Here is a 179,373-nt window from a genome sequence, read left to right as displayed (position 1 = left end):
AAAGCACAGGCGCCTGCGGCGGGTGTGCCCCGCGCCCCAGCGCGGCGACGAGAGCGCCGCAGGCGCGTATCGCGCGGCGCGTACGTGTTCTGGCTCGCGGCGCTTGTTCGAACGGAGAGTTTGGCGTGCGCGCCAAACTCGTAGAGAGTTGCGCCGCGGGGGCGCGGGGTCGCCCGGCGCAGGGAATCCGGTAGGGCTGCGCGAAGCGCAGCACGACGGACGCCGTAGCGCGCGCCGCGGCCCGCCCACACGCAGCTTTGCCGCGAGGTGGTGGAGAGCTGGATTTCGCGAGCAACCGCGAAGGGGGAGGACGCCACTGGATTCCCGCTTTCGCGGGAATGACGGAAGAGCCGCGGGAATGACGGAAGGAGGAGGCGGGGGAATGACGGAAGGAGGCGCGGGAATGACGGAAGGAAGAGGCGCGGGAATGACGGAAGAGGCGCGGGAATGACCACTTCGCATCGAACCAATCAGAACACCGTCCCGTCGCTCGCCACCGAAAGCGGCGGCAGGCCGTTGCGGTTGCGCTGCGCCAACTCGCGCCCCGCGGCCCAGGTGCCGCCTTCGAGCACGCACGCCAGCGGAAAACGCGCCTCGTCCACGTTCAACTCCTTGCGGACCATCGGCGCCAGCTCGTCCAGCAGCGCGACGGTGAGCGCGCGCCACTCCACCACGATCTCATCGGCCGGATGCCAGATGCGGTCCTTCACGCCCTCGTCCTTCAATCTCAGAACACCCGAGTCGAGCAGCAGCCCGCCATTGCGGTATTCCGGCAGCGCGGTGAGCGCATCGAGCCCATGCAGCTTCACGCCGCTCCAAGCGAAGGGTTCCAGAAGCGAATACGCGAGCCACTGCGACAGCTTGTGAAACGGCACCCACCCGTCGCTCAGACCATCTCCACGCACACCCGCATGGCGCCAGCAGTCGCCGAGCGGGATGCCGCCGATCGCGTTGCCCGAAGGCCAGATCGGCGAGAGGCTGATGAGGAGGTGCGACAGGATGTCGTGCGCCGCGACGTCGGCCGTGGGCGGCACGTCCGGCCCGACCGTCCCCACGATCAGGTCGAAAATGCCCGAAGGGCGCGCCCGCGCCGGGTCGGAATCGAGCAGCTCGAAGATTTCCGGCTGCTCGGCCATCACTTCGCCGAGGCGTCGCATCAGCACCGCGCGGTTGTCCAGCCCCACGAGCGGATTGGCGTCGCTCACCTGCAAAGCCTCGGCCAGGTCCGCGCTCACGAGTGCCCTGAGCCCCGTGGAATCGACACGGAACGGATGGTTCGTGTCGCTCGAGAAAAGTCCGGACGTGAAGGCATGAAAGCTCGCGACGGCCAGCCCCTCCGAACGCTCGAACGTCTTGCCCGTCGCGGGCTCGACGTATTTCCAGTCGGGCCCCGCGCCCGCGTCGAGCAGCACGCTCACCACCGCGAGGTCGATCATCGAGCGCGCGCGCTCGGCATGCGGCAGGTGCGCGATCAGTCTGTCGAGCTGCGCCTTGCGGTCCACGCCGCCCGCTTCGAAATGGCGCCAGCGGCTGTGGAACGGCACGTGATGGCCGTAGCGCTTGCGCGTCGTCCGCACGACTTCGCGCACGGCCGACTCCATGAAGCCTTCGTCCACCGAGAACCAGCGCGACTCGCCGTGGCGCGCGTGCGTGAGAATCTGGCGGCTTCGCTCGCGCACCGCCGCGGTGGAGCGCAGCTCGGCCGCGGCCCGCTCGGCCGCTTCCTGGTCGGCCACCCAGTTGGCACCCATCGTCGTCATGTCGCGAGTCCTCGTCCTTTCGTGCGGCGCAGCTCCTCGTCGTCGGGCACGTCGCCTTTCGTGAAATAGCCCGCCGCGAGTTTCGCTTCGATCTCCACGCGCGCATCGGCGGGGATCAGCTCCGGCGGAATGTCCACGCGCTCGCCGACTTCGATGCCCGAGCCCGTGATCGCGTCGTACTTCATGTTGCTCATCGACACGAGGCGGTGGATTTTCTTCACGCCCAGCCAGTGCAGCACGTCGGGCATGAGTTCCTGGAAGCGCATGTCCTGCACGCCCGCGACGCATTCGGTGCGGGCGAAATACCGGTCGGCCGTGTCGCCGCCCACCTGGCGCTTGCGCGCGTTGTAGACGAGGAACTTGGTGACTTCCCCGAGCGCGCGGCCTTCCTTGCGCGAATAGGCGACCAGGCCCACGCCGCCGCGCTGCGCGCCGGCGATGCATTCCTCGATGGCGTGCGTGAGATACGGCCGGCAGGTGCAGATGTCCGAACCGAACACGTCCGAGCCGTTGCACTCGTCGTGCACGCGGGCGGTGAGCTCGACCTCCGGGTTCGCGAGATCGCGCGGGTTGCCGAACACATAGACGGTCTGGCCGCCGATGGGCGGCAGGAACACCTCGAGATCGCTGCGCGTGACGAGTTCGGGGTACATGCCGCCCGTTTCCTCGAAGAGCACGCGCCTGAGGTCGGCCTCGGCGCACTTGAAGCGCTTCGCGACGCCGGGAAGCCACCACACCGGCTCGATCGCGGCCTTGGTGACGACCGCCGCGCCGCCGGCAGTCAGGATGCGGGCGTCGGGCTTCAGCCGGCCGGTCCGCACGGCGTCGATCACTTCGGGCAGCACCACGTGCGCCTGCGTCACCGCGATGGTGGGCCGGATGTCGTAGCCCGCCGCGATCTCGGCCGCGAACACTTCCGACACCATCGCGCCCCAGGGGTCGAGGCTCACGATCTTCGACGCGTCGCTCCATTGCGGATAGGGGCCGATGACGTCGGTGGGCGAGGTGTCGGTGAGGTCGGCCTTGTGTTCCCGCGAGAGCGCGCCGGCGGCCACCGCGAGCGCGCGGTACACGCTGTAGGAGCCGCTATGCGTGCCGATCACGTTGCGATGGCTGGGCCTGGCGGTCGTGCCCACCACGGGGCCCCGCTCGGCAGGCGTCGCGGCGCCCCACTGGAGCGGGAGGGCGCCGAAGCCTCCGGCGTGGGAGGTGAGGCGGATATGGCGCGGAGGCGTTGCGGACATGGGGCCAATCTACACCACGCCGCACCGCCGAGGGCGCGCGGATCGGCTGCCCGCGCTTGAGCTGGATCAGCCCGAGACGAACTCGCAGAACCGCGCCAGGTCCACGTTCCCGCCGCTGATGATGACCCCGACGCGCGCGCCCTTCAGGTCGAGCTGCGAATGCAGCAGCCCGGCGAACGACAGGCATCCCGTGGGTTCCACGACGATCTTCATCCGTTCGGCATAGAAGCGCATCGCCTCCACGAGCTGCGCGTCCGTCGCGGTGAGGATGTCCGTGACCAGGCGGCGGATGATGTCGAACGTGAGCACGCCGATCTGCTGCGTCTGCGCGCCGTCGGCGATGGTGCGCGGCACCTCGATCTTCACCCGTTCCCCCGTGTGCAGCGACTGCCGGGCATCGTCGCCGGCCGCGGGCTCGACACCGTAGACCTTGCACTGCGGCGCGAGTGCCTGGGCTGCCAGCGCCGAACCGCTCACGAGGCCGCCCCCGCCCGTCGGAACGAAGAGGTAGTCGAGCGGGCCGGTTTCCTCGAACAGTTCCTTGGCGGCCGTGCCCTGCCCGGCGATCACGTCCGGGTGGTCGAAGGGCGGGATGAGCGTCATGCCCCGCTCCTGCGCGAGGCGTTTTGCCAACACTTCGCGATCTTCCTTGTAACGGTCGTAGACGATGACTTCGGCGCCGTAGCCGCGCGTCGCGGCCATCTTCGCAGCCGGCGCATCGTGCGGCATGACGATGGCGGCCGGAACTTCCTGCAGCCGTGCCGCCAGTGCGATCGCCTGGGCGTGGTTGCCCGAGGAGAACGCGAGGACGCCGCGCCTTTTCTGCTCGGGCGTGAAGCGCGCGAGCGCGTTGAAGCCGCCGCGGAACTTGAACGCGCCCATGCGCTGGAAGTTCTCGCACTTGAAGAAGAGCTGCGCGCCGGCCAGGGCGTCGGCCGTGCGGGACGTGAGCACCGGGGTGCGGTGGGCGTGGCCGGCCAGGCGCGCCGCCGCGGCGGCGACATCCTCGAACGTGGGAACCGCAAGTGCCATGACACGAAAAGTAGAATGACAGTCCAACGAATATATCAATGCGGCGGCAAGCCTAGAGGAATCCAGCAAGTGGCCGGACACAGCAAGTGGGCAAACATCCAGCACCGCAAGGGGCGGCAGGACGAGAAGCGGGGCAAGATCTGGACGCGGGTCATCCGCGAAATCATGGTCGCGGCCCGCCAGGGCGGAGGTGACCTCAACGCCAATCCGCGCCTGAGGCTCGCGGTGGACAAGGCGAAGGCCGCGAACATGCCGGCCGACACCATCAAGCGCAACATCGACAAGGCGACCGGCAACCTCGAAGGCGTGACCTACGAGGAAATCCGCTACGAGGGCTACGGCATCGGCGGCGCGGCGATCATCGTGGACACCATGACCGACAACAAGGTGCGCACGGTGGCCGAGGTGCGGCACGTCTTCAGCAAGTACGGCGGCAACATGGGCACCGAAGGCTCGGTGGCCTTCCAGTTCAGGCATTGCGGCCAGTTGCTGCTCGCGCCGGGCGCGAGCGAAGACAAGGTGATGGAAGTCGCGCTCGACGCGGGCGCGCAGGACGTGATCGCGCACGAGGACGGCTCGATCGAAGTGATCACGGGGCCGGCCGAATTCGAGGCGGTGAAGAACGCGCTCGAAGCCGCCTCGCTGAAGCCCGAGATCGCCGAGGTGACGATGCGCCCGGAAAGTACGATCGAGCTCGCCGGCGAGGACGCGCAGCGGATGCAGAAGCTGCTGGACGCGCTCGAGGACCTCGACGACGTGCAAGAGGTCTTCCACAACGCGGAGATCGCGGAGTGAAAGTCCTCGTGATCGGCGGCGGCGGCCGCGAGCACGCGCTGGCCTGGAAGCTCGCGCAGTCCGACAAGATCCAGATGGTGTACGTGGCGCCGGGCAACGGCGGCACGGCGCTCGATCCGCGCCTCGCCAACGTGCCGATCACCGATCTCGTGGCGCTGCGCGAATGGGCCCTGGCCGAGAAGATCGCGCTCACCGTGGTGGGCCCCGAGGCGCCGCTCGCCGCGGGCGTGGTGGACGACTTCCGCGCGCACGGCCTGCGCATCTTCGGCCCCACGCGCGCGGCGGCGCAACTGGAAAGCTCGAAGGCGTTCGCCAAGGCCTTCATGAAGCGCCACGACATCCCCACCGCGGAATACGAGACCTTCACCGAACCCGCCGAAGCCCACGAATACGTCGAACGCAAGGGCGCGCCGATCGTCGTCAAGGCCGACGGACTCGCGGCGGGCAAGGGCGTCGTGGTGGCGCTCACCCCGGCCGAAGCGCACGAAGCCATCGACTTCATGCTGCACGGCAACCGCCTGGGCGTGGCGCACAACGAAGGCGGCGCGCGCGTCGTGATCGAGGAATTCCTGCAAGGCGAGGAAGCGAGCTTCATGGTGCTGGTCGACGGCCGTACCGTGATGCCGCTTGCGACCTCGCAGGACCACAAGCGCCTCTTCGACGACGACCAGGGCCCGAACACGGGCGGGATGGGCGCCTATTCGCCCGCGCCCGTCGTCACCCCGGAAGTGCACGCCCGCGCGATGCGCGAGATCATCCTGCCCACCGTGAAGGGCATGGAAAAGGACGGCATCCCCTACACGGGCTTTCTCTATGCGGGCCTCATGATCGACAAGGACGGCCAGCCGAAGGCGCTCGAGTTCAACTGCCGCCTGGGCGACCCGGAGACGCAGCCCATCATGATGCGGCTGAAAAGCGACCTCTTCGACGTGCTCACGCACGCGACCGCGGGCACGCTGGACCAGGTCGATCTGCAATGGGACCGGCGTCACGCGCTCGGCGTCGTGATGGCCGCGGCGGGCTACCCGATGGACCCGCGCAAGGGCGACGCGATCACCGGCTTGCCGAAGGAAGCCGAGGACGCCGTGGTGTTCCACGCGGGCACGAGCGGCGACCGCGATGTGACGCGCACCTCCGGCGGACGCGTCCTGTGCGTGACGGCGCTGGCCGATACCGTGAAGGCGGCGCAGCATCGCGCCTACGACGTGCTGCGCGGCATCCACTTCGAAGGCGCTCAGTTCCGGCGCGACATCGGCCATCGGGCGATCCGGGGATAAGCGATGCCTGCCACCCAGGTCGACCTCGTGCGCGAATACCTCATCGATCTGCAAAAGCGGATCACCACCGAGATCGCGAAAGCCGACGGCGGCTCTTTCGTGCCCGACCGATGGAAGCGCGGCAAGGGCGAGCTGCTGCAAGGCGACGGCATCACGATGATCCTGGAAGACGGCGCGATCATGGAACGCGCCGGCTGCGGCTTTTCGCACGTGGTGGGCGGCAAGCTGCCGCCCTCGGCGACGCAGAACCGGCCCAACCTCGTGGGCGCGGCGTTCGAGGCGCTGGGCGTCTCGCTGGTGTTCCATCCGCGCAATCCGTACGCGCCGACGGTGCACATGAACGTGCGGATGATGACCGCCATTCCCGAGAAGGGCGCGCCCGAATTCTGGTTCGGCGGCGGCATGGACCTCACGCCGTATTACGGCTTCGAGGAAGACGCCGTGCACTTCCATTCGGTGTGCAAAGCCTCGCTCGATCCGTTCGGCGCCGAGCTGTACCCGCGCTTCAAGACCTGGTGCGACGAGTATTTCTGCCTGAAGCACCGCAACGAACAGCGCGGCATCGGCGGCATCTTCTTCGACGATTTTTCCGAGCTGGGCTTCGACGGCAGCTTCGCGATGCTGAGCTCGGTGGGCGACGCCTTCCTCGACGCTTACCTGCCCATCCTCAACATCCGCAAGGACACGCCTTACGGCGAGCGCGAGCGCAGCTTCCAGCTCTACCGGCGCGGGCGCTACGTCGAGTTCAACCTCGTGTGGGACCGCGGCACGCACTTCGGCCTGCAGTCGGGCGGGCGCGTCGAGTCGATCCTCCTGTCGATGCCGCCGCTGGCGAGCTGGGCCTACGAACGCAAGCCCAAGTCGGGCACGCCGGAGGACGACCTCTACCAGAAGTTCCTCGTGCGCAAGGACTGGATTTGAGCGCCACGCGGCTGGGAATGTTCGGCGGCGCCTTCGATCCGCCGCATCGCGCGCACGTGGTGCTCGTCGGCGCGGCGGTGGCGCAGCTCGCGCTGGACGAACTGCGCGTGTTCCCGACCGGCGACGCCTGGCACAAGGCACGCGCGCTCACGCCCGCGGCCGATCGGCTCGCGATGGCGCGCCTCGCATTCGAGGGTCTGCCTGCCGTCACAGTGGACGACCGTGAACTGCGGCGAAGCGGACCGACGTACACGATCGACACCCTGCGCGAATTGCGCGCCGAACGTGCCGATGCCGAACTCTTCCTCGTGATGGGGGAGGACCAGGCCTCGGCTTTCACGACATGGCGCGACTGGCGCGCGATCGCGGCGATGGCGACGCTTGCCGTCGCGCGTCGTCCGGGCGCGGCGGCGCAGGTGCTGCCGCCCGAAGTCCGCACGGCCGCCCTCGAGTTCGAACCCATGCGCGACAGCGCGACCGACATCCGTGCCCGCCTCACGCGGGGGCAGGATGTGTCCCAACTGGTCCCGGCCGCGGTGGCCGGGTATATTGACCGACATTGCCTCTACCGAACGACCTGATGACCCAGACCGCCACCGTCAAGAAGGATACCCAGCGCCTGCAGCGCGCCATCGTCGATGGCCTGGAGGACGTGAAGGGACAGGACATCCAGGTCTTCAACACGGAACATCTCTCGCCGCTTTTCGAGCGGGTCATCGTGGCTTCCGGCACGTCGAACCGCCAGACGAAAGCGCTCGCGTCGAGCGTCGTCGAATCCGTGCGCGATGCGGGCTTTCCCAAGCCGAGGATCGAGGGCCAGGAAAACGGCGAGTGGATCATCGTGGACTGCGGGGCCGCGGTGGCGCACATCATGCAGCCCGCGATCCGCCAGTACTACCACCTGGAGGAGATCTGGGGCGAGAAGCCCGTGCGGCTGAAACTCGGCGCGCCGAAGCCCGCGATGCCGGCGCCGAAGCCCGCCGCGAAGAAGGCGGCGCCCGTGTCGCTCAAGCGCAGCAGCGCGGTGAAGACGGCGGCAAAGCAGGCGCAGCGCGAAGCGGCGAAGGCGAAGCAGGCGGCACCCGCGAAGACGGGGGCGAAGGCGGGAGCGAAGACGGGAGCGAAGAGCGCGGCGGTGAAGGCGGGCGCGAAGACGGGCGCGAAGGCGGGAGCGAAGAGCGCGCCCAGGCGCGGGGCACCCGCGAGAAAGACGGCCGCGCCCTCGGGCAATCGGCCTGCGTCCGGCGCACGTGGAGCAGCGCCCGCCGCGAGGAAGGCCGCGCCGAAGCGCAAATGAAGCTCGTCGTGGTCGCCGTGGGCCAGCGGGTTCCCGACTGGGCCGAGGCGGCCTGGGACGACTACGCGAAGCGCTTTCCACCGGAGCTCCGGCTCGAACTGAAGGCGGTGAAGACCGAGCCGCGCGTCTCGAAGACGGTGGCTGCATTGCTCGCTGCCGAACGAGGCCGCATCGAGGCGGCGGTGCCCAAGGGCGCGCGCGTGGTGGCGCTCGACGAACGCGGCACCGCGCTCACGACCGTGGCGCTCGCGGCGCGGCTGAAGGACTGGCAGCTCGCGTCGGACGACGTGGCCTTCGTGATCGGCGGGCCCGACGGGCTCGATCCGGCGTTCAAGCGGGCCGCGCACGAGCGCATCCGCCTGTCGGACCTCACGTTGCCGCATGCGATGGTGCGGGTGCTGCTCGCCGAGCAGTTGTATCGGGCGTGGTCCATCCATGCGAACCATCCCTATCACCGGGAGTGAGCGTGGCGGCCGGATCGACATTCATCTACCTCGCTTCGCAATCGCCTCGCCGCCGGCAACTCCTCGAGCAGTTGCGCGTGCGCTTCGAACTTCTTCTGCCCGACGACACCGAAGACGCCGAGTCGCTGGAAGAAGTCCTCGCCGGGGAATCACCGGCCGCCTACGTCAGGCGCGTCACGCTGCTGAAGCTCGACGCCGCCATGCAACGCCTGAAACATCGCGGCCTTCCGCCCGCTCCCATCCTCTGCTGCGACACCACTGTCGCTCGCGGCCGCGCGATCTACGGCAAGCCCGCCGACGAGGCCGATGCCTTTCGGATGCTGCGCGAACTCGCGGGCACGACGCACCGCGTGCTCACGGCCGTCGCGATCCAGCATGGCAGGCACCGGCGCGAAGCCTTGAGCGATTCGCGCGTCACGTTCGCGCCGATGACGCCCGTGCAGATTCGCCGCTACGTCGCCACCGGCGAGCCGATGGGCAAGGCCGGCGCGTACGCGATCCAGGGCGCGGCCGCGGCTCATATTTCGCACATCAGCGGCTCGCATTCGGGCATCATGGGATTGCCGATGTACGAGACCGCGCAATTGCTGCGCGCGGCCGGCTTCACGGTGTGAACGAAGAACAAGACCTCCCATGCAGCAGGACATCCTCATCAACTGGTCGCCGCAGGAGACGCGGGTGGCCATCGTCGAAGCGCAGGCCGTGCAGGAACTGCACGTGGAACGCAACCTCGAACGCGGCCTCGTGGGCAACGTCTACCTCGGCAAGGTGGCACGCGTGCTGCCCGGCATGCAGTCGGCCTTCATCGACATGGGCCTGGAGCGCGCGGCGTTCCTGCACGTGGCGGACGTCTGGCAGCGGCACGGCGAGGAGCCCGCGGGGCGCAACGCGCAGTCGCAGGTGCCCATCGAGCGGCAGGTCTTCGAAGGCCAGGCGCTGATGGTGCAGGTGATCAAGGACCCGATCGGCACGAAAGGGGCGCGGCTTTCCACGCAGATCAGCATCGCGGGCCGGCTCCTCGTCTTCCTGCCGCAGGACGACCACATCGGCGTGTCGCAGAAGATCCCCTCGGACCAGCGCGACGCGCTGCGTTCGCGCCTCACGGCGCTCGTGGGCGAGGCGGGCGGCGGCTTCATCCTGCGCACCAACGGCGAGGATGCGAGCGACGCCGAACTCGCGGACGACATCGCGTACCTGCGCAAGACCTGGGCGCGCATCCGCGAAGGCGCGCAGCGCCTGCCGCCGCCCGCGCTGCTGCACCAGGACCTGAGCCTCCTGCAGCGCGTGCTGCGCGACCTCGTGACGGAGGAGACGCAGTCGATCCGCATCGATTCGCGCGAGCAGTACGCGCTGCTTTCCGCTTTCGGGCAGGAGTACATGCCGAAGGCCGCGGCGCGGCTCGCGCTCTACAAGGGCGAGCGGCCGATCTTCGATCTGTATTCGGTGGACGAGGAGATCGCGAAGGCGCTCGGGCGCCGCGTGGACCTGAAGTCGGGCGGCTACCTGATCGTGGACCAGACCGAAGCGCTCACGACGGTGGACGTGAACACGGGCGGCTTCGTCGGCGCACGCAATTTCGACGACACGATCTTCAGGACCAACCTGGAAGCGGCGCAGGCGATCGCGCGGCAACTGCGCCTGCGCAACCTGGGCGGCATCATCATCGTGGACTTCATCGACATGCAGCGCGACGATCATCGCGACGCGGTGCTCGGCGAATTCAGAAAGCAGCTCGCGCGCGACCGCGTGAAGACGATGGCGGGGGGATTTTCGCAGCTCGGCCTGGTGGAGATGACGCGCAAGCGCACGCGCGAATCGCTCGCGCACATGCTGTGCGAGCCGTGCGAAGCGTGCCAGGGCAAGGGCACGGTGCGCACCGCGCGCACGGTGGCCTACGACATCCTGCGGGAGATTCTGCGGGAGGCGCGGCAGTTCAATCCGCGGGAATACCGCATCGTCGCCGCGCCGAAGGTGGTGGAGCTGTTCCTGGATGAGGAAAGCCAACACCTTGCCGGGCTCTCGGACTTCATCGGCAAGCCGATTTCGCTGCAGGCGGAGACGGCGATGGGGCAGGAGCAGTTCGATATCGTGCTGCTGTAGCGGGCGCTAGCGGTGCACTAGCGGTGCACTAGCGGTGCACTAGCGGTGCCCCCGGCAGTGGCGACGAGCCTGCCGGGCAAGCCTGGCCGCGACGCGGGCCTCATGCCTGCGTCCGCCATGAGTTTCTCGACCGTGTCGCGAATGATGCCTTGCCCGCGGTGCCCCACAACGAATTCGCAGTTCGCTGCGAAGCGGCTGTGCCGCCGGTGATGTTCGAACAGTACCCGTGCCAGCGTCGCGGGCACGCCCTCGTCGTGCTCGTGGAACTCGCCGTGGAAGATCGACCCTGTGTGGAAATTGAATGTGTGCACCACGCCATCGCCTCGCCTTTCTGCCAGGAAGCCCAGTGCGGACTTGAACACGCCCGCCACAACTCCGTCGTGCATCCACTTCAGAGCGCCCTCGATGTCGTTGCGATTCATGCAGCCGGCGATCGCGGCATACCAGATCCGGTCGGCGGGCACCCCTGACTTCACGGCACGGTCGATGTGGAGCCTGGCCTGCACCGCCCGGCCCTTGCGGCTGCCGGCAAGGGCGCACACCACGGCGTGCCACGCCCTTTGGTCGGGTCCGGGAGGCGACGGAATCGTCTTGAACCACTCAACCGCCTTGTCCGTCTGGTCGGCGTCGCCCCAGACGGTGATGATGTCGGCATAGTTGACCGCATCCGGGGCGACGCCGAATTCGCCCATGCGACGAAACCACGCATCGGCCAGATCGGGCTGGCCGGCTGCGGACCACGAGCGGAAAGCGCAGCTGAACGTACGGGCGTCGGGCTGGCATTTCTCTCGAAGCATGTGTTCGAACCACCGGCCGCCCTTCGCAGGATCGGGGCTGCTCGCCCAGGCGTCGATGAGGGCGTTGTAGATCGACGTGTCCACCGGGATGCGATCCCGCACCATGCGCAGGTGCACATCGTCCGCCAGGTCGGGGCGTCCTGCGTTGCCAAGTGCGTGGATGGCGGTTCCGGCCAGACGCGCGGACAGGCCGATCGTGGTTTGCGCGGCGACAAGACAAGCCATGATCTCGTCGGCATCGCCGATCCGGCGGATGGCCTTGTCGACCAATATCGCGACGTCGGCGGCCGGACATTGACCCTTGCGGTACCTCGCGCACACCAGGTCCACGGCGCGCTCCGGTTGGCCGCTCTCGATCCAGGCCGATGCCGCCGACGTGACTTGCCTCGGTTCGGGCGGCAGCGGCGGGCGCTGGCCATCCATCAAGTTCAGCATGGCTTCGGCTTCAGCCGGCTCGTGCATCTCGCGGAATTTCATGATGAAGGCCGACGCCACGTCGTAGCTCAGCGGGGCACCCGTCTGGACGTAGTTGTCGAGGCAGGCTTTCACGACACTCAGAGGTAGCTCCGCTTTGAGACACGAAACGGTGACGGCCCGCAACGCATCGAGGTCCGAATCCCTGCGGAAACGATTGCAGGCGGGCTTGTTGTCTCGCGCCGGAACCGCGAACGGCGCGGGCACGGAATGGGTGCCGGGCGCGGCGGAGAGATGCTGGACTTTCGAGTTGCGCCGGGCCGCCGAAGGCGGGCCGCCGCCTTCGGCGGGATCGAGCGGACGCTTGGGAGGGGCAGGCAGCCTGCCGGCAGTTCGTGAAGTGCCCATGGTGTCGTGCTCCGGTTCAGGCGAACGCCGCCCAGACGGGTGTTTTGACGGCCGTGTCGGCCGCGGGCGCGGCTTGCGCCGCGAAATGATCGAGGTGCCACTGGCGTGCCACTTCCGCCAGCGCAGCGAGGTCGTCGTTGAACGCCTCGATGCCGCCTCGCCCGACGTCGCGGCGTGCATAAAGCGCGAGGCGCTGTGTCGCAGCGTCGATGCAGCACGTCGCGCCGTGCTCTCGGCCCAGGGCGACATTGCGCGAGAGCGCCCGGCGCAGCAGCGCGGCTTCGTCATCACCGCGGGGCAACTCACCGAGGTCGCACCAGACGAACAGGCAGGCATCGCTGTCGACGGGGTCGTAGCCGATGGTGAAGGCCGCGCCATCGACCTGAACCTCGAAGGCGATGGCCGTGTCGGGATCGAAAGTGAACGAAGGGGCTTCGCGCCCCGCCGCCAGGTAGTACGCGCGGACGAACTCCTCGAACCGGCGGCGGGATTCCCCCGAGAGCATGATTTCCATGCAGCCTGTGTAACCGAGGGGCGGCTCACGTTCCAGGCGACTGCGCTCCCCATACGGACGTCGGTGCGCGCGGCCCCGATGCCGGACCTTCGAGCGGCAGGATGAACTTCGCGAACTTCTCGGCTTCCGTCTGCAATGCCGCAGGAAAGGTCGAATCCAGCGGCACTGCCCGTGTCCGTCCGTGCCCGAACAGGTCGCGGCCTTCGGCCATGCACTTGCGGATGAATTCCACGCTCGCGATCTCCGGCGTGTTGAATTCCTGATGCGAGAACGCCGCGAGTTTCTCGACGATCTGCTCGGGCGTCATCAGGTAGGAGAAGTGCCAGCCTGCATCGGCGATCGACTGCGTCCGCAGCTTGTCCCACGCGCGGCGCACCGACCGCAGCGGCCCGTCCGTGCGGTAGTCGCGCAGGCGCCGCATCGAGCCGTACCAATCCCTGAAGTGCCGCACGGTCGTGACGCGCGCGCGACGCCACAGGTTGGGGCGGCCCTCGGCATCGACGGACTCGTTGTTGAACGCATAGAAGAAGAAGCGCTGCTCCAGAATCGCGCTGAGATACCGGCGCGGCTCGTAGGCCAGGAGATGGCGCGGGTGGGCAATCTCGTCCACATCCGACAGCAGGAGCCAGTCGTTGTCGTGGATGCCTCCCGCGATCTCGGGAGGTGGTGAATCGAGAAAACGCGCGAGGGCATTGCGCTGCCGGTTCTCGTTTTCCCACGCGGACGCGGGCTGCGCGTCCAGGTCTCGCACGGGGAGGTAGATCACCGGCGGCGCATCCGGTGGCAGGCGCGCGGGATCGAACTGCAGGGCCTTGGGTTTGCCGGTGAACGTGCGATCGGCTTCGGCGATCACCATGCGATCGACCACGCCCGCGAGCACGCGCGAGCGCAGCCACAGGAGATCGTGCTCGCCGTTGAACGTGAAGCAGTCGAAGATGCGCGGGCCGCCGCTTCTCATGCGCGGCCTTCGAGAATCGCGAGGGCTTGCGCGAGCACCGTCTCGGGCTGGATCTGCAGCAGGCAGTCGCTGCGGCTTGCATGATGGTCCTCGCAGCCCGCCCGGCTGCACGGCACGCAAGGCAGCGACGCCTGGATCAGGGTCACATTGCCGGTGGCCTGCAAGCCCGCGCTGCGCGCGAAGCGGATCGGCGCCGCTTCAGTCGCGGGCCACGGTCCCCAGCGTTGCGGATTGGTCGGCCCGAACACCGCGAGGGTCGGCGTGCCCACGGCCGCGGCCAGGTGCGATACCGACGTGTCGGGCCCGATGTAGAGCGCGGCCCGCCCGAGCAGGCCCGCGAGCTGATTGAAGTCGAGTTGTCCCGACGCATCGAGCAGCGCGGGCGCTTGCGCCACATCCCGCACTTGCGCGATGCCGGCCTGATCGCGCGCACCCGCCGTGCCGGTCAGCACCACCTGCCATCCGCGTTCGACGAGCCCCGCGGCGACCGCGCGAAACTTGAGCGGGTCCCACTGCTTGTAGGTCCACATCGAAGGCACGTGCAGCACGACGATGCGGCCTTCGCGCAGTTGCGATTCGAGCTCGTGCGGCCTTGGCGCGGGCGCGGGCGGGACGACGCGGGCGGCGAGATCGCCGGTCCAGGGTTCGAGCAACCGGAGCTTCTCGCGCACGACGTGCACTTCGGACTCGTCGCCGCCACTCGCGACGGCGTGCGCGAGGAGCGCCCGCTTCCACCAGGTGCTGCCATGTCCTTCGCGCACGATCCCGCTGCGCTTGCGCGCCGCGACCCATGCGATCAGATGCGCGCGGTCGCTCGTTTCCGCGATCAGCGCGAGGTCGTAGCGGCGCCAGAGCCTGCGGGCCCATGCGAATGCGCCGCGCAAGCCCCAGCGCGCGGGCGTGGCGATGACTTCGTTCACGTCGGGGTTGCGCGCGAGCATGCCGAGCGTGCCTTCGAATCCGAGCACGTCGATGCGCGCCGCCGGCCACAGTTCGCGCGCGCGGCGCAGAAGCGGCGTGGTGAGCAGCACGTCGCCGATCTGCCGCGTCACCACGATCACGACCGAGCCGGGAGCGCCTCCCGTCACTTGACCAGCGCCTCGCCGTCGTGCAGCGCCCTGAGGCTCGCGTAGAGGCCGCCCAGGCGCGTGAGCTCGCCGTGCGAGCCAAGCTCGGCCACGCGGCCGTCCTTCAGCACGGCGATGCGGTCCGCATGCTCGATGGTCGAGAGCCGGTGCGCGATGATGAGCGTCGTGCGCCCGGCCATGAGGCGGCGCAGCGCCTGCTGCACGGCACGCTCGGATTCCTGGTCGAGCGCCGAGGTCGCCTCGTCGAGGATCAGGATCGGGGCGTCCTTGTAGAGGGCCCGCGCGATCGCGAGGCGCTGGCGCTGGCCGCCCGAGAGCGCGGCCGCGTTGTGCCCGAGGTGCGTGTCGATGCCTCGCGGCAACTGCTCGACGAGGTCGGAGAGGTTGGCCGCCGCGAGCACATCCCGCACGCGCGCGCGATCGAAGGTGTCGCCGAGCGCGACGTTCGCGGCGAGCGACTGGTTGAACATCACGACGTTCTGGCTCACCATCGCGAACTGCCGCCGGAGCGCCGCCAGATCCCATTCGCGAATGTCGCGGCCGTCGAGCAGGACGCTGCCCGAAGTCGGCTCGACGAAACGCGGCAGCAGATTGGCGAGCGTCGTCTTGCCCGAGCCGGAAGGCCCGACCAGCGCCAGCGTTTCGCCGGAATGCATCTCGATCGTCACACGGTCGAGCGCGGGCACCGAAGCACCGGGGTACGTCACCGTCGCGTTGCGGAATTCGACTCGGCCTTCCGCGCGGGCTGTCGCCCACGTCCCGCCGGTTTCCTGCGGGCACGATTCGGCGAGGTCGAACGAACGTTCCAGCACCGTGATCGACTTCGTGATCGGGCCCGTGGATTCCGACAGGCGCTTGATCGGCGCGATCAGCATCATCATGGCCGTGACGAACGACGCGAAGCCGCCCACGGTGAGCCCGTCGGCGCTTTGCGTGAGCGCCACGCAGATGACGATGGAAAGCGCGGCCGCGGCGATCATGTGGCTGAGCGGCGTGATGGCGGCGCCCGCGACCGTCCACTTCATCGCGAGCTGCCGCAGCATGTTGTTCAGGCGTTCGAAGCGTTCCCCCTGCGCGCCCTGCGCGCCATGCAGCCGCACCTCGCGCGCGGCGAGCACGTTTTCCTCGACGGTGTAGGCGAGCTCGATGGTCGCGCTCTGGCTGCTGCGCGTGAGCCGCTGCAGCCGCGCCGACACCACGCGCATGAGCCAGCCCACGAGCGGCGCCATCAGCGCGACGACGAGCGTGAGCGCCCAGTTGAGATAGAGGAGGTAGCCCACGAGCGCAACGAGCGCGAGCCCGTCCTTCGCGAGGCCGCTCACCGAGTTGGTGAGCATGGCCACCGCGTTCTGCACCTCGTGCACGATCGTGTTGGCGAGCGAACTCGCGGATTCGCGCGTGAAGAGATCCATGCGGGCGGCGAGCAGCCGCGCGAAGAGCGCCTCGCGCAGCGCATACATGCCCGAATTCGCGATCTTCGCGAGCGCGAGGTCGGCGACGAACCCGGCCGCACCGCGCACGCCGAAGATGAGAAGGAGCGCGGCGGGCACGAGCCACGGGCTGAAGCCGCGCCCGGTGAAGCCCTTGTCCAGCAGCGGCTTGAGCAGCGCGGGCACGAGCGGCTCGGTCGCGGCGACGACGACGGTGGAGGCGAAGACGACGGCCCACATCCAGCGCACGTGATGGATGTAGACCTCGAACCTCCGCAGCGCCGCGACGAGCCCGCGGCGAGGCGTCGTCTCGACGCCTGGCGAAGCGGCACCGGGCGTGCGCCGAGGTGCTTTCGGCTCGGGAGCGGGGAGCGGATTCGGCAGGGCACCCGCCGCGAAGAGCGCGACCAGCACGGCGAAGAGCGAGGCGGAATACGAGAGATTCAGCACTTCTTGCGTAAGGCCGCTCGTGGCATAGCCGATCACGACGATGAGGCCGAGATAGCCGTTGCGCGCGCGCGTCGCGTTGCCGCTTGCCACCGCCTTCGCGAAGAGCGCGGCCGGCGCGAGCAGCAGGAGGATGCGCGAGGCCAGGCCGACCACGCCCATGCGCATCATGCTCTGCAGGTATTCGTTGTGCCCGCCCGCGGTCGTCCAGTAGTAGCCGAAGAGGTCCGTGTACATCGCGCGGATCTCGGGGATGGCGAGCACGTCGGGCTCCGTGCCGTAGCCCCAGCCGAACCACGGCTTCTGCAGGAAAAGCAGCAGGTTGGTCCGAAAGAGCGAGAGCCGGATGCCCACCGACGTGTCCGCGTTGCCGTGGTGGATGTACAGGACGATTTCCTGGATCGCCTCGTCGACGCGCGAATGGATCGTCGGGATCGCGGCGTAGGCGAGCGCGAGCAGCGCGAAGCAGCCGGCGAGCGTGAGAGCGAAGCGCCCGGGCCGACCGCTCGCGGCGCGATACGCGTACAGCACCGCGATCGCCGGCAGGATCAGCCAGCCGCTGCGCGACTCCGTGCGCACCGCGATGGCGAGCGCGAGCACCGCGCCGCCCGCGAGCAGCAGGCGGTGCCATCTCGAGCCGGCATCGCGGATGAGGAAGACGCAGATGCAGCCGAAAATGACCGCATGCTCCGACAGCGAGATGGGGTCCATGAAGACGGTCGCGGCCCGGCCGTCCCAGTAGAAACGCTCGGCATCGGGCGCGAAAAGCCAGAGCGCGCATGCGGCGAGCGCGAAGGGAAAGACCCATCGGGACGGCCGGCTGAAGTCGATGCGCTCGCGCATGAGGGCGAGCAGGCAGGCACCCGCAAGGAGAAGCCGCACCGGCGCCTCGAAGCGGCGTCCCACGAGTTCGGCGTGCGCGATCTCCACGATCGCCACGCCCGCGATCGGAGCGGCGAGGCCCGCGAACATCCAGCGAACGGGGGCCTGCCGGAGCAGGCGCGCGACCTCGCCGCGAACGGACGGCCGCAGCACGAGGCAGAGGCACGCGATCTCGAACAGCACGAGCGCCGCGCTCAGCCAGCGCGGCAGGATGAAGTAGCCGCCCAGCGCGATCGCCGGCAGCGCCGCGAGCAGGAAGGATGTGGGGTCTTCGGTCCCGAACGGGAGCCTGCGAGTCTGCATCTGCAGTCCGAGGAAAGAGGACGACGAAGGACGAAGCACGGTCGAGAACGGTTCGCTCGAGCGTTTCCGAGCCTCGCATGATAGCAAAGCACGCCGGCGCGCCCCGCTAGAATCCGCGACCATCACACATGGACCCCGCCGAGTACGCGATCACCTTTGCCTGCTACGGACAGCTCGAATACACGCGGCTGTGCGTGCAGAGCATGGTGCGCCACGGCACGCCGCTCGAGCGGCTGGTGGTGGTGGACAACGGCTCGAAGGACGCAACGCGCGCCTACCTCGATACGCTGCCGCTCGGCGGGCGCATCTACAACTCGGACAACCTGGGCTGCGGCGTCGCGTGGAACCAGGGCGCGCTCGCGCTGCAGGCCGAGTGGACGATCGTGATGAACAACGACGTGCTCGTGAGCGCGGGCTGGATCGAAGGACTGATCGGCGCGGCGCGCGAGCACGGCGTGCGCGTGATCTCGCCTTCGCTCGTGGAAGGGCCGCTCGACTACGACTTCGATGCATTCGCCGCCCGCGCGAGCCACGACATGCGCGACGCGCTGCGGCTGGGCTGGTGCCACGCGGTGTGCCTGGCCGTGCACAAGTCGGTGTGGCTCGAAATCGGCTACTTCCAGCCGGTGCCCGCGCTGCTCGGCTACGAGGACACGATGTTCTTCCACGAGATGGACAAGGCGGGCATCCGCGGCGCCACCACCGGTGCTTCGTGGCTGCATCACTTCGGCTCGATGACGCAGTCCGCCATGAAGCAGGAGCGTGGCCTCGCCCAGAAAGACGGCCTGGGCCACCGCTACAACTACCGCCTGCTCGGCAAGTCATGGCTGCGGCGCAAGTGGGACAAGCTGCAAAGGACGCGCGAGCTCGACGCCTGGCGCGACGCCGAACTCGCGCGCTACGGCATGACGATGCGCGGGCAGGCGCAGCCCGGCGGCGCGATCACCTGGACATGAACGCCCAGGCGTGCGCGATCATGGTCTGCAGCTGCGGGTAGCGCGGCGTCCAGCCGAGCTCGTCGCGGGCGCGCGAAGCATCGGCGACCAGCGCGGGCGGGTCGCCTTCGCGCGCGGGCTCGTCGGCGACTTCGATGGCCCGCCCCGTCACGCGGCGGGCGGCGTCGATCACTTCCGTCACCGAATGGCCGCGCCCCGTGCCGAGGTTGTAGACGGCGCTCGCCCCGCCCGAGCGCAGCCGCTCGAGCGCGAGCAGATGCGCCGCGCACAGGTCTTGCACGTGGATGAAATCGCGCACGCACGAGCCGTCCGGCGTGCCGTGCGAAAGGCCGAAGCGCGCCACGTGCGGCACGCGGCCGGCGGCGGCTTGCAGCACGCGCGGGATCAGGTGCGTTTCGGGTTCGTGCCGCTCGCCGAGCATACCGAGCGGATGCGCGCCGGCCGCGTTGAAGTAGCGCAGCGATATCGAACGCAGGCCGTGCGCGCGGCCGAAGTCGTCGAGAAGATGCTCGACCGCGAGCTTCGAATGCCCGTACGGATTGATCGGCCGGCAGGGATGATCCTCGGGGATCGGCACCCGTTCGGGCTCGCCGTACACGGCGGCCGTGGAGGAAAACACGAGCTGGCGCACGCCCGCGGCGCGCATCGCCTCCAGCAGGACGAGGGTGCAGAACACGTTGTTGCGCCAATAGGCCGCCGGCTCGCGCAGCGACTGCGCGACGAGACTCGAGCCCGCGAAGTGCATCACGCAGTCGGGCCGGTGGCGCTCGAGCACCGAAGCGATGAATCGCGCGTCGCCGATGTCGCCCCGCTCGAGCGGGGCGGCCGCGACGGCATCGGCGTGGCCGCTCGAGAGGTTGTCGACGACCACCACGCGCCGCCCGTGTTCGGCGAGCATCGCCACCATGTGCGACCCGATGTAGCCGGCCCCGCCGCAAACGAGGACGGGTGGATCGGCATAATCGCGGGTCATGTCGGGATTATCCAGCGTATCCGGACGACCGCCCGGGCACGCGCCCGTGAGCGTGATCGTCATCACGCACAACGAAGAGGCCAATCTGCCGCATTGCCTCGCGTCCGTGCCGTTCGCGCGCGAGCTGATCGTGGTGGACAGCGGCAGCACGGACCGCACGCTCGAAATCGCGCGGCACTTCGGCGCGCACGTCGAGCACGCGCGCGACTGGCGCGGCTACGGCCTGCAGAAGACCCGCGCGCTCGCCCTCGCGCGGGAGAACTGGGTGCTCTCGCTCGACGCGGACGAGCGCGTCACGCCCGAGCTGCAGGCCGAAATCCTGCGCGTGGTCACGGCTTCGCGGCCCGCGGCCGACGCGTGGGACATGCCGCGCCGCTCGAGCTTTTGCGGACAGTTCATGAACCATTCGGGCTGGTCGCCCGACCGCGTGCTGCGCCTTTTCCGGCGCGGCACGGCGCGGTTTTCGGACGATGTGCTGCACGAGCGCGTCATCCCGGACGGATGGGTGAGGCACTTCGAGCACCCGCTCCTGCACTACTCCTACCCCGACCTCGAGACGGTGCTCGAGAAGATGAACCGCTACTCCACGGCCGGCGCCGTGCGTCTCGCGAGCGAAGGCCGCAGCGCCTCGCTCGCATCGGCTATGCTTCATGCCGCATGGACATTCGTGCGAATGTATATAGTGCGGCGCGGCTTCCTCGACGGCAAGCTCGGGTTCGTGCTCGCCCTCTCGAGCGCGGAAGGGACGTTCTATCGCTACCTGAAGCTGTGGCTGGACTTGCGCGGCATACGCGCGATGCCCGCCGTAACATCCGGACGCACTCCGGCTTCGAACTCGACCGAGGAATGTGGGACTAAGCAGCGATGAACGATAGCCCCCGCGCCAAGGAGCAACCTTCGCAACCGGGCCGCCGCGCGGCGGTCGCATCGCTGGCATCGCTCGCGGCGCTGGCCGCGTTGCCGGCGCTCGCGCAGTTTCGCGTCGAAGTGACGGGCGTGGGCCTCACGCAGCTGCCCATCGCGCTCGTGCCGCTGCGAGGCGAGGCGCAGTCGCCTCAGAAGATCGCCTCCATCGTGCAGGCCGACCTCGAGCGAAGCGGGCAGTTCCGCACGATCGACGGCTCCGCGGCCGCGCTGGACGAAACGAGCCGCCCCGACGTGAGCCCCTGGCGGCAAAAGGGCGCCGATTCGCTCGCCGTGGGCAGCATCACGCGGCTGGCGGACGGCCGCTACGACGTGCGCTTTCGGCTCTGGGACGTCGTGCGCGGGCAGGACCTGGGCGGCCAGAGCTATGCGGTCGCGCAGGACGACCTGCGCCTCGCGGCGCACCGCATCGCCGACTTCATCTACGAGAAGCTCACCGGCGACAAGGGCATCTTCTCCACGCGCATCGCCTACGTCACCAAGACCGGCAACCGCTACAACCTCTGGGTCGCCGACGCCGACGGCGAGAACGCGCAGTCCGCGCTGGCGTCGCCCGAGCCCATCATCTCGCCCGCGTGGTCGGCCAACGGGCAGCAGCTTGCCTACGTCTCGTTCGAATCGCGCAAGCCCGTCGTGTACGTGCACAGCGTCGCTTCGGGGCAGCGCCGCCTCATCGCGAACTTCCGGGGCTCCAACAGCGCGCCCGCGTGGTCGCCCGACGGGCGCACGCTGGCCGTTACGCTCACGCGCGACGGCGGCTCGCAGCTCTACACGATCGATGCGAACGGGGGCGAGCCGAGGCGCCTCACGCAGTCGGGCGGCATCGACACCGAGCCCATCTATTCGTCCGACGGCCGCTCGATCTATTTCGTGAGCGACCGCGGCGGGGCGCCGCAGATTTATCGCATGCCCGCTTCGGGCGGCGAGCCCGAGCGCGTGACCTTTACGGGGAGTTACAACATTTCCCCGGCGTTGAGCGCCGACGGCAGGTGGCTCGCCTACATTTCGCGAATCAACGGCGCCTTCAAGCTTCAGGTGATGGAGCTCGCGAGCGGCAATGTGCAATCGGTGACCGACACGACCGCGGACGAGAGCCCGAGCTTCGCCCCGAATGGCCGGCTGATTGTCTATTCGACGCGCGTGGGCGGCCGCGAAGCGCTCATGACGACCACCCTCGACGGCAAGATCAAGGCGCACCTCGCCGGCAAGGGCGGGGACATCCGCGAGCCCGACTGGGGCCCGTTCCAGCGATGACCCGGTTCGCACGGGGATTCGGATTCCATGCAATGCACTCAGGAGGTCATGCAATGAGAGATCGTGCTTTTGCGGCGGTGCTGCTCGCGGCACTGCTGGCCGGCTGTTCGAGCGTGCCGCTCGACGACGTGCCGGTCGAGGACAAGAAGCCTGTCGCCACCACGGGCGCGCCCGTCGCGCCGCCCGCGCAAAGCCAGGTGACGCCGGTACAGGCCGACATCACCTCGGCGAGCCAGCAGGGGCCGCAGAACGTGGCGCGCATCGTGTACTTCGATTTCGACAGCTACTCGATCAAGCCGGAATACCAGTCGCTGATCGACGCGCATGCGCGATTCCTGAAGCAGGACCCGAGGCGCCACGTCGTGATCGAAGGTCACACCGACGAGCGCGGAGGCAGCGAATACAACCTCGCGCTCGGCCAGCGCCGCTCGGAGGCGGTGCGCAAGTCGCTGAATCTTCTGGGCGTGGCCGACTCGCAGATGGAGGCGGTGAGCTTCGGCAAGGAGAAGCCGGCCGTCGAGGGGAGCAATGAAGAAGCGTGGGCGAAGAACCGGCGCGCCGAGATCGCATACCGGCGATGAAGAGCATTGCGCGTTCCATGCTGGCCGCCGCGTTCGCGGTGTCCGCCCTCGTGTCGCTGCCCGCGCGCGCCGCCCTGTTCGAGGACGACGAAGCGCGTCGCGCCATTCTCGACCTGCGCGGCAAGGTGGAGGCGAACCGGCAGGCGAACGCGGACGAGATCCAGCGCCTGTCCGACGAGAACGCGCAGCTTCGGCGCAGCATCCTCGAGCTGCAAAACCAGATCGACATGACGCGCACGGACATGGCACGGCTGCGCGGCGAGAACGAGACGCTCATGCGCGGCATTTCCGACATGCAGCGCGCGCAGAAGGATATTTCGGCGAGCGTCGATGAGCGGCTGCGCAAGTTCGAGCCCGTGAAGGTGACGGTCGACGGCCGCGAATTCACGGCCGATCCGGCGGAGCAGCGCGACTTCGAAGCGGCGCTCGCCACCTTCCGCAAGGGCGACTTCCCTGGCGCGCAAGCGGCTTTCGCGGACTTCATCAAGCGCTATCCGCAGTCGGGCTACAGGCCCGCGGCGCTCTTCTGGCTGGGGAACGCGCAGTACGCGAATCGCGACTACAAGGGTGCGATCGCGAACTTCCGAGCGCTGCTCGCGCAGGCGCCGGACCATGCGCGCGCGCCGGAGGCGGTGCTATCGATCGCCAACTGCCAGATCGAGTTGAAGGACAATGCGGGGGCGCGTCGCACGCTCGACGAGCTTGTGAAGGCCTACCCGCAGTCGGAAGCCGCGCAAGCGGCGAAGGAGCGGCTCGCGCGCTTGCGCTGAGCCGATGACACACCTCGACGAATCCGCGGTCGACCTGCAGCGCCGCTTCGGTGGCCTGGAGCGCCTGTACGGCATGGATGGCGCAGCCGCGATCCGTGCGGCGCATGTGGCGGTGGTGGGCATCGGCGGTGTCGGCTCGTGGGCCGCGGAGGCGCTTGCACGAAGCGGCATCGGCGCGCTCACGTTGATCGATCTGGATCACATCGCCGAATCCAACATCAACAGGCAGGTGCATGCGCTCGATGGCACGCTGGGCCAGGCGAAGGTGTTCGCGATGAAGAGCCGCATCGCGCAGATTCATCCGGTGTGCCGCGTGGAGACGGTCGAGGATTTCGTCGAACCGGACAACTGGCCGGCGTTGGTTCCGGATGGCGTGGATGTCGTGATCGATGCCTGTGACGAGGTGCGGGCGAAGGTCGCGATGGCGGCTTGGGCCTTGAATGGCAAGTATCTTTTCATCGCCTGCGGGGCGGCGGGCGGCAAGCGGTTTGCGCACAAGGTGGATGTGGACGACCTTGCGAACACGACGCACGACCCGTTGCTCGCGCAGGTGCGCTACCGGTTGCGCAAGATTCATTCGGCGCCGAGGGAAGGCAAGCGGATCGGCGTGCCGTGTGTCTTCAGCCGCGAGCCCGTGGCGCCGCCGGACCCTTCGTGCAACCTCGAAGGCGATGGGACGCTGAACTGCCATGGGTATGGGAGCGTGGTGAGCGTGACCGCGACGTTCGGGCAGTGTGCGGCGGGGTGGGTGCTGGACCGGATCGCGAGCGGGCGAGGGCGGCGGCCGCCCCGAGGCACAAAGCTATAATTCAAGGCTTTGCCGCGTGCAACGCGCGGTGGAGAAGGCGGGACGTTAGCTCAGTTGGTAGAGCAGCGGACTTTTAATCCGTTGGTCGCAGGTTCGAATCCTGCACGTCCTACCACACAGGCCGATGTCCCCACGGGGCATCTCAGATCCCCAGGTAGCGCTGCTGAAGGGCAGGATCGCTCCGAAGTCTTTCGGTGTCACCGGTCCACGCGACGCGGCCCTTTTCCAGCACCACGAGGCGGTCCGCCACGCTGGCGAGTTCCTGCAGGTTCTTGTCCACGACCACGATCGCCATGCCGCTGCGCTTGAGCGCGCGGAGAGCGGACCAGATCTCCTGGCGCACCAGCGGGGCAAGGCCCTCGGTCGCCTCGTCCAGCAGAACGAGCCGGGGGCAGGTCATCAGCGCGCGTGCAATCGCGAGCATCTGCTGTTCGCCTCCGGACAACTGGGTGCCCAGGTGGCCCTCACGCTCCTGCAGGCGCGGGAAGAGTTCGTGGATTCGCTGCACCGTCCAGCGCGGCGTCGACGTCGCCCGGCGCGATTCCGCCATCAGAAGGTGTTCCCGCACAGTGAGGTTTCGAAACACCTGCCGGCCTTCCGGCACGATCGCCACGCCCGCGCGCGCAATACGAAAAGCAGGCTGGCGCTGCATCGGCACGTTCGCGATCCGCACGGTGCCACGGCTCGGTCGCGTCAGACCCATGATGGAGCGCAGCGTGGTGGTCTTGCCCATGCCGTTGCGACCCATCAGACCGACGACCTCGCCCTCGCCGCCGCTGAAGCCCACGCCGAAGAGCACCTGGCTGCGGCCGTAGAATGTTTCAAGGTCCTCGACCTGCAGCAGCGGCTCCATGGTCATCCCAGGTACGCGCGGCGCACTTCCGGGTGCGCGCGAATCTCGGCCGGCGTTCCGGTGACGATGCGCTCGCCGTACACCAGCACGGTAATCCGGTCGGCCAGGGTGAAGACCGCATCCATGTCATGCTCCACCAAAAGCATGGGGACGCTGCCCTTCAATGCGAGCAGCATCCGGGTCAAGCGCGCCGAGTCCTCGATGCCCATTCCGGCCATGGGTTCGTCGAGCAGCAGGACCTGCGGTGTGCCGGCCAAGGCGATCGCGATCTCGAGCTGCCGGTGCTGCCCGTGGCTCAGGTCCGAGGCCGGCCGGGCCGCCTCGGCGGCGAGCCCCACGCGTTCCAGCAGCGCGTGGGCCGCGCCGGTAAGGCCCTCGTCGGCCAGCGCGTTCTTCCAGAAGCGGAACGAATGGCCTTCCTTGGCCTGCACCGCGAACATGGCGTTTTCGAGGACGCTGAGCTCGTGGAACACCGAGGTGATCTGGAACGAGCGGGCCAGGCCCAATTGGGCCCGGCGATGTGGCGGCAGCCGCGTGATGTCCTTGCCGCGGAAGAGGATCCGGCCCTCGTCACTGCTGATCTCGCCGGTGAGCTGCCCGAGCAAGGTCGTCTTGCCGGCGCCGTTGGGGCCCACCAGCGCATGCACTTCCGCCGGCAGCACGTCCAGGTCCACCTTGCTGGTCACCACCAGCCCGCCATAGCGCTTGACCAGCCCGCGCGCGCTCAGGACTGCGGTGGCCGGGTTGCCGAGCCGCGTGCCATCGGCGGGCGAGCCGGCATCGGGAGCCCGTCGCCGGCCCGCTGCGGCACTGACCATGGCGCGATGCATCGCGATGTCCTGCATCACACCGCACCCCGCACCCGGCGCAACAGGCGGCCGAGATCCCCCAGGCCGTTGCGCGCATACATGACGATCACCACCAGCACCAGTCCCATCAAGGCCTGCCAATGGTTGGTGAGGTGGGCCAGGCCTTCCTCGAGCAGCAGGAAGGCCGCCGCTCCCACCAGCGGCCCGACCACGCTCGACATGCCGCCGAGAAGCACCATCAGCAGCAGCTCCGCGGAGCGGCTCCAGTGCATGTACGCCGGGCTGACGAATTGCGAGAGGTTGGCAAGGAGCGCGCCGGAGATCGAAGAGAGCGTGCCCGCCAGCACGAAGGCGGCGAGCCGGTAGCGGTAAGCGTGCACGCCGATGGACCGGGCGCGCGCCTCGTTGCTCTTGATGCCGCGCAAGGCGATGCCAAAGCGCGACTGCACGACGCGCCGCACGATCCAGGCGGTCAGCACGAGCCATGCGAGCACGAACAGATAGAGGGCCTCCGGCGTGTTCAGCGGCACGAGGGCGCCGAAATCGCTGCGGCCCCTGAACGAAAAGCCGTCGTCGCCGCCGTACTGCTTCAGCCCGGAGCCGACGAAGAACAGCAGTTGCGCGGAGGCCAGCGTCAACATGATGAAGGACAGCCCCCCGGTGCGCAGGCAGATGGCACCGATCACGACAGAGGCTGCTGCGCCCACGGCGATGGCGGCCGCGAAATGCAGATAGCCGTTGGAAATGCCGTGCAACATCAGCAGGCCGACGGTATAAGCGCCGATGCCCATGAATGCCGCATGGCCCAGGCTGGTCATGCCGCCGAAACCCAGCACGAGGTTCAGGCTGAGGGCTGCCATGCCGAAGATCATCACCCGCGTCGCGAAGCTGACATAGAAGCCGGCATCGAGGGCATGCGCCACGGGCGGCAACGCCAGCAGGATGATGGCAACCCACGGAAGGGGATCGCGCAGCCTTTGCATCAACGAGTCTTCGCGGCGAACAGCCCTTCGGGCTTGACCAGCAGGATGACCATCATCAGGAGGTAGATCAGCATGGAGCCGGTGGCAGGCCCGAGCGCATCCGCGACCGGGCGCGACAGGAATGCGGCGAAGAACTGGGGCAGGAAGCTGCGGCCGAGGGAGTCGACCACGCCCACGATCAAGGCCGCGATGAAGGATCCGCGGATGGAGCCGATGCCCCCGATCACGATGACCACCAGCGCGAGGATGAGGATCGAATCGCCCATCCCCGACTCGACGGAGAACAGCGGTCCGGTCATTGCGCCCGCGAAGGCCGCGAGCATCCCGCCCACGGCCACGACGCCGCGGAACAACCATCGGATATCGACGCCCACCGCCTCCACCATCTCGGGTTTGTCGGCACCCGCACGGATGAACATGCCGACGCGGGTGTACCGGATGACGACGTAGAGGCCCACGGCCACCACGACGCCGGCTGCGATGATCACCAGTCGGTACACCGGATACAGCATTCCGACGCCCAGCGTGATGCTTCCCGCGAGGAAGGGCGGCACCGTGACATACAGCCCAGCGGTACCCCACAGGATGCGGACCGCCTCGTTGAAGAACATGATGAGCCCGAAGGTCACCAGCACCTGGTCCAGGTGGTGCCGCTGGTAGAACTTGCGCAGCACGATGTACTCGACGAGCGCCGCGGTGACGAAGACGGCCGGCAGCGCCAGCAGGGCTCCCAGCACGAAGGAGCCGGACCAGTTGGTCAGCGCCACCGCGAAATAGGCGCCGATCATGTACAGCGACGCGTGGGCCAGGTTCATGAAGTTCATGATTCCGAGCACCAACGTCAGCCCCGCGGTGAACAGGAACAGGGTCACGCCGAACTGCAGCCCGTTCAGCAACTGGATAAGGACGAGGGCCGGCGTGATGACCACGTCTGCGTTCCCGCCTTATTTCATGGCGCAGTCGCCGACGTACGCGTCGACGTCGTCCTTCACGATCAGGCCGCGATTTGCCTCGATCAGCTTGCCGTCCGCCATGCGGATGACTTCGGTGGCGTAGAAGTTCTGCACCGGGAAGTGGTTCTTGCCGTAATGGAACGGCCCGCGGATCGAGTCGAACCTGAGCGCCTGTATTGCCGCGACGAGCGCGTCCTTGTCCTCGACCTTCCCCTTCACGGCCGCGATGGCCGCATCCATGATCCTGGCGGATTCATAGGCCTGCGCGGAGATGTTGGACGGCACGTAGCCGTACTCCTTGCGGAAGGCTTCGACGAAACGCTTGCTGGCCGGGTTGTCCATGTCCGGCGTCCAGAAGCCGGCCGAGCGTGAGCCGAGAGCGGCGTCACCGATGGTTTCCAGGTAAGGTCCGTAGACGGTGAAGGTGGAGTACAGCGGGATGGTGGCTTTCAGCCCCGACGCCGCGTACTGCTTCACGAAGTTGATTGCGGGAGAGCCGGCGATGAAGGCGAACACGGCGTCCGGCTTGCTGGCGGCGATCTGCGCGATCTCCGCGGAGAAGTCCGGCTGCGTGAGCGGCGGAAAGATTTCCTGCACGACCTGTCCCTTGAAGGTCCGCTTGAAGCCGGCGACGCTGTCCTGGCCCGCCTGGTAATTCGAGGCCATGATGAACACCTTCTTGGCGCCTGTCTTGGCTACATAGGCGCCGACCGCGCTGGCTGCCTGATCGGTCTGCCACGCGGACGAGAAGAAGTAGGGACTGCATTGCTTGCCCGCCAACTGCGAGGGGCCGGCGTTGGCGCTGATCACGATGGTCTTGGCCTCGGTGAGCGGGTTGATCATGGGCAGCAGCACATTCGAAAAGAGGAACCCCGTGGCGAAATCCGCCTGCTCCTGCTTCACGATGCGATCGGCGATCTGGCGCGCAACGTCCGGCTTGAACTGGTCGTCGTAGAGCTTCACTTCGGCCGGAAGGCCGCCGAGTTTCCCGCCGAGTTCCTTGATGGCGAGCATGTACCCATCCTGCTGGTGCTTGCCCAAGAGTGCCTGCGGCCCGGACAAGGTCGACACAAAGGCGACCTTCACCTTGTCGGCGGCGTGTGCGGTGGCTGCAAGCACGACGCTCGCCGTGACGAATGCTAGCGTGGCGGCAAGTTGGCGATTCATGGGTTTGTCTCTCTCTGGTGAATGAGGCTGGTTTGCGGATGCTCAGGTGGCAGCTTCAGCGAGTGCCGTGTGCTTGACCATCGGGGGTACCCCGACGGTCGTGGAATGTTCGAGGTGCAGCACTTCGCCGGGATGCACGCGAGGGAAGATGTGGTGCGCTGCCGCCGCGATCTCCGCGAAGCCGGTCAGGATCAGTTTCAGCTTGCCCGGGTAGGAGCTGATGTCGCCCGCCGCGTAAACGCCGGGCCGGTTGGTCTCGCTGGTGCCCGGATGGGTCCGGATCTGCTGGTGCTCCAACGCCAGGTTCCAGCCGGCGATAGGGCCGAGCTCGGTGGCAATGCCGAACAGCGCCAGCAGCACGTCGGCTTTCAACAGGCGCTCTTCGCCGGCTTCGGTGCGCACCGTGATGCCGTGCAGGTTGTGGCCGTCTCCCTCCAGCGCGTGCAGCTGGTAAGGCGCAACCAGTTCGAGTCGCCCCTCGCGTTCGGCCGTGTGCAGCGCCTCCACCGAGGCCGGTGCCGCGCGGAACTTCAAGCGCCTGTGCACCAGCATCACGTGCTCGGCGATGCCCGCGAGTGCCAGGGCCCAGTCGACAGCCGAGTCGCCGCCGCCGGCCACCACGACGCGCCGCCCGCGCAGTTCCTCCAAGCGGTTGACGCGGTACAGCACGTGTCGGCCTTCGTACCTGTCGATTCCCGCCAAGGGTGGTTTGTTCGGACCCAGGGTCCCGCCGCCGCCGGCGACGATCACCGCTTTCGCGACGAGGCACGCGCCGTCCGAAAGGACGACCGCGAAGGTGCCGTCGTCCAGGCTGCGCAACTCGGTGACTGTCCGACCCAGGTGGTACACCGGGCCGAAGGGCGCCGCCTGCTGTGTGAGCCGTTCGATCAGTTCACCCGCATCGACGCGCGGGAAGCCGGGGATGTCGTAGATCGGCTTTTCGGGATACAGCGCGGTGCACTGTCCCCCGATGGCGTCGAGCGTGTCCACCACGTGGCATTTCATCTTCAGCATGCCGCACTCGAACACGCCGAAGAGCCCGACCGGACCTGCACCGACGATGACGACGTCTGTGGCGTGGACGTTCGGCATCGGGCGATCAGGCCTTCGCAGACTCGGCTGCGGCCTCTTCGGTGCGCACCTTGGCCGCGACGTACTCCCGCAGCTTGTTCTTCATGACCTTGCCGCCCGCGGACTTGGGCAACTCGGTCAGCAATTCCAGCCGCTCGGGCATCTGCCAGGTGGGCATCTGCTGCGTGCGCAGGAATTCGAGCAGCGACGGCAACGAGATGGCGGTGCCCGAGCGCGGCACCACGAAAGCGCATGCGCGTTCACCGAGCACCTTGTCGGGATAAGCAGCGACGGCCACTTCGAGCACGCGCGGATCGCGGCCCACCATTTCCTCGATCAGGCGCGGGCTGATGTTGCGGCCGCCACGGATGATCATGTCCTTCACGCGCCCGACGATGCGCAACCGGCCGCTTTCGTCGAAGCTGCCGAGGTCACCCGTGCGATAGAAACGGTCCGAAGTGAATGCCATCGCCGTCGCCTCGGGGTCGTTCAGGTATCCATAGGACTTGTCGGCGCATCGCCACTGGATTTCGCCCGTGACATCGGGTCCGGCGGGGAGGGGTTCGCCGACCTCGTTCATGAGGCGGATCTCGCATTCATCCTGCGGCCGACCCACGGTCGTGAGCCTCTGCTCCTGCGTATCCTCTTCGATGGAGGTGCAGCTCGCGACGCCTCCGTCCGTCGCGCCGTAGATCACGAAGATCTTGCAGCCCATCTTCTCCTCCACTTCACGACCGACGTCGGGGGAGAGCGGGGCGCCCGCATTGGTGAAGCAGCGGAATGCGGCGAAGTCGCCGGGCGAGCGGGCGGAAATCGCCGGCAGCATCTGCGTGAGTTGCGCGGGGACGCCGGTGGCGTACGTGCACCGGTTCCTGATGATCAGATCGACCGCCAGTTCGGGGTCTCCCCAGCGCTCCAGGATGACCGTGGTCGCTCCGTTCAAGAGGGGGCTCAGGATCGGATAGACGTAACCGATGGCCCCCGTCCCCGCCGGCGCCAAAGCAGCGGCGACGTCGTCGGGCCGGATCTGGATTCGTTTCCAGAACGGTTGCAGCAGGGCCATCAGGCCGTTGCTCGAAAACACGCTGACCTTCGGCATGGAAGTCGTGCCGGAGGAGAGCATCAGGTCGCCAGGTGCATCCGGATCGACCGGCCCCAGCGCCCGGACGGCTTCTTCGCTGCCACGCTCGAGCAGGGCGTCGAAGGAGTCCGCATGCGGGCTGGGTTCGCCGAGCGCCCATACCTGCTGGAGTTGGGGCAGCTTCGGCCTGAGCGTTGCGTAGAGGGCAGGGTAGTCCACGTCCTTCAGCCGCGAGGGCATGATCGCAGCCACGGCCTTGCCGAGCGAAAGCAAGTGCGGCAGTTCTGCGTCCAGCCACGATTCGTGGATCGGCATCGCCAGCGCGCCGATGCGATTGAGCGCCAGGTGGGCGATGGGAATCTCCGCGGAATTCGGCATCTGAACGGCGACGACATCCCCTTGCCGGATACCGGCGTCGAGCAGGCCGCGCGACAATGCGCGCACACGCTCCAGCAGCTGCGAATAGGTCAGCACCCTGTCGGCTTCGATGACCGCATTCTTGTCGCCGTACCGCAGCGCAATGCGCTCGAAGCGCTCATAGACGGTTTCGTCGGGCCAGGCGCCGGAGCGCCGATACCGGTCAGCCTCCTGCGCCGTGGTCAACGGAAGGTCGCGAGATGCGCGCATGGTTTGTCTCCTGAGTTGCGCTGGCTTCTGCGGCGCCTGGCGCTCACTGAAAGCGGCGATTGGCGTTGTCGTCGGGCACCTTGATGCCGATCTTTTCCAGAAGCGGGCGGGTGTCCTTGATGTACTGCTCGCGAAGTTCCGCGTTGCCCTTCTTCTGGATGCCCCACTTCAGGTACACCTCGCTCGACTTCGAGCCGGATCTGCCGAACATGTCAAGCGCCGCGGGCCACCACTTGTGGATCAGCTCATTGGCTTCGGCCAGCCCTTCCGGAGTCTTGCAGTGCTTGACCAGGTTCTTGTAGCCGAGGTTGCAATGGAACAGCTCCTCGCTGTGCAATTGCGGCGCCACGGCGCGCATCGGCTCGTAGGGAACATCGCCCCAGTTCTCGCCGACATAGGTTCCGACGCGGTCTGTGAGCGCCTGGAAGTAGCACAGGTCGCACCACGTGTCGATGGGCAGGTTGAAGGCGTACTGGTACTTGTCCACCGGAACGTCCACCTGGTTCACGCCGAAGTCCTTCAGGATGCGCCACGTGATCACGCCGTGGCCGACCTCCTGCATCATGAGCAGCGCGAGCTGGTCCTTGGTTTCTTCGTCGGGACACAGGGTCATGCACCGGTCCCAGAGGTAGCTGAGCAGCTTGGTGAAGTGCGGGTTGGTCGAGTTCTCGATGTGCTTTGTCAGCACCTTCACGATTGCATTGCTCAATTCCTCGGGCATGTCCGGATCGCCCCTTTTGTAGATGCGGCCCATTTGGCGTTCGACGGTGGCTTCCATGATTTCTCTCCATTGATTGACGGGTGGCGGCGCATGCGCCGGGCTTATGTCTCGGTCCAGTCGGCGGGGCGCTTCTCGAGGAAAGCCCGCACTCCTTCGCGGTGGTCTTCGGTCTTCTTCAATACGCTTTGACCAAGACGCTCGAGACGGCGACCGGTTTCCAGATCGACTTCCGCACAGGTGTTCAGCACGAGCTTGGCCATCCCGAGCGCGAGGGGCGCCTTGGCTGCCAGCACCTGGGCCATGACCAGAGCTTCCTCGAGTGCGCCGCCTGCCTCGACCAGGCGCGTGACCAGGCCGAGTTCGTTGGCGCGCTGCGCATTCATCACGCCCTCGAGCATCAGGATTTGCTTCGCGCGAGCCAGCCCGACGAGCCGTACCAGCCGCGAACAGCCGCCGGATCCAGGGATCAGTCCGACATTGGTTTCGGGCAAGCCGAAGCGGGCCTTCGCGCCAGCCACGCGGAAGTCACAGCTGAGGCAAAGTTCCATGCCGCCGCCGGCCGCCACGCCCTCGACGGCGGCGATCACCGGCAGCTCCAGCGCCTCGAGTGAGTCGAAGACATCGTGGAACTGGCGTGCGATGCTGCGGAAGCGCTTCGTGGAAATGTCGGCGAGGTTGTCCATCCCGCGAACGTCCTCGCCCGCGGAAAACGACTTCTCGTTGCCGCAGATGATCGCGACGCGGGTGTCGGAATTGGCCAGGTCCTGCACGGCCTGGGCCATTTCGGCCCGCATCGGCCCGTGCCAGGAATTCATCGTGTCCGGCCGGTGCAGCATCAGCACGCGCACGTGAGGCGCGGGCTCCATCACCTTGACGAACTCGCCCGTTGCCGAGGACAGCATTTCGTCGCGAGTCATGGTCATGGCTGCCTCCCCTCGGCGGTGGCGTAGCTGCCGGCCAGCGCCTCGCCGTCGCCTGCCCGCAGCGAGAGCTTGCCGTCTGCGGTCGCCTGCAGTTGCAGCGCCGCTCCGGGCAGCACGGGAGCCTTCAGGCGCACCGCGAGCGAACTGATGCCCGCGGCACCGTAGGCGGCCACCAGGGCGTCGAGCGTCACGAGGTAGGTGAGGGGGCCTTGGGCGATGACGCCGGGCAGGCCGGCCGCTCGCGCGAACTGATCGTCGTAATGGATCGGGTTGAAGTCGAGTACGGCGCCCGCGAAGCGAACGAGATGCTCGCTGGTGAGCGCGGGCAGCGAGATGTTCAATTCCTTCATGCCGCAGCCCCCTTGGCCTTGGCCGCGCGTTCAATGAACGTGGTGCGCTGGATCTGGATCGGCTGCCCGTCCGGCGTACTGAAGCTCGTTTCGAAAACGCCGATTTCCATGCCGTTCTTTTCCTGGTAGTCGACCATCTTCATTTCGGCCTGCACACTTTCGCCCGCTTCGAAGGGCCGGATCCAGCGCGTCTCGTGCCCGCCGAGCAGGGCCCGTTCCAGGTCGAGGCCGATCGCGTCCACGAAGTTGCGGTAGCCGACCACGGTGGGTCCGAAGAACAGGCCCAGGCGCGCTGTGTCGCGAGCGCTGGGGGTGTTGCCGAGGGCGCTCGCAAGTTCGTCCAGCTTGACTTGGTGCGCCACCAGGGAAGCCCTCAGGAGGGTGGCGCCGACGCGATCGCTTTTCATACTGCCCCTTTTAGATACTGACCGTACGGTATGCTAAGCCTTGATGTCGATCAATATATCGGGGTTATCCCCAGTATTGCGGACGCCCTGCCATCGCTTTCGGGATGTACAATACTGACCAGTTAGTATGTTAGTGACGCGACCCTGCATGCCCAAAGTGACATTTGTTCAGATGGACGGCGCCGAGCACGCCGTCAAGGTCGCTGCGGGCACCACCGTCCTGGAGGCAGCCAAGGCCAATGACTTGCCCATGGTCGGGACGTGTGGGGGTTCGATGGTTTGCGCCACTTGCCACGTGAAGATCTGCGCTGCGGATCGCGCGAGGCTTCCCCCTCCAACCGAAGACGAGGAAGACACCCTGGACCTCGCGTTCGGCGTCACCGCCGATTCACGGCTGGGCTGCCAGATCGAGCTGACGGATGCGCTCGAAGGCATTCGAATTCAGCTCACGTCCACCATGTAGCCATGAAGCGCCCCTTCCCCGAGGACGCACAATCCGGCGCCATGACCGACAGCACACCCAGGATTCAGGAGCGGCCGCCGACCAAGCGGGGGCAAAGGGAAGCGAGCATCGACCGTATCCTCGAATCGGCGCTCGACCTGATGGTCGTACGGGGGTGCAACGCCACCACCGTGGACGACATCGCCAAGCGTGCCGGCCTGACAAAGGGCGCGATCTACTTCCACTTCGAGAACAAGACCGCCGTGGTGCTGGCTCTGCTGGACATCGTGGAGAAGCTTCTCATCGGCGGCCTCACGGACCGCCTGGCCGGCGCCGGCCCCACCAACAAGGACAAGCTCGTCGCAACGCTCCACAACCAGGGGATCCTGGCCGGCAGCAAGACGAAGTACCTCATGATGTTCACGCTGACGCTGCTGGAGTTCAGCGGCACCGGCACCGAGATCGAGACGCGCGTGCGCGCGATCTACGAGTCGTTCGTGCGATCCGTGGAAAAGATCGTCCGCGCCGGCTGCACCGCAGGGGAATTCCGCAGCGACCTCGACGCGCGTGAGCTCGCCGCGGTGGTCCTCGCGCTGCAACATGGAACTCTCGTGGAGTGGTATTGCCGCTCCGATACCCTGAACGGGCAAGGCCTGGTGCGCTCCGCGCGAGTCGTCCTGCTCGACGGCCTGATGCACGGCCTGGCCCCTCCACCCAAAGACTCGTGACCGAATCCAGCGTGAGCAGCCGAATGGCTGAACGGGTCCGACCGGGCGGCGCAAGCCGACCGCGGCGGATGTGCCTGTGCGCGATCGGTGCTTGGTGAACTGACTGGCATGGTGGAATTCTTCTTCGATTGCGGCAGCCCGTGGACGTGGCTCGGCTTCCACAACATGCAAAAACTCGCGGCCGAACTGGACGTGCGGGTGAACTACCGGCCCGTGCTGCTGGGCGCCATCTTCAACGCTGTGAACCCTGCCGTCCTCGAATTCCGTGAACACGGGTCGCTTCCCAAGAAGCGGTACATCGAAAAGGACCTCCAGGATTGGGCGAGGCAGGCAGGACTCACGGTCCACTTCCCGAACAGGGTGTTCCCGCTGAACAGCGTGAGGCTGATGCGCGCCTGCGTGGTGATGCAGGAGCAGGGCCGCATGATCGAATTCGCCAATGCCGCATTCCGCACCTATTGGGCAGACCAGGTCGACCTGGGAACGCTCGAGGGCCTGAGAGAGCTTTGCGCGCGCGTAGGCATCGATGCCGCCCCGCTGCTGGCCGCGATCGAGAGGCCCGAAGTGAAGTCCAGACTGCGCGCCAACACCGACGAGCTCATGGAGCGGGGCGGTTTCGGCACCCCCACCATCTTCGTCGGCGGCGACGACATGTATTTCGGCAACGACCGGCTGGGATTGGTGCGCGAGGCACTTCTGCAGCGCCGGGCCAGCCCCCTCACCCAGGAGCCTTGATGTTCGAGTTTTCCCCACGTGCCAAGGAGCTGCAGCTGCGCGTCGGCGAGTTCATGGAGGAGCATGTCTACCCCAATGAGCGTCGCTACTATGAAGAAGCGGAAAGACTGGGCCCGTGGGCGGTCTATCCGGTCGTGGAGGAACTCAAGCCGAAGGCTCGTGCGGCCGGGCTGTGGAACCTGTTTCTTCCGCAGTCCGAACAGGGCGCCGGCCTCACCAACTTCGAGTACGCGCCGCTGTGCGAGATCATGGGCCGGTCCCACCTGGCGCCCGAGGTGTTCAACTGCTCCGCGCCCGACACGGGCAACATGGAAGTGCTGGCCCGCTACGGCAGCAAGGCGCACCAGGAGCGTTGGCTGAAGCCTCTGCTGGCAGGCGAGATTCGCTCGTGTTTCGCGATGACGGAGCCGCAAGTTGCTTCGAGCGACGCCACCAACATCGCGTCGCTGATCGTGCGCGACGGCGACGAATACGTGATCAATGGCCACAAGTGGTACACGACCAACGCGACCGATCCGCGTTGCAAGATCTGCATCTTCATGGGGAAGACGGACCCCGACAACCCGGACCGCCACCGCCAGCAATCGATGATCCTGGTGCCGATGGACGCGCCGGGCGTGCGGGTGATCCGCCCGATCGCGGTGTTCGGTTTCTATGGCGTGCCGGACCGCGCCTCCGAGGTGGTCTTCGAGAACGTGCGGGTCCCCGCGTCGAACATGTTGCTGGGCGAGGGTCGCGGCTTCGAGATCGCGCAGGGCAGGCTGGGGCCGGGTCGCATCCACCATTGCATGCGCCTTGTCGGCCTGGCCGAGCGGGCTTTGCAGACGATGTGCGAGCGCGGCCTGTCGCGCGTCGCCTTCGGCGCACCCATCATCAAGCATGGCGTCTGGTCCGAGCGCATCGCCGAGTCCCGCATCCTCATCGACCAGGCCCGCCTGCTGACGCTGCAGGCGGCCTGCATGATGGACACGGTGGGCAACAAGGAAGCAAAGACCCAGATAGCGATGATCAAGGTCGCCGCGCCCGCCATGGCCTGCAAGGTGATCGATTGGGCGATCCAGGCATACGGCGGGGGCGGGACGAACAATGACGTGGGGCTCGCGAGCGCTTATGCCACCGCGCGCCTGCTGCGGCTCGCGGACGGGCCCGACGAAGTCCATCGCAACCAGATCGCGCGGCTGGAGTTGGGCAAGTACGAGAAGCGAACATCGCGCGTTGCGCATTCCAGCCATGAACACACCTGAATTCACTCCCTACGGGTGGCCCGAGCCCTCGCCGCTGTACCTGCAGCCCACGTTCTTCCTCGATCACGACAGCGCTTCGGTCGCCGCATTCGCGGTGCGGGCCATCGGGGACGCCTCCGACGCGCGCGAGCGCGCGATTCGTCTGTTTTACGCGGTGCGTGACCAGGTTCGCTACGACCCGTACGGGATCCGCCTGGATCGGGCGTCGTTCCGCGCAAGCACGGTGCTGCAAGACATGCGCAGCTACTGCATCCCGAAGGCGGTACTGCTGGCCTCGGCTGCCCGCCACGTGGGCATCCCGGCGGCGATCGCGCTTTCGGACGTGGTCAATCATTTCAATTCACCGCGCATGCGGCAGGCCATGGGTGGACGCGAAGTGTTCCTGCACCATGGCTGGGCCGCTCTCTTCATCGAAGGGCGATGGGTGAAGGCCGCGCCCGCATTCAACGCGGAACTCTGTGCGCGCATGAAGGTGCCTCCCACCGAGTTCGACGGCCGCAATGATGCGGTTCTGCAGCAGTTCAACCAGGAGGGCTCGCGGCACATGAGCTACCTGCGAGACCACGGGGTCTGGTCCGACCTGCCGCATGCGCGCATCACGGAAGACTTCCTCGGCTACTACCCCCCGACGATGTGGCAGGCACACCCGCAGGGGGCTTCGTTCGAGGCCGAGGCCACCGCGAGCTGAGGTGACACGGCGCACGCGCCTCGGCATTCGCCTAGGGTTTCCGCGAATGCCGGGGGATTGCGGTCCAGACAAAATCGATAAAAATTAGACACTATCGTCAATTTTATCGATTTTCGGAGTCCACTTGGCCCAGCCTTCCCGCCGCCATCTCATCAAGTCCGCCGTCCTTGCGGCCGCTGCAGTTTGTGTTCCGCCGCTCGGGCGGGCGCAGGAAAACATCACCCGGCTCGTCGTGACATTCCCCCCGGGCGGCATCGGCGACATCGTGACGCGGCTCATGGCGCAGCAGCTCGCGAAATCGATGGGGCAACCCTTCGTGGTCGAAAACCGCGCAGGGGCCAGCGGGCGGGTCGGTACCCAGTTCGTTCATCGGGCAGCGCCGGACGGTACGACCTTGCTGCTCGGCAACACCGTGACCATGGTGACGGGCCCGCTGGTGTGGAAGACCACCGGCTATGACCCGATCAACGATTTCATCCCGATCTCCCAGGCACTCGAGTTCGAGCTTGCCTATGCCGCCGCACCGAACGTCCCCGTCAAAGACCTGCGCGAATACGCCGCATGGGCCGCGCGCGATCCGAGGAACGCGGTGTTCGGATCGCCCTCGATCGGCGGCCTGGGTCACTTCCTTGGCCTGCAGGTGGGCCGTGAGATCAAGGTCGAACTGACGCACGTCGGCTACAAGGGCTCGGCCCCGCTCACGAACGACCTCATGGCGGGCCAGATTCCCGCCGGGATCGACACGCTCGACGCGCAGGTTCGTGCCCGCAATGCGAAGCTCCTCGCGACAACGGGGCGCAAGCGTTCCGCATTCCTTCCCAACGTCCCGACGTTCACGGAACTCGGCTATCCCGAGGTGCAGGGCACAGGCTGGTTCGGCTTTTTCGCGCCGGCCAGGACCCCCAAGCCGCTGATCGATCGCCTGAGCCGTGAGTTCGCGGCTGCCGCACGCACACCGGAGGTGACGCAGCGGCTCCGCGCAATTTCCTACGAGCCGATCGGCAGCACCAGCGAAGAGTTCGCGCAGACCCTGCGTGCGGACCGCGAGAAGTTCTCGCCCCTGATCAAGGCATCCGGCTTGGTGCTGGACGAGTAGGCAATGACGGATCGTGCGCCCTCGTCGATGCTCGAGGTTTGCGCAGATGGGCGGGCGCGGCTGGACCGGCGCGCCTATACCAGCGCTTCTTTGTACGACCGCGAGATGCAAGGCATCTGGCATCGCACGTGGGTTTATCTTGCGCACGAGAGCGAGGTGCCGACACCGCACGCGTACGTCACCCGCCGCATCGGGCGGCAGCCGGTCATCGTGATCCGCGATGATCGCGGTGAAATCCGCGCATTCATGAACGCGTGCACGCACCGAGGCGCGATGCTGCTTTCCGCGCCCAAGGGACAGGCCCGCACCATCGTGTGCCCTTATCACGCGTGGACGTTCGGCAGCGGCGGCGACCTTGTGGGCGTCACGGGGGAAGCCGCGGGCGCGTACCCACCGTCGTTCGACAAGTCCACCCTGGGCCTCGAGCCGGTCGCGAAGATCGACAGCTACCGGGGTTTCATTTTCGGCACGCTCGATCCCGGCGCCATCTCGCTGGCCGACCATCTCGGCGATGCGTCCACGTGCATCGATTTGCTGGTGGACCAGTCGCTGCGAGGCTGGGAGGTTCTCAAGGGCGTCTCGACCTATAGCTACGACGGAAACTGGAAACTGCAGGCCGAAAATGCCGTGGACGGGTACCACGCCCCGGTGGTGCACGCGAATTTCTCCGCGACCATCGAAAACCGCAAGCGTTGCGACACGGCGGGCAGCCGGCCGGGCTCGATGAAGATGCGGCATGACCCGCGCGACATGCATGGCGGCTTCTTCGACCTCGGCCGCGGGCACCTGATGATTTGGCGCGACTGGGACAATCCGCAGGACCGTTTCAACTACGGCCAGATGCCGGAGTTCGAGCAGCGCATGGGGAGCGTTCGCGCCAGATGGGCCGTCGGCCGGCTGCGCAACCTGCTGATCTTCCCCAATTTGATGATCATGGACCAGATGAGCACGCAGCTGCGTGTGATCCAGCCGATCGCCGTCGACCGGACCGAGGTCACCGGCTACGCATTCGCGCCGGCGGGCGAGCCCGCGGACCAGCGCCGCAAGCGTTTGCGCTTCTACGAGGACTTCTTCAATCCGAGCGGCATGGCGACGCCGGACGATCTGGAGATCTTCAACCGGTCGCAGCAAGCCTTCGCGGCCGAACATCCCCGGTTCAGCGACATGAGCCGGGGCGCCGCACATCAGGTGGAAGGCCCCGACCGTTTTGCGCAGGAGCTCGGCATCCGGCCGAAGATGTCCGGCGGATGGATACAGGACGAGGGCCTGTTCGTCGGCATGTACCGCGCGTGGGCGCAGTACCTGTCCGAGGGCGGAATCGATGGCTAGCTCGCCCGACACCCGCGGGCAGGTGGAAGCGCTGTTGCTGCGCGAAGCCGAGTGCCTGGACGAGCGACTGTGGGATGAATGGCTGGCGCTGTTTTCGCCCTCGGTCGAATACTGGGTTCCGGCGTGGGACGGGGAAGTGCCGACTTCAGATCCGGGCAATGAACTCTCCCTCATCTACTACGACTCGCGCAGCGGCCTGGAAGATCGCGTGTTCCGCATTCGGTCGAAGCGCTCGGTTGCCTCGCATCCGTTGCCGCGCACCTGCCACTTCGTCACGAACATCCGCTGCCTGGTGGACGCAGACGGCTGTGCCGCGAAGGCGAATTGGCGCGTGTGCAGCTGGCGCAACGGGAAACAGGTCGAGTTCTGGGGCCGGTATGAATACGCGCTGGAGCGGGGCGGCGAATACGGCTGGCTCATCCGGCGCAAGAAAATCCTCTTGATGAACGACGTCGTGCCGGGCGTTCTGGACATCTACCTCATCTGAGCGGGCCATGACACCTGCCGGGCCCATCCTCGCGACCGTGATCGGCGACCCCTGCGGCATCGGCCCGGAGGTCCTGGTGAAGGCCCTGGCCGAATCGCCGCCGCGTGCGCGCGTGCTGGCGATCGGTTCGGCGCAAGCCGTGAAGGCCGCCGCATCGTCGATGCGAGGCGGCGGCCCGCGAGTCCGGGCAATCGCGCGCGCGCGCGATGCGAGCTACGCGCCCGGCATTCTCGAAGTGCTCGACCCCGGAACACTCGATGCGAAGCACATACGGCCGGGGGTGGTGTCGGCCGACTGCGGGCGCGCCGTTGTCGAATGGCGCGCGTTGGCCGCGGAAATCGTCCACCGCGGAGAGGCCGATGCGATCGTCCAGGCGCCGATTCATTCCGGCGCGATCCAGGCCGCACTGGGAACCGGTCCCATCCCGTCGCTCGCGGGAGGCGCGCCGACCCACCTGATGCTCGTTGCGGGCCGGCTTCGCATCGTGCACCTGACGGACCACATCACGTTGCGCGAGATGCTCGACCATGTGCGGGCCGTCGAACTGCTGGCGCTGCTGCGCCTTGTGCACGACAAACTGGCTCAGTGGGGGCTCCGCTCACCGGTCATCGCGGTGGCGGGTTTGAATCCCCATTGCCAGGGGCCCGAAGAGCGCGACGAGATCGCGCCCGCGATTCGCTCGGCGGTGGAGAGCGGCATCGACGCGCGCGGGCCCATCGCACCCGACGCCGTGTTTCGCCTCGCGGCGCGGGGCGACTACGACTGCGTGGTCGCGCACTATCACGACCAGGGCCACATCGCGGTCAAGACCGCGAACTTCGGGGAGGGTTGCGCGATCGTGCTGGGCGAGCCGCACCTGCGCGTCTCGGTGGCGCATGGCACGGGTTTCGACATCGCGGGCCGCGGCGTCGCGAGTGCGCAGGGGATGACCGTGGCATTGCACACGGCGACGTCCCTCGCGGCCGGCCGCGGATTTTCCGGGCCCGGGTAACGCCCGGCCCAGGCCGGAATGACCTATCCGCCTTCCTTTTCGGAGCTTTCGGCGCGGGGCTTGTGAAACACCACCGGCTTGCCGCCGAACTGGCGTTTGCACATCCAGGCTGCCAACGCGGAATCAAGATAGTCGGCATGGCCTGGAAACCAGCGCGCAAGTTCGGCGACGAACGAGGGCGCATGCCGGACGTCGCCGGATCGCGCGAGCTCGAGAACTTCGGCCGAGCTTTTCAGCACGGCTGCATGTTCGTCGATGTGACAGTCGCGAGGCGGAAAGTCGGTCTCGGACATCCACCGGTCCTCCGCCGCGAAATGTTCGCGCAGGTGCGAATCGATCCGGGCCAGGAGCTGCGGCCAATCGTGCACCGCGACGCCGTTCGCCGAACTCAGCAGGTGTTCGAACTCCGCATGGAGCGCATCCATCGGTTGGAAGCCGAGTGGGGTGCAAGCCGCGGAAGCGGACGGAGCCTCGGCCGCATGTTTTCTGTCGCTCATGGAAATGCTGGAGTGTTCGTACCACGGTTCGTTTTCAGTTTACCCCGCCGCCGCGCAAGTTGTTCGAGTACGCGCGCTCTTCCTCGGGGACGAGGCGAGCCGGCATGTTCCCTTCGAGAGCGCGGCGCACGTTCCGCGCGGCTTCCTTCAATGCGGCGGCCCATGCGCCTGGAACCGACGCCGAGTTGTGCGGAGAGCCGATGACGTTCGGCAGCGTGAGCAACGGAGTCGTCGTCGCGAATCGGCCGTGGCGGCCGGGCTCGATCCACCACGCATCGATACATGCCCAGAACCGGGGCGAGGCCTTGAGCCGCTCGTAGAGCGCGGCCTCGTCGACGATGTCGGCTCGCGCGACGTTCACGAGGATCGCGGCGTCCTTCATCAGGTCGAGTTCCCGCTTGCCGATCAAGCCGCGCGTGCGCTCGGTCAGCGGGCTGCACAGCACCAACACGTCGGAGGCCCGCAGCAGTTCATCGAGCGCTTGCGGCGTCGCGATCCAGTCGACAGGCACGTCGGCATGTCCGCGCCGGTTGATGGCGTGGACCTTCATGCCGAAGGCGCGGGCAAGTGGCGCGATGGCCTGGCCGATCCCGCCGAAGCCGAATATGCCGCAAACGCTGCCGGCGAGGAGGCGATTGGCCTCGAACATGTTGAACTCGCCCTTCGTGAGGCATGCATGCTCGGTGAGCAGGCGCTTGGATGCGGCCAGCGCCAGGGCCATCGCATGCTCCGCCATCGGCTGCGCGTATGCACCCCTGTTGCTCGCGATCGGCACGTTCGGCGGCAGGCAGGCGAGCGGCATGAAGTCCACGCCCGAGGTCACGAACTGCACGAGTTTCACTTGCGAAATCATGGCAAGTTCGGCCTCGCCGAGTTCCTTGCCGATATTGCGGGAGATCAGCGCCGCGGCGGACCGCAGCATCCGTTCGCGCGATTGCAGGTCCATGGTCTCCGGCAGCGGGACCAGTTCGGCCTGGTCGCCGAGTTCCTCCTCGATGAGCTTGCGCTGCGCGTCGTCCAGGGCCAGCGTGGCGACAACGACGTGCTTACTCAAGCTTGACCCCTGCCGCTTTGATGAGGTGGTCCAGCGTGTTCACTTCCTCGGCGATATAGCCCCGGAACTGCTCGGAGCTCATGGGTTGCGCGGGTTCGGCGCCCGCGCTGAAAAGCATCTCATGCACATCCGGGCGCGCGAAGATGGCGTTGACCTCCCGGTTCAAGGCAGCCACGATCGGCGCGGGCGTCTTCGCCGGCGCGAAGACGCCGATCCAGCCTGCGATGGGCATCATTCCGGGGACGATGTCCGCCGCGGCGGGAATCTCCGGCGAACGGGTCGGAGGGCGCCGGTTGAACGTGGCGAGGATTCGCACCTTGCCTGCGGCCTTCAGCGGTGCGAAGGACGTCAAGTCCGACACGCCGGCGTTGACCTCGCCCGATGCCACGGCCAGGGCCGCAGGCGATGCGCCCTTGTAGGGGACGGACGTGAGTCTGATGCCCGCGGCGTACTGCAGGATTTCGGCGAACAGGAAATGAGCGGATGCGGAGCCCGAGCTGCTGTAGTTCAGCATGCCGGGGCGCGCCCTGGCGTAGTCGACGAATTCCTGCAAGGTGTTCACCGGCAATGAGGGATTGACCGCCAGCACCGACTGAATCTCGGCCAACATGGCGACGGGAGCCAGGTCGACAAGTGCATCGTAGGGTTGCTTCTTGAAGAAACGCCCCGTCGTGATCGCGCCGTTCGGCGTGACAAGGAGGGTGTAGCCGTCGGGAGCACGGCGCGCTGCCGTCGAGACGCCGACTTCGCCCGCGGCCCCGGCGATGTTCTCCACCACGACGGGTTGACCCAGGCTCGAAGTGAGCCGCGTGCCCAGCGTTCTTGCGAGCAGGTCGGAACTGCCGCCCGGGGGGTAGGGGACGATGATGTGAATGGGCTTGGCGGGATATGCCTGGGCCAGCGCGCTGTTGAAGCCGAGGGCCGCCGCGCCCACGAGCGCGGCCATGACCGCGAAACGAAGCTGTGCTCTTGTCACCGGTTTCTTTCCCGCCATCGTCAAAGCGCGAAGGCACGTGGCAATCTAGGTCCGCGCGGGGCGATGCGTCAACGTTGATCGGTGGCTCAACCCGTGCGGCCGCACACTCGCCGTGCCCGCGGCGCTCCACGGGAGATTGAGTCTTCAATCAAGATTGATGCGCATCGGTGCACTGACCAGAATCTGCGCATGGAGCAGAGCGACCTTGAAGCGCCCGCGCAAAGCTTTTGCACGCAGCGCGAGCGGCAATCCCGCATCGAGCTGGCCGGCGCGTACCGGCTTGCTTCGCACTACGGGTGGGAGCCGCTCATCTACAACCATATCGCGCTTCGGGTCCCGGGGGAGCCTTGCTTCCTCGTGAAGCCGCATGCGTTGCGCTTCAGCGAGATCACGGCCTCCAGCCTCCTGAAGCTGCGGCTCGACGGCAAGCCCATGACTTTCGGAGAGAACGTCAATACTGCCGCGTTCGTCATCCACACCGCGATCCTGAATGAACGGCCCGATGTGAACTGCACGCTGCACGTTCACACCGTGCCGGGCATGGCGATGTCGGCGCACGCGCGGGGGTTGTTGCCGCTTACGCAGTCGGCGATGCGCTTCTACGAGCGAATCTCATACCACCCGTTCGAGGGGTTCGCCACGGAAGTGGAGGAACGCCAGGCGCTGGCGCGCGATCTCGGGCCGCGCAACAAGGCAATGATCCTGCGCAACCACGGCTTGCTCACCTGCGGCGCCACCGCGTACGAGGCCGTCGCCACCATGCGCGCGCTCGTGCAATGCTGCGAAACGCAGCTGATGCTGGAAGCGTCAGGTGCCGAGATGGTTTTGCCCGAGCCCGCCGTTTGCGCCCGCAGCGCGGCGCAGTTCGAGCAAATTCTCCTTCAGACCGCAGGGCACGAAAGGGCCGCCTACCTGCGGCTCCTGGACGAGATCGCGCCAGGTTACGCCAATTGAAGTCATCGACCATGAATGCATTCAGCCTTGAGGACTACGTGGACGACCGGGCCGCAGATGGCCGTTTCTCGGTCCACCGCAGCATCTTCACCGACCCCGACGTCTTCGATCTGGAGATGAAGCACATTTTCGGGCGCACCTGGATATTCCTCGGGCTTGCCAGCCAGGTGCCCCACCCTCACGACTACCTGTCGGCATGGATCGGCCGGCAGCCCGTGCTCGTCATGCGCGACGGCGCCGGGAAACTGGGCGCCTTCTACAACACCTGCCGTCATCGCGGCGCGCTGGTCTGCCACACGGAAAAGGGCAACGCTCGCGTCCATGTGTGCCACTACCACGGGTGGGCCTACGACTCATCCGGGCGCAACGTCGACGTGAAAGAGAAGAAACATGGGGCGTACACGCCGGCATTCGACGAGGACAGCCACGACCTGGCTCCTCTGGCCGCATTCGCGAACTATCGCGGCTTCCTCTTCGGAAGCGCCTTCGCCGACGTACCCTCGATCGAGGAGCATCTTGGCGGCGCGCGCAAGTTTCTCGACCTCGTCGTGGACCAGAGCCCGCAAGGCGTCGAACTGGTCCCCGGAAATTCGGTCTACACCTTTCGCGCGAACTGGAAGCTGCAGATCGAGAATTGTTCGGATGTCTACCACCTGACCACCACGCATCGAAGCTTCCTTGCCATCAACGAACGCCGGCGTTCGGGCGAATCGGCATATGCGCTGCGGACGGTCGATTCGAGTTCCTGGCGCTCGCCCACGCTCGTGCGAGGAAGTTTCACCTTTCCGCGCGGCCACGCTGTCGTGTGGGGGGAAAACCCGGCCCCCGAGATACGCCCGCTCTATGCGCAGGTCGACGCCCTGCGCGCGCGGGTGGGCGAGGCGACGACGCGGTGGATGCTGGGCAGCAACAACCTCACGGTCTATCCCAACATGCAACTGGCCAACAACGCGGCGATGCTCATGAGGGTGATCCGCCCGCTCGCGGTCGATCGAACCGAAATGCGCCTGTATTGCGTGGCTCCGGTCGGCGAGCCCGAACACGCCCGCGAATACCGAATCCGGCAATTCGAGGACTTCTACAACGCGACCGGGATGGCGACGCCCGACGACAACGTCTCCTATGAAGATTGCCAGGACGGCTACGCCGCGGCCGCGGTCGATTGGCAGCAAGGTTATGCGCGCGGCCTGGCATGCGTCGAGAAAGGCGCGGATCGATACGCGCGCGAACTCTCCATCCAGCCGGACACCAGCATGTCCGGGCATTTCAGCACCGGCGACGAAACCGTTTTCCATTCCAGCTACCGGGAGTGGCTGCGCCTGATGCGCGAAGGGCTCGCGCGCGGCGAACCGGACGAATCGCGGGGAGCGCGGGGAGCGCGGCCATGACGTGGACCGCCGAATCCTGCGCGGCGTTCCTCTACCAGGAAGCGGCGATGCTGGATGCGCAGCGTTGGGACGACTGGCTGGCGCTCTACACGGCCGACTGCGAGTTCTGGCTGCCCGCATGGAAGTCCGAGCACGAACTCACCGCCAATCCCCGCGCCGAACTGTCGCTCATCTACTATCGCACGCGCGCGGGCCTGGAGGATCGCGTGAGCCGCGTCAAATCGGGCAAGTCGGTGGCGTCGATTCCGTTGCCCCGCACACAGCACTCGATCGCCAACGTCCGCATCGAACCTGCCGCCGATGGATCGGTTCAGGTGTACTCGAACTGGGTTGTGAACGAGTTCCTCACGAAATCACGCGAAGTGCGCATGCAATTCGGGCGGTACGAGCATCGGCTGACCGAGAATGCCGGCGAGAAGCGCATCTCCCGCAAGAAGATCGTCATGCTGAACGACTACATGCCCGCCGCCCTGGACTTCTACGACATCTGAGGCGCTAGGGCATGTAGGCGCCGTTGTTCACCCAAAGCACTTGCCCGGCCACCGAAGCGGCATCCGCGGACGCGAGGTAGAGGATGACCCTTGCGACATCGTCGGTCGAGGCGATGCGCCCCTGCGGCGTGCTGTTGAGCTTGTCCTCCCACGCTTTGCCCTCGCCGGTCATCGCGCGCAGGCGGGGCGTATCGGTGCTTCCCGGCGCGACGCAGTTCACGCGCACGCCCTTTCCCGCCACGGCCATCGCGAGCGAACGGGTGAACGCGATCACTCCGGCCTTCGCGGCGGTGTAGGCGATGCGGTCCGGGCGAGGGACGTTCGCATAGGTGGATGCCGTGGTGACGATCGCGCCTTCGCCTTGCTCGACCATGATGCCCGCTGCCGCTGTCGCCACGACATAGGCCGTGTCGAGATTGAACGTGATCTGGCTGCGCCATCCGTCCAGGTCCAGCGCCAGGGGGTCGGCCAAACGCGCCCCGCCGACCGTCGTCACGACGGCAGCGAGCATTCCGCTTTCCTTTCGGACCTCGGCCAGCAGATGCTTCACCTGGCGGGGATCGGATGCGTCGCAGCGCCTCGACTGCGCCCGCCCCGCGGCAACGATGTCGATGCCGGCCTGGCCTTCGTGGATGTCTGCGATCACCACGCTCGAGTAAATGTCCGCGCCGAGCCTCGCGACGGCCAGGCCGATCCCGCTGGCCCCGCCGAATATCACGATGGCGCCTCGACGCAGGTCCCGGTGTTCCATGCGAGGCAGTCTATGGAGCGCGGGGAAGCCGGTCAATGTTGATGGTGGATCAAGATTGATGGCGGTCGAGGGCGCCAGTAGATTCGAGGACCGATATGAACAGAGACGAACAACACGAGCAGCTTGTACGCACGGGCCCCGGCACCCCGATGGGAGAGCTGTTTCGCAGGTACTGGCTGCCGGCCCTGCTCGCGAAGGAGCTCGACGGCCCGGGCGGCGACCCGGTGAGGGTCCAGCTGCTTTCGGAGAGGTTGATCGCGTTTCGGGACAGCGAAGGGCGGCTGGGCGCCGTCGACGAGTTCTGCGCCCATCGCGGTGTGTCCCTCTGGTTCGGCCGCAACGAGGAGGGCGGCTTGCGCTGCCCGTACCATGGGTGGAAGTACGACGTGAACGGGCACTGCCTCGAAGTGCCGTCCGAGGCGCCGGGAAGCACGCTGCACCAGCGAATGGGACTCAAGTCGTACCCGCTCGTCGAAAGAGGCGGCGTGATCTGGATCTACATGGGGCCCGCGGACTCGCGCCCGGCGTTGCCCGAGTTCGAGTTCGCCATGGTGCCGGACCCTCACCGTTACGTCGGCAAGCGCCTGCAGGAGACCAATTTTCTCCAGGCGATGGAAGGCGGCATCGATCCGCATCACGTCGGGTTTCTGCACAGCAGCGAACTCAGGCACGATCCTTTGATCGGCTCCAGCAATACCGCGAAATACATCCGTGCCGATCTCGAGGTGAAGACGGAAGTCCAACGCACCGAGGGCGGCCTCGTCATCGCGTACGCAAGGCCGGCCGAAGACGGAAACGCCTATTGGCGCCTGATGCAATGGGTCATGCCTTGTTTCACGCTGATCCCGCCGTTTGCCGAGCATGCCGTGCACGGGCACTTCTGGGTCCCGATCGACGACGAGCATTGCTGGGTGTGGACGTACGACTACCACCCCGGCCGGCCCTTGACGCCCTCCGAGCGCGAAGGTGCGGCCGAGGGCAAAGGCATGCATGCGAAGCTGGTTCCGGGCACCTTCAGGCCTGTCGCGAACCGGCAGAACGACTACCTCATGAACCGTGACGCGCAGCGCTCGCGGCGGTCGTACAGCGGCATCGAAGGCGTCGCCATGCAGGACGCGTCGCTGCAGGAAAGCATGGGCCCCATCCAGGACCGCAGACGGGAGCACCTGGTTTCGAGCGACAAAGCCATCGTCGCTGCGAGGCGGCGCTTGCTCGATGCCGCGACCGCGCTGCAAGGGGGCGCCGAGCCGCCGGGGCTGCGGCCTCGGGCGCAGCGCGTGCGTTCCGCGACGGCCCTGCTGCCACTGGACTGCGCACCCGTCGAGGCGGTGCGCGAATCGCTCATCGCTCGCGAGGGCGTGCCCTTCCTATCCACTTGATCCCACGATGATTTCAAGAAGATCCTTCTCGGCGGCCGCGGCGGCTGTCGCGGGCATGAGCGTCTGGCATGCATTCGCACAGTCCTATCCATCGAGAGCACTGCGCTTCGTCGTGCCATTCGCTCCCGGGGGCAGCGCGGATCTCATGGCCAGGACGGTGGGCACGATGCTCGGCGAAGCCTGGGGCCAGGCCGTCGCCGTCGAGAACGTGCCGGGTGCGGGAGGCGAACTCGGAGTGTCCAGCGTCCTGCGCCGTCCCGCCGATGGATACACGGTACTCGTCACACCGAACGGCCCCATCACAACCGGCGGGCTCTTTCGCAAGCAGCCGTACGATGTCGCGGCCGATCTCATCCCGATCTCGCAGCTCGGCATCATCCCCTCGGTGTTCGCGATCCATGCTTCGATCCCCGCGAGTACGCTGACCGAATTCGTCGCGTGGGCGAAGGCGAGAGGAGTCAAGGTGAGTTGCGGGAACCCCGGCAGCGGCTCGGGCAATCACCTCGCTGCGGAGTTGCTCGCGCACGCCACGGGCGTGCCCATGACCCACGTGCCCTACCGCGGCTCGGCGGCGGCGGCGCTCGCGCTCATGAGCGGCGAGCTCGAAAGCGCATCGGGAGATCTCAGCTCCTACCTTCCACACGCAAGGTCGGGAAAGATCAGGATTCTCGCGACCTACGAACCCCGTCGCGCCACGGGCGCGCCGGAAATCCCGACAGTCGTCGAAGCCGGCTACCCGTCGTTCGGTTATTTCACGGGCTGGATCGGGATGTACGTCGCGTCGGGCACGCCTGCGGAAATCGTGGAGCGGCTTTCAGGGGAAGTCGCGCGCCTTCTTCAGCGCGCGGAGCTGCGGCGCGTGGTCGCGAACGCCGGGATAGAACCCGGGCAGCCGATGAACTCCCAGCAACTCGCTCATTACATTCGCGACGAAATCACCTTCCTGACCCGTCAGACCCGCGAAGCGGGCATCAAGCTCGGATAGCACGGCGACGCAAGCTGCGGGTCCGCCACGAGCGAAGCGTTGTTGATCCTGCGATGCAGATTGCCAGGCTTTCCCGTCCTGCATAGCATCGATTTCGTCCATAGGAGATGGTGATGGGTGCATCGAAATCGGCAGCGGAGCGCGCGGCGCGCATCGAACTCGCGGGCGCCTATCGGCTGGCGGCCCACTATGGCTGGGAGTATCTGATCTACAACCACATCGCCTTGCGCGTGCCGGGCGAGTCATCTTTTCTGGTCAAGCCGCACAGCCTGTGCTTCTCCGAGGTGAGAGCGTCGGACCTGATCAAGCTCGGGCTCGACGGCAAGCCCGCCACGTTCGAAGAAGACGTCAACACCGCGGGGTTCGTCATTCACACGGCGATACTCAACGCGCGCCCGGACATCCATTGCACGTTGCACGTGCACACGGCCGTCGGCATCGCGTTCGCCGCCCTGAAGCGGGAGCTGCTGCCGCTCAACCAGAACGCGATGCGTTTCTACAAGCGGCTGTCTTATCACGATTTCGAAGGCTTCGCGACGGAGCTCGACGAAGCGCGAACGCTTGCCTCCGACCTGGGCCCCAGCAACACGGCCATGGTCCTGCGCAATCATGGCTTGCTCACTTGCGGCGAAGGCGCGGCGGAGGCCGTGTCCACGATGCTGGCGCTCCTGCTTTGCTGCGAAGCGCAGCTCCTCGTCCACGGCAGCGGGGCCGAATACGAGCTTCCGCCCCCAGCGATCTGCGAGCACAGCGCCGCGCAGAACACGGCGATCCGCCGCCAAGTGGCCGCCCAGGAGCGCGCCGCTTTCGACCGGCTGCTGGACCGCATCGATCCATCCTACAAGCTCTGAACCTGAAAGCACCCGATGAATGTCGCTCGCAGACTGTTGCTGGCCGTGTGGCTGGCCGTGCCGTGCCTGGCGATCGCACAAGCGGACCGATATCCGGAACAGCTCGTGAAGATCGTGGTCCCGTATCCACCGGGCGGCTATTTCGACCGCATCGCGCGGATCATGGCCGAGCAACTGCAGGCCGGACTGAAACAGCCCTTCATCGTGGAGAACCGCGTCGGCGGCAGCGGAATCGTCGGCTCCTCGTTCGTGGCGAAGGCGAAGCCGGATGGCTATACCCTGCTGATCGGCGGACAGACCCAGAGCGTGACCGCGCTTCTCGTGAACCCGAAGCTGGCCTCGTTCGACAGCATACGGGACTTTTCACCCATCGCCCTGCTGGTCGAGGCGCCGAACCTGCTGGTCGTCAACGCCGAATCGAAGATATGGACCATGAACGACCTGATTGCATACGTGAGGGCGCGGGGAGGGAAGGCGAGCTACGCGAGCAACAGTTTCGGGACCGGCACGCACCTCATGATGGAACTTCTCAAGAGCCGTCTCAACCTGGACATCCAGCACGTCCCCTACAACGGGAGCGCTCCGGCGATGACTGCCCTGGCCGGTGGGCACGTGGACGCGCTGTTCTCGTCGGTGCTCGACATCATGCCGCTCATCAAGGCGGGAAAGGTGCGTGCCATTGCCGCGACCAGCCCGAAGCGTTTGCCCGTCCTGCCGGATGTGCCGACGATGACGGAGGCGATCGGGCCGGGTTTCGAGATGTCCACGTGGATCTCGCTCGTGGCCCCCGCAGGGACGCCGCCCTCCGTCATCGCGAAGCTCAACTCCGAGGTCAATCGCATCCTCGCCGATCCCGCGGTCGTCAAGCACATCTCCCCCGCGGGCGAACTCACCATCCTGGGCGGCAGGCCGGAACGTGTGACGACGACCATCCGCTCCGAACTTGAAACCTGGGGCAAGCTCGTTCGCGACAAGAATATCGTGGTCGAGTGACGGCGAAACTTCACACGAAGCGGAATTCGAACCGACCGAGCGCGCCATAGTCGACATCGAACCGGTCGCCTTGCCTTGCGGCCACGGGCCGGGTGAAGGATCCCGCGAGGACGATCTCTCCGGCGCGAAGGGATTCGCCCCAGGGCGCCAGCTTCCGCGCGAGCCAGGCCACGCCGATCGAAGGATCGCCCTGGACGCCCGCCGCGAGGCCTGTTTCCTCGACGACACCGTTCTGGCGCAAGATCGCACCTGTCCACGCAAGGTCGACGCCGCGGGGGTCGACCCGGTGGCCGCCCATGACCAGGCCGGCATTCGCGGCGTTGTCGCTGATCGTGTCCTGGACCCTTCTCATCTGGCGCGTGTGGCGATCGAACTGTTCGATGCGCGCGTCGATGATTTCGACAGCGGGTGTCACGTACTCCGTGGCCGCAACGACATCCTGTGGCGTCACGCTTTCTCCGGACAGAGGCGCTTTCAGGACGAAAGCCAGTTCCACCTCGACCCGAGGCGCGATGAAGCGCGAAAAGGGGATGTCGCCAGGCGGGAACAGCATGTCGTCCAGCAGCGTTCCGAAGTCGGGCTCATCGATCTGGCTCGCCTGCTGCATGGCTCTGGACGTCAAACCGATCTTGTGCCCGACGGGCTTGCGGCCTTCGGCGATCTTCATCGCGACCCAGGCGCGAGAGATGGCGTAGCCATCGGCGATGCTGATTTCCGGGAACCTGCGAGAGAAGTGCTCGACCTGGACTCGCGTCTTCTCGCTGTGGTGCAGCTCTTCGGCCAGCGCCTGGATGGTCTCGGGATTCAATGGCAATGGGATCTCCTCATGTCGGGTCGGGAAAGCGGGTCGAAGGTGCCCAGCCGATGCACATTGCGGGAGCCGGCTTAGAATCAGGCGCGCGCCGGTTGCGCGGCTTTGGCGACAGGAACGACCGATGGATCTCGGATTGCGTGGAAGGAAAGCTCTGGTGTTCGGCGCCGGAAGCGGGCTGGGTGCGGCCATCGCGAAGGAACTTGCTGCCGAAGGCGCCCACGTCGCGCTTGCGGGCCGGCGTCTCGATGCGCTCCATTCCACCGCCGATGCCATCTCGAAGTCGGGAGGCACATCGTTTGCCATTGCATGGGACTTGGCCGACCTCGCGGTGATCGACGAGAGAGCCGCCGCTGTCGAAGCGGCGCTGGGCAAGATCGATGTGCTGGTGAACAACACGGGCGGGCCTCCGCCGACGCCTGCCGCTGCGCAGCCCGCCGACCTGTGGAAGGCCCAATTCGAGGCGATGGTTCTGTCGGTCATCAAGATCACGGACCGTTTCCTGCCCCACATGCGCGAGCAGCGATGGGGCCGCATCCTCACGAGTACGTCTTCGGGAATCACGGTGCCCATCCCCGCACTCGCGATTTCGAACACGTTGCGCGCCAGCCTGGTGAACTGGTCGAAAACCCTTTCGGCCGAAATCGCACGCGACGGCGTCACATCCAACATCATCGTGCCGGGAAAGATCGCAACCGCGCGCCTGCGGTTCCTCGACGAATTCACCGCCGGCAAGAAGAGTGAGCCCGTCGATGAAGTCACCGCGAGGAACGAAGCGGCGATCCCGATGAAGCGCTACGGCACCCCCGAGGAATACGCCGCCGCCGCGGCTTTCCTGGTGAGCGAGCGAGCGTCGTACATCACCGGCTCCGTGGTTCGCGTCGACGGCGGCGCGATCCCTTCGATCTGACCGGCGCGAGCCGCTGGCGCTCGTTCGGGCTTGCGGATCATGCAGGATACCCATCAAAGGTCCAGCACGAGAACCGGGCTTTTCGATCGCGAGCAGCACGGCAGAAATGCGTCGTTGCGGGCGCGCTCCTCGGGCATGAGGTAGATGTCGCGGTGGTCGGGCTCGCCCTCCAGCACGCGCGTGAGGCACGTTCCGCAGACTCCTTGCTCGCACGACGTATCCACATGGATTCCCGCAGCCGCGAGGCACTCGACAACAGTCTTTCCGGCGTCCACGCGGATCACCTGGCCGGTGCTCGCGATCTTCACGTCGAACGGTGAATCGCCGTCGATCGCAACGGGCGCCGCGCCGGCGAAGAATTCGTAGTGCAGCCGGTCCTCGGGCCAGCCGGATTTCCTCGCCGCCTCGAGTACGGCATCCATGAGCCCCTTGGGCCCGCAGACATAGAGTTGCGTGCCGGCAGGTTGATCCGAGAGGACGCGGGCAAGGTCGAACCACTGGCTGGGCGCGCCGTCGTCGAAGTGGAATCGCACACGATCCGCGAACGCAGACTCGCCGATGCGCCTGCGAAACGCGGTACGCTCCTCGCTGCGCGTGCAGTAGTGCATCTCGAAGTCCGCGCCCAGGACCGAGAGGCGCTCCGCCATGCAAAGTATCGGCGTGACACCGATGCCACCTGCGATGAGCAGGGACCGGTTCTCCGTTCCCGCGAGCGCGAAGTGGTTCTTGGGGGTGCTGATCTTCAGCGTGTCGCCGACCTGCAGGGCATGCATCGCGGCGGAGCCGCCGCGCCCCGCCTGCTCCCTCAGCACGCCCAGCATGTATCGGTGGCGGTCCGACGGGTCGTTGCAAAGCGAATACTGGCGAGTCATGTCGCCCGCGAGGAAGACATCGACGTGGGAACCCGCTGAAAACGAAGGCAGCGGGGCGCCGTCGCAGGCGACGAGTTCCAGCACGCAGATGTCGGGCGTTTCCTGCATCCGGCGCGCGACCTTGACCTGGTGCGTGTCCATGAGTTTGACGAAAAGGTTCGAAATCAGACTTCGGTGTCAATATTCTGGCGCCCGAGGCGCGCTATTTCGCGTCGGGCCGGCCCATTTCGAAGAGCGACTCCACCGCGGTGTAGTTGTAGCCGCCGAGCCTCGCGAGCGGCCGCGCGCGGGCAGAGTCGAAGCGGCCGGCGTCCGTGAGGTACTCGTCCGCCACGTGCACCGCGACCACGCGCCCGATCACGAGGCCGCAGTGACGTTCGCGAGGCGACTCCGGCATGAGGTCGACGATCCGGATCACGACGCACTCCAGCGCCGCCGGCGAGGCCGCGACCCTCGGCGTTCGGATCTTCGTGTTCGCCGCCTTCTGCAGGCCCGCCAGTTCAAACTCGTCCGTGCCGGTGGCAACGGTCGCGGAAGTGGTGTTCATTGCGTGCCGCAGATCGAAGCTCGCAAGGTTCGCGCAGAACTCGCCCGTGGCGCGTACGTTGGCCAACGTGTCTTTCTCTTTGCGATCCGCGGGAGCATTGCACGCAAAGACCACCATGGGCGGCGTGGCGGAGATCGCATTGAAGTACGAAAACGGCGCGAGGTTCACGTTGCCCGCTGCGTCGCAGGTCGAGATCCACCCGATGGGGCGGGGCGCGACGATGGCGTTGAAGATGGAGCTCGGCCACTCCTTGCTGGTGTCGAAGAGCATCGGCGGCCCGCTACGCGGCCAGCTTGTCGCGATTGGTGGAAAAGCCCGGGCGGGATCCGAGCAATTGCGGTGCGTGCTTCAGGTCTTCCTGCCAGAGAAGGGATTCCATGTAGATGTGCAAGGGCTGGTCCTGGACGGTGAGCTCGTAGACCTGCTCCTCGTACGACGCGTGGTTATGCACGGCCCAGCCCGGCGCGGACAGCATGAGGTCGCCCGGGCCCCACTCGTAACGGTTCCCTGCGACCATGCTGAACCCGCGGCCCTTGAAGTAGTAGTTGATTGCCGCGGACACATGCCTGTGCGGGCGGTCCACGATGCCGCCGGGGCGGATCGTCATGGTCGCGAAGAAGCTCGGCGTGATCCCGTTGAACCGGGTCGTGAGCGGGTTGTACATCATGTAGAGACGCCGCCCGACATACGACTTTCCGAGAGCGACAAGCTTGTCGAGCTCCGCTTTCACCTGTTCCCAGGGAAAGTGCAGAGCCTTCGATTCCGCGGCGACCGGATTGATGAGCGTTTCGTACGGCATGAGCATGCCGCCCTCATCGCCGATGGCAAACGTGCCGAACGGGCTCTTGCGCGTGGGGTCATCGGTCCGTGCGTGGTCCGGCACCGGCCCCGCTTCCTGCGAGACGGGCTCCTCATCGGCCAAGTACACCTGCAGGTTCTGAAGCAGGGGCGCGTTCGAGTAGGTCAGCTTGACGACCGGTTTGCGCGAGGTGTTGTGATGCGTGTATGCCGAATACGACGGGTGGTTCCACACGTCGTACTGGCGGTGTCGGATGACCTTTCCGCCGATGCGGGTCTCGCCTTCGCCGGCGATGCAGAAATTCACCTCGGTGGCGTTGTGGCGGAATTGCTGCGTGCTTTCGCCCGGCAGCAGCACGCTCAGCCGGACCTGGATGCCGGGTGCGAGCCCGGGCGCCCGCGCGGGCGCCATGGGATGGGTGATGAGTGACTGGCGCCACCCATTGCCGGGCTTGGGGATCGAGCAGAGCCGCTCGATTTCCGCGTCGATCTGCGCTCGGGTGATGACCACCGGCGCCCAGTAGGAATTGGCATCTTCGGCCGGCTTGCCGGAGATGTCGGTGAAAAGTGCGCCCGTGGCGGCAAACTCTTTTTTCAACGCGCTCATTCGCTTTCCTTCCTCAAGCTTGGAAACCGTCCTCGAAGACGGAAGGGACGGGGGGCGCCAGCTGGAACGTGTTCACGACCAGGGCGTGGGTGACATAGCGGCCGACCAGGAAGACCAGCGTCACCGCTTCCGCCGCGGTGAAATGCTCCTGCAAGGCGGAGAAAGCGGCCTCGACGTTCTTGCCCCGGCTTTCGAGGGCAGCGAGCGCGAAGCGCTGCGCCGCCCGCTGGCCGGGGGTCAGCCCCAGCGCGTCGTCGGGCAACAGCCGCTCGACCTCGCGCAGCCAGTCGCTGCCCAGACCGGTTCGCACGCAGAGACGCTCGTGCTGGTTTCGCTCGTAGGCGTTGTCCATCCAGCCGGCGACAGTGAGCACGACCGTCTCGCCGATATCGAAGGCCAAGCCCTCTTTCAGCGCATCCGTTAGATGGAGGAAGTGCTGCAGGACCTGCGGCGCATTCGCGCCCACCTGGAACATTTCGCCGAGATAGCCGAGGCGCCGCACGCGCGGCTCCAGGTAGTCGGCAAGATCCTGCGGCATCTGCGCCCTCTCGATGCGGGGAATCCAGGCGTGTTGCATCGGTGTGTCCCCGGTCAGTACAGCGACGCGAGAGGCGTTCCCGCGCGAAGGTGCCCGCACAGGCGGGACCAGCGCCGGCCACATTCGACGGATGCCGCCGTCTGTGCGTCCGTCATGGGCCCGTAGGGCGGGCGTACGGGGCCCGGATTGCAATAGCCGGCCGCTTCGATCCGCGTCTTTTCCAGCTGGATATTGCACAGCGCGAACACTTCGGGGTTGAACACGATGGGCTCGATGGGCTGGTTGGCCCACGCGATCGCCGCGTCCAGCTCTTTCGCCCGCGCCGAATCGCCGCTCGCCAGCGCCCTCATCAGCGCCACGACCGGTTGGGGCCCCATGCTCGCGGCGGTGGCCCAGCAGGCAATCGTCGTCTCGGGACTCTCGGCGACGAACTTCGGGATGGTCATCTCGTTCGGGATGATGTTCACGCGTCCTTGCGTGATCTGGACGAGCTTGCGAAGGTCGCGCGGCATCGCGTATTTCGCCGAGGTGACCGTGGGCGCCGAACGCACGACGGCCTCCCAGAATTCATCGGGAAAAGTGAACCGGAATGCGCGCTGGTTGGCATACACCATGATCGCTACTTCCGGGAAGCCGCCCGATAGCTCCGCGAGATAGCGAACGGCCGCGTCCGCCGTCATGGGCTGCCAATGCGGCATGCCCAGCAGCGTGCCCTCGGCCCCGAGCTTGCGGATGAATGCCATCCGCCGCCACACTTCATGCCCCGATGCGGCCGTGGTACCGATGAATGTCGGTACGCGCCGCCGCGCCGTTTCGACCACGCAGGCGGCGAAGCTTTCATAGTCGTCCTGCGACAGGGTCGGGCATTCGCCGGTCGTGCCCAGGGCGATGAGGCCGTCGCAGCCATCGTCGATCAGGCAGTTCACCAGGCGCTCGGTTTCCTGGAGGTTCACCGTCGCGCGCGCGTCGAGGCGCTCCGCGCCGGGCAGGGCGGGCGTCGGCATGATCGCGTACGCGCCGCGGATATCCTTTGCGCTCAGCATGTCGATTCCTTTGCTTTCAGGCTTTCAGTGACATCGGTTCGTAGTCGCGAATCTCGTAGGTCCGGGCGCCGCCGGCGATGACCGGGTCCTTGTCGAACCAAGCCTTCACTTCCTCTTTCGAATTCGCCTGGCAGATCAGCACTCCCTGGATGCACCCGTCGGAGTAGTCCGGAAATTTCATTCCGTCGACGACCCGGCCGGCGGCGATGAGCGACTTGAGGTATTCGACGTGCTTCGGCCGCAACGCGTTGCTCGACTCGACGCTCAGGATCCGGTAGATGACAGCGAATTTCTTCATTGCAGTTGCTCCTTCACACTTTCACCCGCGTCGCCGTCGTGCGCGCGAAGATTTCCGCGGCATCCAGAAGGCGGCCGCAAACGCCTTGTTCATGCGCGAAGCCCAGAAATGCATCGAGCGTGGCGCGGTTCGCTTCGATGCCGTACGGCCAGAAATCCTCGCCCAGGATGGCTTTGGCCTGGTCGGCATAGGAGGGTATCCAGGGCAGGGGCACGGTCGAGGCCGTGATGTCCGAGATGCGTTCAAGGCTGCGGCGCTTCGCCTCCTCGAATGCGTCGAGCAGGTTCATCGCGACCCACGGATGCGCGTCGAGGACCGCGCGACGAACCGCCACGACGTGCATGATCGGGAAGATGCCGGTGCGTTTCCAGTACGCGAGTTCTTCCTGGCGCGAATCGGCGAACATCCGGCGAAGGCGCGGCTTTGCCTCGAGAAACGCGGCCGGCGGCCGTGCGGAGAAGACTGCATCGACTTCCCCTCGAAGCAGTAAGTCGTTGAGCGACTGGTCGGGAACGCTGCGACATTCCACGCCCTGCGGCAGCCGCAGCCCCACTTTTTCCTTGCGTCCGGCCTGATTCACGCCGGCCTGGACCCAACGGGCTTCGGCAAGAGGCACGCCATAGTCGCGTGAAAGCATGCCGCGTGTGTAGACCGAGGCGGTCTGCGCCCACTCGGGGACGCCGATGCATTTGCCGCGCAATTGCGAAGGTGAAGCCAGTTCGCTGTCTTGCCTGACATAGATCGACGAATGGCGGAACGCGCGCGACGGAAACACCGGGATCGCGACGATGTCGCAGTCGGGGACGGATGCCAGAGCCACATATTTCGCAAAGGACATCTCGGAGATGTCCCACTCGCGATAGGCGGTGAAGCGATGGAAAATCTCTTCGACCGGGCGCCTCTTCGCGACGACGAGCTCCATGCCTTCGGCAGTTGTGTCCCCGCTCAGCAGGTCGCGGGTGTGGTCGTAGTCTCCGACCGCGATGCTCAGGGTCAGCTTCGGCATGCGACTCCTTCAGTCGAGCTTCACGTTCACGTTCTTCGTGTACGTGAATTCGAGAAGCTCCTCGAAGCATTCCTCCCGCCCGATTCCGGACTGCTTGACGCCGCCGAAAGGCGCCCCGAGGAAATGCTGGCTGCTGTTGTTGACCCAGACATACCCGGTGTGGATGCGCGACGCGGCGCGGTGGGCGGTGGCGATGTCGCGCGTCCAGATCGATCCCGTCAAGCCATAGTCGACGCCGTTCACGGCCTCGAACATCTCGTCCTCGTCGGACCAGCGGAAGACGGACATGATCGGCCCGAACACTTCCTCCCGCGCCAGGCGCATGTGGGGCTTCACGTCGGCGAAGATCGTCGGCTCGAAGAAAAAGCCCTTGGCGAGCGCGGGGTCGGCGGGGCGTTTGCCGCCCGCCACCAACCGGGCGCCATCGGCCCGCGCGGACTCGACGAAGCCTTCGACCTTTTCCAGCTGTGCGCGGCTCACGAGCGAGCCCATCGTCGTCGCTGGGTCCGTCGGGATGCCGGGCTTGTGCAGCCTGGGAAGCTCCCTCGCGACGGCGTCGAGCACCTCATCGTGAATGGATTCGTGCAGGAAGACCCGGCTCGTCGAGCCGCAGCTTTGCCCCGACCACGTGAAATTCATGCCGCCCACGACTCCACCCACGAGCCTGTCGATGTCGGCGTCGGGATACGCGATCAGGGCGTTCTTGCCGCCCAATTCGAGCAGGACCGGCTTCAGGCCATCGGCGGCGCTTCGCATCACGGCTTTGCCCGTCGGAACGCCGCCGATGAGCGTCACCTTGCGCACCAGCGGATGCCGGGTCAGCGCCTCGCCGCACTCGCGCCCGCCCGTCAGGAAGTTCACTACGCCGGGCGGAAAAATGTCTTCGATCAGTTCCGCGAGACGAATCGTCGACAGCGGCGCCTGGTCCGGCGCCTTGACGACGACGGTGTTCCCCGCAGCAAGGGGGGCGGCAATGCGTAGCGCGGCGAACATGAGGGGATGGTTGTAGGCAATGATCCGCGCGACAACGCCGAGAGGCTCGCGGACCGTGTAATTCAGGTTGCCGCTTCCCATTGGAATGGTTTCGCCCTTCACCTCGGTGGCGAGGCCCGCGAAATACTCGAGGCCATCGGCCGCGATGCCCGCGTCCTTCGCCAGCGTGCTGACGGGGTTGCCGTTGTTCAGCGCGTCGAGCATCGCCAGTTCATGCGCGTTTTTCCGCAGGACCGCCGCGGCCTTGCGCAGCAGATCGCCCCGCCGCTGCGGGGGCATGGCGCGCCACGAGGTGAATGCGATGTTCGCCGCCGTCACCGCCGCGTCGACGTCGTCGGCTCCTGCCATCGGCGCCTTCATGATGGGCTCGTCGTAGGCCGGATTGATGGTGTCCGCGTATTCGCCCGACCTGGGCGCGTGCCACGCGCCGCCATAGAAGAGCTGCGTGCGGGTGGGGAGGATGCCCCGCGGGATGTCCTTGGTTCTCATGTCGATTCCTTCGCTCGCTCGCGATCGATCAGGTTGCCCAGCACTCGCCTGACCCTGACTGCCGCCGCATCGATCGAAAACAGGACTGGATGCAGGCTCTCGAGGTCCGCGGTTCCCATCACGGACTGGCAAGCTTCGATCATCGCGCCATCCTGTTCGGTCAGCCCGGCTTTCTGCCACCACCTGATGCGCTCGTCGATACTTTCGTCGTCGAGCCGGAAGTTGCGCGTGTGTGCGAAAAAATAGTGCGTGGTGAGCTCCGTCTCCGGCGTCATGAAGTGCGAGCCGGTGCGCAAGATGCCGGGTGTGATGCCGTCGACCGGGATCAGCGAGACGCTGTTGCGCACCAGCCCCGGCGGCAGCCAACGGAAATTGATGGAGTAGTCCACGCGGGTTTGCGGATCGTCGAAATATGCCGCGTATGCGGCCGGAATCGCGCTGCCGGGAATGAGATAGTGGCTGTGGACCGCCTCGCCGTCCTGGAAGACTTCGTGCTTGCTGCGCCGAAAGGCGTCGGTGCCGAGAAGGTCGGAATGGACGTATTGCGTGTGGCTCGCATCCATCAGGTTGTCGGCGATCAGCTCGTAGTGCGCGCGCACGTTGGCAAGCCCGCTCACCGTCTTGCGTTCGGGTGCGTCGAGGTAGCTGAAGTCCGGAATCTGCTCCTCGTCCGCGAGCGCGGCATCGCCCGGCCAGAGCCAGATCACACCGTGGCGTTCGGCCACGCGGTAGCTCGGTACCTTGCAGCCCGCGGGAACGGCGCCATCGCCGTGCGGATTGTGGACGCAGCGGCCCTGGCCGTCGAAACGCAGGCCGTGGTAGCCGCACTCGACCGAGCCATCCGCCAGGCGCCCCCGGTGAAGCGGAGCGAAACGGTGCGGGCAATAGTCGGCGATCATCGCCGGGCCGTCCTTGCCGCGGAACATGACGGTGGGCTCGTCGAAGAAACGGCGCGCCAGGAGCCGGTCGGGCGCGAGTTCCGAGCTCCATGCCGCCGCGTACCAGGTGTTCTTCAGATGTCTCATCGATGGGCTCGTCGTCGGGTTCCCGGCGCGCCGGCGCGCCTGTTCGGTGTCGCGCCGATTCTGGGGCGGGCTCCGTGACTGATCAATCTTGATTGCTCTTTCAACCCAGCGGCGTCATTGAGCGGACGATCAAGATTGATTCACGCGGGCGCGGCGTGGAATACTGCGGGCACGAGAACGAGAGGCATCGATGGGTGACGCCGTGATTACCGGATTGAGGAGCATCGAGCTCGAGGTCGCCGATGTTGCGCGATCGTTCGCCTTCTACGAGTCGGTCTGGGGCCTCGAGCGGCTGGGCGCCTCGCCGCACCTGCGCGCCGGCGGCATGGAGCATCACGCTCTATCGGTGTATGCGGCTGCCCAGCCGGGGTTGCGAAGCATCACCCTGGCCGCGCGGGATGACAAGGCGGTGGATTCGCTTTGCGAGAAGGCGCGCAACCACGGTGTGCCGCTGCTTGCGGCGGGGCATGAGCTCGAGGCCGATGACGGTGGTGGTTATGGCGCTTGTTTCGAAGCGCCGGGCGGCTTGCGGGTGCGGGTATCCGGCGGCGTCGCGCGGCAACAAGCGGGCCTGCGCGCGCCCGACAAGCCGGTGGAATTGACGCACGTGGTTCTCAATTCGCCGGACCTCGCGCAGCTCTCGGACTGGTTTTGCGGCTTCCTTGGCTTCAAGGTCAGCGATGAAACCGCGATCATGCGATTTCTTCGTTGCGGCGCCGACCATCACACGATCGCGATCGCTCGCGGGACTTGCGTCGGCCTGAATCATGCAGCCTTTCTCATGGAGGATTTCGATGGGCTCATGTATGGTTGCGGGCGTCTCACCGAGGCGGGCTACCCCATCGAGTGGGGCGTGGGCCGGCACGGGCCCGGCAACAATGTCTTCGCGTATTTCATCGACCCCGACGGACACGTGGTCGAATACACCACCGACATGGACCAGGTCGACGACACCTACGTCGTGCACGACGCCGCCTATTGGGGGAATTTCCCGCGCCGCCCCTGCCGCTGGGGCCTGGCCCGCAAGCCTTCGGAGCGGATCATGAAGGCAATGGCCGGAACGCCGCGCCGGCAGACGGACTCGGCCTAGCCGTTCAGTGCATCACGAAGCCGCCGTCGACGTTGAGGGTCTGGCCCGTGATGAAATCGCTGGCCGGCGATACGAGAAAGACCACCGTGCCGACGAGATCCGCGGGAAGCTGCGTCCGCTTCAGCGCCTTGCGTTCGTTGAGCGCCTCCATGCGCGCGGCGTATCCCGGGTCCGTGCTCGCGACCTGCGTGTCGCTCGCGGTGAATCCGGGCGTGACGGCATTCACGCAGATGTTGTCGTCGCCTACCTCCCGCGCGAGCGCACGCGTGAATCCGATCACTCCGGCTTTCGACGTGGTGTAGTGAAGGCGGTTCGGAGTGCCGTCGAACACCCGGTTGGATGAAATGTTCACGATCTTGCCGCCGCCGCGGCGCTTCATGTGAGGATAGACGGCGCGGCAGCACAGGAAGAGTCCCCGTGTGTTGACCGCCATCACTCGATCCCAGTCCGCTTCAGTGATGGAATGCCAGGGGCCGCGCGGCAGCGTGCTCATGAGAGCGGCATTGTTGATCAGCGCGTCGACCGTGCCGAAGCGGTCGACGACATGGCGCACCATGCCGTCGACCGAAGCCGCGTCGGCGACGTCGCATCGCGCGCCCGTCGCCTCCCAACCGGCCGCCGTCAATTCGTCCGCGCAGCTGTTCGCGGCCTTGCCGTCGATGTCCGCGCAGGCGACGCGCGCGCCGAGCCTGGCGAGCTCGAGGCAATACGCCTTGCCCAAGCCCGCGCCCGCGCCTGTGACGATGACGACGCGTCCCCGAATGTCGAAGAGTCCGTTTTGCTGTTCCTGCATTGCGATTTTTTCCAAGGCGGACCAATATAGAGTCTCTCCATTCACTTTATCAATGTTGATTGATGGTTCAAGACAGTTATGCCCAGCCGCCGGCCGGTGACAGCCAGGAGCGCTACCTCACGCGCGCCGAAGCCATGTCGCGCCTGGGCATCAAGGCGCAGACGCTCTATGCGTACGTGAGCCGCGGCTGGATTCGCCGCATGCGCAAACCCGGTGGCGGCAAGTCCAGCATGTACTCGCTCGACGACGTCGAAAAGGTCAAGGCGCGTGCCACGGCGAGGAGCAGCCACGGCGTCGCCGCGGCGGGCGCCATGCGCTGGGGCGAGCCCATTTTGCCGACCTCTGTAACGGAAATCACGGCCGAGGGTCCCCATTACCGCGGCCGATCCGCGGTCGCCATGGCCAAAGGTGGCGCGGCTTTCGAGAACGTGGCCGAACTGCTCTGGAGCGGCATGTGGTTCGAAGAACCGATCTGCTGGCAAATCGTGCGCATTCCCACGGGAATCGGCGCGCTGGGCCGGCACCTGCCGCTGCGCGAACGCAAGGACCGGCTGCTTGATCTTTTTGCCATGTCCGCGCTTTTCCTGGGCATGTCGCGAGGCACGGTCGCGCAACAGATGCAGACCGCCGCGCCCTGCGAAGCCGCGCGCGAGCTCATTCAAGTCATGGCGGCCACGATGGGCTATCTCACCCTGGCCGGTCGGCCGGAGCCGATGCGCGCGGGCGAATCGGTCGCGGCCGCTCTCCTGCGAATCCTGGGCGCCTCGCACCGCGGGGAGGACGCGGAGCACGCCCTGAATGCGATCCTCGTGCTTCTGGCCGACCATGAACTGACCGGTTCGACCTTCGCGGCGCGCGTGGCCGCGTCGGCTGGAACGTTCATGCACGGCTGCATCACCGCCGCGCTCACCACGCATTCGGGCCTGTACATCGCGCGCATCCACGACCGAGTGGAAAGCTTCGTGGCATCTTCGCGGGATCCTGACGAAATGCTCGCGCGTCTGAGGGAAGCCCAGCGCAATGGCAATACGCCGGCCGGTTTCAATCACCCGCTCTATCCGGGCGGCGATCCGCGCGCCGAATGCCTGCTGGAGATCGCGGCGAAGCTGGCCCCGAAGTCCCGCAAGGTGCGGCAGCTCATCAAGTTCCTCGATGCGGCGAAGGCGCAGCTGCACGTGCACCCGCGAGTCGAGATGGGCGCCGTCGCGGTTTGCAATGCCCTGCAGTTACCGCCGAAGACACCCAGCGCCTTGTTCGCGATTTCGCGGACGGCGGGCTGGGTTGCACACATCCTCGAGCAAAGGACTGCGGGTTTCCTGGTCCGTCCGCGGGCCAAGTACATGACCCCGGAAGTCTGAGACCGCTATCTCGTCGCCGCGATGGCGACGGCGCGAGCAGCCATCACGCTGATCATGGCCGCACGGTAGTCGGCCGATGCGTGAAGGTCGCTGTTGATGTCATCGGCGCGCAACCGGATGGCCTTGGCCGCTTCCGGCGTGAACGACGTGGCCAGGGCTTCTTCGAGCGGCTTTGCGCGAAACACGCAGGACTTCGCGCCTGTCACCGCGACCCGGACGCCGCCCGGGCCGCGGCTCACGAAGACGCCGACCAGCGCGAATCGCGAAGCGGGCTGCTTGTGCTTGACATACGCGGCCCGATGCAATGCCGGGAACCTGACGTCGACGATCAATTCCCCGGGCTCGAGGGCCGTCTCGAAGAGTCCCTTGAAAAACGAGTCGCCTTCGATGGTGCGCCTGTCGGTGCGCACCTGGGCGCCGAGTCCCAGCACCGCCGCCGGATAGCATGCGGCCGGATCCGCGTTGGCGATCGAGCCACCGATCGTTCCCATGGTCCTGACCATCGGGTCGCCGATGCCGCCCGCAAGATCAGCGAGGGCCGGGATCATGCGGCGAACGTCGGCTGACGCGCCGACCGCGGCATGCGTGGTCATCGCACCGATCGTGACGCTGTCGCGATCTGCCGTGATGCCCTGCAAGTCGGCAATGCCGCCGAGATCGACGAGGCGCTCGCTTTGCGTCAGGCGCAGCTTCATCGACTGCACCAGGCTTTGCCCGCCCGCGAGATACCGTGTGTCGGCAGTCGATTGCGCCGCGGCGGCGGACCGGCTCGCCGGCCGCCGGTATTCGAACTCATACATGACGACATCCTTTGTCCATGTCGATGGTGGCCGGTCGGCGCCAGATGAAAAATCTCGCGGCGAGCACGATGGCCGTCACGACTGTCGGCTCGTGTCCGAGGCATTGCCCTTGAGCAACGGTTCGGCGCGTTTTTCGACGAAGGCTCGCAATCGATCCAGCGTCTCGGGGGAGCGCGCCATGGCGTTGTTCAGCGATTCGACGAACAGTCCGTCGTTGTGCGACAGATCGTTGATGCGGGGCAGGACATTCGTGATCTGCCAGTTGATCATCGGCGCGTTGCCGGCGATCCGTGCAGCAAGTTCCCTGGCGCGAGCCAGCGCCTGGCCTGGCGGGACGATGTATTGCACCAGCCTGAATTGGCGACCTTCCTCGGCGGTGAGCATGCGGCCGGTCAGCATCATGTCCGCCATCGTTTCATAGCCCAGGATCCGCTGGATCCGCACCGTGCCGCCTCCTCCGACGAAGATTCCCCTTTGCGCCTCCGGCAGGCCGAACAATGTCGTTTCCTCGGCGACGCGGATGTGCGCCGCGCAGGCAAGCTCGAGGCCGCCGCCGATGGTCGCGCCGTGCAGCGCCGCCACGTACGGAATGCCGCCCCGCTGGATGAAGTCGAATGCTTCATGCCACGCACTCGGCTTGCGCCTGCGCGGCGGCGGCGCATTCGCAGCAATGCGAGCGGCCAGCTCGGCGAGATCCAGTCCCGAGGAGAAATTGAGGCCGTGCCCGAAGAGGACCGCTGCGTCGGCTTGCGCATCGGCGCGCGTTATGGCCTCACGAAGGTCCTTCAGCACGGCTTCGCTCATGGCGTTTCGCTTGTCGGGGCGATTCAGGCCGATCAGCGCGACCGGCCCCTCCATCTCGTAGGTTACGAACGACATGCGGGCTCCAGACTGATGGCGTGATTGTTGTCCATGAGTGATCAGGTGATCTTGATATCTTCTTCCTTGATGATCGCCGTCCACGAAGCCGCGTCCTCACGCACCATCGCTGCGAATTCCTTGCCCACCTTGTCGACCCGCACCGCGCCGTTGTTGGCGATCCATTCGGAAATGGCCGGCACCTTCAGGGCTTCGGCAATGGCACGCCCGAGCGTCGCCTGGACAGGGGCGGGGACGCCCGCGGGAGCGAAGATGGCTTGCCATGCCAGCATTTCGAACTTGGGATGGCCGAGCTCGGCAAGCGTCGGGACGCTGGGCAGGGTTTGCACCCGCTTCGGACCCGTCACCGCGACGAAAGCAAGCGCCTTGTCCCTGGCGAAAGGCGCCAGCGTCATGGTGTCGAGCAACCCGACGTTGATGGTTCCCGCAATCAGGTCATTGAGAAGCAGCGCGTTTCCCCTGTACGCGACATGCGTCAGCTCCACGCCCGCCTGCCGGCCCAGGAGCACTCCCTGCACGTGGCCGCTGGACCCGACGCCGGGCGAGCCGAAGGCGAAGTCCTTGGGCTGCGCCTTGGCCGCTGCCTTCAGGTCTCGAAGATTGGTGATCCCGGTCTTGGCCGAAACCACGACGACGTTCGCGGCACTGACCACATGGGCGAGGGGAGCGAAGTCGTTCATGAAGTCGTACCGGGTCTTCACGCCCAATGCCGGATGCATGATCGACGTGGTGGACGCCAGCAACAGGGCATTGCCGTCCGGCCGCGCCTGCAGCACGGATTCGGCGGCGACAATCCCGCTGCCGCCGGGTTTGTTGTCGACGATCATGGGAATCTTCAGGCTGGCCGAAGCTTCCTTGGCAACCATGCGCATGACACCATCGGCGCTGCCGCCCGGCGCGAAAGAAACCACGAGCCGGATGGGGCCGGACGGCGCGTCGGCCTGCGCGAACACAGGACCCGCCGCCCCCACTGCCAGGAGGCCGAGCATGTCACGGCGATCGATTGGGGACATGTAGGTTTTCATCGGTTATGTCTCTTTGATGCGCTTGGTGTGGATGCACGCCGCTCGCGCGAGCTGCGAATTGTTCAAAGACCAAGCGACTTCGCCATGATGTTTCGCTGGATTTCGTTCGAACCGCCGTAGATCGACAGGACGCGGTAGTAAAAATACGTCGGTGCGCAGATTCCTTCTTCGCCCGTGAGCAACGGCGAGGCGCTTTCTTCCTCGCCGTTCGGCGGCGCGAACTGGATCCCGAGGGGCCCCAAAGTCTCCAGTTTCAGTTCGGTCAGGCGCTGCTGGATTTCCGATCCCTTGATCTTCAGGAGGTTCGCCTCGACGCCGGTCGCGACGTCCTGGCTGCGCTTCGCCACTCTCAGCGCCGTCATTTCGAACGCGAGCATTTCGCACTCGAGCGCGGCTACCTTGCTGGCGAAGACGGGGTCGCGCAGCAGGGGCTTCCCGTCGACGAGGTGCGTTGTCGCGAGGGCCTTCAACCGCTTGAGTTCACGCTTGGACTGCCCGACGCGCGCGACGGAAGTCCGCTCGTGACCGAGCAGATGCTTCGCGTTCTGCCACCCGCGGTTCATTTCGCCGACCAGGGCATCCTTGGGCACCCGGACGTTGTCGAAGAACACCTCGTTGGTGTGATGATCCTCGTCGATCGTGATGATGGGTCTGATCGTGATTCCCGGAAGGTCGAGCGGGAAGATCAGCATCGAGATGCCCTCCTGCGGCCGCGCTGCTTGCGGATCGGTGCGCACCAGGCACACGACATGCGTTGCCATGTGGGCCAGCGATGTCCAGATCTTCTGCCCGTTGATCACCCACTCTTCGCCCTCGAGGTGCGCGCGGGTCTTCAGGGAGGCGAGGTCCGAGCCCGCGTTCGGTTCCGAAAAGCCCTGGCAGAAGTAGTACTCGACCTTGCGGATCCGGGGAAGGTAGTGATTCTTCTGCTCCGGGGTTCCGATCGCGAACAGCACGGAGGCCACCATGTTCTCGCCGAATGCGGGGGCCGGCGGCGCGCCTTCCTCGGCCATGACGACATCGTAGGCATGCTGCTCGAGCGCGCTCCAGCCGGGGCCGCCGTACTCGACGGGCCAACCCGGTGTTGCGAACCCCGCGTCGATGAGCTTCGCCTGCCACTGCGCCTGTTCCTCGCGCGTGATGCGTTGGTCGGCCAGCGTCTTGCGGCGGATGGAGTCGGGCAGGTTGGCGCGCGCGAATTCGCGCAGCCTTTGCATGAAGTCCTGGACTTCCTTGGGATATTGCAGTTCCACCATCGTCCTTTCAACATTCGGCCCAGGACAGCCGGGCATACCTTTCCAGGTGAAACGAACTGTCGCCGTACATCATCTCGGCCGCCGCCAGGCGGCGGAAGTAGTGGCCAGCCGCATATTCGAGCGTCACGCCGATGCCCCCATGCAGCTGGATGGCGCCGCGTCCGACGATCTGCGCCGATGCGCCCACCTGCACCTTCGCCGCGGACACTGCCTGGCAGCGTGTCGCGGTGTCCGCGTAATCGGCAGCCGTCAATGGGACGATGGAGCGTGCCAGCTGCTCCGCGATATTCATGTCGGCGAAACGGTGTTGCAATGCCTGGAAGGAGCCGATGGGCCTGCCGAATTGTTGGCGGGTGCGCAGGTATTCGCCCGTGAGCGCGTTGAGAGCCGTCATGGCGCCCAGGGAGTCGTAGCAAACGGCGATCGCACCCCGGTCGATCGCCCATTCGAGGTGCTGCAGACCTTCGTGCGGCGCTCCGAGAACATCGGCTGCCGTGACCCGGACCGAATGAAAGCTCACCTCCGCGGAGCGCTTCCCGTCGATCGCGACGCCGTCGTGAACGGCGACCCCCGGCGCAGTTCGCGGCACGACGAACAGCGACAGGCCTTTGCCCGTCCGGGCGCTCACGATCAGGAGGTCGGCGTCAGCGGCGCCCAGCACCGCGCATTTCCGGCCAACGATCACATAGCCGCCGCCCGACGTCTCCGACGCGCTGGTTTCGATGCGCTCGAGGCTGTAGCGCGAGTCGCGCTCCACGTAGGCCAGGGCAAACTTCAGCTGTCCCGCCACGACCCTGGGAAGCAGGTTGTCGCGCTGCCGCGCGGAACCCGCGCGCGAGACGAGTCCCGCCCCCAGCACGACGGTCTCGATGAACGGGTCCACGACCAGTCCCCGCCCAAGCTCCTCCAGGACGACCCCGAGGTCCCGAAGGCTGCCTGCGCTTCCGCCGTGCGCCTCGTCGATCTCCGCGCCCAGCAGTCCCATCTGCGCGAAGTCGCTCCACAAGGGACTCCACTGCGCCTTCGCGATGAAGGCCTTGCGCTGCTCGAAGCCATGGCGCTCGGAAACCAGACGCCGGACGTTGCTGCGCAACATTTCCTGCGTATCCGTCAATTCAAATTCCATCGAATCAATCCGTGGTTGATGAACACCTTGCAGAGATCGTCATGCGCGATCGGGTCCCTGTCGTTGAAGCAGCGCCCACACTTTCGGGGCGGTGAGGGGCATCTGCAGCCGCTCGGCCTCGCCGGCGAAGCCGGCCCGGTTCAGCGCGTCGTTGACCGCGCTCACGACCGCGGGCGTGGCTCCGATGGTTCCCAATTCGCCCACGCCCTTGGCGCCCAGGACGTTCGTCTTGCAGGGGATCGACGTATCGAAAACCGTTTTGTAGTCGCGGAAGATGTCGCAACGAGGCAGCGCGTAATCCATCAGGCTCGCGGTTTGCAACTGCGCGCTGCCGGCGTCGTAGACGACCTGCTCGCAGAGGGCCTGGCCAATGCCTTGGGCGGCGCCGCCTTCGACCTGCCCGCGCGCGATGACCGGATTGACGATGCGCCCGATGTCGTTGACCGATGCGTAGGCGACGACCTCGACCGCGCCGGTTTCGGGTTCGATTTCGACCTCGCAGACGTGGCAGGCATTCGGCCAGCTCGCGCCATCCGCGTTGGCCTTGCCCTGGACGACGAAGGCGCCGCCCGGCTGGCGGGCCGCGAGTTCGAAGAGCCCGATGCTCGATTCCTTTGTCGCCAGACTGAAACGCCCGGCGGCATACAAGACGTCGTCGGACGCCGCTTCGAGGGCCTCGGCCGCCAGCTCCCGAGCTCGTTGCAGCGCAAGCTCGGACACGGCCCTGACCGCTGCTCCGCCCGTGAACAGCGAACGCGAACCGACACTGCCCATCCCGTTGGCGCGGTCGGTATCGCCTTGGACGATCCGGACGCTTTCGATCGGCACGTCGAAAACGTCGACGGCCAGTTGCGCGTAGCTTGTCGCGATGCCTTGGCCCATGGCCTGCGTCGCGGAGACAATCTCGATGGTGCCGTTCGCCTTGATCGACACGGTCGCTTGCTCGCTCAGCGTTCCGCCGCCGGTCCATTCCAGGAAGGTCGCGATGCCGCGGCCTCGCAAACGGCCGTGCGCCGCGGCGGCAACACGCCGGGCCTCGAAGCCGGACCAGTCCGCGAGCTCGAGCCCGGCGTCGAGGATTCTGGGGAACTCGCCGACGTCGTACACCATGCCTGTCGCGGTGGTGTAGGGCATCTGCTCGGGCCGGATCATGTTCCTTCGCCGGATTTCCGCGGGGTCGATCGCCATCCTCCGGGCCGCGGCATCCAGCAGCCTTTCGATGATGAAGATTGCCTCGGGGCGGCCCGCGCCGCGATAAGCGCCCACGGGTGCCGTGTTCGTGAGCACCGCGACCTGTTCAAGGTCGATCAGCGCAATGTCGTAGATGCTCGTGCTGACCCAGGGTCCGAACAGCAGGTGCAGCATTGCCCCGACACCCGCGACGTACGCACCGAGATTGGCGTGCGAGACCGAGCGCAGCGCGAGCACCTTGCCCTGGGCGTCCAGCGCCAGTTCCGCGTGCGAGTGCAGGTCTCGCCCGTGCGGGCCCGCCAGGAATTCATCCAGCCGCAGCGAGCGCCACTTGACCGGCCGCTTCAGTGTCCAGGCGGCATAGGCCACGACGACGCTTTCCGGGTGAAGACCCGCCTTCACGCCGAAGCCGCCGCCGATGTCGCCGACCGTGACGCGAACCTGATCGGCGGTGAGGCCGGGAATCGTCGCGACAAGGCCATCTCGCACCCCCGTGGGTGTCTGCGAGCCGATGAAGATCATCAGCCGGCCGTCCTCCGGGTTCACGTAGGCGACCTGCGCGCGCGGCTCGATTGGACATGCCGCGATGCGCTGGTTCACGAGATCGAGCGAGACCACATGGGCGGCCTTCGAGAATGCCTCGCGCACCGCATCGGTTTGTCCGTAGCGGACGACGGCGCAGACGTTGTCGGGCGCCTGATCGCACAACGGGACCGCGCCGGATCGCATGGCCGACGCCGGGTCGGTGACCGCCGCCAATTCCTCGTAGTCGACCATGATCGCATCCAGCGCCGACACGGCCGCGGCATGGCTGGTCGCGATGACGGCGGCGACTGCCTCGCCCACGTAGCGAACCCGCTCGTGGGCAAGGGCACGCCTGGGGGGGCTCGCGCCCGCGCTACCGTCCGGCCGCTTGAAAGGCACGAGCGAGGGGATCGGCTTCACCCCGGCGGCGGCAAGAGACGCACCGGTCAACACCTCCACGACGCCCGCCGATGCGCGGGCTGCGCTGACGTCCACATTCCCGAGGAGCGCGTGCGCGTACGGCGAGCGCAGGAAGGCGACGTGCAGCTGATCGGGGTGGCTGGCGTCGTCGGTGTAGCGCCCCTGGCCCGTGACCAGCGCGTGGTCTTCGATGCGCCGGACGGGGTGGCCGCTGCCCTGAGGTGGCGGGACGACGGGAAGATCTCGTTTACTCATGCTCGCGAGTCCAAGGGATCATCGACGCGGGCTGCGGGCATCCGGGCCGCTGCCGCCTGCACGGCCTTGACGATGTTCACGTAGCCCGTGCAGCGGCAGATGTTTCCTTCGAGCGCGGCGACGATGGCCCGTTCGTCGGGGTTGGGATTCCTGGCCAGCAGCGCGGCACAGGACATCACCATTCCGGGCGTGCAGAACCCGCACTGCAGCCCGTGGGTCTCGATGAACGCTTCCTGTACCGGGTGAAGCGCCTGGCCGCCCTGCGCCAATCCCTCGATGGTCGTGATGCAGCGCCCCTGCACCTGCAGTGCCAGCACGCTGCAGCTCCTCACCGGCTCACCGTCGGCGAGGACCGTGCATGCGCCGCACTGCGCGGTGTCGCAACCGACGTGCGTGCCCGTCAGACCCTCGTGACCCCGGATGAAGTCGACAAGGAGCGTGGTCGGCGGGATTTCCGCTTCCACCGCGCGGCGGTTGAGTGTCAGTCGGACCTTTTGCATCTGAATGATTCCCACGACTTCGTTCATGAAAAGACGAAGAGGGCGTCCAGCGCGACGACGCCGTCGGCATATGCGACCAAGGGGTTCACGTCGATTTCGGCGATGTCAGGACGTTGAAGCATCAGACGCCCGACCTTTTGCACGGTCCCGGCGACCGCTTGCATATCGACGGGCGGCAGGTGACGAAATCCCTTCAGGAGTCTGGCGCCTTTGAGACGCTCGAGTTCGAAGCGGACTTCGTCGACCGAAGCCTGCGCAGCGATGACGCGCACGTCGTCCATGGCCTCGACCAGGACCCCACCGAGGCCCACGAGCGTGACCGGGCCCCACTGCGGATCGCGATGTGCGCCCACGAGAAGTTCGAGCCCCGGCGCAGCCATTTTTTCGACGAGCATGCCGTCGAGGGCTTCCTGGACGCCGGCATTGGCCAGGTTGCGAACAAGGCTGTCCCAACCCGCGCGCACCCCATCGGCGTCCTTCACATCGAGCAAGACGCCACCGGCGTCGGTCTTGTGAGTGAGGCGAGCCGACTGCGCCTTCATGGCGACCGGATAGCCGATCCTCTCGGCCATCGCGACCGCTTCTCCGGCGTCCCTCGCCAGGCCACCGGGCGGCACCGGAACGCCGATCGTCCGCAGAATCTGCTTGCCTTCCCATTCGGGACGCGGGCCCGCGGCCGGTTGCGGCACGATCGCGGCCGGCTCGAGCGGGAGCCCCGCGTCTTCTTCGGACGCGGCGAACCGGCCACCGATGACCCGCCCCAGCGCTCGCATCGATCGATCGGCGGAACGAGACAGCACGATGCGATGCTCCCGCGCCCGCTCCACGAATCCGGGGGGCAACGGCGCGGTGTCGCCGAACATCGCGAGGCAGACCGGCTTCGAGCTCGCGCAGACGGCATCGATCACATGATTGAGATAGATCATCGCGTTGGTCGGGCCGGCCGCCGGGATCGCGATGACAACGCCCGCGATCGAAGTCTCCGCGAGCAGCACCTGAAGTCCCGTGAACACGAGGTCTCGCTGCACCAGAACCTGCGTGCCCAGATCGAGCGGGTTCGAAGGCGTGATGTAGTCCTCGAGTTTCTCCGAGAGCACACGCAGCGCCCCCGCGGAAAGTTCCGGCACGTCGATGCCGAGGCTGGCGCAGAAGTCCTGGGCGATGCCGCACACGGCACCGGAAAAAGTGAGGATGCCCAGCCCACCCAGCTCGGGCTGGGGATAGCGCGCGAGAACTTCCGTGACATCCACGAGTTCGTCGAGCGAGTCGACGTAGAACACGCCTTCCCGGCTCACCATGGCGCGCATCACCGCGTGATCGCCGGCCATGGCACCCGTGTGCGATTGGGCGGCGGTCTGGGCTTTGGTGCTCCAGCCCGGATGCAGGAGCACGACCGGCTTGCCGCGGGCCTTCGCCGCCCGCGCGGCGTCGATGAACCGCTTCGGGTTGCGAATGTGCTCCGCATAGACGGCAATCACCCGCGTCGACGGATCTTCAGCCAGGTACTGGATGAAATCTCCGAGACCTTGGTCCATTTCGTTGCCGGTCGCGATCGAATAGGACACGCCCACGCCTCTGGCGACCAGCGCCTGGAAAACGTGGCCCTGGATTCCTCCGCTCTGGGCGACGATCGCGACGGCATCTCCCGTGCCGGAGGCAAGCCTCGGCACCTTCACGACCGTCACGAAGCCGATGACCTGGCCGCTGATGAAATTCGTGTAGCCGGTACAGTTCGGCCCGATGACAGGCAACCCCGCCTCGGAGGCGAGCATGCCCACGCGCTCTTGCTCCGCCGCTCCCGCAGGGCCCGTTTCGGCAAAGCCGGAACTGAACACGACGGCGCCGCCAAAGCCGCGAGCAATGCAACCCTCGAGCGCGTCGCCCACCGCAGCGGCCGGCACAAGCACGATGGCCAGGTCGATATCGAACGGCAGGTCCTCGACCTTCGTCTTGATTTCGATGCCGTCGATCTCGCCGCCGCTGCGACCGACCAGGTGAATGGGGCCTTCGAACGCATTCACACGCAGGTTCTCGAGGACCTGTCGACCGAAGGTCCCGGGCCGCGAGGACATTCCGATGATGGCGACCGAGCGAGGATTCAGCATCCGCTCGAGTCTGCGGCGACGTGCCGATGGGCCGGCAGCTTTCGGTTCGATTGACATGTCGTGAGGAGGTGCGAAGCTTGCCTGCGTTCGTGTTCGGCGATGGACGGATGCGTGAATGAGTGGATGGCGACATTAAGCTTTTCGCCTCGTGCCATCAACGTTGATTCTCAAGTTCAACTCACAGGGTATCTACCGAGCATTCCATTCACGAAGGCAACGACCCGCCGCACGGCGCGTGTCACTGAGGCTCGATGCCGAGCGTCTTGACCGCGTTCAGGAAAAGCCGCTCGTCTCGAAACGCCAGGTCGCGCAGCTCCTCGGGCGTCGAACTCGTCAGCACGGCGCCAAGAGGCTCGAGCACCGCATTCGCGCGCGCCGATCTGGAGAAGTTCACGATCTCCTTGTTGAATCTTTCCGTCACGGCCGGCGAGAGTCCGGCAGGTGCGAAGAGGCCATACCAGACACCGAGATCGGACACCGTGTAGCCTTGCTCGGCGAGCGTCGGGACCTGGGGGAATCCGGCCACGCGGACTTGCTCGGTCGTGGCGAGAATCTTCACCTTGTTCGCCGCAACCAGCGGGCTCAAGGTGGACATCGCTTCCAGCATGTAGGTGATGTCGCCTCGAATCAAGGCCTGTATCGACTGGGCCGAGCCCGTGTAGAGGATCGGTTCGGCCTTGATCCCGAGGGAGCGGTTGAGCAATTCGGACATGACGCGAGTGGTTGCGCCGTACGTCGCGTAGTTCAGTTGGCCCACCCTGGACTTCGCGTACCGCGCGAGATCGCCGACGGAATCGATCTTCGCGTCCGCAGCGACGGCGATGAACAGCGGTACGCGCGATACGGTCGAAATGAAGGTCCAGTCCCTGTGCAGATCGAGGCCGGAGTTCTTCGAGAACGCCGAGTACGAAGCCATGGCGGATGTCGACAGCAGCACGGTGAGTCCGTCGGGCTTGCTCTGGGCGGTTGCTCTCGCCCCCACCATGGTGCCGCCGCCGGGCCGGTTGTCCACGATCACGTTCTGCTTCCACGCGGCCGACAGGTGCTCCGCGAGCAGTCGCGCGGTCATGTCCAGCGATCCTCCGGGGGGCACCGGAGCGATGATGCGGATGGTGCCGCTTTCCTGCGCGTGCACTGCTGCGATGGACGCCGCCGCGAACCCGAGGGCAAGGAACGCCGTGCGAAGGATTGCCTTGATGGTCATATGCGACAGGCTCACATCCCGGCCGGGTCGTCCAGCAGGGAAAAGGTTGGGTAGAACTTGCAAGCAAACACTACGTGGTGGCGCCGTCATGATCAAGATTGATTCCGGCAATCAACCGCGACGCGGCGTGCCGGGTAGCGCGTCATTTCGTCGCAAGGCGACCGAGACAGGCGGACCTTTTCTTGATTGACAAAAAAATCAAGATTGAACGAGACCCGTGCCGCGTCCAATACTTCGCCTGAACAAGGAGACAACATGGCTTCTCGTCGCGGAGTTCTCTCGGCCGCGTTACTCGCAGTCGCGCCTTTCGGCGCGCCCGCGCAGCCAACGGCGCAGCCGACAACGTCCTATCCCGGCAAGCTTGTCCGTATCGTCGTGGGCTATTCGCCCGGCGGCGCCAACGACCTGCTCATGCGAATCGTCGCCGAAAAGCTTCAGCTCGCATGGGGCCAGCCCGTCATCGTCGACAACAAGCCGGGGGCGAGCTCCGTGATCTCGCTCGATGCGGTCAGGCAGGCCCCACCCGACGGGCATACGATCACGCTGAACGGGATCGGGCCCATGGTCATCCTTCCTGCTGCCCGGGTGAAGCTGCCCTACGACGCGGCGAAGGATTTCGTCCCGTTCGGCCCGCTGCTGGAAGTTCCGTTCGTCCTGGTCGTCAATCCCGCAGTCCCGGCATCCAATGCGCAGGAGTTCGTCGCGTGGGCACGGGCCAACGAGGGAAAGATCAACTACGCGTGGTCGGCACCGTCGTCCGTCGTCGCGACCGAGCTGCTTCTGCAGCGCATGGGCGTCAAGGCCACGGCGATCCCGTACAAGGGCGGTGCGGAGCTCTCCGCCGCACTGATCGGCGGCGTCGTGCAGTTCGCGATCTTCGACAGCGCGTCGATCGCGCCTCACCTGAAGGCGGGCCGCGTGCGGGGAATCGCCGTGACCTCGTCGCGGCGCGCCGCCTCGCTGCCCGAACTGCCGACGATGGAAGAAGCGGGACTGTCGGGCTTGCACATGTCGCTCTGGCTTTCGATGTTCGCGCCCGCGGGCGTGCCGCCGGAAATCCTCGCCAAGTTGAACACCGAGATCGCGAGAGTCTTCGCCCTGCCGGACGTGAAGGAAAAAATGATCCCTCTCGGAGTGGAGGTCGTGCCCTCGTCGCCCGCCGCGACCCAGGCGCGCATGCGTCGCGAATCGGAAACTTACGCTGCCGTCGTGCGAACGGCGGGACTCAAATTCGACTAACCCCGATCCGGGACAAGGTACTCACATGAAGTTGTCGTCATCATTCGCCGCGGCGCTGGCCGCCTGTATCGCGATCGTTCTGGCGCCCGCCGCGATGGCGCAGGATTACCCGTCCCGCCTGATCCGCATCGTGGTCCCGTTCCCGGCGGGCGACGGCTCCGACCGCATCGCGCGCATCCTCGCGGAGCGCATGCAGGCGAAATGGAATCAGCCGGTGGTGGTCGAGAACCGCACCGGCGCCGGCGGAAACATCGGCGCCGAATTCGTCTCGAAGGCTCCGGCCGACGGGTACACGCTCATGGTGACGCCGCAATTCACGCTCGTCATCAACAAGAGCCTCTATCCCAAGCTCAACTACGATCCCAACGCATTCGCCCCGGTCTCCGTGCTCGTTGGCGGCGACATCGTCCTGGTCACGAATCCCCGCGTGGCCGCCAACAACGTGCAGGAACTCATCGCCCTTGCGAAGGCGAAGGGCGGCACGATGAACTATGCATCGCCGGGCGCCGGTTCGATGGGGCACCTGATTGGCGAATATTTCAAGACACGGGAAGGCGTGAGCATCGCGCACATCCCGTACAAAGGCGGAACGCCCGCGCTCATGGACCTGCTCGCGGGACAGGTCGACATGATGTTCGTCGCGCTCGGGCCGACCGTGACGCACGTGAAGGCCGGCAAGCTCCGCGCGCTGGGGGTGACCGGCGAGAAGCGTTCGCGCAGCCTGCCGGATGTGCCGCTCATGAGCACCATGCTGCCCGATTTCGTCTTTACGTATTGGTTCGGCATGGTGGCCCCCCCCGCAACGCCGCCGGCGATCACCGCCAAGCTCTCGGCGACCATGGCCGAAATCCTGAAGCAGCCGGACGTCCAGCAAAAGGTCAACGACCTGAGCCTGGAGGTGGTGGCGAGCACGCCCGAGCAGATGGAAGCGGCAATGGCCAAGGAGCGCGAGCGCTGGGAGCGCATCATCAAAGCCACGGGTGTCACCGCCGAATAGGAGCGTGCAAGGTGAGCCTGCAAGCCGCGATCAATCCGCTGTGGCTGGTCCACAAGTCGGTCTATTCCCCCGAGGCATTCGTCGCGGAGCGAAAGGACGTGCTGCGCAAAGTGTGGCTGTTCGTCGCGCACGAAAGCGAATTTCCCGAAGCGGGGAGTTTCGTCGCCCGAGAGATCGCAGGCGATCCCGTCCTGATATCCAGGGGCGCGGACGGTCGGATTCGCGCCTTCTACAACACGTGCCGGCACCGGGGCGCCATCGTGGCCTCGCAGGAGCAGGGGACCGCGCGCGCCTTCCTTTGCCCGTACCACAACTGGTCCTACAACCTCGACGGGTCGCTGCGGGCGCTGCCGGGTGCCGAGGCTTACGAGGTCATCGGGTTCAGGAAGGAAGACTTCGGCCTGGCGCCGGTGCGCCTCGAGAATTTCTGCGGCCTGCTGTTCGTCTGCCTCGATCCGGACGCGCCGTCCATCGAAGCTTTTTTCGGCGAAGAGCTGACCGGCCTCATGCGGCGCACTCTCGGCGCCGCGCGATACGAGGTCTATCGCAAGGATGTCTTCGACGTGAAGGCGAACTGGAAGATGCTGTCCGAGAACTGGCGGGACGGCTACCACGTACCCAACGTTCACCCGAAGCTCGCGAAGGGCATGCCGCCGCAGCGGTACAAGCTCACGGACAACGGCCACTGCATCCAGTACATCACCTACGGCCGTGGCTTCGTGGCGGACGACGTATGGGAAGCCACGCAGAAACATGCGCTGCCGGGCCTCGAGCCTTTGACGGGCTTTCACTTCCACCTGTTCCCGGGGCTCGTGATCCAGCCGCTGAACAATCAGCTGCAGATTCTTTCGCAGCGTCCAGTCGATGCGCGAAGCACGATCTGGGAGCGACGCGCGCTGGGCGTGGTCGGTGACACGCCCGAGGTGCGCGAGACGCGGGTGAAGTGCTGGACCGCTTGGTCGTCCAACCAGGTCGCCGAAGACATCGTCGTGCTCGAGCTCCAGCAGCGCGGGATCATGTCCGAAGGCATGCCGTTCAGCATCATGGCGCGAGGCGAGGAGGTCACCGAAGGCATTCGCGGCGACGACAACCGCATGAGGCAATTCTGGAATCGCTGGCGCGCGATGATGGGCGTCGCGCGCAACGAGTGGCGCCCGCACGGCACGTGAACACGGTCGTCGTCGGACTCGGAACGTTCGGCCTCGCGATCTCGCGCCGGCTGGACGGCCGCGGGCAGCCGGTGCTCGGCGTGGACACGGACGCGCAACGCCGCGAGTTCTTCTCGGAAGCGACCGGCAGATCCGCGTTCGCGGACGTCCGCGAGATCGACCCGTCGCAAATCGCGCGGATTCTCGTTGTCGTGCGCACGGAGACCCAGGTGCGCCACGTTCTGCAGACGCTTGCGGCATGGCGGGACGGCCCCGCATGCGCGGCCTATGTCATGGCGACGGTCTCGCCCACATTCGCCCGGGAGATGCCGGCAATGGCGCGAGCGGACGGGGCCGTCATCGAGATGCCGCTTACCGGAGGCGAGCCTGCCGCGCGGGCGGGGACCCTTGTCGCCATGGCCGCCGGGACGTTGCCGCAAGGCGAGAAGGACGTGCTGCATTCCTTTGCCGAGCGCATCGTCGAATTCGCGCGGCCCGGTGAACCGGCCCTCGCGAAGCTGTTGAACAACCTGACCATCGCATACCAGGCGGCCACGCTCGCCGAGATTCTGAAGATGGGATCGGACCGCGGCCTGCCCGCCGCATCGTTGCTGGAAGTGATTGCCAATGGCGCGGCCACGAGTTTCATCAGCCGTGCCCTCCTCACTTACAACGACGGCCTGCTGGCCAAAGACATCGAGCTGCTGCGGACGGCAATCCCCGAATTTCCGCAGGTCCGGATCGCCGATATCCAGGAGCAATTCGCGGCCGCGCGGCGGCTGCTTTCCTGAGCCGGAGCCTGCGTGTCACTGGCGCGCAACGAAGGGTGAGGCGATTTCGCGATGCATTGACTTGTGCGACGGTTTTTCGACTAACATGTCAGAATGACAAATGACGCGGAAAGGCGCTCCGCGTGTGAACGACACAGGGCCTGCGAAGCACGGGCCGAAGGGAAGAGGGCGAACGGCGCCGTTTCGTTCGAAAGGGATCAGTCAAACGGGTGCGGTTATTCGCGCGGTCCGATCGCTCGGGCAAAAGCAAAAGGAGACATCGTGGGGCGTTACCAGAAGATCTTTTCGGCCATGGCCATCACCGCAGCCGGCGGCGCGTTCGCGCAACCGGCGATCACGGGCGACAGCGCTGTCCAGCTCTATGGGCGCCTCGACCTATCGGTGAACTCGGTGAGGGTGCAGCGTGCAGGCACCACAAACACTCTGAGCAGCGACACCTCGATGTGGGGCATGCGCGGCACGGAACAACTGGGCGACGGCATGCTCGCCTACTTCAAGCTCGAATCGGGCATTTCTGCCGACAACGGCAATTTCGCCAGTGCGACGCCGTTCAATCGCGAGTCGTACGTGGGCATCGGCAGCCCCAAGATGGGTTACCTCGAACTGGGCGAGCATTGGGCGCCCGGCATCTGGCTCACGGTGCGGGTGGATCCATTCAACCGCGTGCAGATGGGAGCGAGCGAAACGCTCCTGCAAGGCGCGGGCAATCGTGGATACAACATCACGCAGCCCAATTCGGCGCAGTACATCACCCCCGACATGGCGGGCTTTCGCGGTCGTCTGCTCTACCAATTCGGCGAGGGCGCCCCGACGCGCAACCGCGCCGTGGCACTGGACTACACGAGAGGCCCGCTCTACATCGGCGCCATGTACGACGTGGCGGAGGTGAGCGCCGCGACGGTCGGCCTCACGGGCATTCCGGTGCGAAGCAAGACTTCCGCCGTGGGCGCCTTGTACAGCTTTCCCGTGGTGCGGGTCTCCGCGTACGTGCAGCAGAACCATGTTGACGGACTGAAGTCGGCGCGCGGCTGGCTGGTCGGAGCTTCGGTGCCGGCAGGCACGGGAGAAATCAAGGCCTCCTATGTCCGCACGAACAACCCGGGCTTCGAAGCGTCACAGGTGGCGGTGGGGTACAACTACTTCCTGTCGAAGCGCACGACTCTCTACACTACGATGGCGAAGATCAGCAACGAAAAGGGCGCGAAATTCGCGCTTTGGCCCGCGACGCAGGACATGAGCGCGGCCGCCAAGCCAACCGCCGGCGCGGACACCAGCGGCGTTCAGGTCGGCATTCGCCACACGTTCTGAGCTTCGGCCACGACCCGGGCGGCTCTTGCGGGCCGCCCGCTTCATTTGCAGCGCCCGTGAATACGCCAACAGAACACGTCCTCCACCCTGTCGAAGGTGTCCGGTACTGCGAGCCGGAACTCGCGGCACTCTACATCCGTGAGGGCGCCTGGCGTAACACCACGGTGGGTGAGATGCTTGCGGCCACTGCGAGCCAAGTTCCCGACGCGATGGCTTTCGAGGCCGACGGGCGGGTGCTGACCGTCGCGCAGTTGCGCGATCAAAGCGACAGGCTCGGCGCCGCGCTGCTGAAGATCGGCCTGCGTACCGGCGATCGAGCGATGTTTCAGATGGGGACGGCGATCGAAACCGTGCTCGCGCTGCTGGCGTGTTACCGCGTCGGGGTGATTCCCGTCTGCGCCGTGCCGCAGCATCGGGAAGTGGAGATCGGCCAGCTTTCGCGCCTCGCCGAGCCGGCGGCGTACTTCGTGCAGGCCGACTTCAGCGGCTTCGACCTCGTCGGCTTCGCGCGCCGCATGATGGACCAGCATTCATCGTACAGGCACCTCATCGTCGCGCGCGGGGGCGGTGGCGGCGACGGCTGGAGCATGGGCGACATGCTGGAGGGCATGACGGCGCGCGAAGCGCAGGAGATTCTTCGCGACGTGCGCCTGGGCTGCGGCGACGTTCTCAGCTTCCAGCTCTCCGGAGGCACGACCGGCATCCCCAAGATCATTCCGCGTTTTCATGGCGAGTACCTGGCGCATTCGGCCACGCTCACGAACATCCACGGTATCGACGGGACGAGCCGGATGATCTGGGCGCTGCCGCTGATCCACAACGCCGGCCAGTTGTATTCGATCATGCCCGCGGTCTGGGGCGGCATCGGAACAGTGCTGATGTCGAAGGTCGACATCCCACGAATGCTCGACCTGATCGAGAGCCACCGCGTCACGCATGCACTTTCCATCGGCCCGGTCGCGCCGAAACTGCTTGCCTACGAGGATGTCGCGAAGCACGACCTGTCATCGCTGAAACTCTTCGCGACCATGAGCCGCGCCGACAAGCTCGAACGTCACATCGGCGTGCCCTGCGGAAATCTCTTCGGCATCACCGAGGGCCTGCTGCTGGGCACACCGGGCGATGCGCCGCAGGCCGCGCGGCATGGCACGCAGGGAAAGACAGGCTGCAATTTCACGGAAATTCGCCTGCTGCAACCCGATAGCGAGGTGCCTGCCGCCCCAGGCACGATGGGCGAACTGTGCTTTCGCGGGCCGTCGTCCCTGCGCGGCTATTTCCGCGGCGACCCGGCGGCGTTCACGAGCGAGGGCTTCGTGCGCACGGGCGACATGATGACGGCGCACGTGATCGAGGGTGTCGCCTACTACGCCTTCGAGGGGCGCTCGAGGGACAACGTGAATCGGGGCGGCGAGAAGATCGGTTGCGAGGAAGTCGAAGCGTTCGCCAGCCGCCACGCGGCGATCGCGGATGCGAAGCTCGTGGCCATGCCCGACGAGTTCTACGGCGAGAAAGGCTGCCTCTTCGTCGTGCCGCGCCCGGGTGCGAAAGCGCCATCGGTGAACGAACTGGCGGAGTTTCTCGCAAGCGAGGGACTCGCCAGGTACAAGTGTCCGGAGCGCATCGAAGTCATCGACGAGTTTCCCGTGACCCGCATCGGCAAAATCGACAAGCCGGCCCTCAAGCGCAAGATCGCTGAACTGCTGGCGAAAGAAGCCGCGCACCGAGCGGGCTGACGTCCGATCCCGGGCGCCGTCGACGCGATCCGGCCGCTGCTTCATGAAGACAGCCGGGTCTCCTCGGAAATCCCGCGTGCTTCCCCTGCAGCCGCCTTCTCCACCGGCGAGCCGAGCGAGGGGTGCAGGATCATGTCGGCGGCCTTGCAGGCGATCATCATTGCGGCCGCGTTGGTGTTCGCCCGCGTCACGATCGGCATCACCGAAGCATCGACAACACGAAGCCCTTGCACGCCGCGTACACGCAGATGCGGGTCCACGACGGAATCCGCGTCGCTTCCCATCCGGCAAGTGCCCGCGGCGTGCTGGCCGATCATGCAGACGCGGCGCAGGTAGGCTTGCAGCTCGCGCACATCCGTGCATTGCGGACCGGGCATGTCCTCGGTCGCGCCCATCGCCTGCAGCGCGGGTTGGCGCAGCAGCTGCCTGCCAATGCGGATCGCGGCCACCATCGCGTCGACGTCGCGGGGCTCGGTCAGCAGGTTCAGGCTGATGCGCGGCGGCATGCGGGGATCGCTTCCCGCCAGCGTCACCGAGCCGCGGCTCGCGGGACGCACGAGCTGCAGCATCAGCCCCTGGCCGTACGCCGCGCGTCGCCGAACCAGGGGAAACCACAGCTTCGCGTTCTTGTCGATCGGGAAGCACGAAACCTGGATGTCGGGGGCCGCCAGTTCCGCGCTGCTGCGCGCGAACAAGTGGCCGCCGCAGAAGTTGCTCGCGAAAAGGCCGCGGCCGAGCAGAGCCCACCTTGCGACCGCGGCGGCCGCGCGGTCCCAGCGCAGCTCTTCGACGAGCGACGGCTCCTTCGTGACGTAATGAAGCCAGGTCATCGGATGCTCGGCCAGGTTCGCGCCGACTTCGGCACGGTCCACGAGCGGCGCGAGGCCCGCGGCCCGGATCGCTTCGGGCGGGCCGATGCCGGAGAGAAGCAGCAATTGCGGCGAGCCGTACACGCCGCCGCACAGGATGACTTCGCCGTCGCAGTGGGCTGTTTCCATGCGGTTGCGACGCATGTACTCGACGCCCGTCGCGCGTCCGCGCTCGATGAGGACCCGGCTGGCGTGGGCCCCGGAGACGACCGTGAGATTCGGGCGCCCCCTCACAGGTCGCAGGAACGCGCGGTGCGCCGACATTCTCCTGCCGCGCCGGTCCGCGGTGAGCTCGCTCGGAACGAAGCCGTCGCAGCTGCGCGGGTCCAGCTGCGCCGGCTGGTGGCCGGCCTGGATCGCCGCCGTGCGAAAAGTGTCCTGCAGAAGGCGACCGTGGTCGGGCGCGCTCACGATCGAGGCCTCGAAGCGCTCGAAGTAACGGCGCACATGTTGCCAATCCCAATCCGGCGACGACAGCCGGGCCCATTCGTCGAAGTCGCTGGCGTGCCCTCGCGTGTACACGAGGCCGTTGATCTGGGATGAACCTCCCAGGGTCTTTCCACGCGGGAGCGGGACCTTGCGGCCGTCGAGGCCGGGCTCGGGCTCGCTCGTGAAATTCCAGCTCAGGTCCGGCCGCCCGGCCATCATCTTGAAGATCGACCCCGGCATGTCGCGCAGCACACCTGTGGGCTCGTGGCCTGCTTCGAGCAGGAGGACGGTGCACGAGGGATCTTCCGTGAGGCGGCTGGCAAGAATGCATCCCGCCGAACCCGCGCCGACGACGATGTAGTCGAACCACCGCATCCGGGATGTTCAGGCCGGTGAAAGCGCAGCGCCACTGGCCGCCTGAAGCGCCTGCTCTTCGGCAATACGCCTGTCGAGTTGGCGGCGGAACACGATGCGCGCTTCGTCGGATTTGATGTCCACGGTCTCCCGGTCGGGAAAGTCGGCAACAAGCTTCTGCTGGTTCTCGCAGATCACCTTGTCTTCGATCAGCGTCGGGTACACCTGCCCATAGGCGATTTCCGTCACCTGCGGGTTGTCCTGCGCCCAGCCGTTGGCGACCGAGAAGAAGTAATGGCAGGTCGTGTCGGTTTCAGGCACGACGCAATGGAGCACGCGCATGGCGAACCCACCCTCGCGGCTGCCGCCGTGATAGGCGTCCTGGGCGACGTCCACGCCGCCCGTGTACTGGATGATCGAGCACGGCGTGATGAGTTCGAGTTCCTGCCACCGGTCGATGTGCCCCGGGAAGTTCGCGGCCTTCAGGTACGTGGGGGGCGGCATGCTGTCGAGCAGCCAGCGCTGGAACTTGACGCCGCGCTCGGTGCGGTCCGTCTTCATCAACGCATTGGAGTGCGCCCCGGGCGAGCCGCCGATCGTTCTGGCGTGCACGTAGCCGAGGTGCGTGAGGTCCATGATGTTGTCCAGCAGCATGCGGTAGTCGCACGCAACCGGGATCAGGCCTTCCTTGTGCGGCCATTTCTTCGTGTCGCCGTGCCACGGGTAGTCGACGATGAGCGAGCGGTCCGCCTTGGCGGGGTCGCCCAGCCACAACCAGACAATCGAGTCCTTCTCTTCGACGGCGTAGTGTCGAACGCACGCCTTGGAGGGAATGTGCGACTGGCCCGGAATGCGCACGCATTCGCCTTTGCCGTCGAACACGATGCCGTGATAGCCGCATTCGATGCCTTGGGCGACGACCTTGCCGAGCGAGAGCGCGACGGCACGGTGAGGGCACCTGTCCTCGACCGCGGCCACTTTGCCCGAGGCATCCCTGAAGAGGCACACCGGTTCGTTCGCGATCCTTCGACCCAGTGGCTGGTCGGTCAATTCGCCGGCCCATGCGGCCATGTACCAGTCGTTCTTGATGTACGAACTCATGCGCGCCTCCAGAAATTGACTGAGATGTCGAAGATTAATCTATGATGTCTAATAGACCTCTCCGCAAGAACCGCGTAAACCCTACTCAGAACGGGTACTTCGGGACCGCCGTCCGCACCGTCCGCCATTGCCACTCGGTGAACTGATCGGCGTTGACCGTCGTGCCGTAGTTCCATCCGTTGCCTGAAGCACCCACGCCGCCCACGGGGCCATAGACCTCGTGGACCACGGTCTGGTCATTCACGTGGACCATGCCGGCATGCAGCTGGTCGGCGATGCGGCCGGCGCGCGCGAGATCGGGGGAGACAACCGACGACACGAGCCCGTAGTGCGTTGAATTGGCGAGGGCGACGGCTTCCTCGTCGGTCTCGAACGTGACGATCGGCGCCACGGGGCCGAATATCTCCTCGTCGAACGCAGGCATGCCGGGACGCACGTTCGTGAGGATCGTCGGCGGGTAGTACAGGCCATCGCGGCTGCCGCCGGTGAGGACCCTGGCGCCCGCGGCGACCGACTCCTTGACGACGCGTTCCACATTCACCGCCTGCTTCTCGTTGATGAGTGGGCCGAGGTCCACGTCGGACCGGAAAGGGTCGCCCATGCGCAGCTTGTTCGCGCGCGCGGCAAGCTCGCTGGTATAGGCGTCGGCGATGGACACATGCACGATGTGCCTGCCCGTGGTCGTGCAGATCTGGCCCTGGTGGAAAAACGAACCCCACGCGCCGGCGGCGGCCGCCGCGGTGACGTCGGCGTCGGGCAGCACCACATAGGCGTTGTTGCCGCCGAGCTCCAGCGACACCCGTTTCCCGTGCTCGCCGGCGAGCGCCCCCACGCGCCTGCCCGCGCGCGTGGAACCCGTGAACGAAACCATGTCGACGCGCGGTTCGCAGACCAGCGCTTCTCCGGTTTCGACGCCACCCGGCAGGATATGCAGAAGGCCCTCCGGCAGGCCTGCGGCTTGCGCGAGCGCGGCAAGGACGACGCCGCCGCTCACGGGCGTCTGCGGATCGGGTTTCAGGAGCACCGCATTGCCCATCGCGAGCGCCGGCGCGATCGCGCGGCAAGCAAGCGTGAGCGGCGAGTTCCACGGGGTGATGACGGCCACGACGCCGACCGGAATGCGCATCGCGAAGCTTTGCCGGCCCGCCTCCCAGGTCGGCAGGATCACTCCCGACGGCTGGCTCGTGAGCATGGCGCCCTCCATCACGACCTTCGATGCCAGTTGCGCCTCCCAGCGACCCTTGAGGCGGCTCGATGCGGTTTCGCGGATCAGCCATTGCGCGATTTCATCCACGTGGTCGAGAAACGCCGCGGCGAAGCGGCGAAGTGCCTCGCCGCGTGCAGGTGCGGGCAGCTTGGCCCATTCCTTCTGCGCCGCGCTCGCGATTCCCGCCGCGTGCGCCACGTCGGCGGCGGACGCGAAGCCGATGCGGCCGATCTCCTCGCCGCCGGCCTTGTCGAGGATCGGGTGTGTGCCGCCGTTGGGCGACTGCCATTGACCGGTGTAGATCTTTCCGCTCCAGATCTGCGGCGGTGCAAGCTTCGAATTCGCGCCCATGTCTGGCTCCTTGCTGCTCACTGCTCGACCTTGATCTTCGCGTCGCGAACGAGCTCCGCCCACTTGTCGCTGTCCTTGGTGACGAAGGACTGCATTTGCGCCACCGTCATCGGCATCGTCTCGAGACCGGCGCCCTGCAGCGCGGCGACGACCTCGGGCAGCGCCAGCACGCGCGAGGTTTCCTCGTTGAGGCGAGACACGAGCGCCTCCGGGGTGCCCGCCGGGGCAAACATCCCGATCCACGCGTCGGCGCTGTAGCCCTTGATGCCGAGCTCCGAAACGGTGGGGATGTCGGGCGCCGACTTCGTGCGCTGGCTACCCGTGACGGCCAGGATCCGGATGCGTCCGCTGCGGGCAAGCGGCAGGAGCGTGTTCAGGTCCGAGATCGTCATGGGCACTTCGCCGCCCGCGACGGCCGTCGCCGCCGGCGCGGCGCCACGGTAGGGAATCGGCGTGAAGTTGGTCGCCGTCAGCCGTCGCAGCAGTTCACCCGAAAGGTGCATGTGCGTGCCCCGCGCGGAGACGCTGTAGTTGATGGGTTTGCCGCTGTCCTTCGCTGCCGCCAGCAACTCCTGCAGGCTCTTGTAGGGCGTGTCCGCGTTCACGGCGATCGCCGTGGGAACGTAGGCCACCATCGCGACGGGGGTCAGGTCCTTGATGGGGTCGTACGGGACCTTCATCAGGTGCGCCGTGATCACCATCGGGCCCGAGGGCGTGAGCAGGAGCGTGTTCCCGTCAGCCGGCGCCTTGGCCACGTACTGCAGGCCGATCTGTCCGCCCGCGCCGGACTTGTTGTCGACGACGAGCACCTTGCCGACCTTGTCGGCGACCTTCTGCCCGACCATCCGCGCCAGCATGTCGGTTGAAGCGCCGGGCGCGAACGGCACCACAATGTGCATGACGTTCTGCTGCGCGAGCGCGGACGTCGAAGCGAGGGCGGCGGCCGGCAGTGCGCAAATCAGGCTGCGGCGTGAAAGCATGTTCTTGTCTCCTTGCGTTGAAAGCGGTCAGATCGGATAGACCAGGTAGCGGGGTGTTGCGACGGTGTCGAGAACGGCGCGGCGCGAGCGGAAGAACGCGCCCGAATCGGGCAGTCCGATCTCGTCGAGGTACTGGCCGGTCGCGAGAATTTCGGACGATCCGGCCGCAGTGGTGTACGTGACCATGAAGTTGCTGCGAACCGTCACGAGGGTCTCCGTGCCCGGTTGCACGGTGAGCCGTTGCACGAAGTGCCGGGTGGTGTAGTCCTCGAACGTGCCCGCCCAGACCTTCGTCACGAACTTGGCCCGGTCGCGGATGCGCGCAATGCTGTCGTCCATCATGAGCGCGAGGGGAAGCTCATCGCGCACGTTCTCAAGGGCAATGCAGATGTAGGAAGCGCCTTGCTCGTCGAAGCAGTTCACCCACGCATCCATGTCCTTGCTGTCGAGTGCGTCCGCGTAGCGCAGCTGCAGGGCATCCACGCGCGAAATCAGTTCGAGTTCACCCACGGTCGAACCCCATCAGCTTGCGGTAGTGTTCCCACCGGACCAGGTTGCCCGCCTCGTCGTTCTGGGCGAGGGTGGTGCGCAGCTCCGTGAGGTCGCCCACGCCCTTCTGGAAGTTGGCGGTCCCGCCACCGGCAGCCCCCACATGAAGGCGGTTGAACACGGCGCCATCCTCGAGCGAAATCAATCCGCTGGGCCCGAGCAGGTTGGACGCCTGGCGCAAGCGGTGCCGCTCCAGCTCGGGGCTGTCGTCCACGTGCGAAAAGTACGCGTAGTGCACCTCCGTGCTGTCGGGGGAGCGAGGAATGGCGTAGCGAATCGTCATGACGTCGAGGTGCTTCAGGATGAGGCTCACCGGAAACAGCGCCACGATGATCGACTGCGGCGCCCTGGATCTGTCGAACAGCTGGATGAGGCTCGGGTCGTTCAGGAAACCGTTGTCCGGCGCATGGCCCAGTTCGGCCGCGGTCACCTTGTGCGCGTCGCCCGCGATGAACTGAACGCCTTTGCCGCCTTGCCACTGCAAGAGCCTGAAAGCACCGTGCAGCAGCGGCGCGTGGTAGCCCTCGTTGTCGCTGTACTCCTTCCAGTTCGTGGCGAACGTGACCTTCTGATAGCCCATGAGCTTGAGGCGGCCATCGCCCCCCAGCGCCCGCGCGATGTATTCCGGCGTGCCGCCCAGATAGGTCTCCAGGTCCGCGACCTCGGCACTCAGCGTGGTGAACACCACCCCGTGCAGAAGCGCCGTGCGAAGAGATTTCAGCCCGTTGTCTTCCTTGCGGAACCCGGCGGGAAAGTCCTGGAGCCCCGGCGCGCCCAGGAGCTCACCGCGCGTGTTGAATGCCCAGCGGTGATAGGGGCACTCGATGGCGCGGCTCGTACCCCGGCTGCACGTCTTCAGCTGCGTGCCGCGGTGAGGGCATGAATTCACGAAGACGCGAACCGCGCGGTCGTCTCCGCGAACAACCAGGACCGGCACGGGACCGATGTGCATGGTCTTGTAGTCGCCGGGGTTGGGGACTTCGCACTGGTGCGCCACCGGATGCCATTGCGGGCCCTTGTAGATGCGCTCCATCTCGCGCTCGAACACGTCCTCGCGGCAAAAGACCTCTTTGGGAACCTTGTTCAGTTCCGACGGCCAATCAACTGCTTTCATCGATTCCATTTCCATCGTCTCGGGGCAGTCACATCCGGTCGAAAGTCGGGATGCGGAAACCTGCCGTGAGGCCGCCGTCCACGACCAGGATGGCGCCTGTGATGTAGGAGGCGTCATCCGATGCGAGGAACAACGCCGGCCGCGCGATTTCCGCCGGCTCGGCGGAGCGCTTCATCGGGCACAACTGCGCCGCTTCGCTTTGGCCCGTGGGCGAGCGCTTCCAGTACTGCTCGGTGCGCGGTGTGCGTGTCGAGCCCGGTGCGACCGCGTTGACCCGGATGTTGTCGCGCGCGAAGTCCATCGCCATGTTCTTCGTCAACAGCACGACGCCGCCCTTGGAGGCGCTGTATGCGCCGCAGCGGTTCTCGGCCATGACGCCGGCGATGGATGCGACGTTCACGATCGCGCCGCCGCCCCGCCTGCGCATGTGCGGGATCGCGTATTTGGAGCTGCGGAAGATCGACGTGAGGTTGGTCTCCATCACGGCCTCCCATTCTTCTTCCTCCATGGTCTCGACGTTCTTCGGGATGTTGGTCCCGGCCACGTTGAAAACCACATCGAGCCCGCCCAGCGCGACGCACGCCTCGACCGCGCCCCGCAGCCCCTGCGCGTCGCGCACGTCGAGGCCCATGGCCGAGGCTTGCCCGCCCTGCGCCTTGATGGAGCCGACGACTTCTTCGGCCAGCGAGACATCGCGATCGGTGACGAGCGGCAGCCCGCCGCGTTCGGCGAACTCGATCGCGATCGAGCGTCCTATGCCGGCGCCCGCGCCGGTCACGAGTGCGATCTTTCCCTCGAAGTCACGCCGGAAATTGCGGGTGGGGTCCAAGCTGTTTGCCTTTTGCTCGAGTGAAGAAGACGTATCAGGAAGCCGGGCGATTCACCGACCCGACATCCATGCCGGCGACACGCTGGTACCGCCTGGAGATGTCGCGGATCTTCTCCGCGGGGAGCACGTCTTCGAGCCTGGTGAACGGCGCGCCGCCCGTGGCGGTCTCCACGGATTCGATGATGAAGTCGGGCGGCTGGGTGCGGTTCGTCAGCACGACGTTCGAGGTGGTCTCTCGACGCTGCGCTTCGTAGGCTTGCAGGGCCTCCTCGGGAACCCTCGCGCCCACGAGCGCGGCTGCCATGCATTCGGCATCGAGGATTGCCTGCGCAGCCCCGTTTCCGCCGCGGGGATACATGGGATGCGCGGCATCGCCGAGCAGCGTCACGCGTCCGAAAGTCCACCGGGGCAGGGGATCGCGGTCGACCATCGGATATTCGAGGGTGAACTCGGTGTTGGCCATCAATGCCGGGATGTCCAGCCATTCGAAGTGGCGGTCTGCGTAGTACTCGATGAAATCTTCAAGCCGTCCGCGGCGGCTCCAGTCGGCATGAAGCAACGCCCCTTTGCGGATTTCGGCCACCCAGTTGATGAGTTGTGTGCCGTCCGGATAGTTCCGGATCGGGTAGATGATGACCTTTCCGAAACGCAGCGACCCGCATCGCATGATGTTGTGGCCGCCCAGGAAAGGCTTTGCGCGTGTCGCGCCGCGCCACATGTGAATGCCGTCGAAGGCGGGCGGCCCTTCGTCCGGGTAGAGCTGGCGGCGGACAGCCGAATGAATGCCGTCGCAGCCGATGAGCGCATCCGCCGTCTCAGCATGCGGGGTGCCCTCGGCATCCTCGAAAGTGATTTGCACGCTCGCCTCGGATTGTTCGAATCGCATCAGGCGCCGATCGGTCAGCACACCGCGGGGCCCGAGGCGCTCGCGCACGGCGTTCATGAGGACTTCGTGCAGGTCCCCGCGATGGATCGAGAAGTGCGGCCACTCGTACCCCGCGAACCGGCCGCAGGGCTCCGAATGGATGAACTGGCCGTGGCGGTTGTAGAAGCTGAACTCGCGCGGCTCAACGCCCCGCTCGGCAAGCGCATCGGCCAACCCGAGTTCCGCGAGCCGCCGAAAAGCATGTGGCAGGATATTGATGCCCACGCCCAGCGCCTTGATTTCAGGCACCGCTTCGTACACCGTGCAATCGACGCCGACTCGGTTCAGGTACAGAGCCAGCGTGAGCCCACCGATGCCCCCGCCGGCGATGGCGACTTTCATGCGGCCGCTCCCACGGCCTGCCCGGTCGGGGTCCGGTAGCGACCGGAAAGCAGGGCCCCTGCGCCCGGAACGACGGGTTCCAGACCGAGTCGGTCAAGCATGCCGCGCACCGTGCACACGGCCGTGGAAACGACGGGTGTACCCAGGCGTTGTTCGACCAGGTCGATCACCGGCAGGGACTGCATCTGCACGCACGCGGAGAGGACGACCGCGTCGACGCCGCGGGTGTCGATGCGCTTCACGTCCTCGGCCAGCAGCCGGGGGTCTCTGCGCCCGACATCGAGGTTGTCCTCGATTTCGAACGACAGGCTGGCCACTACATCGATGCCTTCGGCGCGGATGTACTCGACGACAAGCGCCGTCAATGGCTTCATGTACGGCGCGATGAGTGCGACGCGTCTGGCCCCCATGATCTTCAGGCCCTCGATCAATGCTCCGGCCGACGTCATCACGGCGGCCTTGCAGGCATTGGCCGCAACGACTTCGGCCAGTTCGCGCTCGACCGACCGGTGATAGCCTGCACCCATGGCCATGATGGCCACGAGGCATGCCGTGCTCAGCACGTCCACGCGCGCGTCGGCCAATTCCGCGGCGCAGCGCAGGCCTTCGCGGTTCATCGCGGCGAGTTGCTCCTTCGTGACCTTGTGCATCCGCATGCGGCTCGAATGGAACGTGAACCGCTCGGCATGAAGCGCTTCGCGCGCGCGAAGCATCGCGGGTATCTCGGTCTCCATCGTGGTGTTGGAGCTCGGGACGATCTGGCCGATCCGGAACGTGGGGGGGCTGGAAGTGCTCACGCGGCTTCCACTTCCCGGCTCGGCGCGGGCACGATGAGAATTCGGTCGCGGTCGAACACCTCGATGATGCCGTCGAGCCCACCGGTCGCGAGGCCATACCAGAGGGCCGGCGTCATCCCCAGCTCTTTTCGCCCGAATTCCAGCGGCCCATCGCTCTCGACCGCATCGTGACTTGCCAGCGGCACGATCCTGCAACCCTTGCGTTGACGCGCGGCGTCGAGCAGCGGCTCGAACTCCTTGACCCTCGGGACGAAGAGACGTGCTTTCCCCGCGGCCGGCGCGCCGGCGTTCGCTTGCAAGAGCCTGGCCTTGTGGCGCCACACATCGTCGATGCGGAACTGCCCACCCGCGGCTCGCGCTTCGTCTTCGGCAAGAAGCGCCGCCTGCAGCGTGAGCGAGCCATCCTCGGCGTCGACATCACCGATGGCGCGCAGCTTGTAGGTAAATTCGATGAAGTAGCCGTTTGGATCGCGCACGTAGATCGACTGGATCGTCTCGTGCGTCGTCGGTGCGGACACGTCGAGTCCCATCGATTCGAGACGTCCCTTCCATGCCATCAGCGCGCCGGCGTCGGGCACGAGCCAGGCTGTATGCGTCGCATCGAACACGTGATCTTCCGGCAGAGGGGCGAGCTCCGCGCGGCCCCGCAGCAGGTCGGGCTCTTCGCTGCCGAGGTAGTAGAAGAATGCGATGGTGCTGCCGTTGCCGCTGTCGAAGAAGAAGTGCACGAAGTCCGGGTGCGTGCTCGGGCCCCAGCCGCGCGCGGAAATCACGTGAACGAGCGGCAGGCCGAGCTTGTCGCGATAGAACTCGATCGTTTCGCGCAGCTTCCAGGTTGGCCGCGCGGTGTGGTCCACGCCATGCAGGCCCAGCTTCGGAGGAAGCTTTTCGGATGTCGCAGTTGCCATCGCAGAACTCCTTGTGTTTTCTTGTTTTCGTCAGGCCGCGAAGCGGTCCCTGAGCCAAGCCTGTACGTGCCGTCCCGCTATGTAGCGGCCGGCTTCCTCGCCTGCCGACAAAGCGCGGCCATGATGATCGCCTCGCACGCGAAATTGCTGCTTGTCCGTCGACGTGATCATCGATTCGATCTTGCGCAGGTCCGAGGGGAAGCACGCCTGGTCCCCTGTGTATTCGATGAGCAGGACGGGCGAGGCGACCGAAGCAAGCGTGCGGGCGAGCCCTGCATTGGACGAGATGGCCGACCACGTCGAGAGCCAGCTTTCGGGCGTGCACACCCGCGCGAATCCGACCGACCCGAAATTCGAAGCGAAGGGGTCCTTGCCCCAGAGCGAACCGAACTTCCGCTCCGATGGGTCCAGGGTGAGGTCGAAGCAGCGCAAGTCCGCATCGGTGCGCCAGACGCTGAAGATGGACGAATGAGCGGCCTCTCGCCGATCGATGACGGAACTCTCGCCGCCGCCCGCCTTGACGCGCCCGCGCGCTTGCGTGCGGCGCGACAGCAGCCCGCGTGCGAAGGCATCGATGCGCTCCACCCGAGCACGCTGACCTTGCCGGTAGCGGGCCACGAAGTCCTGGGCGTAGTGCGTCTTGCCCGGCCCGCCGAAGCCGTTGGCGGCGCTCAGCGGATCGAGGGCCGGGTCGACTTCGAGCGGTGCGTTCTCGTCGACGACGGAGGGGTCGATGCAGTTGAGGAGGAGCGCGCCCTGGCCGGGATGGGGGGCCAGCAGGATCAGGCCGTCCACGGCAGGCATGACAAGACCATCGAGTCCCGTCGGCCGTCCCGCAGGCGTGCGCTCGATGCGCGCCTGCGCGGGCAAAGCTGCCTGCTCGGCGTAGAGCACAAAGAGGCCCGCGCCGCCGGAGTTTCCGACCAGGACGATCTTCTCGAACCCCTCGCCTCTCAGAAAGGCAAGTCCCGCGGCGACGTCGTGCAACGCGATTTCGTGTTCGAGGCGAAGGTCGTTGCCGACGGAGCGGGGCGATTGCGACCACGCCGCGAATCCCGCCGAGACAATGTCGGGGATGAGGTAGTGGCAGGCCATGAACTCGCGTGGGTGCATCACGCACACCACGGTCTTCGGGCGGCGGCCCGCGGGCACGTAGAGCGATCCGCCGGTCGCGGCATCGTCGGCGGTGCGAAGCGCCACGTTGCGCGTGGTGGTGCCGGACGGTACGTCGCGGGGGCTCCAATCGGTATTGAGGAACCCCGCGGTCACGGCTGCGGAAGCAAGGGCGCGACTGTCGGAGGAAAGCATCGGACTCCTGTCCTATTTGTGCCTTGTTTGGCAAGCATGTTGTTTGGCAAGTATGACATATATTTGACGCAGGAGTCGATAATTTCACTGCCGGATTGCCGAGTCTCTTCGGTATGATCGTCGGCAAGCTACCCCCGCACACAACATGCAGAAGAGAGCGCCGGCGTCGAGGAAAACCCAAGGGCCAACCGCCCGCGCCACGGGCCGCCGCGCGACGGCGAAAGCGGCGAAGGCGTCGAGCGGCGAGCCCGCGGCTTTCGGCAAGCCCGGCCGGCCCAGCATGAAAGGTGAGGTGCTTCGACGCGCGATCCTGGAAACCGCGGTGACACTGTTCATCCAGCGGGGGACGGCGGGCACCAGCATCCAGGACATCGCCGAATCGCTGGGGCTGACGCGCACGGCCGTCTACTACTACTTCAGGAAGAAGGAAGACATCCTCCAGGCTCTCTCGGAGGAGGTCACGCTTTCGGCGCGCCGCATCGGCGCGAGCGTCATGGCCCGGGGCGATTTCGACGTCGTCGCGACGCTGCGGGATCTCGTGCAGCAGCATGCGGCCGTGATCATGTCCCATCCCCAGGGATTTCGCGTGATCGAGCGCAACGAGCGCGAGCTTTCCGATGAGCACGTCCGGGCGGCGCAGGGTGCGCGCCGGGCGATCTTCGAGAATTTCCGGGCGGTCATCGAGCGCGGAATCTCGAGCGGAAGGTTCCGTGTCGTCGATGCGGACGTGGCCGCCTTCGCGCTGATCGGGATGTGCAACTGGACCGCATGGTGGTTTCAACCGGGGGGGCGAATGAAAGCGGAAGAGGTCTCCGGAGCCATTGCGGACATGGCCGTGCATGCGTTGATGCGCGAGGACGCGCGCGTGGCGCGCACGCCCGACGTGTGGGAATCGTTCAGGCTGCTGCGCGAAGATCTGTCTTACCTGGAGCGCCAGCTGAAAGTCATCTCGAAAAGCTGAGCGATCGGCCCATGGCGCATCGCGGGCGGGCAGTCTCCATCATGAATTGACGTAAGTGTCTAAAACTGGTCTACTTCGTCAATTGTTGGAAGATCGGTCAGGAGACACCGGAACATGCCCAAATCGAAGGCGCGTCTCAGCGCGGCGGACATTCACGGCGCTTGGGCAATCATCCCCACGCCCGCCAAGGACAACGCGTCGGACTGGCGCGCGACCGACACGGTCGACCTGGACGAAACCGCGCGCACGGTCGACAAGCTCATCCGGTCCGGCGTCAATGGCATCCTGAGCCTCGGGACCTTCGGCGAGGGCGCGACGCTGACCTGGGCCGAAAAGAAGGCGTTCATGGCGACGGTCGTCGAAACGGTCGCGGGCCGCGTCCCGTTCTTCGGCGGCACGACGTCGCTCAATACCCGCGAATCGATCGAGCAGACGCGCGCGGCGGCCGACATCGGCGTGGACGGAACGATGCTGGGCGTGCCGATGTGGTGCAAGGCCGATGTACCGACGGCCGTCCAGTTCTATCGTGACGTCGCCGAGGCTTGCCCCGACACCGCGATATGCGTCTACGCCAATCCGGAGGCGTTCAAGTTCGATTTCCCGCGGCCGTTCTGGGCCCAGGTGTCCGAGATTCCGCAGGTGGTCACGGCCAAGTACGTGGGCATCGATCGCCTGCTGGCGGACCTGCGGCTCACGAAAGGCCGCATTCGCCTGCTGCCGACGGACAACAACTACTACGCCGCGGCACGCATGGCGCCCGATCAGTGCACCGGGTTCTGGACGGGAGGCGCCGTCTGCGGGCCCGAGCTCGCGATCAAGCTGCGCGACGAGGTCGACAAGGCCAAGCGCAGCAACGACTGGACTGTCGCCCGTGAAGTCGCCGAATCGGTGGCAGCGGCGCTGGCGCCACTGTTCCCGCGAGGCGATTTCGCCGAGTTTTCCAAATACAACGTCGGCCTCGAAAAGGCTCGCATGAACGCCGCGGGGTGGATGAAGGCGGGCCCCTGCCGCCCGCCATATCACCTCGTTCCTCCCGATTACCTCAAGGGAGCCGAAGAGGCAGGGCGGCTCTGGGCACAGCATGCGGCGCGGTACGCCGGTTGAGACGGTGCCCGCATGATCGACTTCTACTTCGACTTCCTGAGCCCTTACGCCTACCTCGCGCACCAGCGCCTGCCGGAACTCGCGCGCGCTCTCGGCCACGAGCTGGCCTACCACGTTGTCGACCTGGCCTGGATCAAGAAAAAGGCGAACAACACCGGGCCCGCGACGCGCGACATGCCGCTCAAGCTCAAGTACGCCCGTGCCGACATGCAGCGCTGGGCCCGTAAATACGGTGTGACCCTCGTCCCCCTTGTGTCATATGACTCATCGCGTGCGAACCGGGGGGTGTTCTACGCCGCGCAACGCTCCGCGGCCGGAGGTTATGTCACACGGTTGTGGCGGGAGGTCTATGGGCAGGGCGGCGACATGAGCAGCGACGAGGTCCTCGGCCATGTCGCGCAGTCGCTGGGCTGGGACCGGGCGGAGTTTCTGCGTTTCGTTGCGTCGGACGAATCGTCGAAGTTGCTGAACGATTCGAACGAAAATGCCCATGCCCGAGGCGTGTTCGGTGTGCCGACCATGCAGGTGGGCGATGACATGTGGTGGGGCAACGACCGGCTCGAGCTCATGTGCGAAACGCTGGCCGCCGCGACGCACGCCGCGAGAACGGGCGCCCCATCATGAGCATCCATACCGTCGAACGCGTCCTGTACGAAATAGCTTCGTCGCCGGCGATCGCTGCCGCTTACAAGGCCGACCCCGCGAAGTTCCTTGCCTCGTATCCCCTCGAGGCCGAAGAAGCGCAAATGGTCCTGGGCCTGCGTTTTCGCGAGCTGACCGACCGGGGCCTCAATCACATGCTCGCGATGCGGGCGTTTTCGGCACTGCAGGGGCGCGACAAGGTTTCCGACTACCTGCGCGAACTGAAGGGATAGACCATGGCATCCATCGTCGGGGGCTTCTGCGTGCCTCATGACCCGCTCATCACAGCGTCACCTCGGGCGGCCTCCGCGGAGCAGGCGGAAAGGGTGCTCGACGCGTTTCGCACCGTGCACGACCGCATCGAGGCGCTGGAGGCGGACACGGTCGTCGTGATCGGCGACGATCACTGCGCGATGTTCGCGCCGAATTGCCACCCGCGGATCCTGATCGGCATCGGGGATCTCGAAGGGCCGATCGAGCCTTGGCTCGGCATCGAGCGTCGGCATGTCGCCAACCACATGCCACTCGCCGAACACATCATGAATTTCGGCTTCGAGAACGGCTTCGACTGGGCGGTCGCGAAATCGATGGTCCTGGACCACTCGACCATGGTCCCGTTGCACCTCTGCGTGCCGAAGCCGGTTCGTTGCGTTCCCATCTACGTCTCGTGCGGCATGACGCCGTTCATCCAGGGCAGGCGCTGCAAGGAACTCGGCGGCATGATCGGTCGCGCGATCGCCCAATGGCCCGGGGACGAGCGGGTGGTCATGCTCGGCACGGGCGGGATCAGCCACTGGGTGGGGATGGCGGACATGGGCAAGATCAACCCGGAGTTCGACGCTCGCGTGCTCAAGCTGGTGGAAGAAAACGACATCGACGAGCTCGCCAATCTTTCGGACAAGGAGATCGTCGATGAGGCAGGCAACGGCGCGCTTGAAGTGCGCAACTGGATCGTGGCGATGGCGGCCGTCCCCCGGCTTGAAAGCCGCGTTCTGGCGTACGAGCCCGTGGCGCCGTGGGTGACGGGGCTCGGTTTCGCCGAGCTCGCGGTAGCCGCCTGAGCGTGCGCTGTCGAGCGAAGAAATACGCCTGCGCATTGCGCGGCGACGGCATGCGTGCCGTCGACTTCACTCTTTTTTTTCCAGACGGAGACACATCATGCGCCTCGGTTCGATGATCCAATTCTCACGGCAAGGCGCGCGCGTTGCGGCCATCCTCGCGTCCGTCGCCATCGCTGCCACCGCGGCGCATGCGCAGGACCCGTTCCCGACGCGCGCGGTGAAGATCGTGGTCAGCGCGCCGCCCGGAGGCCAGACGGACAGCCTTGCCCGGTTCCTGGGCGACGGCCTTTCGAAACGGTGGGGTCAGCCGGTGGTCGTCGAAAACATTCCGGGCGCAGGGCAGACCATAGGTACGGCCAAGGTCGCCCATTCGCCGCCGGATGGCTACACGCTGCATCTCGCGATGCATGCGACTTTCACGCGCAAGCTCTATTACACGAGCCTGAACTACGAGCCGACCGCACTGACGCCGCTCCTGCAGTTGGGCGAGGCTGGCTACGCACTCGTAGCCAGGCCGGATCTTCCCGCCAAGGATGTGCGCGAACTGATCGCTTATGCAAAGCAGCAGGAAGGCCGGACCAGCCTCGGCCTTCTCGGAATGGGTGGAGATTCCCACGTGCGGATGGTGATCTTCGGCCTGAGGAACGGAATCAAGTTCACCCAGGCGGCTTACAAGGGTGAATCCGACATCCTGAATGCGCTGGCGGGCAGTCACCTCGACATCGCCATGGTGTCGCTTTCGAGCGCCCTCGCGCTGGTTCCGAAAGTGAAGATCATCGCCATCACGTCCGCCGAGCGGAATCCGGCCGCGAAGGACCTGCCGACCTTCGCGGAAAGCGGCGTGCAGGATTTCTCTTTCGGCATCCGGTACTTCCTTGTCGGCCCACCCGACATGAACCAGGCACTGCAGAAAAAGATCCATGAGGACGCGGCCGCCGTCATGGCGGCCCCGGATGCGGCGGCGATGCTCGCCAGGCTCCAACTGACGCCGAGCGACAGGAGCCTCGACGCGGCGCGGAAGGGGGCGGCCGCCGAAGTGGAAAGTTTCCGGCGGATCATGGCCGAATCGAAACTCGAACCCCAGCGCTGAACCCATCATGGACCTGACTCCTGGGAGCATCGTGACGCCGCCGAAGGAACGCCGCGCAACCGGCTATGGCGCCCTGATCGAGCACGATCGTGTGCACGCCAGCCTGTATTGCGACCCGGTGGTTTTCGACGACGAAATGCAGCGAATCTTCTATGGCGGTTGGGTATTCGTTGGCCACGAGTCGGAAATCCCCAATCCCGGTGACTACGTCTGCCGCTTCATCGGCCTCGAAGAAGTCGTCATGGTCCGCAACCAGGCAGGCGTGGTGCGCGTGCTCTCGAACCGGTGCACCCACAGGGGCAACCGGATCTGCCCGACGGAAAAGGGGAACGCGCGAGTCCTGACGTGCCAATACCACGCGTGGTCTTTCTCGCTGGACGGCGAGTTGCTCGCCGTCCCTCGCCCCAACGGTTTTTGCAAGCCGAAGGAAGAGTTCCATCTCCAGGGGCCCGCGCTTGTCGACAGCTATCGCGGATTCGTCTTTGCGAGCTTCGACGCCGGCGCCGGATCGTTGCCGGCCCATCTGGGGCATGCGGCGGCGATGATCGACCGCGCAGCCGACCAGTCGCCGACGGGAAGGATTTCGCTCTGCGCGGGGTGGGCACGCCATGCGATCCGCGGCAACTGGAAATCGCTGCTTGAAAACGCGACCGACGGCTACCACACGCCGGTGGTCCACGCGTCGTTCCTGCAGACTTTTCGCACGCAGTACGACGTGACCGCCGCACCCGAGCGCGAGCGCGTGGCCGAGTCGAGGGACCTTGGCAACGGGCACGGCGAAGTCAATTTCGTCCCGCGGTACAAGAAGATTCTCGAATGGCTCGGATCGAGCGCCGAGAAGTTGCCGGGCTATGTCGAAGCGATGGAGCTCGCGTACGGCAAGGAGCGCGCGCACCGGCTCATGCTCGAAGGCGCGCCGCACGTCACGATCTTTCCCAACCTGTTCATCGGCGAGGCGAACATCGTGATCTTCCAGCCGATCTCGGCGGACGAATCGGTCCAGTGGCACACAGCCATGCTGTTCGAGGGCGCCGATGCGTCGATGAACGCTCGCGCGCTGCGGCAATCCGAGGGCGCGCTGGGTCCGTCGTCCTTCCTGCTGGCCGACGATGCGGTCATCTTCGAGCGCCTGCAATCGGCCGGACGCGGCCGCGCGGGCTGGCTCGACCTGAGCCGCGGCCTGAACCGCGAGGAAGAAGCACAGGGCATCAGGACGGGGTACGCCACCGATGAGACGAGCACGCGTGCATTCTGGCGCCAGTACCAAAAGGTAATGAAGGCATGACGGAAGACGCGCGAGCCGAAACCGGCGTTGGCGCCGAGCTGTTTCACGAGGTCGAGCAATTTCTCTTTCGGGAGGCGCGGCTGGCGGATGAATCCCGCTATCGCGAATGGGAAGCGCTCGTCGAGGACGACATGATCTACTGGATTCCGCTCGGCGAGGGAGACTTCGACCCGAGCAAGGACTTGTCGATCACCTACGACAACCGCGCGCGGCTTGCCAACCGGATCAAGCAGCTCGACACCGGCAATCGCCTGTCGCAGAAGCCCGCATCGGCAATGCGGCGGATGATTTCCAACATCGAGGTCGCGCAAACGTCGCAAGGCGACCTGCATGTCTTCTCCAACTTCGTGCTGTACGAGCTTGCGAAGCAATCCGGCCGCGGGCTGGAAGTCTGGCCGGGCCGGGCCGAACACCGCCTGAGGCGGCGCCAGGACGGCAGCCTGGCCATGTTCTTCAAGAAGGCGATGCTCGTCACGGGGTCGGGTCCCGTGCGCAGCATGGCTTTCATCCTGTAGTCGATGAATCCGCTTTCGTCCTGCGCCATCACCGGTCTGGGCTTCAGCGAGTTGTCCCGGCGCCCGATCGGCACCGCGAGGGCGCTGGCGGTGCAGGCAGTGTGTGCCGCTGCGGCCGATGCAGGACTGGGCCTGGCGCAGATCGATGGCCTGTTGATATCGCGCAGTTCCTCGGCGCCGTATGGCGATCTGCCGATGGCATTGCGTGACGACCTCGGGCTCGACGGGCTGCGCCTGCTCAACACGCTGGAAGGGGAGGGGACCAGTGCGATCCAGCTGGTCCAGTCGGCGTGCCTCGCGGTGCGCGCGGGGATGGCCACGACGGTGGCCTGCGTGTTCGCCGATGCGCCGCTCAAGCCAGCGTCACCCACCGGCGCCAGTGCGTTCCGGCGGGTCATGTCCCTCACAGGCATCGCCGGCTGGGAGTCCGAATACGGGCTGTATGCCGCGGCCGGCCCTCACGCGATGGCCGCGCGCCGCTACATGCACCTGTACGGCGCCGCGGAGGAGGATTTCGGCGCGTACGCCATTTCATGCCGCGAGTGGGCATGTCTCGACGAGCGTGCTGCGTTCCACGACCCGCTCGCCTTGGCCGACTACCTGGCCGCGCCCTACATCGCGGAGCCGTTGCGCGCGTTCGATTGCGCGTATCCGGTGAATGGGGCCGTCGCGCTCATCGTGGGTCGTGCCGACTCGATGTCGTCGGCGCATCCTGTCTACGTCCATGGGATGGGTCAGGGGCATCTTGCACGCACGGGTCTGAACAACACGGACAGGTCCACCCGCACCGGTGCCGAGCTGGCCGCAAGAGAGGCATACAGAACGGCCGGCATCCGGCCGGCCGACGTGCAGGTGGCGCAGCTGTACGACGCTTTCTCGTACCTTGGCATGCTGGCCATGGAGGAGTACGGCCTGTGCGAACGAGGCGGGGCCGCCGACTTGCTGCGATCGGGCCGCACGCGGCCGGGCGGCGACCTTCCGCTCAATACCGGGGGCGGCCACTTGTCGGGGTTCTACCTTCAGGGGATGACACCGCTGTCGGAGGCGGTCCTCCAGGCGCGAGGCACGGCCGGGAAAAGGCAGGCCGCCCGCCACGAAGTCGTCCTCGCTACCGGCGTCGGCGGATGTCTGGACTATCACGCCGCGCTTGTCCTGAGCCCGTCCAAGGAGCTTGCATGAAGGATCCAGGCATCGCGGCCGCGCCCGACTGGTCCACGCGCTTCCGTTCGTTCATCGAGGCTCGCGAACTGCGGATCGCGACCGACCCGGACACCGGCGAGGCGCTGGGCTATCGGCAGCGCGTGGTGCAAGGACTGCCGGGGCGCGAACCCGCGTGGATTGCGGCCAGCGGGAAGGCGACGCTGCATTCTTTCACCGTCTATCACATCACCTACGCGGAAGAATTCGCGGCGCCCTACAACGTGGCCGAAGTCGCGCTCGAAGAGGGACCCATCCTGGTGTCCACCGTGATGAAGCCGGGTGGAGGCGGCGACCTCGTCGCCTGCCTGCGCGACGACCTCGTGATCGGCATGGGCCTGCGCGCGCACTTCCGCGCCGACGGCAAGCTGGTGTTCGTCAAATGAAGGCGATGCTTCCGAGAGAGCTCATCGAGCGCTGTGCCCGGAACTTCCCGAACAAGGTGGCCTATTACCACGGCACGCGTTCGCGGACATGGGCGCAGATGCACTCCCGGTCCGACGCTGTGGCCGGCATGCTGCAATCGCTCGGCATCGGCCAGGGCGACGCGGTCGCCATCATCGGCTTCGAAGGGTTCGAAATCTACGAGCACTTCTTCGCCTGCATGAAGATCGGCGCCATCCGAGTAGGCCTCAACCGCAGGTACCCGGCCTTGGAGCTGCTTGCCCTGATCCAGGATTGCAAGGCCAAGGCCTTGCTCGTGCAGGCGGGGTTCGAGGAGTCGATCGCATCCATCCGCAAGGATCTCGAAGCGTTGCGGGTCGACGTGATCGGGTACGGTGGGCAGCACGGCTTCGAGAACGACTACGAGTCGCACCTGGCGCACTCGCGCTCGCCGGTCCTTCCGGCCGTCCGCGGCGACGACGCGCTCTTCTACACCTACACGTCCGGCACGACCGGCACGCCGAAGGGAATCGTCGTATCGCACGAGGGCACCGTCGCGATGCTGATGCAGCTGATGCTGGTGCGCGGCCTGAGCCCCGATGACATCGTCTACATCCCGTCGCAGTCTTCGTGGGTGACGGTCGTCATGCTGGTGCTGGGCCTCATGAACGGGCTGGCCAACGTGCTGCCCGAAGGGGAGTTCAGCATCGACCGCTACCTGGAAGACATCCAGCGATTGCGCGTGACCGTCGCGTCGTTTCTGCCGACCGTCATGCGTCGCGCCATCCGAAGACAAAGGGAGTGCCGCTACGACCTCTCGTCGCTGCGGCTGGTCACCTACGGGTCCGCGCCGGCGTCGCAGGAGCTCGTGAGGCAGGCATGGGAAGTTTTCGGTTGCGAGATGCTCCAGGCGTACGGATGCACGGAAGCCGGAGGATGGGTGACCGTGCTCACGCCGGCGGATCACCGCCGCGCGATCGAGGTTCAGCCGGCGCTGCTCGGCTCGGTGGGCCGCGCGGGTGTGCTCTACGAAGTATCCATACGCAACGAGAACGCCGAGGAAGTCGCGACCGGCGTCGCGGGTGAAATCTGGATCCGGGGTCCCTCGCTGATGAAGGGTTACCTGAATCTGCCGGAACAGACCCGGGAAGTGATGCGCGGCGACTGGCTCAGCACCAACGACATCGGCCGGCTGGACGCCGACGGATACCTCTATCTGCTGGATCGCAAGAAGTTCCTGATCATCACGGGCGGTGTCAATGTCTTTCCTTCGGCGGTGGAGGCTGTCCTTCATTCGCACGCGAGCGTTCACGAAGCCGCCGTCGTCGGCGTTCCTCACCCCGAATGGGGCGAGGCCGTCGTCGCCATGGTGGAGGTCGGTGCGGGCGCCGCGCCTTCGGAGCTCGAGCTGATCAAGTTCTGCCAGCTGCGATTGAGCAAGCCTGAATGCCCGAAGCGGATCGTGTTCGAGGAAATCCCGAAGTCGGCCAACGGCAAGGTCGACAAGCTGGTCCTCAGGAATCGTCTGCTCTCGAAATCCGCAGACCTGTGGGGCAGTTCCTGACCAAGCCCTGCGGGCGGCGTCCGTTGACTACGCAATCAAGATTGATCGACCCGAGGGCGCCTGAAATACTCAACCCAAGATGGAGACATTCATGAAATTCCGCAGACGACAAGTCACGGCCTGGCTCTTCTCGACGGCCGCGCTTCCGGCCTTTGCGCAAGGATCGGGCAACGCAGGCGCCGCCTATCCCAGCAAGGTCGTGAGGATCATCGTCGGCTACGGCGCAGGCGGCGCGAACGATGTGCTCATGCGCATCGTCGCCGCCAAGCTGCAGGAGTCGCTGGGCCAGCCGGTCATCGTCGAGAACAAGCCGGGCGCGAATTCCGTCATCGCGCTGGAAGCCGTGATGAATTCGCCCGCCGATGGCCACACGCTCACCCTGAACGGCACGGGCGCGATGGTCATGTTTCCCGCCGCGCGGATGAAGCTGCCGTACGACCCGCTGAAGAACTTCGTGCCGTTCGGGCCGCAGATCCAAACGCCGCTCGTGCTCGTTGTGCATCCGGACGTGCCGGCGAAGAACCTGAAGGAGTTCATCGCGTGGGCCCGCGCCAACGAGGGCAAGATCAACTACGCATGGTCCGCTCCGTCGGCGTATGTGGCGACGGCGCTTTTCCTGCAGAAGACGGGCCTCCATGCCCAGCCCATCCCGTACAAGGGTGGGGGCGAACTTTCCACCGCCCTCATCGGCGGCGTCGTGCAGATGGCCTTGTTCGACATCGTCTCCATCGCGCCGCACTTGCGCTCCGGGCGCGTGCGGGGCATCGCGGTGACCACGCCGCAGCGCGTGCCGCAGATGCCCGACCTGCCGACGATGGCGGAGAGCGGCCTGCCGAATTTCGAAACGTCCCTGTGGCTGTCGATGTTCGCCCCCGCCGGCGTTCCGGCCGAGGTGCTGGCGAGGCTGCAAACGGAAGTGTCTCGCATCTTCACGATGCCGGACGTGCGCGAGAGAGTGATGGGCCTGGGCGCCGAGATCATTCCTTCGACGGCGGCGGCGACCGAGGCGCGCATGCGCAGCGAGATCGAGATGTACGGTTCGGTCGTGCGGTCCGCGGGCATCAAGTTCGATTGACATGAAGCCATCCGTGAACGCGCTCGCAGGGGTGAAGGTCCTGGACCTCACGCGGTTTCTCGCCGGCCCTTTCTGTACGCAACTGCTCTCCGACCACGGCGCCGACGTGGCGAAGGTCGAACCCTTCGAGGGCGATCAAGCCAGGGCCTTCGGGCTTCCGCCCGGCGTGAACGAAGGCGACGACGGCCAGTACAGCCTGTACTTCCAGAGTATCAACCGGAACAAGCGCAGCCTCGCGCTCGACCTGCGGCGAGACGAAGGCAAGGAGGTGCTCCGGCGCATGGTCGCGGGCGCCGACGTGCTGGTCGAGAACTTCCGGCTCGGCGTGATGGAGCGCCTCGGCCTTGGCTACGAGCAGTTGCGCGAGATCAACCCGCGCCTTGTCTATGCGGCGGTGCGCGGGTTCGGCGACACGCGAAGCGGCGAGTCGCCGTATTCCGAGTGGCCATGCTTCGACATCATCGCGCAGAGCACCGGGGGACTGCTCAGCATCACGGGCGACCCCGACGGTACGCCGACGAAGGTCGGACCGGGGATCGGCGACACGCTGCCGGGCATCTACCTCGCGTTCGGGATCCTCGCGGCGCTGCACCAGGCGACGCGGACGGGCAAAGGCCAGTTCGTCGACGTGTGCATGACCGATGCGATCCTCGCCATCAGCGAGAGGGTCGTCTATCACTACCAGCTGTCGGGCAGGAGCCCGAAGCCCGAAGGGAATTTCCATCCGTTCTTCTGCCCCTATGGCCTGTACCGCGCGGCGGACGGCTGGGTGTCGATCGCCTGTGTGTCCTCGGGGTTCTGGCAAAAACTGGCGCAGATCATCGGCAAGCCGGAGCTGGGCACACGCCCCGACCTGCAAACCGATTCGCAGCGCAGCGCGCAGCGCGATTTCGTCAATGCGCAGGTGACCGAGTGGACCCGGGGGCAGACGAAAAAGCAGCTGGCCGAGGCATTGGGCGGGATCATTCCCTTTGGCTCGGTGAACACGGCGGAAGACATCTTCGCCGACCGGCATTTCCAGCGGCGCGAAATGCTGGTCGAAGTCGAGTCCATGGGAAAAGGGGCAAAGCCACTCACGCTCGTCAACACGCCGGTGAAGATGAGCGACACGCCTTCGCATGTGCCGACGCGGGCTCCGTTCCTGGGCGAGCACACCGTGGGCCTTCTCGCCGAGTATGGGTTCGCGCAGCAGGAGATCGACGATTTGCTGGGCCGAGGCGCTGTGCGCCGGTCCGCGCAGGAAGAGCCGCGATGACGCCGCAGCAGAATGAATTGCTCACCCGGGTCGGCGCGGGCACGCCGATGGGCTCCCTGCTTCGCAACTACTGGATCCCGGCCCTCACGTCGTCGGCGCTCGTGGCGGATGGCCCGCCCGTGCGGATCCGGCTGCTCGGCGAGGACCTGCTGGCTTTTCGCGACAGCAGCGGCCGCGTGGGCGTGGTATCGCCGGCCTGCCCGCACCGCAGCGCGCCGTTGTACTACGGCCGCAACGAAGAAGGCGGGCTGCGCTGCGTCTATCACGGCTGGAAGTTCGACGTTACCGGTGCCTGCGTGGACCTGCCGACGGAAGAAGCCGCTGCGAAGATCATGGCAAATGTGCGCTTGCATGCGTACGAGGCGATCGAAAAAGGCCAGGCGATCTGGGTCTGGATGGGCGCGCAGGGGCAGGCGCCCGGCTTGCCCGATTTCGAATGGATGGGTGTGCCGCAGGAGAACATTCATTTCTCGCTTCGTGTGCAAGAGTGCAACTGGGTCCAGGCGCTGGAGGGTTCGATCGATAGCGCGCACGCCGCCATCCTCCATGGCCGCGTCGACAAGCAGGGGACGTCGGTCCTCAGCCGGTCGACGATGCTCTCCCGCGTGAAACAGCCGCGGCATGAACTCGTCGATTCGCCCGCCGGCGTTTCGATCGCCACCTTGCGGCAGCTCGATGATCTGTCCTACTGGCGGATCACGCAGTTCCTCATGCCTTTCTACACGCTGGTTGCGCCGTTCGAGGACACGCTGAGCGGCCAGGCTTGGGTCCCCATGGATGACGAACACACGCTGGTCTTCATGTACAGCTACGACCCGAACAAGCCGCTGGACCCGAAATCGCGGGACATCTACGCCAATGGCTACAAGGGCCGGGACTCGGGCCATGGGACACCCAATGGTCTCGAGCGGCGCGTCGGCCAGCCTTACGACAGATACTGGCCCCGTTTCAGCCGCCACAACGATTTCGGCATCGACTGGGAAGAGCAGCGCACGCGCAGATTCAGCGGCATCCCGGCGCTCTGGGCTCAGGACAGCGCGGTGCAAAGCGGCCTCGACCCCATCGTGGACCGCTCGCGCCAGCACCTCGGGACGACCGACGCCGGAATCGTGCGGGTGCACAGGCGCCTGATCGACGCGGCGACCCAGCTGGGCGAACACGGCAAGCCGCCGGCCGCTTCGCGCGATCCCTCGTCGTATGCACTTCGCTCGTTCTCGCTGAGCCTGAAGCCCGGTGAGTCGTGGAAGGATTACGTGACGCTTGCCGGCAAGCCGGGAGGCCCGGTGATGAGCGCCGGCCCGCCGGAAGCCTGATGCAAAGCGGTCGCAAGCCGGCGCCTCGGCCCGATGGCAACACCGCGGCGTACTGGAGCGGGGCCAAGGCGGGCAAGCTGTTGCTTCCCCGATGCGAAGACTGTGGCCGCATTTGCTTTCCACCGCTGCCGCGCTGCAAATATTGCCTGTCCGAAAAACTGGCATGGGCCGCGATGAGCGGGCGAGGCACGATCGACTCGTTCTGCGTCGTCCACACGGATCTCGTCGGGGGCTTCTCGCCTCCGTACGCGGTGGCGCAGGTCCAGCTCGAGGAACAGGCGGATCTCCTGTTGCCGGCCAACATCGTCGGTGCGCGTGCCGCCGACCTGCGGATCGGCGCGCCAGTCGAGGTCGTGTTCGAATCCCGCGAAGACGGCGTCGTCGTCCCGCAGTTCAGGCTGGCCTCATGAAAGGGACGACAGCCGCGGTCGCCGGCGTGGGCTACTCGCAGATCGTCAGACGGTCCGATCACACCGCGCTGAAGTTTGCCCTCGACGCGGCGGTGGACGCGATGGCCGATGCGGGCGTCGCGACGCCGGACATCGACGGCATCGTCACCTGCGCGGCGGCGCCCAACCGGGCGGCGCGTCACGACGACGGCGTGGACGACGTGTCGATGTTCATCCTGGAAGAGGCGCTCGGGCTGAAAGGTCTCGAGTTCCGTCTCGACACCGATCTCATGTCGGGAAGCATGGTGGCCGCCGCAACGCACGCGATCGCGTCGGGCGCGTGCCGCTGCGTACTGATCGTGAAGGCGCACTACAACGACAGCGCGAGCCGATATTCCGACCAGCGTATCGAAAGCATCGGCGGGCCGCCGCAGTTCAGGCTGCCGTACGGGCTTGGCCTGGGAATGCAGCGCGCGTTCTGGCTGAAGCGGTACATGCACGACCACGGCGCGCGCCGCGAAGACCTGTACCCCATCGTGCGCATGGCTCGCAACCATGCAGCGAAAAATCCGGTGGCCATCTGGCGCGATCGCGCGCTCAGCCGGGACGAATACATCGCCGCGCCGTGGTTCTGCGAGCCCATGTCGCTCCTGGACGTCGACATGCCAGTGTGCGGCGCCGGCGCGTTGCTGATGGTGAGCGCCGAGATGGGCAAGGCGCTGGGGCGCCCGCTCGCGCACGTCAAGGCATGCTGCATGCAGGATTCCATTCGCGGCGTGCTGAGTGACAACGAGCTCGACGCAGGGCGCCTGCCGGTGGCGCAGATCTACGACGGGTACGGGATGTTCATCCTGCACTGGCTCGAACATCTGGGCATCTGCGAACCAGGGCAGGCGTGGAAGTTCATCCAGGACGGCGCGATCGAGCTGGGCGGCAAGCTTCCCCTGAACACGTTCGGCGGCAGCCTGGGAGAAGGCCGGCTCCACGGCATCGGACACCTTCGCGAAGGGGCCCTGCAGGCCATGGGCCGCGCGGGCGAGCGGCAGGTCGAAAGCGGCGGGCGCCACAGCCTCGTGCAGATCGGCGTGCCCGAGAACTCCTGGTGCGTGCTGTTCGCCGCGGAGCCCTGAGCCGGATGAATCCCGAGATGAATTCGACCCACCCCAACAACGAACCGGTGATCGCCGGCTACGCCGAAACCCCCGTTCGGCACAACAGCGGCTTGAACGTCTACGAACTGGCGGCCGAGGTGTTCGCGGGGCTGCTGGAGCGCACGGGAATTCCCACCGCCGACATCGACGGCTTGTCGGTGTCCAGCGCGCTGGTGGAGTTGAATCCTTTCTATGCGCAGTGCGTGGCCGACATGCTGGGCTTGTCCACCAGCTGGCTGCACACGAGCGGCATGGGCGGATGCTCGGCGGTAGCGGGGCTCGCGCGCGCGATCGCCGCGGTCCGCGAAGGCGAATGCTCGGTGGCCGTGGTCCTCTCGGCGGATGCGCCTTCCAGCTTTGCCCGTGAGCCGGCGCGCGGCTATCGGCACGAGTTCGAAGCCCCGGTTCCGATTTCCAGTCCGCCGACGGTTTTCGGCCTGATGATGAGCGATCGCGCGCATCGTTTCGGTCCTTGCGACGAGGCGCTCGGCAAGATCGCAATCACGCAGCGAGCCCACGCCGTCCTGAACGAAAACGCCCTGGCGAAATTGCGCAAGCCGCTCACGATGGCCGCATACCTCGACTCGCGAATGATCGCCGAGCCGCTGCGAATGCTCGACTGCGTCATGCCGTGCGACGGGGCGAACGCGTGCATCGTGACCACGGCCGATCGCGCGCGAGCCTATGGGCTGGACAAGCTCGCCCGCAGCCGGGGGTATGCGGAGCTGACGAACTTCCGTCCCACCGACCAGACGCCGGACATCCTGGCGAACGGGTTCCAGGCCATCTCGGCGCGGCTCTGGCAGAAGTCCGGTTTGGGTCCGGGCGACATCGGCCACTTCCAGCCCTACGACGACTTCACGATCGCCGTGCTGCTGCAGCTGGAGGCCTTCGGCTTTTGCGCGCCGGGCGACGGCGCGCGGTTCGTGGCGCGCACGGACCTCTCGCATTCCGGCGCTCTTCCCCTGAACACTGGAGGAGGCCAGATCTCGTGCGGCCAGCCAGGGCTCGCGGGTGGCGGCATCCAGGTGACGGAAGCGTTGCGGCAGATCTATGGCGAAGGCGGCGCAAGGCAGGTGAGGAGCCCCGGTCGCGCGCTCGTGACGGGCATCGGCGGAATCATGTTCGCGCGCAACTGGTTCAGCAGCGCCGCGATGATCCTGGAGGCGATCTGATGGGAGTGCCGCAGCCATCGCTTCGATACATGGACACGCAACCGTTCTGGGACGGGGTGCGCGAGCGTCGGCTCGTGCTGCAGGTCTGCAGCGACACCAGGCGTTTCCAGCATCCCCCCAGGCCGGTGAGCATCTTCACCGGGTCGCGCCGGCTCGAGTGGGCGCAGGTCAGCGGCCGCGGACACGTCGCCGCCTTCACGATCGTTGCGCCAAGCCGCGCGAATCCGGCCGAGCGGCAATGCATCGTCACGGTCACGCTCGAGGAAGGCGTGAGGATTGCGGGAAAGCTTCTGGGCCCTCATGCCGCCGCGATGGTCGGGGCACCTGTGCGCCTCGCCTGGGAAATCATGGCGAATGGCGAGCCCTATCCGGCGTTCGAACTGGATCCATCAGGCGAGCGAACATAAGCAGCGCGGCCTCACACGGCCTCACACGGCCTTGCGATGCCGCGCGATGCACGTGTCGAGCGTTTCCCCCGCGTCGCGCAGCCACCAGTTGCCCGTCGAGAAGATTTCCACCTCGCTGTACCCCGCGAAGCCCTGCGCTTCGACCCACCCGCGAATCCGCGGGATATCGATCACGCCGTCACCCATCATTCCGCGGTCGTTGAGCAGATCGGTCGTGGGCGTGAGCCAGTCGCACACGTGGAACGCCAGAATCCGTTCGCGGCCGGCACGCTCAATCTGCGCTTCGAGCTTCGGGTCCCACCACACGTGATAGACGTCGACCGCGACACCCAGGTCGCCGCTTCGGTGCGGATCGAGCACATCGCACAGATCAAGCGCCTGCTCCATCGTGTTCACGCACGCGCGATCGGCCGCGTACATCGGGTGCAACGGCTCGATCGCAAGCGGCATCTTGCGCTCGCGCGCATAGTCGAGCAATTCGGCGATGCCATCGCGCACCTGCCCGCGCGCAAGCGCGATGTCCTTGTGCGCGGCCTGGCCCTGCAGCGCGCCCGGCAGACCGCCGACAACGAGAACCAGGCAACGCGCATTCAATTCGCAGGCCTCGTCCACCGCGCGGCGGTTGTCGTCCCGCGCCGCCTTCAGCCCGGCAGCATCGGCCGCGGGAAACATGCCGCCGCGGCAATAGCCCGAGAGTTCCAGGCCATGCGCGCGAACGAGCTTCGAGATGTTCGCGAGTCCCGCCGCCTGCACCTGATCGCGCCACGGCGATATCGCACGGATGCCCCGTGCGACGCACGCTTCGATGATCTCCGAAAGCGGCAGGTCCGCGCCGCGGCTCTTGCGGATCGTGGCCGTGTTGATCGAAAGCCAGCGATGGTCCCGCGAAAAATCTCTCATGTGCGCAATCACTCGATCCCGTGCAGCGCGAGCAGCGTCTTCATGCGCCTCACCGCGAGCTCGGGCTGTTCGAGCACGTTCGCGGCATCGGCCAGCCGGAAGAGCTCGGCGAAATGCGGCAGGCTGCGCGTGCTTTGCTGCCCGCCCACCATCGTGAAGTGCGACTGGTGGCCGTTCAGCCACGCCATGAACACGACGCCCGTCTTGTAAAAGCGCGTCGGCGCGGCAAAGATGTGGCGCGACAGCGGCACGGTGGGGCCGAGGATCGCGTGGAAGCGTTCGATATTTCCATTCGCGAGTTCACTCAGTGCCGCGCTGGCGGCCGGTGCGATCGCATCGAAGATGCCGAGGAGGGCGTCGCTCTTGCCGTGCGTGGGTTCGCTGCCGAAGCCGTCGCCCGCGATCAGCTCGGCGTAGTTGAAGTCGTCGCCCGTGTACATGCGCACGCCCGGCGGCAGGCGCCGGCGCATCGCGATTTCCTTGCCTTTGTCGAGCAGCGAGATCTTGATGCCGTCCACCTTGTCGCGATGCGCGGCGATGATGCCGAGCGCGGTGTTCATCGCGGCGTCCACGTCGTTGGAGCCCCAGTATCCGGTGAGGGCCGGGTCGAACATGTCGCCGAGCCAGTGCAGGATCACGGGCTCATGCGCCTGCGAGAGGATGCGGTCGTAGACTTTCTCGTAGTCGGCCGGCGTGCGTGCCACGCGCGCGAGCGCGCGGCTCGCCATGACGATCAGCTTGCCGCCGAGCTTTTCGATGGCGGCCATCTGTTCTTCGTAAGCGCGGATCACGTCGTCGACGTCGCGCGCGTTGTCGGGGGCGAGGTGATCGGTGCCGCATCCGCTTGCGACCATCGCGCCCGGAACGTCGCGCGCGGCGTCGAGCGAGCGGCGGATGAGCTCGAGGGAAGTGGGCCAGTCGAGGCCCATGCCGCGCTGCGCCGTGTCCATGGCTTCGGCGACACCGAGGCCGAGTGACCACAGGTGTCGGCGGTACGCGATGGTGGCGTCCCAGTCGACTGCGCATTGGAGCCAGGGGTCGATCGCGGCCGTCGGGTCGGCCACGACGTGAGCGGCGGAGTAGGCGATGCGGGTGAACGTCGGGACGCCCTGGATTCCCGCTTGCGCGGGAATGACGGAAGTCTGCGCGGGATTGACGGAAATCTGCTGGGGAATGACGGAGGAGGTGCTCTGCATTCCCGGCTTCGCCGGGATGACGTGGCCTTGCAAGGCATACGTTTCGAGCCTGCCCTGCGCATCGGGAAGCCGGATCGACAACGCCATCTCAGACCTCCAGCCTGGGCAGGTCGACCCAGCGGCGTTCCTTCCAGCTTTGCAGCGCGGCTTCCACGAACTGAACGCCCTTGGCGCCCTCTGCCAGCGTCCACTTGTACGGCGCGTTCTCCACGACGTGACGGATGAAGTGTTCCCACTGGATCTTGAAGCCGTTGTCGTACACCTCCGTATCGGGCACCTCCTGCCACTGGTCGAAGAGGTTCATCGTCTGCTTCACGTCCGGATTCCACACCGGCCGGGGCGTCGTCACGCGCGACTGCGCACGGCATTCCTGCAAACCCGCGACGGCCGAGCCGAGCGTGCCGTCGACGTGGAACGTGACGAGATCGTCGCGCCGCACGCGCGTGGCCCACGACATGTTCAGCTGCGCGATCACCGGCTCGCCGCCGTGCCCGATGAGTTCGGCGGTGGCATAGGCCGCGTCGTCCGCCGTCGCCTCGTACGGTCTGCCGCTTTCGTCCCAGCGCTGCGGAATGTGCGTGGCACCCAGGCAGGAGATCGATTTCACCTCGCCGAACAAATTGTCCAGCACGTAGCGCCAGTGGCACATCATGTCGAGGATCATGCCGCCGCCTTCTTCGGCGCGGTAGTTCCAGCTCGGGCGCTGGATCGGCTGCAGGTCGCCTTCGAACACCCAGTAGCCGAACTCGAGGCGCAGCGACAGCATGCGGCCGAAGAAGCCCGCTCGCCGCAGCATGTCGAGCTTGCGCAGGCCCGGCAGGAAGAGCTTGTCCTGCACGGCGCCGTGCTTCAGGCCGCTTGCCTTGGCGAGCCGCGCAACTTCCACCGCTTCGTTCAGCTGGGTGGCGATCGGCTTTTCGCAGTAGACGTGCTTGCCCGCACGGATCGCGCGGGCGAGCAGGGCGGGGCGCATCTGCGTCGTGCCCGCGTCGAAGAACACGGTGTCTTCCACATTCGTGAGCGCCGCGTCGAGATCGGTCGTCCAGCGCTCGATGCCGTGGGCTTTCGCGAGCGCGCCGATCTTGTCGGCGTTGCGGCCCACGAGGATCGGGTCGGGCATCACCTTGTCGCCGTTCGAAAGCGCGACGCCGCCTTGCGCGCGGATGGCAAGAATCGAGCGGACAAGATGCTGATTCATGCCCATGCGTCCGGTGACGCCGTGCATGATGAGTCCGAGGCGATGCGTGGGCATGGGCGGTCCTTAATTCACTGGATGGTGAATTATAGGGAGGGGCCGGAAATGCGCAAGGGGCACGCGCCCGTCACTCGCCCGCCACTCGCCCCTCAGTCGCTCAACTGCGCAGCAGATACCCGAGGATCACATCCACCATATGCGACAGCCGTTCGCTGCGCGCCTTCGGCGCGAGCAGGTCGCGCCCGAAGATCGCCGACAGCGTATGGCTGTTGGAGAGATAGAAATACGAAAGCCCCGCGATCGAGACATAGAGCTGCACCGGGTCCACCCCGCCGCGAAACACGCCCGAGCGGCGGCCGCGCTCGAGAATCTCCGCCAGCGTCTCGATCACCGGCGAATTGAGTGCGCGCGCGCGCTGCGATCCCTCGAGGTGGCGCGCCTTGTGCAGGTTCGCGCTGTTGAGCAGCGTGAGGAATTCGGGATGCTCGAGGTAGTAGTTCCACGTGAATTCGACGAGCCGCCGCACCGCCTGCGGCGGCTCGAGATCGAGCAGGTGCAGCTCGCGCTCGCGGTCCCGGATGTCCCGGTACGCCTGCTCCAGCACGGCCTGGAACAGCTTCTCCTTGTCCTCGAAGTAGTAGTAGATGAGCCGCTTGTTGAGCCCCGCGCGCTCCGCGATGCGGTCCATGCGCGCGCCGCCCAGCCCATGGTCCGCGAATTCGTCGCGGGCCGCTGCTAGGATGATGCCCTGCGAGCGGTCCGCATCGCGCTGGCGCTCATCGGGGGCGGGGGCGGGGGCGGGGGCGGTGCCGGGGTCTCTCGCCATGAGTGAATAATTCACTGTATGGTTAATAAAGTCAAGCGTCGCTCCGCGACGAACCAGGACCACTCCTCATGACGCAGCCAGCCGGCCATCTCCTTGTCGAATGTCTCGTGGCGCAAGGTGTGACGCATGCCTTCGGCGTTCCGGGCGAAAGCTACCTCGCGGTGCTGGACGGATTCCACCGCTACCGCGAGGAAGTGCGCTTCGTCGTCAATCGGCAGGAAGGCGGCGCGGCCTTCATGGCCGAAGCGCACGGCAAGCTCGGCGGCCGCCCCGGTGTGTGCTTCGTGACGCGCGGGCCGGGCGCGACCAATGCGTCGATCGGCGTGCACACGGCGTTCCAGGACTCCACGCCGATGGTCCTCTTCGTCGGCGACGTGGCATCGGATCAGCGCGACCGCGAAGCCTTCCAGGAGGTCGACTTCAACAGTTTCTTCGGCCCGAGCACCAAGGGCATGGCCAAGCGCGTCGAGCGCATCGACGAGCCGGACCGCATCCCCGAATACGTGGCGCGCGCATTCGCCACTGCGATGAATGGCCGGCCGGGCCCGGTCGTCGTGGTGCTGCCCGAGGACATGTTGACGCGGCCCACGCCGGCGCGGCCGCTGGCGCGGGTCGATCCGGTCGAAGCGTGGAGCGACCCGGGGTCGCTGCGGACCTTGCGCGAACTGCTGCTCGCGGCGAAGCAGCCGTTCATGATCGCGGGCGGCGGCGGCTGGACGCCGCAGGCGGCGCAGGCGCTGCAGCGCTTCGCGGAGAACTGGAAGCTCCCGGTGGGCAATGCCTTCCGCTTTCAGGACACGTTCGACAATCACCACGCGCTGTACGCGGGCGACGTGGGCATCGGAATCAATCCGAAGCTCGCCGAGCGCGTGAGGCAAAGCGATCTCATCCTTGCGATCGGTCCGCGCCTGGGCGAGATGACGACCGGCGGCTACACGCTGCTCACGCCGCCCAAGGCGCGGCAAAAGCTCGTGCACATCCATGCGAGCGCCGAAGAACTCAATCGCGTGTACCAGGCCGACCTCGCGATCAACGCGACGATGAACGCGGCGGCGCGTTCGCTCGAAGTGCTCACCGCGCCCACGGAGGTCCCCTGGACCGCGTGGACCGAAGCCGCGCACGCCGACTACGAGGCGAATCTCGTGCCGCAGGCTCTGCCCGGTGACGTCGACATGCCGGCGATCGTCGCGGCCTTGCAGAAGCATCTGCCCGAGGACGCGGTGCTCACCAACGGCGCGGGCAACTTCGCGTCGTGGGTGCATCGCTTCTTCCGCTACCACGGTCTGGCGAAGGGGATGAAGACGCAGCTCGCGCCGACGGTGGGGGCGATGGGTTATGGCGTGCCGGCGGGGATCGCCGCCAGCATCGTGTCGGGCCGCACGGCTTTCACGATCGCGGGTGACGGGGATTTCCTGATGAATGGACAGGAACTCGCGACAGCGTCCCAATACGGCGCGAAGTCGATCATCGTGCTCCTGAACAACGGGATGTACGGCACGATCCGCATGCATCAGGAGCGCGAGTACCCGGCGAACGTCTACGGCACCGAGCTTGCGAATCCGGATTTCGTGGGGCTTGCGCGCGCGTATGGCTATGCGGGGGTGCGTGTCGCGAAGACGGCCGAGTTCGAGCCGCAGCTCGTCGCGGCGCTGGAGCGCAAGGAAGGCACGCTGATCGAGGTGATGCTCGATCCGGAAGTGATCACGACGCGGGCGACGCTGTCGGCGATCCGCAAGGCGGCGTCGAAGGCGTAGGCTGAGGGCGGGGGTGCGGGGGTTGTCGTTCGCCGTCGTTCCACCGTCATTCCCGCGAAAGCGGGAATCCAGGGTTTCTGGAACGCCCTGGATTCCCGCTTTCGCGGGACTGACGGGGGGGGGGTTAGTGTATGCGGGAATGACGGGGAGTGAGTGCGGGAATGGGAATCGGAGCGGGAAGACGCGGGGTCAAAGCGTCAACCGAAATCCCTCCACGATCGCGCCAGGGCAGGTCACGCCGGCCAGATACCGCGACCCGTACGTCCTGTTGTCCGGCACCGCTTCGGCTTCGCTCGTGAGCGCCACGAGCCCCTCGCCGAACATGCGCAGGAACGAATCGTCGAACCGCATCACACCGATCGGCGCAACGAGCCGACCCGCTTCCACCCAGAAGCAGGCAAAGCGCGTCATGCCCGTCATGCGGCAAGCCTGCCGGTCGCTGTAGTTGAGGTAGTGCAGGTTGCTGATGAACACGCCCGTGCCGAGCGCGCGCAGCACGTCGGCGGATGCCAGCGTGCCCGTGTCCATCGCGAGCGAATCGGGTGCCTCGAGGGCCTGCGCGCCATTCGCCTGCACGCCATACTCCTTCGCGGTGCGCGCGCAAACGAGATTGCCCGCGACGCGGCCGCCCGCCACGAGCGGCACGGCATCGGGCTTCACGAAGCCGTCCACCTGAAAGCCCGGTGCGATGCCCTCGGCCACCGCTTCGGTGAGCGCGACCGATGGATGCAGCCGCGCTTCGCCGCGATGCATGCGCACGAGCGTGCTCACGCCCGTCTTCGTGTCCTTCAGCCCGAAGCCGCCCCAGGCCAGCGTGGCGAGCAGGTCCGCCACGGCCACGGGGCTCAGGTAGGCACGATAGCTGCCCGGAGGCAATTCGCGCCGAGGCAGGGCGAGCAGGCCCAGCTGTTCGCGTGCCGCGATCATCTTCGAAGCGAAGACCGAATCGTCCCAGTGCGTGCCCGCATAGGACGACTTCACCGCCTGGTCGGCTTCGCGATACAGGCACCATTCGAACTGGAAGCTTTCGATGCGATGCCAGTTGCGCTGCCCGCGGCTGTCGGCGAAGGCGCGCACCACCGGCCCGCCCCAGTAGCACCCCACCATGTCGGTGCCCGCGGCTTCGCGCGTGGCCGCTTCGATGACCTCGCGCGACGAGGCGAGCTTCCCCGTCGCATCGTGACTCGTCGACTCGACCGTGTCGGGGAGCAGCAGATGATCGTCGTCGGGCACGAGCGCGAGATCGGCAAGCAGCCGCTCGCGTTCGGCCAGAAGCGCCGCGATGTCGTTGCCCGCGTGGCCCGTGACGGTGACCGTGCTGGTTGCCTGCCGCCGGCCGGCCGCGACAGACAGGGTGGCCCCATGCTGCTCGACGTGCGTGGCCTGCCGCACGCGCGCCTGGTTGAAGCGAATGAAGTCCGTCGACTCCGCGGCGTAGTGCAGGCTCGCGCGTTGCGCGCCCGGCGGCACGGTGCACACGGCCTCGGCAAGATGCTCGAAGTACTCGCGGTTCATTGCGCCCCTCCGAACACGGCGACGCCGCTGAACTTGCAGGCGGGCGCCGCGTGGCCGACGCGGATCACCTGGTTGGGCTCGCCCTTGCCGCAGTAGGGCGTGCCCATGACTTCGAAAGTGCCGCGATCGCCCACCATCGAGAGCGACCGCCAGAAGCGCGACGAGATGCCGCGGTAATTGGGCCGCTTCACGACTTCGGCGAGCTTGCCGCCCCGGATCATCCGCGCGTACTCGCAGCCGAACTGGAACTTGTTGCGCGAATCGTCGATGCTCCAGGACGAGTTGGTGCGCATCTGCACGCCGTAGTCGATGCTCGCGATCATCTCTTCGAGGGTGGCGTCTCCGGGCTCGACGTTGAGATTGCTCATGCGGTCGATCGGCGGGCGGTTCCAGCCGCACGCGCGCGCGGTCGCGACGCCCGCGATGTCGTGGCCGAGGCGCCGCGCGCGCGCCTGCGACAGCGCCCCGCCGAGCGGCCGCTGCAGGATGCCTTGCCGAATGATCCACTGGCGCTCGGCACGCGAGCCTTCGTCGTCGAAGCCGAAGCTCGCGAATTGCGCGTGCACGCCGGGGTCGTAGGTGACGTTCAGAAGCGCGCTGCCGTACTGGAAGCTGCCGAACATGTCGAGCGTGACGAAGCTCGTGCCCGCGAAGTTGCGTTCGTCGCCCAGGATGCGGTCGAGCTCGAGCGGGTGGCCGATGCTCTCGTGGATCTGCAGCATCATCTGGTCGGGCATGAGAAGCAGGTCCATCTCGCCGGTCGGGCAGTTGGGCGCATGCACGAGTTCGAGCGCCTCGCGCGCGACGCGCGCGCCGTCGTCCGCGAATCCCGCGCGGTCCAGCACTTCGAGCCCGCCTTGCTGGCAAAAGCCGTTGTACTGCCCGGCCGAAGAGCGGCTCTGCGTGTCGCCGCCGGCACTGGCGACCGCGGTCACGCTGGGCACGACGAGGTCCCACACCTGCTCGATGCGCTCGCCCGAGGACGTCACCATCAGCTGTTCCGTATGCGTGGTCCACAGCGACGCCGTGCGGTCCACGATCGCGTCGTCGACCTTCGCGCTCGCGCAGACCCGCCCGATGAGCGCGAAACGATCGGCCAGCGTGAGCTGCGACACGGGCCGGTCGTTGGGTGACTGCCAGCGGCCGCTTGCGTGCGGCAGCTCGACTTCGCGGTAATCGACGACCGACTTGCCCACCGCGGCGCGCGCGAGTTGCAAAGCCGCTTCGAACGCGGCGCGAAGGCCGCCTTCGGTGAGGTCGCTCGTGGCCGCATAGCCGAGCGCGCCATGCTCGATGACCGACACCATGGCGCCCGCGTCGCGCTGGCGCTGGGGCGGCTCGGGCACGTCGTTGCGGACCGTGAGCTGTTCGGAGGATTCCGTCACGCCGCGCAGCGACCAGGCGTCGCAGCGAGGCGCGGCCTTGCGGGCGAGGTGTTCGAGGGTGTCCATGCGTTTCCTTCGTGTCGCCACCGGAGCAAAGAAAAAGGCCGGTGTCGCCACCGGCCTTGTCTCTCGGTTGCGCGACTCTCAGCTTACTTGACGTGCTTGCCGATCAGGCCCGCCATCTCGAACATGGAGACCTGCGCCTTGCCGAAGAGTTCCTTCAGCTTCGCGTCGGCATTCACCATGCGCTTGTTGACGGCGTCCTGCAGCTTGTTCTTCTTGATGTACGCCCACAGCTTGCTCACGATCTCGGTGCGCGGCAGCGGGGCGGTGCCCACCACGGCGGCGAGTTGCGGGCTCGGGGTGAGTGGCTTCATGAACGCCGCGTTCGGCGTGCGCTTCTTGGCCGGAGCCTTCTTCGCCGCCTTCTTCGCGGGCGCGGCCTTCTTCGCCGCCGCCTTCTTCGCGGGCGCCGCCTTCTTCGCCGGGGCCTTCTTCGCCGCCGCCTTCTTCGCCGGAGCCGCCTTCTTTGCCGCGGCCTTCTTGGCCGGAGCCTTCTTCGCAGGCGCTTTCTTCGCCGCTTTCTTTGCAGTTGCCATGATCGAATTTCCTTCTAGAAGTTTGCAGATGAACCACCAATGGAAAACTGCACCCATCGGCACTGCGGATGCTAAAGCCAAAACACCCGCTTTCCAAGCGAAAGCGGGTGTTTTTCATTGGGAGATGTTGCTTTTTCAGCGCGCTGCGCGCTGCGGCGCCGAAGCGGATTTCCCTCTGAAGATCAGAAAAACGCCCGAGAGGATCACGCCGCAGGCGATCCATTCTCCGCCGCGGACCGCCTCGCCGCCGAGCGCGACGCCGAGGAAAAGCGCGATCACCGGGTTCACGAACGCGTAGCTCGAAGCCATCGCGGGGCTCGCGTTCGCGAGCAGGTAGAGGTAGGCCGAGAAGCCCAGGAGCGAGCCGAACACGAGGAGATAGGCCCACGCGAGCGCTGCGAGCGGCTCGGGCGGCCACGCGAACTGCTCACCCGTTGCGAGAGAAAACACCATCAACATCGCGCCGCCGCACAACATTTCGCTCGCATATCCCATCGCTCCCGCGGCGAGCGGCAGCTTCGCCACCTGCAGCACCGAGCCGAGCGTCCAGAGCACCGTGGCCGCGGCCACGCACGCCATGCCGCCGGGCGAGGCGGAAAAACTCGCGCCTCGCACGAGCAGGAGCACGCCCACGGCACCGACCGCGATGCCCGCGAGTTCCCCGCGCGTCGGTCTCTGGCCGAAGAGAAGCCCCCAGCCGCACATCCAGATCGGCGACACGGCGATGAACGCCGCGACCAGCCCGGAGCCGATGGTTTGCTCGGCGACGGCCGTGAGCCCATAGCCGCCGCCCAGCATGAGCGTGCCCAGCACGAGCGCATTGCGCCACTCGGCGAGCGTCGGCATCGGCGAGCGCCTGCAGATCGCCCAGGCCATGAGAAGGGCGCCGGCGGCGAGAAAGCGCGTGCCCATCTGGAAGAAGGGCGCGAAGCTCACGAGCGCCCAGCGGATCGCAAGGTAGGTCGAACCCCAGATCAGGTAGACGGCGAGAAGGGCGGGGACGACGAGCGAGGTGCGGCGCGCTGTCGCGCCCCCGAGAGCGGCGGAGTTCATTTCCCGATGGTAGGTTGCCCGGCTCGGCCGTTCCATGGATGATTCAAGGTTCTCGCCTGTCTTCACCTTCATTTTCAAGGCCGAACCGAATGCCGACCGAAGTTCCGGAGATCGACGCCCACGACGGGCGCATCCTCGCCGAGCTCCAGCGCGACGCGCGCATCACGATGGCCGAACTCGGCCGCCGTGTCCACCTGAGCCAGCCGGCGGTCACCGAGCGCGTCCGCAAGCTCGAGATGAGCGGCTTCGTGAAGGGCTACCGGGCGATCGTGGACTACCAGCGGCTCGGCTACGGCATCCGCGCGGTCGTGCGGGTGGGCCGCGTGGACTACGCCCGCATGATCAAGCTGATCGAGCAGACGCCCGAGGTGGTGAACGCCTTCAACGTCACCGGCGAGGACAGCTGGCTGCTGGAGATCGCCGTCATCGACGTCGAGCACCTCGATGCGGTCGTGACGAAGTTCTGTATCCTCGGGGAAACCTCGACTTCCATCGTGCTCAACATGCCGCGCGAGAATGCGGCCGTGTTGCCGGCGCGGCGGGAGAGCATCAAGCCCGCCATCCGAAAGGTCACCGGACGATGAACGACACGACAGACACCCTGCGCTTCAGCACCTGCGACCTCTGCGACGCGCACGAGAACGACGAGCCGCCCGTTCTGGCGGCGCTCGCGCCCGTCTTCGCGGACTTTGGCGGCGTCTCGCGCTTTTGCGGGCCGGTCGCCACGATCCGCTGCTTCGAGGACAACTCCCGCGTTCGCGAAGCCGTGCAGACCGCGGGCGAGGGCCGCGTGCTCGTGATCGACGGCGGGTCGTCGCTGCGCGCCGCGCTCGTGGGCGGCAACCTCGCGAAGGCCGCCGCCGACAACGGATGGGCCGGAATCGTCGTGGACGGCGCCGTGCGCGACCTCGCCGAGCTGCGGGCCGTGAAGGTGGGCATCCGCGCGCTGGCGGCGATGCCGCGGCGCTCGCGCAAGCACGGCGAAGGCGAGCGCGACGCGGCAGTGACCATCGCGGGCGTCTCGGTGCGTCCCGGCGACTGGGTCTACGCCGACGAGGACGGCATCGTCGTCGCGACGTCGAAGCTGCTCTGACGGCAGGCCGATGCCCCCCTTCTCGCAGGCCCTCTCCAGGCGGCCCGCCGCCGCCGAAGGCCCGGGCGATCTTCTCCATGCCAGCACGACGACGCGCGTCCTGCGCCTCGGAGGCGTCCGCGCCGGCGAACGCTGGATTCGCAAGGAGTACCTAGGGGCGCAGGCGGCGCAGCGGCGGCGCAACGAACACGAAACCCTCGCACGGCTTGCCGGCATCGCGGGCGTGGTGCAGCTCGCCCCCGCGACGGGCGAGGGCGACACGCTGCTGCTGCGCGACTGCGGGCGGACCTCGCTCGCGCACATGCTGCGCGCCGGGGCGGCCGAACCGGCTGCGGCGGTCGAGTTGGCCGCGAAGCTCGCCCGCATACTCGACAGAGTCCATCGGGCCGGCGTCATCCACCGGGACATCAATCCGGCCAACATCGTTCTCTCGGCCGCTGGCGAGCCCGTTCTGATCGACTTCGATCATGCGGTGACGGCCTGCGCGGCCGGGCCGCGCGGGGAGGACGCAAGGGAAGGCGAGATCGTCGGCACCTTCATGTACCTCGCTCCCGAGCAGACGGGCCGCACCGGCCGCGCGGTGGATGAGCGCGCCGACCTCTATGCGCTCGGCGCGACGCTGTACGAGCTCGCCACGGGCCGTCCCCCCTTCGACGAGACCGATGCGCTCAATCTGATGCGCGACCACCTGGTGAGCGAACCCGTGGCGCCCTCGGTCGTCGATGCGCGCGTGCCGCGGGCGCTCTCGGACATCGTGATGCGGCTGCTCGCCAAGGCGCCGGAGCAGCGCTATCAGAGCGCGGAGGGGCTGCTGCACGATCTCGAACGCCTGCCCGAGGCGCTCGCGCGCGGCGGCGAGGGCACGTTCGTCCCGGGCGAACGCGATTTCCCCGCGCGGCTCGCGCCGCCCGAGCGCATCGTCGGCCGCGAGGCCGAGCGCAAGCTCTTGCAGGACGCGTTCGCGGCGGCGCAACGCGGCATGGCACGCGCGGTCCTGGTCGAAGGTCCGCCCGGTGTGGGCAAGAGCGCGCTCATCCACGAGCTGAGGCCGCTCGCGACGGCCGCGGGCGGCTGGTACGTGGCCGGCAAGTTCGATCAATATCACCGCGGCTCGGCCGCGACGACGGCTGTCGTGCAGGCGCTGCGCAGCCTGGGGCGGCTGCTGCTCGCGGAGCCGAAGGATCTCCTTGCCGCGCACCGCGAACGCATCCTGCGCGCGCTCGGCCGCTCCGCGGCGCTGGTCGCGCAGTTGCCCGAATTCGGACTGCTGCTGGGCGAGCTGCCGGCCGCGCCGCCCGCGGATCCCGCACGCGCCGAGGAGAGAATGCGTCGCGCGGTGCTGGACCTTCTGGCGGCCGTGACTTCGGCGCGGCCTCTGGTGGTCGTGCTGGACGACCTGCAGTGGGCCGACACGAGGTCGCTGCGCGACTTCGACGCCGTCGTTGGCGAGGCCGGGCTCGAGGGAGTGCTCATCGTCGGCGTGTATCGCGGCGCGGAGGTCGACGCGTCGCACGCGCTCGCTCCGATGCTCGCGCGCTGGCGCTCGCGCGCCGACCGGCCCGCGGAGATCGCACTCGCGGAACTTCCGCTCGCTCACGTGGCCGAGCTCGTCGGGCGGATGCTGCGCCTGGACGAGGGCCGCTCGTTCGAGCTGGCCGAGGCCGTGATGACGCTCACACGGGGCAATCCCTTCGACACCGTGGAGATGCTGAACGCGCTGCGCGGCGACGGGCTGCTGCGCCTCGGCCGCAACGGGTGGGAATGGGATGCGCGGGCCATCCCGCACTTCGTGGGTCGCGGCAACGTGACGGACCTGCTCGCCGCACGCATCGCGCGGCTGCCGGGGCCATCGCGCGAGCTGCTCGAGGCCATGAGCTGCCTGGGCGGATGGGCCCCGCGAGCGCTGCTGCAGGCCGCCTCCGGCGTGCCGGAAGATGCGCTGGCCCGCCACTTGCACGCGCCCATCGCCGATGGCCTGCTCACCGAAAGCGAGGCCGAGCAGACGTTGCACTTTCGCCATGACCGCGTGCATCAGGCCGTCCTCGCGGGCATGGATGCGAGGCGGCGCGGCGAACTGCACCTCGCGATGGCGCGCTCTCTCGCGCGGCAGTCGGCATTCAGGCAGCACACCGCCCAGCTCTATCTCGGCTGCGCGCATCTGCTCGCGGATGCGGCGGAACGGCGCGAGGCGGCGCTCCTCTTCCACGGTCTTGCGGTGCGGCTCGCGGAGACGGCCACGTACGCGCTGGCGGAGTTGTACCTGTCTTCGGCTTGCGATTTGCTCGCGGCGCTGGACGACCCCGCCGACGCCGCGCTTTTCGCACAGGTCCTCGCGCGCCGCCACGCGGCGCTCTACAGCCTCGGGCGGCTGCAGGAAGCCGATACGGCCTATGCGCAGTTCGAGTCGCGCGTGACCGATCCGCTCGATCTCACCGAGCCGGCCTGCCTGCAGATCAGGAGTCTCAACATGCGTGCGCGTTCGGCGGATGCCGTGCGGCTCGGCATGGCGCTCTTGCCGCGCCTCGGGCTCGTCGCCGCGCGGCAGGCTGGCGACGAGACGATCGCCGCCCAGCTGGCCGCGCTCGCCGAGTGGGTGCGCGAGGACAAGCGCGCCGACCTGAGCGAGCGCGCCGCGATGGCCGACCGGCACGCGCTCGCGACGGCCCGCCTGCTGAGCCGGCTGCAGCGATCGGCATTCCTCTGCGACATGGATGCGGCGGTCTGGCTGATGCACGAGAGCCATCGGCTCTGGTCGGCGCAAGGACCGTGCGCGGCGCTTCTGCTGTGCCTTTGCTGCACGAGCTCGCTCATGATCTGGGCGCGGCAGGACTGGCGCACGGGCTACGACGCCGCGCGCCACGTGCTGGCCGTGGGCGAGGCGCGTGGCTTCGAGCCCGAGACCTCCGAGGCGCGCACGGTGTTCGCGAGCAGCGTGTGCCACTGGTTCGAGCCGCTCGAAAACACCGTGCGGCAGGCGCTGCTCGCGCGCGAGGGGCTGCAGGGGGGCGACGCCTTCTATGCCTGCTACACGTATCGCGCGTCGATCGCGGCGCTGCTCGACTGCGCCCCGACCCTCGAAGTCTGCGCCGCCGAGGTCGACGCCGGCCTGAAGCTCGCGCAACGCGCGGGCAACGATCACACCCGCGCGCTCAACCAGGCCGAACGGCGCCTGCTCGATTCGCTGCGCGGGCGCGCGCCCGGCCTCGGCTGCCTCGGCGAATCGCCTGGCGACGAGCGGGCCGGCTTCGAAGCCATGGCTGCGTATCCGATGGCCGAAGTCACGTGGCACCTTCGCAAGTGCCTGGCGGTGGCGCTCGCGGGCGACGAAGACGCGCTCGACTTCCATTCCGCCGCGGCCATGCCTTTTCTGGACGGGATCGCGGGGTTCTATGCGACGTCGCACGCCTACTTCTTCCGCGCGCTCGCGCTCGCCTGGAAGCTGCAGGCCACCCCCGGCGAAGATCGGTCACAGCCGCAAGCGTGGCTGGCCGCGCTGGAAAACTGCCGATCGTGGCTCGACGCTCGCGCTCGCGACGAGCCGCACAACTTCCTGCATCTCGTGCGGCTCTTGGATGCGGAAGCCGCGTGGGCGCGGGGTGACTCCTGGGAGGCCGCCCGTGCGTTCGACAGCGCGATGGCCGAAGCAGAGGATCGCCAGCGTCCGTGGCATCTGGCGCTCGCGACCGAGCGGGCCGCGCGATTTCATCTCGCGCACGGCATGGCGCGCAGCGGCCGGCTGCTGCTGGCGCGTTCGCGAGACCACTATCACGCGTGGGGCGCGCGCGCGAAGGTCGAGCGGATGCAGGAAGAACACGCGTGGCTCGGCCTCACGCTGCAGCGGGAAGGCGCGCAGGCCGGCGCGCTGTCGGCAACGGCCACCACCACGACCGACGTGCTGGACCTGATGGGGGTGCTGCGCGCCTCGCAGGCCCTGAGCTCGGAGACGAGCATGGAGCGGCTCGCGTCGCGCGTGACCGAGGTCCTCGGCGCGCTCACCGGCGCGACGCGCGTGCGCGTGCTGTCGTGGCACGACGGCCAATGGTGGCTTGCCGCGCCGGAGGCGAACGGCGCTTCGGCGCGCGCGCTCTCGCTCACCGAAGCGTCTCGCGCCGTCTTGCTGCCGCTGTCGGCCGTGCACTATGCCGAGCGGACGAACGAGCCGCTGCTGGTCGACGACGCGGCGGCCGACGACCGCTTCGCGCTGGACCCGTACTTCATCGGTGTGCCGCTTTGCTCGATGCTGCTCGTGCCGATCGGGGGCCCTGGCATCGCGCGCACGATGCTCTACCTCGAAAATCGGCTCGGGCGCTGCGCGTTCAATGCGAAGCGGCTCGACGCGGTCATGCTGATCGCGGGCCAGCTCGCGGTTTCGCTCACCAACGCGCAGATGTACGAAACCCTCGAGCAGCGGGTGCGGTCCCGCACGCGCGAGCTGGAGGCGACGCAGGCCCAGCTTGTGGCAACCGCGCGGCGCGCGGGCATGGCCGAGATCGCGAACAACGTGCTGCACAACGTGGGCAACATCCTCAACAGCATCAACGTGTCGGCCGGCGTGGTGAGCAACACGATCCGCAACTCGCGCGTCGAGGGGCTCGCACGCGCCGTGGCTCTCATCAACGCGAACGCGCGGGACCTCGCGAACTTCATGACCGAGGACGTCCGCGGCAAGGCCCTCATCGCCTACCTGAACGACGTCGTGTCGGCCCTGCGCGCGGAGCGGCAGGAGGCGCTCGACGACCTGGGGCGGCTCGTGCGCAGCGTCGAGCACATTTCGTACGTGATCGCCACCCAGCAGTCGCACGCGGGTCCGTCGAGCGTCGTGGAAATCGTGCAGCCGAAGGAGGTGCTCGAAGAGGCCCTGCGGCTACGGGCGGATGCCGTGGCGGGCATGGGCCTCGCGGTCGAGCGGCGCTACGAGGAAGTGCCCTCGATGGCGCTCGACCGGCAGCGGCTCCTGCAGATCCTCGTGAACCTCATCGGCAACGCGGCGCAGGCGATGGAAGCCGTGCCGGAGGAGGCGCGCTGCCTGACGCTCGGCGTGGGGATCGTGCGCGAAGCGGGGCGCGAGCGCCTGCGCATCACGGTAAGAGACGTGGGCGAAGGTATCAGCGCCGACAACCTGAAGCGGCTCTTCGCCCACGGCTTCACGACGCGCCGGCGCGGCCACGGCTTCGGCCTGCACAGCAGCGCGCTCGCCGCCATGGAGATGGGCGGCAGACTCACCGCGCACAGCGACGGGCCGGGGCGGGGCGCCATCTTCACGGTGGAAGTGCCCCTCAAGCACGACTGACCCGGCGAACGGGAGGGACCCGGAGACGCGGCCCGAATGCAGGCGGCTGAAGCGAATCAGATTCGCGTGCGGGCGGGCAGTGTGGCGAGGACCACGCCCGCGAGGGCGGCGGCGAACGCGGCCAGCTGGATCGCGCTGAAGCTCTCTCCGAGAACCGCGACGCCGACGGCGGCGGCCGCGACCGGCAGCATCACCGTGAACACGCCGCCCTGCGCGGCGGGAATCGACTTCAGGCCGGTCATCCAGAGCCACACGGTCCACACGCTGGCCGCGAGCGCGTAAAAGACGAGGAGCAGCCACGTGCCCGCGCCGAGCGAGCCGAAGTCGAAGTGCAGTGCGCTGTACGCGCCGAAAGGCGTGACGAGCGCGAAGCCCCAGAGGTTGATGAGCGCGGTGATGCGCTTGGGCCCGAGCGCGCCGGTGAGGCGCTTGCCGATCACGGCATAGGACGCCTCGCACAGCACCGCGCCGAAGACGAGGAGGTTGCCGAGCCACGTGTCGCCGCCCGAGGAAGGCTGCGCATGCGGTTTCGCGACCGCGAGCAACCCGATCCCGAGCGCGGCCAGCGCCACCGCCCCCCAAACGCGCGGCGCGATGCGCTCGCGCAGGAAGGCCCAGCTCAGAAGGGCGACGATGGCGGGGATGGCCGCCATGATCACGCCTGCCGAGACGGCGCTCGTCATGCTCACGCCGAAGAGCATGCAGATCGAGAACATGAAGTTGCCGAGGAACGACTCGAGAAAGACGAGGCCGCGCGTGCGCCGTGTGATCGGCGGCTCGTCGGCGGGCCGCTTCAGCCAGTGCACGATCGCCAGCCCGCCGATGCCGAAGCGCAGCCATGCGAGCAGGAACACGGGGATCGCCGCCACGAGCGGCTTCGAGAGCGCCACATAGCAGCCCACCAGCGACATGCTGAGCGCGAGACAGGCATAGGCCAGCGGGCGGGGGGGCGCGAAGCTCATCCAGAATACGGGTCGGACAAACCGCCGCATCATGCCTGAAGCCCACACCGCCGGCGACGCCCGGCACGTCTTCGTCTATGGGACGCTGCGGCGGGGCGGACGCAACGACATCAATCGCCTCGCGCCCGCGCCGCGCTACGTCGGCATGGGCGAGGTGAAAGGCGTGCTGTACCGCATGGACTGGTATCCGGGCCTCACGCTCGGAGGCGAGGAGGCCGTCACGGTGATCGGCGAGGTGTACGAGATCGAGCCCGCGCTCGAGGCCGTGCTCGATGGAATCGAAGGCATCGTCGACAGCGCCACGAGCGAATACTTCAAGCGCGAGGTGCCCATCGAAGTGCAGGGCCGGCTCCTCGTCTGCCTGGTCTACGAGGTGAACCCCGCTCGGGTGCGCGGCCGCGAGCGCATCGGCCATGGCGACTGGATCCTGTTTCACGGAGCGTGAAATGCATTTCGCATCGCGAAATCATCCGATGGTGCGGCGCGCAAAATTTTCTCGATACAAGAAATTATTTTTCGGATAGAGAAATGGTGTGTGCAAGTCATTGACAGAAAAGGAAATAAAAATCTCTCTTCTATAAGACACAAGAGGCCGCAAAGGTCTTGTACAAGACTTAAAGTCACTCCAACGGCATCGCGCTTGCATGAGGCGCTTGGCCAACAGGTTCGACACCAACCAACGGAGTGAAAGCATGAGCAACTGGACCCACCTCAGCCGCGAGGCGCAGATCGCGCAACTGGAGAAAGACTGGGCGGAGAACCCGCGCTGGAAGGGCATCAAGCGGGGCTACAGCGCGGCCGACGTCGTGAAGCTGCGCGGCTCGCTCGCGATCGAGCACACGCTCGCCAGGCGCGGCGCCGAGAAGCTGTGGAACTCCATCAACACCGAACCCTTCGTGAACACGCTGGGGGCGCTCACGGGCAACCAGGCCATGCAGCAGGTGAAGGCGGGGCTGAAGGGCATCTATCTCTCCGGCTGGCAGGTCGCGGCCGATGCGAATTCGGGCGGCGAGATGTACCCCGACCAGTCGCTCTACGCGGTGGATTCCGTGCCGAAGGTCGTGCGCCGCATCAACAGCACCTTCCAGCGTGCCGACCAGATCCAGTGGAGCGAAGGCAAGGGCCCCGGGGACGAAGGCTACGTCGACTACTTCCAGCCGATCGTGGCCGATGCGGAAGCGGGCTTCGGCGGCGTGCTGAACGCGTTCGAGCTCATGAAAGCGATGATCGAAGCGGGCGCCGCCGGCGTGCACTTCGAAGATCAGCTCGCCTCCGTGAAGAAGTGCGGCCACATGGGCGGCAAGGTGCTCGTGCCCACGCGCGAAGCGGTGGCCAAGCTGGTCGCGGCGCGTCTTGCGGCCGACGTGATGGGTGTGCCGACGATCCTGCTTGCGCGCACCGATGCCGAAGCGGCCGATCTCGTGACGAGCGACGTCGACGACAACGACAAGCCCTTCTGCACCGGCGAGCGCACCGTGGAAGGGTTCTACCGCACGAAGAAGGGCTTCGACCAGGCGGTGAGCCGCGGCCTCGCGTACGCGGAGTACGCGGACCTGATCTGGTGCGAAACGGGCACGCCGGACCTGCAGTTCGCGAAGGACTTCGCCGATGCCATCCATGCGAAGTTCCCGGGCAAGCTGCTCGCGTACAACTGCTCGCCCTCCTTCAACTGGAAGAAGAACCTGGACGACGCGACGATCGCGAAGTTCCAGAAGGAACTCGGCGCGATGGGCTACAAGTTCCAGTTCATCACGCTCGCGGGCTTCCACAGCCTGAACTACTCGATGTTCGAGCTCGCCTACGGCTACGCCCGCAACAACATGAGCGCCTTCGTCGAGCTGCAGCAGAAGGAATTCTCGGCGGCCGACAAGGGCTTCACGGCGGTGAAGCATCAGCGCGAAGTGGGCACGGGTTACTTCGACTCGGTGACGACGACGATCGAAGCGAACGCGTCCACGGCGGCGCTGAAGGGTTCCACCGAGGACGAGCAGTTCTTCGACGGGCACAAGAAGGCGGCCTGAAGTCCCGTTCCGCGGCCGATCCGTGCAAATGCCCCGCCACGGCGGGGCATTTTGCTGAACCGTGCACACGGAGCTGTAGCCCATCCGAAAGGCTCGGATCGAGGCAGGCTACTTTTCCGCTCCGCGCATTGGAACCATTGAGCCACTTGCGTTACTTACCGGGACCACTCCACTCCAGGTTGAGGATCGCATGAGTACCGAGTCTTCGTCAGACCCAGCGGCGGCCGCGTTTCTTCGCATGTTCAGCGGCGAGACGCTTTCCGACATCGAGGCCGTACCGCAGTCGCGCCTGGAGGCTGCCTACGCCGAGGCCTGCGTGCTCATCGATAGCGAGGACTTCGAAGGCGCCCTCGATCGGCTGCTCGACCTCGTGATGCAGGACCCCTACGATTTCCGCTTCCAGTTCGGCTATGGCCTGTGCCTGCAGCAGCTGGGGCGAACGAAAGACGCCGCCATGCATTTCGGCCTGGCCTGGATGCTGGACCCGTGCGATGCGGGCTGCGCGTATCGCCTGGGTGAGTGCCATGCCGCCCTGGGAGACCGCGAAGCCGCGGCGGAAGCTTTCGAAACCGCCATCGCCCTTTGCAGTCCTCCCGGCCTCAACCCGGACATTCGGCTCGCATGCGAAGCCGCTCTCGATCAACTTCACGCCTGAAAGATTCGAATCATGCACCTTCGCACCACCGCTGCCGATCCCCTCCTGTCCCGTGTCTCGGGCGAGGGCTTTGTTCCCACGCCGCCCGCCGGGGCGGCTGCACCCGCCCCGCCGCAGGCTGCGGGCAGCGTCCGCAGCGCCAAGATCACGCCGATGCGTGCCGCCGAGCCGGCGACCGACGCCGCGGGCACGCCGGAAAGTGGCCGGGATCGTCTGGTGGCTCGCCTTGCCAACGTCCAGGCACAGATCGCCAAAGCCAAGGAGCTCGGCGTCGACCCCGCGAAGAAGACCTTCGCGATGAAGGTGTTCAAAGCCGCGGTCGCCGCGCTCCTCGTGGCCGCGACGGCCGCCCTGGTGGCCGCGACCGGGGGCGCGGCGCTGATTCCCGCGGCCATCGCTCTCGGGTGCGTGGCCCTCGCGTTCACGATCAAGACGGCCGACGCCGGGCTCGCCTACATGGAACTCTGCAACGCCCGGGCCGCCGAAAAGGGACTTCCGAAACCCTACGAACTGCCCCCCGTCGGCGCGAATTCCGTGGCCGTCGTCCTCTACAAGCTGTTCACGGCAGGGGGCATGGCGCCGGAAAAAGCGAAGTCCCGCGCTGTCTTCGGGGGCGACGCGGTGCTCGTCCTGCTCGATGTGACCGCGACCGTACTCACCCTGGGTGCCGGCACGGCGGTGAACGCCGCTGCCGAATCCGCGCGCATTGCCACCACGATCGGCAACGTTGTGACGGTGTTTCAATCGCTCACCGGGCTGCTGGCCGACACGGGTAGCGCGGAGGTTTCACCGGAAGCCGCCGCGACTCTGAACGACCAGCTCGACGCGATCCTGCGCGACCTCGAGGGCGCCGGGCTGCCCGACCCGGACCGCAAGAATCTCACGGCCATGGTCGAAGCAGTGCGGAAAGACGCGAGCGAGCTGAATGACGAGGCGTCCACCGATTCCGCGCGGGCAGCGCCCGTCGCCGAGCCGGTGAAGGTGTACGAGATCGACAGCAGCGCTGTGCTTGCGGCGCTGTTGGGCGTACGCCCAGGCGCTTACCGGCGCTTCTGACGCAAGGCCGTCCGACCGGCCATGACCGCCCTGGGCAGCGCCGCCTTGCCCCGGCGCCCCTCGGGCGGTAGAGTGTGCCCGTCCCAGCCCATTCAGGGGAACGCCCATGACCGAGAAGACCGGGGTCTTCGATGCGACCAAGCTCAACCAGATGAAGTGCCCGGACTGCAACGGCACGGGCGAGCTGCGCTTCGACAGCGAGAACATCAACGAGAACTTCGAGGTCGAAAAGCAGGTGATCATCACCGAGTGCCAGCGTTGCGGTGGCACGGGGTATGTCCCGGCGAGCTAGAATAGGGCGCACTCCCATTACAAGAGCGAGAAAGGCGGCCTGGTTATGACACCGCGAACTACCCGGCAAGGGTTCACGACCGCTTGAGGTCGGAGAGGTCGCGCGTGCATTGATATCCGGCGAGGGATCGACGAGAAGGCGCGGCATCCGACCGCGCCTTTTTGTTTTTTCTCGCCCGATCGAAGAGCACACCATGATCCAGATCACGCTTCCAGACGGCTCGAGCCGTGAGTTTTCCGAGCCGGTGACGGTGGCGGACGTCGCCGCCTCCATTGGCCCCGGCCTCGCCAAGGCCGCCATCGCCGGCAAGGTCGACGGCCAGGTCGTCGACACGACGTACACGATCCACGGCGACGCGAAGGTCGCCATCGTCACGGCCAAGGACGCCGAAGGCCTGGACGTCATCCGCCATTCCACGGCGCACCTGCTCGCGTACGCGGTGAAGCAGCTGTTCCCCGATGCGCAGGTCACGATCGGGCCGGTGATCGAGAACGGCTTCTACTACGACTTCTCGTACAAGCGCCCCTTCACGCCCGAGGATCTCCAAGCCATCGAAAAGCGCATGGCGCAGCTCGCGGCCAAGGACGAGCCGGTGACGCGTCGCGTGCTGCCGCGCGACGAGGCCGTGAACTACTTCAAGTCGATCGGCGAACACTACAAGGCCGAGATCATCGCGAGCATCCCGCAGGGCGAAGAGGTGTCGCTCTATCGCGAGGGCGGCTTCGAGGATCTCTGCCGCGGCCCGCACGTGCCGAGCACGGGCAAGCTGAAGTTCTTCAAGCTCATGAAGGTGGCCGGCGCCTACTGGCGCGGCGACTCGAGAAACGAGATGCTGCAGCGCATCTACGGCACGGCCTGGGCGACGAAGGAGGAACTGCAGCAGTACCTCACGATGCTGGAAGAAGCCGAGAAGCGCGACCACCGCAAGCTCGGCCGCGAGCTGGACCTCTTTCACATCGACGAAGTGGCACCCGGCGTCGTCTTCTGGCATCCGCGCGGCTGGGCCGTCTGGCAGGCGGTGGAGCAGTACATGCGCGGCGTGTATCGCGACACGGGCTACCTGGAAGTGAAGGGCCCGCAGATCCTCGACCGCAGCCTCTGGGAAAAGACGGGCCACTGGCAGAACTACCGCGACAACATGTTCACGACGGAGTCGGAAAAGCGCGACTATGCGCTCAAGCCGATGAACTGCCCGGGCCACGTCCTCATCTTCAAGCAGGGCATCAAGAGCTATCGCGACCTTCCGATCCGCTACGGCGAATTCGGCCAGTGCCATCGCAACGAGCCCTCGGGCGCGCTGCACGGCATCATGCGCGTGCGCGGCTTCACGCAGGACGATGGGCACATCTTCTGCACGGAAGACCAGATCCTGCCCGAGTGCGTGGCCTATACGGAGCAGCTGCAGAAGGTCTACCGCGACTTCGGCTTCACGGACATCCTCTACAAGATCGCGACGCGGCCCGAGCACCGCGTGGGCTCCGACGAACTGTGGGACAAGGCGGAAGAAGCACTCATGGAGGCGCTGCGCCGCTCGGGCGTGCAGTTCGAGATTTCGCCGGGCGACGGCGCTTTCTACGGCCCGAAGGTCGAGTACACGCTGAAGGACGCGCTCGGGCGCCAGTGGCAGTGCGGCACGATGCAGGTGGACTTCAACACGGCGGAGAGGCTGGGTGCGGAATACGTCACGGAGACGAGCGGCCGCGCGCATCCCGTGATGCTGCACCGCGCGATCGTCGGCAGCCTCGAGCGCTTCATCGGGATGCTGATCGAGCATCACGCGGGCGCGCTGCCCGCCTGGCTCGCTCCGGTGCACGCGGCTGTGCTCAATATCACGGAGCATCAGGCCGACTATGCGCAAGAGGTCGCCAAATCGCTGCTAAATCAAGGGCTTAGGGTGGCACTCGATCTGCGCAACGAGAAAATCACGTATAAAATACGCGAGCATTCGTTGCAAAAGCTGCCCTACCTCCTCGTCGTCGGCGACAAGGAGAAGGCGGCTGGTGCCGTCGCAGTGCGCGCCCGGGGCAACAAGGACCTGGGTGCGATGTCCGTCGAGGCCTTTTGCGAAAGGCTGAAATCGGACATCGCCAGCAAGAGCTGATTCATTCGATGAAGCTGTAGCCCGCGCGTACCGGGATGGTTGTGCTACTGTTTTTGTAGCTCATATTTGATTGAAGGATGAACCATCGCTACTGATTTTCGCGACCGCCGCCAGCGCGAGGAACGCAAGCACCGCCTGAACCGGGAGATCATGGCCCCGGAAGTCCGCCTCTCCGGACCCAACAACGAGCCCCTCGGGATCGTGAGCCTGCAAGAGGCGTTGCGAATGGCGGGCGAGCTGGATGTGGACCTGGTCGAAATCGCCGCGACCGCCAGCCCGCCGGTGTGCCGGCTGATGGATTACGGCAAGTTCAAGTACCAGGAACAGAAGAAGGCTGCGGAAGCGAAGGCCAAGCAGAAGGTCATCGAGGTGAAGGAAGTCAAGTTCCGGCCAGGCACGGATGACGGCGACTACAACATCAAGTTGCGCAACATCCGCCGCTTTCTGGAGGAAGGCGACAAGTGCAAGATCACGCTGCGCTTTCGCGGCCGCGAGATCACGCACCAGGAAATCGGCATGGCGCTGTTGCAGCGCCTGCGCGACGACCTGGCCGACACGATCGTGGTCGAGCAGTTTCCGAAGCTGGAAGGCCGGCAGATGATCATGATGATCGCGCCGGGCAAGAAAAAGAGCAGCCAGAAGGCGCCCACAGAAGTGCAATCCGCGGCTGCGGCTTGAGGCCTTCGCAGCGGGATTGAATCCGGATTCGCGGGCAACCGCGCAGAGGTGGGGCAGCCGCAGGGCGCTCCACCGCAGCGGCGAGCTGAGAAGCTCGCCGCCCAAGAAGTGGCTCGGGGCCATCAAGGCGCGGAAGGATTCGCGACGCCTCACGAGCACAAATCGAAGAAAAGGAGCATGCAAATGCCCAAGATGAAGACCAAGAGCGGCGCGAAGAAGCGCTTTCGCGTGCGTCCCGGCGGGACGGTGAAGCGCGGCCAGGCGTTCAAGCGCCACATCCTCACCAAGAAGTCCACCAAGAACAAGCGCCACCTGCGCGGACCGGTGGGCGTGCACGAGACCAACATGGGCCACATGGCGGCGATGCTGCCGTTCGCGGGCCTGTAATCCACGAGCGAAGAAGGAGAACACACATGCCTCGCGTCAAACGTGGTGTCACGGCTCGTGCCCGTCACAAGAAGGTCCTTGCGCTAGCCAAGGGTTTCCGCGGCCGCCGCGGCAACGTCTTCCGCATCGCCAAGGAAGCGGTGATGAAGGCGGGCCAGTACGCCTATCGCGACCGCCGCACGAAAAAGCGCGTGTTCCGCCAGCTCTGGATCGCGCGTATCAATGCCGCCGCCCGTGCCAACGGGCTCACCTACAGCCAGTTCGCCAACGGCATCCGCAAGGCGGGCATCGACATCGACCGCAAGGTCCTCGCCGATATCGCCGTGCACGACCCGGCGGCGTTTACCGGCATCGTGGAGCAAGTCAAGGCCAGGCTGGCTGCTTGAGTTCACGTACGGGCGCGCTCGCGCCCGGATGCAAACCACAAGGACAGGGCTAGGGCCGAAGGCTCTAGCCCTTTTTTTTTCGAACCTCCCATGAATGACCTGCAACCCATCGTCGACGGCGCGCGCGAAGCCTTCTCGAAGGCGCGCACGCCCGCCGACCTCGAAAACGCCAAGGCGCGATTCACCGGCAGGTCCGGCCGCATCACCGAGCTCATGAAGGGTCTCGCGTCGCTTTCCGTCGAGGAAAGAAAGACGCTCGGCGCCGCGATCAACCAGGCGAAGCAGGCCATCGAGGCGGCTTTGAACGAGCGGCGGCAGCAGCTGGCCGACGAGGAGCTGCAGGCGCAGCTCAAGGCCGAAGCGCTCGACGTGTCGCTGCCCGGCCGCAGGCGCGAACCGGGCGGGCTGCACCCGGTGAGCCGCACGATGGAGCGCATCGAGCAGATCTTCGCGAGCATGGGCTTCGACGTGGCCGACGGCCCCGAGGTCGAAAGCGACTGGCACAGCTTCACGTCGCTCAACAACCCGCCGAACCACCCGGCCCGCTCGATGCAGGACACGTTCTACGTGGACATTCAGGGCGACGACGGCATCTGGTACAACCTGCGGCCCCACACGAGCCCCATGCAGATCCGCTACGCGCAGGCGCAGGTGAAGCGCTGGGCGCGCGAGGGCACGCCCGAGGCGAAGCGCGAAATCCGCGTGATCGCGCCGGGCCGCACCTATCGGGTGGACAGCGACGCGACGCACTCGCCGATGTTCCACCAGTGCGAGGGGCTCTGGCTCGGCGAGAACGTGAGCTTCAAGGACCTGAAAGTCGTCTTCACGGATTTCTGCCGTACGTTCTTCGAAAGCGACGACCTCGCGCTGCGCTTTCGCCCGAGCTTCTTCCCGTTCACGGAGCCGAGCGCTGAGATCGACATCCAGTTCCAGCATGGGCCGCTCGCCGGCCGCTGGCTCGAAGTCGCGGGTTCGGGCCAGGTGCATCCGCAGGTGGTGCGCAACATGGGACTCGACCCCGAGCGGTTCATCGGCTTCGCGTTCGGCATGGGGCCGGACCGGCTCACGATGCTGCGCTACGGCGTGAACGATCTGCGCCTCTTCTTCGAAAACGACATCCGTTTCCTGCGCCAGTTCCAATAGAAGACAACGTCCGATGCAATTCCCCGAGTCCTGGCTGCGCGAGTTCTGCAACCCGCCGCTCGCCGCCCAACAGATCGCCGAGACGCTCACGATGGGCGGGCTCGAAGTCGAGGAGCTGAAGCTCGCGGCGCCTCCATTCACGAGAGTCGTCGTCGGCGAGATCAAGGAAGCCGTGCAGCATCCGAACGCGGACCGCCTGCGCGTGTGCCAGGTCGACGTCGGCGCCGGTGCGCTCCTCAACATCGTCTGCGGTGCGCCCAACGCGCGCGTGGGCATCCGCGTGCCGACGGCGCTCGTGGGTGCGGTGCTGCCCCCGGGCGAGGACGGCAAGCCGTTCGAAATCCGCTCGGGGCAGCTGCGCGGGGTGGAAAGCGCGGGCATGCTGTGCTCGGCCCGCGAGTTGAAGCTGAGCGAAGACCACAGCGGATTGCTGGAGCTCGACGCGGACGCGCCGCTTGGCCGCGACGTGCGAGAGGTCCTGAACCTCGACGATCATGTCTTCACGCTCAAGCTCACGCCCAATCTTGCGCACGCGTTGAGCGTGTACGGCGTCGCTCGCGAGCTCGCCGCGCTGACGGGCTCGCCGCTCGCGCAGCCTTCGTTCGAAGGCGTTCGTGCGGCGAACGACACGAAGCTCGAGGTGCATGTCGAAGCGTCCGATCTCTGCGGCCGCTTCTCCGGCCGCGTGATCCGCAATGTCGACACGAAGGCGAAGACGCCGCGGTGGATGGTCGACCGGCTCGCGCGCTGCGGCCAGCGCAGCGTGACCGCGCTCGTGGACATCTCCAACTACGTGATGTTCGAGTTCGGCCGGCCTTCCCACATCTTCGACTATGACAAGCTGCACGGCGCGCTCCACGTGCGCTGGGGCCGCAAAGGCGAACAACTGAAGCTGCTGAACGGCAACACCGTCGAAGTCGGCGAGACGGTGGGCGTGATCGCCGACGACGTGCAGGTCGAGTCGCTCGCGGGCATCATGGGCGGCGACGCGACGGCGGTGTCCGACGACACGAAGAACGTCTACGTGGAAGCCGCCTTCTGGTGGCCCGAGGCGATCCAGGGGCGTTCGCGCCGCTACGGGTTCTCCACCGACGCCGGGCACCGGTTCGAACGCGGCGTCGACCCGAGCCAGACGGTGGAGCACATCGAGCGCATCACGCGGCTCGTGATGGACATCTGCGGCGGCGAGCCCGGTCCCATGGACGACCAGGTGGCGAAGCTGCCCGAACGCAAGCCGGTGGCCCTGCGTGTCGCGCGTGCGGCAAAGGTGATCGGCATGCCCGTCACCGCCGCGCAGTGCCTCGATGCGTTCGCGCGGCTCGGCCTCGCCGCCGCGGAGGAGGGCGGCGTGATCACCGTTGCGCCGCCGCCGTACCGGTTCGACCTCACGCTCGAGGAGGACCTGATCGAGGAAGTGACGCGCATCGTCGGCTACAACAACCTGCCCGAAGCGCCTCCGCTCGCGCCCATCACGGCGCGCGTGCGCGCGGAAGGCGAGCGCAGCGCCTTCGACGCGCGGCGGCTGCTGGCCGCGCTCGGCTACCAGGAGACGATCAGCTACAGCTTCGTCGAGGAAGCGTGGGAGCGGGACCTCGCGGGCCGCGCTGACCCGATTCGTCTCCTGAACCCGATCGCGAGCCCGATGAGCGTGATGCGGTCTTCTCTCGTGGGGTCGCTCCTGCAGGTGCTGCGTCACAACCTCGACCGCAAGGCCGAGCGAGTGCGCGTGTTCGAGATCGGGCGCGTGTTCATTCGCGACGCATCGGTGAGCACCACCGATGCCACTGTGCATGGGGTGCATCAGCCGATGCGCGCGGCCGCGCTCGCCTACGGCCCCGCCGACGGGCTGCAATGGGCGCGCAAGGACGGCCCGGCCGACTTCTACGATGCCAAGGGCGACGTCGAATCGCTCTTGTCGCCTGCTCGTGCTCGGTTCGTGCCCGGCGAGCACCCCGCGCTGCACCCGGGCCGCTGTGCGCGAATCCTGCTCGATGGCCGCGAGATCGGCGTCGTGGGCGAGCTTCACCCCCGGTGGCGCCAGCAGTGGGAGTTGCCGCACGCACCGGTGCTCTTCGAGCTGGACATGCAGGCCGTGCTTGCGCGGCGCGTGCCGGTCTTCGAGCCGGTGCCTCGCGTCCAGCCGTCCGAGCGCGACATCGCGGTCATCGTGGCCGACCACGTGACGCATGACTCCGTGATCGAGGCCGTGCATGCGGCGGCGACGGGCGGGCTGCTGCGCGACGCGGTGCTCTTCGATCTATACAAGCCCAAGCAGCCGACGGCCGGGCTCGGCGCGGGCGAGAAGAGCCTCGCCGTGCGCTTGACGCTGGCAAGCACCGAAGCCACACTCACCGACGAGCAGATCGATGCAGCCGTGCGCGCCGTGGTGCAGGCAATCGGGGAGCGGCTCGGCGGCCGCTTGAGGGGATGAGGATGGCGCAGCCGATGACAAGAATCCAGCCGGAGGACACCATGGATTTCGCGGTCGAGAGCCTGGAGACCCCGGCGCTCACGAAGGCGCAGCTCGCCGAACTGCTCTTCGAGCAGATCGGCCTGAACAAGCGCGAATCGAAGGACATGATCGACGCGTTCTTCGAGCTGATCTCCACGAGCCTCGTGGAAGGCAAGGACGTCAAGATTTCGGGCTTCGGCAATTTCCAGATTCGCACCAAGGCCCCCAGGCCGGGCCGCAACCCCCGAACGGGAGAGGCGATCCCGATCGATGCGCGCCGGGTCGTGACGTTCCACGCGAGCCACAAGCTCAAGGAGCAGATTCAGGGCAATGCCGGCGACGAGGCCGCCGACGGCTGAGGCTCGCCCTTCCCCCCCAGACAGGGTCCTTAAAAAAGCAACGCTCGCCGGATGCCCGGCGCGGCTTGGCTTTGCATTGACGGTCAGTTAGAGTAACCTTGGAGCTTTCTCTCCTACAACATTGATTTCAATGGAGAAAGCCCTCCCAGCCATACCGGCGAAGCGCTACTTCACCATCGGCGAGGTCAGCGAACTGTGCGGCGTCAAGCCCCACGTGCTACGGTATTGGGAGCAGGAGTTCACGCAGCTGCGTCCGATGAAGCGGCGCGGCAATCGGCGCTACTACCAGCACCACGAGGTGCTCATGATCCGGCGCATCCGCGACCTGCTGTACGACCAGGGCTTCACCATCAGCGGCGCGCGCAACAAGCTGCAGGAGATCGTGCAGGTGGAGCGCGACAAGCGCCGCGCGGGCGAGGTGATGCTCGATGGCGTGGAAGTGATCGAGGTCGACGATTCGAGTTTTCCCGAATCGTCTTTCGATGACGCGACCGCCGAGGAGCGCGAGCTCTTTTCGCAGAAGCTGCAGTTCGTGCGACGCGAGCTGTTCGAGATTCGCGACCTGCTCAGTTCGACGCATTGAGCGGCCGCTATAATCCGCAATTCGGCGTGTAGCGCAGCCTGGTAGCGCACTTGCATGGGGTGCAAGGGGTCGCGAGTTCGAATCCCGCCACGCCGACCAGTCGACAAGGTGAACGGAAGCCGCCCGGCGTGCGCACGCCCGGCGGCTTCTTCGTTTTTAAGTGTGGCGTGCCGGCATGGGTCACGCATACAATCCCCGCAGCATGGCCACCGTCGTCTTTGCGGATCTTGTCGGCAGCACCGGAATCTTCGAGCGGCTCGGGGACGAGACCGCCGGTCGCTTCGTCACCCAGCTCACCACCGCGCTTTCCAAGACCTTCGAGGAACACAAGGGGCGCGTGATCAAGTTGCTGGGCGACGGTCTCTTCGTCGTGTTCCCGCTCGAGGAGGATGCGATCCGCTCCTGCGTCGCGATCCAGAAGCGGCTGCTCGAGAAGCCGGTCTATCCCGGTCATCTCGCCACGCCGGTGCAGATGCAGATGGGCGTCGAGTCCGGCGAAGTGGTCGAGATCGAGGGCGACTGCTACGGCGACGCCGTCAACAGCGCCGCGCGCCTCGCCGACCTGGCGGGCGCCGACCAGATTCTCACGACCCAGCGCGTGCGCGATGCGCTGTCGCTCGAGCTGCAGGCCGACTTGCGCAGCCTCGGGCCGATCTACCTGCGCGGCAAGGGCGAGGCCAACGAAGTGTTCCGGGTGGAATGGCAGCCGCAGCAGGACTCCGACGCGACCGTGATGGGCGTGTCGATGTTCAAGCCGCCGCGCGATGCGCACCTCGAGATCGTGGCCGCGGGCAAAATGCTGCAATTGCAGCCGCGCGGCCCGAAGCTCACGCTCGGACGATCGATCACGGCGGATCTCACCGTGAACGACGGGCGGGTTTCGCGCGTGCATGCCACCGTGGAGTGGCGCGGTGGGCAGTTCGTGCTGGGCGACGCTTCGAGCTTCGGCACATGGGTGTACATGGGCAACCAGACGGAGCCGGTGGTCCTGCGCCGCACGGAATGCTATCTGGTGGGGCAGGGCGTCATTGCCCTCGGATGCGACCGCAATGCGGAGGACGCGCCACTGGTGACGTTCGCCGTCAAAGGGTGACGCCCGCCGGGGCCCACCATGGCGCTGGAACTGCGCATCGCGGGACCCGGCCTCGACGTGACCCGGCGGCTGGAGCCGGGACAGCCCGCGCTCATCCTCGGGCGCGATGCGGAATGCACGGTCTGCCTGCCCGATACCGAACGCAACGTGTCGCGCCGGCACCTGAGCGTGTGGAACGAAGGCGACCAGCTCCACTTCCACGTGCTGTCGGTGGTGAATGGCGTGGACATGCCTTTCGGCGAAGCGCCTCCCGGTGCGCGCGGCATCCTGCCCGTGGGGCAGGTGCTGAAGATCGCGGCCTACACGCTCACCGTCGAATCGGCCGCGGGATCGCACCGGGCCGATGCGGACCCATGGGTGACCCTGCGCCATGGCGATCCGCAGGAGACGCAACCCGTGCCGCTGCACGGGCTCGATTCCGAAGCCGACCCGTTCGGCGACTGGGGATTCGAGACGACCTTCGGTTCGGACGATCCGCAGGGCGGCGGTGGCCTGCATGCCGACGGCTTGACCGTGGCGCAGGATATCGCGGCCTTCTACCAGGGACTCGGTATCCAGCCGCAGAAAGTGGGCGTGCTGAGCCAGGGCGAGCTCGAGGCGATCGGCCGGACGGTGCGCATCGCGATGATCGGTGTGGTCGAATTGCACAAGTCCGTTGTGGGCGCGAAACAGGAACTGCGCGCGGAAGACCGCACGATGCTCGCGCCGAAGGGCGAGAAGAATCCGCTGAAGGAAGGCTCGATGCCGCAGGACGTGGCCCTGCACTTTCTCTTCGGCGGCCGCGTGGCCGCTGCGGGCTACATGGGGCCGGAGCGCGCGCTGCGCGAGGTGATGGCGGACCTCAGGGTCCACGAGGAAGCCAGCGCCGCGGCAGTGCGCGCGGCGATCGAGGGGGTGCTGCGCGAGTTCGACCCGGAGGCGATGAAAAAGCGCCTGATCGGCGACGGGTCGCACCTTTTCGAATCCTCTCGCGCGTGGGATGCGTACACGAAGGAATACGATGGGCGCCGGGAGCAGCTGACCGAATGGGCCCAACGACTTTTGGACAAATACTTCGCCGGCGCGTATCTGCGCGAGAGCCAGCGTTTGAAGCGCGAGACAGGCGCGAAGCGACCCTAGCGTCATTTCGACGATGCGGCGCTAGAATCCTTTTCCATTTGTAAACCACGGCGCCGAAGTGAGTCTCAAGAAACTGGGTCGCTACGAGCTGGTCCGAGTCCTTGGCAAAGGCGCCATGGGGATCGTCTACGAGGGTAAGGACCCGAACCTCGATCGCCGCGTGGCGATCAAGACGGTGAAGGTGGAAAACCTCTCGGAGGAAGCGGCTGCGGAATACGAGCACCGGTTCCGCACCGAGGCGCGTTCGGCCGCACGCCTGCAGCACCCGAACATCGTGAGCGTGTACGACTCCGACCGGGACGGCGACATCGCCTTTCTCGTGATGGAGTTCATCCAGGGCGACGACCTGAAGCAACACCTGGATCACGGCACGCGCTATTCGCTCGAACAGTCGCTCAAGATCATCCGCGACCTGCTCTCCGCGCTCGATTACGCGCACAAGCAGGGCATCGTGCACCGCGACATCAAGCCGGCCAACCTGCTGATCGAGCCGAGCGGGCGCGTGAAGCTCACCGATTTCGGGGTGGCACGCATCCAGGATTCGGGCGAAGCCACGCGCACGCAGGGCAGCATGGTGGGCACGCTCAAGTACATGTCGCCGGAGCAGGTGCAGGGGCAGAAGGTCGATGCGCGGGCGGACCTCTTCTCCGTGGGCGTGGTGCTCTACCAGCTCCTCACGGACAAGCGGCCCTTCGACGGCGACAACGACTTCTCGATCATCCACGCGATCATCGGGCACGACCCGCCGCCGCCGAGCTCGGTCAATCCGCGCCTGCCCAATGCGATCGATGCGGTGGTCGCGCGCGCGCTTGCGAAGTCGCGCGACGAACGATTCGCCAGTGCGCGCGATTTCGCGGTCGCGTTGCAGTCGGCGATCCGCCGCGCGGAAGACCAGACGGTGGTGCCGCCGGCCGATCCCACGAAGAAGCCCGACCGGGGCGCGACGAACACGCCGGGCGCGATGACGAGCCCGGGCGGACGCAGCGTTCCAGGCTCGCCCGGGGCGAGCAGCTCCGTGCCGGGCAATCTCACTTCGCCGGGCTCGATGAGCACGGTCACCCAGGAAGTCGAGCTCGTCTACTGGAAGGACATCAAGGAGTCGAACGACCCGGAGGAATTCCACGCCTTCCTCGAGCGTTTTCCGGCGGGAATCTATGCCGACCTCGCGCGGCGGCGCCTGCGCAAGCTGCTGGGCGGCGGAGACTCCACGGTGCTCGGCGAGCCCGATCTCGAAGCGACACGGATGCGGCCGGCCGACTCTTCGCGGCCGCCGACGAAAGACGCGGTGTCAGCCGGTCCGGGCGCGAGTGGGTCGGACGACGTGCTCGACGACGACAGCGACTGGACGCCGACCGTGGTCGAGCCCCTGCGTCCGGATGTGGCGGAAGCCGCCGCAGCGGCCGCGGCCGCCGCTGCGGCAGGGTCCGCCGAAGCGCGAACGCCCGGGGCCGCCGTGCCTTCTGGCAAGCCTTCTCCTGCGGCACCCGCTTCCGACGCGGCACGAACAGCGACACCGGGGACACCGGCGTCGACCGCGACGGCGACGCCTTCTACGCCTTCTACGCCGTCTGCGCAGCCCGCGAAGAAGAAGCCGCCGATCGCCGTGCTGGCCGGTGTGGCCGCGCTCGTGGTGATTGCGGGAATCGGCGGGGTCATGATGGCGGGCAAGAAGGCCGAAGTGCCTCCCGATGCCGCGCTGGCAGCGGCTTCCGCGCCCGCCTCGGGCGCCGTGGCGGCCGCCAGTGTGCCGGTGCCCGCGGCGTCCACCGTGGCGGCGGCAGCGTCGGCGGAAGCGGCTGCGGCGGCGAGCGCGGCGGCTTCGGAGGCTTCGGCGGCCGCGGCGGCCTCCGCCGCGAAGGCGGCCTCGCTGGCCAAGCACGTGTCGAGTGCGCCGCGCAAGCAAGCCAGCAAGCCGGTGAAGCCCGAGGTCCAGCCGGTCGAGCCGCCCCGCTCGATCCTCGTTGCGCCGGTGATGCCGCAGCCGCAGGCTTCGCGGCCGACGTTCGCGCCTCCGCCGCCGCCCACTTCGAACGACTTCGCGAAGGTCGACGAATGCAAGGACAAGGTCTTTCTCTCGCGCGAACTGTGCCTCGCCGAGCATTGCGACAAGCCCGGCGCGCGCAATCACCCGCTGTGCGTGAAGCGGCGCGAGGACGCGCGTCTGCGCGAGGAAAGCAAGGTGCGGCAGGGGCCGCAGCAGTCACCCTGAACGGGGTGATCAGACGATATCGAATGCGTGCACTTCGAACCGCCCCTTGCGGCGATCCTCGAAGTAGCGATGCAGCGTTTCCTTCACCGTTCGAAACGCGATCTCTTCCCACGGGATCTCGTCTTCGGTGAAGAGACGCGCCTCGATCGTCTCGTGCCCGGGGTTGAAGGCCTCGCTCAGGAGCTTCGCGCGATAGAAGAGGTGCACCTGGCCCACGCGCGGCACGCTCATTACCGTGATGAGGCCTTGCATTTCAAAGAGCGCGCCGGCTTCCTCGTCGGTTTCGCGCGCCGCGCCCTGTTCGGTCGTCTCGCCGAGCTCCATGAAGCCCGCGGGCAAGGTCCACTTGCCCCAGCGCGGCTCGATGTTGCGCTTGCAAAGGAGCACCTGGTCGCCCCAGTGCGGCACCGTACCGACGACGGGAAGCGGGTTCTCGTAGTGGATGGTGTCGCACGCGGGGCAGACCGCGCGCTCGCGGGTGTCGCCGTCGTCGGGAATCCGGTAGACGACGGTCGTGCCGCAGTTGCGGCAATGCTTGATCGGGCTCCTGAACATCAGGCAGGCAGTTTACAGACTCCCATGCTTTCGTCTCCGGGGTTTGCAGTGAAGCGCATGGAACCGCCGCGCGCGGTTGCGTTACGAACCGGGTTCAAAGAAAGGATTTTCCATGCCCTCTTCCATCATCTTCGGTGTTGCCGCCGCAGCTGACACTTCTTCCGGAACCACGATCGGCACCGCGTCAGGCGTGCAGCAGGTGGAGCCGGGCGCCCGCCGCGGGAATTTCTTTGCCAATCCGGCGTACTACGCCGAAATCTCGAACGAACTGGTGCAACCATTTCAGGCCGTCTGCAACGGTCCGCTGAGCGATATCGCAGGTATCGGCACGGAAGAGGACACTCCAGCGGCCGCGCAAGCCATCGCCGCGCGTCTTGACGCCACGCTCACGCCGTTGGCGCCGCACGACCGCGATACGGTGCTCTGGGCGAGTGTCGGCCGCTACGTGACGATAGGCCGCCCCGACCAGGTCGCGCAGCTTGAAAGAGGCCTGGGCCGTGTGAAGGCGCACCTTGCCGGGAACACCAACATCGGCGCGATCGAGAATCTGTTGCCGACGGCTCGCCAGGCATACGACCAATTCAACCAGCCCAAGTTCAGCAAGTCGCAATCCTGACCCCATCAGCGGGTCGACGGCGTCTGCGGGAAACCTCAGCGCGCCGGGGTGACCTTGACGCTCAACGGCGAAAGTCCGGTCACGCCGCCTTCCAGCAGGTCGCCGGCCACCACCGCCGCCACGCCTTCCGGCGTGCCGGTGAAGATCAGGTCGCCCGGGGCGAGTTCCCAGGCCTTCGACAGGTGCTCGACGATCTCGCCCAGATTCCAGATCAGCTTCGAAACGTTGCTGCGCTGGCGGTCCTGACCGTTCACCTTCAGCCAGATCTCGGCATTCTCGACGTCGCCGACCTGCGCCGCAGGCGTGACGGCGCCGATCGGCGCCGACTGCTCGAAGCTCTTGCCGATTTCCCACGGCCGGCCCTGCTTCTTCATTTCGCCTTGCAGGTCGCGCCGCGTCATGTCGAGACCCACGGCATAACCCCAGATGTGCTTGCGCGCATCGGCCGCGGCGATGTTGCGTCCGCCCGTTCCGATGCAGGCCACGAGCTCGATCTCGTGATGCAGGTCCTTGGTGAGGCTCGGATATTCGATCTTGCCGGTCTCGCCCTCAGGAACGGGAACGACGGCGTCGGCCGGCTTGAAGAAGAAAAAAGGTGGCTCGCGGCCCGTGAAGCCCATTTCCTTCGCGTGCTCCACGTAGTTACGCCCCACGCAGTACACGCGGCGCACGGGAAAGCGTTCGGCGCGGCCGACGACCGGCAGGCTCGCGACCGGCGCGGGAGGGATGACGTAGCTCATGACAACCTTTCTGTGGGGCCTGGAAGGCGCGCCTTCCGCGGATCGAGCACCGAGTGTGCCACGGCAAGCCTCGGCGCATCGATGCGACGGCGGCGCATCAGGATTGCAGCGCGCGCTTCAACTGCGACGCGCACAGCTGCACGGCGACGTTGGCCTCGTCGATGACGCGGCCCATGAGGATGAAGCCATGAATCTGCCGTTCGAAGCACACGAGCGACGCACGATTGCCGCTTTCGGACAGACGCTGCGCGTACTCGAGCCCTTCGTCGCGCAACGGATCGTAGCCCGCGGTGAGCACGAAGGCACTCGGCAGGTTCGCCAGATTCGGCTGCAGCAACGGCGACGCGCGCCAGTCCCGATCGCTTGAACCGCTTCCCAGATAGTGACCGAGGTAATAACGCACCGAGTCCTTCGTGAGCAGATAACCCTCGCCGTTCGCGACGTGGGAGGGATGCCCGCAACGCGCGTCGGTGGCCGGATAGATGAGAAGTTGAAACGCGATGGGCAGCTTGCCCGCGTCACGCGCCATGATCGACACGACCGCCGCGAGATTGCCGCCCGCGCTGTCGCCGCCGACGGCGATGCGTGACGGGTCCACGAGCAAGTCGGCCGCGTGTCCGTGCACCCAGCCGAGCGCGGCCATCGAATCGTCGACGGCGGCCGGGAACGGGTGTTCCGGGGCGAGGCGATAGTCGACGGAGATCACCGCGCAATCGGCACCGTTGCACAGTTCGCGGCAGAGCGTGTCGTGCGTGTCGAGGTCGCCGATCGTCCAGCCGCCGCCGTGGTAGTACACGAGCGCAGGCAACGCGGCTGCCGCCGGGCTGCCGATCGGGCGGTAGAGCCGCAGCGCGACGCCATCCGCATCGATGTCCCGCACGTGCGCCACCTCGGGCGGCGAGGGCTGCGTGAACGCGCGCCGGTCGCGATAGAGCTTGCGCGCGTCCTCGGGGGTGAGCGTGTGCGTGGGCGGGACGCCTCTTTCCTCGATCAGACGCAGCAGCGCGCGGGACTGGGGGTGCAGCATGGCTGGCTCCTTGCGTTTGGCGGCAGTATGCTCGAAGAATGAAGCTGCACAACTACTTCCGTTCGTCCGCGTCGTTTCGCGTCCGCATCGCGCTTCAGCTGAAGGGCCTGCCTTACGAATACCTGCCCGTGCACCTGGTGAAGGGCGAGCACCGGCAGGACCGCTTCGCGGGCATCGCGCCTTCTCGCCTCGTCCCCGTGCTGGAAACGGACGGAGGTGAACTCCTCAGCCAGTCGCTCGCGATCATGGAGTATCTCGACGAGACGCATCCGGAGCCGGCGCTCCTGCCGCGCGAAGCAGGAGAGCGCGCGCACGTGCGCGCGCTCGCGCTGCTCGTCGCGTGCGAAATCCATCCGCTGAACAACCTGCGCGTGCTGAAGTACCTCGCCAACGAGCTGAAGCTCGACGAGGAAACCCGCAACGGCTGGTACCGCCACTGGGTGCGCGTGGGCCTCGAAGCGTACGAACGCGAACTCGCGCGGCTGCCGGCGTCGACCTACTCCTGCGGCGACACGCCGACGATCGCGGACTGCTGCCTCGTGCCGCAAATCTTCAATGGGCGGCGCGTGAACACCGACTACAGCGGACTCGACCGCACGATGCGCGTCTTCGATGCGTGCATGGAACTGCCCGCTTTCCAGAAGGCGCAGCCTTCCGCCCAGCCGGACAGCGAACCTTGAACCTGCCGCTTCACTTGCCGCTTCACTTGCCGCTTCTCCTGCCCGACTGGACGGCGCCGCGCGGCGTGCGAGCCGCATGTTCGACGCGCTCGAGTGGCGTCTCTGCGCCGCCGTACGATTCGCTCAATCTCGGGGACCACGTCGGTGACGGCGAAGCGAACGTCGCCGCCAACCGCGACCTGTTCGCGCGGGCGATTCAGGCGCAACCCGTCTTCATGCATCAGGTCCACGGCGTCGGGGTCGTGCGGCTGGACGCGCGCACCCCGCACGGCATCGAAGCCGATGCGTGCTTCACCACCGAGCGCGGCGTCGCGTGCACGATCATGGTGGCCGATTGCCTGCCGGTGCTCTTGACCGATGCGCGCGGCGAAACGATCGCAGCGGCGCATTGCGGCTGGCGCAGCCTCTCGGGCGGAGTGATCGAAGCGGTCTGCGCAAAGCTCGCGACCGAGGGCGCCATGGCCTGGCTCGGCCCATGCATCGGCCCGCGCGCGTTCGAAGTCGGACCGGAGGTCAAGGCCGTATTCGAAGCGGACGACGCGGCCGCCGCGCGGCATTTCAAGCCGCATCGCGAAGGCAAGTGGCTGGCCGACCTTGCGGCCCTGGCGCGCATGCGACTGCAGCGATGCGGCGTGAACTTGATCTGCGGCAACGATGGCACCGACGCCTGGTGTACCGTCGGCAACCCCGCGCGGTTCTTCTCGCACCGGCGGGACAGGGGTCTCTCCGGCCGGATGGCCGCCTGCATCTGGCGCACCTGAACTGGACTGGACCGAGCTGGACTGGGAGCATTGGCATGTTGCACTGCAACATGAATGATGGGATACTTCGGGTTAACCAGAAGAACCAAAGGAGACAAGATGAATTCTCAGGCAGATTGGGCTGCCGCCGCACTGCAGTTCCCGCAGGAACTCGCCCACAGCTGGAACAAGGCGCTCGAATCGTTTCACCTGGCGCCGCTGCCCACCGAAGCGTTGCCGCAGCTCACGTTCTCCACCGAGAAGCTGCAGGCGCTGCAGAAGGCCTACGTGCAGGAAGCCGCGCAGATCTGGAACCAGGGGCTCGGGGTCAACCCGGGCACGTCCGACAAGCGCTTCGCCTCCGATGCGTGGTCGCACAATCCCTTCGCCGCCTTTTCCGCCGCCGTGTACCTGCTGAACGCCCGCACGCTGCTCGGGATGGCCGAGGCTGCCGAGACGGATCACAAGACCAAGGCGCGGCTGCGTTTCGCGGTGGAGCAATGGATGGCCGCATCGGCGCCCAGCAACTTCCTCGCGCTCAATGCCGAAGCGCAGAAGAAGGCGATCGAGACGCATGGCGAGAGCATCGCGCGCGGCCTGAAGAACCTGCTCGCGGACATCCAGCAGGGGCACGTCTCGATGACGGACGAGAGCGCGTTCGAGGTGGGCCGCAACGTCGCGACCACTGAAGGCGCGGTGGTGTTCGAAAACGAGCTCTTCCAGCTCATCGAATACAAGCCGCTCACGAAGCAGGTGTACGAGCGACCGTTCCTCGTCGTGCCGCCTTGCATCAACAAGTTCTATATCCTCGACCTGCAGCCGGACAACTCGCTGATCCGCTACCTCGTCGAGCAGGGCCATCGCACCTTCGTCGTGAGCTGGCGCAACCCGGACGCGAGCCTCGAGCACAAGACCTGGGACGACTACATCGAAGACGCCGCGATCCGGGCGATTCGCGTGGTGCAGGAAATTTCCGGCCGCAAGGAACTCAACGCGCTCGGCTTCTGCGTGGGCGGCACGATCCTCGGCACGGCGCTCGCGGTGCTCGCCGCCCGCGGTGAAAAGCCCGTGAAGGCCGCAACCTTCCTCACCACACTGCTCGACTTCAGCGACACGGGCGTGCTCGACATCTTCGTCGACGAAACCGCCGTCAAGATGCGCGAATACCAGCTGGGCCAGGGCGGCCTCCTTCCCGGCCAGGACCTTGCCTCCACCTTCAGCTTTCTCAGGCCGAACGACCTCGTGTGGAACTACGTGGTCGGCAACTACCTGAAAGGCGAAACCCCTCCGCCGTTCGACCTGCTCTACTGGAACAGCGACTCGACCAACCTGCCCGGGCCGATGTACACCTGGTACCTGCGCAATACGTACCTCGAGAACAACCTCGTGAAGCCGGGCAAGCTCACCGTGTGCGGCGAGAAGGTCGACCTTGGCAGCGTCGACATCCCGGTTTATATCTACGGTTCGCGCGAGGACCACATCGTGCCCATCAAAGGCGCCTACGCTTCGGTGCAGCACCTGCCCGGCAGGAAGCGCTTCGTCATGGGCGCGTCGGGGCACATCGCCGGTGTGATCAACCCTCCGGCGAAGAACAAGCGCTCCTACTGGACGAACGAGAAGCTCGGCCAGTCGCTCGAAGAGTGGACGAAGGGCGCGAAGGAACACCCCGGCAGCTGGTGGCCCGACTGGGCGGGCTGGCTGAAGGGGCACGCGGGCAAGCAGGTGCCCGCACCGAAGGGCTACGGCCGAGCGCCGCGGTACAAGGCGATCGAGCCGGCACCGGGCCGTTACGTCAAGGCAAAGGCTTGAAGAAAGAGAGAAAGATCATGGAAGACATCGTCATCGTTTCCGCAGTGCGCACCGCCGTCGGCAAGTTCGGCGGCTCGCTCGCCAGGATCCCGGCCACCGAGCTCGGCTCCATCGTGATCCGGGAAGCGCTCGCGCGCGCCCGGGTCGACCCCGCGCAGGTGGGCGAGGTGATCATGGGCCAGGTGCTTGCCGCGGGCGCCGGCCAGAATCCGGCTCGCCAGGCATCGCTGAAGGCGGGCCTGCCGAAGGAAGTACCGGCCCTCACCATCAACGCCGTGTGCGGCTCGGGCCTGAAGGCCGTGATGCTCGCCGCGCAGGCGATCGCCTGGGGCGACAGCGAAATCGTCGTGGCCGGCGGGCAGGAGAACATGAGCGCGGCACCCCACGTCCTCATGAACTCGCGCGACGGCCAGCGCATGGGCGACTGGAAGATGATCGACTCGATGATCGTGGACGGCCTGTGGGACGTCTACAACCAGTACCACATGGGCATCACCGCCGAAAACGTCGCGAAGCAGTACGCGATCGACCGCGCCTCGCAAGATGCGCTCGCGCTCGCGAGCCAGCAGAAGGCCGCGGCCGCGCAGGAAGCGGGCAAGTTCAAGGACGAAATCGTTCCCGTCTCGATCCCGCAGAAAAAGGGCGAGCCGCTCGCCTTCGACGCCGACGAATTCATCAACAAGAAGACCAGCGCCGAGGCGCTCGCGGGTCTGCGCCCCGCGTTCGACAAGGCGGGTACCGTGACAGCGGGCAATGCCTCCGGCATCAACGACGGCGCGGCAGCGGTGGTGGTGATGAGCGCGAAGAAAGCCGCGGCGCTCGGCCTGAAGCCGCTCGCGCGCATCGCCGCGTTCGGCACGTCGGGCCTCGATCCGGCCACGATGGGCATGGGCCCGGTGCCGGCGTCGCGCAAGGCGCTGCAGCGCGCCGGGTGGAACGTGCAGGACGTGAACCTGTTCGAACTGAACGAAGCTTTCGCGGCGCAGGCGTGCGCGGTGAACAAGGAGCTGGGCATCGACCCGGCCAAGGTCAACGTGAACGGCGGCGCCATCGCGATCGGGCACCCGATCGGTGCATCCGGCTGCCGCATCCTCGTCACACTGCTGCACGAAATGCAGCGCCGCGAGGTACGCAAGGGGCTCGCCGCCCTGTGCATCGGCGGCGGCATGGGGGTTTCCCTTGCCGTCGAACGTCCGTGAAGCAGTACAACCCGTGAACCAGCGAGAGAGACAGGAGAGCAGCGAATGAGCCAGAAAATTGCATACGTCACCGGCGGCATGGGCGGCATCGGCACCGCCATCTGCCACCGCCTCCACAAGGACGGCTTCAAGGTCATCGCGGGCTGCGGCCCCACGCGTGACTTCAACAAGTGGCTCGATGAACAGAAGGCGCTCGGCTTCACGTTCTACGCGTCGGTCGGCAACGTGAGCGACTGGGAGTCCACCGTGTCGGCATTCGGCAAGGCGAAAGCCGAGCACGGCCCGATCGACGTGCTCGTGAACAACGCGGGCATCACGCGCGACCGCATGTTCCTCAAGATGACGCCCGACGACTGGAAGCAGGTGATCGACACCAACCTCAACTCCATGTTCAACGTGACCAAGCAGGTCGTGGCGGACATGGTGGAGAAAGGCTGGGGCCGCATCATCAACATCAGCTCGGTGAACGGCGAGAAGGGCCAGGCAGGCCAGACGAACTATTCGGCCGCCAAGGCCGGCATGCACGGCTTCACGATGGCGCTGGCGCAGGAGCTCGCCTCCAAGGGGGTCACCGTGAACACCGTGAGCCCGGGCTACATCGGCACCGACATGGTGAAGGCGATCCGCCAGGACGTGCTGGACAAGATCGTCGCGACCGTTCCGGTCAAGCGTCTCGGCGAGCCGGGCGAGATCGCGTCGATCATCTCGTGGCTCGCCGGCGAGGAGAGCGGTTATTCCACCGGCGCGGACTTCTCCGTGAACGGTGGGCTGCACATGGGCTGACCTACTCCACCAGGTCCTCGATCACGAGGTGCCTGTACTTCTGGCCGTAGGAGATCCGCGCGCGCTTCAGGACGTTCATGATGTGGTCGGTCTCCGCGGCCGTGGGCGCGTGGATCATGAGGGCCCAGTGGCCCTGGCTCGCGAGTTCGGCGAAGCGCCGCACGGTGTCGGCTTCGGTGCCGGCCGAAGGCAGCGGTATGTCCGCGTTGCCGACCGTGCGCGCGATCTCTTCCTGGATCACCTGGGGCGAGACGAGCGACACCGATTCGCCGCTGTAGCCGTCGTCCTCGAGCATCTTCTCCGCGTCGCGCGCGTCCTGTTCGCTCGGGAACATGAGGAACATGTGGCCGGTGGGGTAGAACACGCCGCGCAGCGTGACCATGTTCGGCTCGATGTGGAAAGCTTTCATGCGCAACTCCTTCCTGGGCTCGTCCTTGTTGCCGAATTACCGCCCATGGCCGGGCTTGCGTCTGTCGGCGCGGGCGTGTTGCGGATGTAGGAACGCTGCCGTGCCCGAAGAATGGAACGGGCGGCGGCGGAAGTCAAATGCCGCGCTGAAATGCGCGAGGCCCGAGGGGAAGCGCGCGCAAGCTCAGCCGATCAGCGTGCGCAGCATCGTGCGGCCGGTGATCATCGCGCCGTTGTCGCCACGATAGAGCCCGGCAGGCTTCACCGTCCAGAAGGCCGGGCCCGTGCCGAAGACACCCGTCGTCCGGCGCTGCAGCACGCCCAGTTCCATGAGGGCCTCGCAGGAGGTCGGGCTGGTCTGGTAGAGGGCCTGCATGTTGCGCCCGATCTCGGAGCTCGCGGCCACCGAAATCGTGGCCGCGCGCCCGCGGCTCGGGGGCACGGGCGGCGACGCCGAGAAGAACATCTGGTAGATCTGCGGAAAGCCGAGCTTGAAGCATTCCACGTGGTGCTGGTTCACGAAGAAGTTCGGCGTTTCGCTCATGTAGCGGTCGAGCTCGTTGCCGACGTCGCGCGTGATGATGCCGCCCATCGCGGCCTTGCCGACGCCCTTCTTGCCGAGCTTGCCGTAGGCCTTCTGTTTCTTCTTCACGAGCGCGTACTTCTCGCTCAGCTGCATCGCGCTGAAGATCGTTTCGGCTTCCGTGAAGCGCGTGCCCATGCCGGCCAGGAACTTGTAGGACATGTAGCGGCAGATTTCCGGGACCTCGTTCAGGTTGGAGTCCTTGCCGAGCTTCACGGGCGTGTCGTGCGAGCCGGGGAAGGGAAGCAGGGCGAGCTTCGTCGCGTCGCGGTTTTCCACGCGGATGCGGTTGATGTCCTGCGGGCGGAAGCCGCCGCGCCGGTCGTCCATCATGAGGACAGCCACGTAGTTCTTCACGATCTGCGGGATCGTGTACGTGTCGGCCACCGCCGTGCCCAGGTCGCCGCCGGCCACCGGGTCCACGGCGAAGATGTTCACGTTCATCCCGCCGCCGAAGAACTCCTGGATCCAGTTGGCCATCCGCATGCAGGTGATGGCGCCCCGGCTCCAGCCGACCATGTTCACCGTGTGGCCCGTGAAATCAGTCCATTTGTTCGCCATGGCGGCGATGGCGTGGCGGATGTTGTCGTCCATGCCTTCGCCGTAGACGAGGCCGCGCGCGGTGTCGCTGCTGCGCAGGGCGATCGTGCCCACGGGAACCACGATGGGCGAGAGGAGGGTGGAGACGAGCCCCGCGCCCACGCCGGCCTTGCCGCCCTGGTACATGTTGCCGATGCCGCTCACCACGTTGCCCACGTTGCTCGGGTTGTACGTGGGCGCGGAGCCGCCGGTTTCCCAGCTCGACACGTCCATGATGCGGTTGCTGGTGCGGCTCCAGGAGGGGGCCGAGCCCTTCGCGCCCTTGTTACGGTCGAAGGCGTCGAAGGTGCCCGCCATGCGGTTCACGGTGTCGGACTTCACGCCCTTGCCCGGCCCGTCGAGGATCAGCCAGTCGTCGTATTCGGTACCCGCGGCCTTCGCCGACAACGCATGGACCAGCTCGGTGCTGTGGCCGTTGGCGCGGTGCTCATTGGTACCATGGCAGAAAACCGTGAAGACAGCCACAGGCGGACCCTCCGTTTCGCCTCATCATACGGGCGAAGCGTGTCAAGACCATCACGTTTTCCATGACTTGGGCGCGGACCGGCCCTCGCAGTGGCGCCGCCCGTGAAGAACCGCGCGGCGGCGTTGGTGTTTGGGGATGGCGATGCGAGATTCGGCCGCCGCACCTGGTCACCACGAAAGAACAGCCACGCCGCTTGGGGTCGCGCGCCACACGAAGGGACGCCCCGAAGCCTTGTCGGCGGCCGTCGCTGGAGCCTGTTGCTTCATGCTCGGATCAACGCATCGGCCAAACCGTGGTGGCCTTTTTCAGCGTGGCTCTAGTGAATGGCGGGAGCGAACGCGATGGCGAACCTTTCGCAAAGTACTCCGAGCTTCTTGTCGAGCGTCCAGAGCTTCGCGCCCGGTGTGAGCAGTGTCGATGCGAGCAGCGACATGTCCACGAGGCCGCACCCGAGGCCGTAGAGCTTCTCCGTCTCGACGAAGCGCAGCACTTCCTCATGGCTCGCGGGGCGCACCGAAGTCAGCAGGGCCATGTCCTGGAGAGTCCGGTCCCGCGAGGGCGGAGTTCCGCAGGCAAGCTCCCCGATCACCATCGGATGCGTCAGGGCCTCGTCGACGACGACCAGATCGACCAGCACCTTGTTGGCGCGGCGGAAGTGGTGGACCCACACCGAGGTGTCGACGAGTACGCTCATCGACCGTTACCGCCGGCGCGGCGACGCGGAATCCCCTTCATCCGCGGCGCGGCGCCTCCCAAGGCTGCCAGCCGCTTCGATGCCTGCACACGCACGTACGTCTTCATGGCTTCGCGGAAGATCTCGGACTTCTCCAGGCCGGGATCGGCCAGCTCCAGGGCCTTCTCGTAAAGCGCGTCTTCGATGGTGACCGTGGTGCGCACGTGAGCTCCTGAATTGATGTAGAGTCACATCAATTATGACATCAAGCCGCCAAGAAGAATATTGCGACTCTCCATGAATCAAGACGTTGGCTGCGACGAATCCCCGTGGCGGATGTGCGTCGCACCGATGATGGACTGGACCGACCGCCACTGCCGCCACTTCCACCGTCTCCTCACCCGCCGCACGCGCCTCTACACCGAGATGGTGACCACGGGCGCATTGCTGCACGGCGATGTTCCGCGGCACCTTTCCTTCGATGCGGCCGAGCATCCCCTCGCGCTGCAGCTCGGCGGAAGCGAACCCGCCGACCTCGCGCAATGCGCCAGACTGGGCGAGCAGTGGGGCTACGACGAGATCAACCTCAACTGCGGCTGCCCGAGCGAGCGCGTGCAGCGCGGCGCGTTCGGGGCCTGTCTCATGGCCGAGCCACGGCTCGTCGCCGACTGCGTGAAGGCGATGGCCGATGCGGTCGCCATCCCCATCACGGTCAAGCACCGCATCGGCATCGACCGCACGGAAAGCTACGAGTTCGTGCGCGATTTCGTGGGCACGGTGGCCCAGGCGGGCTGCCGCGTCTTCCTCGTGCACGCGCGCAACGCCTGGCTGAAGGGGCTCTCGCCGAAGGAAAACCGCGAGGTTCCGCCGCTGCGCTACGAAGTCGTCCATCGTCTCAAGAACGATTTTCCTCATCTCGTCTTCGGCGTGAACGGCGGCGTCACGCGCGATGCGCAGGTGCACGAGCAGCTTGAGACGCTCGACGGCGTGATGATCGGACGCGAGGCCTACCACCACCCGTGGTGGCTCGCGAGCTGGGACGCGCTCTATTGGAGCGAATCGCCCGTCGACCTCAGCCGCGAAGAGGTGGAGGAGGGCGTGGTGGCGTACATGGAACGCGAGGCGGCTCGTCGCGGCACGCCTTGGGCCAACGTCGCGCGCCACATGATGGGCCTCTACAACGGCGTCGCCGGTGCCCGGAAGTGGCGGCAGGTCTGGAGCGATCACCGCCTGAAATCGCTCGCGCCGCGCGAAGTGATGTCCATCGCGCGCCGAGCGATGCGAGTCGCGCAGCCTGTGGATTGAGTCAGGGCGCTTGCGGCCGCCACCGTTCGCGCCTAAAATAGTTTAAGCCTAAACAAATCACGATTGAAGCAAGGCCCGAGGCCAGCCATGCGAGGAGCGCGCCCATGAAGATCACCTGCATCGGCGGCGGCCCCGCCGGCCTGTACTTCGCCCTGCTGATGAAGCTGCAGGACCCGTCGCATCGCATCGCGGTGGTGGAACGCAACCGTCCTTACGACACATTCGGCTGGGGCGTCGTGTTCTCCGATCAGACGCTCGGCAACCTGCAGCTCGCCGACCCCGAAAGCGCGCGGCAGATCCTCGACGCGTTCAACCACTGGGACGACATCGAAGTCCATATCCGCGGCGCGCGCATCCGCTCCGGCGGTCACGGCTTTTGCGGCATCGGCCGCAAGCGCCTCCTCAACATCCTGCAAAAGCGTTGCGAGGCGCTCGGTGTGGAACTCGTCTTCGAGTGCGACGTGCAGGACGACTCGGCCTACGCGGACTCGGACCTGATCATCGCGAGCGACGGCCTGAACAGCCGCATTCGCTCCAAGTACGCATCGACTTACGAACCGGACGTCGACGTGCGAAAGTGCCGCTTCGTCTGGCTCGGCACGCACAAGCTCTTCGACGCCTTCACCTTCGCCTTCGAGGAAACGCCCCACGGCTGGTTCCAGGCGCACTGCTATCGCTTCGACGCGGAGACGTCCACCTTCATCGTCGAAACGCCGGAAGAGACATGGCAGAAGGCGGGGCTGGACCGGATGGAGAAGGAGGAGTCGATCGCTTTTTGCGAGAGCCTCTTCGCGAAATACCTCGACGGGCACAAGCTGATATCCAACGCTTCGCACCTGCGGGGCTCGGCCCAGTGGATCAAGTTCCCGCGCGTCGTGTGCCGGCACTGGGTGCATCACAACGGCCGCACGCCCGTCGTGCTGATGGGCGATGCGGCGCACACGGCGCACTTCTCGATCGGCTCCGGGACCAAGCTGGCGCTGGAAGATGCGATCGAGCTCGCGCGTTCGATCGGCAGGCACCCCGGCGACCTGGCGCGGGCCCTGGAGGAGTACGAAGCCGTCCGCAGCGTCGAAGTGCTTCGCATCCAGAACGCGGCTCGCAACTCCACCGAATGGTTCGAGAACGTCGAGCGCTACGTCAACCTGCCACCCGAGCAGTTCGCGTATTCCCTCCTCACGCGCAGCCAGCGCATCAGCCACGAAAACCTGCGCCTGCGCGACAGGCAATACGTCGAGCGCTACGAGGACTGGATCGCGCAGGCCGCCGGCGTCCACCGCGAGCCCGCGCGGCAGCCGATTCCGCCCATGTTCACGCCCTTCACCGCGCGCGGCGTCACGCTGAAGAACCGCGTCGTGGTCTCCCCCATGGCGCAATACTCGTGCGTGGAGGGCGTGCCGGACGACTATCACCTCGTGCATCTCGGCTCGCGCGCGATGGGGGGCGCGGGGATGGTGGTCGTGGAGATGACCTGTCCATCGCCCGATGCGCGCATCACGCCGGGGTGCCCCGGCCTCTGGAGCGAGACACAGCGCGACGCTTTCAGGCGCATCGCCGATTTCGTTCACGCGAACACGGACGCGAAGATCGCGATGCAGCTCGGCCACGCCGGCGCGAAAGGTTCGACACGCGTGCCGTGGGAAGGCGAGGACTTGCCGCTCGAATCGGGCAACTGGCCGCTCGTGTCGGCTTCGCCGCAGCAGTACATCGATGGTGTGAGCGACGTGTCTCGCGCCATGACCCGCGCCGACATGGACCGCGTGCGGGACGACTTTGTGCGCAGCACGCGCTACGCCGCCGAAGCGGGCTTCGACTGGCTGGAGCTGCATTGCGCGCACGGCTACCTGCTCTCGTCCTTCATCTCGCCGCTCACCAACCAGCGCACCGACGAATTCGGCGGCTCGCTCGAAAACCGCTTGCGCTTTCCGCTCGAAGTGTTCGCCGCCATGCGCGCCGTGTGGCCCGAGCACCTGCCGATGTCGGTGCGCATTTCGGCGCACGACTGGGTCGAAGGCGGCATCACGCCGGACGACGCGGTGCGGATCGCCCGGACGTTCAAGGCCGCGGGCGCCGACATGATCGATTGTTCCTCCGGCCAGGTGTCGAAGAAGCAGAAGCCCGTGTACGGCCGCATGTACCAGACGCCGTTTGCCGATCGCATCCGCAACGAAGCGGGCATCGCGACCATCGCGGTGGGCGCGATTTCCGAAGCCGACCACGTGAACAGCATCATCGCGGCAGGCCGCGCCGACTTGTGCGCGATCGCGCGGCCGCATCTGGCCAACCCGGCGTGGACGCTGCTCGAAGCGGCGAAGATCGGCTACCACGACCTGCGCTGGCCGAAGCAATATCGCTCGGCCAAGACGCAGCTCGAACGCAATCTGGAGCGGGAGAAGGCGATGACTTCAGCCCCAGCGCCGCAAGAGTGACACGCCCGCCCCTCGTCGTGTGGCGGTCAGCGAAGCGCACCTCACCGCCCATCCGCCGCAGTCCAGGAGACATTCATGAACTCAAAAGACAACCGCATCGACCCCGGACTCGTCGCCGGTAACACCCGGCCGGCCGCAGGCTACGAAGCGAAGCATTTCCTCTGGAAGGTGGCCGCCGGCGTAGCCAGCATCACCCTCGACCGCCCCGAGCGCAAGAATCCGCTCACGTTCGAGTCGTACGCCGAACTGCGCGACCTTTTCCTCCAACTCCGATACGCAGACGACGTGCATGCGGTGGTCGTGCAGGGCGCGGGCGGCAACTTCTGCTCCGGCGGCGACGTGCACGAGATCATCGGGCCGCTGCTGAAGCTGAAGGCGCCCGAGCTGCTCGTCTTCACGCGCATGACGGGCGACCTGGTGAAGGCGATGCGCGGCTGCCCGCAACCGATCGTCGCGGCGGTCGACGGCGTCTGCGCGGGCGCCGGTGCGATCGTGGCGATGGCATCGGACCTGCGGGTGGGCACGGCGCGCAGCAAGACCGCATTCCTCTTCAACCGCGTAGGTCTGGCGGGCTGCGACATGGGCGCCTGCGCGATGCTGCCGCGCATCGTCGGCCAGGGCCGTGCGAGCGAGCTGCTCTACACGGGCCGCTCGATGAGCGGCGAGGAAGGCGAGCGCTGGGGCTGGTTCAATCGGCTCGCGTCGCCCGAGGCGCTCGATGAGGAAGCGCATGCGCTCGCGCGCAACCTCGCATCCGGCCCGACGTTCGCCAACGGCATCACGAAGACGATGCTCCACCAGGAGTGGGCGATGACGATCGAACAGGCGATCGAGTCGGAAGCGCAGGCGCAGGCGATCTGCATGATGACCCAGGACTTCCGGCGCGCCTACGATGCCTTCGTCGCGAAGGGCAAACCGAAGTTCGAGGGCAACTGAGATGAACCACCTCGACTGGCCCTTCTTCGAAGAGCGGCATCGTGAGCTCGCGGGCGAGCTCGACGCATGGGCGAGCGCCAGCGTTCGCGACGAGCATGGCGGCGATGTCGATGCGACTTGCCGCAAGCTCGTGAAGATGCTCGGACAAGGCGGCTGGCTGCGCCATGCGGTGGATGGCAGCGGAAAGATCGACACGCGTGCGATCTGCCTCATCCGCGAGACGCTCGCGCGTCACAACGGGCTCGCGGATTTCGCGTTCGCGATGCAAGGGCTCGGCTCCGGTGCGATCTCGCTGCAGGGAACGGCCGCGCAGCAGGAGCGCTATCTGCCTCGCGTGGCGCGGGGAGAGGCGATCGCCGCCTTCGCATTGTCCGAGCCGCAGGCGGGGTCGGACGTCGCGGCGATGCAGTGCGCCGCGCGTGTGGAAGGCGACTTCGCGATCCTCGACGGCGAGAAGACCTGGATTTCCAACGGCGGCATCGCCGACTTCTACGTGGTCTTCTGCCGCACGGGTGAAGCGCCCGGAGCTCGCGGGATTTCTGCATTCATCGTGGATGCCGGCACGCCGGGGTTGGAGATCGCCGAGCGCATCGAAGTGATCGCGCCGCATCCGCTCGCGCGGCTGAAGTTCAGCGGCTGCAAGGTGCCGCTCGCGCAGCGGATCGGCGCGGCGGGCGAGGGCTTCAAGGTCGCGATGCGCACGCTCGACGTGTTCCGCACGTCGGTTGCCGCGGCCGCGCTCGGCTTCGCGCGCCGGGCGATGGAAGAAGCCCTCGAGCGCGCGAGGACGCGCAGGATGTTCAACCAGACGCTTGCCGACTTCCAGCTCACGCAGGCGAAGCTCGCGCAGATGGCGACGACGATCGACAGCGCCGCGCTGCTGGTCTATCGCGCCGCGTGGCAGCGTGACGAGGGACGCAATGTGACGCGCGAAGCCGCGATGGCGAAGATGGCCGCCACCGAGGGCGCTCAGCAGGTGATCGACGCGGCCGTGCAGATGTTCGGCGGGCTGGGCGTGGTGAGCGGGGTCGCCGTGGAGCGGCTCTACCGCGAAATCCGTGCGCTGCGCATCTACGAAGGCGCAACCGAAGTGCAGCAGCTCATCATCGCGCGCGAGCTGCTCAAAGGAGAGAAGTGATGCACGAGACGATCCAGCCTTCGAACTGGCTGCGGCCGAAGGGCTATGCGAACGGCGTCGTGGCGAGCGGCCGCATGCTGTTCGTCGCGGGCATGATCGGCTGGGATGCCGAGCAGCGCTTCGCCGGCGACGACTTCGCGACACAGGCGCGGCAGGCGCTCACGAACATTGCCGAGGTGCTGAAGGCCGCAGGCGGAAAGCCCGAGCACATCGTGCGGATGACGTGGTACGTGACGGACAAACGCGAATACCTGGCCGCCGCGGCCGATGTGGGGCGCGCCTTCCGGGAAGTCATTGGCAGTTATGCTATTGCCATGACGGCCGTGGAAGTGAGGGCCTTGATCGAAGACCGGGCGAAGGTCGAGATCGAAGCGACTGCCATGCTGCCGGATTGAATGCGTTCGCGGGGCGCCCTTCGGTTGCCCTGCCGCACGCCCAAGGAAAGCCATGCCCAAAGCCACCTTCAACTGGTCCGACCCCCTGCTGCTCGAGTCGCAGATCACCGACGACGAGCGCGCCGTGCGCGATGCGGCCCACGCCTATTGCCAGGAAAAGCTGGCGCCGCGCGTGCTCGAATCGTTCCGCCACGAAAAGACCGATCCCGCGATCTTTCGCGAGATGGGCGAACTCGGCCTGCTCGGCCCCACGATTGCCGAGCAGTACGGCGGCGCGGGCCTGAACTACGTCTGCTACGGCCTCGTCGCGCGCGAGGTCGAGCGCGTCGATTCCGGCTACCGCTCGATGATGAGCGTGCAGTCGTCGCTTGTCATGGTCCCCATCGACGAATTCGGCAACGAGGCCACGAAGCGGAAGTACCTGCCGAAGCTCGCGCGAGGCGAATGGATCGGCTGCTTCGGCCTCACCGAGCCGAACCATGGCAGCGACCCCGGCAGCATGATCACGCGCGCGCGCAAGACGGACGGCGGCTACAGGCTCACGGGCTCGAAGATGTGGATCACGAATTCGCCCATCGCGGACGTGTTCGTGGTGTGGGCCAAGGACGACGAAGGCGCCATTCGCGGCTTCGTGCTGGAAAAGGGCTGGAAGGGCCTCACGGCACCGAAGATCGAAGGCAAGGTGGGCCTTCGCACCTCCATCACCGGCGAGGTCGTGATGGACGAGGTGTTCTGCCCCGAGGAAAACGCCTTCCCCGAAGTGCGCGGCCTGAAGGGCCCCTTCACGTGCCTCAACTCCGCGCGTTACGGCATCGCCTGGGGCGCGCTCGGCGCGGCCGAAGACTGCTGGCACCGCGCCCGCCAGTACGTGCTCGATCGCAAGCAGTTCGGCAAGCCGCTCGCGGCGAACCAGCTCGTGCAGAAGAAGCTCGCGGACATGCAGACCGAAATCACGCTCGGCCTGCAAGGGTGCCTGCGCCTCGGCCGCATGAAGGACGAGGGCACGGCATCGGTCGAGATCACCTCCATCATGAAGCGCAACTCCTGCGGCAAGGCGCTGGACATCGCGCGGCTCGCGCGCGACATGATGGGCGGCAACGGCATCAGCGACGAGTTCGGCGTCGCGCGGCACCTCGTGAACCTCGAGGTCGTGAACACGTACGAAGGCACGCACGACATCCATGCGCTGATCCTGGGACGCGCGCAGACGGGCATCGCGGCCTTCTGAGCCTCACTCGGTCGGCCGCGCCTCGAACCAGTCGAAGTGGGGGAAGGGCGGGCGGACTTCGGTCACATCCATGCCGTCCACGAGCGCATCGGGCATGTCGTTTTCCATCCAGTCGCACATGGCGTCGAGCTGCGCGGGCGTGCCTTGCAGCAGCGCCTCGACCGAATCGTCCATGCGATTGCGCACCCACCCCGTGATGCTGCGTGAGCGGGCCTGCGCGATGCACGCGTCCCGGTAGCCGATACCCTGCACGCGGCCGCGCACACGCACGAGGCGGGTCTGAAGCAAGGTGTCGTCGACCATGACATCCGCGACTCTAACGCCGATTGCGCATCAGGTTTCCTCGACGGCCGCTTTCTGGATGCCGATCAGGTCGAGCATGTGCGCGACCGTGTGATTCACGATCTCGCCGATGCTCTTCGGCTTGACGTGGAATGCCGGCGTGGCGGGGCAGGCGATCGCGCCCATCTGCGTCACGGCGGTCATGTTGCGCAGATGCGCGAGGTGCAGGGGTGCTTCGGTCGTGAGGACGAGAAGCGGGCGTCGCTCCTTCAGCATGACGTCGGCCGTGCGCGTGATGAGGTTGTCTGCCAGGCCGTTCGCCACGGCGCCGAGCGTGCGCATCGAGCAGGGCGCGATCATCATCGCGTCGCACGCGTACGCGCCGCTCGCGATCGCCGCGCCGATGTTGCCCGAGTCGTGCACGACGTCGACCATCGCGCGCAGTTCGCGGTCGGAGGTCTGCAGCTCCTGCGCGATGGTGCGCCAGCCCGAGGGCGAAACCATGAGATGCACCTGCACGTCGCCGACGTCCATCAGCGCGCGCAGCAGCTTCTCGCCGTAGATGGCGCCGGTGGCGCCGGTGATGCCCACCGCGAGGCGGCGGGGACGTGTCGCTTGTTCCATGGGGCACTCTCCTGGCCGCACGTTATGCCGGAGAGCGCAGTCTCGAACTGATCCCGGTCAAGCAGGCTTCGAATCTCCGTGCTTCCGATGACCGTCAGTCGTCCGCCGGTTGCATGGAAGGCATGTGAATCGTCATCGGCCGTCGCGGTGCCTGTTGCGATTTCGAGGCGATGCTTCGCAAGCGCCTTGCGCGGGCGCGCTCGGAGCGCGCGAGTCTTCCCGCGATCCTGTTCAGCGACTTCGCGCCGATCGATTCCAGCAGGTGCTTGCGGACCGGTTCCGAACCGCTGTCGATTCCTCGGACGACCGCGGCAAATGTAGCCGTAGCGGTATTCCTTCTCGATTCAGGATCGGGCCCGCCGAAGCAGAACGTCCGTTTGTCGTCGAGTGTCAGGTGCGGCGACCCGGCCACCTCGGATATCAGGACGGCAATGGCCTTCTTCGTGACCTCGTCGATCGGCCCTTCTTCGTCCAGGAAGCCGTTACCGTGTCCGCAGACGTAACTCCCCGACAGCCACCGGAGTTTCTCGGCTTTCGGAATCAGGTCGTCGGGCAGCGCGAGGACGGCGCGCACGCCGTCGCGCATGCGGTCGAGCACGTCTCGCGTGGCATCTCCGCCATTCCGGACGGTCTCGGACAAGGGATGCCTCGCCGGGTTCACCAGAGCTCGCAAGGGGCTCTCGCTGGCTTCACGCAGGGTGTGGGAGAGCTGCCGGGCGCATTCGGTTGTCACCGTGCCCGCGCTGCCGTGAGAGAACACGATCGCAAGGACCCTGTCGTGGAGCCAGTTCCTGCGAAGGGGCAGTTGATCCAGTGCCAGGGAGCGCGCGTCGCGCTGCTGCAGGACCTCGGGTGTTCGCTGGTTCAGCAGAGACTTCGCCTCGGCACCGGCCACGCCGAGCGCGGTGGCGCATGCGGCGGACAGGGCGCACTGACCTGCCCGCCACTCCACGAGCAGGAGTCCGACGACTACGCCCACGGGGGCGGCGAATCGAAGCGCCCGGTTCGCTTCCCGCATCCACTGCCACTGCATGTCGAGGCACTTGAATTCCGCTTCGATGATCGGCAGTGCCCGGGTCACCCGCCTGTCGAAGACGATCAGGTCCTGCATCGTGAACCGCGAAAGGGCGTGCCCGTCTTGCGAGTCCGTGTCCGGCGCATCGACGAGGACTTGCCGGCTCGCCGGTGTCTCTGGGCAAGCCTGCGTTCCGGATTGCGAATCGGGCGGACCGGCACGACCTTCGGCTTCGAGCAGCCCGAGCACCCCCTCGTGCCGTTCGCGAGTTCGAGCACGCGGGCAGGTCAGGACGCGGCAGAAGAGGACCCAGCATCCCGCGTCGGCGCGGCTTGCGGCCGCCGACGGCTCGGGACTCGATTGCGGGGAGGTGGATCGAACGCGCATGCTGTGTCTTTCGGACGGGCGGAATCGTCGTTTGCCCGGACATCGCTTGGTAACGGCCGGACGATTCCGGTTCCCTGAAAGGAAGCCGAAGTTCAGCGACGAGGGCCGCTCGGCCGAATCAGCCGGCCGCTTCGAGCCCGTTGCTGAAATGCTCCTGCGTGCGCTTCGTCGCGCCGCGCGCGTCGCGATGCACGATCGCTTCCATGATCGCGCGGTGTTCGAGCATCGACTCCTTCACGCGCCCCGTCTTCAGAAGCGAGTTGTGCCGGTTGAGCTTCATCACCTTGCGCAGGTCGGCAACGAGCTGCTCTCGCCACCGGTTGCCGGCGATCTGCAGCAGGCGCATGTGAAAGCGCTCGTTGATCGCGAAGAACTTCTCGCGATTGTTCTGCGCGGCTTCCAGTTCCTTGTGGATCTGCTGCAGTTCGCGGCGCTCCTCGTCGGTCGCGTTGCGGGCGACGACGCCGGCCGCGTCGCTCTCGAGGAGGGAAAGCAGGTGATAGACGTCGGCCAGATCCTTTTCCGACACCTCGGTCACGTAGGCGCCGCGCCGCACCTTCATCGTCACCAGGCCCTCGGCGGCCAGCACCTTCAGGGCTTCCCGCAGCGGCGTGCGGCTGATGCCGAATTCCTGCGCGATCTTCACCTCGTCGATCCAGCTGCCGGGTTCCAGCTCGCGCTGGAAGATGCGCTGGCGCAACTGTTCGGCCACCTGCTCGTAGAGCGCGCGGGGGGCGAGATGGGCGGACACGGTGGGGGAAGCGACAGCGGACGCGGCGGCGGAAGCCATGGTCCGCAATTCTACGGACTTCCGGATTCTTTATCAATAATTATGAATGCGATATGATGGCCGGATGAACGCGCCACGCCCCGAAACCCGCACCGCCCCGCCCAACGCGGAATTTCCAGAGCCCGACCTGGACGCGTGGCGCCGGGCGGCCGCGAAGTCCGCGCCCGGCGGCGACGTCCAGTCGCTCGACTGGGTGACGCCCGACGGCATCGCCGTGAAGCCGCTCTACACGGCGCAGGATGCGCAAGGCCTGCCGTACGCGAACACGCTGCCGGGCTTCGAGCCGTACGTCCGGGGGCCGCAGGCCACGATGTACGCGGCGCGTCCGTGGACGATCCGCCAGTACGCGGGCTTCTCGACGGCGGAGGAGTCGAACGCGTTCTATCGCAAGGGCCTCGCCGCGGGCGGCCAGGGTGTGAGCGTGGCCTTCGACCTCGCGACGCATCGCGGCTACGACAGCGACCATCCGCGCGTTCTCGGCGACGTCGGCAAGGCGGGCGTGGCGATCGACACGGTGGAGGACATGAAGATCCTCTTCGACGGCATTCCGCTCGACCGCGTGAGCGTGTCGATGACCATGAACGGCGCGGTGCTGCCCGTGCTCGCGGGCTACATCGTCGCGGCGGAAGAGCAGGGGGTCGCGCAGGAGAAGCTTTCGGGGACCATCCAGAACGACATCCTGAAGGAGTTCATGGTCCGCAACACCTACATCTACCCGCCCGCGCCTTCGATGCGGATCGTGGGGGACATCATCGAGTACACGGCAAAGCACATGCCGAAATTCAACTCGATCTCGATCTCGGGCTACCACATGCAGGAGGCGGGCGCGAACCAGGCGCTCGAACTCGCCTTCACACTCGCCGACGGCAAGGAGTACGTGAAGACCGCGCTTGCGAAGGGGCTCGACGTCGACGACTTCGCGGGGCGCCTTTCCTTCTTCTGGGCGATCGGGATGAATTTCTATCTCGAGATCGCCAAGATGCGCGCCGCGCGGCTGCTCTGGTGCCGCATCATGAAGGGGTTCGGCGCGAAGAAGGACAAGAGCCTCATGCTGCGCACGCACTGCCAGACCTCGGGCTGGTCGCTCACCGAGCAGGACCCGTACAACAACATCGTGCGCACAACTATCGAGGCGATGGCGGCCGTCTTCGGCGGCACGCAGTCGCTGCACACGAATTCGTTCGACGAAGCGATCGCGCTGCCTACCGAGTTCTCGGCGCGCATCGCGCGCAATACCCAGCTCATCCTGCAGGAGGAGACGCACATCACGAACGTGATCGACCCGTGGGGCGGCAGCTACATGATGGAGAAGCTCACGCAGGACATGGCGGATGCCGCGTGGAAGATCATCGAGGAGGTCGAGGCGATGGGCGGCATGACGCGCGCCGTCGACTCGGGCTGGGCGAAGCTCAAGATCGAGGCGGCCGCCGCGGAAAAGCAGGCCCGCATCGATGCGGGGCGCGACGTGATCGTCGGCGTGAACAAGTATCGGCTCGCGCAGGAAGACCCTGTGGAGATCCTCGAGGTGGACAACGTGAGGGTGCGCGAGCAGCAGGTCGGGCGGCTGAAGAAGATCAGATCCGTCCGGGACGCCGTGCAGGTTCGCGAAGCGCTCGCCGCGCTCACGCATGCCGCGAAAAGCGGCGAAGGCAATCTGCTCGCGCTGGCCGTCACCGCGATTCGCGCGCGCGCGACGGTGGGTGAAGTGAGCGAGGCATTGGAGCAAGTGTTCGGGCGCCATCGCGCCGATACGCAGAAGGTGACCGGCGTGTATGCAGCAGCCTACGACTCGGCCGAGGGCTGGGAAAAACTGAAGCAGGAAATTTCGGAATTCGCGGCAGCGCAAGGCCGGCGGCCGCGCGTGATGATCGCGAAGCTCGGGCAGGACGGGCACGATCGCGGCGCGAAGGTGGTGGCGACGGCGTTCGCCGATCTCGGCTTCGATGTGGACATCGGTCCGCTGTTCCAGACCCCCGAGGAGTGCGCGCGGCAGGCGATCGAGAACGACGTGCACGCGGTGGGCATCAGCACGCTCGCGGCGGGCCACAAGACGCTGGTGCCCGCGATCGTCGCCGAGCTCGAGAAGCAAGGCGGCGGCGACATCATCGTGTTCGTGGGCGGCGTGATCCCGCAGCAGGACTATGAGTACCTCTACAACGCGGGCGTGAAGGGCATCTATGGTCCGGGGACTCCGATTCCGGCGAGTGCGAAGGATGTGCTGGAGCAGATCAGGCAGGCGGTGGGTTCGGCGTGAGCTGCTTCGTCGTCGCATCAACCGGTCGTCGCTGCGAAGGCGGGGAGGCGGAGCGTTCGCGGGACGCCCTGGATTCCCGCCTTCGCGGGAATGACGGGAGGGGGACGGCGGGATGGTGTGCGGCGATGACGGGACGGGGTGCCGGAATGACGGGACGGGGCGCGGGGACTGCGGGACGGGGCGCCGGAATGACGGGACGGGGCGCGGGATGACCGGAGGCGCGCTTCGATGACCGCGCGGCTGCTCGCCGCGAAGCTGGCCCTCGGTCCGGTCCTGCTGCCGCAGGCGCGATGGGTGCGCCGCAACGCGTTGCGTCTGCCCGAAGCGGCCGGAGCGCGCGAGGGCATCGTGGGGACGGGACAGCCCGCCCTGCGGATTCTCGTCGTCGGAGATTCCTCCGCCGCGGGCGTGGGCCTGGCCGACCAGGCCCAGGCGCTCGCGCTGCCGCTTGCGCACAAGTTGCACGAGACGCTGCAGCACGGGGTCGGCTGGCAGCTCGTCGCGCGGTCGGGCGTGGATTGCGCCGCGGCACGCGCAATGGTGGCGGATGCGAAGCTCGAGCGCGCGGACGTCGTGGTGACCGTGCTCGGCGTGAACGACGTGACGGCGCAGCGGTCCGCGAGCGCGTATGTCAAGGAGGTCGCGGGCCTCTGGAGCGATCTGCAGGCGCGCACGGGCGCCCGCTGGGCCGTGGTGTGCGGCCTGCCGCCCATGGGTCTCCTCACCGTCGTGCCCCAGCCGCTGCGCTGGTATCTCGGGCGGTATGCCGACTGGCTCGACGGCGCGCTGCGGCAATGGGCGCAGGCGCAGTCGCTCGGGTTTTGCGATCTGCGCTGGGCGGCGGATCCGGCTTTGCTCGCAAGCGATGGGTTCCACCCGGGGCCGAGCCTCTACCCCGCGTGGGCCGCCCGGCTCGCGGCATCGATCGCGCAAGCCCGCGCGGACTCGTTTCATCGCTGAGCATGGAGTTCTGTATACTGTGTGACAGTATGACAAAGCTTGCACAGACCGCCATGTCGACCCTTTCCATTCGCCTGAACCACGAGCTCGAACTCAAGCTCGATCGCGAGGTGGCTCGCCTCGGAACCACCCGCTCGCGCTTCGTCCAGGATCTGCTGGCACAGAAGCTGGACGCACCGACACCCGCCATGCTGCTGAGCGAAGCCCGCGCCGAATACAAGCTGCCCGACCCGGCCAAAGCGAAGGTGAGGACCCGCAAGGCGTCCAACGTGAAGGCCCTGGTGCGCAAGGTCGTCGCTCAAAAGAAAAAGGGTGCGCGTTCGTGAGTTTCGTGCTGCTCGACGCGAGCGTGATGGTGGCGCTTTTCGACGACGCCGAGGAGAGCCACGCGCACTATGCGGACAAGCTCTCGCGGCACGGGAGCGCCTTCAGCCTCGTGACGAGCTGGCCCTGTGTCACGGAAGCGAGCTACCTCCTTTCGCCGCGCAACCACATGGCCTTGCTTTACTGGCTGCATCGCGGCGGCGCCCTGGTCCGCAACATGGAAGTCGCCGATCTGGGTGAACTGCTCGCCTGGATGAAGCGCTACACGGAGCGCGGCAAGACGCTCATGGACCTTGCCGACGCGTCGCTCGTCTGGCTGGCCATCGAGCTGCGCACGTCGCGCATCTTCACCGAGGACAGGCGCGACTTCCTGCGCTACCGGCTGCCCGATGGCACGAGCTTCGAGGTGCTTCATTGACCGCGCACCCGCTTGCCGAGTCCGTCTTGCGCGGCGCGCCCACCGCGCGGCGTCGCGCGGTCGCCAAGGCCATCACGCTCCTGGAGTCGTCGCGGGCCGACCATCGCGCGCAGGCGGACGAACTGCTCACCGAACTTCTGCCGTACAGCGGCAAGTCGTTTCGCCTCGGCGTGAGCGGCGTGCCGGGCGTGGGCAAGAGCACGTTCATCGAAGCGCTCGGCCTCTTTCTCATCGCGCAAGGCCACCGTGTCGCGGTGCTCGCCGTCGATCCGTCGTCGAGCGTTTCGGGCGGCTCGATCCTCGGCGACAAGACGCGCATGGAGCAGCTTTCGGTGAACGATGCGGCGTACATCCGGCCGAGCCCGTCCGGCGGCACGCTCGGCGGGGTGGCCGAGAAGACGCGCGAGGCGATGCTCGTGTGCGAAGCCGCGGGCTACGACGTCGTCATCGTCGAGACGGTGGGCGTCGGCCAGAGCGAGACCGCGGTCGCGGGCATGACGGACATGTTCGTGCTGATGCAGCTGCCCAACGCGGGCGACGACCTGCAGGCGATCAAGAAGGGCGTGATGGAGCTCGCGGACCTCGTCGTGATCAACAAGGCCGACATCGACGGCGATGCCGCGACGCGCGCGCAGGCGCACATCACGAGCGCGCTGCGCATCCTCACGCAGCACGGCCGGGAACGCGGCTGGCACCCGAAGGTGCTGCAGCTGAGCGCGTTGCGCGCAACCGGCGTCGAAGCATTCTGGAAGACGGTGCTGGAGTTTCGCGAGGCACAGGCCCGGGACGGGCGCTTCGCGGCGCGACGGCAGCATCAGGCGCTCGGCTGGATGTGGGAACGCATCGAAAGCGGCTTGAAGAACGCGTTTCGGCAGCATCCCGAGGTGAAGCGCATGCTGCCGGACATCGTGAAGGAAGTGCAGGAAGGCCGGCTCGCCCCGTCGACGGCGGCGCGGCGGCTGCTGCAGGCAGGACACATGGAGAACTAGAGATGCACGACATCCTCGAGCAACTGGAAAAGAAGCGCGCCGCGGCGCGTCTGGGCGGTGGGAAAAAGCGCATCGACGCGCAGCACGCCAAGGGCAAGCTCACCGCGCGCGAGCGCATCGAGCTGCTGCTGGACGAGGGCACGTTCGAAGAGTGGGACATGTTCGTCGAACACCGCTGCACCGACTTTGCAATGGAATCGAACAAGGTGCCGGGCGACGGCGTGGTCACGGGCTACGGGACGATCAACGGCCGCATGGCCTTCGTCTTCAGCCAGGACTTCACCGTGTTCGGCGGGGCGCTTTCGGAAGCGCATGCCGAGAAGATCTGCAAGGTCATGGACCAGGCGATGAAGATCGGCGCGCCGGTGATCGGCCTGAACGATTCGGGCGGCGCGCGCATCCAGGAAGGCGTGGCTTCGCTCGGCGGCTACGCCGACGTGTTCCAGCGCAACGTGATGGCCTCCGGCGTGGTGCCGCAGATCAGCATGATCATGGGCCCGTGCGCGGGCGGCGCCGTCTATTCGCCCGCGATGACCGACTTCATCTTCATGGTGAAGGACAGCTCGTACATGTTCGTGACGGGCCCCGAGGTCGTGAAGACGGTGACGCACGAGGAAGTGACCGCCGAGGAGCTGGGCGGCGCCGTCACGCACACGAGCAAGAGCGGCGTGGCCGACCTCGCTTTCGAGAACGACGTCGAGGCGCTTCTCATGCTGCGGCGCCTCTACAGCTACCTGCCCCTGAACAACCGGGAAAAGCCGCCCGTGCGGCCGAGCAACGATCCGGCCGAGCGCATGGATCATTCCCTCGACACGCTCGTGCCGGACAATCCGAACAAGCCCTACGACATGAAGGAGCTGATCGCCAAGACGGTCGACGACGGCGACTTCTTCGAGCTGCAGCCCGACTACGCGAAGAACATCGTCGTGGGCTTTGCCCGCATGGAAGGCCAGACGGTGGGCATCGTCGCCAACCAGCCGCTCGTGCTCGCGGGGTGCCTGGACATCAAGAGCTCGATCAAGGCGGCGCGGTTCGTGCGCTTCTGCGACGCCTTCAACATTCCGGTGATCACCTTCGTCGATGTCCCGGGCTTCATGCCGGGCACGAGCCAGGAGTACGGCGGCATCATCAAGCACGGCGCGAAGCTGCTTTACGCGTACGCCGAATGCACGGTGCCGAAGATCACCGTGATCACGCGCAAGGCGTATGGGGGCGCCTATGACGTGATGAGCTCCAAGCATCTGAGAGGCGACGTGAACTTCGCCTGGCCGAATGCGGAGATCGCGGTGATGGGCGCGAAGGGCGCGGTGGAGATCATCTTTCGCGAGGACAAGAACGATCCCGCGAAGCTCGCGCAGCGCGAGGCCGAATACAAGGCGCGCTTTGCCAATCCGTTCATCGCGGGCGCGCGCGGCTTCATCGACGACGTGATCCTGCCGCACGAAACGAGGCGGCGCATCTGCCGCTCGCTCGTGATGCTGCGGGGCAAGAAGATCGAGAACCCGTGGCGCAAGCACGGGAACATCCCGTTGTGAGATCGCGCAAGGACAACATGCGCCTCATCCCCGCGAAGGCGGGGGTCCGGGGCGTCCCGGCCGCCTTGAATGGCGCTGGATTGCCGCCTTCGCGGGAATGACGGAAAAGGAGAAGAGTGAATGTTCGAAAAGATCCTCATCGCCAACCGCGGCGAAATCGCCTGCCGCGTCATCGTCACCGCGCGCCGGATGGGCATCAGGACCGTTGCCGTGTATTCCGACGCGGACCGCGATGCGCGCCACGTCGAGCTCGCCGACGAAGCCGTCTTCATCGGGCCGGCGCCGAGCCGCGAGAGCTATCTCGTCGCGGACAAGATCATCGCCGCGTGCAAGCAGACCGGCGCCCAGGCCGTGCATCCGGGGTATGGCTTCCTCTCGGAAAACGAGGACTTCGCGCGCCGCGTGGAGGAAGAAGGCATCACCTTCATCGGGCCGAAGCACCATTCGATCGCGGCGATGGGCGACAAGATCGCCTCCAAGAAGCTCGCCAACGAAGCGCGCGTGAACACGATTCCCGGCTGGAACGACGCGATCGAATCGGCCGAGCGCGCGGTGTCGATCGCGAAGGACATCGGCTACCCCGTGATGATCAAGGCGAGCGCGGGCGGCGGCGGCAAGGGCCTGCGCGTGGCGTACAACGACAAGGAGGCCTTCGAGGGCTTCACGTCGTGCCGCAACGAAGCGCGCAACAGCTTCGGCGACGACCGCGTCTTCATCGAGAAATTCGTCGAAGAGCCGCGCCACATCGAAATCCAGGTGCTGGGCGACGCGCACGGCAACGTCGTGTATCTGAACGAGCGCGAATGCTCCATCCAGCGCAGGCACCAGAAGGTGATCGAGGAGGCTCCGTCGCCCTTCATCAGCGACGCGACTCGCCGCGCGATGGGCGAGCAGGCCGTGGCGCTCGCGAAAGCGGTGAAGTACGAGAGCGCGGGCACGGTCGAGTTCGTGGTGGGCAAGGACCAGTCGTTCTACTTCCTCGAGATGAACACGCGCCTGCAGGTGGAGCACCCCGTCACGGAGTGCATCACCGGGCTCGACCTGGTGGAGCTCATGATCCGCGTGGCGGCCGGCGAGAAGCTTCCCTTCGCGCAGGCGGACGTGAAGCGCAACGGCTGGGCGATCGAATGCCGCATCAACGCGGAAGACCCGTTTCGCAGCTTCCTGCCTTCCACGGGAAGGCTCGTGCGATTCCAGACGCCCAGGCAGACGATGTTCGCGGGGGAGGTTGGGAGTGAGGCGGGCGTGCGCGTGGACACGGGCGTCGCCGAAGGCGGCGAGATCCCGATGTACTACGACTCGATGATCGCCAAGCTGATCGTCCACGGCGCGGACCGCAACGAGGCGATCGAAAGGATGCGCGAGGCGCTCGACGGTTTCGTGATCCGCGGCATCTCGACCAACATCCCGTTCCAGGCCGCGCTGCTCGCCCACCCGAAGTTCGTCGCGGGCGACTTCAATACCGGCTTCATCGCCGAGCACTATGCCCAGGGCTTCCGCGCCGAAGACGTGCCGCACGACGATCCGGACTTCCTCGTCGCGCTCGCGGCGTATGCGAACCGCAAGGTGCTGCAGCGCTCGGCGGGCATCAGCGGGCAGCTCCCGGGACACGAATTCAAGGTGGGAGAGGACTTCGTCGTCGTTCGGCTTTCGCCGGGGGGCGAGCACGTGCGGCAGCCCGCGCGCGTGACGGACTATCAGGCGCGATCGGGCTCGAGCGTCGTCGAAACCGGCGGCAAGCGCTACGAAATCTGCAGCAACTGGCACCTGGGCGGCGCGCGCATCCGCGGCAGCGTCGGCGGGCGGGCGTTCATGGCGCAGATCGAGCGCGGCCCGGGCAAGAACCCGCTCGTCACGCGCATCTCGCATCGGGGCGCGCGGCTCGACGCGCTCGTGCTCACCCCGCGTGCGGCCGAGCTGCATGCGCTCATGCCGCACAAGCCGCCGCCGGACATGAGCCGCTTCCTGCTGTCGCCGATGCCGGGGCTGCTGGTGGACATCGCCGTGCAGCCGGGGCAGAAGGTTCAGGCCGGGGAGCGCCTCGCCGTGATCGAGGCGATGAAGATGGAAAACGTGCTGTTCGCCGTGGCCGACGGCGTGGTGGACAAGGTGCTGGCGGGCAAGGGCGAATCGCTGGCGGTCGATCAACCGATCCTGGAGTTCGCATGACGGAGAGGCCATCGAAGCCGTTTCGCGTGCTGGGGATCCAGCAGATCGCCATCGGCGGCGAGGACAAGGCACGCCTTCGCATCCTCTGGGTCGACCTGTTCGGCCTCGAGGTGACGGGCACTTTCAGGAGCGAGCGCGAAAATGTCGACGAGGACATCTGCGCGCTCGGCGCGGGTCCGTTCCGTGTCGAGGTGGATCTGATGCAGCCTCTGGACGCGCAGAAGAAGCCCGCGGTCCACACGACGCCGCTCAACCACGTGGGCCTCTGGATCGACGATCTGCCCAGGGCGGTCGAGTGGCTCACGGCGCAGGGCGTGCGCTTCGCGCCGGGCGGCATCCGGCGCGGTGCGGCCGGCTTCGACATCTGCTTCATTCATCCAAAAGGCAACGAAGCATCCCCCATCGGGGGTGAAGGCGTGCTGATCGAGCTGGTCCAGGCGCCTGCCGAGGTGATCGAAGCCTTCGCACGAATGCGATGAAGCTGTAACCTCCGGTTTCGGAGGTGGTCGCTATCCATGTTCTGCCCGAGCTGCGGCGCTGAAGTCGCGCCCACGGCGAAGTTCTGCCCGAGCTGCGGCGCCGCGCAGACGCCCGACGGCGAGCCCGCGCCCGCGCCGGCGCGGCGAACGTCGCGCCCGAGCCTTCTGCTCGGCGGCGCGGCCGTTCTCGTCATGGCCGCCGCCGCGGGCGTGTACGCCCTGCGTGAGGTGCGGCTGCAACATGAAATCGACGAGCGGCGTGCGGCCGAGGCGCGGATGCAGGCGGAGCTGAAAGTCGTTCGCAAGCGCGCCGAAGACGTCGAGCAGGCGCTCATCGACGCGGAGCAGGAGGCTTCGCTCGCGCGCAAGCGCCAGGATGGCGCCGCCCCGTTCGCCGCGGCCGCGCCGACGCTGCCTGCCCGCGTGACGCGGCTCCTCGATCCGCGCGAGGCCGCCGTCGCGCGTGCCGCGCGCGCCTCGCAGGCCAGGCGGCAGGCTTCGGAGCGCGCCGCGCAGGAAGCGCGCGAGCGGCGCCGAGCCGAAGAGGCCGCGGAATCGGCGCGGGTGCTGCCGCCTCCACCGCCGCCGCCTCCGGCCACCTCGGCGCCGATACAGACCGCGCGAATCGGGCCCGAGCAGATGTGCCGCACCGCGGCAAATTTCATCGCCAAGGCCGTGTGCGAGACTCGCGAGTGCATCAAGCCGGAAAACGAGTCGACGGCGTACTGCAAGGCGCTGCGCGCGCGGGCCTCGCCTCCCGCTCAATGACGCCTGTTGTGCGGGCGCGCGGCTCGTAACACCCATGTCCAAGGTCTCGCCTTCTCGGCGAGAATGCCAGACGGACCGACGTGCGATGGACAAGGCGCCTTCATTCCTCTTGACGGCTGCAGCGCCATCGGCTGCAGCGCTCGGCGTGCTGCGCGCGCAGGCCGCCCTGTTCGCATTCGACCGGCTTGCGCAGTCGGCATGCGCTTTCGCAAGCGAGGTCGCGCAGGTCGTCGGCTGCGGCGAATGCGCGGTCGGCCTCCTTGCCGACGGAACCATCGCCATTGCCGGCACGAGTGCCGCGGCCGAACTCGATCCGCGCTCGGCCGCCGCGGCGGCCCTCACCGCGGCCATGCACGAGGCGTGCGATCAGGCGCGCGGCATCGCGTGGCCCGTCGCACGCGAAGCGGACCATGCCATCGCCCAGGCGCAGCGGCAGCTCGCCGGACGCGGCGCGGCGGCGAGCGTTCCACTTGTGGATGGCACGCGCATCGTCGGCGCGCTCACGGTCGTGCGGCACGATCCGATCCCGTTCGGCCCGGATGATCTGCTGCTGCTCGAGGAGATCGCGGGCTTCTGCGGTCCGGTGCTGGAGATGCGGCGCAAGCTGCACCGCACCTGGCGCGAGCGCGTCCGCGACGCGCTGCGGGAGGGCGTGGCGCGACTGGGGGCGGGCAGGCGCGGGTGGATCGTCGCGGGTGTCACGGTGTGCGTGCTCGCGGCACCCTTGCCCTGGCGCGTGAGCGCGCCCGCACGGCTCGAAGGCGCCGTGCAGCGCGCGGTGGTTGCCGCAAGCGACGGCTACCTGCAGCAGGTGAACGTGCGACCCGGCGACCGCGTGAAGGCCGGGCAGGTGCTGGCCGAGCTGGCCTCGCAGGACCTCGAGCTGGAGCGGCAGCGCCGCGAGAGCGAGCTGCGCCAGCACGAAACCGCCTTCCGCGCCGCGCAGGCGCGCTACGACCGCCCGCAAATGGTCGCCGCGCAGGCGAAGGCCGCCGAAGCCGAAGCGATGCTCTCGCTTGCGCAGGCGCAGCTCGAACGCGCCCGCGCGGTGGCGC

Annotated in this window: 175 protein-coding genes, 2 tRNA genes and 1 pseudogene (1 of these 178 cut by a window edge); 101 read left to right on the top strand and 77 right to left on the bottom strand. The window is 66.6% G+C overall.

Annotated elements, in window-relative coordinates; genetic code table 11:
- Nucleotides 1-470: 470 nt before the first annotated feature.
- The 3 genes from VHA82_RS22475 to VHA82_RS22465 form a co-directional block, all read right to left on the bottom strand.
- Nucleotides 471-1,760, bottom strand: a complete 1,290-nt coding sequence (locus VHA82_RS22475) for a URC4/urg3 family protein (protein ID WP_325547399.1) — start codon at nucleotides 1,758-1,760, stop codon at nucleotides 471-473.
- Nucleotides 1,757-3,004, bottom strand: coding sequence for a GTP cyclohydrolase II (locus VHA82_RS22470; RefSeq protein WP_325547398.1), 1,248 nt, complete (start codon nucleotides 3,002-3,004; stop codon nucleotides 1,757-1,759). Before VHA82_RS22470 ends, VHA82_RS22475 begins: the two co-directional genes overlap by 4 nt.
- A gap of 66 nt (nucleotides 3,005-3,070) precedes the next feature.
- A complete protein-coding gene (locus tag VHA82_RS22465; protein ID WP_325547397.1) occupies nucleotides 3,071-4,036 on the bottom strand; it encodes a threo-3-hydroxy-L-aspartate ammonia-lyase in 966 nt (321 codons plus the stop codon).
- Nucleotides 4,037-4,105: 69 nt separating this feature from the next.
- Here VHA82_RS22465 and VHA82_RS22460 point away from each other — a divergent pair, with 69 nt between their 5' ends.
- Genes VHA82_RS22460 through rng form a run of 8 tightly spaced genes read left to right on the top strand, consistent with a single transcriptional unit; the run spans nucleotide 4,106 to nucleotide 10,890 of the window.
- On the top strand, nucleotides 4,106-4,831 hold the full coding sequence (locus VHA82_RS22460; protein WP_325547396.1) for a YebC/PmpR family DNA-binding transcriptional regulator: 726 nt from the start codon (nucleotides 4,106-4,108) through the stop codon (nucleotides 4,829-4,831).
- Entirely contained in the window at nucleotides 4,828-6,108 is a 1,281-nt protein-coding gene (gene purD, locus VHA82_RS22455; RefSeq protein WP_325547395.1) for a phosphoribosylamine--glycine ligase, read from the top strand. Before VHA82_RS22460 ends, purD begins: the two co-directional genes overlap by 4 nt.
- Before the next feature lie 3 nt (nucleotides 6,109-6,111).
- On the top strand, nucleotides 6,112-7,029 hold the full coding sequence (gene hemF / locus VHA82_RS22450; RefSeq protein WP_325547394.1) for an oxygen-dependent coproporphyrinogen oxidase: 918 nt from the start codon (nucleotides 6,112-6,114) through the stop codon (nucleotides 7,027-7,029).
- Nucleotides 7,026-7,610 (top strand): nicotinate-nucleotide adenylyltransferase, encoded by a 585-nt coding sequence (nadD, locus tag VHA82_RS22445; RefSeq protein ID WP_325547393.1) that lies wholly within the window; start codon nucleotides 7,026-7,028, stop codon nucleotides 7,608-7,610. The genes hemF and nadD overlap by 4 nt, the downstream gene beginning before the upstream one ends.
- Complete coding sequence (rsfS, locus tag VHA82_RS22440; protein WP_325547392.1) at nucleotides 7,610-8,326, top strand: ribosome silencing factor; 717 nt, start codon at nucleotides 7,610-7,612, stop codon at nucleotides 8,324-8,326. The genes nadD and rsfS overlap by 1 nt, the downstream gene beginning before the upstream one ends.
- Nucleotides 8,323-8,790, top strand: coding sequence for a 23S rRNA (pseudouridine(1915)-N(3))-methyltransferase RlmH (gene rlmH, locus VHA82_RS22435; protein WP_325547391.1), 468 nt, complete (start codon nucleotides 8,323-8,325; stop codon nucleotides 8,788-8,790). Before rsfS ends, rlmH begins: the two co-directional genes overlap by 4 nt.
- Before the next feature lie 2 nt (nucleotides 8,791-8,792).
- Entirely contained in the window at nucleotides 8,793-9,404 is a 612-nt protein-coding gene (locus VHA82_RS22430; RefSeq protein WP_325547390.1) for a Maf family protein, read from the top strand.
- A gap of 19 nt (nucleotides 9,405-9,423) precedes the next feature.
- Entirely contained in the window at nucleotides 9,424-10,890 is a 1,467-nt protein-coding gene (gene rng / locus VHA82_RS22425; protein WP_325547389.1) for a ribonuclease G, read from the top strand.
- A 17-nt stretch (nucleotides 10,891-10,907) separates the two neighbouring features.
- On the opposite strand, the gene VHA82_RS22420 is transcribed toward rng, so the two are convergent.
- From VHA82_RS22420 to VHA82_RS22395, 6 genes and pseudogenes are all read right to left on the bottom strand, one after another.
- The gene (locus tag VHA82_RS22420; protein ID WP_325547388.1) at nucleotides 10,908-12,509 is read right to left on the bottom strand and encodes a hypothetical protein; all 1,602 of its coding nucleotides are present in this window, start codon (nucleotides 12,507-12,509) and stop codon (nucleotides 10,908-10,910) included.
- 16 nt (nucleotides 12,510-12,525) lie between these two features.
- Nucleotides 12,526-13,023 (bottom strand): CesT family type III secretion system chaperone, encoded by a 498-nt coding sequence (locus tag VHA82_RS22415; protein ID WP_325547387.1) that lies wholly within the window; start codon nucleotides 13,021-13,023, stop codon nucleotides 12,526-12,528.
- A 25-nt stretch (nucleotides 13,024-13,048) separates the two neighbouring features.
- Entirely contained in the window at nucleotides 13,049-13,981 is a 933-nt protein-coding gene (locus tag VHA82_RS22410) for a hypothetical protein (protein WP_325547386.1), read from the bottom strand.
- On the bottom strand, nucleotides 13,978-15,069 hold the full coding sequence (locus VHA82_RS22405; protein ID WP_325547385.1) for a glycosyltransferase family 9 protein: 1,092 nt from the start codon (nucleotides 15,067-15,069) through the stop codon (nucleotides 13,978-13,980). The genes VHA82_RS22410 and VHA82_RS22405 overlap by 4 nt, the downstream gene beginning before the upstream one ends.
- Nucleotides 15,066-16,883, bottom strand: a complete 1,818-nt coding sequence (gene msbA / locus VHA82_RS22400; RefSeq protein WP_414708685.1) for a lipid A export permease/ATP-binding protein MsbA — start codon at nucleotides 16,881-16,883, stop codon at nucleotides 15,066-15,068. Before msbA ends, VHA82_RS22405 begins: the two co-directional genes overlap by 4 nt.
- A 216-nt stretch (nucleotides 16,884-17,099) precedes the next feature.
- Nucleotides 17,100-17,657: pseudogene (locus VHA82_RS22395) on the bottom strand (O-antigen ligase family protein); the annotation flags it as partial.
- 602 nt (nucleotides 17,658-18,259) lie between these two features.
- Here VHA82_RS22395 and VHA82_RS22390 point away from each other — a divergent pair.
- The gene (locus tag VHA82_RS22390) at nucleotides 18,260-19,087 is read left to right on the top strand and encodes a glycosyltransferase family 2 protein (RefSeq protein WP_325547384.1); all 828 of its coding nucleotides are present in this window, start codon (nucleotides 18,260-18,262) and stop codon (nucleotides 19,085-19,087) included.
- Here VHA82_RS22390 and galE read toward each other — a convergent pair.
- Nucleotides 19,074-20,060, bottom strand: a complete 987-nt coding sequence (galE, locus tag VHA82_RS22385; protein WP_325547383.1) for a UDP-glucose 4-epimerase GalE — start codon at nucleotides 20,058-20,060, stop codon at nucleotides 19,074-19,076. The two genes, VHA82_RS22390 and galE, sit on opposite strands and share 14 nt — an antisense overlap.
- Here galE and VHA82_RS22380 point away from each other — a divergent pair.
- The 6 genes from VHA82_RS22380 (at nucleotide 20,059) to VHA82_RS22355 (ending at nucleotide 24,512) form a co-directional block, all read left to right on the top strand.
- Entirely contained in the window at nucleotides 20,059-20,928 is an 870-nt protein-coding gene (locus tag VHA82_RS22380) for a glycosyltransferase family 2 protein (protein ID WP_325547382.1), read from the top strand. The genes galE and VHA82_RS22380 overlap by 2 nt on opposite strands.
- Nucleotides 20,925-22,238 carry a Tol-Pal system beta propeller repeat protein TolB gene (tolB, locus tag VHA82_RS22375; RefSeq protein ID WP_325547381.1) on the top strand — a complete coding sequence of 438 codons (1,314 nt, stop codon included), beginning with the start codon at nucleotides 20,925-20,927 and terminating at the stop codon, nucleotides 22,236-22,238. The genes VHA82_RS22380 and tolB overlap by 4 nt, the downstream gene beginning before the upstream one ends.
- 53 nt (nucleotides 22,239-22,291) lie before the next feature.
- Nucleotides 22,292-22,819: a peptidoglycan-associated lipoprotein Pal gene (pal, locus tag VHA82_RS22370; protein ID WP_325547380.1), complete on the top strand. Its 528-nt coding sequence runs from the start codon at nucleotides 22,292-22,294 to the stop codon at nucleotides 22,817-22,819.
- Complete coding sequence (gene ybgF, locus VHA82_RS22365; protein ID WP_325547379.1) at nucleotides 22,816-23,589, top strand: tol-pal system protein YbgF; 774 nt, start codon at nucleotides 22,816-22,818, stop codon at nucleotides 23,587-23,589. The genes pal and ybgF overlap by 4 nt, the downstream gene beginning before the upstream one ends.
- A gap of 4 nt (nucleotides 23,590-23,593) precedes the next feature.
- The gene (locus VHA82_RS22360; RefSeq protein ID WP_325547378.1) at nucleotides 23,594-24,397 is read left to right on the top strand and encodes a tRNA threonylcarbamoyladenosine dehydratase; all 804 of its coding nucleotides are present in this window, start codon (nucleotides 23,594-23,596) and stop codon (nucleotides 24,395-24,397) included.
- Nucleotides 24,398-24,436: 39 nt separating this feature from the next.
- Nucleotides 24,437-24,512 (top strand) — tRNA-Lys (locus VHA82_RS22355).
- Nucleotides 24,513-24,539: 27 nt separating this feature from the next.
- On the opposite strand, the gene VHA82_RS22350 is transcribed toward VHA82_RS22355, so the two are convergent.
- The 11 genes from VHA82_RS22350 to VHA82_RS22300 are packed head-to-tail and all read right to left on the bottom strand — an operon-like array spanning nucleotide 24,540 to nucleotide 34,342.
- The gene (locus VHA82_RS22350; RefSeq protein ID WP_325547377.1) at nucleotides 24,540-25,250 is read right to left on the bottom strand and encodes an ABC transporter ATP-binding protein; all 711 of its coding nucleotides are present in this window, start codon (nucleotides 25,248-25,250) and stop codon (nucleotides 24,540-24,542) included.
- 2 nt (nucleotides 25,251-25,252) lie between these two features.
- Nucleotides 25,253-26,095 carry an ABC transporter ATP-binding protein gene (locus VHA82_RS22345; protein ID WP_325547376.1) on the bottom strand — a complete coding sequence of 281 codons (843 nt, stop codon included), beginning with the start codon at nucleotides 26,093-26,095 and terminating at the stop codon, nucleotides 25,253-25,255.
- Complete coding sequence (locus tag VHA82_RS22340) at nucleotides 26,095-27,042, bottom strand: branched-chain amino acid ABC transporter permease (RefSeq protein WP_325547375.1); 948 nt, start codon at nucleotides 27,040-27,042, stop codon at nucleotides 26,095-26,097. The genes VHA82_RS22345 and VHA82_RS22340 overlap by 1 nt, the downstream gene beginning before the upstream one ends.
- A complete protein-coding gene (locus tag VHA82_RS22335) occupies nucleotides 27,042-27,965 on the bottom strand; it encodes a branched-chain amino acid ABC transporter permease (RefSeq protein ID WP_325547408.1) in 924 nt (307 codons plus the stop codon). The genes VHA82_RS22340 and VHA82_RS22335 overlap by 1 nt, the downstream gene beginning before the upstream one ends.
- 21 nt (nucleotides 27,966-27,986) lie before the next feature.
- A complete protein-coding gene (locus VHA82_RS22330; protein WP_325547374.1) occupies nucleotides 27,987-29,162 on the bottom strand; it encodes an ABC transporter substrate-binding protein in 1,176 nt (391 codons plus the stop codon).
- Between the two features lie 42 nt (nucleotides 29,163-29,204).
- Complete coding sequence (locus VHA82_RS22325) at nucleotides 29,205-30,254, bottom strand: NAD(P)/FAD-dependent oxidoreductase (protein ID WP_325547373.1); 1,050 nt, start codon at nucleotides 30,252-30,254, stop codon at nucleotides 29,205-29,207.
- A 7-nt stretch (nucleotides 30,255-30,261) separates the two neighbouring features.
- Nucleotides 30,262-31,941: a class I adenylate-forming enzyme family protein gene (locus tag VHA82_RS22320; RefSeq protein ID WP_325547372.1), complete on the bottom strand. Its 1,680-nt coding sequence runs from the start codon at nucleotides 31,939-31,941 to the stop codon at nucleotides 30,262-30,264.
- A gap of 43 nt (nucleotides 31,942-31,984) precedes the next feature.
- On the bottom strand, nucleotides 31,985-32,719 hold the full coding sequence (locus VHA82_RS22315; RefSeq protein ID WP_325547371.1) for a Phenylacetic acid catabolic protein: 735 nt from the start codon (nucleotides 32,717-32,719) through the stop codon (nucleotides 31,985-31,987).
- Nucleotides 32,720-32,763: 44 nt separating this feature from the next.
- Nucleotides 32,764-33,585: an enoyl-CoA hydratase/isomerase family protein gene (locus VHA82_RS22310; protein ID WP_325547370.1), complete on the bottom strand. Its 822-nt coding sequence runs from the start codon at nucleotides 33,583-33,585 to the stop codon at nucleotides 32,764-32,766.
- Nucleotides 33,582-33,935 carry a MaoC/PaaZ C-terminal domain-containing protein gene (locus VHA82_RS22305; protein WP_325547369.1) on the bottom strand — a complete coding sequence of 118 codons (354 nt, stop codon included), beginning with the start codon at nucleotides 33,933-33,935 and terminating at the stop codon, nucleotides 33,582-33,584. Before VHA82_RS22305 ends, VHA82_RS22310 begins: the two co-directional genes overlap by 4 nt.
- On the bottom strand, nucleotides 33,932-34,342 hold the full coding sequence (locus VHA82_RS22300) for an FAS1-like dehydratase domain-containing protein (protein ID WP_325547368.1): 411 nt from the start codon (nucleotides 34,340-34,342) through the stop codon (nucleotides 33,932-33,934). The genes VHA82_RS22305 and VHA82_RS22300 overlap by 4 nt, the downstream gene beginning before the upstream one ends.
- 148 nt (nucleotides 34,343-34,490) lie before the next feature.
- Here VHA82_RS22300 and VHA82_RS22295 point away from each other — a divergent pair, with 148 nt between their 5' ends.
- From VHA82_RS22295 to VHA82_RS22255, 9 genes are all read left to right on the top strand, one after another.
- On the top strand, nucleotides 34,491-34,805 hold the full coding sequence (locus tag VHA82_RS22295; RefSeq protein WP_325547367.1) for a 2Fe-2S iron-sulfur cluster-binding protein: 315 nt from the start codon (nucleotides 34,491-34,493) through the stop codon (nucleotides 34,803-34,805).
- Between the two features lie 41 nt (nucleotides 34,806-34,846).
- A complete protein-coding gene (locus tag VHA82_RS22290) occupies nucleotides 34,847-35,512 on the top strand; it encodes a TetR/AcrR family transcriptional regulator (RefSeq protein ID WP_325547366.1) in 666 nt (221 codons plus the stop codon).
- A gap of 108 nt (nucleotides 35,513-35,620) precedes the next feature.
- Nucleotides 35,621-36,247, top strand: coding sequence for a 2-hydroxychromene-2-carboxylate isomerase (locus VHA82_RS22285; RefSeq protein WP_325547365.1), 627 nt, complete (start codon nucleotides 35,621-35,623; stop codon nucleotides 36,245-36,247).
- Nucleotides 36,244-37,491: an acyl-CoA dehydrogenase family protein gene (locus VHA82_RS22280; RefSeq protein ID WP_325547364.1), complete on the top strand. Its 1,248-nt coding sequence runs from the start codon at nucleotides 36,244-36,246 to the stop codon at nucleotides 37,489-37,491. The genes VHA82_RS22285 and VHA82_RS22280 overlap by 4 nt, the downstream gene beginning before the upstream one ends.
- Nucleotides 37,478-38,179, top strand: coding sequence for a transglutaminase family protein (locus VHA82_RS22275; protein ID WP_325547363.1), 702 nt, complete (start codon nucleotides 37,478-37,480; stop codon nucleotides 38,177-38,179). The genes VHA82_RS22280 and VHA82_RS22275 overlap by 14 nt, the downstream gene beginning before the upstream one ends.
- A 124-nt stretch (nucleotides 38,180-38,303) precedes the next feature.
- On the top strand, nucleotides 38,304-39,275 hold the full coding sequence (locus tag VHA82_RS22270) for a tripartite tricarboxylate transporter substrate-binding protein (RefSeq protein ID WP_325547362.1): 972 nt from the start codon (nucleotides 38,304-38,306) through the stop codon (nucleotides 39,273-39,275).
- 3 nt (nucleotides 39,276-39,278) lie between these two features.
- Nucleotides 39,279-40,604, top strand: coding sequence for an aromatic ring-hydroxylating oxygenase subunit alpha (locus VHA82_RS22265; protein WP_325547361.1), 1,326 nt, complete (start codon nucleotides 39,279-39,281; stop codon nucleotides 40,602-40,604).
- On the top strand, nucleotides 40,597-41,091 hold the full coding sequence (locus VHA82_RS22260; RefSeq protein WP_325547360.1) for an aromatic-ring-hydroxylating dioxygenase subunit beta: 495 nt from the start codon (nucleotides 40,597-40,599) through the stop codon (nucleotides 41,089-41,091). The genes VHA82_RS22265 and VHA82_RS22260 overlap by 8 nt, the downstream gene beginning before the upstream one ends.
- A gap of 7 nt (nucleotides 41,092-41,098) precedes the next feature.
- Complete coding sequence (locus tag VHA82_RS22255) at nucleotides 41,099-42,082, top strand: PdxA family dehydrogenase (protein WP_325547359.1); 984 nt, start codon at nucleotides 41,099-41,101, stop codon at nucleotides 42,080-42,082.
- Between the two features lie 23 nt (nucleotides 42,083-42,105).
- Here VHA82_RS22255 and VHA82_RS22250 read toward each other — a convergent pair whose 3' ends face one another.
- The 3 genes from VHA82_RS22250 to VHA82_RS22240 all read right to left on the bottom strand — a co-directional run bounded on the left by VHA82_RS22250 (nucleotide 42,106) and on the right by VHA82_RS22240 (nucleotide 44,579).
- Entirely contained in the window at nucleotides 42,106-42,375 is a 270-nt protein-coding gene (locus VHA82_RS22250; protein ID WP_325547358.1) for a hypothetical protein, read from the bottom strand.
- 238 nt (nucleotides 42,376-42,613) lie between these two features.
- The gene (locus VHA82_RS22245; RefSeq protein ID WP_325547357.1) at nucleotides 42,614-43,633 is read right to left on the bottom strand and encodes an NAD(P)-dependent oxidoreductase; all 1,020 of its coding nucleotides are present in this window, start codon (nucleotides 43,631-43,633) and stop codon (nucleotides 42,614-42,616) included.
- Entirely contained in the window at nucleotides 43,626-44,579 is a 954-nt protein-coding gene (locus VHA82_RS22240; protein WP_325547356.1) for a tripartite tricarboxylate transporter substrate binding protein, read from the bottom strand. The genes VHA82_RS22245 and VHA82_RS22240 overlap by 8 nt, the downstream gene beginning before the upstream one ends.
- A gap of 111 nt (nucleotides 44,580-44,690) precedes the next feature.
- Here VHA82_RS22240 and VHA82_RS22235 point away from each other — a divergent pair, with 111 nt between their 5' ends.
- From VHA82_RS22235 to VHA82_RS22225, 3 genes are read left to right on the top strand one after another with little or no spacing between them, the layout of a single operon-like run.
- Nucleotides 44,691-45,563, top strand: a complete 873-nt coding sequence (locus VHA82_RS22235; RefSeq protein WP_325547355.1) for a class II aldolase/adducin family protein — start codon at nucleotides 44,691-44,693, stop codon at nucleotides 45,561-45,563.
- Between the two features lie 11 nt (nucleotides 45,564-45,574).
- Nucleotides 45,575-46,951: an aromatic ring-hydroxylating oxygenase subunit alpha gene (locus tag VHA82_RS22230; protein ID WP_325547354.1), complete on the top strand. Its 1,377-nt coding sequence runs from the start codon at nucleotides 45,575-45,577 to the stop codon at nucleotides 46,949-46,951.
- Entirely contained in the window at nucleotides 46,948-47,442 is a 495-nt protein-coding gene (locus VHA82_RS22225) for an aromatic-ring-hydroxylating dioxygenase subunit beta (RefSeq protein ID WP_325547353.1), read from the top strand. Before VHA82_RS22230 ends, VHA82_RS22225 begins: the two co-directional genes overlap by 4 nt.
- 4 nt (nucleotides 47,443-47,446) lie before the next feature.
- Here VHA82_RS22225 and VHA82_RS22220 read toward each other — a convergent pair whose 3' ends face one another.
- Nucleotides 47,447-48,193, bottom strand: coding sequence for an SDR family NAD(P)-dependent oxidoreductase (locus VHA82_RS22220; protein ID WP_325547352.1), 747 nt, complete (start codon nucleotides 48,191-48,193; stop codon nucleotides 47,447-47,449).
- Between the two features lie 95 nt (nucleotides 48,194-48,288).
- On the opposite strand from VHA82_RS22220, the gene VHA82_RS22215 reads away from it, so the two are divergent.
- The 4 genes from VHA82_RS22215 to VHA82_RS22200 all read left to right on the top strand — a co-directional run bounded on the left by VHA82_RS22215 (nucleotide 48,289) and on the right by VHA82_RS22200 (nucleotide 52,401).
- On the top strand, nucleotides 48,289-49,572 hold the full coding sequence (locus VHA82_RS22215) for a Rieske 2Fe-2S domain-containing protein (protein WP_325547351.1): 1,284 nt from the start codon (nucleotides 48,289-48,291) through the stop codon (nucleotides 49,570-49,572).
- Between the two features lie 7 nt (nucleotides 49,573-49,579).
- Nucleotides 49,580-50,557, top strand: a complete 978-nt coding sequence (locus tag VHA82_RS22210) for a tripartite tricarboxylate transporter substrate binding protein (RefSeq protein WP_325547350.1) — start codon at nucleotides 49,580-49,582, stop codon at nucleotides 50,555-50,557.
- 113 nt (nucleotides 50,558-50,670) lie between these two features.
- Nucleotides 50,671-51,408, top strand: a complete 738-nt coding sequence (locus VHA82_RS22205; protein ID WP_325547349.1) for a class II aldolase/adducin family protein — start codon at nucleotides 50,671-50,673, stop codon at nucleotides 51,406-51,408.
- Nucleotides 51,409-51,423: 15 nt separating this feature from the next.
- Nucleotides 51,424-52,401 carry a tripartite tricarboxylate transporter substrate binding protein gene (locus VHA82_RS22200; protein ID WP_325547348.1) on the top strand — a complete coding sequence of 326 codons (978 nt, stop codon included), beginning with the start codon at nucleotides 51,424-51,426 and terminating at the stop codon, nucleotides 52,399-52,401.
- Between the two features lie 10 nt (nucleotides 52,402-52,411).
- Here the strand turns inward: VHA82_RS22200 and hpaH are convergent, their stop codons facing one another.
- Nucleotides 52,412-53,404 (bottom strand): 2-oxo-hept-4-ene-1,7-dioate hydratase, encoded by a 993-nt coding sequence (hpaH, locus tag VHA82_RS22195; protein WP_325547347.1) that lies wholly within the window; start codon nucleotides 53,402-53,404, stop codon nucleotides 52,412-52,414.
- On the opposite strand from hpaH, the gene VHA82_RS22190 reads away from it, so the two are divergent.
- The gene (locus VHA82_RS22190) at nucleotides 53,337-54,122 is read left to right on the top strand and encodes an SDR family oxidoreductase (protein WP_325547346.1); all 786 of its coding nucleotides are present in this window, start codon (nucleotides 53,337-53,339) and stop codon (nucleotides 54,120-54,122) included. The genes hpaH and VHA82_RS22190 overlap by 68 nt on opposite strands.
- 53 nt (nucleotides 54,123-54,175) lie before the next feature.
- Here the strand turns inward: VHA82_RS22190 and VHA82_RS22185 are convergent, their stop codons facing one another.
- The 9 genes from VHA82_RS22185 to VHA82_RS22145 form a co-directional block, all read right to left on the bottom strand.
- Nucleotides 54,176-55,135 (bottom strand): PDR/VanB family oxidoreductase, encoded by a 960-nt coding sequence (locus VHA82_RS22185; RefSeq protein WP_325547345.1) that lies wholly within the window; start codon nucleotides 55,133-55,135, stop codon nucleotides 54,176-54,178.
- Nucleotides 55,136-55,196: 61 nt separating this feature from the next.
- Nucleotides 55,197-55,811 (bottom strand): flavin reductase family protein, encoded by a 615-nt coding sequence (locus VHA82_RS22180; protein WP_325547344.1) that lies wholly within the window; start codon nucleotides 55,809-55,811, stop codon nucleotides 55,197-55,199.
- 10 nt (nucleotides 55,812-55,821) lie between these two features.
- On the bottom strand, nucleotides 55,822-56,946 hold the full coding sequence (locus VHA82_RS22175) for a cupin domain-containing protein (RefSeq protein WP_325547343.1): 1,125 nt from the start codon (nucleotides 56,944-56,946) through the stop codon (nucleotides 55,822-55,824).
- A gap of 13 nt (nucleotides 56,947-56,959) precedes the next feature.
- The gene (locus VHA82_RS22170) at nucleotides 56,960-57,523 is read right to left on the bottom strand and encodes a hypothetical protein (RefSeq protein WP_325547342.1); all 564 of its coding nucleotides are present in this window, start codon (nucleotides 57,521-57,523) and stop codon (nucleotides 56,960-56,962) included.
- A gap of 14 nt (nucleotides 57,524-57,537) precedes the next feature.
- Nucleotides 57,538-58,527: a dihydrodipicolinate synthase family protein gene (locus VHA82_RS22165; protein WP_325547341.1), complete on the bottom strand. Its 990-nt coding sequence runs from the start codon at nucleotides 58,525-58,527 to the stop codon at nucleotides 57,538-57,540.
- A gap of 16 nt (nucleotides 58,528-58,543) precedes the next feature.
- Entirely contained in the window at nucleotides 58,544-58,825 is a 282-nt protein-coding gene (locus VHA82_RS22160; protein WP_325547340.1) for a YciI family protein, read from the bottom strand.
- A gap of 13 nt (nucleotides 58,826-58,838) precedes the next feature.
- Nucleotides 58,839-59,831 carry a 4,5-dihydroxyphthalate decarboxylase gene (locus VHA82_RS22155; RefSeq protein ID WP_325547339.1) on the bottom strand — a complete coding sequence of 331 codons (993 nt, stop codon included), beginning with the start codon at nucleotides 59,829-59,831 and terminating at the stop codon, nucleotides 58,839-58,841.
- A gap of 9 nt (nucleotides 59,832-59,840) precedes the next feature.
- Complete coding sequence (locus tag VHA82_RS22150; protein WP_325547338.1) at nucleotides 59,841-61,313, bottom strand: aldehyde dehydrogenase family protein; 1,473 nt, start codon at nucleotides 61,311-61,313, stop codon at nucleotides 59,841-59,843.
- Nucleotides 61,310-62,338 (bottom strand): aromatic ring-hydroxylating dioxygenase subunit alpha, encoded by a 1,029-nt coding sequence (locus VHA82_RS22145; protein WP_325547337.1) that lies wholly within the window; start codon nucleotides 62,336-62,338, stop codon nucleotides 61,310-61,312. Before VHA82_RS22145 ends, VHA82_RS22150 begins: the two co-directional genes overlap by 4 nt.
- Nucleotides 62,339-62,528: 190 nt before the next feature.
- Between VHA82_RS22145 and VHA82_RS22140 the strand changes: the two genes are divergently transcribed.
- Nucleotides 62,529-63,428, top strand: coding sequence for a VOC family protein (locus tag VHA82_RS22140; protein ID WP_325547336.1), 900 nt, complete (start codon nucleotides 62,529-62,531; stop codon nucleotides 63,426-63,428).
- A gap of 4 nt (nucleotides 63,429-63,432) precedes the next feature.
- Here VHA82_RS22140 and VHA82_RS22135 read toward each other — a convergent pair whose 3' ends face one another.
- Together VHA82_RS22135 and VHA82_RS22130 are read right to left on the bottom strand one after the other, a co-directional pair.
- Nucleotides 63,433-64,221, bottom strand: coding sequence for a 3-oxoacyl-ACP reductase family protein (locus VHA82_RS22135; RefSeq protein WP_325547335.1), 789 nt, complete (start codon nucleotides 64,219-64,221; stop codon nucleotides 63,433-63,435).
- A 166-nt stretch (nucleotides 64,222-64,387) separates the two neighbouring features.
- Nucleotides 64,388-64,552, bottom strand: coding sequence for a hypothetical protein (locus tag VHA82_RS22130; protein WP_325547334.1), 165 nt, complete (start codon nucleotides 64,550-64,552; stop codon nucleotides 64,388-64,390).
- Between VHA82_RS22130 and VHA82_RS22125 the strand changes: the two genes are divergently transcribed.
- Nucleotides 64,533-65,579, top strand: coding sequence for a citrate/2-methylcitrate synthase (locus VHA82_RS22125; protein WP_325547333.1), 1,047 nt, complete (start codon nucleotides 64,533-64,535; stop codon nucleotides 65,577-65,579). The two genes, VHA82_RS22130 and VHA82_RS22125, sit on opposite strands and share 20 nt — an antisense overlap.
- Nucleotides 65,580-65,584: 5 nt before the next feature.
- On the opposite strand, the gene VHA82_RS22120 is transcribed toward VHA82_RS22125, so the two are convergent.
- The 9 genes from VHA82_RS22120 to VHA82_RS22080 all read right to left on the bottom strand — a co-directional run bounded on the left by VHA82_RS22120 (nucleotide 65,585) and on the right by VHA82_RS22080 (nucleotide 76,955).
- Nucleotides 65,585-66,379 carry a xanthine dehydrogenase family protein subunit M gene (locus tag VHA82_RS22120; protein ID WP_325547332.1) on the bottom strand — a complete coding sequence of 265 codons (795 nt, stop codon included), beginning with the start codon at nucleotides 66,377-66,379 and terminating at the stop codon, nucleotides 65,585-65,587.
- A 75-nt stretch (nucleotides 66,380-66,454) separates the two neighbouring features.
- On the bottom strand, nucleotides 66,455-67,258 hold the full coding sequence (locus tag VHA82_RS22115; protein WP_325547331.1) for a crotonase/enoyl-CoA hydratase family protein: 804 nt from the start codon (nucleotides 67,256-67,258) through the stop codon (nucleotides 66,455-66,457).
- A gap of 41 nt (nucleotides 67,259-67,299) precedes the next feature.
- Nucleotides 67,300-68,283, bottom strand: a complete 984-nt coding sequence (locus VHA82_RS22110; protein ID WP_325547330.1) for a tripartite tricarboxylate transporter substrate binding protein — start codon at nucleotides 68,281-68,283, stop codon at nucleotides 67,300-67,302.
- A 62-nt stretch (nucleotides 68,284-68,345) separates the two neighbouring features.
- Nucleotides 68,346-69,536 (bottom strand): acyl-CoA dehydrogenase family protein, encoded by a 1,191-nt coding sequence (locus VHA82_RS22105; protein ID WP_414708684.1) that lies wholly within the window; start codon nucleotides 69,534-69,536, stop codon nucleotides 68,346-68,348.
- Between the two features lie 10 nt (nucleotides 69,537-69,546).
- Nucleotides 69,547-70,665: an acyl-CoA dehydrogenase family protein gene (locus tag VHA82_RS22100; RefSeq protein WP_325547328.1), complete on the bottom strand. Its 1,119-nt coding sequence runs from the start codon at nucleotides 70,663-70,665 to the stop codon at nucleotides 69,547-69,549.
- A 39-nt stretch (nucleotides 70,666-70,704) separates the two neighbouring features.
- The gene (locus VHA82_RS22095) at nucleotides 70,705-73,056 is read right to left on the bottom strand and encodes a xanthine dehydrogenase family protein molybdopterin-binding subunit (RefSeq protein ID WP_325547327.1); all 2,352 of its coding nucleotides are present in this window, start codon (nucleotides 73,054-73,056) and stop codon (nucleotides 70,705-70,707) included.
- Nucleotides 73,053-73,583: a (2Fe-2S)-binding protein gene (locus tag VHA82_RS22090; protein WP_325547326.1), complete on the bottom strand. Its 531-nt coding sequence runs from the start codon at nucleotides 73,581-73,583 to the stop codon at nucleotides 73,053-73,055. The genes VHA82_RS22095 and VHA82_RS22090 overlap by 4 nt, the downstream gene beginning before the upstream one ends.
- Entirely contained in the window at nucleotides 73,580-75,661 is a 2,082-nt protein-coding gene (locus tag VHA82_RS22085) for an acetate--CoA ligase family protein (RefSeq protein WP_325547325.1), read from the bottom strand. The genes VHA82_RS22090 and VHA82_RS22085 overlap by 4 nt, the downstream gene beginning before the upstream one ends.
- Nucleotides 75,662-75,899: 238 nt before the next feature.
- On the bottom strand, nucleotides 75,900-76,955 hold the full coding sequence (locus VHA82_RS22080; RefSeq protein WP_325547407.1) for a tripartite tricarboxylate transporter substrate binding protein: 1,056 nt from the start codon (nucleotides 76,953-76,955) through the stop codon (nucleotides 75,900-75,902).
- Between the two features lie 165 nt (nucleotides 76,956-77,120).
- Here VHA82_RS22080 and VHA82_RS22075 point away from each other — a divergent pair, with 165 nt between their 5' ends.
- The 6 genes from VHA82_RS22075 to VHA82_RS22050 all read left to right on the top strand — a co-directional run bounded on the left by VHA82_RS22075 (nucleotide 77,121) and on the right by VHA82_RS22050 (nucleotide 84,081).
- Nucleotides 77,121-78,104: a Bug family tripartite tricarboxylate transporter substrate binding protein gene (locus VHA82_RS22075; protein WP_325547324.1), complete on the top strand. Its 984-nt coding sequence runs from the start codon at nucleotides 77,121-77,123 to the stop codon at nucleotides 78,102-78,104.
- 25 nt (nucleotides 78,105-78,129) lie between these two features.
- Complete coding sequence (locus tag VHA82_RS22070) at nucleotides 78,130-79,101, top strand: tripartite tricarboxylate transporter substrate binding protein (RefSeq protein ID WP_325547323.1); 972 nt, start codon at nucleotides 78,130-78,132, stop codon at nucleotides 79,099-79,101.
- Nucleotides 79,102-79,112: 11 nt separating this feature from the next.
- On the top strand, nucleotides 79,113-80,270 hold the full coding sequence (locus VHA82_RS22065; RefSeq protein ID WP_325547322.1) for an aromatic ring-hydroxylating dioxygenase subunit alpha: 1,158 nt from the start codon (nucleotides 79,113-79,115) through the stop codon (nucleotides 80,268-80,270).
- Nucleotides 80,267-81,040 carry an NAD(P)-binding domain-containing protein gene (locus VHA82_RS22060; RefSeq protein ID WP_325547321.1) on the top strand — a complete coding sequence of 258 codons (774 nt, stop codon included), beginning with the start codon at nucleotides 80,267-80,269 and terminating at the stop codon, nucleotides 81,038-81,040. The genes VHA82_RS22065 and VHA82_RS22060 overlap by 4 nt, the downstream gene beginning before the upstream one ends.
- 261 nt (nucleotides 81,041-81,301) lie before the next feature.
- Nucleotides 81,302-82,348, top strand: a complete 1,047-nt coding sequence (locus tag VHA82_RS22055; protein ID WP_325547320.1) for a porin — start codon at nucleotides 81,302-81,304, stop codon at nucleotides 82,346-82,348.
- 173 nt (nucleotides 82,349-82,521) lie between these two features.
- Nucleotides 82,522-84,081: an AMP-binding protein gene (locus VHA82_RS22050; RefSeq protein ID WP_325547406.1), complete on the top strand. Its 1,560-nt coding sequence runs from the start codon at nucleotides 82,522-82,524 to the stop codon at nucleotides 84,079-84,081.
- Between the two features lie 41 nt (nucleotides 84,082-84,122).
- Here VHA82_RS22050 and VHA82_RS22045 read toward each other — a convergent pair whose 3' ends face one another.
- The 11 genes from VHA82_RS22045 to VHA82_RS21995 form a co-directional block, all read right to left on the bottom strand.
- A complete protein-coding gene (locus VHA82_RS22045; protein WP_325547319.1) occupies nucleotides 84,123-85,754 on the bottom strand; it encodes a GMC family oxidoreductase in 1,632 nt (543 codons plus the stop codon).
- 9 nt (nucleotides 85,755-85,763) lie between these two features.
- Nucleotides 85,764-86,834: an aromatic ring-hydroxylating dioxygenase subunit alpha gene (locus VHA82_RS22040; protein ID WP_325547318.1), complete on the bottom strand. Its 1,071-nt coding sequence runs from the start codon at nucleotides 86,832-86,834 to the stop codon at nucleotides 85,764-85,766.
- An 85-nt stretch (nucleotides 86,835-86,919) separates the two neighbouring features.
- Nucleotides 86,920-88,392 carry an aldehyde dehydrogenase family protein gene (locus VHA82_RS22035; RefSeq protein WP_325547317.1) on the bottom strand — a complete coding sequence of 491 codons (1,473 nt, stop codon included), beginning with the start codon at nucleotides 88,390-88,392 and terminating at the stop codon, nucleotides 86,920-86,922.
- Between the two features lie 17 nt (nucleotides 88,393-88,409).
- A complete protein-coding gene (locus VHA82_RS22030) occupies nucleotides 88,410-89,372 on the bottom strand; it encodes a tripartite tricarboxylate transporter substrate binding protein (RefSeq protein WP_325547316.1) in 963 nt (320 codons plus the stop codon).
- A 27-nt stretch (nucleotides 89,373-89,399) separates the two neighbouring features.
- Complete coding sequence (locus VHA82_RS22025) at nucleotides 89,400-89,882, bottom strand: aromatic-ring-hydroxylating dioxygenase subunit beta (protein ID WP_325547315.1); 483 nt, start codon at nucleotides 89,880-89,882, stop codon at nucleotides 89,400-89,402.
- Nucleotides 89,875-91,035, bottom strand: a complete 1,161-nt coding sequence (locus VHA82_RS22020; protein WP_325547314.1) for an aromatic ring-hydroxylating dioxygenase subunit alpha — start codon at nucleotides 91,033-91,035, stop codon at nucleotides 89,875-89,877. Before VHA82_RS22020 ends, VHA82_RS22025 begins: the two co-directional genes overlap by 8 nt.
- A gap of 28 nt (nucleotides 91,036-91,063) precedes the next feature.
- On the bottom strand, nucleotides 91,064-91,864 hold the full coding sequence (locus VHA82_RS22015) for an SDR family NAD(P)-dependent oxidoreductase (protein WP_325547313.1): 801 nt from the start codon (nucleotides 91,862-91,864) through the stop codon (nucleotides 91,064-91,066).
- Nucleotides 91,865-91,898: 34 nt separating this feature from the next.
- Entirely contained in the window at nucleotides 91,899-93,131 is a 1,233-nt protein-coding gene (locus tag VHA82_RS22010; protein ID WP_325547312.1) for a flavin-dependent oxidoreductase, read from the bottom strand.
- Nucleotides 93,128-93,928, bottom strand: a complete 801-nt coding sequence (locus tag VHA82_RS22005) for a maleate cis-trans isomerase family protein (RefSeq protein ID WP_414708679.1) — start codon at nucleotides 93,926-93,928, stop codon at nucleotides 93,128-93,130. Before VHA82_RS22005 ends, VHA82_RS22010 begins: the two co-directional genes overlap by 4 nt.
- Nucleotides 93,925-94,836, bottom strand: a complete 912-nt coding sequence (locus VHA82_RS22000) for a VOC family protein (RefSeq protein ID WP_325547311.1) — start codon at nucleotides 94,834-94,836, stop codon at nucleotides 93,925-93,927. The genes VHA82_RS22005 and VHA82_RS22000 overlap by 4 nt, the downstream gene beginning before the upstream one ends.
- Before the next feature lie 30 nt (nucleotides 94,837-94,866).
- The gene (locus VHA82_RS21995; RefSeq protein ID WP_325547310.1) at nucleotides 94,867-96,144 is read right to left on the bottom strand and encodes an alpha/beta hydrolase; all 1,278 of its coding nucleotides are present in this window, start codon (nucleotides 96,142-96,144) and stop codon (nucleotides 94,867-94,869) included.
- Between the two features lie 280 nt (nucleotides 96,145-96,424).
- Between VHA82_RS21995 and VHA82_RS21990 the strand changes: the two genes are divergently transcribed.
- The 18 genes from VHA82_RS21990 (at nucleotide 96,425) to VHA82_RS21905 (ending at nucleotide 112,712) form a co-directional block, all read left to right on the top strand.
- Nucleotides 96,425-97,105 carry a TetR/AcrR family transcriptional regulator gene (locus VHA82_RS21990; RefSeq protein WP_325547404.1) on the top strand — a complete coding sequence of 227 codons (681 nt, stop codon included), beginning with the start codon at nucleotides 96,425-96,427 and terminating at the stop codon, nucleotides 97,103-97,105.
- Between the two features lie 114 nt (nucleotides 97,106-97,219).
- On the top strand, nucleotides 97,220-98,209 hold the full coding sequence (locus VHA82_RS21985; RefSeq protein ID WP_325547309.1) for a dihydrodipicolinate synthase family protein: 990 nt from the start codon (nucleotides 97,220-97,222) through the stop codon (nucleotides 98,207-98,209).
- 12 nt (nucleotides 98,210-98,221) lie between these two features.
- Nucleotides 98,222-98,833: a 2-hydroxychromene-2-carboxylate isomerase gene (locus tag VHA82_RS21980; protein WP_325547308.1), complete on the top strand. Its 612-nt coding sequence runs from the start codon at nucleotides 98,222-98,224 to the stop codon at nucleotides 98,831-98,833.
- Complete coding sequence (locus VHA82_RS21975; RefSeq protein ID WP_325547307.1) at nucleotides 98,830-99,084, top strand: hypothetical protein; 255 nt, start codon at nucleotides 98,830-98,832, stop codon at nucleotides 99,082-99,084. The genes VHA82_RS21980 and VHA82_RS21975 overlap by 4 nt, the downstream gene beginning before the upstream one ends.
- A 3-nt stretch (nucleotides 99,085-99,087) precedes the next feature.
- Nucleotides 99,088-99,912 (top strand): hypothetical protein, encoded by an 825-nt coding sequence (locus VHA82_RS21970; protein WP_325547306.1) that lies wholly within the window; start codon nucleotides 99,088-99,090, stop codon nucleotides 99,910-99,912.
- Nucleotides 99,913-100,009: 97 nt separating this feature from the next.
- On the top strand, nucleotides 100,010-101,002 hold the full coding sequence (locus VHA82_RS21965) for a tripartite tricarboxylate transporter substrate binding protein (RefSeq protein WP_325547305.1): 993 nt from the start codon (nucleotides 100,010-100,012) through the stop codon (nucleotides 101,000-101,002).
- A gap of 7 nt (nucleotides 101,003-101,009) precedes the next feature.
- A complete protein-coding gene (locus tag VHA82_RS21960; RefSeq protein WP_325547304.1) occupies nucleotides 101,010-102,287 on the top strand; it encodes an aromatic ring-hydroxylating oxygenase subunit alpha in 1,278 nt (425 codons plus the stop codon).
- Nucleotides 102,284-102,802, top strand: a complete 519-nt coding sequence (locus VHA82_RS21955; RefSeq protein ID WP_325547303.1) for an aromatic-ring-hydroxylating dioxygenase subunit beta — start codon at nucleotides 102,284-102,286, stop codon at nucleotides 102,800-102,802. The genes VHA82_RS21960 and VHA82_RS21955 overlap by 4 nt, the downstream gene beginning before the upstream one ends.
- A gap of 3 nt (nucleotides 102,803-102,805) precedes the next feature.
- Nucleotides 102,806-103,981, top strand: a complete 1,176-nt coding sequence (locus tag VHA82_RS21950) for a thiolase family protein (protein ID WP_325547302.1) — start codon at nucleotides 102,806-102,808, stop codon at nucleotides 103,979-103,981.
- Complete coding sequence (locus VHA82_RS21945) at nucleotides 103,978-104,385, top strand: OB-fold domain-containing protein (protein WP_325547301.1); 408 nt, start codon at nucleotides 103,978-103,980, stop codon at nucleotides 104,383-104,385. Before VHA82_RS21950 ends, VHA82_RS21945 begins: the two co-directional genes overlap by 4 nt.
- Nucleotides 104,382-105,947, top strand: a complete 1,566-nt coding sequence (locus VHA82_RS21940) for a class I adenylate-forming enzyme family protein (RefSeq protein ID WP_325547300.1) — start codon at nucleotides 104,382-104,384, stop codon at nucleotides 105,945-105,947. Before VHA82_RS21945 ends, VHA82_RS21940 begins: the two co-directional genes overlap by 4 nt.
- A 91-nt stretch (nucleotides 105,948-106,038) precedes the next feature.
- Entirely contained in the window at nucleotides 106,039-107,022 is a 984-nt protein-coding gene (locus VHA82_RS21935; RefSeq protein WP_325547299.1) for a tripartite tricarboxylate transporter substrate binding protein, read from the top strand.
- A 1-nt stretch (nucleotide 107,023) separates the two neighbouring features.
- Nucleotides 107,024-108,277, top strand: a complete 1,254-nt coding sequence (locus VHA82_RS21930) for a CoA transferase (protein WP_325547298.1) — start codon at nucleotides 107,024-107,026, stop codon at nucleotides 108,275-108,277.
- Nucleotides 108,274-109,590 carry a Rieske 2Fe-2S domain-containing protein gene (locus tag VHA82_RS21925; RefSeq protein WP_325547297.1) on the top strand — a complete coding sequence of 439 codons (1,317 nt, stop codon included), beginning with the start codon at nucleotides 108,274-108,276 and terminating at the stop codon, nucleotides 109,588-109,590. Before VHA82_RS21930 ends, VHA82_RS21925 begins: the two co-directional genes overlap by 4 nt.
- Complete coding sequence (locus VHA82_RS21920) at nucleotides 109,590-110,000, top strand: Zn-ribbon domain-containing OB-fold protein (protein ID WP_325547296.1); 411 nt, start codon at nucleotides 109,590-109,592, stop codon at nucleotides 109,998-110,000. The genes VHA82_RS21925 and VHA82_RS21920 overlap by 1 nt, the downstream gene beginning before the upstream one ends.
- Nucleotides 109,997-111,109, top strand: a complete 1,113-nt coding sequence (locus VHA82_RS21915; RefSeq protein ID WP_325547295.1) for a thiolase family protein — start codon at nucleotides 109,997-109,999, stop codon at nucleotides 111,107-111,109. The genes VHA82_RS21920 and VHA82_RS21915 overlap by 4 nt, the downstream gene beginning before the upstream one ends.
- A 17-nt stretch (nucleotides 111,110-111,126) precedes the next feature.
- Nucleotides 111,127-112,305 (top strand): thiolase family protein, encoded by a 1,179-nt coding sequence (locus VHA82_RS21910; RefSeq protein WP_325547294.1) that lies wholly within the window; start codon nucleotides 111,127-111,129, stop codon nucleotides 112,303-112,305.
- Complete coding sequence (locus tag VHA82_RS21905) at nucleotides 112,305-112,712, top strand: Zn-ribbon domain-containing OB-fold protein (RefSeq protein WP_325547293.1); 408 nt, start codon at nucleotides 112,305-112,307, stop codon at nucleotides 112,710-112,712. The genes VHA82_RS21910 and VHA82_RS21905 overlap by 1 nt, the downstream gene beginning before the upstream one ends.
- Before the next feature lie 21 nt (nucleotides 112,713-112,733).
- Here the strand turns inward: VHA82_RS21905 and VHA82_RS21900 are convergent, their stop codons facing one another.
- From VHA82_RS21900 to VHA82_RS21885, 4 genes are all read right to left on the bottom strand, one after another.
- Nucleotides 112,734-113,612, bottom strand: coding sequence for a sugar phosphate isomerase/epimerase family protein (locus VHA82_RS21900; protein WP_325547292.1), 879 nt, complete (start codon nucleotides 113,610-113,612; stop codon nucleotides 112,734-112,736).
- An 8-nt stretch (nucleotides 113,613-113,620) separates the two neighbouring features.
- On the bottom strand, nucleotides 113,621-114,895 hold the full coding sequence (locus tag VHA82_RS21895) for a dihydrodipicolinate synthase family protein (protein ID WP_325547291.1): 1,275 nt from the start codon (nucleotides 114,893-114,895) through the stop codon (nucleotides 113,621-113,623).
- A gap of 1 nt (nucleotide 114,896) precedes the next feature.
- Nucleotides 114,897-116,060, bottom strand: a complete 1,164-nt coding sequence (locus VHA82_RS21890; RefSeq protein ID WP_325547290.1) for a Gfo/Idh/MocA family oxidoreductase — start codon at nucleotides 116,058-116,060, stop codon at nucleotides 114,897-114,899.
- Between the two features lie 100 nt (nucleotides 116,061-116,160).
- Nucleotides 116,161-116,829, bottom strand: a complete 669-nt coding sequence (locus VHA82_RS21885; RefSeq protein WP_325547289.1) for a TetR/AcrR family transcriptional regulator — start codon at nucleotides 116,827-116,829, stop codon at nucleotides 116,161-116,163.
- Nucleotides 116,830-116,897: 68 nt separating this feature from the next.
- On the opposite strand from VHA82_RS21885, the gene VHA82_RS21880 reads away from it, so the two are divergent.
- A complete protein-coding gene (locus VHA82_RS21880; RefSeq protein WP_325547288.1) occupies nucleotides 116,898-118,583 on the top strand; it encodes a thiamine pyrophosphate-binding protein in 1,686 nt (561 codons plus the stop codon).
- A gap of 189 nt (nucleotides 118,584-118,772) precedes the next feature.
- On the opposite strand, the gene VHA82_RS21875 is transcribed toward VHA82_RS21880, so the two are convergent.
- The 4 genes from VHA82_RS21875 to yedA form a co-directional block, all read right to left on the bottom strand.
- Nucleotides 118,773-120,098, bottom strand: coding sequence for a metallopeptidase TldD-related protein (locus VHA82_RS21875; protein ID WP_325547287.1), 1,326 nt, complete (start codon nucleotides 120,096-120,098; stop codon nucleotides 118,773-118,775).
- Complete coding sequence (locus VHA82_RS21870) at nucleotides 120,095-121,549, bottom strand: TldD/PmbA family protein (protein WP_325547286.1); 1,455 nt, start codon at nucleotides 121,547-121,549, stop codon at nucleotides 120,095-120,097. Before VHA82_RS21870 ends, VHA82_RS21875 begins: the two co-directional genes overlap by 4 nt.
- A gap of 83 nt (nucleotides 121,550-121,632) precedes the next feature.
- Nucleotides 121,633-122,082 carry an SWIB/MDM2 domain-containing protein gene (locus VHA82_RS21865; RefSeq protein WP_325547285.1) on the bottom strand — a complete coding sequence of 150 codons (450 nt, stop codon included), beginning with the start codon at nucleotides 122,080-122,082 and terminating at the stop codon, nucleotides 121,633-121,635.
- A 135-nt stretch (nucleotides 122,083-122,217) separates the two neighbouring features.
- A complete protein-coding gene (gene yedA, locus VHA82_RS21860; protein WP_325547284.1) occupies nucleotides 122,218-123,135 on the bottom strand; it encodes a drug/metabolite exporter YedA in 918 nt (305 codons plus the stop codon).
- Nucleotides 123,136-123,224: 89 nt separating this feature from the next.
- On the opposite strand from yedA, the gene VHA82_RS21855 reads away from it, so the two are divergent.
- Genes VHA82_RS21855 through VHA82_RS21845 form a run of 3 tightly spaced genes read left to right on the top strand, consistent with a single transcriptional unit; the run spans nucleotide 123,225 to nucleotide 129,518 of the window.
- Nucleotides 123,225-123,719, top strand: a complete 495-nt coding sequence (locus tag VHA82_RS21855) for an Lrp/AsnC family transcriptional regulator (protein ID WP_325547283.1) — start codon at nucleotides 123,225-123,227, stop codon at nucleotides 123,717-123,719.
- Nucleotides 123,716-124,228, top strand: coding sequence for a ribonuclease E activity regulator RraA (gene rraA / locus VHA82_RS21850; protein ID WP_325547282.1), 513 nt, complete (start codon nucleotides 123,716-123,718; stop codon nucleotides 124,226-124,228). The genes VHA82_RS21855 and rraA overlap by 4 nt, the downstream gene beginning before the upstream one ends.
- Before the next feature lie 10 nt (nucleotides 124,229-124,238).
- Nucleotides 124,239-129,518 carry an AAA family ATPase gene (locus VHA82_RS21845; protein WP_325547281.1) on the top strand — a complete coding sequence of 1,760 codons (5,280 nt, stop codon included), beginning with the start codon at nucleotides 124,239-124,241 and terminating at the stop codon, nucleotides 129,516-129,518.
- A 56-nt stretch (nucleotides 129,519-129,574) separates the two neighbouring features.
- Here VHA82_RS21845 and VHA82_RS21840 read toward each other — a convergent pair whose 3' ends face one another.
- Entirely contained in the window at nucleotides 129,575-130,480 is a 906-nt protein-coding gene (locus tag VHA82_RS21840; RefSeq protein WP_325547280.1) for a DMT family transporter, read from the bottom strand.
- Between the two features lie 31 nt (nucleotides 130,481-130,511).
- Here VHA82_RS21840 and VHA82_RS21835 point away from each other — a divergent pair, with 31 nt between their 5' ends.
- The 17 genes from VHA82_RS21835 to VHA82_RS21755 all read left to right on the top strand — a co-directional run bounded on the left by VHA82_RS21835 (nucleotide 130,512) and on the right by VHA82_RS21755 (nucleotide 147,014).
- The gene (locus VHA82_RS21835; protein ID WP_325547279.1) at nucleotides 130,512-130,925 is read left to right on the top strand and encodes a gamma-glutamylcyclotransferase family protein; all 414 of its coding nucleotides are present in this window, start codon (nucleotides 130,512-130,514) and stop codon (nucleotides 130,923-130,925) included.
- A gap of 247 nt (nucleotides 130,926-131,172) precedes the next feature.
- Complete coding sequence (gene aceA, locus VHA82_RS21830) at nucleotides 131,173-132,501, top strand: isocitrate lyase (protein WP_325547278.1); 1,329 nt, start codon at nucleotides 131,173-131,175, stop codon at nucleotides 132,499-132,501.
- Between the two features lie 190 nt (nucleotides 132,502-132,691).
- On the top strand, nucleotides 132,692-133,156 hold the full coding sequence (locus VHA82_RS21825) for a tetratricopeptide repeat protein (RefSeq protein ID WP_325547277.1): 465 nt from the start codon (nucleotides 132,692-132,694) through the stop codon (nucleotides 133,154-133,156).
- A 12-nt stretch (nucleotides 133,157-133,168) separates the two neighbouring features.
- On the top strand, nucleotides 133,169-134,212 hold the full coding sequence (locus VHA82_RS21820) for a hypothetical protein (protein ID WP_325547276.1): 1,044 nt from the start codon (nucleotides 133,169-133,171) through the stop codon (nucleotides 134,210-134,212).
- 106 nt (nucleotides 134,213-134,318) lie between these two features.
- Nucleotides 134,319-134,504 (top strand): hypothetical protein, encoded by a 186-nt coding sequence (locus VHA82_RS21815; protein WP_325547275.1) that lies wholly within the window; start codon nucleotides 134,319-134,321, stop codon nucleotides 134,502-134,504.
- A gap of 193 nt (nucleotides 134,505-134,697) precedes the next feature.
- Entirely contained in the window at nucleotides 134,698-136,605 is a 1,908-nt protein-coding gene (thrS, locus tag VHA82_RS21810) for a threonine--tRNA ligase (protein WP_325547274.1), read from the top strand.
- A gap of 84 nt (nucleotides 136,606-136,689) precedes the next feature.
- Nucleotides 136,690-137,283: a translation initiation factor IF-3 gene (gene infC, locus VHA82_RS21805; RefSeq protein ID WP_325547403.1), complete on the top strand. Its 594-nt coding sequence runs from the start codon at nucleotides 136,690-136,692 to the stop codon at nucleotides 137,281-137,283.
- A 183-nt stretch (nucleotides 137,284-137,466) separates the two neighbouring features.
- Entirely contained in the window at nucleotides 137,467-137,670 is a 204-nt protein-coding gene (rpmI, locus tag VHA82_RS21800) for a 50S ribosomal protein L35 (protein ID WP_325547273.1), read from the top strand.
- A 26-nt stretch (nucleotides 137,671-137,696) separates the two neighbouring features.
- Nucleotides 137,697-138,056, top strand: a complete 360-nt coding sequence (gene rplT, locus VHA82_RS21795) for a 50S ribosomal protein L20 (RefSeq protein WP_325547272.1) — start codon at nucleotides 137,697-137,699, stop codon at nucleotides 138,054-138,056.
- A gap of 90 nt (nucleotides 138,057-138,146) precedes the next feature.
- Entirely contained in the window at nucleotides 138,147-139,199 is a 1,053-nt protein-coding gene (gene pheS / locus VHA82_RS21790) for a phenylalanine--tRNA ligase subunit alpha (RefSeq protein WP_325547271.1), read from the top strand.
- Between the two features lie 13 nt (nucleotides 139,200-139,212).
- Nucleotides 139,213-141,630, top strand: a complete 2,418-nt coding sequence (pheT, locus tag VHA82_RS21785; protein ID WP_325547270.1) for a phenylalanine--tRNA ligase subunit beta — start codon at nucleotides 139,213-139,215, stop codon at nucleotides 141,628-141,630.
- A gap of 41 nt (nucleotides 141,631-141,671) precedes the next feature.
- Nucleotides 141,672-142,010 (top strand): integration host factor subunit alpha, encoded by a 339-nt coding sequence (locus tag VHA82_RS21780; protein ID WP_325547402.1) that lies wholly within the window; start codon nucleotides 141,672-141,674, stop codon nucleotides 142,008-142,010.
- 130 nt (nucleotides 142,011-142,140) lie between these two features.
- On the top strand, nucleotides 142,141-142,593 hold the full coding sequence (locus tag VHA82_RS21775; protein WP_325547269.1) for a MerR family transcriptional regulator: 453 nt from the start codon (nucleotides 142,141-142,143) through the stop codon (nucleotides 142,591-142,593).
- A gap of 22 nt (nucleotides 142,594-142,615) precedes the next feature.
- Nucleotides 142,616-142,692 (top strand) — tRNA-Pro (locus tag VHA82_RS21770).
- Between the two features lie 103 nt (nucleotides 142,693-142,795).
- Nucleotides 142,796-143,686 carry an adenylate/guanylate cyclase domain-containing protein gene (locus VHA82_RS21765; RefSeq protein ID WP_325547268.1) on the top strand — a complete coding sequence of 297 codons (891 nt, stop codon included), beginning with the start codon at nucleotides 142,796-142,798 and terminating at the stop codon, nucleotides 143,684-143,686.
- Nucleotides 143,687-143,704: 18 nt separating this feature from the next.
- Nucleotides 143,705-144,805 carry a type VI secretion system-associated FHA domain protein gene (locus VHA82_RS21760; RefSeq protein ID WP_325547267.1) on the top strand — a complete coding sequence of 367 codons (1,101 nt, stop codon included), beginning with the start codon at nucleotides 143,705-143,707 and terminating at the stop codon, nucleotides 144,803-144,805.
- A 58-nt stretch (nucleotides 144,806-144,863) separates the two neighbouring features.
- On the top strand, nucleotides 144,864-147,014 hold the full coding sequence (locus VHA82_RS21755) for a serine/threonine-protein kinase (RefSeq protein ID WP_325547266.1): 2,151 nt from the start codon (nucleotides 144,864-144,866) through the stop codon (nucleotides 147,012-147,014).
- A gap of 9 nt (nucleotides 147,015-147,023) precedes the next feature.
- On the opposite strand, the gene VHA82_RS21750 is transcribed toward VHA82_RS21755, so the two are convergent.
- Nucleotides 147,024-147,572, bottom strand: coding sequence for an NUDIX hydrolase (locus VHA82_RS21750; RefSeq protein ID WP_325547401.1), 549 nt, complete (start codon nucleotides 147,570-147,572; stop codon nucleotides 147,024-147,026).
- Nucleotides 147,573-147,681: 109 nt separating this feature from the next.
- Here VHA82_RS21750 and VHA82_RS21745 point away from each other — a divergent pair, with 109 nt between their 5' ends.
- Nucleotides 147,682-148,185: a hypothetical protein gene (locus VHA82_RS21745; RefSeq protein ID WP_325547265.1), complete on the top strand. Its 504-nt coding sequence runs from the start codon at nucleotides 147,682-147,684 to the stop codon at nucleotides 148,183-148,185.
- A 35-nt stretch (nucleotides 148,186-148,220) separates the two neighbouring features.
- On the opposite strand, the gene VHA82_RS21740 is transcribed toward VHA82_RS21745, so the two are convergent.
- Complete coding sequence (locus tag VHA82_RS21740) at nucleotides 148,221-148,925, bottom strand: fumarylacetoacetate hydrolase family protein (RefSeq protein WP_325547264.1); 705 nt, start codon at nucleotides 148,923-148,925, stop codon at nucleotides 148,221-148,223.
- A 97-nt stretch (nucleotides 148,926-149,022) separates the two neighbouring features.
- Entirely contained in the window at nucleotides 149,023-149,952 is a 930-nt protein-coding gene (locus tag VHA82_RS21735; protein ID WP_325547263.1) for an alpha/beta hydrolase, read from the bottom strand.
- A gap of 38 nt (nucleotides 149,953-149,990) precedes the next feature.
- Here VHA82_RS21735 and maiA point away from each other — a divergent pair, with 38 nt between their 5' ends.
- The 5 genes from maiA (at nucleotide 149,991) to phbB (ending at nucleotide 155,163) form a co-directional block, all read left to right on the top strand.
- Entirely contained in the window at nucleotides 149,991-150,632 is a 642-nt protein-coding gene (gene maiA, locus VHA82_RS21730; RefSeq protein WP_325547262.1) for a maleylacetoacetate isomerase, read from the top strand.
- On the top strand, nucleotides 150,629-151,393 hold the full coding sequence (gene pgeF, locus VHA82_RS21725) for a peptidoglycan editing factor PgeF (protein WP_325547261.1): 765 nt from the start codon (nucleotides 150,629-150,631) through the stop codon (nucleotides 151,391-151,393). The genes maiA and pgeF overlap by 4 nt, the downstream gene beginning before the upstream one ends.
- A 99-nt stretch (nucleotides 151,394-151,492) precedes the next feature.
- Nucleotides 151,493-153,181 carry a class I poly(R)-hydroxyalkanoic acid synthase gene (locus tag VHA82_RS21720; protein ID WP_325547260.1) on the top strand — a complete coding sequence of 563 codons (1,689 nt, stop codon included), beginning with the start codon at nucleotides 151,493-151,495 and terminating at the stop codon, nucleotides 153,179-153,181.
- Nucleotides 153,182-153,198: 17 nt separating this feature from the next.
- Nucleotides 153,199-154,380, top strand: a complete 1,182-nt coding sequence (locus VHA82_RS21715) for an acetyl-CoA C-acetyltransferase (RefSeq protein WP_325547259.1) — start codon at nucleotides 153,199-153,201, stop codon at nucleotides 154,378-154,380.
- 45 nt (nucleotides 154,381-154,425) lie between these two features.
- A complete protein-coding gene (phbB, locus tag VHA82_RS21710) occupies nucleotides 154,426-155,163 on the top strand; it encodes an acetoacetyl-CoA reductase (protein ID WP_325547258.1) in 738 nt (245 codons plus the stop codon).
- 1 nt (nucleotide 155,164) lies between these two features.
- Here phbB and VHA82_RS21705 read toward each other — a convergent pair whose 3' ends face one another.
- The 4 genes from VHA82_RS21705 to VHA82_RS21690 all read right to left on the bottom strand — a co-directional run bounded on the left by VHA82_RS21705 (nucleotide 155,165) and on the right by VHA82_RS21690 (nucleotide 158,117).
- The gene (locus tag VHA82_RS21705; RefSeq protein ID WP_325547257.1) at nucleotides 155,165-155,572 is read right to left on the bottom strand and encodes an RNA-binding protein; all 408 of its coding nucleotides are present in this window, start codon (nucleotides 155,570-155,572) and stop codon (nucleotides 155,165-155,167) included.
- 183 nt (nucleotides 155,573-155,755) lie between these two features.
- Nucleotides 155,756-157,219 (bottom strand): DUF5621 domain-containing protein, encoded by a 1,464-nt coding sequence (locus VHA82_RS21700; RefSeq protein ID WP_325547256.1) that lies wholly within the window; start codon nucleotides 157,217-157,219, stop codon nucleotides 155,756-155,758.
- Nucleotides 157,220-157,536: 317 nt separating this feature from the next.
- Nucleotides 157,537-157,914, bottom strand: a complete 378-nt coding sequence (locus VHA82_RS21695) for a type II toxin-antitoxin system VapC family toxin (protein ID WP_325547255.1) — start codon at nucleotides 157,912-157,914, stop codon at nucleotides 157,537-157,539.
- Nucleotides 157,911-158,117, bottom strand: a complete 207-nt coding sequence (locus VHA82_RS21690) for a type II toxin-antitoxin system VapB family antitoxin (RefSeq protein ID WP_325547254.1) — start codon at nucleotides 158,115-158,117, stop codon at nucleotides 157,911-157,913. Before VHA82_RS21690 ends, VHA82_RS21695 begins: the two co-directional genes overlap by 4 nt.
- 73 nt (nucleotides 158,118-158,190) lie before the next feature.
- Here VHA82_RS21690 and dusA point away from each other — a divergent pair, with 73 nt between their 5' ends.
- The 6 genes from dusA to VHA82_RS21660 all read left to right on the top strand — a co-directional run bounded on the left by dusA (nucleotide 158,191) and on the right by VHA82_RS21660 (nucleotide 165,324).
- Complete coding sequence (gene dusA / locus VHA82_RS21685) at nucleotides 158,191-159,198, top strand: tRNA dihydrouridine(20/20a) synthase DusA (RefSeq protein WP_325547253.1); 1,008 nt, start codon at nucleotides 158,191-158,193, stop codon at nucleotides 159,196-159,198.
- 104 nt (nucleotides 159,199-159,302) lie between these two features.
- Nucleotides 159,303-161,627, top strand: coding sequence for a bifunctional salicylyl-CoA 5-hydroxylase/oxidoreductase (locus tag VHA82_RS21680; RefSeq protein WP_325547252.1), 2,325 nt, complete (start codon nucleotides 159,303-159,305; stop codon nucleotides 161,625-161,627).
- Nucleotides 161,628-161,702: 75 nt separating this feature from the next.
- Entirely contained in the window at nucleotides 161,703-162,563 is an 861-nt protein-coding gene (locus VHA82_RS21675) for an enoyl-CoA hydratase family protein (protein WP_325547251.1), read from the top strand.
- Nucleotide 162,564: 1 nt separating this feature from the next.
- Nucleotides 162,565-163,701 (top strand): acyl-CoA dehydrogenase family protein, encoded by a 1,137-nt coding sequence (locus VHA82_RS21670; protein ID WP_325547250.1) that lies wholly within the window; start codon nucleotides 162,565-162,567, stop codon nucleotides 163,699-163,701.
- Nucleotides 163,701-164,096, top strand: coding sequence for a RidA family protein (locus tag VHA82_RS21665; RefSeq protein WP_325547249.1), 396 nt, complete (start codon nucleotides 163,701-163,703; stop codon nucleotides 164,094-164,096). Before VHA82_RS21670 ends, VHA82_RS21665 begins: the two co-directional genes overlap by 1 nt.
- Before the next feature lie 52 nt (nucleotides 164,097-164,148).
- Nucleotides 164,149-165,324 carry an acyl-CoA dehydrogenase gene (locus tag VHA82_RS21660; protein ID WP_325547248.1) on the top strand — a complete coding sequence of 392 codons (1,176 nt, stop codon included), beginning with the start codon at nucleotides 164,149-164,151 and terminating at the stop codon, nucleotides 165,322-165,324.
- Nucleotides 165,325-165,327: 3 nt separating this feature from the next.
- On the opposite strand, the gene VHA82_RS21655 is transcribed toward VHA82_RS21660, so the two are convergent.
- The 4 genes from VHA82_RS21655 to VHA82_RS21640 form a co-directional block, all read right to left on the bottom strand.
- Nucleotides 165,328-165,627 carry an acylphosphatase gene (locus VHA82_RS21655; protein ID WP_325547247.1) on the bottom strand — a complete coding sequence of 100 codons (300 nt, stop codon included), beginning with the start codon at nucleotides 165,625-165,627 and terminating at the stop codon, nucleotides 165,328-165,330.
- Between the two features lie 30 nt (nucleotides 165,628-165,657).
- Nucleotides 165,658-166,230, bottom strand: a complete 573-nt coding sequence (locus tag VHA82_RS21650) for a UbiX family flavin prenyltransferase (protein WP_325547246.1) — start codon at nucleotides 166,228-166,230, stop codon at nucleotides 165,658-165,660.
- Between the two features lie 94 nt (nucleotides 166,231-166,324).
- Nucleotides 166,325-167,494, bottom strand: a complete 1,170-nt coding sequence (locus VHA82_RS21645) for a hypothetical protein (RefSeq protein ID WP_325547245.1) — start codon at nucleotides 167,492-167,494, stop codon at nucleotides 166,325-166,327.
- Between the two features lie 256 nt (nucleotides 167,495-167,750).
- Nucleotides 167,751-168,422 carry a GntR family transcriptional regulator gene (locus VHA82_RS21640; protein WP_325547244.1) on the bottom strand — a complete coding sequence of 224 codons (672 nt, stop codon included), beginning with the start codon at nucleotides 168,420-168,422 and terminating at the stop codon, nucleotides 167,751-167,753.
- A gap of 64 nt (nucleotides 168,423-168,486) precedes the next feature.
- Here VHA82_RS21640 and scpA point away from each other — a divergent pair, with 64 nt between their 5' ends.
- From scpA to VHA82_RS21590, 10 genes are all read left to right on the top strand, one after another.
- The gene (gene scpA / locus VHA82_RS21635) at nucleotides 168,487-170,676 is read left to right on the top strand and encodes a methylmalonyl-CoA mutase (RefSeq protein WP_325547243.1); all 2,190 of its coding nucleotides are present in this window, start codon (nucleotides 168,487-168,489) and stop codon (nucleotides 170,674-170,676) included.
- 228 nt (nucleotides 170,677-170,904) lie between these two features.
- Nucleotides 170,905-171,636 carry an SGNH/GDSL hydrolase family protein gene (locus VHA82_RS21630; protein ID WP_325547242.1) on the top strand — a complete coding sequence of 244 codons (732 nt, stop codon included), beginning with the start codon at nucleotides 170,905-170,907 and terminating at the stop codon, nucleotides 171,634-171,636.
- Nucleotides 171,637-171,665: 29 nt separating this feature from the next.
- Complete coding sequence (locus VHA82_RS21625) at nucleotides 171,666-171,962, top strand: hypothetical protein (protein WP_325547241.1); 297 nt, start codon at nucleotides 171,666-171,668, stop codon at nucleotides 171,960-171,962.
- Nucleotides 171,959-172,378 (top strand): PIN domain-containing protein, encoded by a 420-nt coding sequence (locus VHA82_RS21620; protein ID WP_325547240.1) that lies wholly within the window; start codon nucleotides 171,959-171,961, stop codon nucleotides 172,376-172,378. The genes VHA82_RS21625 and VHA82_RS21620 overlap by 4 nt, the downstream gene beginning before the upstream one ends.
- Complete coding sequence (gene meaB / locus VHA82_RS21615; protein ID WP_325547239.1) at nucleotides 172,375-173,367, top strand: methylmalonyl Co-A mutase-associated GTPase MeaB; 993 nt, start codon at nucleotides 172,375-172,377, stop codon at nucleotides 173,365-173,367. The genes VHA82_RS21620 and meaB overlap by 4 nt, the downstream gene beginning before the upstream one ends.
- Nucleotides 173,368-173,369: 2 nt before the next feature.
- Nucleotides 173,370-174,902: an acyl-CoA carboxylase subunit beta gene (locus VHA82_RS21610; RefSeq protein WP_325547238.1), complete on the top strand. Its 1,533-nt coding sequence runs from the start codon at nucleotides 173,370-173,372 to the stop codon at nucleotides 174,900-174,902.
- 120 nt (nucleotides 174,903-175,022) lie between these two features.
- Nucleotides 175,023-177,071: an acetyl/propionyl/methylcrotonyl-CoA carboxylase subunit alpha gene (locus tag VHA82_RS21605; RefSeq protein WP_325547237.1), complete on the top strand. Its 2,049-nt coding sequence runs from the start codon at nucleotides 175,023-175,025 to the stop codon at nucleotides 177,069-177,071.
- Nucleotides 177,068-177,550 (top strand): VOC family protein, encoded by a 483-nt coding sequence (locus VHA82_RS21600; RefSeq protein WP_325547236.1) that lies wholly within the window; start codon nucleotides 177,068-177,070, stop codon nucleotides 177,548-177,550. The genes VHA82_RS21605 and VHA82_RS21600 overlap by 4 nt, the downstream gene beginning before the upstream one ends.
- A gap of 36 nt (nucleotides 177,551-177,586) precedes the next feature.
- The gene (locus VHA82_RS21595; RefSeq protein WP_325547235.1) at nucleotides 177,587-178,318 is read left to right on the top strand and encodes a zinc ribbon domain-containing protein; all 732 of its coding nucleotides are present in this window, start codon (nucleotides 177,587-177,589) and stop codon (nucleotides 178,316-178,318) included.
- A gap of 85 nt (nucleotides 178,319-178,403) precedes the next feature.
- A protein-coding gene (locus tag VHA82_RS21590) for an efflux RND transporter periplasmic adaptor subunit (protein ID WP_325547234.1) crosses the window boundary here: on the top strand, nucleotides 178,404-179,373 show its 5' portion. Its footprint extends 413 nt past the window's final position; only the first 970 of its 1,383 coding nucleotides appear in the window; the start codon lies at nucleotides 178,404-178,406; its stop codon lies beyond the right edge, outside the window.

It is taken from the genome of Ramlibacter sp., from assembly GCF_035548915.1.
In the GTDB taxonomy this organism is placed as follows: Bacteria; Pseudomonadota; Gammaproteobacteria; order Burkholderiales; family Burkholderiaceae_C; genus Ramlibacter.
The sequence above is the reverse complement of the archived record's forward strand: the minus strand, read 5'-3'. Positions and strand labels throughout refer to the sequence as shown.

What these genes read in the sequence shown, in the direction of transcription:
- VHA82_RS22475 (WP_325547399.1), bottom strand. Translation starts at nt 1,760, where the DNA reads ATGACGACGATGGGTGCCAACTGGGTGGCCGACCAGGAAGCGGCCGAG.
- VHA82_RS22470 (WP_325547398.1), bottom strand. Translation starts at nt 3,004, where the DNA reads ATGTCCGCAACGCCTCCGCGCCATATCCGCCTCACCTCCCACGCCGGA.
- VHA82_RS22465 (WP_325547397.1), bottom strand. Translation starts at nt 4,036, where the DNA reads ATGGCACTTGCGGTTCCCACGTTCGAGGATGTCGCCGCCGCGGCGGCG.
- hemF (WP_325547394.1), top strand. Translation starts at nt 6,112, where the DNA reads ATGCCTGCCACCCAGGTCGACCTCGTGCGCGAATACCTCATCGATCTG.
- rsfS (WP_325547392.1), top strand. Translation starts at nt 7,610, where the DNA reads ATGACCCAGACCGCCACCGTCAAGAAGGATACCCAGCGCCTGCAGCGC.
- rlmH (WP_325547391.1), top strand. Translation starts at nt 8,323, where the DNA reads ATGAAGCTCGTCGTGGTCGCCGTGGGCCAGCGGGTTCCCGACTGGGCC.
- rng (WP_325547389.1), top strand. Translation starts at nt 9,424, where the DNA reads ATGCAGCAGGACATCCTCATCAACTGGTCGCCGCAGGAGACGCGGGTG.
- VHA82_RS22420 (WP_325547388.1), bottom strand. Translation starts at nt 12,509, where the DNA reads ATGGGCACTTCACGAACTGCCGGCAGGCTGCCTGCCCCTCCCAAGCGT.
- VHA82_RS22415 (WP_325547387.1), bottom strand. Translation starts at nt 13,023, where the DNA reads ATGGAAATCATGCTCTCGGGGGAATCCCGCCGCCGGTTCGAGGAGTTC.
- VHA82_RS22410 (WP_325547386.1), bottom strand. Translation starts at nt 13,981, where the DNA reads ATGAGAAGCGGCGGCCCGCGCATCTTCGACTGCTTCACGTTCAACGGC.
- VHA82_RS22390 (WP_325547384.1), top strand. Translation starts at nt 18,260, where the DNA reads ATGGACCCCGCCGAGTACGCGATCACCTTTGCCTGCTACGGACAGCTC.
- VHA82_RS22380 (WP_325547382.1), top strand. Translation starts at nt 20,059, where the DNA reads ATGTCGGGATTATCCAGCGTATCCGGACGACCGCCCGGGCACGCGCCC.
- galE (WP_325547383.1), bottom strand. Translation starts at nt 20,060, where the DNA reads ATGACCCGCGATTATGCCGATCCACCCGTCCTCGTTTGCGGCGGGGCC.
- tolB (WP_325547381.1), top strand. Translation starts at nt 20,925, where the DNA reads ATGAACGATAGCCCCCGCGCCAAGGAGCAACCTTCGCAACCGGGCCGC.
- pal (WP_325547380.1), top strand. Translation starts at nt 22,292, where the DNA reads ATGAGAGATCGTGCTTTTGCGGCGGTGCTGCTCGCGGCACTGCTGGCC.
- ybgF (WP_325547379.1), top strand. Translation starts at nt 22,816, where the DNA reads ATGAAGAGCATTGCGCGTTCCATGCTGGCCGCCGCGTTCGCGGTGTCC.
- VHA82_RS22360 (WP_325547378.1), top strand. Translation starts at nt 23,594, where the DNA reads ATGACACACCTCGACGAATCCGCGGTCGACCTGCAGCGCCGCTTCGGT.
- VHA82_RS22350 (WP_325547377.1), bottom strand. Translation starts at nt 25,250, where the DNA reads ATGGAGCCGCTGCTGCAGGTCGAGGACCTTGAAACATTCTACGGCCGC.
- VHA82_RS22345 (WP_325547376.1), bottom strand. Translation starts at nt 26,095, where the DNA reads ATGCAGGACATCGCGATGCATCGCGCCATGGTCAGTGCCGCAGCGGGC.
- VHA82_RS22340 (WP_325547375.1), bottom strand. Translation starts at nt 27,042, where the DNA reads ATGCAAAGGCTGCGCGATCCCCTTCCGTGGGTTGCCATCATCCTGCTG.
- VHA82_RS22330 (WP_325547374.1), bottom strand. Translation starts at nt 29,162, where the DNA reads ATGAATCGCCAACTTGCCGCCACGCTAGCATTCGTCACGGCGAGCGTC.
- VHA82_RS22325 (WP_325547373.1), bottom strand. Translation starts at nt 30,254, where the DNA reads ATGCCGAACGTCCACGCCACAGACGTCGTCATCGTCGGTGCAGGTCCG.
- VHA82_RS22320 (WP_325547372.1), bottom strand. Translation starts at nt 31,941, where the DNA reads ATGCGCGCATCTCGCGACCTTCCGTTGACCACGGCGCAGGAGGCTGAC.
- VHA82_RS22315 (WP_325547371.1), bottom strand. Translation starts at nt 32,719, where the DNA reads ATGGAAGCCACCGTCGAACGCCAAATGGGCCGCATCTACAAAAGGGGC.
- VHA82_RS22310 (WP_325547370.1), bottom strand. Translation starts at nt 33,585, where the DNA reads ATGACCATGACTCGCGACGAAATGCTGTCCTCGGCAACGGGCGAGTTC.
- VHA82_RS22305 (WP_325547369.1), bottom strand. Translation starts at nt 33,935, where the DNA reads ATGAAGGAATTGAACATCTCGCTGCCCGCGCTCACCAGCGAGCATCTC.
- VHA82_RS22300 (WP_325547368.1), bottom strand. Translation starts at nt 34,342, where the DNA reads ATGAAAAGCGATCGCGTCGGCGCCACCCTCCTGAGGGCTTCCCTGGTG.
- VHA82_RS22295 (WP_325547367.1), top strand. Translation starts at nt 34,491, where the DNA reads ATGCCCAAAGTGACATTTGTTCAGATGGACGGCGCCGAGCACGCCGTC.
- VHA82_RS22290 (WP_325547366.1), top strand. Translation starts at nt 34,847, where the DNA reads ATGACCGACAGCACACCCAGGATTCAGGAGCGGCCGCCGACCAAGCGG.
- VHA82_RS22285 (WP_325547365.1), top strand. Translation starts at nt 35,621, where the DNA reads ATGGTGGAATTCTTCTTCGATTGCGGCAGCCCGTGGACGTGGCTCGGC.
- VHA82_RS22275 (WP_325547363.1), top strand. Translation starts at nt 37,478, where the DNA reads ATGAACACACCTGAATTCACTCCCTACGGGTGGCCCGAGCCCTCGCCG.
- VHA82_RS22265 (WP_325547361.1), top strand. Translation starts at nt 39,279, where the DNA reads ATGACGGATCGTGCGCCCTCGTCGATGCTCGAGGTTTGCGCAGATGGG.
- VHA82_RS22260 (WP_325547360.1), top strand. Translation starts at nt 40,597, where the DNA reads ATGGCTAGCTCGCCCGACACCCGCGGGCAGGTGGAAGCGCTGTTGCTG.
- VHA82_RS22255 (WP_325547359.1), top strand. Translation starts at nt 41,099, where the DNA reads ATGACACCTGCCGGGCCCATCCTCGCGACCGTGATCGGCGACCCCTGC.
- VHA82_RS22250 (WP_325547358.1), bottom strand. Translation starts at nt 42,375, where the DNA reads ATGTCCGAGACCGACTTTCCGCCTCGCGACTGTCACATCGACGAACAT.
- VHA82_RS22240 (WP_325547356.1), bottom strand. Translation starts at nt 44,579, where the DNA reads ATGGCCGCGCTCGTGGGCGCGGCGGCCCTCGGCTTCAACAGCGCGCTG.
- VHA82_RS22230 (WP_325547354.1), top strand. Translation starts at nt 45,575, where the DNA reads ATGAATGCATTCAGCCTTGAGGACTACGTGGACGACCGGGCCGCAGAT.
- VHA82_RS22225 (WP_325547353.1), top strand. Translation starts at nt 46,948, where the DNA reads ATGACGTGGACCGCCGAATCCTGCGCGGCGTTCCTCTACCAGGAAGCG.
- VHA82_RS22220 (WP_325547352.1), bottom strand. Translation starts at nt 48,193, where the DNA reads ATGGAACACCGGGACCTGCGTCGAGGCGCCATCGTGATATTCGGCGGG.
- VHA82_RS22215 (WP_325547351.1), top strand. Translation starts at nt 48,289, where the DNA reads ATGAACAGAGACGAACAACACGAGCAGCTTGTACGCACGGGCCCCGGC.
- VHA82_RS22210 (WP_325547350.1), top strand. Translation starts at nt 49,580, where the DNA reads ATGATTTCAAGAAGATCCTTCTCGGCGGCCGCGGCGGCTGTCGCGGGC.
- VHA82_RS22205 (WP_325547349.1), top strand. Translation starts at nt 50,671, where the DNA reads ATGGGTGCATCGAAATCGGCAGCGGAGCGCGCGGCGCGCATCGAACTC.
- VHA82_RS22200 (WP_325547348.1), top strand. Translation starts at nt 51,424, where the DNA reads ATGAATGTCGCTCGCAGACTGTTGCTGGCCGTGTGGCTGGCCGTGCCG.
- VHA82_RS22190 (WP_325547346.1), top strand. Translation starts at nt 53,337, where the DNA reads ATGGATCTCGGATTGCGTGGAAGGAAAGCTCTGGTGTTCGGCGCCGGA.
- hpaH (WP_325547347.1), bottom strand. Translation starts at nt 53,404, where the DNA reads ATGGCCGCACCCAGCCCGCTTCCGGCGCCGAACACCAGAGCTTTCCTT.
- VHA82_RS22185 (WP_325547345.1), bottom strand. Translation starts at nt 55,135, where the DNA reads ATGGACACGCACCAGGTCAAGGTCGCGCGCCGGATGCAGGAAACGCCC.
- VHA82_RS22180 (WP_325547344.1), bottom strand. Translation starts at nt 55,811, where the DNA reads ATGCTCTTCGACACCAGCAAGGAGTGGCCGAGCTCCATCTTCAACGCC.
- VHA82_RS22175 (WP_325547343.1), bottom strand. Translation starts at nt 56,946, where the DNA reads ATGAGCGCGTTGAAAAAAGAGTTTGCCGCCACGGGCGCACTTTTCACC.
- VHA82_RS22170 (WP_325547342.1), bottom strand. Translation starts at nt 57,523, where the DNA reads ATGCAACACGCCTGGATTCCCCGCATCGAGAGGGCGCAGATGCCGCAG.
- VHA82_RS22165 (WP_325547341.1), bottom strand. Translation starts at nt 58,527, where the DNA reads ATGCTGAGCGCAAAGGATATCCGCGGCGCGTACGCGATCATGCCGACG.
- VHA82_RS22160 (WP_325547340.1), bottom strand. Translation starts at nt 58,825, where the DNA reads ATGAAGAAATTCGCTGTCATCTACCGGATCCTGAGCGTCGAGTCGAGC.
- VHA82_RS22155 (WP_325547339.1), bottom strand. Translation starts at nt 59,831, where the DNA reads ATGCCGAAGCTGACCCTGAGCATCGCGGTCGGAGACTACGACCACACC.
- VHA82_RS22150 (WP_325547338.1), bottom strand. Translation starts at nt 61,313, where the DNA reads ATGAGAACCAAGGACATCCCGCGGGGCATCCTCCCCACCCGCACGCAG.
- VHA82_RS22145 (WP_325547337.1), bottom strand. Translation starts at nt 62,338, where the DNA reads ATGAGACATCTGAAGAACACCTGGTACGCGGCGGCATGGAGCTCGGAA.
- VHA82_RS22140 (WP_325547336.1), top strand. Translation starts at nt 62,529, where the DNA reads ATGGGTGACGCCGTGATTACCGGATTGAGGAGCATCGAGCTCGAGGTC.
- VHA82_RS22135 (WP_325547335.1), bottom strand. Translation starts at nt 64,221, where the DNA reads ATGCAGGAACAGCAAAACGGACTCTTCGACATTCGGGGACGCGTCGTC.
- VHA82_RS22125 (WP_325547333.1), top strand. Translation starts at nt 64,533, where the DNA reads ATGCGCTGGGGCGAGCCCATTTTGCCGACCTCTGTAACGGAAATCACG.
- VHA82_RS22130 (WP_325547334.1), bottom strand. Translation starts at nt 64,552, where the DNA reads ATGGGCTCGCCCCAGCGCATGGCGCCCGCCGCGGCGACGCCGTGGCTG.
- VHA82_RS22120 (WP_325547332.1), bottom strand. Translation starts at nt 66,379, where the DNA reads ATGTATGAGTTCGAATACCGGCGGCCGGCGAGCCGGTCCGCCGCCGCG.
- VHA82_RS22115 (WP_325547331.1), bottom strand. Translation starts at nt 67,258, where the DNA reads ATGTCGTTCGTAACCTACGAGATGGAGGGGCCGGTCGCGCTGATCGGC.
- VHA82_RS22110 (WP_325547330.1), bottom strand. Translation starts at nt 68,283, where the DNA reads ATGAAAACCTACATGTCCCCAATCGATCGCCGTGACATGCTCGGCCTC.
- VHA82_RS22100 (WP_325547328.1), bottom strand. Translation starts at nt 70,665, where the DNA reads ATGGAATTTGAATTGACGGATACGCAGGAAATGTTGCGCAGCAACGTC.
- VHA82_RS22095 (WP_325547327.1), bottom strand. Translation starts at nt 73,056, where the DNA reads ATGAGTAAACGAGATCTTCCCGTCGTCCCGCCACCTCAGGGCAGCGGC.
- VHA82_RS22090 (WP_325547326.1), bottom strand. Translation starts at nt 73,583, where the DNA reads ATGAACGAAGTCGTGGGAATCATTCAGATGCAAAAGGTCCGACTGACA.
- VHA82_RS22085 (WP_325547325.1), bottom strand. Translation starts at nt 75,661, where the DNA reads ATGCTGAATCCTCGCTCGGTCGCCATCATCGGAATGTCCTCGCGGCCC.
- VHA82_RS22080 (WP_325547407.1), bottom strand. Translation starts at nt 76,955, where the DNA reads ATGACGGCGCCACCACGTAGTGTTTGCTTGCAAGTTCTACCCAACCTT.
- VHA82_RS22075 (WP_325547324.1), top strand. Translation starts at nt 77,121, where the DNA reads ATGGCTTCTCGTCGCGGAGTTCTCTCGGCCGCGTTACTCGCAGTCGCG.
- VHA82_RS22070 (WP_325547323.1), top strand. Translation starts at nt 78,130, where the DNA reads ATGAAGTTGTCGTCATCATTCGCCGCGGCGCTGGCCGCCTGTATCGCG.
- VHA82_RS22050 (WP_325547406.1), top strand. Translation starts at nt 82,522, where the DNA reads ATGCTTGCGGCCACTGCGAGCCAAGTTCCCGACGCGATGGCTTTCGAG.
- VHA82_RS22045 (WP_325547319.1), bottom strand. Translation starts at nt 85,754, where the DNA reads ATGCGGTGGTTCGACTACATCGTCGTCGGCGCGGGTTCGGCGGGATGC.
- VHA82_RS22040 (WP_325547318.1), bottom strand. Translation starts at nt 86,834, where the DNA reads ATGAGTTCGTACATCAAGAACGACTGGTACATGGCCGCATGGGCCGGC.
- VHA82_RS22035 (WP_325547317.1), bottom strand. Translation starts at nt 88,392, where the DNA reads ATGGGCGCGAATTCGAAGCTTGCACCGCCGCAGATCTGGAGCGGAAAG.
- VHA82_RS22030 (WP_325547316.1), bottom strand. Translation starts at nt 89,372, where the DNA reads ATGCTTTCACGCCGCAGCCTGATTTGCGCACTGCCGGCCGCCGCCCTC.
- VHA82_RS22020 (WP_325547314.1), bottom strand. Translation starts at nt 91,035, where the DNA reads ATGAAAGCAGTTGATTGGCCGTCGGAACTGAACAAGGTTCCCAAAGAG.
- VHA82_RS22010 (WP_325547312.1), bottom strand. Translation starts at nt 93,131, where the DNA reads ATGAAAGTCGCCATCGCCGGCGGGGGCATCGGTGGGCTCACGCTGGCT.
- VHA82_RS22000 (WP_325547311.1), bottom strand. Translation starts at nt 94,836, where the DNA reads ATGGCAACTGCGACATCCGAAAAGCTTCCTCCGAAGCTGGGCCTGCAT.
- VHA82_RS21995 (WP_325547310.1), bottom strand. Translation starts at nt 96,144, where the DNA reads ATGCTTTCCTCCGACAGTCGCGCCCTTGCTTCCGCAGCCGTGACCGCG.
- VHA82_RS21990 (WP_325547404.1), top strand. Translation starts at nt 96,425, where the DNA reads ATGAAAGGTGAGGTGCTTCGACGCGCGATCCTGGAAACCGCGGTGACA.
- VHA82_RS21985 (WP_325547309.1), top strand. Translation starts at nt 97,220, where the DNA reads ATGCCCAAATCGAAGGCGCGTCTCAGCGCGGCGGACATTCACGGCGCT.
- VHA82_RS21980 (WP_325547308.1), top strand. Translation starts at nt 98,222, where the DNA reads ATGATCGACTTCTACTTCGACTTCCTGAGCCCTTACGCCTACCTCGCG.
- VHA82_RS21975 (WP_325547307.1), top strand. Translation starts at nt 98,830, where the DNA reads ATGAGCATCCATACCGTCGAACGCGTCCTGTACGAAATAGCTTCGTCG.
- VHA82_RS21970 (WP_325547306.1), top strand. Translation starts at nt 99,088, where the DNA reads ATGGCATCCATCGTCGGGGGCTTCTGCGTGCCTCATGACCCGCTCATC.
- VHA82_RS21965 (WP_325547305.1), top strand. Translation starts at nt 100,010, where the DNA reads ATGCGCCTCGGTTCGATGATCCAATTCTCACGGCAAGGCGCGCGCGTT.
- VHA82_RS21960 (WP_325547304.1), top strand. Translation starts at nt 101,010, where the DNA reads ATGGACCTGACTCCTGGGAGCATCGTGACGCCGCCGAAGGAACGCCGC.
- VHA82_RS21955 (WP_325547303.1), top strand. Translation starts at nt 102,284, where the DNA reads ATGACGGAAGACGCGCGAGCCGAAACCGGCGTTGGCGCCGAGCTGTTT.
- VHA82_RS21950 (WP_325547302.1), top strand. Translation starts at nt 102,806, where the DNA reads ATGAATCCGCTTTCGTCCTGCGCCATCACCGGTCTGGGCTTCAGCGAG.
- VHA82_RS21945 (WP_325547301.1), top strand. Translation starts at nt 103,978, where the DNA reads ATGAAGGATCCAGGCATCGCGGCCGCGCCCGACTGGTCCACGCGCTTC.
- VHA82_RS21940 (WP_325547300.1), top strand. Translation starts at nt 104,382, where the DNA reads ATGAAGGCGATGCTTCCGAGAGAGCTCATCGAGCGCTGTGCCCGGAAC.
- VHA82_RS21935 (WP_325547299.1), top strand. Translation starts at nt 106,039, where the DNA reads ATGAAATTCCGCAGACGACAAGTCACGGCCTGGCTCTTCTCGACGGCC.
- VHA82_RS21930 (WP_325547298.1), top strand. Translation starts at nt 107,024, where the DNA reads ATGAAGCCATCCGTGAACGCGCTCGCAGGGGTGAAGGTCCTGGACCTC.
- VHA82_RS21925 (WP_325547297.1), top strand. Translation starts at nt 108,274, where the DNA reads ATGACGCCGCAGCAGAATGAATTGCTCACCCGGGTCGGCGCGGGCACG.
- VHA82_RS21920 (WP_325547296.1), top strand. Translation starts at nt 109,590, where the DNA reads ATGCAAAGCGGTCGCAAGCCGGCGCCTCGGCCCGATGGCAACACCGCG.
- VHA82_RS21915 (WP_325547295.1), top strand. Translation starts at nt 109,997, where the DNA reads ATGAAAGGGACGACAGCCGCGGTCGCCGGCGTGGGCTACTCGCAGATC.
- VHA82_RS21910 (WP_325547294.1), top strand. Translation starts at nt 111,127, where the DNA reads ATGAATTCGACCCACCCCAACAACGAACCGGTGATCGCCGGCTACGCC.
- VHA82_RS21905 (WP_325547293.1), top strand. Translation starts at nt 112,305, where the DNA reads ATGGGAGTGCCGCAGCCATCGCTTCGATACATGGACACGCAACCGTTC.
- VHA82_RS21900 (WP_325547292.1), bottom strand. Translation starts at nt 113,612, where the DNA reads ATGAGAGATTTTTCGCGGGACCATCGCTGGCTTTCGATCAACACGGCC.
- VHA82_RS21895 (WP_325547291.1), bottom strand. Translation starts at nt 114,895, where the DNA reads ATGGCGTTGTCGATCCGGCTTCCCGATGCGCAGGGCAGGCTCGAAACG.
- VHA82_RS21890 (WP_325547290.1), bottom strand. Translation starts at nt 116,060, where the DNA reads ATGCCCACGCATCGCCTCGGACTCATCATGCACGGCGTCACCGGACGC.
- VHA82_RS21885 (WP_325547289.1), bottom strand. Translation starts at nt 116,829, where the DNA reads ATGGCGAGAGACCCCGGCACCGCCCCCGCCCCCGCCCCCGCCCCCGAT.
- VHA82_RS21880 (WP_325547288.1), top strand. Translation starts at nt 116,898, where the DNA reads ATGACGCAGCCAGCCGGCCATCTCCTTGTCGAATGTCTCGTGGCGCAA.
- VHA82_RS21875 (WP_325547287.1), bottom strand. Translation starts at nt 120,098, where the DNA reads ATGAACCGCGAGTACTTCGAGCATCTTGCCGAGGCCGTGTGCACCGTG.
- VHA82_RS21870 (WP_325547286.1), bottom strand. Translation starts at nt 121,549, where the DNA reads ATGGACACCCTCGAACACCTCGCCCGCAAGGCCGCGCCTCGCTGCGAC.
- VHA82_RS21865 (WP_325547285.1), bottom strand. Translation starts at nt 122,082, where the DNA reads ATGGCAACTGCAAAGAAAGCGGCGAAGAAAGCGCCTGCGAAGAAGGCT.
- yedA (WP_325547284.1), bottom strand. Translation starts at nt 123,135, where the DNA reads ATGAACTCCGCCGCTCTCGGGGGCGCGACAGCGCGCCGCACCTCGCTC.
- VHA82_RS21855 (WP_325547283.1), top strand. Translation starts at nt 123,225, where the DNA reads ATGCCGACCGAAGTTCCGGAGATCGACGCCCACGACGGGCGCATCCTC.
- rraA (WP_325547282.1), top strand. Translation starts at nt 123,716, where the DNA reads ATGAACGACACGACAGACACCCTGCGCTTCAGCACCTGCGACCTCTGC.
- VHA82_RS21845 (WP_325547281.1), top strand. Translation starts at nt 124,239, where the DNA reads ATGCCCCCCTTCTCGCAGGCCCTCTCCAGGCGGCCCGCCGCCGCCGAA.
- VHA82_RS21840 (WP_325547280.1), bottom strand. Translation starts at nt 130,480, where the DNA reads ATGAGCTTCGCGCCCCCCCGCCCGCTGGCCTATGCCTGTCTCGCGCTC.
- VHA82_RS21835 (WP_325547279.1), top strand. Translation starts at nt 130,512, where the DNA reads ATGCCTGAAGCCCACACCGCCGGCGACGCCCGGCACGTCTTCGTCTAT.
- aceA (WP_325547278.1), top strand. Translation starts at nt 131,173, where the DNA reads ATGAGCAACTGGACCCACCTCAGCCGCGAGGCGCAGATCGCGCAACTG.
- VHA82_RS21825 (WP_325547277.1), top strand. Translation starts at nt 132,692, where the DNA reads ATGAGTACCGAGTCTTCGTCAGACCCAGCGGCGGCCGCGTTTCTTCGC.
- VHA82_RS21820 (WP_325547276.1), top strand. Translation starts at nt 133,169, where the DNA reads ATGCACCTTCGCACCACCGCTGCCGATCCCCTCCTGTCCCGTGTCTCG.
- VHA82_RS21815 (WP_325547275.1), top strand. Translation starts at nt 134,319, where the DNA reads ATGACCGAGAAGACCGGGGTCTTCGATGCGACCAAGCTCAACCAGATG.
- thrS (WP_325547274.1), top strand. Translation starts at nt 134,698, where the DNA reads ATGATCCAGATCACGCTTCCAGACGGCTCGAGCCGTGAGTTTTCCGAG.
- rpmI (WP_325547273.1), top strand. Translation starts at nt 137,467, where the DNA reads ATGCCCAAGATGAAGACCAAGAGCGGCGCGAAGAAGCGCTTTCGCGTG.
- rplT (WP_325547272.1), top strand. Translation starts at nt 137,697, where the DNA reads ATGCCTCGCGTCAAACGTGGTGTCACGGCTCGTGCCCGTCACAAGAAG.
- pheS (WP_325547271.1), top strand. Translation starts at nt 138,147, where the DNA reads ATGAATGACCTGCAACCCATCGTCGACGGCGCGCGCGAAGCCTTCTCG.
- pheT (WP_325547270.1), top strand. Translation starts at nt 139,213, where the DNA reads ATGCAATTCCCCGAGTCCTGGCTGCGCGAGTTCTGCAACCCGCCGCTC.
- VHA82_RS21780 (WP_325547402.1), top strand. Translation starts at nt 141,672, where the DNA reads ATGGATTTCGCGGTCGAGAGCCTGGAGACCCCGGCGCTCACGAAGGCG.
- VHA82_RS21775 (WP_325547269.1), top strand. Translation starts at nt 142,141, where the DNA reads ATGGAGAAAGCCCTCCCAGCCATACCGGCGAAGCGCTACTTCACCATC.
- VHA82_RS21765 (WP_325547268.1), top strand. Translation starts at nt 142,796, where the DNA reads ATGGCCACCGTCGTCTTTGCGGATCTTGTCGGCAGCACCGGAATCTTC.
- VHA82_RS21760 (WP_325547267.1), top strand. Translation starts at nt 143,705, where the DNA reads ATGGCGCTGGAACTGCGCATCGCGGGACCCGGCCTCGACGTGACCCGG.
- VHA82_RS21745 (WP_325547265.1), top strand. Translation starts at nt 147,682, where the DNA reads ATGCCCTCTTCCATCATCTTCGGTGTTGCCGCCGCAGCTGACACTTCT.
- VHA82_RS21740 (WP_325547264.1), bottom strand. Translation starts at nt 148,925, where the DNA reads ATGAGCTACGTCATCCCTCCCGCGCCGGTCGCGAGCCTGCCGGTCGTC.
- VHA82_RS21735 (WP_325547263.1), bottom strand. Translation starts at nt 149,952, where the DNA reads ATGCTGCACCCCCAGTCCCGCGCGCTGCTGCGTCTGATCGAGGAAAGA.
- maiA (WP_325547262.1), top strand. Translation starts at nt 149,991, where the DNA reads ATGAAGCTGCACAACTACTTCCGTTCGTCCGCGTCGTTTCGCGTCCGC.
- VHA82_RS21720 (WP_325547260.1), top strand. Translation starts at nt 151,493, where the DNA reads ATGAATTCTCAGGCAGATTGGGCTGCCGCCGCACTGCAGTTCCCGCAG.
- VHA82_RS21715 (WP_325547259.1), top strand. Translation starts at nt 153,199, where the DNA reads ATGGAAGACATCGTCATCGTTTCCGCAGTGCGCACCGCCGTCGGCAAG.
- phbB (WP_325547258.1), top strand. Translation starts at nt 154,426, where the DNA reads ATGAGCCAGAAAATTGCATACGTCACCGGCGGCATGGGCGGCATCGGC.
- VHA82_RS21705 (WP_325547257.1), bottom strand. Translation starts at nt 155,572, where the DNA reads ATGAAAGCTTTCCACATCGAGCCGAACATGGTCACGCTGCGCGGCGTG.
- VHA82_RS21695 (WP_325547255.1), bottom strand. Translation starts at nt 157,914, where the DNA reads ATGAGCGTACTCGTCGACACCTCGGTGTGGGTCCACCACTTCCGCCGC.
- dusA (WP_325547253.1), top strand. Translation starts at nt 158,191, where the DNA reads ATGAATCAAGACGTTGGCTGCGACGAATCCCCGTGGCGGATGTGCGTC.
- VHA82_RS21680 (WP_325547252.1), top strand. Translation starts at nt 159,303, where the DNA reads ATGAAGATCACCTGCATCGGCGGCGGCCCCGCCGGCCTGTACTTCGCC.
- VHA82_RS21675 (WP_325547251.1), top strand. Translation starts at nt 161,703, where the DNA reads ATGAACTCAAAAGACAACCGCATCGACCCCGGACTCGTCGCCGGTAAC.
- VHA82_RS21670 (WP_325547250.1), top strand. Translation starts at nt 162,565, where the DNA reads ATGAACCACCTCGACTGGCCCTTCTTCGAAGAGCGGCATCGTGAGCTC.
- VHA82_RS21665 (WP_325547249.1), top strand. Translation starts at nt 163,701, where the DNA reads ATGCACGAGACGATCCAGCCTTCGAACTGGCTGCGGCCGAAGGGCTAT.
- VHA82_RS21660 (WP_325547248.1), top strand. Translation starts at nt 164,149, where the DNA reads ATGCCCAAAGCCACCTTCAACTGGTCCGACCCCCTGCTGCTCGAGTCG.
- VHA82_RS21655 (WP_325547247.1), bottom strand. Translation starts at nt 165,627, where the DNA reads ATGGTCGACGACACCTTGCTTCAGACCCGCCTCGTGCGTGTGCGCGGC.
- VHA82_RS21650 (WP_325547246.1), bottom strand. Translation starts at nt 166,230, where the DNA reads ATGGAACAAGCGACACGTCCCCGCCGCCTCGCGGTGGGCATCACCGGC.
- VHA82_RS21640 (WP_325547244.1), bottom strand. Translation starts at nt 168,422, where the DNA reads ATGGCTTCCGCCGCCGCGTCCGCTGTCGCTTCCCCCACCGTGTCCGCC.
- scpA (WP_325547243.1), top strand. Translation starts at nt 168,487, where the DNA reads ATGAACGCGCCACGCCCCGAAACCCGCACCGCCCCGCCCAACGCGGAA.
- VHA82_RS21630 (WP_325547242.1), top strand. Translation starts at nt 170,905, where the DNA reads ATGACCGCGCGGCTGCTCGCCGCGAAGCTGGCCCTCGGTCCGGTCCTG.
- VHA82_RS21625 (WP_325547241.1), top strand. Translation starts at nt 171,666, where the DNA reads ATGACAAAGCTTGCACAGACCGCCATGTCGACCCTTTCCATTCGCCTG.
- VHA82_RS21610 (WP_325547238.1), top strand. Translation starts at nt 173,370, where the DNA reads ATGCACGACATCCTCGAGCAACTGGAAAAGAAGCGCGCCGCGGCGCGT.
- VHA82_RS21605 (WP_325547237.1), top strand. Translation starts at nt 175,023, where the DNA reads ATGTTCGAAAAGATCCTCATCGCCAACCGCGGCGAAATCGCCTGCCGC.
- VHA82_RS21600 (WP_325547236.1), top strand. Translation starts at nt 177,068, where the DNA reads ATGACGGAGAGGCCATCGAAGCCGTTTCGCGTGCTGGGGATCCAGCAG.
- VHA82_RS21595 (WP_325547235.1), top strand. Translation starts at nt 177,587, where the DNA reads ATGTTCTGCCCGAGCTGCGGCGCTGAAGTCGCGCCCACGGCGAAGTTC.